At 56.7% G+C, this 178,805-nt stretch carries 178 protein-coding genes, 1 tRNA gene and 1 pseudogene (1 of these 180 only partly in view); 99 read left to right on the forward strand and 81 right to left on the reverse strand.

Annotation, left to right across the window (positions count from 1 at the left end; all coding sequences use genetic code 11):
* Nucleotides 1–384, forward strand: the 3' portion of a protein-coding gene (locus tag LB462_RS09940) for a hypothetical protein (protein ID WP_224507424.1). The gene continues 42 nt to the left of window position 1, outside the view; 384 of the gene's 426 nt are visible here — the last part of the coding sequence; the start codon falls outside the window, past its left edge; the stop codon is at nucleotides 382–384.
* A 5-nt stretch (nucleotides 385–389) separates the two neighbouring features.
* Here LB462_RS09940 and LB462_RS09945 read toward each other — a convergent pair whose 3' ends face one another.
* Genes LB462_RS09945 through ccmA form a run of 5 tightly spaced genes read right to left on the reverse strand, consistent with a single transcriptional unit; the run spans nucleotide 390 to nucleotide 3,244 of the window.
* Nucleotides 390–989, reverse strand: coding sequence for a DsbE family thiol:disulfide interchange protein (locus LB462_RS09945; RefSeq protein WP_224507426.1), 600 nt, complete (start codon nucleotides 987–989; stop codon nucleotides 390–392).
* Nucleotides 986–1,159: a heme exporter protein CcmD gene (gene ccmD, locus LB462_RS09950; RefSeq protein ID WP_224507428.1), complete on the reverse strand. Its 174-nt coding sequence runs from the start codon at nucleotides 1,157–1,159 to the stop codon at nucleotides 986–988. The genes LB462_RS09945 and ccmD overlap by 4 nt, the downstream gene beginning before the upstream one ends.
* A complete protein-coding gene (locus tag LB462_RS09955) occupies nucleotides 1,156–1,926 on the reverse strand; it encodes a heme ABC transporter permease (RefSeq protein ID WP_224507430.1) in 771 nt (256 codons plus the stop codon). The genes ccmD and LB462_RS09955 overlap by 4 nt, the downstream gene beginning before the upstream one ends.
* 44 nt (nucleotides 1,927–1,970) lie before the next feature.
* Nucleotides 1,971–2,636, reverse strand: a complete 666-nt coding sequence (gene ccmB, locus LB462_RS09960; RefSeq protein WP_224507433.1) for a heme exporter protein CcmB — start codon at nucleotides 2,634–2,636, stop codon at nucleotides 1,971–1,973.
* Nucleotides 2,636–3,244, reverse strand: coding sequence for a heme ABC exporter ATP-binding protein CcmA (gene ccmA, locus LB462_RS09965; protein WP_224507434.1), 609 nt, complete (start codon nucleotides 3,242–3,244; stop codon nucleotides 2,636–2,638). Before ccmA ends, ccmB begins: the two co-directional genes overlap by 1 nt.
* A gap of 290 nt (nucleotides 3,245–3,534) precedes the next feature.
* Here ccmA and acnA point away from each other — a divergent pair, with 290 nt between their 5' ends.
* The 3 genes and pseudogenes from acnA to LB462_RS09980 form a co-directional block, all read left to right on the forward strand.
* On the forward strand, nucleotides 3,535–6,222 hold the full coding sequence (gene acnA / locus LB462_RS09970) for an aconitate hydratase AcnA (protein ID WP_224507436.1): 2,688 nt from the start codon (nucleotides 3,535–3,537) through the stop codon (nucleotides 6,220–6,222).
* A 184-nt stretch (nucleotides 6,223–6,406) separates the two neighbouring features.
* Nucleotides 6,407–7,180, forward strand: a complete 774-nt coding sequence (locus LB462_RS09975; RefSeq protein WP_224507438.1) for a DUF1223 domain-containing protein — start codon at nucleotides 6,407–6,409, stop codon at nucleotides 7,178–7,180.
* A gap of 492 nt (nucleotides 7,181–7,672) precedes the next feature.
* Nucleotides 7,673–7,960 (forward strand): annotated as a pseudogene (locus LB462_RS09980) (DUF2794 domain-containing protein); the annotation flags it as partial.
* A gap of 3 nt (nucleotides 7,961–7,963) precedes the next feature.
* Here LB462_RS09980 and LB462_RS09985 read toward each other — a convergent pair.
* From LB462_RS09985 to LB462_RS10000, 4 genes are all read right to left on the reverse strand, one after another.
* Complete coding sequence (locus tag LB462_RS09985; protein WP_224507442.1) at nucleotides 7,964–8,512, reverse strand: GNAT family N-acetyltransferase; 549 nt, start codon at nucleotides 8,510–8,512, stop codon at nucleotides 7,964–7,966.
* 159 nt (nucleotides 8,513–8,671) lie between these two features.
* Nucleotides 8,672–9,448 carry a Bax inhibitor-1/YccA family protein gene (locus LB462_RS09990; protein ID WP_224507444.1) on the reverse strand — a complete coding sequence of 259 codons (777 nt, stop codon included), beginning with the start codon at nucleotides 9,446–9,448 and terminating at the stop codon, nucleotides 8,672–8,674.
* A 191-nt stretch (nucleotides 9,449–9,639) separates the two neighbouring features.
* Nucleotides 9,640–12,207: an ABC transporter permease gene (locus tag LB462_RS09995; protein ID WP_224507445.1), complete on the reverse strand. Its 2,568-nt coding sequence runs from the start codon at nucleotides 12,205–12,207 to the stop codon at nucleotides 9,640–9,642.
* Nucleotides 12,204–12,908, reverse strand: a complete 705-nt coding sequence (locus LB462_RS10000) for an ABC transporter ATP-binding protein (RefSeq protein WP_224507448.1) — start codon at nucleotides 12,906–12,908, stop codon at nucleotides 12,204–12,206. The genes LB462_RS09995 and LB462_RS10000 overlap by 4 nt, the downstream gene beginning before the upstream one ends.
* Nucleotides 12,909–12,976: 68 nt before the next feature.
* Here LB462_RS10000 and LB462_RS10005 point away from each other — a divergent pair, with 68 nt between their 5' ends.
* Nucleotides 12,977–13,636, forward strand: a complete 660-nt coding sequence (locus LB462_RS10005) for an arylesterase (protein WP_224507450.1) — start codon at nucleotides 12,977–12,979, stop codon at nucleotides 13,634–13,636.
* A gap of 162 nt (nucleotides 13,637–13,798) precedes the next feature.
* The gene (gene thpR / locus LB462_RS10010) at nucleotides 13,799–14,395 is read left to right on the forward strand and encodes an RNA 2',3'-cyclic phosphodiesterase (protein WP_224507452.1); all 597 of its coding nucleotides are present in this window, start codon (nucleotides 13,799–13,801) and stop codon (nucleotides 14,393–14,395) included.
* Here the strand turns inward: thpR and LB462_RS10015 are convergent.
* Complete coding sequence (locus LB462_RS10015; protein WP_224507455.1) at nucleotides 14,344–14,817, reverse strand: low molecular weight protein-tyrosine-phosphatase; 474 nt, start codon at nucleotides 14,815–14,817, stop codon at nucleotides 14,344–14,346. The two genes, thpR and LB462_RS10015, sit on opposite strands and share 52 nt — an antisense overlap.
* A gap of 120 nt (nucleotides 14,818–14,937) precedes the next feature.
* On the opposite strand from LB462_RS10015, the gene LB462_RS10020 reads away from it, so the two are divergent.
* From LB462_RS10020 to LB462_RS10035, 4 genes are all read left to right on the forward strand, one after another.
* The gene (locus LB462_RS10020) at nucleotides 14,938–15,330 is read left to right on the forward strand and encodes a YkvA family protein (RefSeq protein WP_224507457.1); all 393 of its coding nucleotides are present in this window, start codon (nucleotides 14,938–14,940) and stop codon (nucleotides 15,328–15,330) included.
* A 254-nt stretch (nucleotides 15,331–15,584) separates the two neighbouring features.
* Nucleotides 15,585–16,088, forward strand: coding sequence for an invasion associated locus B family protein (locus LB462_RS10025; protein WP_114429668.1), 504 nt, complete (start codon nucleotides 15,585–15,587; stop codon nucleotides 16,086–16,088).
* 123 nt (nucleotides 16,089–16,211) lie between these two features.
* Nucleotides 16,212–17,450 carry a dual-specificity RNA methyltransferase RlmN gene (gene rlmN / locus LB462_RS10030; protein ID WP_224507459.1) on the forward strand — a complete coding sequence of 413 codons (1,239 nt, stop codon included), beginning with the start codon at nucleotides 16,212–16,214 and terminating at the stop codon, nucleotides 17,448–17,450.
* Nucleotides 17,447–17,875, forward strand: coding sequence for a hypothetical protein (locus tag LB462_RS10035; RefSeq protein ID WP_224507461.1), 429 nt, complete (start codon nucleotides 17,447–17,449; stop codon nucleotides 17,873–17,875). The genes rlmN and LB462_RS10035 overlap by 4 nt, the downstream gene beginning before the upstream one ends.
* Before the next feature lie 8 nt (nucleotides 17,876–17,883).
* On the opposite strand, the gene LB462_RS10040 is transcribed toward LB462_RS10035, so the two are convergent.
* The gene (locus LB462_RS10040) at nucleotides 17,884–18,525 is read right to left on the reverse strand and encodes a LysE family translocator (RefSeq protein WP_209998885.1); all 642 of its coding nucleotides are present in this window, start codon (nucleotides 18,523–18,525) and stop codon (nucleotides 17,884–17,886) included.
* Nucleotides 18,526–18,775: 250 nt separating this feature from the next.
* Between LB462_RS10040 and LB462_RS10045 the strand changes: the two genes are divergently transcribed.
* The gene (locus LB462_RS10045; protein ID WP_224507463.1) at nucleotides 18,776–19,999 is read left to right on the forward strand and encodes an argininosuccinate synthase; all 1,224 of its coding nucleotides are present in this window, start codon (nucleotides 18,776–18,778) and stop codon (nucleotides 19,997–19,999) included.
* Nucleotides 20,000–20,149: 150 nt separating this feature from the next.
* Entirely contained in the window at nucleotides 20,150–22,198 is a 2,049-nt protein-coding gene (locus tag LB462_RS10050; protein ID WP_224507465.1) for a M3 family metallopeptidase, read from the forward strand.
* An 18-nt stretch (nucleotides 22,199–22,216) separates the two neighbouring features.
* Here the strand turns inward: LB462_RS10050 and LB462_RS10055 are convergent, their stop codons facing one another.
* Nucleotides 22,217–23,038: an alpha/beta fold hydrolase gene (locus tag LB462_RS10055; RefSeq protein ID WP_224507467.1), complete on the reverse strand. Its 822-nt coding sequence runs from the start codon at nucleotides 23,036–23,038 to the stop codon at nucleotides 22,217–22,219.
* Between the two features lie 188 nt (nucleotides 23,039–23,226).
* Nucleotides 23,227–23,649 (reverse strand): organic hydroperoxide resistance protein, encoded by a 423-nt coding sequence (locus LB462_RS10060; protein WP_224507469.1) that lies wholly within the window; start codon nucleotides 23,647–23,649, stop codon nucleotides 23,227–23,229.
* Between the two features lie 150 nt (nucleotides 23,650–23,799).
* Between LB462_RS10060 and LB462_RS10065 the strand changes: the two genes are divergently transcribed.
* On the forward strand, nucleotides 23,800–24,270 hold the full coding sequence (locus tag LB462_RS10065) for a MarR family winged helix-turn-helix transcriptional regulator (RefSeq protein ID WP_224507471.1): 471 nt from the start codon (nucleotides 23,800–23,802) through the stop codon (nucleotides 24,268–24,270).
* A 46-nt stretch (nucleotides 24,271–24,316) separates the two neighbouring features.
* On the opposite strand, the gene LB462_RS10070 is transcribed toward LB462_RS10065, so the two are convergent.
* Together LB462_RS10070 and LB462_RS31140 are read right to left on the reverse strand one after the other, a co-directional pair.
* A complete protein-coding gene (locus LB462_RS10070; protein WP_224507473.1) occupies nucleotides 24,317–25,351 on the reverse strand; it encodes an aspartate-semialdehyde dehydrogenase in 1,035 nt (344 codons plus the stop codon).
* Nucleotides 25,352–25,452: 101 nt separating this feature from the next.
* A complete protein-coding gene (locus LB462_RS31140) occupies nucleotides 25,453–25,584 on the reverse strand; it encodes a hypothetical protein (protein ID WP_255626548.1) in 132 nt (43 codons plus the stop codon).
* Between the two features lie 337 nt (nucleotides 25,585–25,921).
* On the opposite strand from LB462_RS31140, the gene LB462_RS10075 reads away from it, so the two are divergent.
* Nucleotides 25,922–27,808, forward strand: coding sequence for an MFS transporter (locus LB462_RS10075; protein ID WP_224507475.1), 1,887 nt, complete (start codon nucleotides 25,922–25,924; stop codon nucleotides 27,806–27,808).
* A 63-nt stretch (nucleotides 27,809–27,871) separates the two neighbouring features.
* On the opposite strand, the gene leuB is transcribed toward LB462_RS10075, so the two are convergent.
* On the reverse strand, nucleotides 27,872–28,984 hold the full coding sequence (leuB, locus tag LB462_RS10080; RefSeq protein WP_224507477.1) for a 3-isopropylmalate dehydrogenase: 1,113 nt from the start codon (nucleotides 28,982–28,984) through the stop codon (nucleotides 27,872–27,874).
* A 67-nt stretch (nucleotides 28,985–29,051) separates the two neighbouring features.
* The gene (gene leuD, locus LB462_RS10085; RefSeq protein WP_224507479.1) at nucleotides 29,052–29,657 is read right to left on the reverse strand and encodes a 3-isopropylmalate dehydratase small subunit; all 606 of its coding nucleotides are present in this window, start codon (nucleotides 29,655–29,657) and stop codon (nucleotides 29,052–29,054) included.
* A 157-nt stretch (nucleotides 29,658–29,814) separates the two neighbouring features.
* Between leuD and LB462_RS10090 the strand changes: the two genes are divergently transcribed.
* Both LB462_RS10090 and LB462_RS10095 read left to right on the forward strand, forming a co-directional pair.
* Nucleotides 29,815–30,687, forward strand: coding sequence for an HpcH/HpaI aldolase/citrate lyase family protein (locus LB462_RS10090; RefSeq protein WP_224507481.1), 873 nt, complete (start codon nucleotides 29,815–29,817; stop codon nucleotides 30,685–30,687).
* Nucleotides 30,688–30,733: 46 nt separating this feature from the next.
* Nucleotides 30,734–30,940 (forward strand): DUF1737 domain-containing protein, encoded by a 207-nt coding sequence (locus tag LB462_RS10095; protein WP_112524959.1) that lies wholly within the window; start codon nucleotides 30,734–30,736, stop codon nucleotides 30,938–30,940.
* 8 nt (nucleotides 30,941–30,948) lie between these two features.
* Here the strand turns inward: LB462_RS10095 and LB462_RS10100 are convergent, their stop codons facing one another.
* The 6 genes from LB462_RS10100 to LB462_RS10125 all read right to left on the reverse strand — a co-directional run bounded on the left by LB462_RS10100 (nucleotide 30,949) and on the right by LB462_RS10125 (nucleotide 34,588).
* Nucleotides 30,949–31,371 (reverse strand): metallopeptidase family protein, encoded by a 423-nt coding sequence (locus tag LB462_RS10100; RefSeq protein WP_224507714.1) that lies wholly within the window; start codon nucleotides 31,369–31,371, stop codon nucleotides 30,949–30,951.
* 72 nt (nucleotides 31,372–31,443) lie between these two features.
* Entirely contained in the window at nucleotides 31,444–32,022 is a 579-nt protein-coding gene (locus LB462_RS10105; RefSeq protein WP_224507483.1) for a TetR/AcrR family transcriptional regulator, read from the reverse strand.
* Between the two features lie 76 nt (nucleotides 32,023–32,098).
* Nucleotides 32,099–32,293, reverse strand: a complete 195-nt coding sequence (locus tag LB462_RS10110; protein WP_224507485.1) for a Trm112 family protein — start codon at nucleotides 32,291–32,293, stop codon at nucleotides 32,099–32,101.
* A gap of 19 nt (nucleotides 32,294–32,312) precedes the next feature.
* On the reverse strand, nucleotides 32,313–32,975 hold the full coding sequence (locus LB462_RS10115) for an LON peptidase substrate-binding domain-containing protein (protein WP_224507487.1): 663 nt from the start codon (nucleotides 32,973–32,975) through the stop codon (nucleotides 32,313–32,315).
* Between the two features lie 52 nt (nucleotides 32,976–33,027).
* Nucleotides 33,028–34,008, reverse strand: a complete 981-nt coding sequence (gene trxA, locus LB462_RS10120) for a thioredoxin (RefSeq protein ID WP_224507489.1) — start codon at nucleotides 34,006–34,008, stop codon at nucleotides 33,028–33,030.
* 70 nt (nucleotides 34,009–34,078) lie between these two features.
* Entirely contained in the window at nucleotides 34,079–34,588 is a 510-nt protein-coding gene (locus tag LB462_RS10125) for a prolyl-tRNA synthetase associated domain-containing protein (protein WP_224507491.1), read from the reverse strand.
* Between the two features lie 198 nt (nucleotides 34,589–34,786).
* Here LB462_RS10125 and LB462_RS10130 point away from each other — a divergent pair.
* The 3 genes from LB462_RS10130 to holA all read left to right on the forward strand — a co-directional run bounded on the left by LB462_RS10130 (nucleotide 34,787) and on the right by holA (nucleotide 37,303).
* Nucleotides 34,787–34,861 (forward strand) — tRNA-Gly (locus tag LB462_RS10130).
* 224 nt (nucleotides 34,862–35,085) lie between these two features.
* A complete protein-coding gene (locus LB462_RS10135; protein WP_224507493.1) occupies nucleotides 35,086–36,042 on the forward strand; it encodes an MrcB family domain-containing protein in 957 nt (318 codons plus the stop codon).
* A gap of 211 nt (nucleotides 36,043–36,253) precedes the next feature.
* On the forward strand, nucleotides 36,254–37,303 hold the full coding sequence (holA, locus tag LB462_RS10140; RefSeq protein WP_224507495.1) for a DNA polymerase III subunit delta: 1,050 nt from the start codon (nucleotides 36,254–36,256) through the stop codon (nucleotides 37,301–37,303).
* A gap of 10 nt (nucleotides 37,304–37,313) precedes the next feature.
* On the opposite strand, the gene LB462_RS10145 is transcribed toward holA, so the two are convergent.
* The 5 genes from LB462_RS10145 to mnmE form a co-directional block, all read right to left on the reverse strand.
* Nucleotides 37,314–38,222, reverse strand: a complete 909-nt coding sequence (locus LB462_RS10145) for a ParB/RepB/Spo0J family partition protein (protein WP_224507496.1) — start codon at nucleotides 38,220–38,222, stop codon at nucleotides 37,314–37,316.
* Between the two features lie 42 nt (nucleotides 38,223–38,264).
* Nucleotides 38,265–39,059, reverse strand: a complete 795-nt coding sequence (locus LB462_RS10150) for a ParA family protein (protein ID WP_224507499.1) — start codon at nucleotides 39,057–39,059, stop codon at nucleotides 38,265–38,267.
* A gap of 54 nt (nucleotides 39,060–39,113) precedes the next feature.
* Nucleotides 39,114–39,758: a 16S rRNA (guanine(527)-N(7))-methyltransferase RsmG gene (rsmG, locus tag LB462_RS10155; RefSeq protein ID WP_224507501.1), complete on the reverse strand. Its 645-nt coding sequence runs from the start codon at nucleotides 39,756–39,758 to the stop codon at nucleotides 39,114–39,116.
* Nucleotides 39,755–41,620, reverse strand: a complete 1,866-nt coding sequence (gene mnmG / locus LB462_RS10160; protein WP_224507504.1) for a tRNA uridine-5-carboxymethylaminomethyl(34) synthesis enzyme MnmG — start codon at nucleotides 41,618–41,620, stop codon at nucleotides 39,755–39,757. The genes rsmG and mnmG overlap by 4 nt, the downstream gene beginning before the upstream one ends.
* A gap of 632 nt (nucleotides 41,621–42,252) precedes the next feature.
* Nucleotides 42,253–43,587, reverse strand: a complete 1,335-nt coding sequence (gene mnmE, locus LB462_RS10165) for a tRNA uridine-5-carboxymethylaminomethyl(34) synthesis GTPase MnmE (RefSeq protein WP_224507506.1) — start codon at nucleotides 43,585–43,587, stop codon at nucleotides 42,253–42,255.
* 73 nt (nucleotides 43,588–43,660) lie between these two features.
* On the opposite strand from mnmE, the gene LB462_RS10170 reads away from it, so the two are divergent.
* Nucleotides 43,661–45,667 (forward strand): thioredoxin domain-containing protein, encoded by a 2,007-nt coding sequence (locus tag LB462_RS10170; RefSeq protein WP_224507508.1) that lies wholly within the window; start codon nucleotides 43,661–43,663, stop codon nucleotides 45,665–45,667.
* 3 nt (nucleotides 45,668–45,670) lie between these two features.
* Here LB462_RS10170 and rho read toward each other — a convergent pair whose 3' ends face one another.
* From rho to hemE, 3 genes are all read right to left on the reverse strand, one after another.
* Complete coding sequence (gene rho / locus LB462_RS10175) at nucleotides 45,671–46,936, reverse strand: transcription termination factor Rho (RefSeq protein WP_106714794.1); 1,266 nt, start codon at nucleotides 46,934–46,936, stop codon at nucleotides 45,671–45,673.
* A gap of 197 nt (nucleotides 46,937–47,133) precedes the next feature.
* Entirely contained in the window at nucleotides 47,134–47,673 is a 540-nt protein-coding gene (gene hemJ, locus LB462_RS10180; RefSeq protein WP_224507510.1) for a protoporphyrinogen oxidase HemJ, read from the reverse strand.
* Nucleotides 47,674–47,696: 23 nt separating this feature from the next.
* Nucleotides 47,697–48,728 (reverse strand): uroporphyrinogen decarboxylase, encoded by a 1,032-nt coding sequence (gene hemE, locus LB462_RS10185; RefSeq protein WP_224507716.1) that lies wholly within the window; start codon nucleotides 48,726–48,728, stop codon nucleotides 47,697–47,699.
* A gap of 400 nt (nucleotides 48,729–49,128) precedes the next feature.
* Between hemE and LB462_RS10190 the strand changes: the two genes are divergently transcribed.
* From LB462_RS10190 to dnaQ, 5 genes are all read left to right on the forward strand, one after another.
* On the forward strand, nucleotides 49,129–49,962 hold the full coding sequence (locus LB462_RS10190) for a pyruvate, water dikinase regulatory protein (RefSeq protein ID WP_255626549.1): 834 nt from the start codon (nucleotides 49,129–49,131) through the stop codon (nucleotides 49,960–49,962).
* Nucleotides 49,963–49,990: 28 nt separating this feature from the next.
* Complete coding sequence (locus tag LB462_RS10195; RefSeq protein ID WP_224507515.1) at nucleotides 49,991–50,584, forward strand: Maf-like protein; 594 nt, start codon at nucleotides 49,991–49,993, stop codon at nucleotides 50,582–50,584.
* A complete protein-coding gene (locus LB462_RS10200) occupies nucleotides 50,577–51,434 on the forward strand; it encodes a shikimate dehydrogenase (protein ID WP_224507516.1) in 858 nt (285 codons plus the stop codon). Before LB462_RS10195 ends, LB462_RS10200 begins: the two co-directional genes overlap by 8 nt.
* On the forward strand, nucleotides 51,431–52,012 hold the full coding sequence (coaE, locus tag LB462_RS10205) for a dephospho-CoA kinase (RefSeq protein WP_224507518.1): 582 nt from the start codon (nucleotides 51,431–51,433) through the stop codon (nucleotides 52,010–52,012). Before LB462_RS10200 ends, coaE begins: the two co-directional genes overlap by 4 nt.
* Before the next feature lie 68 nt (nucleotides 52,013–52,080).
* Nucleotides 52,081–52,791: a DNA polymerase III subunit epsilon gene (gene dnaQ, locus LB462_RS10210; protein WP_224507521.1), complete on the forward strand. Its 711-nt coding sequence runs from the start codon at nucleotides 52,081–52,083 to the stop codon at nucleotides 52,789–52,791.
* 50 nt (nucleotides 52,792–52,841) lie between these two features.
* Here the strand turns inward: dnaQ and secB are convergent, their stop codons facing one another.
* Nucleotides 52,842–53,348 (reverse strand): protein-export chaperone SecB, encoded by a 507-nt coding sequence (secB, locus tag LB462_RS10215; protein WP_209998845.1) that lies wholly within the window; start codon nucleotides 53,346–53,348, stop codon nucleotides 52,842–52,844.
* A 127-nt stretch (nucleotides 53,349–53,475) separates the two neighbouring features.
* Complete coding sequence (locus LB462_RS10220) at nucleotides 53,476–53,958, reverse strand: FxsA family protein (protein WP_224507523.1); 483 nt, start codon at nucleotides 53,956–53,958, stop codon at nucleotides 53,476–53,478.
* 178 nt (nucleotides 53,959–54,136) lie between these two features.
* Here LB462_RS10220 and LB462_RS10225 point away from each other — a divergent pair, with 178 nt between their 5' ends.
* From LB462_RS10225 to LB462_RS10240, 4 genes are read left to right on the forward strand one after another with little or no spacing between them, the layout of a single operon-like run.
* Nucleotides 54,137–54,832 carry a Tim44/TimA family putative adaptor protein gene (locus tag LB462_RS10225; protein ID WP_224507718.1) on the forward strand — a complete coding sequence of 232 codons (696 nt, stop codon included), beginning with the start codon at nucleotides 54,137–54,139 and terminating at the stop codon, nucleotides 54,830–54,832.
* 20 nt (nucleotides 54,833–54,852) lie between these two features.
* Nucleotides 54,853–55,950, forward strand: coding sequence for a murein transglycosylase A (gene mltA, locus LB462_RS10230; protein WP_224507526.1), 1,098 nt, complete (start codon nucleotides 54,853–54,855; stop codon nucleotides 55,948–55,950).
* Nucleotides 55,947–56,501: a Smr/MutS family protein gene (locus LB462_RS10235; protein WP_224507527.1), complete on the forward strand. Its 555-nt coding sequence runs from the start codon at nucleotides 55,947–55,949 to the stop codon at nucleotides 56,499–56,501. Before mltA ends, LB462_RS10235 begins: the two co-directional genes overlap by 4 nt.
* A complete protein-coding gene (locus tag LB462_RS10240; protein WP_224507529.1) occupies nucleotides 56,498–56,869 on the forward strand; it encodes a helix-turn-helix domain-containing protein in 372 nt (123 codons plus the stop codon). The genes LB462_RS10235 and LB462_RS10240 overlap by 4 nt, the downstream gene beginning before the upstream one ends.
* On the opposite strand, the gene LB462_RS10245 is transcribed toward LB462_RS10240, so the two are convergent.
* The 4 genes from LB462_RS10245 to hslV form a co-directional block, all read right to left on the reverse strand.
* On the reverse strand, nucleotides 56,866–57,834 hold the full coding sequence (locus LB462_RS10245; protein WP_224507720.1) for a DUF1402 family protein: 969 nt from the start codon (nucleotides 57,832–57,834) through the stop codon (nucleotides 56,866–56,868). The two genes, LB462_RS10240 and LB462_RS10245, sit on opposite strands and share 4 nt — an antisense overlap.
* A 165-nt stretch (nucleotides 57,835–57,999) precedes the next feature.
* Nucleotides 58,000–59,307 carry an ATP-dependent protease ATPase subunit HslU gene (gene hslU / locus LB462_RS10250; RefSeq protein WP_112524889.1) on the reverse strand — a complete coding sequence of 436 codons (1,308 nt, stop codon included), beginning with the start codon at nucleotides 59,305–59,307 and terminating at the stop codon, nucleotides 58,000–58,002.
* Nucleotides 59,304–59,861, reverse strand: a complete 558-nt coding sequence (locus LB462_RS10255) for a GNAT family N-acetyltransferase (protein ID WP_224507530.1) — start codon at nucleotides 59,859–59,861, stop codon at nucleotides 59,304–59,306. Before LB462_RS10255 ends, hslU begins: the two co-directional genes overlap by 4 nt.
* Complete coding sequence (gene hslV / locus LB462_RS10260; protein WP_114429706.1) at nucleotides 59,851–60,405, reverse strand: ATP-dependent protease subunit HslV; 555 nt, start codon at nucleotides 60,403–60,405, stop codon at nucleotides 59,851–59,853. The genes LB462_RS10255 and hslV overlap by 11 nt, the downstream gene beginning before the upstream one ends.
* 215 nt (nucleotides 60,406–60,620) lie before the next feature.
* On the opposite strand from hslV, the gene hisB reads away from it, so the two are divergent.
* From hisB to coaA, 7 genes are read left to right on the forward strand one after another with little or no spacing between them, the layout of a single operon-like run.
* Complete coding sequence (hisB, locus tag LB462_RS10265) at nucleotides 60,621–61,229, forward strand: imidazoleglycerol-phosphate dehydratase HisB (RefSeq protein ID WP_112524883.1); 609 nt, start codon at nucleotides 60,621–60,623, stop codon at nucleotides 61,227–61,229.
* Between the two features lie 3 nt (nucleotides 61,230–61,232).
* Nucleotides 61,233–61,718, forward strand: coding sequence for a DUF2628 domain-containing protein (locus LB462_RS10270; RefSeq protein ID WP_224507532.1), 486 nt, complete (start codon nucleotides 61,233–61,235; stop codon nucleotides 61,716–61,718).
* Nucleotides 61,719–61,720: 2 nt separating this feature from the next.
* Nucleotides 61,721–62,371 (forward strand): imidazole glycerol phosphate synthase subunit HisH, encoded by a 651-nt coding sequence (gene hisH, locus LB462_RS10275; RefSeq protein WP_112524879.1) that lies wholly within the window; start codon nucleotides 61,721–61,723, stop codon nucleotides 62,369–62,371.
* A complete protein-coding gene (hisA, locus tag LB462_RS10280; RefSeq protein ID WP_224507535.1) occupies nucleotides 62,368–63,111 on the forward strand; it encodes a 1-(5-phosphoribosyl)-5-[(5-phosphoribosylamino)methylideneamino]imidazole-4-carboxamide isomerase in 744 nt (247 codons plus the stop codon). The genes hisH and hisA overlap by 4 nt, the downstream gene beginning before the upstream one ends.
* Nucleotides 63,108–63,893 carry an imidazole glycerol phosphate synthase subunit HisF gene (gene hisF, locus LB462_RS10285; protein WP_224507537.1) on the forward strand — a complete coding sequence of 262 codons (786 nt, stop codon included), beginning with the start codon at nucleotides 63,108–63,110 and terminating at the stop codon, nucleotides 63,891–63,893. Before hisA ends, hisF begins: the two co-directional genes overlap by 4 nt.
* Nucleotides 63,894–63,909: 16 nt before the next feature.
* Nucleotides 63,910–64,233 carry a phosphoribosyl-ATP diphosphatase gene (locus LB462_RS10290; protein ID WP_224507540.1) on the forward strand — a complete coding sequence of 108 codons (324 nt, stop codon included), beginning with the start codon at nucleotides 63,910–63,912 and terminating at the stop codon, nucleotides 64,231–64,233.
* Nucleotides 64,234–64,235: 2 nt separating this feature from the next.
* Nucleotides 64,236–65,237, forward strand: a complete 1,002-nt coding sequence (coaA, locus tag LB462_RS10295) for a type I pantothenate kinase (protein ID WP_224507542.1) — start codon at nucleotides 64,236–64,238, stop codon at nucleotides 65,235–65,237.
* On the opposite strand, the gene LB462_RS10300 is transcribed toward coaA, so the two are convergent.
* The 4 genes from LB462_RS10300 to LB462_RS10315 form a co-directional block, all read right to left on the reverse strand.
* Nucleotides 65,224–65,838: an alpha-ketoglutarate-dependent dioxygenase AlkB family protein gene (locus tag LB462_RS10300; RefSeq protein ID WP_224507544.1), complete on the reverse strand. Its 615-nt coding sequence runs from the start codon at nucleotides 65,836–65,838 to the stop codon at nucleotides 65,224–65,226. The two genes, coaA and LB462_RS10300, sit on opposite strands and share 14 nt — an antisense overlap.
* 73 nt (nucleotides 65,839–65,911) lie before the next feature.
* Nucleotides 65,912–66,370 carry a peptidoglycan-binding protein LysM gene (lysM, locus tag LB462_RS10305; RefSeq protein ID WP_224507546.1) on the reverse strand — a complete coding sequence of 153 codons (459 nt, stop codon included), beginning with the start codon at nucleotides 66,368–66,370 and terminating at the stop codon, nucleotides 65,912–65,914.
* A gap of 116 nt (nucleotides 66,371–66,486) precedes the next feature.
* The gene (gene arfB / locus LB462_RS10310; protein ID WP_112524869.1) at nucleotides 66,487–66,924 is read right to left on the reverse strand and encodes an alternative ribosome rescue aminoacyl-tRNA hydrolase ArfB; all 438 of its coding nucleotides are present in this window, start codon (nucleotides 66,922–66,924) and stop codon (nucleotides 66,487–66,489) included.
* 112 nt (nucleotides 66,925–67,036) lie between these two features.
* Entirely contained in the window at nucleotides 67,037–68,650 is a 1,614-nt protein-coding gene (locus LB462_RS10315) for a phosphoenolpyruvate carboxykinase (protein ID WP_224507547.1), read from the reverse strand.
* Between the two features lie 307 nt (nucleotides 68,651–68,957).
* Between LB462_RS10315 and LB462_RS10320 the strand changes: the two genes are divergently transcribed.
* From LB462_RS10320 to trxA (LB462_RS10375), 12 genes are all read left to right on the forward strand, one after another.
* A complete protein-coding gene (locus LB462_RS10320; RefSeq protein ID WP_162701788.1) occupies nucleotides 68,958–69,677 on the forward strand; it encodes a response regulator transcription factor in 720 nt (239 codons plus the stop codon).
* Nucleotides 69,678–69,821: 144 nt separating this feature from the next.
* Complete coding sequence (locus LB462_RS10325) at nucleotides 69,822–71,609, forward strand: sensor histidine kinase (protein WP_304610442.1); 1,788 nt, start codon at nucleotides 69,822–69,824, stop codon at nucleotides 71,607–71,609.
* Entirely contained in the window at nucleotides 71,609–72,067 is a 459-nt protein-coding gene (locus LB462_RS10330) for an HPr kinase/phosphorylase (RefSeq protein ID WP_224507549.1), read from the forward strand. Before LB462_RS10325 ends, LB462_RS10330 begins: the two co-directional genes overlap by 1 nt.
* Nucleotides 72,068–72,251: 184 nt before the next feature.
* On the forward strand, nucleotides 72,252–72,653 hold the full coding sequence (locus tag LB462_RS10335; RefSeq protein WP_112524863.1) for a PTS sugar transporter subunit IIA: 402 nt from the start codon (nucleotides 72,252–72,254) through the stop codon (nucleotides 72,651–72,653).
* A 24-nt stretch (nucleotides 72,654–72,677) separates the two neighbouring features.
* Complete coding sequence (locus tag LB462_RS10340) at nucleotides 72,678–72,992, forward strand: HPr family phosphocarrier protein (RefSeq protein WP_112524861.1); 315 nt, start codon at nucleotides 72,678–72,680, stop codon at nucleotides 72,990–72,992.
* A 153-nt stretch (nucleotides 72,993–73,145) separates the two neighbouring features.
* Nucleotides 73,146–74,546: an adenosylhomocysteinase gene (gene ahcY / locus LB462_RS10345; RefSeq protein ID WP_224507552.1), complete on the forward strand. Its 1,401-nt coding sequence runs from the start codon at nucleotides 73,146–73,148 to the stop codon at nucleotides 74,544–74,546.
* 321 nt (nucleotides 74,547–74,867) lie between these two features.
* Complete coding sequence (locus tag LB462_RS10350) at nucleotides 74,868–77,285, forward strand: sensor histidine kinase (RefSeq protein WP_224507724.1); 2,418 nt, start codon at nucleotides 74,868–74,870, stop codon at nucleotides 77,283–77,285.
* A gap of 7 nt (nucleotides 77,286–77,292) precedes the next feature.
* On the forward strand, nucleotides 77,293–78,801 hold the full coding sequence (tsaE, locus tag LB462_RS10355) for a tRNA (adenosine(37)-N6)-threonylcarbamoyltransferase complex ATPase subunit type 1 TsaE (RefSeq protein WP_224507554.1): 1,509 nt from the start codon (nucleotides 77,293–77,295) through the stop codon (nucleotides 78,799–78,801).
* Between the two features lie 3 nt (nucleotides 78,802–78,804).
* Nucleotides 78,805–79,530 (forward strand): nucleotidyltransferase family protein, encoded by a 726-nt coding sequence (locus LB462_RS10360; RefSeq protein ID WP_224507556.1) that lies wholly within the window; start codon nucleotides 78,805–78,807, stop codon nucleotides 79,528–79,530.
* Nucleotides 79,523–82,663: a double-strand break repair protein AddB gene (addB, locus tag LB462_RS10365; RefSeq protein WP_224507558.1), complete on the forward strand. Its 3,141-nt coding sequence runs from the start codon at nucleotides 79,523–79,525 to the stop codon at nucleotides 82,661–82,663. Before LB462_RS10360 ends, addB begins: the two co-directional genes overlap by 8 nt.
* Entirely contained in the window at nucleotides 82,660–86,157 is a 3,498-nt protein-coding gene (addA, locus tag LB462_RS10370; protein ID WP_224507561.1) for a double-strand break repair helicase AddA, read from the forward strand. Before addB ends, addA begins: the two co-directional genes overlap by 4 nt.
* 191 nt (nucleotides 86,158–86,348) lie before the next feature.
* A complete protein-coding gene (trxA, locus tag LB462_RS10375; protein WP_112524851.1) occupies nucleotides 86,349–86,672 on the forward strand; it encodes a thioredoxin in 324 nt (107 codons plus the stop codon).
* Between the two features lie 54 nt (nucleotides 86,673–86,726).
* Here trxA (LB462_RS10375) and LB462_RS10380 read toward each other — a convergent pair whose 3' ends face one another.
* The 10 genes from LB462_RS10380 to LB462_RS10425 form a co-directional block, all read right to left on the reverse strand.
* The gene (locus tag LB462_RS10380) at nucleotides 86,727–88,055 is read right to left on the reverse strand and encodes a bifunctional folylpolyglutamate synthase/dihydrofolate synthase (RefSeq protein WP_224507563.1); all 1,329 of its coding nucleotides are present in this window, start codon (nucleotides 88,053–88,055) and stop codon (nucleotides 86,727–86,729) included.
* A 30-nt stretch (nucleotides 88,056–88,085) separates the two neighbouring features.
* Nucleotides 88,086–89,006 carry an acetyl-CoA carboxylase, carboxyltransferase subunit beta gene (gene accD, locus LB462_RS10385; RefSeq protein ID WP_224507565.1) on the reverse strand — a complete coding sequence of 307 codons (921 nt, stop codon included), beginning with the start codon at nucleotides 89,004–89,006 and terminating at the stop codon, nucleotides 88,086–88,088.
* Nucleotides 89,007–89,047: 41 nt separating this feature from the next.
* Nucleotides 89,048–89,887 carry a tryptophan synthase subunit alpha gene (gene trpA, locus LB462_RS10390; protein WP_224507567.1) on the reverse strand — a complete coding sequence of 280 codons (840 nt, stop codon included), beginning with the start codon at nucleotides 89,885–89,887 and terminating at the stop codon, nucleotides 89,048–89,050.
* Nucleotides 89,888–89,889: 2 nt separating this feature from the next.
* Nucleotides 89,890–91,140 carry a tryptophan synthase subunit beta gene (trpB, locus tag LB462_RS10395; protein WP_224507568.1) on the reverse strand — a complete coding sequence of 417 codons (1,251 nt, stop codon included), beginning with the start codon at nucleotides 91,138–91,140 and terminating at the stop codon, nucleotides 89,890–89,892.
* Between the two features lie 56 nt (nucleotides 91,141–91,196).
* Nucleotides 91,197–91,856 (reverse strand): phosphoribosylanthranilate isomerase, encoded by a 660-nt coding sequence (locus LB462_RS10400; RefSeq protein WP_224507571.1) that lies wholly within the window; start codon nucleotides 91,854–91,856, stop codon nucleotides 91,197–91,199.
* Between the two features lie 58 nt (nucleotides 91,857–91,914).
* On the reverse strand, nucleotides 91,915–92,556 hold the full coding sequence (locus LB462_RS10405) for a YdcF family protein (RefSeq protein ID WP_224507573.1): 642 nt from the start codon (nucleotides 92,554–92,556) through the stop codon (nucleotides 91,915–91,917).
* Entirely contained in the window at nucleotides 92,556–93,314 is a 759-nt protein-coding gene (locus LB462_RS10410) for a M48 family metallopeptidase (RefSeq protein ID WP_224507575.1), read from the reverse strand. Before LB462_RS10410 ends, LB462_RS10405 begins: the two co-directional genes overlap by 1 nt.
* 98 nt (nucleotides 93,315–93,412) lie before the next feature.
* Nucleotides 93,413–93,865, reverse strand: coding sequence for a DUF2852 domain-containing protein (locus tag LB462_RS10415; protein ID WP_224507577.1), 453 nt, complete (start codon nucleotides 93,863–93,865; stop codon nucleotides 93,413–93,415).
* A 107-nt stretch (nucleotides 93,866–93,972) separates the two neighbouring features.
* Nucleotides 93,973–95,127: a benzoate/H(+) symporter BenE family transporter gene (locus tag LB462_RS10420; protein WP_224507579.1), complete on the reverse strand. Its 1,155-nt coding sequence runs from the start codon at nucleotides 95,125–95,127 to the stop codon at nucleotides 93,973–93,975.
* 15 nt (nucleotides 95,128–95,142) lie between these two features.
* Nucleotides 95,143–95,934, reverse strand: coding sequence for an alpha/beta hydrolase (locus LB462_RS10425; RefSeq protein WP_224507581.1), 792 nt, complete (start codon nucleotides 95,932–95,934; stop codon nucleotides 95,143–95,145).
* Nucleotides 95,935–96,148: 214 nt separating this feature from the next.
* On the opposite strand from LB462_RS10425, the gene infC reads away from it, so the two are divergent.
* From infC to pheT, 7 genes are all read left to right on the forward strand, one after another.
* Entirely contained in the window at nucleotides 96,149–96,685 is a 537-nt protein-coding gene (gene infC / locus LB462_RS10430) for a translation initiation factor IF-3 (protein ID WP_112524829.1), read from the forward strand.
* A gap of 80 nt (nucleotides 96,686–96,765) precedes the next feature.
* On the forward strand, nucleotides 96,766–97,383 hold the full coding sequence (locus LB462_RS10435) for a methyltransferase family protein (RefSeq protein ID WP_224507727.1): 618 nt from the start codon (nucleotides 96,766–96,768) through the stop codon (nucleotides 97,381–97,383).
* Nucleotides 97,384–97,590: 207 nt separating this feature from the next.
* Nucleotides 97,591–97,791, forward strand: coding sequence for a 50S ribosomal protein L35 (gene rpmI / locus LB462_RS10440; RefSeq protein WP_106713409.1), 201 nt, complete (start codon nucleotides 97,591–97,593; stop codon nucleotides 97,789–97,791).
* A 39-nt stretch (nucleotides 97,792–97,830) separates the two neighbouring features.
* Complete coding sequence (gene rplT / locus LB462_RS10445) at nucleotides 97,831–98,235, forward strand: 50S ribosomal protein L20 (protein ID WP_224507582.1); 405 nt, start codon at nucleotides 97,831–97,833, stop codon at nucleotides 98,233–98,235.
* A gap of 155 nt (nucleotides 98,236–98,390) precedes the next feature.
* Nucleotides 98,391–99,473 carry a phenylalanine--tRNA ligase subunit alpha gene (pheS, locus tag LB462_RS10450; RefSeq protein ID WP_224507584.1) on the forward strand — a complete coding sequence of 361 codons (1,083 nt, stop codon included), beginning with the start codon at nucleotides 98,391–98,393 and terminating at the stop codon, nucleotides 99,471–99,473.
* Complete coding sequence (locus tag LB462_RS10455; protein ID WP_224507586.1) at nucleotides 99,470–99,880, forward strand: ASCH domain-containing protein; 411 nt, start codon at nucleotides 99,470–99,472, stop codon at nucleotides 99,878–99,880. Before pheS ends, LB462_RS10455 begins: the two co-directional genes overlap by 4 nt.
* Before the next feature lie 21 nt (nucleotides 99,881–99,901).
* On the forward strand, nucleotides 99,902–102,316 hold the full coding sequence (gene pheT, locus LB462_RS10460) for a phenylalanine--tRNA ligase subunit beta (RefSeq protein WP_224507588.1): 2,415 nt from the start codon (nucleotides 99,902–99,904) through the stop codon (nucleotides 102,314–102,316).
* 163 nt (nucleotides 102,317–102,479) lie between these two features.
* Here pheT and LB462_RS10465 read toward each other — a convergent pair whose 3' ends face one another.
* Together LB462_RS10465 and LB462_RS10470 are read right to left on the reverse strand one after the other, a co-directional pair.
* The gene (locus tag LB462_RS10465; protein ID WP_224507589.1) at nucleotides 102,480–103,292 is read right to left on the reverse strand and encodes an aspartyl/asparaginyl beta-hydroxylase domain-containing protein; all 813 of its coding nucleotides are present in this window, start codon (nucleotides 103,290–103,292) and stop codon (nucleotides 102,480–102,482) included.
* A 207-nt stretch (nucleotides 103,293–103,499) separates the two neighbouring features.
* Nucleotides 103,500–104,495 carry an aldo/keto reductase gene (locus LB462_RS10470; RefSeq protein ID WP_224507591.1) on the reverse strand — a complete coding sequence of 332 codons (996 nt, stop codon included), beginning with the start codon at nucleotides 104,493–104,495 and terminating at the stop codon, nucleotides 103,500–103,502.
* Between the two features lie 98 nt (nucleotides 104,496–104,593).
* On the opposite strand from LB462_RS10470, the gene LB462_RS10475 reads away from it, so the two are divergent.
* Both LB462_RS10475 and LB462_RS10480 read left to right on the forward strand, forming a co-directional pair.
* Nucleotides 104,594–105,484 (forward strand): LysR family transcriptional regulator, encoded by an 891-nt coding sequence (locus LB462_RS10475; protein WP_224507592.1) that lies wholly within the window; start codon nucleotides 104,594–104,596, stop codon nucleotides 105,482–105,484.
* A 152-nt stretch (nucleotides 105,485–105,636) separates the two neighbouring features.
* A complete protein-coding gene (locus LB462_RS10480) occupies nucleotides 105,637–106,623 on the forward strand; it encodes a Gfo/Idh/MocA family protein (protein WP_224507594.1) in 987 nt (328 codons plus the stop codon).
* Nucleotides 106,624–106,671: 48 nt separating this feature from the next.
* Here the strand turns inward: LB462_RS10480 and LB462_RS10485 are convergent, their stop codons facing one another.
* The gene (locus LB462_RS10485; RefSeq protein ID WP_224507596.1) at nucleotides 106,672–107,844 is read right to left on the reverse strand and encodes a zinc metalloprotease HtpX; all 1,173 of its coding nucleotides are present in this window, start codon (nucleotides 107,842–107,844) and stop codon (nucleotides 106,672–106,674) included.
* A 195-nt stretch (nucleotides 107,845–108,039) separates the two neighbouring features.
* Between LB462_RS10485 and dnaK the strand changes: the two genes are divergently transcribed.
* From dnaK to LB462_RS10530, 9 genes are all read left to right on the forward strand, one after another.
* Complete coding sequence (gene dnaK / locus LB462_RS10490; protein WP_114429737.1) at nucleotides 108,040–109,965, forward strand: molecular chaperone DnaK; 1,926 nt, start codon at nucleotides 108,040–108,042, stop codon at nucleotides 109,963–109,965.
* Nucleotides 109,966–110,174: 209 nt separating this feature from the next.
* The gene (locus LB462_RS10495) at nucleotides 110,175–110,690 is read left to right on the forward strand and encodes a hypothetical protein (protein ID WP_224507598.1); all 516 of its coding nucleotides are present in this window, start codon (nucleotides 110,175–110,177) and stop codon (nucleotides 110,688–110,690) included.
* Between the two features lie 187 nt (nucleotides 110,691–110,877).
* Entirely contained in the window at nucleotides 110,878–112,005 is a 1,128-nt protein-coding gene (gene dnaJ, locus LB462_RS10500) for a molecular chaperone DnaJ (RefSeq protein ID WP_114429739.1), read from the forward strand.
* Nucleotides 112,006–112,092: 87 nt separating this feature from the next.
* The gene (gene pmtA / locus LB462_RS10505; RefSeq protein ID WP_112524803.1) at nucleotides 112,093–112,689 is read left to right on the forward strand and encodes a phospholipid N-methyltransferase PmtA; all 597 of its coding nucleotides are present in this window, start codon (nucleotides 112,093–112,095) and stop codon (nucleotides 112,687–112,689) included.
* A 48-nt stretch (nucleotides 112,690–112,737) separates the two neighbouring features.
* Nucleotides 112,738–113,322, forward strand: a complete 585-nt coding sequence (locus LB462_RS10510; protein WP_224507600.1) for an NADPH-dependent FMN reductase — start codon at nucleotides 112,738–112,740, stop codon at nucleotides 113,320–113,322.
* Between the two features lie 62 nt (nucleotides 113,323–113,384).
* Nucleotides 113,385–114,098: an orotidine-5'-phosphate decarboxylase gene (gene pyrF, locus LB462_RS10515; RefSeq protein ID WP_224507602.1), complete on the forward strand. Its 714-nt coding sequence runs from the start codon at nucleotides 113,385–113,387 to the stop codon at nucleotides 114,096–114,098.
* A 120-nt stretch (nucleotides 114,099–114,218) separates the two neighbouring features.
* On the forward strand, nucleotides 114,219–114,506 hold the full coding sequence (locus LB462_RS10520) for a DUF1330 domain-containing protein (RefSeq protein ID WP_224507604.1): 288 nt from the start codon (nucleotides 114,219–114,221) through the stop codon (nucleotides 114,504–114,506).
* 178 nt (nucleotides 114,507–114,684) lie between these two features.
* A complete protein-coding gene (locus LB462_RS10525; protein WP_224507606.1) occupies nucleotides 114,685–115,956 on the forward strand; it encodes a polyhydroxyalkanoate depolymerase in 1,272 nt (423 codons plus the stop codon).
* 340 nt (nucleotides 115,957–116,296) lie between these two features.
* Entirely contained in the window at nucleotides 116,297–116,908 is a 612-nt protein-coding gene (locus LB462_RS10530; RefSeq protein WP_370637104.1) for a transglutaminase-like cysteine peptidase, read from the forward strand.
* Between the two features lie 102 nt (nucleotides 116,909–117,010).
* Here LB462_RS10530 and LB462_RS10535 read toward each other — a convergent pair whose 3' ends face one another.
* From LB462_RS10535 to LB462_RS10555, 5 genes are all read right to left on the reverse strand, one after another.
* Nucleotides 117,011–118,540, reverse strand: coding sequence for a YifB family Mg chelatase-like AAA ATPase (locus LB462_RS10535; protein ID WP_224507608.1), 1,530 nt, complete (start codon nucleotides 118,538–118,540; stop codon nucleotides 117,011–117,013).
* A gap of 115 nt (nucleotides 118,541–118,655) precedes the next feature.
* A complete protein-coding gene (gene gshB / locus LB462_RS10540) occupies nucleotides 118,656–119,597 on the reverse strand; it encodes a glutathione synthase (protein ID WP_224507610.1) in 942 nt (313 codons plus the stop codon).
* A gap of 95 nt (nucleotides 119,598–119,692) precedes the next feature.
* Nucleotides 119,693–119,998 carry a septal ring lytic transglycosylase RlpA family protein gene (locus LB462_RS10545; protein ID WP_224507730.1) on the reverse strand — a complete coding sequence of 102 codons (306 nt, stop codon included), beginning with the start codon at nucleotides 119,996–119,998 and terminating at the stop codon, nucleotides 119,693–119,695.
* Between the two features lie 476 nt (nucleotides 119,999–120,474).
* A complete protein-coding gene (uxuA, locus tag LB462_RS10550; RefSeq protein ID WP_224507612.1) occupies nucleotides 120,475–121,665 on the reverse strand; it encodes a mannonate dehydratase in 1,191 nt (396 codons plus the stop codon).
* A 34-nt stretch (nucleotides 121,666–121,699) separates the two neighbouring features.
* Nucleotides 121,700–122,476: a GntR family transcriptional regulator gene (locus LB462_RS10555; protein ID WP_112524778.1), complete on the reverse strand. Its 777-nt coding sequence runs from the start codon at nucleotides 122,474–122,476 to the stop codon at nucleotides 121,700–121,702.
* Between the two features lie 261 nt (nucleotides 122,477–122,737).
* Here LB462_RS10555 and uxaC point away from each other — a divergent pair, with 261 nt between their 5' ends.
* From uxaC to LB462_RS10585, 6 genes are all read left to right on the forward strand, one after another.
* Nucleotides 122,738–124,135 (forward strand): glucuronate isomerase, encoded by a 1,398-nt coding sequence (uxaC, locus tag LB462_RS10560; RefSeq protein ID WP_224507614.1) that lies wholly within the window; start codon nucleotides 122,738–122,740, stop codon nucleotides 124,133–124,135.
* 27 nt (nucleotides 124,136–124,162) lie between these two features.
* On the forward strand, nucleotides 124,163–125,635 hold the full coding sequence (locus tag LB462_RS10565) for a mannitol dehydrogenase family protein (protein WP_224507616.1): 1,473 nt from the start codon (nucleotides 124,163–124,165) through the stop codon (nucleotides 125,633–125,635).
* A gap of 129 nt (nucleotides 125,636–125,764) precedes the next feature.
* Entirely contained in the window at nucleotides 125,765–126,943 is a 1,179-nt protein-coding gene (locus LB462_RS10570; RefSeq protein ID WP_224507732.1) for an ABC transporter substrate-binding protein, read from the forward strand.
* 62 nt (nucleotides 126,944–127,005) lie between these two features.
* The gene (locus LB462_RS10575; RefSeq protein WP_224507618.1) at nucleotides 127,006–128,073 is read left to right on the forward strand and encodes an ABC transporter ATP-binding protein; all 1,068 of its coding nucleotides are present in this window, start codon (nucleotides 127,006–127,008) and stop codon (nucleotides 128,071–128,073) included.
* 6 nt (nucleotides 128,074–128,079) lie between these two features.
* Complete coding sequence (locus LB462_RS10580; protein ID WP_224507620.1) at nucleotides 128,080–128,985, forward strand: ABC transporter permease; 906 nt, start codon at nucleotides 128,080–128,082, stop codon at nucleotides 128,983–128,985.
* Between the two features lie 2 nt (nucleotides 128,986–128,987).
* Entirely contained in the window at nucleotides 128,988–129,833 is an 846-nt protein-coding gene (locus LB462_RS10585; RefSeq protein WP_224507623.1) for an ABC transporter permease, read from the forward strand.
* Between the two features lie 4 nt (nucleotides 129,834–129,837).
* Here LB462_RS10585 and LB462_RS10590 read toward each other — a convergent pair whose 3' ends face one another.
* Nucleotides 129,838–131,364, reverse strand: coding sequence for a UxaA family hydrolase (locus LB462_RS10590; protein WP_224507625.1), 1,527 nt, complete (start codon nucleotides 131,362–131,364; stop codon nucleotides 129,838–129,840).
* Between the two features lie 609 nt (nucleotides 131,365–131,973).
* Here LB462_RS10590 and LB462_RS10595 point away from each other — a divergent pair.
* The 3 genes from LB462_RS10595 to LB462_RS10605 all read left to right on the forward strand — a co-directional run bounded on the left by LB462_RS10595 (nucleotide 131,974) and on the right by LB462_RS10605 (nucleotide 135,746).
* Nucleotides 131,974–133,461, forward strand: a complete 1,488-nt coding sequence (locus tag LB462_RS10595) for a calcium-binding protein (protein ID WP_224507627.1) — start codon at nucleotides 131,974–131,976, stop codon at nucleotides 133,459–133,461.
* Nucleotides 133,462–133,476: 15 nt separating this feature from the next.
* The gene (locus tag LB462_RS10600; protein ID WP_224507629.1) at nucleotides 133,477–134,700 is read left to right on the forward strand and encodes a calcium-binding protein; all 1,224 of its coding nucleotides are present in this window, start codon (nucleotides 133,477–133,479) and stop codon (nucleotides 134,698–134,700) included.
* A 68-nt stretch (nucleotides 134,701–134,768) separates the two neighbouring features.
* Nucleotides 134,769–135,746 carry a DUF2971 domain-containing protein gene (locus LB462_RS10605; protein WP_224507631.1) on the forward strand — a complete coding sequence of 326 codons (978 nt, stop codon included), beginning with the start codon at nucleotides 134,769–134,771 and terminating at the stop codon, nucleotides 135,744–135,746.
* Between the two features lie 264 nt (nucleotides 135,747–136,010).
* On the opposite strand, the gene LB462_RS10610 is transcribed toward LB462_RS10605, so the two are convergent.
* Nucleotides 136,011–136,241, reverse strand: coding sequence for a helix-turn-helix domain-containing protein (locus LB462_RS10610; protein ID WP_224507633.1), 231 nt, complete (start codon nucleotides 136,239–136,241; stop codon nucleotides 136,011–136,013).
* A gap of 151 nt (nucleotides 136,242–136,392) precedes the next feature.
* Between LB462_RS10610 and LB462_RS10615 the strand changes: the two genes are divergently transcribed.
* On the forward strand, nucleotides 136,393–136,803 hold the full coding sequence (locus LB462_RS10615) for a MarR family winged helix-turn-helix transcriptional regulator (RefSeq protein WP_224507635.1): 411 nt from the start codon (nucleotides 136,393–136,395) through the stop codon (nucleotides 136,801–136,803).
* 75 nt (nucleotides 136,804–136,878) lie between these two features.
* A complete protein-coding gene (locus tag LB462_RS10620; protein ID WP_224507637.1) occupies nucleotides 136,879–137,265 on the forward strand; it encodes a hypothetical protein in 387 nt (128 codons plus the stop codon).
* A 12-nt stretch (nucleotides 137,266–137,277) separates the two neighbouring features.
* Here the strand turns inward: LB462_RS10620 and LB462_RS10625 are convergent, their stop codons facing one another.
* The 3 genes from LB462_RS10625 to LB462_RS10635 all read right to left on the reverse strand — a co-directional run bounded on the left by LB462_RS10625 (nucleotide 137,278) and on the right by LB462_RS10635 (nucleotide 140,305).
* A complete protein-coding gene (locus tag LB462_RS10625; protein WP_224507638.1) occupies nucleotides 137,278–139,266 on the reverse strand; it encodes a putative bifunctional diguanylate cyclase/phosphodiesterase in 1,989 nt (662 codons plus the stop codon).
* Between the two features lie 110 nt (nucleotides 139,267–139,376).
* On the reverse strand, nucleotides 139,377–139,577 hold the full coding sequence (locus LB462_RS10630) for a hypothetical protein (protein WP_224507640.1): 201 nt from the start codon (nucleotides 139,575–139,577) through the stop codon (nucleotides 139,377–139,379).
* Nucleotides 139,578–139,663: 86 nt separating this feature from the next.
* A complete protein-coding gene (locus LB462_RS10635) occupies nucleotides 139,664–140,305 on the reverse strand; it encodes an HD domain-containing protein (RefSeq protein ID WP_224507642.1) in 642 nt (213 codons plus the stop codon).
* A 118-nt stretch (nucleotides 140,306–140,423) separates the two neighbouring features.
* Here LB462_RS10635 and LB462_RS10640 point away from each other — a divergent pair, with 118 nt between their 5' ends.
* Both LB462_RS10640 and LB462_RS10645 read left to right on the forward strand, forming a co-directional pair.
* Nucleotides 140,424–141,407, forward strand: a complete 984-nt coding sequence (locus LB462_RS10640) for a GlxA family transcriptional regulator (protein ID WP_224507734.1) — start codon at nucleotides 140,424–140,426, stop codon at nucleotides 141,405–141,407.
* A gap of 149 nt (nucleotides 141,408–141,556) precedes the next feature.
* On the forward strand, nucleotides 141,557–142,018 hold the full coding sequence (locus LB462_RS10645; protein ID WP_224507736.1) for a DUF4126 family protein: 462 nt from the start codon (nucleotides 141,557–141,559) through the stop codon (nucleotides 142,016–142,018).
* A gap of 148 nt (nucleotides 142,019–142,166) precedes the next feature.
* On the opposite strand, the gene LB462_RS10650 is transcribed toward LB462_RS10645, so the two are convergent.
* The gene (locus tag LB462_RS10650; RefSeq protein WP_224507738.1) at nucleotides 142,167–142,562 is read right to left on the reverse strand and encodes a winged helix-turn-helix transcriptional regulator; all 396 of its coding nucleotides are present in this window, start codon (nucleotides 142,560–142,562) and stop codon (nucleotides 142,167–142,169) included.
* Between the two features lie 45 nt (nucleotides 142,563–142,607).
* Between LB462_RS10650 and LB462_RS10655 the strand changes: the two genes are divergently transcribed.
* On the forward strand, nucleotides 142,608–143,417 hold the full coding sequence (locus LB462_RS10655; protein ID WP_224507644.1) for an SDR family NAD(P)-dependent oxidoreductase: 810 nt from the start codon (nucleotides 142,608–142,610) through the stop codon (nucleotides 143,415–143,417).
* Nucleotides 143,418–143,491: 74 nt separating this feature from the next.
* On the opposite strand, the gene LB462_RS10660 is transcribed toward LB462_RS10655, so the two are convergent.
* On the reverse strand, nucleotides 143,492–144,424 hold the full coding sequence (locus LB462_RS10660) for an AraC family transcriptional regulator (protein WP_224507646.1): 933 nt from the start codon (nucleotides 144,422–144,424) through the stop codon (nucleotides 143,492–143,494).
* A gap of 74 nt (nucleotides 144,425–144,498) precedes the next feature.
* Here LB462_RS10660 and LB462_RS10665 point away from each other — a divergent pair, with 74 nt between their 5' ends.
* The 4 genes from LB462_RS10665 to LB462_RS10680 all read left to right on the forward strand — a co-directional run bounded on the left by LB462_RS10665 (nucleotide 144,499) and on the right by LB462_RS10680 (nucleotide 147,378).
* Complete coding sequence (locus tag LB462_RS10665; RefSeq protein WP_224507648.1) at nucleotides 144,499–145,326, forward strand: oxidoreductase; 828 nt, start codon at nucleotides 144,499–144,501, stop codon at nucleotides 145,324–145,326.
* 59 nt (nucleotides 145,327–145,385) lie between these two features.
* Nucleotides 145,386–145,976, forward strand: coding sequence for a TetR/AcrR family transcriptional regulator (locus LB462_RS10670; protein ID WP_224507650.1), 591 nt, complete (start codon nucleotides 145,386–145,388; stop codon nucleotides 145,974–145,976).
* Nucleotides 145,977–146,052: 76 nt separating this feature from the next.
* Entirely contained in the window at nucleotides 146,053–146,682 is a 630-nt protein-coding gene (locus tag LB462_RS10675; RefSeq protein WP_224507652.1) for a hypothetical protein, read from the forward strand.
* Nucleotides 146,683–146,802: 120 nt separating this feature from the next.
* Entirely contained in the window at nucleotides 146,803–147,378 is a 576-nt protein-coding gene (locus LB462_RS10680) for a DUF308 domain-containing protein (protein ID WP_224507654.1), read from the forward strand.
* A gap of 61 nt (nucleotides 147,379–147,439) precedes the next feature.
* On the opposite strand, the gene LB462_RS10685 is transcribed toward LB462_RS10680, so the two are convergent.
* The 4 genes from LB462_RS10685 to LB462_RS10700 form a co-directional block, all read right to left on the reverse strand.
* Complete coding sequence (locus tag LB462_RS10685; protein WP_224507656.1) at nucleotides 147,440–148,648, reverse strand: MFS transporter; 1,209 nt, start codon at nucleotides 148,646–148,648, stop codon at nucleotides 147,440–147,442.
* A gap of 60 nt (nucleotides 148,649–148,708) precedes the next feature.
* A complete protein-coding gene (locus tag LB462_RS10690; protein ID WP_224507740.1) occupies nucleotides 148,709–149,698 on the reverse strand; it encodes an AraC family transcriptional regulator in 990 nt (329 codons plus the stop codon).
* A gap of 47 nt (nucleotides 149,699–149,745) precedes the next feature.
* A complete protein-coding gene (locus LB462_RS10695) occupies nucleotides 149,746–150,240 on the reverse strand; it encodes an acyl-CoA thioesterase (protein WP_224507658.1) in 495 nt (164 codons plus the stop codon).
* A gap of 124 nt (nucleotides 150,241–150,364) precedes the next feature.
* Nucleotides 150,365–150,589, reverse strand: coding sequence for a WGR domain-containing protein (locus tag LB462_RS10700; RefSeq protein ID WP_370637106.1), 225 nt, complete (start codon nucleotides 150,587–150,589; stop codon nucleotides 150,365–150,367).
* Between the two features lie 174 nt (nucleotides 150,590–150,763).
* Between LB462_RS10700 and LB462_RS10705 the strand changes: the two genes are divergently transcribed.
* The 4 genes from LB462_RS10705 (at nucleotide 150,764) to LB462_RS10725 (ending at nucleotide 154,734) form a co-directional block, all read left to right on the forward strand.
* Nucleotides 150,764–152,680 carry a calcium-binding protein gene (locus LB462_RS10705; protein ID WP_224507661.1) on the forward strand — a complete coding sequence of 639 codons (1,917 nt, stop codon included), beginning with the start codon at nucleotides 150,764–150,766 and terminating at the stop codon, nucleotides 152,678–152,680.
* 73 nt (nucleotides 152,681–152,753) lie between these two features.
* The gene (locus LB462_RS10710) at nucleotides 152,754–153,110 is read left to right on the forward strand and encodes an ArsR/SmtB family transcription factor (protein WP_224507663.1); all 357 of its coding nucleotides are present in this window, start codon (nucleotides 152,754–152,756) and stop codon (nucleotides 153,108–153,110) included.
* Entirely contained in the window at nucleotides 153,103–154,035 is a 933-nt protein-coding gene (gene arsN2, locus LB462_RS31425) for an arsenic resistance N-acetyltransferase ArsN2 (RefSeq protein WP_370637107.1), read from the forward strand. Before LB462_RS10710 ends, arsN2 begins: the two co-directional genes overlap by 8 nt.
* A 9-nt stretch (nucleotides 154,036–154,044) precedes the next feature.
* Nucleotides 154,045–154,734, forward strand: a complete 690-nt coding sequence (locus tag LB462_RS10725) for an aquaporin (RefSeq protein ID WP_224507664.1) — start codon at nucleotides 154,045–154,047, stop codon at nucleotides 154,732–154,734.
* Nucleotides 154,735–154,949: 215 nt separating this feature from the next.
* Here the strand turns inward: LB462_RS10725 and LB462_RS10730 are convergent, their stop codons facing one another.
* Nucleotides 154,950–155,207 carry a hypothetical protein gene (locus tag LB462_RS10730; protein WP_224507666.1) on the reverse strand — a complete coding sequence of 86 codons (258 nt, stop codon included), beginning with the start codon at nucleotides 155,205–155,207 and terminating at the stop codon, nucleotides 154,950–154,952.
* Between the two features lie 85 nt (nucleotides 155,208–155,292).
* Nucleotides 155,293–156,045 carry a DUF899 domain-containing protein gene (locus LB462_RS10735; RefSeq protein WP_224507668.1) on the reverse strand — a complete coding sequence of 251 codons (753 nt, stop codon included), beginning with the start codon at nucleotides 156,043–156,045 and terminating at the stop codon, nucleotides 155,293–155,295.
* A gap of 344 nt (nucleotides 156,046–156,389) precedes the next feature.
* Here LB462_RS10735 and LB462_RS10740 point away from each other — a divergent pair, with 344 nt between their 5' ends.
* Nucleotides 156,390–157,610 (forward strand): helix-turn-helix domain-containing protein, encoded by a 1,221-nt coding sequence (locus LB462_RS10740; protein WP_224507669.1) that lies wholly within the window; start codon nucleotides 156,390–156,392, stop codon nucleotides 157,608–157,610.
* A 36-nt stretch (nucleotides 157,611–157,646) separates the two neighbouring features.
* Nucleotides 157,647–158,285: a Vgb family protein gene (locus LB462_RS10745; protein ID WP_224507671.1), complete on the forward strand. Its 639-nt coding sequence runs from the start codon at nucleotides 157,647–157,649 to the stop codon at nucleotides 158,283–158,285.
* Nucleotides 158,286–158,352: 67 nt separating this feature from the next.
* Here the strand turns inward: LB462_RS10745 and LB462_RS10750 are convergent, their stop codons facing one another.
* On the reverse strand, nucleotides 158,353–158,700 hold the full coding sequence (locus LB462_RS10750; RefSeq protein ID WP_224507673.1) for an alpha/beta fold hydrolase: 348 nt from the start codon (nucleotides 158,698–158,700) through the stop codon (nucleotides 158,353–158,355).
* 56 nt (nucleotides 158,701–158,756) lie between these two features.
* Between LB462_RS10750 and LB462_RS10755 the strand changes: the two genes are divergently transcribed.
* The 7 genes from LB462_RS10755 to LB462_RS10785 all read left to right on the forward strand — a co-directional run bounded on the left by LB462_RS10755 (nucleotide 158,757) and on the right by LB462_RS10785 (nucleotide 166,578).
* Entirely contained in the window at nucleotides 158,757–159,890 is a 1,134-nt protein-coding gene (locus tag LB462_RS10755) for a transporter substrate-binding domain-containing protein (protein WP_224507674.1), read from the forward strand.
* Nucleotides 159,887–160,468 (forward strand): ANTAR domain-containing response regulator, encoded by a 582-nt coding sequence (locus LB462_RS10760; protein WP_224507676.1) that lies wholly within the window; start codon nucleotides 159,887–159,889, stop codon nucleotides 160,466–160,468. The genes LB462_RS10755 and LB462_RS10760 overlap by 4 nt, the downstream gene beginning before the upstream one ends.
* On the forward strand, nucleotides 160,468–161,316 hold the full coding sequence (locus tag LB462_RS10765) for an ABC transporter permease (RefSeq protein WP_224507678.1): 849 nt from the start codon (nucleotides 160,468–160,470) through the stop codon (nucleotides 161,314–161,316). The genes LB462_RS10760 and LB462_RS10765 overlap by 1 nt, the downstream gene beginning before the upstream one ends.
* A 1-nt stretch (nucleotide 161,317) precedes the next feature.
* Nucleotides 161,318–162,238 carry an ABC transporter permease gene (locus LB462_RS10770; RefSeq protein WP_224507680.1) on the forward strand — a complete coding sequence of 307 codons (921 nt, stop codon included), beginning with the start codon at nucleotides 161,318–161,320 and terminating at the stop codon, nucleotides 162,236–162,238.
* Between the two features lie 27 nt (nucleotides 162,239–162,265).
* Nucleotides 162,266–163,885 (forward strand): ABC transporter substrate-binding protein, encoded by a 1,620-nt coding sequence (locus LB462_RS10775; RefSeq protein WP_224507682.1) that lies wholly within the window; start codon nucleotides 162,266–162,268, stop codon nucleotides 163,883–163,885.
* Nucleotides 163,886–163,954: 69 nt separating this feature from the next.
* Nucleotides 163,955–164,899, forward strand: a complete 945-nt coding sequence (locus tag LB462_RS10780; RefSeq protein ID WP_224507684.1) for an acetamidase/formamidase family protein — start codon at nucleotides 163,955–163,957, stop codon at nucleotides 164,897–164,899.
* Complete coding sequence (locus LB462_RS10785; protein ID WP_224507686.1) at nucleotides 164,896–166,578, forward strand: ABC transporter ATP-binding protein; 1,683 nt, start codon at nucleotides 164,896–164,898, stop codon at nucleotides 166,576–166,578. Before LB462_RS10780 ends, LB462_RS10785 begins: the two co-directional genes overlap by 4 nt.
* 197 nt (nucleotides 166,579–166,775) lie before the next feature.
* Here LB462_RS10785 and LB462_RS10790 read toward each other — a convergent pair whose 3' ends face one another.
* From LB462_RS10790 to LB462_RS10820, 7 genes are all read right to left on the reverse strand, one after another.
* Nucleotides 166,776–168,635: an ABC transporter ATP-binding protein gene (locus LB462_RS10790; protein ID WP_224507688.1), complete on the reverse strand. Its 1,860-nt coding sequence runs from the start codon at nucleotides 168,633–168,635 to the stop codon at nucleotides 166,776–166,778.
* A 6-nt stretch (nucleotides 168,636–168,641) separates the two neighbouring features.
* Nucleotides 168,642–170,429, reverse strand: a complete 1,788-nt coding sequence (locus tag LB462_RS10795; protein ID WP_224507690.1) for a gamma-glutamyltransferase family protein — start codon at nucleotides 170,427–170,429, stop codon at nucleotides 168,642–168,644.
* 22 nt (nucleotides 170,430–170,451) lie between these two features.
* A complete protein-coding gene (locus LB462_RS10800; protein ID WP_224507692.1) occupies nucleotides 170,452–171,330 on the reverse strand; it encodes an ABC transporter permease in 879 nt (292 codons plus the stop codon).
* Nucleotides 171,327–172,274: an ABC transporter permease gene (locus LB462_RS10805; protein ID WP_224507694.1), complete on the reverse strand. Its 948-nt coding sequence runs from the start codon at nucleotides 172,272–172,274 to the stop codon at nucleotides 171,327–171,329. Before LB462_RS10805 ends, LB462_RS10800 begins: the two co-directional genes overlap by 4 nt.
* Before the next feature lie 75 nt (nucleotides 172,275–172,349).
* Nucleotides 172,350–173,858 (reverse strand): ABC transporter substrate-binding protein, encoded by a 1,509-nt coding sequence (locus LB462_RS10810; RefSeq protein ID WP_224507697.1) that lies wholly within the window; start codon nucleotides 173,856–173,858, stop codon nucleotides 172,350–172,352.
* Nucleotides 173,859–173,963: 105 nt separating this feature from the next.
* Nucleotides 173,964–174,695 carry a FadR/GntR family transcriptional regulator gene (locus LB462_RS10815; protein ID WP_224507744.1) on the reverse strand — a complete coding sequence of 244 codons (732 nt, stop codon included), beginning with the start codon at nucleotides 174,693–174,695 and terminating at the stop codon, nucleotides 173,964–173,966.
* Nucleotides 174,696–174,958: 263 nt separating this feature from the next.
* Nucleotides 174,959–175,945: an MBL fold metallo-hydrolase gene (locus LB462_RS10820; RefSeq protein ID WP_224507699.1), complete on the reverse strand. Its 987-nt coding sequence runs from the start codon at nucleotides 175,943–175,945 to the stop codon at nucleotides 174,959–174,961.
* A gap of 48 nt (nucleotides 175,946–175,993) precedes the next feature.
* On the opposite strand from LB462_RS10820, the gene LB462_RS10825 reads away from it, so the two are divergent.
* Together LB462_RS10825 and LB462_RS10830 are read left to right on the forward strand one after the other, a co-directional pair.
* The gene (locus LB462_RS10825) at nucleotides 175,994–176,974 is read left to right on the forward strand and encodes a LysR family transcriptional regulator (RefSeq protein WP_370637108.1); all 981 of its coding nucleotides are present in this window, start codon (nucleotides 175,994–175,996) and stop codon (nucleotides 176,972–176,974) included.
* Between the two features lie 173 nt (nucleotides 176,975–177,147).
* Nucleotides 177,148–178,488 (forward strand): carbohydrate porin, encoded by a 1,341-nt coding sequence (locus tag LB462_RS10830; protein WP_224507703.1) that lies wholly within the window; start codon nucleotides 177,148–177,150, stop codon nucleotides 178,486–178,488.
* Nucleotides 178,489–178,645: 157 nt separating this feature from the next.
* Here the strand turns inward: LB462_RS10830 and LB462_RS10835 are convergent.
* Nucleotides 178,646–178,805, reverse strand: a 160-nt coding sequence (locus tag LB462_RS10835; protein ID WP_255626561.1) for an ATP-binding protein, incomplete at its 5' end; no start/stop codon positions are given.

Below are 178,805 nucleotides of genomic sequence, written 5' to 3' on the forward strand. Positions count from 1 at the left end.
TGCGATGCGAAAATCTGCGAATATATAAAGACAGCAGATGCGGGCTGGACCAGTATCGAACGATGCAGAGCCGACCAGGAGAACCAGATTCGTCAGAACACGAAGGTCGACTATCCGTTGATCACCGCGACATGTACCGTGAAATCTGCTCCTGAATCAGTGGTCGCCGGCAGGTCTTTTACGGTTCCTGAGCCCGCTGCGGACCGGCCAATAGAAACGCTTGCACTTGGTACGCCTATTGCTGCGCCGGTCACGGTCGCAACGAAAACGAAACTCGGCTATCGGATGATCACTGTCCCGCTCACCCACGCCTATGACAGCACGGCGACGGCCGCAACAAGAGCCGCAGGCTGGGTACGGCGCTATGCCATGCTGGAAAACTGAAAGGCCTAATTCGCCTTTAGCGCTGCCTCGATGGCAGGCATAAGGTCGTCGCGGATCGAGTCTTCCGTCAAAGGTCCGACATGCTTGTAGGCGACGATGCCGTCCTTGCCGACAAGGAAGGTTTCCGGCACGCCATAAACGCCCCACTCGATTGCGGCCCGGCCGTTCATGTCGGCTCCGATGGCGGCGTAGGGATTGCCGAGTTCGTCGAGAAAGCCGAGGACGTTCTCGTTTTTATCCTTGTAGTTCAACCCGGTGAGCCGAAACCGCTTGTCTTCACCCAATTGCATGAGCAGCGGGTGTTCGACACGGCAGGGCACACACCAGGACCCAAAAACATTGACGAGCGTGACCTGCCCCTTGAAGGCTGCCGGATCGAGCCCAGGAACCGGCTGGCCATCCTTTTGCAGGCCACTCACGGCCGGCAGCGATACATTGGGAGCGGGTTTGCCAATCAGCGCAGACGGAATGACCGATTCATCGCGGCCCGACGCAAGCTGGAATGCGAAAACAGCGGCTAGGGCGGCAAACAGGATAAGCGGCAGGAAGACAAAGAACAGGCTGCGCTTTCGTGGAGCCTTTTCGACTTGCTCCTGCCCCGTCACGATGCCTTATCCATCTTCGTCTCGGACCTGCGACGCACCCCGCGCGATTCCAGCTCCTGCAGCGCCTGACGCTGGCTGCGTTGATCGATGAAAATCCACCCGATCAAGGCAGCAAGGACAATGATGGCAGCGCCATAGGAGGCAAGCACGAAACCGGTATGGCTCATCATGACACTGTTCCCCGATCTGCGCTGCGGGCAGCAACGCGGCGCATCGCCGTGACGCGGCGGCGCCAGATTTCGTTGCGCATGGCCATCAGGTGCAACGTAAAAAATAGAAGCGTGAAACCGATTGCCATGACCAGCAATGGCTTAAGATAAGACGGGTCGAGGGTTGAGCCTCCCATACGCAGCACGGACGCGGGCTGATGCAGCGTGTTCCACCAGTCGACCGAAAACTTGATGATCGGAATATTGATGAAGCCGACAAGGGTGAGGATAGCCGTGGCCTTTGCCGATTTTGCCGGATCATCCATTGCGCGGGTGAGCGCGATGATCCCGAGATACATCAGAAACAGGACAAAAACGGAGGTGAGCCGCGCATCCCAGACCCACCACGTGCCCCACATCGGCTTACCCCAAAGTGAGCCGGTAATCAGCGCCAAAGCAGTGAAGACAGCCCCGATCGGCGCAGCAGCCTTGGCGGAGACATCGGCCAGCGGGTGGCGCCATACAAGTGTTCCGAGCGCCGCGACGCTCATGATCGTGTAACACATCATCGAAAGCCAGGCGAAAGGCACGTGGATGAACATGATCTTGACCGTTGAGCCCTGCTGGTAATCGTCTGGCGCGTTCATCGACATCCAGAAGCCTATGGCCAGCACCAGCACCGTAAGTCCGCCGAGCCATGGCAAAGCGGCACCTGCCACGCTCAAAAACCGCGTAGGGTTGGCCAGGTCGATCCATCGTCCGGTCTTGGATACAGCGTCACTCATCACATACTCTTAGCTTTCTGATGCCCGTTTCGCAATTCATCACACTGTCAATCGGCTGAAGACCTCAACGCTGCAGCGGCGGCTATTGGTCCCAGCACTGCAAAAAACAGCGTAATCGCAGCAAGAATAAGGAAAGGTGCCAGAAACGGTGCTGGATCTTCAACTGCGCCATAGGACGCAGACACGCCGAAAATCAGCACCGGTATCGTCAGCGGCAGGATGATCACAGAAACCAAAAGACCGCCCCGCGGCAGCGAAACCGCCACCGCAGCGCCAACAGCGCCGATCAGCGTGATCGCCGGCGTGCCGACCAGAAGGGTCAAAGCGGTCGCACCAATGGCAGCGGCCTCCATGTTCATGAAGAGCCCAAGGAGCGGTGAAGCGATAACGAGGGGCAGAACACTGACTATCCAATGCGCCAGGCATTTGACGAGGATCGTAAGTGCAAGCATGTGCCGGTCAGACGCCATGATCAAGAGATCGAGCGAGCCATCATCACGATCCGCCTGAAACAAGCGGTCGAGGCCAAGCAGGGTCGCAAGCAGCGCCCCGATCCACAACATGGCCGCACCGATGCGGGCAAGCAGCTTCAGATCGGGCCCCACGCCAAAGGGAACGACGGCAATTACCGCCAGAAAGAACAGGATTCCAACCAACGCGCCGCCACCAGCGCGCAAGCCCAGTCGAACGTCGCGAAGGAACAATGCGCCCATTACGAGGCGGCTCCCAAGGCCAATTCCTTCGATCCCTCAAGCCCCAGCGGCAAATGGGTCGCTGCAACTATAATTCCGCCGCTTGTCAGGTGTCCGCGCATAAGTCCGGTGAACTGCGTCTCAGATGCTTTGTCCAACCCGGCGGTTGGCTCATCCAGAAGCCAAACCGGCCGTTCGCTGACAAGAAGCCGGGCGATACTGACACGGCGTTTTTGTCCGGTCGAAAGATAGCCAAAAGGCAAGTGACCAATCTCACCTAGACTGACGTGTTCGAGTGCTTCGGCAATCGAATACTGACCGCGTCCGTTGAACGATTGCCAGAAATGCAGGTTTTCATCGACGCTCAGGACCGGCTTCATGGCATTGAGGTGGCCAAGATAATGAGCGGCCGCGGCGAGCCCCTCAAACGCGGCTGGCGCACCCTCGAGCCGAAGCATTCCTTCCGCCTGGACAAGCAGACCTGCGATAATTCGAAGCAGGGTCGATTTACCTGAACCATTGGGCCCGGTCACCATAAGAGCTTCACCGGAGGAAACAGCAAAGTGAAGACCGGAAAACAACAGTTCTCCTCCCCGTTCACCACCCAAATTCTCGGCGATTAACCGCATGACCGATCCGCTTTTTGGTACTTGTGAAACGCCACGTGATTATTTCGACGCAGCACACAATTTAGACTAATTCCGGTCTGGCACAGATCAGCGAAAAACTCTATATAGCTGACAACCATGCCAGCGGTCGGCATGGAAACCATTTTGGCCGATCTCGATACGGGTTCCGTTTTTGGACCTGTTGCGGGACGGACAGCGGAAATGACTGCACCCGCACCTTAGCGCGTCCTTGAAACGCGGCAAAGGCGTTCGTCCCGGGTTTAGGCCTCAGCATAAGGACGAACGCAACAATGTCTCAGATTGACAGCTTCAAATGTCGTAAGACCCTCGCCGTGGGTGACAAGGAATACGTCTATTATAGTTTGACAGAAGCCGAAAAGAACGGCCTGGAAGGCATCTCCCAGCTTCCATTCTCGATGAAAGTTCTTCTCGAAAATCTGCTTCGTTTTGAAGACAACCGCTCGGTCTTCAAGAAAGACATCGAAGCCGTCGCAGCATGGCTCGTCGACCGCGGCAGTGCCGGTGCGGAAATCGCCTATCGTCCGGCCCGCGTCCTGATGCAGGACTTCACCGGGGTTCCGGCAGTCGTAGATCTTGCAGCGATGCGCGACGCCATGGTCAATCTCGGTGGCGATCCGGAAAAGATCAATCCGCTTGTTCCGGTTGACCTCGTCATCGATCACTCTGTTATCGTCGATGAATTCGGCAATCCCCAGGCCTTCAAGCGCAATGTGGATCTCGAATATGAACGGAACGGCGAGCGCTACCGCTTCCTGAAGTGGGGTCAGCAGGCATTCAAGAACTTCCGCGTTGTTCCGCCCGGCACCGGCATCTGCCATCAGGTCAATCTTGAATATCTCGCGCAAGGCGTCTGGACCAAGGACGAGGATGGCGTGACCGTCGCATATCCTGATACTTGCGTCGGTACTGACTCGCACACGACCATGGTCAATGGCCTCGGCGTACTCGGCTGGGGCGTTGGCGGTATCGAGGCTGAGGCATCCATGCTTGGCCAGCCCGTTTCAATGCTTCTGCCGGAAGTCATCGGCTTCCGCCTGACCGGCAAGGTCAAGGAAGGCGTGACAGCGACCGATCTCGTTCTCACTGTTGTGCAGATGCTGCGCAAGAAGGGTGTCGTCGGCAAGTTCGTCGAATTCTTCGGACCTGGCCTCGAGAGCATGACGCTTGCGGACCGTGCAACCATTGGCAATATGGGCCCCGAATACGGCGCGACCTGCGGCTTTTTCCCGATCGACCGCGAAACCATCAATTACATGCACATGTCCGGACGCGACGAGGACCGCCTCGCTCTTGTCGAGGCCTATTCGAAAGCGCAGGGCATGTGGCGCGAGCCAAACTCTGCTGATCCGGTATTCACCGACACGCTGGAACTCGATCTCGGAACCGTGGTGCCGTCCATGGCTGGGCCGAAGCGCCCGGAGGGTCGTATCGCACTTGAAGGCATAGCATCCGGCTTTCATGAATCGCTGCAGAAGGAATACAAGAAGACCACACAGCTCGACGCCCGCTATCCTGTCGAAGGCGAGGACTACGACCTGGGTCACGGCGATGTCGCCATTGCTGCTATCACATCCTGCACCAATACCTCGAACCCGAGCGTACTGATTGCGGCCGGTCTTCTTGCCCGCAATGCCGTCGCCAAGGGCCTGAAGTCGAAGCCCTGGGTCAAGACATCGCTTGCTCCGGGCTCGCAGGTTGTTGCGGCTTATCTGGAAAGCGCCGGTTTGCAGACATCACTTGACGCGCTTGGCTTCAACCTCGTCGGTTTCGGCTGCACGACCTGCATCGGCAATTCCGGCCCGCTGCTGCCGCCGATTTCCAAGACCATCAACGATAAGGGTCTGATCGCGGCGTCGGTACTTTCCGGCAATCGTAACTTCGAAGGCCGTGTATCGCCCGACGTTCAGGCAAACTATTTGGCCTCACCGCCTCTCGTCGTTGCCTATGCTATTGCCGGTACAGTTAAACTTGATCTGACCACCGAGCCGCTTGGCGAAGATCAGAACGGTAACCCGGTTTTCCTCAAGGATATCTGGCCGTCTTCACACGAGATTCAGGAGTTCATCACCAAGAACGTCACCCGCAAACTGTTTTCTGCCAAATATGCAGACGTGTTCAAGGGTGACGAAAACTGGCAGGCGGTGAAGGTTCCAGCAGGTCAGACCTATGCCTGGGACGATCAGTCGACCTATGTGCAGAACCCGCCTTACTTTGTCGGCATGGGCAAGACACCGGGCAAGGTCAACGACATCAAGGGCGCGCGCATTCTTGGTCTCTTCGGCGACAAGATTACCACCGACCATATTTCTCCGGCCGGTTCGATCAAGGCAGCCTCTCCCGCCGGACAGTATCTGACCGAGCATGGCGTCGCCCCGCTGGACTTCAACCAGTACGGCACGCGCCGCGGCAACCATGAAGTGATGATGCGCGGCACCTTCGCCAATATCCGCATCCGCAATCATATGCTCGGCGAAAACGGCCGTGAAGGTGGCTATACGATCCACTATCCCACCAAGGAGGAGATGCCGATTTACGATGCTGCCATGCAATATCGTAGCGAAAACGTTCCTCTGGTGGTCTTTGCCGGTGTCGAATATGGCAATGGCTCGTCGCGTGACTGGGCAGCCAAGGGAACCAGCCTACTTGGTGTTCGTGCCGTGATTGCCCAGTCCTTTGAGCGTATCCACCGCTCGAACCTGGTTGGCATGGGCATAGTGCCATTCGTTCTCGAAGACGGCACAAGCTGGCAATCGCTGGAGCTCAAGGGTGACGAGATCGTCTCGATTGAAGGTCTGGCCACGATCCAGCCACGCCAGAAGACATTTGCCACGGTGACTTACGCCGATGGCAGCGTCAAACAGGTGCCGCTGATCTGCCGCATCGATACGATCGACGAACTCGAATATTTGAAGAACGGTGGTATCCTGCAATACGTTCTGCGTGATCTTGCTGCCTGATTGCTCAAAAATATTGTGAAACGAATGGTCGCCGGGAAACCGGCGGCCTTCGATTTAAGGGCAAGACGAAACGTGATCGAATTCACCTCAAAGTGACTTCCTGTTGAAACGATCGGCTCCTATCAATCTTCTGACGATGAACTGACAAAAAGAACTAAGAAAACTCGGGAAGAAAATAACCACCTTGTCCCTGCGCACCCTATCCAGACGCATTATTATCAGCGCACCGTTCGTAACGGCAGTGGCTTATGTGCTGCCTGTCTGTGCGGAGGAGTCTGGCGGGAAACCAGAGGGTGTCGTCGAGCTTTATACCTCTCAAGGCTGCGGGTCATGCCCCCCTGCGGATGCGGTGCTGAAGTCGCTTGCGACGGAAGGAAAGGTTGTCGCGCTGGCCTTCCACGTGGATTATTGGGACTACCGCGGCTGGACGGACAGCCTTGCTGTACCCGAAAACACTGACCGTCAGAACGCCTATCGTACTGCTCTGGGATTGAACGGTATTTATACGCCGCAGGTGATCCTCAATGGCCGTGAGCATATGAACGGTCAGGACGGCCAGAAAATTCGCAGGCGTATCGCAGAAACGCGCAACACGCCGACCGGGCTCACCATCCCCGTATCCATCGAAAAGACCGCACGGGACCGGCTGTTGATCGACATAGGTTCAGGTCCATCCGCGACCAACCCGGTTCGGGTTCTGCTGGCCTATTTCAATCGGGAGAGCATTATCGCCATTCCCGATGGCGAGAACGTCGGACGCAAGGTCAGTTACGCCAACAGTGTGCGCGCGATGGAGACAGTCGGCATGTGGGATGGAGCGGCGCAAAAGATTGAAATCCCGTTAAGCGAGATCGCCAGCAAGAAGGCGTCCGGCTGCGCGGTGCTGCTGCAGGAGATGCTGGGTGAGGGCAAGCCAGGCCCCATTATTGGCGCCTCGATTATGGCCGCGAAACCCTAGAGCGTCAGCCGATAGATAGGACACGTTCTAACCACATAGAAAAACAGGCCGGATAAATCCGGCCTGAGTATTGGGGCATGTTGCTTAGGGAGACTTATCGGCTCAATCCGGGCAACCCGTTGGGCGGGGGGCTTGGGGTATCGAGCTGCTTCAGAACGAACCGGTCTCGGACAACATACCATTGATGTTGGGTGTCGAATCCGGCGGCAATGCGAACAGATAATGGCGAGAATGTGTCAGCCCATCACCATTCGATTCACAGCGTATTGCTTTGTGAGAAAGCCAACAAAACAGTTCGTAAGCCAACGATATTGAATGCTCTCATCACTCCGGACTTGTAAATTGATGCGGATCAGGCCACCTTTATGTCATCCACGTGACACAACAGTTTTCAAAGGCGGTTGATTGATGGACAGCAATGCAGGTGGCGACGAATCGCAACAGCAGGCTAAACTTATCTCCCTTACCCGTAACAACGATTTGCCCGTAACCTTCAACCGGCGCGAACTCGATCAGATCCTACGAATATATGGTTTCATGGTATCTGCCGGTGAATGGCGGGACTATGCCATCGATCATTTGATGGACAGGGCAGTCTTCTCGATCTTCCGGCGAACCAGTGAAGTACCGATGTTCCGGATAGAGAAAAACCCAAGGTTCGCGCGCAAGCAAGGCGCCTACAGCGTCATTGCCGCCAGTGGCCTCATTCTCAAGCGCGGCCAGGAACTTGATCGGGTACTCAGGATCTTCGACAAAAGCCTGAGTGTCGTACGGAGTTAGCGCTTAAGATTTCAGCGGGGGCTTGCCGGGCAAGGTTTCCGAGCCGCCGTTCATGTCCAGCTGCATTAGCACGGTGTCGAGCCAACGGCCATGCTTGAAGCCTGAAGCCCTGATCGTTCCCGAATGTTTGAAGCCAGAGCTCAAATGCAAACGTATTGATGCTGATGCATCATGGCCATCGCCGATGACTGCGATGAACTGGCGGAAGCCGAGATTGGTGCAATCCTTGATCAGCTGTTGCAGCAAGACCTTGCCAAGCCCCTTCCCCTTGGCCTCCGGTGCAATGTAAATCGAATCCTCGACTGACCACCAATAAGCCGGGCGCGTCCGGAAGTAACTGGCGTAGGCATAGCCGATCACTGCCCCATCGAGTTCCGCTACTACGTAAGGAAATCCGTCCGCGGTGACTGCATGGAACCGCCGTGTCATCTCTTCCATATCGGGTGGATCGATTTCGTAAGTCGCCGTTCCGTGTAGGACAGCGTCGCGATAGATTTCGGTTATGGCCGGAAGGTCGGCGGGACGAGCTGAACGGATATGAATCTGGGACATGGAATTTCGCAATGAATGATGATCTTGCACGCTTCATGCACTTCTTTGCTTGGAATTTGAAGGGGAGCGTTGCGAAAATTGTCACCGCATCACCGGCGGCAGGAAAACGAAAAGGGCAGCGTTTCCGCTGCCCTTATCCTCAATTCAGGTTCGCAAGAGTTAGTTGCGGTTACCGAGGAACTGCAGAAGGAACATGAACATGTTGATGAAGTCGAGATAAAGTCGGAGTGCACCCATGATTGCCTTGCGGCCATAAGTGTCCGAGCTGTCGCCTTCGTAGTACATTTCCTTGATATTCTGCGTGTCATAGGCGGTCAGGCCGGCGAAGACCAGAACACCGATAGCGGAGATTGCGAACTGCAAGGCGCTCGACTGCAGGAAGATATTGATCAGCGAGGCAAGAATGATGCCGATCAGACCCATGAACAGGAATGAGCCCATCGCGGTGAGGTCACGCTTCGTCGTGTATCCGTAGAGCGACAGGGCGCCGAAGGATGCCGCGGTGATGAAGAACGTCTGAACGATGCTTCCGGACGTAAACACCAGAAAAATCGAGGACAGCGAGACACCGACAAGCGCGGCATAGACCCAGAACGTCGTCTGGGCAGCAGAAACACTCATCTTCTCGATGCGGAAACTCAAAAAGAACACTGCGGCAAGCGGTGCGAGCATCACAACCCAGCGCAGGGGCGAGCCGTAGATTGCAACGCCAAGATTTGTCAGCATCTTGCCGTTGGGCAACTGCGCTGCGGCAAGGGACGCATCATTGGTGGTCGCGAGATAAACAACTGCAAGGGCGGCAAAACCGGTCACTGCAAGACCGATACCCATAAGGTTATACACCTTCAGCATGTAGCTGCGTAGACCTTGATCGATCCCCGCGTCCACACGCACTCCGGCCGATGTACGGGCCTGGATGTTGCGATAGTCAGCCATGGTTTTCCTCATTTGCTTCGTCCCGTCGGGTGTCGGGGGGAATCCCGGGCGCCGCTGGCGGGACCCCAGCATGCCTTGCTAAGAATTATGGTGATTTAAACGTCTTATAACAAGACCTGATTTACTCAAGATCGTGTGTTGTGGTCCAAAATTACCCTGAATCCGTCCAATATTACATCGTTTTAATGAATTCAAAGGTTTCGCAAGATCGGCGCCGCCTTCTGGCCAAGTATTCGCCATGTGCCAGCGAGGCCGAAACCGATAGTCAGGACCAGCGCGATAATTACGGTCATCATGGCCACTTCCGGCTGGAAAGAGGCCGGCAATGTCATGACCCGCACAATCACATACCAGGCAGCCACACCACCGGCGAGCAACGCAAAAATAGCGGTCGAGAGGCCGAGCAACATATATTCGAGCGTAAAGGCCTTTATCAGCGTGCGTCTGGTCGCTCCAAGCGTTTTCAACACGACCGCATCATGGACGCGCGCGCGATTTCCTGCCGCCAAGGCACCGCCGAGCACCAGGATCGAAGCGATGAGTGCCACTGACGCCGCCGCGCGAATAGCAACGGCCAATTGTCCGACCAGCTCATTTGCGATGGTGATCGCATCCTTGACCCGAACGGTCGTCACCGCCGGGAAGGCGCGGGTCACATCGCGCATGACGGTGGCTTCTTGCTGCGAGGTGGCTGCGGGGTCGGTCAGGGTCGCCAGCCAGGCATGCGGCGCGCCGGTAAAGGTGTTCGGCGAAAACACCATCACGAAGTTGATGGCAAGGGATTCCCACTGTAGTTGTCGAAAATTGGCGATCCGAGCGGTGATGTTGCGACCAAGCACATTGACCGTCACGGTGTCACCAATCTTCAAGCCAAGATTGCCAGCCTCTTCGGCAGAGAAGGAGACGAGCGGTTCGCCGGAGTAATCAGCTGGCCACCACGAACCTTGTGTCAGCGTCGAGTTTTCCGGCACGGTTTTGGCGTAGGTGATACCGCGGTCGCCGCGCAAAACCCATGCGCCCTCGGGTGGAATGGTCAATTTGGTGATATCGGTCCCGTTGAACGCGACGATACGCCCGCGGAGCATCGGCGCGCTGACGATCTTGCCATTCGGCGCTGCATTTTGCAGGAGAGTCGTGAACTGATCGACCTGCTTGCTCTGAATATCGACAAAGAAAAAATTCGGCGCCCGCTCGGGCAGGTTACCCGCCAGTTGCTGGCGCAGACTGCCGTCGATAAGCGCAAGCGTAACAAGAAGCGTCAGTCCCAGGCCAAGAGACAGGACTACGGAGGGAGTAAGGGCACCGGGCCGGTGAATATTCCCAAAAGCAAGTCGCAGCGCAGTCGACCGCACGCGCGGCGCACGCCGAGCAAGCCATTGAACCAGAGCCGAAACAGCGCGCAAGACGACAAATGAGAATGCAACCGCGCCAACAAAGACCATGGCGATTCGCCGATCATAGGCAAAAACCACGGCCAGCAAGCAAAGGATGGCGATCAGAACAACCGCGGCCACCACATAGATTGGCTTAGGCCAGCCCCGCTGTTCAAACCCCTGTTCGCGGAAAAGCGCCGTCGCTGGAACGTCTCTAGCGCGCCCCAAGGGTAATATGGCGAACGCGAGCGTTGTCAAAAGACCAAACAGCGCCGCCCAGAGCAATGCGCCGGGATAGAAGCCGCCCTTCGAGGCGATGGGCAGAACGCTTTGCAACGCATAGCCAGCGGCATAGGGAATAAGGGCCGCAACGACCAGGCCGATGAGAATACCGGCCAGCGCTATGATGACAATCTGTATCAGATACACTGCGATAACGAACCAGCCTGGAGCTCCAAGCGACTTGAATGTGGCGATGACGCCGCGCTTTGCGTCGAGATAAGACCTCACTGCATTGGCTACGCCGACCCCGCCAACGATCAGGGAGGTCAGCCCGACCAAGGTCAGGAATTGTGAGAACCGTTCGATATTGGCGCTGAGCGAAGGCGCAGCATTGTTGCGGCCACGTATTGTCCAACCAGCTTGTGGAAATTGTTTCTGCGCTTCCTCGCGTATGGCCGTGATTGCAGCGTCTGTCGCCCCGGCTGGTAGAGCGATCTTGTAGCTATGATCGACAAGGCTTCCCGGCTGGATAAGCCCGGCGGCACCGAGCCCTTCAAGTGACACCATGAGGCGAGGTGCGAAGCCAAAGCCGTCGGATAGCAGATCCGGCTCGTTGCTGATGACTGAGCGCAACTCGAACGTTGCAGTTCCAAGGAGAACCCGGTCACCCAGCTTCAGATTGAGCCGGTCGAGAAATATCTGGGCAACAGCGGCTCCGTAGGCACCATCCTTTTCTGCAAACAGTGCCTGATGGTCAAGTGCAGGCGTCGTCTGCAGCGCTCCATAGAGCGGATAGGCATTGTCCACTGCCTTCACTTCCACCAGCGATTGATCAGACCCATCGGCAAGCCTTGCCATTGACCGCATGTTGGCGCTGACAGCAACGCGGCCCTTGCTGTCGAGAAAGGCCCGCTCGTCAGGGTTGACTTCACGCTGGTTGAGCTGAAAACGGATATCCCCGCCAAGGATGCTCTGGCCTTGCGTGGAGATACCCGCCGTAACGGAGTTTGCGACCGAGTTGACACCGCCAATGGCCGCCACACCAAGCGCAATGCAGGCAAGAAAGATATAGAACCCTGATAGGCCACCGCGCATTTCGCGCAGGGCGAAACGCAACGCCAATTTCAGGGATGGTGTAGCGCGGGCCGGAGATATTTCACTCATGCGCTTTTCGCCAGCTCCGGGGCATGCTCATCCGCTTCGATCAGGCCGGATCGCACGCGGATCTCTCGGTCGCAACGCGCGGCGAGTGTTGCGTCATGGGTGACAAGGACGAGTGTGACGCCGAATTCCTTCTGCTTCTCAAACAGAAGATCGGCTATCTGCCGGCCTGTCGCCGTGTCGAGATTACCTGTTGGTTCGTCGGCAATAAGGATCTTCGGCGACGGCGCTAGCGCGCGTGCAATCGCGACACGCTGCTGCTCGCCGCCTGAGAGTTCGCCAGGATAATGCGTAATGCGATCGGCAAGACCGACTGCCGCGAGCACATTTTCTGCAATGCTGAAGGCATCCGGATTTCCCGCGAGCTCGAGCGGCACAGCGACATTTTCGAGTGCCGTCATGTTCGGAATGAGATGAAAGGATTGGAACACGATGCCGATATTGCGTCCGCGGAACGCCGCGATTTGATCCTCGCTCATGCTTTCGAGCTTCTCGCCGGCAATCTGGACGGAACCGGAATCCACATGCTCAAGTCCAGCGAGAACCATCAAAAGGGTTGATTTGCCCGAGCCGGACGGCCCGACAATGCCAACTGACTGCCCATAATTGATATTTAGTGAGATGCCTTTCAGCACATGCACCGAGGAAGCACCGCTGCCAAGTGTCAACTCAATGTGATCAAGCGCGATAACGGATTTAGTCACGAAGCACTTCCTTTGCGGTATGGTCAGCACCAGATTGATTGCAGCTGGTCTGATATGGGTACCCAAGAATGAGATTCAAACCATTGTTACAGTTCTTCGTTTTAACTGGTCTAGTTGCCTTGCCGTCCTTGGCCCTGGCCAATCAAAATGCCGTGTCTGACCGCCCGTTGGCGGTCGTCGGTTTCGGCGACAGCCTGATGTCCGGCTTCCAACTGCCTATACAGGATTCGTTCACCGCCCAGTTGGAAAAGGCGCTGAAGGATAAGGGCGTCAACGTGACGATCACCAATGCGGGCGTCGCGGGCGAAACGACCACTGACGGCGTCTCCAGGCTCGATTGGTCGGTGCCCGAAGGTACCGACCTGGTGATTCTCGAATTCGGCGCCAATGACGCGCTTCGAGGCATCGACCCGGCTATCAGCGAGAAAAACCTTTCCGATATCCTGGAGAAACTGAAGCAGCGCAACGTTCAGGTCATACTTGCCGGCATGCTGGCGCCCCCCAATATGGGCAATGACTATGCGGAGAAATTCAACGCGATCTTTCCGCGTCTGGCGGAAAAATACGATGTGCCACTTTATCCCTTCTTCCTGGATGGGGTCGCGACAGTAAAATCATTGCAACTCGCCGATGGCGAACATCCGAACACCGAGGGTGTTGCCAAGATGGTTGAGGGTTTTCTGCCGCTGATGGAAAAGACCATAAGCCAGCGCACCGCATCACAATAGGTGCTCAACGCGCCGACACCCGCCATCCGGCAACCCGTTCTGCCACCTTTGGATGAGCCGTGTCTAATTTGTCGCGCCGGAGGATAATCTGAACTTATGTCTTGCTCGCGAGTTCATTCGATGATTCTCTAAAGTTACAACTCGATTCGGGGAGGATGCCTTATGCCGCGTCTCTTTACTGCCCTCGAAATCCCGAGGGACGCCGCTCTCTCACTGTCGCTATTGCGCGGTGGCCTGCCAGGTGCCCGATGGATTGATGTCGAAAACTATCACATTACACTGCGCTTTATCGGAGATGTCGAAGGCCATATCGCCGACGAGGTCGCTAATGCGCTCGACCGCATAAGGCGCCCGGAATTTACGCTGCAACTTTCTGGCGTGAACGCTTTCGGCTCAAAGAAGCCACATAGTCTGGTCGCAGGTGTGTCTCCTTCGCCGGACATTCAAGCGCTGCACGCCGAAATCGAGCGCATCTGCCAGCGCCTTATGCTGCCGGCTGATCAACGCAAGTTTACCCCGCATGTGACGCTGGCACGACTGCGCAATGTCCGTAATGAAGAAGTCGCGCACTATCTCTCCTCACGCGGAAACTTCTCTACAGCGCCGTTCACAATCGGACGTTTCGTGCTGATGTCATCGCGCGATTCCATCGGTGGCGGACCTTACATAGTCGAGGAAGCCTGGCCACTCGAAGCCCCGCGTTCTTTCTACCCGAACCGTGCGGAGAGGCCTTTGGAGGCCGCCAGGATCATTCGGTAGACGCGTTCGAAATCGACATTCGTGCCGTAATACGGATCCGGGATCTGTGTGGCGTCTCCAAGCGCGAGTTCATAGAACATTCCGACTTCCGCTGTGGCAAGGCTAGCTCGACGCGCTTTGATGGTCGCGATATTCTCCCGGTCCATGCCGACGATCAGGTCAAACCTGGTGAAATCGTCCGCAGTAAGCTGGCGGCACCTTTGGGCTGAAATGTCGATGCCGTGTCGGCTGGCGACGGCAATGGAACGTTCGTCCGGCAATTCTCCCGTGTGATAGCCATTGGTACCGGCGGAATCTATGAGGACACCATTCCCTTTCCCCTCTGCCGCAAGCACCGATCGGAATACACCCTCGGCCAAGGGAGAGCGGCAAATATTGCCGAGACAAACGAACAGAACGGAATGAAGCGGGTGTGATGTCATGCAAGCACTCTGGTTTGGACGGGGACGTGTTCACCAATTCCTGCAACAATTTCACTGAAACTCTTGCAGCAGGTGGCCGTTCTTCCCATGTTGTCACGGAATGGTTTTGAAGGAAAAGGGATGAACGACGCAAAGATTGGCGAAATTCTGGAACCGGGGAGTGAGGATCAACAGCGCTCCCGCGAGGAACGCGTTCGTGCGCGCTTTTGGAAAACGGCACGCAAGGCTGCAAAATCCATACCATTTCTCGATGAAGTGGTCGCCGGTTATTTTTGTGCGCTCGATCCTGCGACACCGACAAAGGTGCGTGGCATTCTTCTCGGTTCGCTTGCCTATTTCGTATTGCCCCTCGACTTCATTCCGGACTTCCTCTTCGGTCTCGGTTTCACCGACGACGTCGCCGTCCTGATGGCAGCATTGACCGCCATTCGCAGTCACATCACACCCGCGCATCGGGCGGCCGCACAAACGGCGATCGAAAACCTCGACCGCGACCCTTCGCCTGCCAATTGATTTCGATTCATCACAAGGATGTGAAACCGCGAAACGTCAAAGTCTCGCCGCTTTTGTTTGGCTGGAGTTCACAGGTGGGACGTTAATGAGGATGCGATATTCGTAGCTCTGAAAATTTGCTCTATCTTCACCGTTTGGTAACCCAGATTAAGTCAAATTAAGGGAAGCGAACTGGACAATGCGGCATCCGGAAATCTTCCGGGCCATTGCCGGTTCGCTAGTTATGAAATACGCGAGAAAAACTGGTAGGTAAAATGTTTGGAAAATCAATCGTAGCGATCTCTGTGCTCATGTTTGGGCTGACGGGAACAGCTCTTGCCCAGACCCCAAGTCAGATCAGCCAGTACAACGCGTGGGGCGCTTACAGCTACCAGCAGGGCAACGGTAAAGTCTGCTACGTCCTTTCTGTCCCGATAGACAAGCAGCCTGCCAAGATCGATCACGGTGATAACTTCTTCATGGTGAGCCAGAAGCCAGGTCAGAACGTCAGTTATGAGCCGCAGTTCAAGGCCGGTTACGATCTACAGGCAAATTCGAAGGTCGTTGTGAAGATCGACGAGCGCTCTTTCTCCATGTTTACCAGTGGCAGTCATGGCTGGATGGAAAACGCTGCCGAAGAACCGCAACTGGTCGCTGCGTTGCGCGCGGGACATCAGATGTCAATCAACGCTGTCTCGAAGCGCGGTACGAAGACGAGTTATGCGTATTCGCTGAAGGGTGTTTCGGCTGCTCTGAAGGCCATCGCGACCTGCAAATAACAATTCGAAGAGATATTGTCATAAAGGGGCCGAGCACTGTTTCGGCCCTTTTGCATGTGGAGGTGACGCGCGGGCTGGAACGTGGTATGAGCCCCGCTTCCGATTAGAACGTTAGAAAACTCCATGTCCGTATCGCTAGACCTGACACATCCTGTTGCCCGGGACAAATCCCGTGATGCCAGTCGAACCGCGATGGTTGAAAAGCCGTCGTTGATTGGCTTGTCGCGTGCGGAAATGGGCGAGGCGCTGGTTGCGATCGGCGTGCCGGAACGTCAGATAAAGATGCGCGTCGCGCAGCTCTGGCATTGGCTCTATGTGCGCGGCGTTTCCGATTTCGCGGATATGCTGAACATTTCCAGGGACATGCGTGAGCTGCTGGATCGGCATTTCAATATTGCGCGTCCGGAGATCGTCGAGGAACAGATCTCCAACGACGGGACCCGCAAGTGGCTGTTCCGCTTCCCGCCACGCGGGGCCGGACGTCCTGTCGAGATCGAAACCGTTTATATTCCGGAAGAAGGCCGCGGCACCCTGTGTATTTCCAGCCAGGTCGGCTGCACCCTCACCTGCTCCTTCTGCCACACGGGCACCCAGAAGCTCGTCCGCAATCTGACCGCTGAAGAAATTCTGGCTCAGCTGCTGATCGCTCGGGACCGCCTCGGCGATTTCCCTGATCGCAATACGCCGGACGGTGCAATTGTACCGGCTGAGGGCCGCAAGGTTTCCAACATCGTGATGATGGGAATGGGCGAGCCGCTTTATAATTTCGAGAACGTCAAGAAGGCTCTGCTGATCGCCTCCGATGGCGATGGCCTGTCGTTGTCCAAGCGCCGGATCACATTGTCGACTTCAGGCGTCGTGCCGGAAATTTATCGCGCAGGCGAAGAGATTGGCGTGATGCTGGCAATCTCGTTGCATGCGGTGAACGACGATCTGCGCGACATGCTCGTGCCAATCAACAAGAAGTATCCACTGAAGGAATTGCTCGACGCGTGCCGAGCCTACCCGAGCCTTTCCAATTCGAAGCGCATCACCTTTGAATATGTCATGCTCAAGGGCGTCAATGACTCGCTGGATGATGCCAAACAGCTGGTAAAGCTGCTCAGAGGCATTCCGGCGAAGATCAATCTGATCCCGTTCAATCCCTGGCCCGGTGTGAACTACCAGTGTTCCGACTGGGAGCAGATCGAGAAGTTCGCCGATTACGTCAACAATGCCGGCTACGCCTCACCGATCCGCACCCCGCGCGGACGTGATATTTTGGCAGCCTGCGGTCAGTTGAAATCGGAATCGGAACGCATGAAGAAGACAGACCGTCTGGCGTTCGAGGCGGCCATGATCGCCGGGCACGGCGAAGATTGAGCCAGATCCTGGCCTACTTGCTACGTTTTGCCCTGATCACGTTTGGCTTCGTCTGCGCGATTTTCGCCGCATCGTTGTTCCTCAACCTGCTGCTGCTTGGCAGTTCCGAGTTGATCGGCTCTGAGGGTCCATTCTTGTATTTGACCGTTCCAGCTTTTGCGGTGGTGATTGGCTACAGCATCTTCTTTCCGGCGGCGATTCTGATCCTGTATGCCGAACTGACCGCCTGGCGCGATTGGCTATTCTATGCGCTCGGCGGCGCTGGTATTGCCGTCATCATCATTGTCTGGAAATGGCGGCCGCAGGCAGAAGACACAAGTACGTTCGCTGCAATCCTCGCCACCGGTGTTGTCGGTGGTTTTGTATACTGGCTGATTTCAGGACGCAGTGCAGGCGTGATCGCCAAGCTTCCGAAAGACCTATAGCTCAAGCCCTACTTCGCCTGTGCCATCAGTATCTTCGCCGCGAAAGCGGAAAAAACACCCGCAAAAAGCCAATCGGTGATCCGGGTGACGGTCGGATTTTTCTTGAGCAATTTTGAAAACTTGTCTGCCGCGATAATCATCGGCGCAACCACAGGCAGGGCGAGCGGGATAAACAGCACACCTAGAAAAAACAGCTTTCCGGGTGCGTGAGGATCCGAGGCAGAGACGAATTGCGGCAGGAAGGTCATGAAGAACAGGATGATTTTCGGATTGAGCAGATTGATTCCGAAGCCGGTCAGCCAGTTTTGAAACAATGTATGCGATTGGCCGACCTGCTTTTCCGGCGAGAACGCTGAACCATGGCGGATTGCCTGATAGGCAAGCCATACCAGGTATCCCGCGCCGACAATCTTGAGCGCAAGGAACGCGCTCGGTGATGCAACAATCAACGCCGAAAGGCCGATAGCCACCATGGTCGTATGTACCACTATGCCGCTGCTTGCACCCGCCAGACAGGCAAAACCGGCTGCTTTGCCTTCCGACAAAGCACGCCCCACGAAAAGTGTCATGTCAGGCCCGGGGGTGATGGAAAGAACAAAGGTCGCAACGGCGAACTGCAGGATAATGGACCATTCGGGAATGAAGTTCATTCTATAAGCTCCGCTACGAATTTTGTCGGAAGCTAACGCGACTATCGGATTTTAACCACCCGCTTTCGACGCCTGCCGCCTATTTTATCTGGTGCATTTTCGAATGTTGTTCCCAAACGGTTGTCTTCTCCGGTGCACCGAACAACACAAGACCTGTACAGCAAGCTGCAGCTCTTCGAGACCAGCCTTGCCAACACCACCGCACCTGATAAAAGACCTGCAAGAGACAGCCGATATGCAGGAAAACAGAATGAACAAGTGGAAAGACGTCAAGAAGGTTGTGCTCGCCTATTCGGGTGGACTCGACACATCCATCATCCTGAAGTGGCTGCAGACGGAACTCGGCGCTGAAGTCGTCACCTTCACCGCCGATCTCGGCCAGGGCGAGGAACTCGAGCCGGCTCGGAAAAAAGCCGAGATGCTCGGTATCAAGGAGATCTATATCGAGGATGTCCGCGAGGAATTCGTTCGCGATTTCGTCTTTCCGATGTTCCGCGCCAATGCCGTCTATGAAGGCGTCTATCTGCTCGGCACTTCGATTGCCCGCCCGCTGATTTCAAAACATCTCGTCGAGATCGCAGCCCGCACGGGCGCTGACGCAATTGCCCACGGCGCGACCGGCAAGGGCAACGATCAGGTCCGCTTTGAGCTTTCCGCCTATGCGCTCAATCCGGACATCAAGGTGATCGCGCCGTGGCGCGACTGGACCTTCAAATCGCGCACGGATCTTCTGGAGTTTGCGCGCGAACACCAGATTCCGATCGCCAAGGACAAGCTCGGCGAGGCTCCGTTCTCCGTGGATGCAAACCTTTTGCACTCCTCGTCGGAAGGAAAGGTGCTTGAGGATCCGTGGGTAGAGGCTCCGGAATATGTGCACCAGCGCACAATCTCGCCAATGGAAGCGCCAGATAAAGTAACGGAAATCGAAATCGCTTTCGAAAAGGGCGATGCGGTTGCTATCGACGGCAAGCCGCTCTCCCCCGCAACTTTGTTGAAAACACTTAACGACCTTGGCCGCGACAATGGTATCGGCCGTCTTGATCTCGTCGAAAACCGTTTCGTCGGCATGAAATCGCGCGGTGTCTATGAGACACCCGGCGGTACCATACTTCTCGCCGCACATCGTGCAATGGAATCGATTACGCTCGATCGCGGCGCTGCCCATCTCAAAGATGAATTCATGCCACGCTATGCCGAGCTCATCTACAACGGCTTCTGGTTCTCGCCGGAGCGGGAAATGCTGCAGGCCATGATCGACAAAAGCCAGGATGATGTAGAAGGCACCGTTCGTTTGAAGCTATACAAGGGCAATGTCATGGTTTCCGGCCGGAAATCAAAGAAGTCGCTCTATTCGGACGCTCTCGTGACTTTCGAGGACGACCGCGGCGCTTACGACCAGAAGGACGCCGCCGGATTTATCCGCCTCAACGCGTTGCGGCTGCGCACGCTTGCCGCCCGCAAGCGCAACAGCTGATATTTCCGAACGCGAAACGAAGCGGGGCCCTGCCCGCTTTTTTGTTTGGCACACTTGCGTAGACTTTATCGCACAACCGGCTTGTGGCACTCGCTTCTCCGTCTTAGATGTTAGACCCATAGAGTTCCTTGTCCACGACGGAGTGCCCCCATGTCCTCAACGAAACCGTCCATCAACGCAGCATTGACAGAGTGGACGGGGCCTCTTGGGTTGCCCGACTTCACCGCTTTCAACGATGACGACTTCGCCGCTGCCTTTGATGCCGCCCTTGCAGGTGACCTCGCCGATATCGAGGCCGTGGTTAACCAGCACGACGTCCCAACGATTGAGAACACGCTGAAAGCACTGCAACTTTCTGGCAAGGACCTGGATCGTGTCTCCGCAATCTTCTGGCTGCGGGCCGGTGCCCACACCAATGAAGCGATCCAGGCGCTTGAACGGGTCATTGCACCGAAAATGTCACGCCATTCTTCCTCGATCATGATGAACCCGCTGCTCTTCGCGCGTATCGATTCGCTTTACGAGCAGCGCGATCTGCTCGGTCTCGATCCCGAAACAGATCGCGTACTGGAAAAGACCTGGAAAGGTTTTGTGCGCAGTGGCGCGCGGCTCGATGAACAGGGGAAGGCACGGCTTGCCGACATCAATGAAAGGCTCGCAAGCCTTGGCGCGCAATTCGGGCAGAATGTGCAAAAAGACGAAGCGGACTGGGCACTTTTCATCACTGACGAGGCGGAACTGGCCGGTTTGCCGGATTTTGTGCGTGATGCGATGCGCGGTGCCGCCGAAGAGCGTGACCGACCCGATGCCTGGGCAGTCACATTATCCCGCTCCATTATCGAACCGTTCCTGTCCTTCTCCGAGAACCGCTCCCTGCGCGAAAAGTCGTTCCGTGCCTGGGCAGCCCGGGGCGAAAATGGCGGAGAGACGGACAATACAGACATCGTTGCCGAAATGGTGAAGCTGCGTGCTGAAAAAGCCAAATTGCTCGGCTATAAAAGCTTCGGAGCTTACAAGCTCGATGACACGATGGCCAAAACGCCCAAGGCGGTTATGGACTTGCTGGAGCCAGTCTGGGACAAAGCCAAAGCGCGCGCCGCCGAAGAAGAAACCGATCTGCAGCGGCTTATCACAGGCGAAGGCCGCAATCACAAAGTCGAACCCTGGGACTGGCGGTACTATGCCGAGAAACTGCGCAACGAACGTTTCGCTTTCGACGAGGCCGAACTGAAACCCTACCTGCAACTGGAGAAGGTCATCGAGGCCTGCTTCGACGTCGCGACACGTCTGTTTGGAATTACGTTCGAGGAAAAACAGGGCATTCCGACCTGGCATCCCGATGTCCGCGTCTGGGAAGTTTTCAATGCGGATGGCAGCGAACGTGGTCTTTTCCTTGGCGATTATTTCAATCGCCAGTCGAAGCGCTCTGGTGCATGGATGAGTGCGCTGCAGTCACAGCACAAGCTCGACGGCGAGCACAAGCCGATCATCTACAACGTTATGAATTTCGCCAAACCGCCCAAGGGTGAGCCTGCTCTGCTATCGCTTGATGGTGCGAAAACGCTGTTTCATGAGTTTGGCCATGCGCTGCATGGACTTTTGTCGGACGTCACCTGGCCAGCCGTTTCCGGCACATCCGTATCGCGTGACTTTGTCGAATTGCCATCCCAACTCTACGAGCACTGGCTGACCGTGCCGGCCATTCTTGAGAAGTATGCAATTCATTACCGCACCGGCGAAGCGATGCCGAAGGCCTTGCTCGACAAGGTGCTCGCAGCCAATACATTCAATGCGGGGTTCAACACGGTTGAATTCACCTCGTCTGCGCTGGTTGACATGGCGTTTCATGCGGACGGTACCCCGCCCGTCGATCCGATCAAATTCGAGGCCGATACATTGAGGCAACTGGAGATGCCCGACGCCATTATCATGCGCCATCGCACCCCGCACTTCACGCACGTGTTTTCCGGAGATGGTTATTCAGCCGGCTACTATTCCTACATGTGGTCGGAGGTGCTGGATGCGGATGCGTTCAAGGCTTTCGAGGAGACCGGCGATGTGTTCAACAGTGATCTCGCTGCGAAGCTGAGACAATATATCTATTCAGCGGGTGGAAGCCGCGATCCGGAAGATCTCTATAAGGCGTTTCGCGGCAAGATGCCCACGCCCGATGCCATGATCGAAAAGCGTGGGCTTTGATTTGACGCAAGGTTCAGATCAGGCCTTGGCGAAATCCAGAAGGTCCTTGTTGAGCTGATTCTTGTGCGTCGTCGCAAGACCGTGAGGCGCACCTGGATAGACCTTCAGGGTAGCGTTCTTCACGATCTTAACAGCCTTGCGTGCCGCATCGTCGATTGGCACGATCTGATCGTCATCGCCATGGATGAACAAGGTCGGAATGTCGAACTTCTTCAGATCTTCGGTGAGGTCGGTCTCAGAGAATGCTTTGATGCAGAAGTAGGAGGCGGGCATTCCAGCCATCATACCTTGCAGCCAGAAGAAGTCTCTGACGCCTTCCGAAATTTTTGCGCCAGGTCGGTTATAGCCATAGAACGGCAGCGACAGGTCTGTGAAGAACTGCGACCGGTCAGCGAGGACCCCATCGCGCAGACCATTGAAGACATCTATAGGCAAGCCTTCGGGGTTGGCCTCGGTTTTCAGCATCAACGGGGGAATGGCCCCGACAAGCACTGCTTTGGCAACACGTTTTGTGCCATGTCGTCCGATATACCGGGCAACTTCACCGCCGCCCGTCGAATGACCGATCATGATTGCGTCCTTCAGATCGAGCTTTTCGAACAGCTCCGCCAGATCGTCCGCATAGGTATCCAGATCATTGCCATTCCAGGGCTGGCTGGAGCGTCCATGGCCGCGGCGGTCATGCGCAATGACGCGGTAGCCATTCGAGGCGAGGAAGAACATCTGGTCTTCCCAGGCGTCTGAAGAGAGCGGCCAGCCATGGCTGAAAACCACCGGCTGTCCCTTGCCCCAGTCCTTGTAGTAGATTTCGGTACCGTCTTTTGTGGTGATCGTAGGCATGGGAGTTGTATCCTTTCGCTGGTTGTTTGATTTCCGGTTGCGCGGGCATCTGGGCAGCTAACCCACCACCCAATTGTGCCAGTATCTGATGCTGGTGGTTGGAAAAGGTGGCGGGGGACGTCGTATGTAACGGGATATCACCCTTGGTGTAACTTCCTTGGATAACCCTAGTACGACGACCCCGGGTGTCAATTAATCGATATACGTACGTTGAGGTTGCTGCGCGTGGCCTCCGAATAGGGGCAAACAACGTGCGCAGCATCGACAATTTCCCGAGCCTGCGCCGCTTCGACGCCCGGCAGAGTGACCGCGAGCGCGACGTCCAGGCCGAACCCCTTGCCGTCCTCGCGGGGACCGATGCCAACTGTTGCAGTGACAGCGCTCTCCTCGGAAAGCTTCACTTTCTTCTGGCCGGCTACATATTTGATCGCGCTGAGAAAGCAGGCGGAATAGCCGGCGCCGAAAAGCTGTTCCGGATTGGTGCCGTCACCGCCATTGCCGCCAAGTTCCTTCGGCGTTGAAAGTGTAATTTTCAGGCGGCCATCTTCACTTGCTGCGCGGCCCTCGCGGCCACCGGTTGCTGTCGCCTTCGTTGTGTAGAGAATGCTCATCACTTGTTCCTTAAGTTGGTTGTTCCGCACGCATTAAATCGCACACAATTAAATTGTGCGCAATAGATATTTTGATATGTGGCGAAAAATTAAATGATGCGCAATTCAATTGCCTTTGCTATCTTGCACTGCCCTGGAAGGATACTGACAATGAACCCAACATCGGGAAATGCACCGGACTCACTCCTCAAACTGGAAAACTTCCTATGTTTTGCTATCTACTCGACCGCCAACGCTGTTACGCGTGCCTACCAGCCGCGCCTGGCGGCGCTCGGCCTGACCTACCCGCAATATCTTGTGATGGTGGTACTCTGGGAGCGGGAAAACCAGACAGTTAAATCGATCGGTGACAAGCTCAGCCTCGATTCAGGCACGCTAACCCCGCTCCTAAAACGTCTGGAGAGCGCGGGCTTGATCACACGCCGCCGCGACACGGCGGACGAGCGTCAGGTTCTGATCGGGCTTACGGATGAAGGCCGCGCCACGCGAAAACGCGCCGAAGCCATCCCCATTGCAATCGGACAGGCATTTGGCTGCACTCTGGGCGAAGCAAAAGACTTGCGCGCCGAATTAATGACCGTGCGCGACAATCTCATCGCCGGCATCGACAAGGCCAAATAAAAGGGCGCGGTCTCCCGCGCCCTTTTGCAATTCAAACGGCTGATGATCAGGCCGCGATTTTCTTCGGCTGGATGAGCCCGCGCGCAACCAGAAGCTCGGCAATCTGGATCGCATTAAGCGCCGCACCCTTGCGCAGGTTGTCGGAAACGATCCAGATGGAAAGACCATTTTCGACCGTAATATCTTCGCGGATACGTGAAATGTAAGTCGCATCTTCACCGGCGGCTTCGTAGGGTGTGATATAGCCGCCATCTTCGTGGCGATCAATAACCAGGCATCCGGGCGCATCGCTCAGGATCTCGCGGGCTTCCTCAGCACTCATCGGGCTTTCAAATTCGATATTTACCGCTTCGGAGTGACCGATAAATACCGGTACGCGGACGCAGGTCGCCGTGAGCTTGATCTTCGGATCAAGCATCTTCTTGGTCTCGGCGACCATCTTCCATTCTTCCTTGGTCGAGCCATCTTCCATAAAGACGTCGATGTGCGGAATGACATTGAAAGCAATGCGCTTGGTAAATTTCTTGGCTTCCACCGGATCGGCGACGAATACCGCCCGCGACTGCTGAAACAGCTCGTCCATGCCGTCCTTGCCGGCTCCCGACACGGATTGATAGGTCGCGATGACCAGACGCTTGATCCTGGCCTTGTCATGCAATGGCTTCAATGCGACCACGAGCTGAGCCGTCGAGCAGTTCGGATTGGCGATGATATTCTTCTTGGTGAAGCCAGTAATCGCGTCGGGATTAACTTCCGGCACGATCAGCGGTACGTTTGAATCGTAACGCCATGCGGAGGAGTTATCGATGACAACGCAACCCTGCGCGCCGATCTTCGGCGACCATTCCTTCGAGACATTACCGCCGGCAGACATCAGGCAGATGTCTGTATCGGAAAAATCGTAATTATCGAGGTTTTTGACCTTGAGCGTCCGGTCGCCAAAGGACACCTCGGTTCCCTGTGAACGGCGCGAGGCGAGCGCCACGACTTCGCTGACCGGAAAGCCACGCTCCTCCAGTATTGTAAGCATTTCGCGGCCCACATTGCCTGTGGCACCAACAACCGCAACCTTGAAACTCATCTGTAATATCTCCTGTCCCTCTCTGCTGTATAAACCCGCTGGCCACTGCGGGTCTTCTCCCCCGGGCCGGACCCGGGAGGGGGCGAGCAGGCCAAGGGAAATCAGACCGTTTTGGTGGTCGTTTTCGCAGTCTGTTTGGCCGAAATTTTAAGGGCAAGAGCACGCGCGTCAATGCCTCCGGCAAGCTTGCCGGAACCGTTCGTCAAAAAAAGCGCTGTTGATTCGCCACCCATGCGGGCATCTCCTTGTCCGCCTGTGCTTGTACGCGGTTTCGGTAAAGAGTCAATTGTCTCGGCAAATGACAAGAATATGTCGTGTTACGCACAATTTTCGCCAATTGACGTAAGATGCGGGCTTTGCTTTGATCAATATATGGTGAACACTTCATCCGTATATCGGGTGCGCGACCTTTGGGGGGAAGAATTCTGAAGGACATTCACCAGCGCCTGGTCAACGGCGGGGCAATAGGCTCTGCGGACGACCAAGCGTAGTGTCGACAGACGAGGACATGGCAAAGGGGGTTACCAGTCGTGTTCTTGGCTCAACTGCTGTTTTCTGGGAGGAAATGAGATGGCAACCACTTCTGTGGCCGACACTTCTAGTCGGGGTATGACGAGAGAGGAAAAGAAGGTTATCTTCGCTTCTTCGCTCGGAACGGTTTTTGAATGGTACGATTTTTATCTTTATGGCTCTCTGGCCGCTTTCATCGGTACCGCTTTCTTCAGTGAGTATCCGGAAGCGACACGCAATATCTTCGCGCTGCTGGCTTTCGCGGCAGGCTTCCTGGTTCGGCCATTCGGTGCCCTCGTTTTCGGGCGCATCGGCGATCTGGTCGGCCGTAAATACACATTCCTCGTCACCATCATGATCATGGGTCTGTCGACCTTCCTTGTCGGCATTCTTCCAGGTTCAGCCAGTTGGGGTATTGCCGCGCCCATCATCCTGATTGCCCTGCGCATGCTGCAAGGGCTAGCTCTCGGTGGTGAATATGGCGGCGCAGCAACGTACGTCGCTGAACACGCGCCAAACAATAGACGCGGCTACTATACGTCCTGGATTCAGACCACAGCAACACTTGGTCTCTTCCTCTCCCTCATCGTCATCCTGATCATACAGAATTGGCTCGGTAAGGAAGCGTTTGCTGCATGGGGTTGGCGTATTCCATTCATTCTATCTTTTATACTCCTCGGTATTTCCGTCTGGATCCGTTTGTCCTTGAGCGAATCGCCGGCATTCCAAAGGATGAAGGACGAGGGTAAAGGCTCCAAGGCACCGCTATCGGAAGCCTTCGGCCAATGGAAAAATGCGAAGATCGCGCTTATCGCACTCCTCGGCCTCACCGCCGGCCAGGCCGTTGTCTGGTATTGCGGCCAGTTCTACGCATTGTTCTTCCTGCAGAACGTTCTGAAGGTCGATGGCCAGTCGGTCAACATCATGATCGCCATCGCCCTTTTGCTTGGCACCGGCTTTTTCGTGTTCTTCGGCTGGCTGTCGGACAAGATTGGCCGCAAGCCGATCATCATGGCTGGATTGGCGCTCGCTATCCTTACCTACTTCCCGCTGTTCAAGGCGCTGACCTGGGCGGCAAACCCCGCACTTGCCGCGGCACAGCAGAACGTTCGTGCAACCGTGACGGCCGCGCCTGGCGACTGCAAGTTCCAGTTCAACCCTACCGGCACGGCAAAGTTCACCACGTCCTGCGATATCGCGACATCATTCCTGACCCGGAATTCGGTGCCGTATGACGTCGTTGCGACTGCTGCACCTGGTACTGTAGCGACGGTGAAGATCGGCTCGGAAACGGTCGAGTCCTACGACGCAACAGCTGCCGGAGCGGACGCAAAGGCAAAGGACGCGGCTTTCGCCAAGAGCGTGAACATCGCACTCCAGGACGGCGGTTATCCCCTCGTCCGCGACCCGGTGAAGGTTGTCGACTCAAAACTTGATGCTCTCATCGCAGCCAATCCGAAGCTCGCGCTCGATGCGGCTGCCATCCGCGCCGGCGCAAAGACCACGGTTCCGGTTGATCAAGCGATCAAGGATAAGCTGATGACCGCGGAAGAGGCCGCCGGTGCAACCGAGGTGCCGGTCTATAGTGTGCCGGGCGCAGGCGCATTCAAGATGGTTGCCGATCCGGCCGCTGTCAATTGGACAAAGGTCATCGCGATCCTCTTCGTGCTCGTGCTCTATGTGACAATGGTTTACGGTCCCATCGCGGCGATCCTCGTCGAGATGTTCCCAACGCGGATCCGCTACACCGGCATGTCCTTGCCCTATCACATCGGTAATGGCTGGTTCGGTGGCCTGCTCCCGGCGACGGTCTTCGCGATGAGCGCGTTCAAGGGCGATATCTACTACGGCCTGTGGTATCCGATCATCGTTGCAGCCATGACCCTGATAATCGGCCTCATCTTTGTCCGCGATACCAGGGGAGTCGATCTCCACGACATTAAGTAACCGGTAACTAAAAAGCCCGGCATGATTTCTCATGCCGGGCTTTTGTTTGTCCAGACTACGGTATCACATTGCAAGAGCCCGGAATTTGGCGAGGATTGCATCACCCATTTCCACAGTCCCGATTTTAACCTTGCCTTCCGACATGATATCCCCTGTGCGAAGGCCATCATCAAGTACACCGGCTACGGCCGCCTCCAGCCTGTCAGCTTCTGCGATCATATTGAACGAGTACCGCAGACACATTGCGAACGACGCGATCATGGCGATCGGGTTGGCTGCTCCTGTGCCGGCAATATCCGGCGCCGAGCCGTGCACCGGCTCATAAAGCGCCCTGCGCTTGCCAGTCTTGGCGTCGGGCGCACCGAGTGAAGCCGACGGCAGCATGCCGAGCGAGCCAGTAAGCATTGCGGCAATATCGGAGAGCATGTCGCCGAACAGATTGTCGGTGACGATGACGTCGAACTGCTTGGGCCAGCGAACGAGCTGCATACCGCCGGCATCGGCCAGCATATGTTCGAGTTTCACATCTGAGTATTTCGCCTTGTGGGTAGCCGTAACCACTTCATTCCACAAAACACCCGACTTCATGACGTTGCGCTTTTCCATCGACGTCACCTTGTTGGCGCGTGTCCGCGCCAGCTCAAAGGCAACGCCGGAGATGCGCTCGATCTCATAGGTGTCGTAGACCTGTGTATCGATGCCGCGCTTCTGGCCGTTGCCAAGGTCGCGAATTTCCTTGGGTTCGCCGAAATAGACGCCGCCCGTCAGCTCGCGGACGATCAATATGTCCAGACCTTCGACGATTTCCTCCTTCAAGGACGATGAATCGGCAAGCGCCGGATAGCAAATCGCCGGCCGCAGATTGGCAAAAAGCTCCATATCCTTGCGCAAACGCAGGAGACCCGCCTCGGGGCGCACATCATAGGCAACGCTGTCCCATTTTGGTCCGCCAACAGCGCCAAACAGGACCGCATCGGCGGCCAGGGCTTTTGCCATGTCGGCCTCGGAGACTGCCTTGCCGTGTGCATCGTATGCGGAGCCGCCAACCAGCCCTTCATCAAGCTCAAAGCCGCTCTTCAATTCCGCATTCATATAGGCAATGATCTTGCGGACTTCGGCCATTGCCTCGGGGCCAATACCATCCCCCGGAAGGAGGAGAAGCTTTTTTGCTGCCATTGTAGAACCTCACATAAGACGCAGAAAAAAGCCCGGAAAACCGGGCTTTCAGATTAGGAGACTGGTTTCAGGCCCAAGGATGCTTTTCGGCATTGGCCGCTTCGAAATTGTCGATCTTTGTCGCCTTTTCCATGGTCAGGCCGATATCGTCGAGACCATTGAGCATGCAGTACCGGCGGAACTCATCAAGTTCGAAAGTGATCGTGCCGCCATCGGGACCCTTGATCGTCATTTCTTCAAGATCGATGGAGATTGTCGCATTCGCACCGCGCTGCGCATCATCCATCAGCTTGTCGAGATCTTCCTGGCTGACCCGGATCGGCAAAATGCCGTTCTTAAAGCAGTTATTGTAAAAAATGTCGGCAAAACTGGTCGAAATTACACAGCGGATGCCAAAATCCAGAAGGGCCCATGGCGCGTGTTCACGGCTCGAGCCGCAACCGAAATTATCACCGGCGACGAGAATCTGCGCCTTGCGATAGGCTGGCTTGTTAAGAACAAAATCGGGGTTTTCCGAACCATCTTCATTATAACGCATTTCGGCAAAAAGACCGGTACCAAGACCCGTGCGCTTGATCGTCTTCAGGTAGTCCTTCGGAATGATCATGTCGGTATCGACGTTGATGATCGGCAGCGGAGCTGCGACGCCGGTGAGCTCGGTGAATTTGTCCATGATATCTGCCTGTAGATATTGGGTAATGACTTTGCGTTTCGCTTTACACCAGCTTTACCTTGAATCAAAGCTTTTCGCCTGTGGCACTTTGAGCCGGAGTCCTCAATCCCTTGTGATTGCCCTTGTCTTGACGGTCTGATCAAGGCAAAACAGCTGAATGATCCGGACTTTCCGCCCTCGCCGATCTGTGCTGTATGTTCCCGCCTCGAACAACCGGGCACTGGTCAAAGCGGCATCGCTTGATGCCGACGCAATCATCTTCGATCTGGAGGATGCCGTAGCCCCCGATGTCAAGGAAGACGCGCGCGAGGCATTGCGGGAATATTTCCTTGCTCCTCCCAAAAGCAAAGCCGAACGCGTTGTCCGCATTAACGGCCTTGCGAGCGAATGGGGCGCCGAGGATTTGCTTGCTGCTCGTGCCTGCAGACCTGACGCTATACTCCTCCCCAAGGTGGAGACTCCGCAAGATGTCACCAGCGTTGCCGAAATTCTGGAAGAGACCGATGCTTCCGAGGGGATTCGTCTCTGGGCGATGATCGAAACGCCGCGTGGGATCCTCAATGCCGATGAAATCGCCGAGCTCGGATTGCGCTCAACGGCGCGGCTCGACTGCTTCGTCATCGGGACCAATGATATTTCGAAGGAGACCGGCACGAAAGGGCGCGGCGCTCTAATGCCATGGCTCATGCAAGTTCTGTTGTGTGCCAAAGCTGGAAAGCTCGATATCATCGACGGCGTTTACAATGATTTCTCCGACCTCGACGGGTTTGCGGCCGAATGCACCGAGGCCGTGCGGATGGGTTTCGACGGAAAGTCCTTGATACATCCATCACAGATTGAAACAGCCAATACGTCCTTCCTTCCCGACGCGCCTTCAGTCGCAGAGGCCAGGTTGATCGTTGAGGCATTCTCCAATCGGGAGAACCTTGATAAGGGCGTCACGTCGCTGAATGGCAAGATGGTGGAACGCCTGCACCTCGAAATGGCAAAAAAGCTACTGGCAAAACTCGACATTATCGGCGAAAAATGAAAACGGCATTGGCTGATCTCGGCGTAGATTAGGGAAAGAACGTCACATGAAATTGTACCGGATTTTAACGGGTCCCGATGATGCAAGCTTCTGTCACAAGGTAACGGCAGCCATAAACAAAGGCTGGCACATTTATGGTTCGCCCACCTATGCGTTCAATTCGGCAACGGGCGTGATGCAATGCGGTCAAGCAGTTGTCAAGGATATCGATGGCGTCGACTACGAACCCGGGATCAAGTTAAGCGATTACTAGAGCAAACACTATTCTACGCTTGCCTCTATGCGCTCCATATCCTCATCCGACAGACCGAAATGATGGCCGATTTCGTGGATGAGAATGTGGGTCACGATGTCGCCAAGTGCTTCTTCATATTCCGCCCAGTAGTCCAGAACGGCACGGCGGTAGATGGTGATCCGGTTGGGCTGCTCGCCAGTTTGCAGGGAAAACCGCTCCCCGATACCCGTCCCTTCAAAAAGGCCAAGCAAATCGAAGGGCGATTCGAGTCCCATATCCTCGATAATCTGATCGTCGGGAAATTCGGATACCTGAATTGTAATGTCGCCGCATAGCGCACGGAACGTTTCAGGTAGATGTGCATAAGCCTCGATCGCCAATGATTCGATCTCGCCCAGCGATGGTGACAGGCGGTTGGTCCAGTCAGCGGTTTGATTACTTCTGGCCATCATGACTCCTGGAGAGCTTTTCTGGCTTCATATAGGGCCTTTACCCCACAGATGCGAGTGGTGTTGTCGCGGTCAGGAGCGAGGCGGCCCTGCAACCAATAATCGTTCCATCCGCCGGAAACTCTCGACCAGAACAGCCGGATCGTTCAAACCATGGGCAAGCATGATTCCACCTTGCCATTCCGCCACCGCATTGCGCGCTATGCCCAAGGCGCTCGAGGGGCGAATACCGGAACGGCCGAGCTCCCTCCCTATGAAACCAATGAGCAAACTGAACGTCTCGGCGGCCCGCCCCGCAGCTTCAGGCGATTCATGTCTGAAGTCCCGAATTCCCAGAGCAATCGGACATCCATGCGCCACCCGACTTTTGAGTGAGTGAGCAAGTTTCTCGATAAGAAGCTTTAAACGTGTACGCGGATTCTGGTCGGCGTCTGTGATTTCCGCCAGCATACCTTCAGTCTCGGCCACGAAGATATCGGCGACACCAAGCGCCAGTTCGGCCTTGCTCTTGAAGTAATAGTAGATATTCCCAAGTGGCACGCCAGAATCCGTTGCGATATCAGCCAGACTCGTCGTCGCATAACCCTGTCGCCAGAACAATCCGGCCGCCGTAGCGATCAGAATTTCGCGTTTGTCATTGCGCTTTGTCATATTCGCAAGCCAGTCAGTTGCACGACTGACTAAGACTATGCCGCAAACAATCCTGTATGAAAAGCCTCGGTGGAACTCAGTCCTCGATTGGGCGCGCTTCCGATGGCAGCATGATCGGAATACCGTCTCTCACCGGATAGGCTAAATGTGCTGATTTGGAAATCAGTTCTGACCGTTTCTGATCGTAAACGAGCGGGCCTTTGGTCAAGGGGCAGACCAGCAGCTCAAGCAACTTGCGATCGATCAGTGTTTCGCGTTTCTCTTCAGTCATGCCTCTTTCCTGGAATATCTCACTGGAGGCTGCCTTCATAATCGTCCTGATCCTTGGCGAGCGCAATCTCGGTTATAGCGATCAGCGTTTCAGCTCGCGTCTTTAAATCTGCGGCCTCCAGGAGTGCCTGTTTTTCCGCAGCACCAAAGGGCGACATCATGGCCAGCGCGTTGACCAGCGTCTCATTGCCGGCCCGCGAGATACCGTCCCAATCCGCTTCAAGGCTGTTGGCGTCGAGATACGCACGAAATACGCGCAGCAATGCGAGCCTGTCCACTTCTGAATCATCCGGTTCGTCGAGATCGGCACGGAGTGGCGCGATCTTGCATTGGCGAAACGGAGTGCGGGTCGAGAGCTCCTTGATAACCCGGAAGCGGCATATGCCCTGAAGCGTTATCAGCAAACGGCCATCGCCGGTTTCAGCGAAAGACGTGATCCGGCCGAGGCAGCCAACCTCACACAGGTCGCCGCCATCCTCATTATCCTGATCGAAACGCGGCTGGATCATGCCGATTATTCTCTTGCCACTAAGCGCGGCGTCCACCATGGCTAGATAACGCAGTTCGAAAATGTTGAGCGGCAGCTGCCCGCCAGGAAGCAGCAGCGCACCCGAGAGGGGAAAGATCGGCACGTTTTCAGGAATATCATTCAACGTCCGATAACGAACATTTCCAGCTTGCATTGCCTACTCCGGCCCGAAAAATCGTGGTTTCGGCTATTGTGCCTGATTTCTCTCAAGAGAACAGCAGGGAAGATAATTTGCGACGTGCAGTGATCGAGGCTTCATCCGCCGCTCCCCAGGCGTCAAAAAACTGCAACAGCTGTTTGCGGGCGCCATCGTCGTTCCATGCCCGATCAGCCTTCATGATTGCAAGAAGCTGATCGGCGGCTTCGTGGCGCTGGCCTTTGGCATTCAGAATCATCGCAAGGTCGAAGCGTGCCCCGTAATCCTTGGGGTTTTCCTGCAGCCGCGCCTCCAACACCACCGGATCACCAAGTTTTGCCACCTGCTCAGCCAATGCAATCTTGGCCTCGGCGGCACGGACACCCGCATCGTCTTTGTTGGCGGCAGGCACTTGCTCCAAGGTGGCTTTGGCCTTTTCGAGATCACCGAGCTCGATCAAACAATTGGCCAGCCCCGCAAGCGCCGCCACGTGGTCCGGTACTTCGCCAAGGATGGCAGAATAAATTTGGGCCGCCTGCTCGACATCGCCTGCTTCTACAGCATGAGCCGCTGCGTCGAGTGCCGACTGGATGGCCGCATCCCTGCCCCCATCGGGTGAAGCAATACGATCGATGAACTCTGTCACCTTCGATTCCGGGAGCGCTCCCATGAAGCCGTCCAGCGGCTTGCCGTCAGCGAAGGCGATGACAGCGGGAATGGACTGAATTCCAAGCTGCCCGGCGATAGCCGGATGGTCGTCAATATTCATCTTGACGAGCTTGACTCGTCCGCCAGCTGCGCGAACTGCCTTTTCGAGAATAGGCGTGAGCTGTTTGCATGGTCCGCACCATGGAGCCCAGAAATCCACAAGGACCGGCTGGCTTTTCGATTCAGCAATCACATCTTTGGAAAAAGCTGCCGTGGTCGTTTCCTTGATCAGGTCGCCGGCGCTGGGCGCAGCTCCGTTTGGAGATGGCGTTCCATAGGACACGGTCTGGGCGCCAGAGGCTGCGCCATAGCCGCTGCCGAACGGGTTATCTATTTTGCTCATGAAATTCTCCCGTCATCTGCCCTTCCATTCAACCACAACCTCTTGTAATCGCCAACTCATGTAACGGCTATCAGTTTGGGGTTGCCACATCGATTTTCAAGATGAGAGGCTCGTGTCCAGTCATCTTGAGGAACGCCAGGAGGTCTTCGCGCCGGATTGATGTCGTCGCCTCATTCGTCAAAGGATGGGCATTGACAATGTCGTGCTGCATGAGCTTTTCGTCCAGCACCACACGGACGTGGTGCTCCGCGTCATTGATCAACCCAAACACACTGACGGCTCCTGGTGTAAGACCAAGGTACTCCAGCAGTTTTTCCGGCTTGCCAAACGATACACGGCTCGAAGCGCCGATCTTGCCATGAATTGTCTTGAGATCGACCTCGGCGTCCTCGTCCACCGCCACGAGAAAGTAGTTGTCTTTCTTGTCCTTGAGAAAGAGATTCTTGGTGTGAGCGCCGGATACCTGCCCACGCAGGTTTTGGGCCTCAGCTACGGTAAACACAGGGGCATGGCGAATCGTCGACACCTCGATTCCCCTGTCGCCAAGGTACTGCATCAACTCATCAAATGTTTTGCCCATAACGGTATTCCGCTGACTTTTCAGAAATGACTGTGTGTTCTCGTAGTGGTTCGGCGGCTCTTCCTCAAGGGGAAAGCCGCATCCGGGAAAGGTTCATGACCGATTTCCATCATATCTCGCAGAAGGCGAAATTTCCCTGTTGCAATTAGCCGGCGCTTAGGCCATATAGGCCCCGCTTCGCAAGACTAACTGGCATATGCGGGAGTAGCTCAGGGGTAGAGCACAACCTTGCCAAGGTTGGGGTCGAGGGTTCGAATCCCTTCTCCCGCTCCAGTTGTCCGAAGTTCAAAAGGCTCAGGTTTACCTGGGCCTTTTTGCTGTTTGGACTATACGACGTCTCAGGCAGTAGCAGTTACCATCGGGTCACACATAACAACCCGCATCTTGCCCTAGCTACGCACTCCGCAACATCTTGGACTGAATTGTCCGCTGATCCATTTGACATAATGCATTCGTTTGTTTTACTCGCTAAAGTTGTAGCGGGGCGAACTTCGAATATGGGCATACGATCAACTCTCCGGCGTATCGGCTCTGAGTATCCCTCTGCCACTCGTGAGAGCTTTACAGCACACCTATTAGCAAAATGGATCAGAACGTCCGCGCCACAAGAAATCAACAAGTCCGTCGGCGATTCCAGTATTGGGCTGATCGTTCAGGGCAGCGCCGGTGCGGGAAATTGGGCCGAAGTTCCGTGGATCGCGTATTTTGAACCCTCTGCTTCGAGTGGAGCGACCGGTGGGTATTATTTAGTTTATCTCTTTAGCGCATCTGGTGCTAAAGTTCATCTAAGCTTAAATCAGGGCACCACAAATGTGCGCGAAGAATTCAAATCGGCAGCGCGAGATGTGTTGAGAGAGCGCGCTTCATTTGTGCGGCGAAGGATACGTGATTTTATCCCAGCTCTACCGGATATTGAAATCGACTTAGAAACTGACCGTCGACTTCCGGCCGATTACGTTGCTGGTCACGCTCTCGGTATAACATATACTGTTCAGAATCTTCCTGATGAAGCCACTCTGATCCGAGATTTGAGAACGGCAATGGATGCCTACCGCGCGCTTGTATTCCGAGGTGGAATGAGCATGGGCGAGATGCAGCAAAATCTAGGTGGACAAAGGGCTCTTCCCATTGCCATCACGGAGCAGCGAAAATACCGCATGCATTATGCTATTGAGCGAAACCCCAAGGCTGCTACCGTCGCAAAGGCCCATCATGGGTACATATGCCAAGCGTGTGGATTTGATTTTCAAGATATTTATGGGGCGCTTGGTGTAAACTTCATTGAAGCACATCACCTTCGCCCGATCTCAAGTCTAGATGAAGGTAGTGCCGTTGACTACAACGTCGCCGATGATTTTGCAGTGCTTTGTGCAAACTGCCATCGTATGATCCATCGCCTTAGCGACCCTTCGGATCTCCCAGAATTGGTTAGTCGCATTAAACATCTCCGTTAACCCGGGCTCCCAGACTAAATCAACTTAGATGTCATGTTGGCAGTCGGGAGTGGTCCTCCCGACGTGTAGCTGGCGGGTAGCTATATGTGCCCCGCCAGCAGCAAAGGCTGCGGTTTCACCGGGCCTTTTTGCTGTTTGGGTGCATAACAGTCGACGCTCACGGGCCACGTTGCAATTGCAATCCCTGCTGAAATGGGTAAACCCATGGGCCATGGCACAAAAGAAAGCGCACGAAGTTGATTCTTTCCTGAAAAGGCTGGATCGCGCCTACCCGATCGTTCTGCTTTACGGACCGGACAAGGGCCTCGTGAGTGAACGAGCCGACCTCTTCATCAAGCTCACCGGCCTTGCGAAAGACGATCCCTTTGCAGTCATTCGACTTGATGCTGACGATATCAATGCCGAGCCAGGCAGGCTTTCTGACGAGGCAAACACGATTTCCATGTTTGGCGGCGAGCGTTTGATTTGGGTGCGCAGCGCGGCAGGCCAGAAAGGGTTGGCGGACGCCCTTGGCTTCCTCGCCAAAAGCCCGCCCACTGATACGTTTATCCTGGTCGAGGCCGGGGACCTGAAGAAAGGTGCTGGCTTGCGTGGCATCGTCGAGCAGAGCTCCAGCGCTATGGCCCTTCCCTGCTATAGCGACGATGCACGTGGAATCGATGGCACTATTGACGATGTTCTGACGAAGAATCGGCTGCAGATCGCGCTGGATGCCCGCAATCTTCTCAAGGAAAGCCTTGGCGGAGATCGTCTCGCCACACGAGCCGAGCTCGACAAAATCTGCCTTTACGCATACGGCAAAGAGCGCATCTCTATTGACGATGTGCGCGAGATCATCGGGGACGTCAGCGCCGTCTCCTATGAGACAATTGTCGATGCGATGTTGGTTGGCAACATCATCGATTTCACTCACGCATTTGATCGCGTCATCGGGACCGGTTCATCAAGTTTTCTTGTCCTCAGCGCTGCAATCCGCCAGTTTCAGTCGTTACAAACGTTACGTTACGGCATGGAAAACGAAGAAAAAAATGCGAGTCTCGCCGTTACGGCTGCCAGACCTCCGATTTTCTTCGCACGGAAAAAACTTGTAGAAACTGCTCTTCGGTATTGGACGACGCAATCATGCGCGCGTGCTATCGAGCGGTTGCAACGAACGGTCCTTGAGAGCCGGCGCAACGCAGCGCTGGCCGTCCCGATCATCCGGCAATCCATGATTGCCCTCGCGGCCGAGGCAGCGCGTGGAGCGCGCAACAGCCGTTGAAAAAATTTCGTCAGGCGAGACCGCCCCACTTCGCACGATTTTGAAGGCGCTGGCAGATCTCATCGAGCTGCTCCAGCGTCGTATAATGGATGCGGACATCGCCACCATTGTTCACGTGATTGACCGATACTCGCATTCCCATGACATCTGAAAGCAGCTTCTCCAAGGCCTTGGTATCCGCGTCTTTGCCCTCCCCGGGCTCGGCTTTCCGCTTGACAGCTGACGGCTTGCCACCATCCTGCGCAAGCGCTTCAGCCTGGCGTACTGACAAGCCACCCTTGACGATTTTTTCGGCAAGCGCAGCTGGATCTTCCGTAGTGATGAGGGTACGGGCATGGCCGGCCGACAACGAACCGTTTGTAATCATGTCGCGCACGGAATCAGGCAGTTTGAGCAGCCGCAACGTATTGGCAACGTGACTACGGCTCTTGCCGATCACCTGTGCCAGATCGGCTTGGGTATACTCGTGATCATCGATAAGCTGTTGATATCCCATACCTTCTTCGATGGGATTGAGGTCGGCGCGCTGCACGTTTTCGATAATTGCGAGTTCAAGGGCGACGCGATCATCAACTTCGCGGATAATGACCGGGACTGTCGCAAGCCCGGCGCGCTGGGCCGCACGCCAGCGGCGTTCACCCGCGATCAATTCGTAATGGCCAGCGGAGTCCTTTGCCGGACGAACAACCACGGGTTGGACAATGCCATGCTCCCGAATCGACTGTGTCAGATCTTCGAGATCACCTTCTGTAAATTGGCGGCGTGGGTTGCGAGGATTTCGTGTTATGAACTCGATAGGGACTTGGCGGTCCAGATTCGCCACAGACTGTGGGCTCGCTTCATCAGGCACACGGTCCATCTCGCCTATCAGGGCTGCCAGACCGCGGCCCAAACGTTTTTTTGACAGGTCTTCATTCATTGTAATGGGGCTCTCATAAATGTTTCGTATTCGAATCGATCATCACGCTGCACGCAAATGGCGCTCTCTTTGAATAACCTCAGATGCGAGCTGAAGATAAGCCTGGCTGCCCGCACATTTCAGATCATATAAAATCGCTGGGATTCCGTATGACGGCGCCTCTGAGACCCGAACATTGCGCGGTATGACTGTCCGGTAAACCTTGTCGCCCATGAAGGATCGCACATCATCCACAACCTGCGTCGCGAGATTGTTACGCCCATCGAACATGGTGAGCACGATCCCCTGGATCGTCAGATTCGGATTGAGCGCCGTTCTGACCTGATTGACCGTCTCCAGGAGCTGGCTCAATCCTTCTAGCGCGAAGAATTCGCACTGCAGTGGAACCAGAACCGAATCGGCCGCAGCCATCGCGTTCATTGTCAACAGATTGAGAGACGGAGGGCAATCGATCAAGATGTAGGTGAAGGGAGACACTTTCACATTGCCACGAAACGCCTTGCGCAGCCGTGTAGCGCGGTCGGGCGCGTTCGAAATCTCCATCTCGACGCCAAGAAGGTCCAGCGTAGACGGAATTAGCGACAAATTTGGCACCGCCGTCGGCACGGCGGCCTCCTCGACGGAAGCGGCCTGCATCAGGACATCGTAGGACGATATCGTTCGGCTCTTTCGATCGATTCCAAGACCGGTGCTTGCATTGCCTTGGGGATCAAGATCGACAATCAGCACAGTCTCGCCAATAGCCGCCAGTGCCGTGGCCAGATTGATGGCGGTTGTGGTTTTACCCACTCCGCCCTTTTGATTGGCTATAGTAATGATGCGAGTCTGGCTGTTCATCGCTTGGCTTCCTGAGCAAAACGTTGATCGGGGCCGATCAAGCGAATGCAAATTCTATTGGTTCGTGTCAGTCCGTCTCAAATTGCTGATTTGCAGGACTACAGAATCTTTGTCGACGGCACTTTCACGTTCTACCAGATGAAACGACCATGCGTCACGGCTTTCCTCGATTTCCCTGCGGTAATCCCGTCCTTTTTGAAAAAGTGCTACCGCACCCCGTGTCAACCAAGGCTCCGCAAGCGTAAATAAGCGGCTCAACGAGGCAAGCGCGCGGGCAGTTATGATCTCCGGGGCAGCTATTTTGGCCCATGTGGCATCGATTCGCATAGCATGGACGGTCCCAGGGGCCGAGAACTGGCCAATCGCTGTGCGCAAGAAAGCAGCCTTCTTGCCATTGCTTTCGACCAGGTCGATACTGCCCCCGGATCGTTGTTTCAGAAGAATTGCCAGGACAATACCGGGAAACCCACCGCCAGAACCAAGATCCAGCCATTTCAGGGCATTTGGCGCCATATCGAAAAGTTGAGCGCTGTCCACGATATGCCGTTCCCATAGCTGATCGAGTGTTGACGGCGATGCCAGATTGATAGTTCTCGACCACTTGCGGAACAACTCTTCAAAACCGAGAAGGTCATCCACTGTTTCACGTGAAACATTGGATAATACCTCTTGTAGACGTTTTTCCCGACCTGGAATCACGCTACATCACGCGTAACGGTCCGGCGTATTTGCGTGATGATAAGCGCCAAGGCCGCGGGGGTCATGCCATCAATGCGCTGCGCTTCAGCAATCGAGCGTGGCTGCCGCTGCTTCAACTTTTGCTTTAGCTCATTCGATAGGCCAGGTGTTGCGGAGAAATCAATCGACTGCGGAATCAGCAAGGACTCTTCGCGCTCCATAGCCGCCACGTCGGCTTTCTGCCGGTCAAGATAGACGGCATACTGTGCTTCAATCTCCAGCGCATCAGCAATGGGACCATCGATCTCACGAAGCTCCGGCCAAATTTGCTTGAGACGCGCGAAGTCGATGTCGGGGAACGCCAACAGGTCATAGGCCGAGCGCCGGATGCCATCCTGGTTCAAATGGAGATCCGCCCGCGCTGCCGCATTGGGAGTGATCGTCAAGCCCTTTGCGAGTTCGCGCGCTGCATCGAGATCACGCGTCCGGCCAGCAAAGCGTTCCTTGCGTGCCGTGCCGAGAATGCCAAGCCGTTCAGCCATCGGAGTCAAACGTTCATCAGCATTGTCTGCCCGAAGCGACAATCGGAATTCCGCCCGCGATGTAAACATGCGGTATGGCTCGCTTACGCCGCGGGACGTAAGATCGTCCACCATGACGCCAATATAGGCTTCCGTCCGCTGAATAATGACAGGAGCGGAACCGGCGGCGAGACGAGCCGCATTGAGACCGGCAAGCAGACCCTGTGCAGCGGCTTCCTCATAACCTGTGGTTCCGTTGATCTGGCCCGCCATGAACAGGCCCGAAATACGGCGTGTTTGCAAGCTGCGATCGAGTTCGCGCGGATCGACAAAATCATACTCGATGGCGTAGCCTGGCTGCAACATAACAGCATGTTCCAAACCCGGTATGGTCTTCAAGAGATCGAGCTGAACATTCTCCGGCAGCGAGGTCGAGATGCCGTTGGGATAAACGGTGTTGTCGTCGAGACCTTCCGGCTCAAGAAATATCTGGTGTCCGTCCCGATCCCCAAACTTTACGATCTTATCCTCAACGGACGGACAGTAACGCGGACCGACACCTTCAATGGAGCCAGAATACATGGCCGATAGATGCAAGTTCGCTCGAATGATTGCATGTGTTTCCGGCGTCGTTCGCGTGATTCCGCAATCAATCTGCGGGTTACGGATCGAATCCGTCATCAGCGAAAACGGCAAGGGATCCGCATCAGCGGATTGCATGTCCAGGTTCTGCCAATCGATCGAACGCCCGTCGAGCCGTGGCGGCGTGCCAGTCTTCAATCGTCCGAGCGCAAACTCATGTTTTGCCAAGGTGTCTGAGAGGCCAAGGGCAGGGGCTTCACCGATACGTCCCGCCGGGATCTGCTTTTCCCCAATATGGATGAGACCACGCAGAAATGTTCCCGTCGTTAGAACCGCTGACGCGCAGGATAGCACGCGCCCATCCATCAATTGGACTCCAATAACCCTGTCATTTTCAATAGCAAGATCACTGGCACCGCCCTCAACCACAGTTAAGTTGGCTTGCTCGGCAATTGCCTGTTGCATGGCTACGCGATAGAGCTTGCGGTCCGCCTGGGTGCGCGGCCCGCGGACTGCAGGACCCTTTCGCCTATTCAGCAAGCGAAACTGGATACCCGCGGCGTCGGCTACACGACCCATCAGTCCATCAAGTGCATCGATCTCGCGGACGAGGTGACCCTTGCCCAATCCCCCAATGGCCGGATTGCACGACATCACTCCGATCGTGTCAGCACGATGTGTGATCAGCGCCGTCCTTGCGCCAAAGCGCGCAGAGGCTGCCGCTGCTTCACAGCCGGCATGACCACCACCAATAATGATGACATCAAAAACGTCTTCCACGTGCCAGAACTTTCAAAGATTCGAATCTGTGCCTTGATGGGCAAAACCGCACCGGGAGTCAAGTATGAGTGACTACGGCGTGTTTCACGTGAAACAATTTGACCTATCATTTATCCAAGCTTCCCCCTTGCCACGCCCGCTTTTGCGTCTGGCCATTGCCTGCATGCTGGGAAGACGGGCGGTCGTCGAAGCGCGTCTTGGTAGAATAAAATGCGATCCGAAGACCGCCCGTCCGGCGTCTTTTGATCCCGTCCGTTCCGCTTGGGAGGCCTCGGCACCGGGAATACCATTTGCGATATTCCATGCGTCGCCTCCCCCTTAGAGTGCTCGTCCAGCACACGCCAATCGTAGTACCGGCAGGGGAACCCTTGGATAAGTAGCCATGATATTTTTGTCTGAAGGTTCGATCGGGACGCTTCAAGGGTGCTGATTTGCCGGATGGCATTGCTGCTGTGCGTGGTTCGCCAAGCTCACATGAGCGAATTGGGTGGGCTGCAGCGATAAACGCCGGGATTCAGTCCTCGGAATCGCCTACCAACGCTGGCACTAACGTGGAGGCCGGGACTTCAGAAGCGTTGCCGACACCTTAACCCACCAGAAACTTTATCCACGCCGGGCGTGTTTCACGTGAATCATTTGCCGATGCAAAATTGCGAGAAGACAACATCCAGTATATCTTCGACGTCCACATCCCCGGTTATCCTGCCCAACGAATGTGAGGCGCGACGCAAGTATTCGGCCCGAACTTCCAGGGGCGCCGCTTCGTCGTAAACCGCAGCCGTGACCTCCCGGATGGTTTCCGTCAGAAGTTCCATGTGCCGGCGACGTGTGGGCAATGGGTCAGAGAGATTACCCGCAGCAAGAGCTGCCCGTTTGGTGAGCGCCTCCAACAAATCATCCAGTCCTTCCCCGGTTCGGGTGGAGATAACCAGATCATATTTGGCAGCCGCCGAAGGCGACGCGAGATCGGATTTCGTGCCAAGACGGAGTGTTACGCTATCTGCAACATCGTCCAGCGCGGGCGCTACCGGGTTTGATAGATCGGTTAACGTAATTACCAGATCCGCTACGGACGCCTGTTCTCGAGCGCGGTCGATCCCGATTCTCTCGACCTTTCCCTCGGTTTCGCGCAAGCCGGCCGTATCGGTGACCAGCACAGGAAGTCCGTTCAGATCGAGTTTGATCTCGATCAGGTCCCGCGTCGTTCCAGGCTCGTCAGATACTATGGCAACATCGCGACCTGCCAGCGCATTAAGAAGGCTGGATTTGCCCGCATTCGGCGCCCCGACGATAACCACGCGAAAACCGTCGCGGACCATCGCACCACGTTTTCCATCTGCAACATGCTTACCCACGCGATCGGCCAAACCGCGCATCGACTGCCAGACCTGATCGGAGACCGATCCCGGGACATCCGATTCATCAGCAAAATCGAGCTCGGCTTCGATCAGAGCGCGCGCACGTATCAGTTCAGTGCGCCAGGAGGCATAGAGAGTTGCTTGGGCCCCCGAAGATATCTGTAGCGCAAGCTTGCGTTGGCCGTCGGTCTCCGCCGCAATCAAGTCGGCGAGGCCCTCAGCCACCGTCAGGTCGAATTTGCCATTGGCAAAAGCTCGGCGGGTAAACTCTCCCGCCTCCGCCAACCGGCAACCTTCAAATTTGTACAACGCAGTAATCATAGCGTCCACAACGGCCTTGCCCCCATGAAGATGGAGTTCAGCGCAATCTTCGCCGGTAAAGCTCGCCGGCGCGGGAAAGAACAGTGCCAGTCCACGATCGATGGGACTGTTCTCTGAATCCCTGAAAGATCGCAAGGCAGCAATCCTCGGCTCGGGAAGGCCGCCGGATATTGTTTCGATAACGAATCGAGTCTGCGGTCCGGAAAGGCGTATAACAGCTACGCCGGAGGGAAGCCTGCCGCTGGAGAGGGCGAAAATCGTATCGCCAAAAACATGGTTCTGTTTCATTTCATTCAATCCACGCCTACACTAGGCCTTGATAGACTGTCGCGTTTCATTCGAAAAGGGTGTTGCAGTTTCGATGTTTGATAAAGCCAATCTGCTCGGCCACGAATCCAGCCCCTATCTGCGCCAGCATGCGACAAACCCTGTCCACTGGCGGCCATGGGGCAAGCATGCATTGGACGAGGCTCGGGAAGCCGGGAAGCCCATTCTATTATCCGTTGGCTACGCCGCTTGCCATTGGTGCCATGTCATGGCGCATGAGTGTTTCGAAGACGCTGAAGTCGCAGCACTGATGAACGATCTGTACATCAATGTGAAAGTGGATCGCGAAGAACGACCTGACATCGATCAGATCTATATGGCCGCTCTCGGTGCGATGGGCCAACAGGGCGGCTGGCCATTGACTATGTTCCTCACGCCGGGAGCGGAGCCCTTCTGGGGCGGGACGTATTTTCCCAAGCACTCCAAGTATGGCAGGCCGGGCTTCCTTGACGTGCTACGTTCGATCAGCTCAGCCTGGCTTCAGGATCGGACGCGCGTCGAGCAAAATGTCCGGCTGATTACCAAGCACGTGAGCCGGCGGCTTAACGCCCAAGCAGAGTCCACCCCGATTAATAAAAATCTGTTCGATCAGTTCGCCGCGGATGTTTACAGCATGATCGACCTAGCCAAGGGAGGCCTATCTGGTGCCCCCAAGTTTCCAAATGCTCCCTTCATGGATACTTTGTGGCTCTCCTGGCTACGAAATGGCGAGATAGCACATCGGGATGCATTTCTAACCAGTCTGAAAACAATGCTTCAAGGCGGGATTTACGATCATCTAGGCGGCGGATTATCGCGCTATTCAGTCGATGAGGATTGGCTGGTGCCGCACTTCGAAAAGATGCTCTACGACAATGCGCAGCTCATCCGCCACGCCACATACGCATATGCCCAGACCCAAGATGAATTGTTCCGTATCCGAATCGAAGAAACGGTCGGGTGGCTGCAGCGGGAAATGCTTATCGACGGACGCTTTGCTTCCAGTCTTGACGCTGACAGCGAAGGGGAGGAGGGTCGCTTCTATGTCTGGGAGGCTGCCCAAATCCCTGATGAACCAGAATTCCAGACTTTCTGCCAAGTCTATGATGTGCACGAGGAGGGGAACTGGGAGGGAAAGACGATTCTCAATCGCCTCCACGCTCTCGACAGCCTCGATGCCGACGTTGAACGACAACTGGCCGGCGCAAGGCAGAGGCTCTTTTCCATACGGGAGAAACGTGTCCGCCCCGGACGGGATGATAAAGCACTAACCGATTGGAACGGTCTGATGATCCGCGCGCTCGCAGAAGCTGCACCCGCATTCGATCGGCCGGATTGGTTGCAACTAGGCGCAACAGCTTATCGTTCCATATCCGAATCGACTGTGGATGGGCGGCTTCCACATTCGGTCCTCGGTGAATCGAAACTGTTTCCAGGGCTATCATCAGACTATGCCTCAATGATCAACGCGGCTCTATCGCTCTATGAGGCGACGCAGGAAAAGCCATATATCAAGGATGCGCAGCATTGGCTGACAATGCTGAACAAATGGCACAAGACCGAAGACGGTAACTATGCCCTTAGCGCTTCTGACAGCGCGGATGTCATCATTCGCGTGCGCGGCGATCAGGATGAGGCAATACCCAGCGCCACCAGCCAGGTCATCGAAGCGATGGCGCGGCTGGCGACGGTCGCGGGAGATGAGGAACTTCGGCAGAATGCGGAACGTATTGCTGAGAATGCGTTGGGCCGGGTGATCCAACAGCGTTACGGACAGGCTGGGGTTTTCAACAGCGCCAACCTTCTGCTTGAGCCGTTGAAACTGGTTATCGTTGCGCCGGAGATAGACCATCCCCTTATGAAACTGGCGGCTCACACACCTGACCCACGCCGTACCGATATATGGATTGAGTTTCGCAAAGGCGAAAAGATGGAACTCGTTCCGGGCGCCGGCGAAGTCACAATAAACAAACCCGCAGCCTATTTGTGCCGCGGGTTCGTCTGTCTTGCACCAGTGGAGACAACCGAAGCGCTTCAAGCACTGCTTCGGCCAAATCCTTAAACGTTACGTATTCATCGAATCGAAGAATTCGCCATTGGTCTTGGTCTGCTTGAGCTTGTCGATAAGGAACTCGATCGCATCTGTCGTGCCCATGGGAGCGAGAATACGGCGCAGAACGAAAATCTTCTGCAGATCCTGACGCGGCACGAGAAGGTCTTCCTTACGCGTACCGGATTTCAGAATATCCATGGACGGGAAGATGCGCTTGTCGGCGACCTTGCGGTCGAGCACGATTTCGGAGTTGCCGGTACCCTTGAACTCTTCGAAGATGACTTCATCCATACGGCTGCCCGTGTCGATCAGCGCTGTCGCGATAATTGTCAGCGAACCGCCTTCTTCGATATTACGCGCGGCACCAAAGAAACGCTTCGGCCTCTGCAGGGCATTGGCGTCGACACCACCGGTCAATACCTTACCGGATGACGGCACCACAGTATTGTAGGCGCGGCCAAGCCGGGTAATCGAGTCGAGCAGAATGACCACATCGCGGCCATGTTCGACAAGACGCTTTGCCTTCTCGATAACCATCTCCGCGACCTGTACGTGGCGTGACGCGGGCTCATCGAAAGTAGACGACACGACTTCGCCCTTCACCGAGCGCTGCATGTCGGTCACTTCTTCCGGACGTTCGTCGATCAGAAGCACGATAAGATAGCATTCCGGATGATTGGCAGTGATCGAATGCGCAATATTCTGCAAGAGTACGGTTTTACCCGTGCGGGGCGGTGCAACAATCAGTCCACGCTGGCCTTTGCCAAGTGGCGCGACCAGATCGATGACGCGAGCGGAAAGATCCTTGGTGGTAGGATTCTCCAATTCCATCTTGAAGCGTTCATTTGGATAGAGCGGCGTCAGATTGTCAAAATGGATCTTGTGGCGGATTTTTTCCGGATCTTCGAAGTTGATGGTATTAACCTTGAGAAGGGCGAAATAGCGCTCACCTTCCTTCGGTCCGCGGATCGGGCCTTCCACTGTATCGCCTGTTTTCAGCGAAAAACGCCGGATCTGCGATGGTGAAATATAGATGTCATCGGGGCCCGGCAGATAATTGGCATTGGCGGAGCGCATGAAGCCGAAGCCATCCTGCAAAATCTCGACCACGCCTTCGCCGATGATTTCTACCTCCTGCGAGGCTAGTTTTTTCAAGATCGCAAACATCAATTCCTGTTTGCGCATGACGCTGGCGTTTTCAACCTCGAGCGATTCGGCAAAGGCGAGAAGGTCAACCGCGGTCTTGTTCTTGAGTTCTTGTAGTTTCATTTCCTGCATGTGTGCGGAACTCTTAATTCTATTGGTGTGAAATGGGAAAGGGAAATGACGATGCCTGAATGCAGTGCCACTAAAAATGGCCGAAGATTGCTGTGGCGGTATTTCCGGAGAGGAGGCCCTTGTCTAGCCAATCATGGCCATAAGGGCAAGAGATTTCATCAGTGGTATTGATCACTGACTAAAATTTTTATTATCGATCAAAATGGCTTTATGATGACCATGATCACAATAATGATCATCAGCATGGTCGGTACCTCATTCATCATACGCCAGAAGCGAACCGTCTTCACGTTTCGATCCTCTGCAAATAGCCGTACCGCCTTGGAAAAATACCCATGCACGCCCGAAAGAATGAGAACAGATAGAAACTTGACGTGAAACCAGCCATCCATATACGCGGCCGATTGCCAGGCAAGCCACAGCCCCGCGAGCCAGGTCACCCCCATGGCGGGATCGATGATCGCCTTCAACAGGCGATTTTCCATCACCTTGAAGGTTTCGGATTGAACTGAACCCGGTTCGGCAGCGCAGTGATAAACAAACAATCGCGGCAAATAGAGCATGCCAGCCATCCACGAGATAACGGCTATGACATGGATCGCTTTAACCCATGGATAGGCGCCACCGGGATACAGGAAGACCAGCGTGATGACACAAAGCGCCACAGCCGCAGCGATCAACCGCGGCAGAACCGGAATTTTCTTCGATTCCGCATTGGTCAATTTGATATCGCTCATACTGCTTGGCCTACCCTTGAGAATCAGGTCCGGATCGTGGCCTGACGTACGCGGTTTACCATCTGCTCGACATGGGACACCGGCGCATCCGGTGTAATGCCATGACCCAGATTGAAGATCAGTGGTCCCTGACCCAACGCATCCAGAATAGCATCGATGCCATCGTCCAGAGCCCGACCACCAGCAACGACCCGCAAGGGATCGAGATTGCCCTGAACTGCGCCACCACCCTGCAATGAAGAGGCCATGGAAAGCGGCACTGACCAATCCAGTCCGAGTGCGGTGACACCGGTACGCTCCCGATAATTCACATAAAGCGCACCCGCGCCCTTGGGAAACCCGATAATCGGAACATCCGGATGGACTTCGCGAACCTTTTTAACGATCGCCGCAACAGGCGCCACGCAAAACTGCTCGAAGCAGGCTTCATCGAGAACACCAGACCAGGAATCGAAAATCTGCACCGCATCGGCACCCGCATCAATCTGACGGATGAGGTATTCAGCGGACACATCAGCGAGCTCGTCCAGTAGCTTTTGAAATGCCTCCGGGTTGCGATAGGCAAAAAGTCGGGCGGGAGCCTGATCCGGTGTGCCATGTCCGGCAATCATATAGGTCGCCACCGTCCAAGGCGCCCCACAGAAGCCAAGCAAGGTTGTCTCGGTAGGGAGTTGCCGCCGTAGCAGCCGCACGGTCTCATAGACAGGCTCCAGGCGATCAGCAGCGCCTTTCGATTCCAGCCAGAATATCCCGTCCTTGTCGATCGGGGTCATCAGTGGGCCCCGTCCTTCCTCAAAACGAAGATCGCGCCCGAGCGCGTGCGGGACAACCAGAATGTCAGAAAACAAAATTGCCGCATCGAAACCAAAACGGCGAATAGGCTGCATGGTTACTTCGACAGCCAAGTCTGGCGAATAGCACAGGTCGAGAAAGCTGCCAGCGTTCTTTCGTACTTCTCGATATTCGGGAAGATAGCGCCCCGCTTGGCGCATCATCCAGATTGGTGGAGGAAAGACAGTCTCGCCTCCAAGGACTTTCATCACTTTGCGAACCATCATTGGTCACTCCCAGTCTGTCTTACAAAAAAGAAATTTAGATCTAATTGGATTTTCTGATTCTTAGAGTCTGTTTGTAATGGGAATTACCACATTGCCAGAATTTTCCCACAACGAACAATTCCGGGTTCAATCCAGAATAACTGGAGCAAAGTTCCCAAGGATAGTGGTAAAAATCGATATAAGTCAATAATATCAATTATTTAACTTAGGATCAATTGTGGATAATCCTGTGAAAACCATGGGAAAACAGGCGAAAAGTCGCAATAGTCCACAGAATTGTAGAACGATCGGAAAGAGTTCCCACAGGCAGGCTCGCTGTGGATGACTTGCCAACAATTCACATGGCTGCCATCACTTGTGGAGGCGCTGGCACTTTGTCCCCAGTCATCAACAAGACATGGAATTTTCTGTGACGAAACCGATAAACTACTTTCATCTTCACATGATCTCTGATGCGACGGGAGAGACTCTCATCGCAGCCGGTCGGGCCGCCGCGGCACAATATGCCCATGCACGGGCGATTGAGCATGTCTATCCACTGATAAGGACCGAAAAGCAGATCAAAAGAGTGCTGGAAGGCATAGATGCCGAGCCGGGTATCGTCCTTTACACGATCGTCGATCAGCGGCTTGCTGCCATGATCGACGATACTTGCGCGGCAATCGGCGTCCCTTGCGTATCCGTACTCGAACCGGTCCTCACGCTGTTCCAATCGTATCTTGGCGCTCCGGCGGGACGGCGCGTCGGCGCTCAGCACGTGCTCAATGCAGAATACTTCCAGCGGATTGACGCGCTCAATTTCACAATGGAGCACGATGATGGCCAGCTCCCCCCGGATATCGAGGAAGCGGACGTCATTCTGATCGGGATTTCACGCACGTCGAAAACGCCAACCAGCATTTATCTCGCCAATCGTGGTATCAAGACTGTCAATGTTCCTATCGTTATCGGGGTGCCCATTCCGGACGTTCTAGTGAAATGCGAAAGACCCTTGATTGTCGGATTGGTCGCTTCGGCGGAACGTATTTCACAGGTACGTCAGCACCGCGTGCTCGGCGCAGCTCTCAGCTTCGACGCCGACCATTACCTCGATCGCGCCAATATTATCGAAGAACTGACCTATGCACGGCAGATTTGCCATCGGCATAGTTGGCCGATGATCGATGTTTCTCGCCGTTCGATTGAAGAAACCGCGGCGGCGGTTCTTGCCCTGCGTTCGCAGGGGCGGTAACGCATCGCTGGTCAAGGGAGAACCAAACATGGATATCATTCTCGCCTCCAAGAGCCCGTTCCGTGCCACATTGTTGAAAAATGCTGGTATTGCTTTCACCGTTCAGTCGGCTGACATCGATGAACGTGCGGTGGAGGCGCCCTTATATGATAGCGGCGCAACGCCAGAAGATGTCGCGCAGATTCTGGCGGAGGCAAAAGCTCTCGATGTCAGTGAGCGCAACCCTTCCGCATTGGTCATCGGTTCCGATCAGACACTTTCCCTGGGCGATGAGATCCTGCATAAGGCGGACGACATGGAAGCGGCTCGCCGGCAATTGCTGAAACTGTCTGGAAAAACGCATCACCTCAACAGCGCGGTCGTTCTCGCCAAGGATGGCCAGACATTGTGGCGGCACGTGTCGGTCGCACGCATGACTTTGCGCGGTCTCGATCCGGGTTTCATTGGTAGATACCTATCGCGCGTTGGAACTATCGCTTTGCAAAGTGTTGGCGCTTACCAGATTGAGGACGAAGGCGTTCAGCTGTTCGAAAAGGTCGATGGCGACTATTTCACCATAGTGGGTTTACCGCTTTTACCATTGCTTGCGGAGTTACGCCGTGAGGGCGCGATAGATGGCTGATCATCCAAAGGCATTTGTGACGGGATTCCCCATTCGCCACTCGCGTTCACCGTTGATCCACGGCTATTGGCTAAAGAAGTATGGCCTGGAAGGCTCGTATCAGGCCATCGAGATTGCGCCGGAAGGCTTTACTGATTTTGTCCGGAGCATGCAGGACAATGGCTATACCGGGGGCAACGTAACAATACCGCACAAGGAGATGGCATTTGCCTTGTGCAAAAAGCGCGAAAGTGCCGCTGAAGATATCGGCGCTGTCAACACGCTGTGGTTTGAGGATGGGGAGTTGTGGGGTGGTAATACCGATGCCTACGGTTTCCTCGCTAATCTGGATGCCCTCGGCCCAGGCTGGGACAATGGCGATAAAGCGCTGGTTCTCGGCGCCGGCGGTGCCAGTCGTGCAGTCGTTTATGCGCTGAAGCAGCGAGGATTTAATGAGATCCGCATAGTCAATCGCACGGTGGACCGAGCGCAGGCACTTGCGGATCGCTTTGGGCACGGCATTAGCGCGCACGGATGGCGGGCAATTCCCGAGTTGCTGCAAGACGCCACATTCATTGTCAACACGACGTCACTGGGCATGGAAGGCGAGGATGATCTGACCTTTGATCTGTCGTCCGCAAATGCAAATGCCTTGTTGACCGACATTGTCTATGTTCCGCTGGAAACACCGCTGCTGAAGGCCGCGCGGGCGCATGGGCTGAGAACGGTGGACGGTCTTGGCATGTTGTTGCACCAGGCTGTTCCCGGTTTCAAACATTGGTTTGGTGCCCCACCGGAAGTCACGCCGGAACTGCGAGCACTTATTCTTGCCGATATGGACAGACCAACCCACGGTGGGAAGTTCACATGATCGTGCTTGGCCTGACGGGTTCGATCGGCATGGGCAAGTCAACATCCGCTCAGATGTTCATTGACGAAGGCATACCGGTTTACTCGGCAGATGAGACTGTGCATTGGCTTTATTCTGGTGCGGCCGCTCCATTGATCGAGGCGGCATTCCCTGGAACGACCGAAGACGGCAAGGTGGATCGCACGAAACTTTCCGCCGCGGTCATGGGAAATCCCGTGGCGCTGAAAAAGCTCGAGACGATTGTCCATCCGCTGGTGCGGGCCGAGGAAAACAGATTTCGAGATGGCGCGCGCGCCAATGGTGCGAAACTGGTTGTCGTCGATATTCCTTTGCTTTTTGAAACAGGGGCTGAAGACCGGGTTGACAAGATACTCGTCGTTACAGCGCCTGAAGAAGTGCAGAGAAAGCGCGTTCTCGAACGCGCCGGCATGACGCCAGACAAGCTGGACGCCATTTTGGCACGCCAGACTCCGGATGCGGAAAAGCGCGCCCGCGCCGATTTCATCATCGACACACGCCATAATTTTGACGTCACCCGAGATGAAATTCGCAGAATTATCAGTGTGCTCACAGTATAGGGGGAAACATCCAGTCCCCACTTGCCCGCATTGGCCAATTCGTGGAACTTGGACAAAGGGGTGATTCCATGCGCGAAATCATATTTGATACAGAAACAACTGGCCTCGACCGGCTTGACGACCGGGTCATAGAGATCGGTGGCGTTGAGCTTATCAACCGGTTCCCGACCGGACGGACATTCCATGTCTACATCAATCCCGAAGGCAAGGTCATCCATCCTGATGCGCTGGCCGTGCACGGTATCAGCAATGACAAGCTGGCCGACAAGCCGCTTTTCGCCGGGATACTCCATGACTTTCTCGATTTTATCGATGGGGCGAAATTGATTGCCCACAATGCGACATTCGATATGGGCTTCATCAATGCGGAGCTCAACCGGCTCGGTCATCCGCCGATTCACAATGACCGCGTCGTGGATACACTGGCGCTGGCGCGGCGAAAACATCCGATGGGGCCGAATTCGCTCGACGCCCTCTGCAGGCGCTATGGTATCGATAACAGCCACCGCACAATGCACGGCGCTCTACTCGATTCGCAGCTTCTCGCCGAAGTCTATATCGAGCTGATCGGTGGTAAGCAGGCTGCACTTGGCCTCACGATTGCCGAACAGGCAAACAACCGGCAGCCTGGCGATGTTTCGGGAACAATTATCATTTCCCGCCGGCCAATACCGCTTCAACCTCGTTTAACCGAGGCCGAGAAAATGGCCCACGCGCAGCTGGTCGAAAAGATTGGCGACAAGGCCATCTGGAACGAACGCATAGCTTCTGCTGCTTGAATGAAAAAACCCGGGCGAGACCCGGGTTTTTCAACTTTAAATAGTCTGGCTCAGCTGACTTGCGCCTTGGCCTGCTCTTCGGCCATACGCTGCTGGAACATTTGGGCGAAATCGATGGGGTCGATCATCAGCGGGGGGAACCCGCCATTGCGTGTGGCTTCTGCAATGATTTGGCGGGCGAACGGGAACAGCAGGCGCGGGCATTCGATGAACAGCAGCGGCAAGAGGTGTTCCTGCGGGAAACCGACAAGCCTGAAAACACCGCCATAGACGAGTTCGGCATTGAAAAGGACGTCTTTGCCTTCGCTCGCCTTTGCCGACAGCGTGAGAACGACATCAAAATCGTTTTCGGCGATCGGATTGGCGTTGACGTTGACATTGATGCTGATACCGGGAGCATTTTCGCGCGGACGCAGCGACAACGGAGCGCCAGGGCTTTCAAAGGAAAGGTCCTTTACATACTGCGCCAGAATATTCAGCGTCTGCTGCTGAGCGGAACCGTTGCCATTTGTCGCTTCATTGCCGTTCTCGGCCTTTTCATCAGGCTTTTGAGCCATTGTCTGGAAACCTTCTTCTGTTACGTCCGCTTTGCACGGTTATCGAATGAATGCAGGGTCGCTAGCATGTGTGCCTCAACGAGGCAAGGCTCTCGCACTAGTCTCATAGTTCAATGGCACGCCAAACCTATGGTTTCGGGTTCCAGGGCGAGTCCGGATCAGGCTTGCTGGAGTAGTCTTCGGGATCGAGCTCGATGACCTGGTCCTTGATGCGCGATGTGTCGGGACGGCCACGACGGTGTTGGCCAGAATCGACAACGACCACACGATCACTGATGCAACGCCAGCCAAAGTCACGAACAGCGGGGATGAAAAGCAGCAGGCCTATGATGTCGGTGATGAATCCGGGTATGATCAGCAGGAACGCCGCGAAGACCAGCATGACACCATGAACCAGTTCGCGTTTTGGTGTACGGCCAGCGGCTGTTTCTTCGCGAATTTTCTGGATAAGGCCGAGGCCTTGAAAGCGTAACAGGAATACGCCGACAAAAATCGACAGAATTATCAGACCGAGTGTCGCTAGAACACCGATCTTGCTGCCGACTACAATGAAACCGGCGATTTCAAGAAATGGCAAAGCCAGAACGAAAAGGGGTACAAGAGATCGCAAACTAATTTACCTTTCAAAGGACATATCCGGATATTATCCATAGCCGGTGTCAATTTCATGCCTATATAGGATAGCGTGAAGAGTATTTGTATGATTGCAGTTGGCAATCTATATGTTTTTGGTATTTCGACGGAAGATTGAAAGCCGTAAACGAACATTAGGATGAATGGCAGGCGACATGGAATATCTGGACTTCGGAACGATTTTCTTTTTCGTGGCAGCAGTGGTGATTTTCCTGCAGCTGCGCAAGGTCCTTGGTCGCCGCACTGGCAGTGAACGCCCGCCGTTCAATCCCTATACACGTACCGCCGACGCCGATGACAAGGCCAAATCTGGCGACAATGTCGTTTCGTTGCCGCGACGCGGCGAAGTGAAGGAAAACAGCTTCGAAAAGATCGATGCCATTTCCAAGCCGGGTACGCCATTGAATGACGGCCTCCGCGCCATCCAGGACGCAGATCCTGCATTCGAGCCTGCGAAGTTCCTCGAAGGTTCGAAAATGGCCTATGAGATGATCGTCATGTCGTTTGCCGATGGTGACCGCAAGACGCTGAAGACGCTTCTGTCGCGCGAAGTCTTCGACGGTTTTGTTTCTGCTATTACCGATCGCGAAGCGCGCGGCGAGAAAGTGCAGTCGTCATTCGTCGGGATCAACAAGGCGGAAATCATCGGCGCCGAAATGAAGGGCACTGAGTCCCATGTTACGGTGCGCATCACCAGTGAACTTATTTCGGCAACGCTCGACAAGGATGGCGTCGTGATCGATGGCGACAAGGAAGCGGTTGCAGAGGTCAAGGATGTCTGGACCTTTGCGCGCGATACGCGGTCGAAAGACCCGAACTGGAAGTTGGTCGCGACTGAAGCCGAAGACTAAGTCAAAGGTTTCGGACGAGCATGCTGTCGCCCCTCTTCAAATTGGTGGATTTCGCTGACTGCCCCGGTTGGCGGGATGACCAGCACCTCGAAGCGTTTCGCGCGCTCGCTCGCTCGGCAGAACAGGTCCAAGTAAAGCCCTACAAATCCGGATCGCTCGGTATCAGCTTCGAGGCCCTTGCACCGATTTTTGCTGATTCACGTGAAACAATCGTCGAGACCGACGGTGAGGCAAGGGCCTTTTTCGAGAAATGGTTCCGTCCCGCGCTCATTGAAAATACCGAAGCAGCCGGTGGTTTTGTGACCGGCTTCTACGAACCGGAAGTGGTTGCCTCGCCGGTTCGCACTGCGAGATTTACCGTTCCATTCCTGCGCCGTCCGGCGGATTTGATCGATATCGATGACAACAATCGGCCAGAGGGCTTCGATCCCTATTTTGCCTTTGCGCGACAGACTCCGGCGGGCGTCGTCGAATATTTCGACCGGCCAGCCATCGAAAGCGGCGCGCTTGAGGGCCGAGGACTGGAGATCGCCTATGTGGAAAGCCAGATCGATGCTTTCTTCATCCACGTGCAGGGCGCTGCACGGCTAAAGATGACAGACGGTCGCTTGCGTCGCATCACCTATGCTGCAAAGACCGGGCATCGGTTCACCGGCATTGGCAAGATACTACTCGAAAGCGGTGAAGTTGCGCCGGACAGAATGTCTATGCAATCCATCCGTAGCTGGCTTGCCGATCACCCGGACAGAGCTCAGGCACTGATGTGGAACAACCGCTCTTACATCTTCTTTCGCGAAGCCGACGTTGACGATGCAACGTTGGGGCCAATCGCTGCCGCGAAAGTCCCCCTGACAGGCGGCCGGTCGCTTGCAGTCGACCGGCTCCTGCATACATTTGGCACGCCGTTCTATATTCATGCACCGGATTTAAAGGCTTTTGGCGGGGAGCGCTTTGCGAGACTGATGATCGCCCAGGACACAGGGTCCGCCATCGTCGGCGCAGCACGTGGCGATCTCTTTGCCGGTTCTGGCGATGCGGCGGGCGAGATCGCTGGGGGTATCCGCCATGAAGCGGATTTCTATGCGCTGGTTCCCCGCGTTCTTCTGGCAGACCGATGAAGAAGAAGTCAGCAAAGGATGAATTCGCCACTTTGGAGGATCGGATCCTCTGGGAAACGGTGGCCAAGACTGCCCGCCCGCTCAAGGGCAAGGAGAAGCCCACTTTTCTGATCGATGAAAAGAAAGAGCAGGGTTCGATACATCCGTCTGCACCGGAAAATCCGAGACCGGTCCTCGGAGCGGTAGAGGCGAAGCCGGCGCCGGCACATCGCCTGCATCCTATCGATCGGCCAACACACAAGAAGATCGCCAAGGGACGGGTTATTATAGAAGCGAGGATTGATCTGCACGGCCTGACCCAAAGCGAGGCCTATGGCTTGCTTCTCGGGTTCCTGCAACGCGCCCATCTGCGCAAGCTTCGGCATGTTCTTGTCATCACCGGAAAGGGTTCATCCATGGGCAGCGATGGCGTGCTGCGTCAGGCGGTTCCCATGTGGTTCATGACGCCGTCGTTTCGCATCCTGGTCAATGGCTATGAAGACGCCGCTCGCAATCACGGGGGCACAGGTGCGATCTATGTTCGCATGCGCCGTCAGCCGGAGGCACCGTGACGCCTTTTGGTGCAAAATTGCGCGATCTGCGCGCGGAACGCGGCATCTCGCAAAAGGATATGGCCAAGTCGATCGGAGTATCGGCCGCCTACCTGTCAGCTCTTGAACACGGCAGGCGCGGTCAACCGACCTGGGACAAGCTGCAGCGCATCATCCAGTATTTCAATATTATTTGGGACGAGGCCGAGGAATTGCAGCGGCTGGCGATGATCTCGGACCCGCGCATCGTCATCGACACCGGGGGGCTTTCACCAGCCGCAACGGAACTTGCCAACGTTCTTGCCACAAAGATCGGCGATATCGACGAAAAAACGGCCCGACTCTTGATCCGGACAATGGAAGCAGTGCCGGAAAAGCGAAAACGCTAGAAGAGGGCCCGCAACTGGTCGATTTTCTCGTTGACCAGCCAGCCGTAATAGTTCTCTTCCGGCAGTTGCGGCTGTTCGCCATTGGCGACACGAGCCAAGTTGGAGTCAGCCAGCGCCCGCGCACGGCTGTCGGCACCACCCGTATTGTAGAGTGTCGCCGTAATACCCGGATTTTTGGAAATGTCGAAGTCGGCAACGCGGCGGTAGACATCGATCGAGTGTTTTAACGTTGCCGCCATGTAGGGCAGGGTCAGATCCGGATCCATAATGGTCTTGTAAACATCAGCAGCGTGATCGGCATCGAGCTTCGGCAGGCCTGAATAGCGGTTGACCATGTCGGTCATCTGCAGCGCAATCAATGGGCTCAGTTGCCCCAAGCCAAAACTTTGCCCTGCGTAGAACGGTTGGAAGAATACTGCACTGAAACGATTGTTGGGGAAACGCTTGCCTCCAACAGATTTGCCGCGGAAATTCTCTTCCCAGACATTTTCGCGACATGTCCAAAGGCGCAAACTGTCTTTGAATTGTACACAAGAAGAAAATTGCGGACGTCTGACGAAGTCGCCGATTGTCTCACCCTGATAATCGAAGTTCAGCCCTTGCTGTACGTAGGAAATAGCTTTGACGTAATAAGTCTGGAGCCGGTCATAGGCATCGACATTATAGGTATGCTCGCCAACAAGTGCACCAACGATATGAACTGGATCAATACCATAAGTGCGCGCAACGCTGGCGATCTTCGATCGCAGCTTGGAGTCGGTTTTCAGCAGGTTGTATATTTTCTGATATTTCGCTTCGTATGTAGTGTTCAACTCGCGTGTTCGCTTGGCGGAAGCGGCTGGAACACCCGGCTGGGTCGCATTGCGGTTGCCTTCGGGAACAATGGTCACAGCCTGTGCCGGTTGCAATGTGACCAGCAACAGCGAGAGACAGCTTGTCGCGAAAAGGATCAGGTGGCGGTTCATCATCGGTCCAGAAATTGATTGGACGCTTCGAATAGCGCCTTGCACCCTCGAAAGCCAGAAAAACCTGACTGAAAGACCGTTCTGAAACAAAAATGCCCCCGCGTAGCACGAGGGGGCATTAAGGGATAAGTGATGATTATTCAAACACAAGGCCCGAGATAAGCGCTACAGTATGAACCGGGAGAGATCCGCATTCTTGGCAAGGTCTCCGACGGTCTCCCGTACATATTTGGCGTCTATCGTGTGTTCAGCGCCCGATTTGTCAGGTGCGTTGAACGAAATGTCATCGAGCACCCGTTCCATGACCGTTTGCAGGCGGCGGGCACCGATGTTCTCGACGGTCGAGTTCAGATCGACTGCGATATCGGCCAAAGCGTCGATGGCGTCATCGGTGATGTTGAGCGTGACCTCTTCAGTCGCCATCAACGCGATATATTGCTTGAGTAGACTGGCTTCCGGCTCGGTCAGAATGCGGCGCATGTCATCGCGGGTCAGAGCGCTAAGCTCCACCCGGATGGGCAGACGGCCCTGCAGCTCCGGCAGTAAGTCAGAGGGCTTCGAAACATGGAACGCACCAGATGCGATAAACAGGATGTGGTCTGTCTTGATCGGACCGTACTTGGTGGCAACGGTCGTTCCTTCAACCAATGGCAGCAAGTCCCGTTGCACGCCTTCGCGTGAAACACCGGCGCCCATGCCGCCATCACGAGCGGCAATCTTGTCGATCTCGTCAAGGAATACGATGCCGTCATCCTCGGCAGAACGCAGGGCTTCCTGGGTGATCTGATCCTGATCGAGGAGCTTGTCGGATTCGTCATTGATCAGGACACCGTACGACTCCTTGACCGTCGTTTTCACCGTCTTGGTGCGGCCGCCCATGGCCTTGCCCAGCATGTCGCTGAGGTTGAGCACGCCGATGTTTGCGCCGGGCATGCCCGGCAGTTCGAAATTCGGCATGCCTGAACCGGTGTCCGCAACCTCGACCTCGATCTCCTTGTCGTCGATCAGACCGTCGCGCAGTTTTTTGCGGAAACTGTCGCGCGTTGCCGGGCTAGCGGTCTTGCCCACCAATGCATCGAGAACGCGTTCTTCCGCATTGACATGCGCCTTGGCCTTCACATCCTCGCGCTTCTTTTCGCGCACGAGACCAATGGCGACTTCAACGAGGTCACGAATGATTTGTTCGACATCGCGGCCGACATAGCCCACCTCGGTAAACTTGGTTGCTTCCACCTTGATGAAGGGTGCACCGGCAAGCTTGGCGAGGCGGCGGGATATTTCCGTTTTACCGACGCCGGTTGGTCCAATCATGAGAATATTCTTCGGCATCACCTCTTCGCGCATCTGGCCTTCGAGCTGCTGGCGGCGCCAGCGGTTACGCAAGGCGATGGCGACGGCGCGCTTGGCGTCATTTTGGCCAATAATGTAGCGGTCGAGTTCGGAGACGATCTCGCGAGGGGAAAATGTTGTCATTGTAATCTCGTTTCCTGCCCGTCGTCGGGCGATTGTTCAAACACAAGGTCAGGGTTGTCCCGTGCCATCATGAGGGCCGGACCGTAAACGGATGTCCGGGTATCGAAAGCGACGAAGCCCGCCTTTTCGTATGCCTTGATTGCCTGGCTGTTAGCGGGGTCAGGATCGACGATAACGCGAGGCACGCCTTCTTCGAAGAGAAGCGACACGAACTCGTCAAGCAGACGAGGACCGTGGCCTTGACCGATCAGATCGGGTTCGCCGATGAACTGGTCGAGTCCGAGTGTCCCGGTCGGCTGATCTTGGTAAGGGTGATCATCCTCCAGGTGTGGATCGTAGGTCTGCAGATAGCCAATCGCTTCATCGCCAAGCATGATGATGAACGGCTCCACGGACACGCTGTCCATATGTTCCGCGATTGACGCCATCTCTACGTCGGCATCTTCATTCCACCATTTCGCCACATGCGGCTTCGCCAGCCATTCCGAAATCATGTTCAAATGGCGGGGTTCCACCGGGATGAAGCGGTAGCGATAGATAGGCTCATTCGGCATCAAGAGTCTCGAGTGTGACGCTCGTATTCGTATAGATGCAGATATCCGCAGCGATCTGCATGGCGCGGCGGGCGATCTCTTCGGCGCTCAAATCCGTATCGGCAAGGGCGCGTGCAGCGGCTAACGCATAATTGCCGCCGGAGCCAATGGCCATGACACCATGTTCGGGTTCAAGCACGTCGCCAGTACCGGTCAGCGCAAGCGTGACCGACTTGTCGGCGACAAGCATCATGGCTTCCAGCCGGCGCAGATAGCGATCGGTGCGCCAGTCCTTGGCGAGTTCGACACAGGCGCGCGTCAATTGATCCGGATATTGCTCGAGCTTGCTTTCCAGCCGCTCAAGCAGGGTGAATGCATCGGCGGTGGCACCGGCAAATCCGGCGATGACATTGCCTTTGCCAAGTCGGCGTACCTTGCGCGCGTTGCCTTTCATGACCGTATTGCCGAGGCTGACCTGCCCGTCGCCGGCAATGACGACCTTGCCATCCTTGCGGACAGTGACAATCGTGGTTCCATACATGGTTGAGGGATTGTGTTCTTGCATTCGATTCTCCTTCAAGCAAATTCGATTATGCCCCAAACGGCAGCAGATCGAACCCCTTCTGTTCCACTTATGTATGAAGCGCTCGCAGAATTGCAAATGCTGCTCAGGTCACGACCTTGGTCTGCGCCATCAAAGCATTTGGAGATTCGCCATTCGTGTTTTAGAAGGCCTCATTTGGAACGGTTTTTTACAAACCCCTGTGGCGGGAAACAGTAATGACAAGCGTCAACACACGCACCGCGAAGATAGAGCGAAGCACCAAGGAAACCAGCATTGCCGTTTCGGTCAATCTGGATGGTACAGGGGCGTTCGATATTTCTACTGGCGTCGGCTTCTTCGACCATATGCTGGAGCAGCTCTCCCGTCACTCTCTGATCGACATGGATATCAAAGCCAAGGGCGACCTGCATATCGATGATCACCACACAGTGGAAGATACGGGCATCGCCATCGGCCAGGCCATTGCCAAGGCGCTGGGTGATCGCCGCGGCATCACCCGTTACGCCTCGCTGGATCTCGCCATGGATGAAACGCTGACTCGCGCTGCCCTCGATATCTCGGGCCGTCCGTTTCTCGTATGGCAAGTGGAGTTCTCCGCGGCAAAAATCGGCACCTTTGATACGGAACTTGTCCGTGAGTTCTTCCAGGCGCTGGCGCAGAATACCGGAATGACATTGCACGTATCGAACCTTTATGGCGCCAACAATCACCATATCGCCGAGACCTGCTTCAAGGCGGTCGCGCGCACGTTACGGCACGCCATAGAAACCGATCCCCGGCAGAAGGATGCCATTCCATCTACCAAGGGTACTTTGAAAGGCTGAAACATGGCCAGTTTCATTGTGTTGGCACCCGAGCTGGACGGCCAGCGTGACGATGACAAAACCGTCTTCGTCAGGGACGGCTTTGCCTTGCTCGCCTTTATCCTGACTGTTCCCTGGCTGCTGGTGCAGCGGCTATGGTTCGAAGCGGCGGTCGTTTTTGGATCGATGGTCGTGATTTCTGGAGTGGGCACCTATACGGGCCATGAAGACATGGCCGGGTTTATCACGGCATTGCTTTCGCTCCTCGTGGGTTTTGAAGGCAATAATTGGCGCATCGCGGCGCTCGAACGCCGCGGCTTCCGCCTGCTTGGTGTTGTCGACGCGCGCAAAGCAGACGACGCTGAAACGTCCTGGTTCCTCGGTGAAAACTTCGTTTCATCGCCTGAAGTATCTGTGAGCGCCCGCCCGGCGGCGCCTTCGCTGCAAGTCACCCACAAGCCGGCGCTCAGCGGTATGGTGGGTCTCGTGAGCCATCGCGGGGAAAACTGAGCATGCGCGTTGCCATCATCGATTATGGGTCGGGCAATCTCCGCTCCGCAACAAAGGCATTCGAGCGTGCCGCGCGGGAAAGTGGCGTTGATGCGAGCATCGATCTGACAGCCGATGCTGACCGGGTCCGTACGGCTGATCGCATCGTCCTTCCGGGCGTTGGCGCCTATGCCGATTGCCGCCGTGGCCTCCATGCGGTCGAGGGCATGGTCGAGGCAATCCATGAAGTAGCCGTGGAAAAAGCGCGGCCGTTTCTCGGGATTTGCGTCGGCATGCAGCTGATGTCGTCGCGCGGGCTGGAAAAGACCATTTCGACAGGCTTTGACTGGATCAAGGGCGACGTTCGCGAGATGGTGCCATCAGACCCGGCGTTGAAAATTCCGCAAATCGGCTGGAACACGATCCGGCTTACCCGTCCGCATCCATTGTTCGACGGAATTAAGACCGGGCCGCAAGGCCTCCATGCCTATTTTGTCCATTCCTACTTTCTCGATGCCGAGATGGAAAATGATGTCGTCGCCGTCACAGACTACGGCGGGCCGGTTACCGCTGCCGTAGCCAATGACAACATGGCGGGGACACAGTTTCACCCTGAAAAGAGTCAGGCACTGGGCCTCGCTCTCATCGCCAATTTTTTAAGGTGGAATCCGTGATCCTTTTTCCGGCAATCGATCTGAAAGACGGCCAGTGCGTGCGGCTGAAGCTTGGCGACATGGATCAGGCGACGGTCTACAACGCCGACCCGGCCGCTCAGGCCAAAGCCTTTGAAGATCAGGGGTTTGAGTGGCTGCATGTGGTTGATCTGAATGGGGCTTTTGCCGGCCAATCAATCAATGGCGCTGCGGTCGAAGCGATCCTGAAGGCCACGAGAAATCCTGTTCAGCTTGGCGGCGGCATCCGCACACTCGATCATATCGAAAGTTGGCTGACGAAAGGCCTGTCGCGGGTCATCGTCGGCACCGTTGCCGTGCGTGATCCGGCGTTGGTGATCGAGGCCTGCAAGCGCTTTCCAGGCAAGGTTGCCGTCGGCATCGACGCCAAAGGCGGCAAGGTTGCCGTTGAAGGCTGGGCCGAGGCGTCGACATTGGGTGTGATCGAGCTTGCAAAGAAATTCGAGGGTGCCGGTGTCGCGGCGATCATCTACACGGATATCGACCGTGACGGCGTGCTTACGGGCATCAACTGGGAATCGACACTGCAACTTGCCGAAGCAGTCTCGATCCCGGTCATCGCTTCCGGCGGCCTTGCGTCCATCGCCGATGTCGTTCGCATGACCATGCCCGACGCACAAAAGCTCGAAGGCGCGATTTCCGGCCGCGCGCTTTATGACGGTCGTATCGATCCTGCAGAAGCATTACAGGTGCTTCGCGATGCAAGGGAGCGCGCCGCATGACCCTCAAAGCCCGCGTCATACCCTGCCTCGACGTCAAGGACGGACGTGTTGTCAAGGGCGTAAACTTCGTCGATCTCATCGATGCCGGTGACCCGGTCGAGGCGGCGAAGGCCTACGACGCTGCGGGCGCAGACGAACTCTGCTTCCTCGACATCACGGCTTCTTCCGACAATCGCGAGACAATTTTCGATGTAGTAGCTCGTACCGCCGAGCAGTGCTTCATGCCGCTGACGGTCGGCGGAGGGGTGCGCACTGTCGCCGATATCCGCAAGCTCTTGCTGGCGGGTGCCGACAAGGTATCGATCAACACCGCTGCCGTGGACAATCCCGACTTTATCGCCGAGGCCGCGGACAAGTTCGGCAACCAATGCATCGTCGTCGCCATCGATGCCAAGAAGGTATCACGCGATGACGAGGCCGATCGCTGGGAAATCTTTACCCATGGCGGAAGACGGGCGACTGGCATCGATGCCATCGCGTTTGCACGCAAGGTGGTCGATCTTGGTGCGGGCGAAATTCTGCTGACCTCGATGGACCGCGATGGCTCGAAGATCGGCTACGACATTCCCGTCACGCGGGCGATTGCCGATGCGGTTCGTGTCCCGGTTATCGCTTCCGGCGGTGTTGGTAATCTCGACCACATGGTTGAAGGCATTCTCGAAGGCCACGCTTCGGCAGTGCTGGCCGCTTCCATTTTTCACTTTGGCACCTATACGATCGCGCAAGCGAAAGCCTATATGGCGGCGGCGGGTATCCCGATGCGCCTGGACCCTGTCGGCTGACTGGAGATCTAATCTTATGAGTTCATTTACGCTTGCTGATCTCGAACGTATCGTGGCGGAACGCGCCACGTCAGCAGACACTAAATCCTATACGGCCAGCCTTTATGCCAAGGGCGTTGGCAAGGCGAGCCAGAAGCTGGGAGAGGAAGCGGTTGAAACCGTCATTGCCGCCGTCTCCAGGGACAGGCAGGGTGTTATTTCGGAAAGTGCAGATTTGCTCTATCATCTTCTCGTCGTTCTCGGGATCTCTGGCATAAAACTCGGAGAAGTGCTGGAAGAGTTGGAGCGGAGAACGGCGCAGACCGGACTTGAGGAAAAAGCCGCGCGAGGACATGACTGATCATGTTTAAAGCTCCGGCTCTTGAACGGCAGACGGGAGAGGATGTCGTGGATCAGTTGGCACCAAGCGAGTTTTCGCCTTATCGGTTTTACAGTGCCGAGAGGTGGGCGGAATTTCGCGCTGATACGCCACTGACGCTAACCTATGATGAGGTCAAGCGGCTGCGCTCTCTCGGCGATCCGATCGATCTCGACGAGGTGAGCAGGATTTACCTATCGCTGTCGCGGCTGTTGTCGGCGCATGTCGAGGCAAGCCAGCTGTTATTCTATCAGCGCCGCCAATTCCTCAATACCGGAGACGCCTTCAAGACACCGTTCATTATCGGCATTGCGGGCTCGGTAGCCGTTGGCAAATCTACCACCGCGCGCGTGCTGAAAGAACTGCTCGCCCGTTGGCCATCGAGCCCCAAGGTCGATCTGGTTACCACAGACGGTTTTCTTTACCCGAACGAGGTGCTTCGAGCCAAAGGTTTGATGGAGCGCAAAGGTTTTCCCGAGAGCTACGATGTCGGCATGGTTTTGCGGTTCCTGTCGCAGATCAAGGCCGGCCAGCGCAACGTCAACGCGCCGCTTTATTCGCACCTGACCTATGATGTGCTGCCGGGCCGCTATCAGACTGTCGATGCGCCGGACATCCTTATTTTCGAAGGGATCAATGTGCTTCAGGTCCGTGATCTGCCTGAAGACGGCAAAACAGTGCCATTCGTGTCGGATTTCTTCGACTTTTCAATATATATCGATGCCGATGAAGAGCAGATACACAATTGGTACATCAGCCGCTTCATGCGCTTGCGGGAGACGGCGTTCAAGGATCCGAGCTCGTTCTTCCATCGCTATTCGACAATTTCGGATGATTCCGCGCTGGCCATCGGCGAAAGCCTTTGGGCAAACATCAATTTGAAGAACCTGCGGGAGAATATTCTGCCCACGCGGCCGCGCGCCGATCTGATTCTACGCAAGGGTGACAATCATCTGGTCGAGGAAGTTGCGCTCAGGAAGCTGTAACCCGTCTAAGCGTCAAGTTTATGCGGCCCGTACTTTTCAACAGCGTCGAAGTGCCGGGATAAATGCGGTCGACGCCGTGAAACGCCATGCGGCCTTCTCCGCCAAGTACGATCACGTCGCCGCTGGACAGCCTGATCGATTGCGTCTTGTCATTGCGGTTCGTGCCGCCAAAGCGGAACAGGCACGTATCTCCGAGCGAGACCGAAACAACCGGCGCGTTCAAATTCTGTTCGTCGCGATCCTGATGCAGGCCCATTTTCGCCGTGTCGGAATAGAAGTTGACGAGGCACGCCTCCGGCAGAAGCGGAAAATCGCCGACTTCCTGCCAGAGTTCGAGCAAGCGCTGTGGAATAACCGGCCAAGGTCTTCGCGTCACAGGATGGACGGCTTGATAACGATAGCCGCCTTCCTTGTCCGTAACCCACCCGAGCACACCGCAATTCGTCATACGCACGCTCATTTCCTTGCCGGTCTTCGGCATTGCAGGAACGTAAAGCGGTGCTTCAATGACAACGGCCCGGATGTCCTCGACCAGCGCAGCCTGTTCGGCCGGATCAAAATGTTCGGGGAAGTAGCGAATGCCGGGGGCCAGCAAAAGCATCGTCTATCCAACTATCTAAATTCAAAGGCCCGGCCGCAATAGGGAGCCGGGCCGTTTGGCAATGGAGATGCGATCAGCCGAGTTCGGGAATCCTCAGCACCTGACCTGGATAAATCTTGTCGGGGTGCGTGAGCATCGGCTTGTTGGCTTCGAAGATGAGCGTATTCTTCGCACCCTTGCCCTTGCCATACTGCGACTCGGCGATCTTCCACAAATTGTCGCCCTTCTTTACCGTATAGAACACCGGTTCCTTGGCGACGGAGCCAGTGGTAACTTCATCGACCTTCAGCCCTTCGGTCTCGACTTTGGAGATGCCGAGTGAATTTCCAACGGCGATGATCGCCTTTTCGAGTACTTCCTGATTGGTGACATTGCCCTTCAGAACGGCTTTGTCACCTTGAACCACAACCTGGACATTTTCAGTACCAAGCTTGTGGGAATCGAGTTCCTTCTTTAGCGCATCGGCACTTGGCTCGTCGTCGCCGATGCCGATTTTCTTGCCTACGGATTTAACGAAATCAAATAGTCCCATGTCTGGCTCCTGTTGATTGTTCAAACCGAAATAGTGTTGTGGCATTACGTGAAGCAGTTGAAAAGCCAAGATTAATACCTGCGGTTAATATTCGTTTCTATTAACAGGTTCTGACTCTAATCTCCCTTCACCTTGCCGCGCATCTTTTTGACATCGGCGCGTCCTGATTTTTCCTTGAGACGGCGCTCGATCGATCCCTTTGTTGGTCTGGTTTTCTTGCGCGGTGGCGGTGGCGGCTCTGCGGCCTTCGCAATCAGTGCAATCATGCGTTCGCGAGCGTCCTGCCTGTTGCGCTCCTGCGTGCGAAAACGGTTGGCCTCGATAAGCACATCGCCGTCTTTGGTCGCCCTTTGGCCCGCAAGTTTGATGAGGCGCGCAAAAACATCGTCTGGTAAACCGGCACGTGCCGCCAAGAATCGCAGTTGCACAGCCGTCGAGACTTTGTTGACGTTTTGTCCGCCGGGGCCGGCAGAGCGAATGAAGCTTTCCTCCAGATCGTCCTCGTCGATCCAGATTCTATTGCTTATTCTGATCCGGCTGCGGCTCTCTTCCATGAAAGGATTGGTAGCCTAATCTTTGATTCGCGGAAAGCACCACTCAGTGCCGAAAAAATGCAGAAAACCCCGCTGGACAGCAGCGGGGTTTTGATTTGAAAAAATGAGGCGATTATTCCGCAGCGACCGGCGTATGCGGAGCTGCCGCCCTGACGTCGCCGTCAACGTGGCCTTCGAACTTGCCAAAGTTGCGAATAAACATATCAACCAGCTTTGTTGCCTGGGCATCATAGCCGGGCTTGTCCGCCCAGGTCGAGCGAGGATCGAGGATTGCATCATCTACGCCCGGCACGGCAACAGGCACTGCAAAACCGAAATTCGGGTCCGTCCGGAACTGCGCGTTCTTCAGCGAACCGTCGAGCGCCGCGGCAAGCAGCGCCCGCGTTACCTTGATGGGCATGCGCTTGCCTATGCCATGGGCGCCACCGGTCCAGCCTGTGTTTACGAGCCAGCAATCGACATTGTGATCGGCGATCAGCTGCCGCAGGAGATTGCCATATTCCGACGGATGACGCGGCATGAAGGGCGAACCGAAACACGTCGAGAATGTTGCCTCGGGTTCGGTCACGCCGCGTTCCGTACCGGCGACTTTGGCGGTGTAGCCGGAGAGGAAGTGATACATCGCCTGTGCCGGCGTAAGTTTGGCGATAGGCGGCATGACGCCGAAAGCATCCGCGGTCAACATGATGATGTTCTTCGGATGGCTTGCCTTGCCGGTCTTCGATGCATTCGGGATGAAGTCGAGGGGATACGCACAGCGCGTATTTTCCGTCAGCGAACCATCGTTGAAGTCCGGCTCCCGGTTTTCGTCGAGAACGACATTTTCAAGCACAGTGCCGAAACGCTGGGTCGTCGCGTAGATTTCCGGTTCCGCCTCGGCGGAAAGGCGAATGGTCTTGGCGTAGCAACCACCCTCGAAATTGAAAACACCGTGCTCGCCCCAGCCATGTTCGTCATCACCGATCAGTGTGCGGGTAGGATCAGCGGAGAGCGTGGTCTTGCCCGTACCAGAGAGACCGAAAAAGACGGCAGTGTCGCCGTCCGGACCCTCATTGGCCGAACAATGCATCGGCATGACGCCCTTGGCCGGGAGAATATAGTTGAGCGCCGTGAAGACGGACTTTTTCATCTCGCCGGCATAGGCCGAGCCACCGATCAGCACGATCATGCGATTGAGATCGACAGCGATTACGGTTTCCGAGCGCGTGCCATGCTTTGCGGGATCGGCGCGGAAGGACGGAAGGTCGATGATCGTCATCTGTGGCACGAAATCAGGCAGGGCGGCACGATCCGGGCGGATCAGTAAATTGCGAATGAACAGTGAATGCCAGGCAAATTCAGTGATGACGCGCGTGTTCAGTCTGTACTCTTCGTCGGCGCCACCGATGAGATCCTGGACAAACAGTTCCTTGCCCGTTGCCTGCTCCATAAAATCTGCATAGAGCAGCTCAAATGCCTCAGGTGACATCGGCGCGTTATTGTCCCACCAGACATGAGCGTCGGTTGACGCGTCGCGCACGACGAATTTGTCCTTTGGCGAGCGCCCGGTATGTTGGCCGGTACGAGCAACAAGCGCACCTTGCGCCGTCAGCTCCGCTTCGCCTCTGCGCAAGGTCTCCTCGTAGAGTTCCGCGGCTCCCAGGTTATAATAGACCGCCGAAACATCCTTCAAGCCTGAGGTGCCGAGCGCGATCGTCGCGTTATGAATACCGGTCTCTCTAGTCATGTGTCCGCCATTGTTTAAGAATGCGTTGAGGGGTCAAGTTAACACGTGCTGCTTTCTGCATCTTCCAGCATGAATGCGGCTACCCATGTTCAAAAGCAGAAATATTGAATAGTATCAAACGTTTAATCGATTTAAAGAATTTAAATTTTTTTAAATCGTTTTAAATAACGGAAATTTTGGTCATCCTTCCGTAAGCGTAAAAGCAGGTGAATCCTGCAGGGATGACACGACTCGCGATCTGTGCCACATTTTGTACCTAATTTGTCCGGCACAAGCACAGTTGTTTTGATGACATGAAAGGCAGGGCATGAGGGAAGTACCCGCAATGCAGACTATTGCGCTCGTCGACGACGATCGCAATATTCTGACATCCGTATCGATCGCGCTTGAATCGGAGGGCTATCGTGTCGAAACCTATACAGACGGTGCCTCTGCACTCGATGGTTTGATGGCCCGTCCGCCGAATCTCGCCATTTTCGACATCAAGATGCCGCGCATGGATGGGATGGAACTTCTGCGTCGTCTGCGTCAAAAGTCCGATTTGCCCGTCATTTTCCTGACCTCCAAAGACGATGAGATTGACGAACTGTTCGGGCTCAAGATGGGTGCCGATGATTTCATCACCAAGCCGTTTTCACAGCGCCTCCTCGTCGAGCGGGTAAAGGCCGTCCTGCGCCGCGTCGCGGCAAGGGAAAGCGCAGCAAAGCCCGGCAGCCCCCAGACAAAATCGCTTGAGCGCGGCCAGCTTGTCATGGACCAGGAGCGTCACACCTGCACGTGGATGGGTGAACCGGTGACGTTGACCGTGACCGAATTTCTGATCTTGCACTCGCTGGCCCAGCGCCCGGGTGTTGTCAAAAGCCGTGATGCGCTGATGGATGCAGCCTACGATGAGCAGGTTTATGTAGACGATCGCACCATCGACAGTCACATCAAGCGCCTGCGCAAGAAGTTCAAGGTCGTCGACGATGATTTCGATATGATCGAGACGCTTTACGGCGTTGGCTATCGCTTCCGCGAAACCTGATCGTCAGACTGGTTCTTCTCAAGGGGACTTCAGTGCGAAAACGCACCTGTGCTTTCAAAGCTACGTGATCCGCTGTAAAACAAGGTTGTCTCGTCGCTGCATGAATGCGATGAGCCAACCGAATCATGATGTTCTGAGGCAAAGATGGTAGCCGAACTGCAAGGCGGCAATATCACGCGCAAAAGCGCCGTTATGCGCCGCAAGCGTTCGCTGGCTTTGCGCCGTTTTTTTCGTCCGCTGAACCGCGTCTTTGGCAACTATCTGTTTTCGAGCCTGACCCGGCGCATTCTTTTTCTTAATCTGGCCGGCCTTGCCGTGCTTCTGTCCGGCATCATGTACCTCAATCAGTTCCGCGACGGATTGATCGATGCTCGCGTTGAGAGCCTGATGACGCAGGGCGAGATCATCGCGGGTGCCATAGCGTCATCGGCGACGGTCGATACGAACTCCATTGCCATCGACCCAGAGAAGCTGCTGGAACTGCAGGCTGGTCAGAGTATTACGCCGTCGCCCGACGTCCTGGACAATCTCGATTTCCCCATCAATCCAGAGCGCGTGGCGCCGGTTCTGCGCAGGCTGATCTCACCGACGCGGACGCGTGCTCGCATCTATGACCGGGATTCCAATCTGCTGCTGGATTCGCGCCATCTTTATTCGCGGGGCCAGGTTCTGCGGTATGAACTTCCGCCGATCGATGGCGAGGAACCGAGCTTTTTCGAACGCCTGACCAACCGCATGACACGGCTTTTGCGGCGCAGCGACCTGCCGGTTTATCAGGAGCAACCCGGCGGCAATGGATCCTCTTATCCCGAAATCATGAAGGCGCTGACCGGTTCTCCGGCAACCGTCGTCCGCATGACGGAAAAGGGAGAGCAGATCGTCTCGGTCGCAGTGCCGATCCAGCGGTTTCGTGCCGTGCTCGGCGTGCTGCTTCTTTCGACCGAAGGCGGCGATATCGACAAGATCGTTCAAGGCGAACGCTATGCGATCATCCGGGTCTTTACGGTTGCCGCGCTGGTCATGGCTATTTTGTCGCTCTTCCTCGCGTCAACAATTGCCAATCCGCTTCGGCGTCTTGCTGCCGCTGCCGATCGTGTCCGGCACGGGGTGAAGAATCGCGAGGAGATACCGGATTTTTCCGAGCGGCAAGACGAAATCGGCCACCTTTCGACATCGATCCGCGACATGACCAATGCGCTCTATGCTCGCATCGAGTCGATTGAGAGTTTTGCCGCCGACGTGAGTCACGAACTCAAAAATCCACTGACTTCGTTGCGAAGCGCCGTAGAGACGTTGCCGCTTGCCAGAAACGAAGAGTCGAAGAAACGGCTCATGGATGTGATCCAGCACGACGTGCGCCGCCTCGATCGCCTGATCACCGATATCTCTGACGCCTCGCGACTGGACGCTGAACTCGCACGTGAGGATTCAGAGCACGTCGATCTCAAATATCTGCTGGGCAATCTCGTTACAGCTGCGCGAGAGGTCCGGCGGAACAAGAAAGATACCCGCATCGAACTGGTAGTCGGTAAGTTGCCGAACAACAGGAAGGGTTTCTTTGTCGCCGGCCATGATCTACGGCTCGGCCAGGTCGTCTCCAATCTGATCGAAAACGCGCGGTCTTTCGTTCCCGTCGAGGACGGCGTTATCACAGTGACCCTGGAGCATATGGGCGACCGCATCCGCATTACCGTCGAAGACAACGGCCCAGGTATCCGGGTAGAACAGATCGACCGGATATTTGAGCGGTTTTATACGGATCGTCCATCCGGAGAGGCCTTCGGGCAGAACTCGGGCCTGGGATTATCCATCAGCCGTCAGATCATCGAGGCTCACGGCGGCACGTTGAATGCCGAGAACATCATCGACCCCAAAGACTCTGACAATTATCTCGGTGCGAAGTTCATCGCCATTATTCCAGTCGAGGTCTGATGATTGTCGAGCCGGATCGGCATGTGCACGCGACCGCGGTCCTCATCGGCGATCGCGGTATTCTGATCTCGGGCCCTTCCGGATCGGGTAAATCATCGATTGCCAGTGAACTGATGCGGCGAGCGGTTGCCAGAGGCGCATTTGCTGCACTGATCTGCGACGATCAGTGTCTTTTGCAAGCCATATCCGGCCGCTTGGTCTGCGCTGCCCCTGCCTCGTTGCAGGGCGGGTTGGAGGTGCGCGGCTCGGGCTTGCATACGGCTGATTTTGAAACTTGCGGGGTGATCCATCTTGCCGTTGAACTGACCAAGCCCGAACAAGCCGTTCGATTTGCGAGTGACGCTAGAATAGTGCTCGAAGGCGTCGCGATCCCACATCTAATTTTACCTGAACGGGAGGTGGACGCAGCTTGCCGGGCCGTGGAGGCGAGGCTTTTCCGGGCGTTTTGGAAAAAATAGGACAATCGATTCAAATGGTTGCAATGTTGCACTGCGATAAAATGACTGACCGTCTTGCTCAGGCCATTTTTCCGCTTGCCTTCACGATTCGTCCTGCCAAAATGCGACACCTGCCAAACGGGGCATTCAATGCGCAGTAAAAAGCCCAAACCCAAGGGGCTGGCGCGACAGGAGCAGTTTCAGAATGATCGGACTCGTGCTTGTGACGCACGGAAGACTGGCTGAAGAATTTCATCATGCCGTGGAGCATGTGGTCGGCCAGCAGGAATATTTGGAAACCGTCTCGATCGGTGCGGATGACGATATGGAGCAGCGGCGGCGTGACATCGTCGATGCAGTTGCCCGTGCCGACAATGGTTCGGGCGTTATTATCCTGACAGACATGTTTGGTGGTACGCCTTCCAATCTGGCCATCTCGGTGATGGAATCGGGACGGATCGAAGTCATTGCCGGAGTTAATCTGCCGATGCTGATCAAGCTTTCCAGTGTGCGGGTTACCAATGACATGGCAGCTGCATTGCGCGAAGGTCAGGATGCCGGACGGAAGTATATCAATGTGGCCAGTCAGGTGCTGACAGCCAAATAGGGCTTATGCTCAAAGAGGAAATAAATGCGCCTGACTGCCGAAACAACCGGTACGTTTGACCCGGATAACGCACTTGTCGAGGAATTCGAGATCGTCAACCGGCGTGGTCTGCACGCGCGCGCATCTGCCAAGTTCGTCCAGCTCGTCGATGGCTACGACGTGCATGTTAGGGTCGAAAAGGATGGAATGACCGTTGGCGGCACTTCGATCATGGGTCTGATGATGCTTGCTGCGTCTCCTGGCTGCTGCATCAAGGTCAGCGCCTCCGGTGTACAGGCGCGCGAGTTGATGAAGGCTCTCGGCACGCTCATTGCCGACAAGTTCGGCGAAGAAGCCTGATTGATGCAACTCCCATTGTCGAATCATATGCACGCATAAGGATTTCTTTATATCCCATTGTGCGGCGGGGTCTAATCTGCTAGTCAACGTCATCTCCGGTCGCCCGATCAATAGTGCGCGGCCAAATGGAAACGAAGACGGAGCTGACACGAGATGGCCGACACACAGGATTACATCGTCAAGGACCTTGAGCTGGCCGCATGGGGCCGCAAGGAAATGGATATCGCCGAAACAGAAATGCCGGGCCTGATGGCCAGCCGCGAAGAATTCGGCAAGACACAACCGCTCAAGGGCGCGCGTATCACCGGGTCGCTCCACATGACGATCCAGACAGCGGTTTTGATCGAGACATTGCAGGCGCTTGGCGCGAAAGTGCGCTGGGCCTCGTGCAATATCTTCTCCACACAGGATCACGCCGCCGCAGCGATTGCTGCAACCGGAACGCCGGTTTTTGCCGTCAAGGGTGAGTCGCTCGAAGAGTACTGGACCTATACGGACAAGATTTTCCAGTGGCCGGATGGTCAGCCTTCCAACATGATCCTCGACGATGGCGGCGATGCCACGATGTACATTCTCATCGGTGCACGTGCCGAGGCTGGCGAAGATGTTTTATCGAAGCCGGAGAGCGAAGAAGAAGAAATCCTCTTCGCACAAATCAAAAAGCGCATGAAAGAAACGCCTGGCTTTTTCACCAGGCAACGCGATGCCATCAAGGGCGTCACTGAAGAGACCACGACCGGCGTCAATCGCCTGTATCAGCTGCAGAAGAAGGGCCTGTTGCCCTTCCCTGCAATCAACGTCAACGACAGCGTCACCAAGTCGAAATTCGACAACAAGTATGGCTGCAAGGAATCGCTGGTTGATGGCATCCGCCGCGCTACCGACGTAATGATGGCTGGCAAGGTCGCTGTCGTCTGCGGTTACGGCGATGTGGGCAAAGGTTCGGCACAGTCGCTGCTTGGTGCCGGCGCCCGCGTCAAGGTGACGGAAGTTGATCCGATCTGTGCGTTGCAGGCCGCGATGGATGGTTTCGAGGTTGTGACGCTCGAAGATGCGGCCCCGACGGCCGACATCATCATCACGACGACCGGCAACAAGGACGTCATCACCATCGAGCACATGCGCGCGATGAAGGACATGGTCATCGTCGGCAATATTGGTCACTTCGATAACGAGATTCAGGTCGTTGCCCTGCGCAATCTCAAGTGGAACAACATCAAGCCGCAGGTCGACATGATCTCGTTCCCGGATGGCAAGCGACTGTTGCTTCTCTCGGAAGGCCGTCTCCTCAACCTCGGCAATGCTACGGGCCATCCAAGCTTCGTCATGTCCGCCTCGTTCACCAATCAGGTTCTGGCTCAAATTGAGCTCTATAGCCGCGGCGAACAGTACAAGAATGAAGTCTATGTCTTGCCGAAGCACCTCGACGAAAAGGTTGCCCGGTTGCATCTGGACAAGCTTGGCGCGAAATTGTCGGTGCTTTCGGAAGAACAGGCTGCCTATATCGGTGTGACGCCGAAGGGTCCTTTCAAGTCGGACCACTACAGATATTGATCTGACTAGTATATACCCACAAGATATAGAAACCGAAGGATTGACAAATCCTTCGGTTTTCTTTTTTGCGCCTAGTTCTTCCCGTCGATTCGCTCAAGGTTTATTGTAGTGATTCGGGATGACGGTATTCCAGGTGGGCCGCTTGTTTAAAATTACAGGCGGAAGGGAACAGCCGGCATTCGTCAGGATGGGGCAGCGACGGTTGATATGAAGATTGGGACAAGTGATGTTCGCAGTAAAGATGCAGCACACGGACCGGTGCTGAACAGACTGCGGAGGATCCTGGCTAAAGGCACAAGTTCAGCCCTGCCGGTCCTGTTGATGTCTTCCTTGTCGGCTCGTGCTCAGGACGCGCTCGGAAAAATCACGACACCCTTTGGCGTAGAGGTCGGTACGTTCGAAGTCGTGCAGTTCGCTATTTTCCTTGGCGCCATGGGTGCAGCGCTACTTTCCGCAGGCTGGCTTATCCGCGAGCGCAGTCGTATTGCCCAAGAAAATCGCCAATTGCGCGACAAGGTTGCGGACCTCAACGTGACAGTCCAGCGCAATGAGGCCCTGCTTAATCTCAAGGATCAGCGCGTGATCGTGTGGGAAGGCGCTTCGAGTACGCCCAATCTCATCGGCACTCTTCCTCCGGAGATTGGCGTGCCAGAAGGTCGCGCGCTGTTTTTGGCCTTCGGGCGATGGCTACGTGTCGATTCCGTTACGCTGCTTGATCGTTCCATCTCGGCTTTGCGCGAGAAAGCGCGGCCATTCGACATTGCGGTCGAAACCTCGAAGGGCGCACCGCTGGAAGTGCAGGGCCGCACCTCCGGCGGTTATGCAATAGTGCGTTTCATCAATCTCGGTGAGACCCGGGTCGCGCAGGCGCTGCTCAAGTCTGAAAACTATCAGCTTAATGAGGCCGTCACCACACTGCGCGGCTTGCTGGAATCGATTGATATGCCATCCTGGAGCCGTGATGGTGATGGCCGTCTCAACTGGGTAAACATGGCCTATGCCAAGGCTGTTGATGTTCGCGATCCGCAGATTGCGATTCGCGACGGTCGCGAATTGTTCGGCGCACAGGCGCGAGAAAAGATCGAACGCGACAAAGTAGCAAACCGGCGCTTCCAGGAACAGCTGTCGACTGTGGTTGGTGGCGATCGTCATGTCTTCCGGGTCACCGACGTGGCCAGTAGTGCGGGTTCGGCCGGCCTCGCGACCGACGTCAGCGAAGTCGAACTGATCCGTGAAGAGTTCAAGCGAACGGTTCTCAATCATTCGGACACACTCGACCAGCTGAACACTGCTGTCGCGATGTTCGACGCCAATCGCAAGCTACAGTTCCACAACCAGGCGTTTGCCAAGCTCTGGGGACTGGACATGGCATTCCTTGACAGTAGCCCCGACAATGCGATGCTGCTCGATCGCTTCCGCAGTGATGGAATCCTGCCGGAGCAGCAAGATTGGCGCCGGTGGAAGGAAACGGTGTTGTCGGCCTATCATTCGGTCGAGTCGCAGGAGCATATCTGGTATCTGACCGATGGGCGCACGCTGCGTGTCATCGTCAATCCACAGCCAAAGGGCGGGGTGACCTGGGTCTTCGAAAACCTTACAGAGAAGCTCGAGCTGCAAAGCCGTTACAATACATTGATCAAGGTGCAGGGTCAGACGTTGGACCATCTGGCGGAAGGCGTCGCCGTTTTCGGCTCAGACGGAAAGATTCGTCTATCGAATCCTGCTTTCGCTTCCCTCTGGTCGCTGAAGCGCGAGCAAATCTCTGAGGGTATGCACATTTCGGCCATTCGCCGGTTGTGTGAACCGGTCTCGGATGCTGCACATTGGGAAACCTTTGTCACCACCGTGACTGGTTTTGACGACGAGCGACTGTCTCTCTCGGGACATCTCGAACTCAGCTCCGGCAAAATTCTCTATTATGCGACGGCGCCGCTGCCAAACGGTCAGACCATGCTGACTTTCGTTGATGTGACGGACTCGGTGCAAGTGGAGCGCGCGCTGAAGGAGAAGAATGAAGCTCTGGAGCGGACGGATGAGTTGAAGAACGATTTCGTTCAGCATGTGTCCTATGAGCTGCGATCGCCTTTGACCAATATCATCGGCTTTACCGAACTTCTGCAGACACCGATGACAGGGCCGCTCAATGACCGTCAACGCGATTATCTCGATCACATCGGCACGTCCTCTTCGGTGCTGCTGACGATCGTCAACGACATTCTCGATCTCGCCACCGTCGATGCCGGTATCATGGAACTCGATATCAGCGATGTGTCGGTCACCGATGCTATCGCCACTGCATCCGAGAAGGTAGCGGAACGATTCAGGGAGCATAATATCCTGCTCGACATCCGCATCGCACCAGGAACGGGTTCGTTTCGTGCCGACGCCAGCCGGGTCAAGCAGGTTCTATCCAATCTTCTCAGCAATGCTGCCAACTACGCGCCTGAAGGCAGCACGGTGACGCTCGCATGCTGGCGCGACCAGGCCGAAATGGTGTTCAGCGTCAAGGACAATGGCCCAGGCATGCCGGATTATGTTCTCGACAGCATCTTCAAGCGCTTCCAGCCCTATCCCAATGGCGGCCGCAAGCGTGGAGCCGGCCTCGGACTTTCCATAGTCAAGGGTTTCGTCGAATTGCATGGCGGTACGGTCGATATCGATAGCGGCGCCGGCAAAGGCACGCTGGTGACCTGCCGGTTCCCGGTGGAGGCGCGCACATTCAGCATCGCTGCCGAATAAACTCTCCATGACATCAATCATCATTCAACTTGCGACACCCGAGGATACGACAAGGCTTGGCCAGGATCTGGCACTGGCGTTGCGCAAGGGTGATCTCGTCACGTTGTCCGGAGATCTCGGTGCCGGCAAGTCGACGCTCGCACGGGGACTGATACGTACCATCGCCGATGACAATCTTTATGAGGTGCCGAGCCCGACCTTCACCATCGTGCAGTCCTATCCGGAGTTGCGCCTGCCAATAAGTCATGTCGATCTTTTTCGCCTGACTTCTGTCGATGAGCTGGATGAGCTCGGTCTTGATGAAGCCCTGGAGGATGGTGCCGTTGTAGTGGAATGGCCGGAACGGGCGGGGGATACATTATCAGCGTCCAGTTTGACGGCAACGCTTGTGAATGACGGCGACGGCCGGAAGGCGTTGATCGAGGGCGAACCGGCTGCATTGGCGCGGCTGCAACGCTCCCTGGCAATTCGCGAGTTTCTCGCCGAAGAAGGATTCGCCACGGCTGAGCGGCGCTATCTGCTTGGCGACGCTTCAGCCCGTGGTTACGAAACCATTGCAATGGGCGAGGGGCCCCCGTTTATTCTCATGAATTCGCCTTACAATCCAGGTGGTCCAGTCCTTCGTGACGGCAAGACCTATATGCAAATCGCGCACCTTTCCCAGTCCGTGAATGCATTCGTCGCGCTTGACAGGCTGCTCACGTCACGCGGCTTCACGGTGCCGAAAATCGCCGCACAGGATTTGGAGAATGGTTTTCTCATCCTTGAAAATCTTGGCAGCGAGGGGGTACTGGATGCTCAAGGCGCGCCAATCCTCGAACGCTATGAAGCAACGGTCCGTTTGCTGGCAACTCTGCACCAGCATTCCTGGTCCAAGGATATCAATTTAGGCGAAGGCATTTCCCATCACATCCACGATTTCGATCGCGATGCCATGATGATCGAGGTCGAGCTTCTGTCCGATTGGTATGTGCCGCGGATACGTGGAGCAGCGCTCGGACCCGCCCAAAAGGCAGAATATGTGGCTGCATGGGATGAAGTATTCAGCCAACTAAGTAAGACGGAGACAAGCCTTCTCCTGCGCGATGTTCACTCACCCAACATCCTATGGCGCGAAAACGAAAATGGTATCAATCGTGTCGGACTTATTGACTTTCAGGACGCCATGATTGGACCGTCAGCCTATGACGTTGCGTCATTGATCTTCGATGCGCGCGTCACGATTGCCCCAGACATACAGGATCATTTGCTTGGCACCTATATCGACGAACGGCGCTCGGCTGATCCCGGTTTTGACGAAGCATTGTTCCGTAAGGCGTTCGCCATCATGGCGGCACAGCGCAATGCCAAGATACTTGGTATTTTCGTCCGACTCGACGAACGTGACGGCAAGTCCTTTTATCTGAAACATCTGCCGCGCATCCGCTCCTATCTTGATCGCGTTATTGTTCATCCTGCACTGGCGCCGGTCAAGCAATGGTGCGAAAAGGCGGGAATACTTTCTTCGGAGATTTGATTGATGGCAGGTCCGCATACGGCAATGGTTCTGGCAGCCGGCCTTGGTAAGCGCATGGCTCCGATTACCGATACGATGCCGAAACCGCTGGTAAAAGTAGCCGGCAAACCATTAATCGATTGGGGACTCGAAGCGCTTGAAAATGTGGGCGTCGAGCGAGCTATCGTCAACGTTCACTATCTTGCCGATCAGGTCGATGCGCATCTGGCGAAGCGAGAGACGCCGGCGATCATCATTTCGGACGAGCGCAATGAACTGCTCGATTCCGCCGGCGGTATCATTAACGCACTTCCGAAGATCGGCTCCGATCCTTTCTATGTGGTCAATGCCGATACTTTTTGGGTGGATGGACCGAAGCCCAATCTTGTCCTGCTGGCCGAAGGATGGGATGATGCGCGCATGGATATTCTGCTGATGATTGCAGCAAAGGATCAGGCCACCGGCTATGATGGGCGCGGTGATTTCCACATGGACAACGACGGTCGCCTGCGCCGCCTCGGAATTGGCGAAACGTCACCCAATATTTATGCCGGTGCAGCCGTTATCCATCCGCGGATTTTCGCAGGCGCCGTGGCGGGCAAGGCCTCGCTCAATCGCTATTTTGATGCGGCGATCGCTACGGACCGGCTTTATGGTCGGCGGATGGAGGGCTTGTGGCTGACGGTTGGAACACCTGATGCGATTGGCGAGGCGGAAGCCGCCATCGCCAGACAGACGGTCAATGGTTGAGCACGGACATTCGCGCATATTCTCCATAGCACCGGGCATTCCGTTTCTGCCTGCTTTGGTTGACGCGCTGCGATCGGGCATACTTGTGCCCGGATATCCCGCGGATCCGTCGGATCCTATGGCACTCGCACAGGCAACGATCTACGTGCCGACACGCCGCGCTGCACGCACCCTGCGCTCTTTGCTGGTCGAAACGAGCCCCGCCAAGTCTGCTATCCTCCCCGTCATCCGGCCGCTCGGTGATGTGGACGAGGATGCGGCAATGTTCGATATGGGATCGGATGCATTTTTCGATCTCCTGCCGCCGATAGGCTCGACAGAACGCCTGCTGCTGCTCGCGCGGCTGGTGAGGCCTTGGCGCGAACGTCTGCCCGGCCACGTCCGGGCGCTTTTCGGCAACGAAGAGATCGCGATCCCGGCTACGACCGCCGATGCAATCTGGCTGGCGCGAGATCTCGCAAGCTTGATGGATCAGGTTGAGACCGAAGCGATGGGATGGTCGTCGCTATCCAACATTGTGTCGGAGGATCTGCCGAACTGGTGGCAGGTAACTCTGGACTTCCTGGGAATAGTCACCAGTCTTTGGCCTGAGGTTCTTGCCGATCGGCATCGATCCAACCCTGCCGCCCATCGCAACCGACTGATAGAGCTCGAAGCCGAGCGCCTGTTACGCAGCCCGCCAGCCGGGCCGGTCATCGCCGCCGGTTCCACCGGTTCCATACCCGCCACCGCACAACTGCTCGCCGCCATCGCTCGCTTGCCACAAGGTGCTCTGGTCCTGCCCGGCGTCGATCGTGACATGGACGCGGCAAGTTGGGAACTTCTGGCCAATACCATCGATAGCCCATCGATCTTCGGTCACCCGCAATATGGTTTGAGAAAGCTATTGAGCCAGCTCGGCGTTCTGCGTCAGGACGTCATCCAGTTGGGAGAAGTCGCCGCGCCAAAACGTGCGCGCGAGGCTTTGCTGGCCGAGGCGATGCGCCCCGCAGACACGAGTGAAGCATGGGCCGATATCGACCGTGGCGATGGCAGGTTCTTGGCTGCCATCGTGCCTATTGCGCTTGTGGAGGCCGCGAATGAACGGGAAGAAGCGCTCGCAGTCGCTGTTGCCTTGCGTGATGCGATTAACCAGCCAGGCAAGACTGCAGCCTTGATCACTGCGGATCGCGATCTTGCGCGGCGTGTCTCGACCGAGCTTGCACGCTTCAATATCGTGGCCGATGATTCCGGCGGGCATGCTCTGCGCGAAACGCAACCAGCCACATTGATGCGGCTGGCACTTGAGACAATCTTCAATCCTGGCGATCCTGTCGCATTGCTCGCGCTTCTCAAACATCCATTGACCCGGCTCGGTCTCGAACGTTCCGCTGTTAGGCAAGCTGCAGAAACCATTGAACTCGTGTCGCTTCGCGGCGGCACCGGCCGCGCTACATTGTCCGGCCTCCGTTCTTTCTTTGAAAAACGCCTTTCTGACGCAAGCACAACACCATTTGAACCCGTTTGGCTCCGGCAAATTACCGTGGCGCACATCGAGGCCGCCCGCTCAACCTGCGACGCGCTCACGCAAAGTATGGAGCCGTTGGCGGCCTTTGCTTCCAGAGAAGCCCCGGTGGAGATCGCGGAGATTATCCACGCCACGGTCGCCAGTTTGGAAAATCTGGCACGGGACGACCAAGGCGATATTGCGGCGCTCTATTCCGGCGCTGCTGGCGAACAGTTCGCCGCCTTCCTGCGCAATTTGATATCGGCAGATGCAGGGTTGGAGTTCATGCCTTCCGAATGGCCGTCGATGATCGAGGCGCTGGTCGCGGGAGAGGTCGTCAAGCCTAAGGCCGGTGCGCATCCCCGCCTCTTTATCTGGGGGGCACTCGAAGCCCGTTTGCAGACGGTCGATACGGTCGTCATCGGCGGTCTGAACGAAGGGTCATGGCCGGGCAAAACCCGCAATGATCCTTTCATGTCGCGGCCAATGAAATCAATCATCAATCTTGAACCACCGGAACGGCGCACCGGTCTTGCAGCTCATGATTTCCAGATGGCGATGGGTATGGACCGCGTCATTCTCACACGGGCGCAGCGCGCCGCCAACGCTCCAACGGTTGCGTCGCGCTGGTTACAACGCCTCGAAACGGTTCTTGGCAAAACTGCAACTACTGAATTGCGCACCCGGGGCGCGAAGTATCTGAACTGGGCGCGGGAGATCGATACTGCACCAGACGAAGATTTCGTCAAGCGGCCCGAACCCAAGCCACCTTTAGGCGCGCGGCCAAAGCATTTCTCCGTCACGGAGATTGAGACGCTCAGGCGCGACCCTTACGCGATCTTTGCCCGGCGCATCCTGCGCCTGCGCCCTATCGAACCGCTGATCCGCGATCCCGATGTCGCAGAGCGTGGATCGTTGTTCCACGATATCCTGGCAAATTTCACTGCAGAGGGTGTCGATCCGCAGACCGACGATGCATCCGCACTTCTTCTGGAAATCGGACGGCGTTTTTTTGATGCGATCGCATTGCCGGAAGAAATCGATGCGGTGTGGTGGCCCCGTTTTCAATCTTTGGTTCCGGAATACCTCCAATGGGAACGGCAACGCGCGCACCTTATAACGGCACGTCATGCGGAAATTGCTTCAAGAAAGATCCCCGTCGAAGCGACCGGCGTGACGCTCTCGGGCCGTGCTGACCGCGTTGACCTCCGGCGCGACGGTTCGGCTGAGATCATCGACTACAAAACCGGATCGACACCATCCAAGCGGCAGGCGCATGTGCTTTTGTCTCCGCAGCTTGCACTCGAAGCAGCGCTTTTGGCGCGGGGTGCTTTCCATGAAGTCGGCGCTCGCGATGCGGCGGATCTCCTCTATGTGCGGCTCCGCCCCAACGGAAAGGTCGATCCGGAATCGATCCTCAAGATCGGCACCGGCGCAAACGGCAGCGAGAAGTCCGCGCCAGAATTGGGCGAGCTTTCGTGGCGTCGCCTGACCGAATTGCTGACCGCTTATCGCGACCCGCACAAAGGCTATCTTTCGCGGGCACTGCCATTCAAGGAAAGCGATTTGACCGGGGATTACGATCATCTCGCACGTGTGCTGGAATGGTCGGCGGGCGGCGCTGATGATAGTGGTGACGGCGAATGAAGACGCCGCGCAACATTCCAAGAGAAACAATCGCCAATCAAAACAAGGCGGCCGATCCGAAGGATTCCGTCTGGGTTTCAGCCAATGCCGGGTCGGGGAAGACGCATGTACTGACCGAACGCGTCATTCGCCTGCTGCTAGATGGAACAGATCCCTCCAAGATTCTTTGCTTGACCTATACCAAGGCAGCAGCAGCGGTCATGCAAAACCGCGTTTTTGCGCGATTGTCCGATTGGGCAACATTGGACGAAGGTGCGTTGGCCCAGACCATTGAGAAGATCGATGGCAATCGCCCAGGGGCGAAGCGGCTGGCACAAGCGCGCCGTCTGTTCGCACGGGCGCTGGAAACGCCGGGCGGGCTCAAGATTCAGACCATCCACGCCTTTTGTGAAGCGATTCTCCATCAGTTCCCGCTTGAAGCCAATATTGCGGGCCATTTCGAATTGATGGATGACATGATGCAGATTGCGCTGGTCGGCGAAGCGCGTCGCCAACTCTTGCAGGCAGCGCGCCTTGACCATAACACGGAGCTTGCCGCGGCTTTTGCCGATGTGCTCGATGCCGCCGGAGAGTTTGGTCTGCAGCAACTGCTCGATGAAGCAGTAAACAAACGGCACGATCTGACACAATTTATCGGTGAAGTCGGTTATGATGATCTGCGCCGCCAGGCTTTTTATTCGCACTTCGGCTTCCAAGGCGACGAGACCGAAGACAGTATTCTGTCAACGCTTTGGCCGGTGGACGAATTCGATCACTTGATGTTGTCCGGCATTCTGCAGATACAAAAGAGCGCGACGCGGGCGCAAGAATTTGCGCTGATTCTGCTTCATGCAAAGTTCAACGAACAAGTCGACCAACGTGAGGAAGCACTGCGGGCGGCGTTCCTGAAAGCGACGGGTGATCCCAAAAGCGGTTCCTATATCGCGACCAAGGGGGTGACTGACGGTTATCCGGATTTTATCGATCGTTACGATCAGGCGGCACAACGCGTATTCCAGGGTTTGGACCGTCTTAAACAACGGCGCGTGCTTCGCCTTACCCTTTCCGCCCTGGTTCTGATTGACGATCTGATCGGCCGCTATCAGCAGATGAAAAAGACGCATGGTCTGCTCGATTTCGACGATCTGATTGTGCGTACGGTGAGATTGCTGTCGCGTCAGGATGCTGGACCATGGGTACAGTACAAGCTGGACAAGGGTATCGATCATATTCTGGTTGATGAGGCGCAGGATACGAGCCCCAATCAATGGCGTGTCATCCGTCTGCTCAGCGCGGAATTTTTTGCCGGCAAATCCGCCCGCGACATCCGGCGCACGCTGTTTGCCGTCGGTGACGAGAAGCAATCCATTTATTCGTTTCAGGGCGCTATTCCTGAGGATTTTGCCAAGCATGGCAGGGCGACCGAAAGGAACACCAGGCAATCTGAACTGAGTTTTGAGCGTGTCAATCTCAACTTCTCGTTTCGCTCGGCCCCCGATGTTTTGTCGGCCGTCGATAAAGTTTTTGCCCGGCCCGAGGCCAATCGGGGCTTCGGACAAGAGCACGGCCCAACCGTCCATACGGCCATTCGCGATCATGATCCCGGCGAGGTCCAGATATGGGACATGATCACGCCAGAAAGCGCTCCGCAGGAAGACGATTGGCGCAAGCCCGTGGATAGCCTGCCTGCTCCACCTGTCCGGCTCGCGGAGCAGATCGCCAGGACGATAGATAGCTGGCTAAGTAACGGCGAAGTAATCGAGGGGCAGGGCCGGCGTCTCGAAGCGCGAGACATCATGGTTCTGGTGCGCAAGCGCGATCAGTTCATGCCAGCTTTGTCGCGTGAGCTGAAGAAGCGGCACGTTCCGGTGGCCGGCGCTGACAGGTTGAAGCTCACGGACCACATTGCCATCAAGGATCTGGTGGCGCTTGGCCGGTTCATGCTGCTGCCATCCGACGACCTGTCGCTTGCTGCACTGTTGAAGAGCCCATTGTTCAAGTGGAATGATGAACAGCTGTTTGACCTTGCTTATGGCCGGGCAGAACATGAAACACTCTATCAACGGCTGAAGGCGCGTGCCGACGATGATCTGATCGTGAGTGCAACGGCGCAACGATTGCAGAATTGGCGCAATCGGGCCGACACTGTACCGGTATTTGAGTTCTATGCGGAGATTTTAGGGCCGGGAGGCGCCAGACGCGATCTGTTGGCAAGACTTGGCCATGAAGCCGGCGATGTCATAGACGAGTTTCAAAACTATGCGGTTGCCACGGAAAAGACCGGCCTCCCCGGCCTTCAGGCATTCCTTGAAACGCTTGACGCCGCAACACCCGAGATCAAGCGTGAACTTGATCAGAGCCGTAATGAAGTTCGCATCATGACGGTACATGCAGCCAAGGGGCTGGAGGCGGCCGTCGTCTTCCTGGTCGATTCCGGCAGTGCGGCGTCAGCAGGTGGGCGAACGCCAAATTTACTTTCTTTCAAGCTGCAGGAAAAAGATGGCTGGCAAGGTCCAGGTTTTCTTTTCGTTCCCGGCAAGACCTATGCAACCGCCTTTACGGGAACAATCGTCGATGATCTGAAAATTCGCGCCGAAGAAGAGTATCGCCGGCTTCTCTATGTGGGGATGACGCGCGCCGAGGATCGCTTGATCGTATGCGGCTATCGCGGATCACGGCAGGTATCCGAAACATGGCATGGTTTGGTCGACGCGGCCCTGGGAGAGTTGAGCGAGCCATTCCAGCATCCCGTAGAAACTGTGGTCGCCAGGCGTTATCGCGTGATGGAACGCACTCACACGCCGATCGATGAACTGGCCACGCCTTCCGAAGCGCGCGCCGAACCATTCCCGGCAGCCTATCGCTCTCCCATGCCGCGAGAAGCCGGCCTGCCAAGACCGCTTGCGCCATCCGGCGTCTCGGTCTTGATTGAACCGGACGATGAAGCGCCCGTGATGACCGGCTCGCCAGTATTGACAGCAAATGGGGGTGATCCATCTTTCGCGATCCGCCGTGGAACGGTCATCCACGCCTTGCTGCAGACCTTGCCGAACTTGCCCGCCGAACAACGGCTCCCAGCTGCTGAGCGCTACCTTTCGCGCGCGGCCTTCGACTGGCCCCGGCAGGAAATCGAAGATGCCCTGCAATCGGTCCTCGACGTTATAGATGATCCGCGCTACGCGCCGGTTTTCGTATCAGGTTCGCTTGCAGAAGTGGCGATCATGGGAACGCTGCATCTGCGCGGCAAGGATCACGCAGTTTCGGGCGTGATCGACAGGCTGGCAGCCGATGAAAAGCGAGTGCTCATCGTGGATTACAAGACAAACCGCCCACCCCCCGCCAATCTCGCCAAGGTTCCGGAGGCGTATGTCGCGCAGCTCGCTCTTTACCGCCAATTGCTGGAGCCGCTTTATCCGGGCAAGATTGTGGAGGCTGCGCTGCTCTTCACCGAAGGTCCGCACCTGATCGATATCCCCGCCGATGCGATGCGTGACGCACTCGGTCGGATGGTGTGAGCAAAGGATATGGATTGGAAAAGGCAAAACGTGGTAAGGCTGATTGTTGATTGCTGCGGGCAGGAAACGAAGCAGGATTGCAGACTGCTCCAGACTGTTTGCACCGAATCGTGACAATACCGAGCTTGACGATTGCGAGCCGACTCACCACATGATGTGCAACACATTCACAAACACACAAGGAAAAGCCCATGGCTACCGTCAAGATCGACACCAGCAATTTCCAGTCCGACGTCATTCAGGCGGGCCAGCCTGTCGTCGTTGATTTTTGGGCGGAATGGTGCGGCCCCTGCAAGATGATCGCCCCTGCTCTCGAAGAGATTGCCTCCGAGATGGAAGGCAAGATCACGATTGCCAAGGTCAACATCGATGAAAATCCGGAACTCGCTGCCCAGTTCGGTGTACGTTCGATCCCGACTTTGCTGATGTTCAAGGATGGTGAACTTGCTGCCAATCTGGTCGGCGCTGCTCCGAAGAGCAAATTGTCCGATTGGATCAGGAATTCGGCTGCTTGATTGTTCAAGTCATTCGAACAAAAGAGCCCGGTTTAGTGCCGGGCTTTTTGTTGCCTATAAAGGCGGCGTGCCATTGTCCGAAAGAACGTCGCCAGCCAGATACAGCGATCCACCGATAAGAATTCGCGGTGCCGGCTCGGATGTATCCCAGCTATGCGCCAGAATCTTCAGAGCATTTTCGACTGAATGCACAGGTTCAGCCGAAAGCCCGGCTTCATTGGCAGCAAGCGCGAGCTCGTCATGTGGAATCCCGGCGCCGCTGGAACGTATCGGCACCGTATAGACGTGCCGCGCCATGCCGGTAAAAGCCTGGAAATAGCCAACAGGATCCTTGGTATTGATCATGCCGGTGATAAGAAACAGCGGCCGTTGGTTGCGATCTTCCAATGTGGCAATAGCCTCGGCGATCACCAGCCCCGCTCCGGGGTTGTGTCCGCCATCAAGCCAGATTTCCGAGCCCGGGACCGCCATCTCCACCAGCTTGCCCTTGATGAGCCGCTGCATCCGGGCGGGCCACTCGACGTTTGCCATCGCCCGTTCGACGGCCTGCTCCGGCACCTTGAAACCGGCAGTTCTGACCGCCTGGATCGCCGCGGCGGCGTTTGCCAGCTGATGACGCCCCAGCAGCGCTGGCAACGGCAGATCCATCAATCCCTTGTTGTCCTGATAGACCATGCGCCCACGTTCTTCGAAGCTGAGGAAATCCTGGCCATACACCGTAAATGGGCAATCGCGGCGTTCGGCGGTCTCGATCAGCACCATGCGGACGGCTTCCTCCTCCTGGGCGCCGATGACAACAGGGCAACGCGGCTTGATGATGCCAGCCTTTTCCGCGGCAATCAGCTCCACACGATCACCGAGATAGGGCTGGTGATCGAGCGAAATGGGCATGATGACACTGACGGCCGGCTCGGGAATGACATTGGTCGCATCGAACCGCCCGCCAAGCCCAACTTCGAGGATGACAGCATCCGCCGGGTGCTCCGAAAACAAAACGAAAGTGACGGCGGTAAGGATCTCGAAGACGGTGATTGCCTGTCCGGCATTGGCGTCGGCAACCCGCTTGACCGCATCCGCCAGCACATCGTCGTCGACGATCTTGCCGCCGCCTGGCGCGCCAATCCGGTAGCGCTCATGCCAGCGTACAAGATGCGGCGAGGTGTGGACGTGTACCGTGTAGCCTGCGGCTTCAAGCAGCGCCCGCGAGAAGGCGACGGCAGAACCCTTGCCGTTGGTGCCTGCGACGTGGATTACCGGCGGTATCCGCAGCTGCGGATTGCCCAGCGTGTCCAATAGGCGCGTTATACGGCCGAGAGACAGATCGAAGCCCTTGGGGTGGAGCCCGAGGAGCCGGTCGATCTCTTGTTCAGCACGCGATGGCATTGCACAGCCAATTCAAAAAGCAGGTCGGCATCAAGCTTCGGTTTCGACAGGTACCGGTACCACGGCCTGTTCGTTGGGGTGTTCCTCAGCAATTTCCGTGGCCGCTTCACCCATCAGCATTTTCAGTAGCCGGGCAATCGTTGCTTTCAGTTCCGGCCGCGGCACGACCATATCCACCATCCCATGCGTCTTCAGATATTCGGCGCGTTGGAACCCTTCGGGCAATTTTTCGCGGATGGTCTGTTCAATAACACGCTGCCCGGCAAAGCCGATCAACGCGCCGGGTTCGGCGATGTGGATATCACCAAGCATTGCGTAAGAGGCGGAGACGCCGCCTGTCGTCGGGTTCGTGAGGACAACGATATAAGGCAGACCAGCTTCCTTCAGCATTTCGACGCCGACTGTCGTGCGCGGCAATTGCATCAGGGAAAGAATTCCCTCCTGCATGCGAGCACCGCCGGACGCAGCGAAAAGCACCAGCGGTTTCTTTTGGGCGATCGCGGTTTCGAAACCTTTGATGATTGCCTCACCCGCCGCCATGCCGAGCGAACCGCCCATGAAACTGAAGTCATGGATGGTCACGACGATCGGCAGTCCCTCGATCGTGCCAAGTGCGTTGATGATCGCATCATCCTGGCCGGTTTTGGTGCGATGTTCCTTCAGCCGATCGACGTAACGCTTTTCATCGCGGAATTTCAACGGGTCTGTCGCAACTTTCGGTTGTTCCAGCACTTCAAAGACGCCGTCATCGAAAAAGAACTTCAACCGGTCCTTTGCAGGGATACGCATATGATGGCCGGAAGTTGGTACGACCCACTGGTTCTTTTCCAGATCCGTATGGAAAACCATTTCGCCGGATTCTGGATCCTTGATCCAGAGATTCTCGGGCATTTCACGGCGACCAAGCATCGAATTGATCTTGGGCCGGACGTAATTCGTGATCCAGTTCATGATCGGTCCTGTTCTTCTAGCAAACGGTTGATTTAGGAGCTTTACTCGGCCGCCGCAAGACTTGACGCCCGCACACCGCTGGAAAGGCCTTTGACCATCGTGGCAACGGCTTCGGCGGGATCGGCCACCAAGGAACCGTCGGGATTGATCGTGTTGGCAACAGCATTGACGATCGCCGTGCCGACGACAACGCCGTCTGCGGCGGAGCCGATTACCTTGGCCTGCTCAGCGGTCTTGACGCCGAAGCCGACGACGACCGGCAAGTCCGTATGCTTCTTGATCCGCTCGACAGCGGCCGCAACCCGGCTCGTATCAGGCAATGCCGATCCGGTAATGCCGTTCATCGATACATAGTACACAAAGCCCGATGTGTTCTGCAGGACCTTCGGTAAACGCTTGTCGTCAGTCGTCGGTGTTGCCAGGCGAATGAAATTGATCCCGGCCTTGATGGCGGGAATGCAGAGCTCTTCGTCCATTTCCGGCGGCAGGTCGACGATGATCAGGCCGTCGATACCAGAGGCAACGGCATCCACAAGGAAGCGGTCGACGCCGTAGATGTAGATCGGGTTGTAATATCCCATCATCACGATCGGGGTCGTATCGTCGGCCTGCCGAAAGCGCGCGGCGAGATCGAGCGTCTTCGTCAGCGACATGCCCTTTTTCAGGGCACGCAATCCGGCGGCCTGAATGGCAGGTCCATCCGCCATGGGGTCGGAGAATGGCACACCGAGTTCAATGATGTCGGAACCTGCGCCGGGCAGCCCCTTCATGATCTTCAACGACGTGTCGAAGTCGGGATCGCCGCCCATGAAATAAGTCACGAGTGCCGGACGCCCTTCAGCTTTGAGCGCTGCGAATTTTCTGTCGATACGCGTCGTCATGATCAGATGTCCATCCCTAGAAGCTGCCCGACCGTGTGCACATCCTTGTCGCCGCGCCCGGAAAGATTGACGATCATGATCTTGTCCTGTGCCATTTTCGGCGCGATTTTCACCGCATGGGCAATAGCATGGGCGGATTCCAGTGCAGGAATTATGCCTTCGGTGCGGGTTGTCAGGGTGAAAGCTTCGAGAGCTTCATCGTCGAGTATCGGTACATAGGAAACGCGGCCCGTATCGCGCAACCATGAATGCTCCGGACCGACGCCCGGGTAATCGAGACCGGCCGAAACAGAGTGACCATCGAGAATCTGGCCGTCCTTGTTCTGCAAGAGATAGGTGCGGTTGCCATGCAAGACGCCGGGACGCCCCGCGCTCATCGAGGCACAATGCTCTTCGCCATCGAGCCCGCGGCCGCCAGCTTCGATGCCGATGATCTCGACACTCTTGTCGTCAAGGAAGGGATGGAACAGACCGATTGCGTTGGACCCGCCACCAACGGCAGCAATGATGGTGTCCGGCAGGCGCCCCTCGCGTTCGAGTATCTGTTCGCGGGCTTCCGTACCGATCACCGACTGGAAATCCCTCACCATCTCCGGATAGGGATGCGGGCCAGCGGCGGTACCGATCAGGTAGTAAGTATCCTCGACATTCGAGACCCAGTCGCGCAGGGCCTCGTTCATCGCGTCCTTCAGCGTGCCATGGCCAGACGATACGGGCTTGACCTCGGCGCCGAGCAATTTCATGCGAAACACATTGGGCTTCTGCCGCTCGACGTCGGTTGCGCCCATATAGACCACGCATGGCAGGCCGAAACGCGCCGAAACGGTGGCGGAGGCTACACCATGCTGGCCGGCGCCCGTCTCCGCGATGATGCGGGTCTTGCCCATACGCTTTGCCAGCAGGATCTGGCCAAGGCAATTGTTGATCTTGTGGCTGCCGGTATGATTAAGATCTTCGCGCTTGAAATAGATCTTGGCGCCACCGTCGAGGCCCTGATCCTTGGCCAGCTGGCGCACATGTTGTGTCAGGCCTTCGGCGTAATAGAGCTTGGATGGCCGTCCGGCGTAATGCGTCGACAAGGCCTGAAGCTCTGCTTTGAACGAGGGATCGTTCTTCGCGTCTTCATAGGCCTGCTGCAGTTCAAGGATCAGCGGCATCAGTGTCTCGGCAACAAAACGTCCGCCGAAAATGCCGAACATGCCCTCCTCGTCAGGGCCTGTCTTGAATGAATTGGGTTCAACCACCGTGTTCACTGCATCACTCCGTTCTTGAGGCCCTGTCGCTTTGTTGAAACGACCGCCTCTTATTTTCAGGCCGCATCAGCGCTTTTGGCAGCGCGCACAGCCCGGAAAAAATCCTTGATCAGGCCAACATCCTTCACGCCCGGTGCAGACTCGACGCCGGAAGAAATGTCGATGCCTTGTGCATTCGTTGCCCGTAGCGCCTCGGCGATATTACTCGCGTTGAGACCACCGGAAAGCATGTAATCGGTAGAGGCGTCAAGCTCACTCAGCACCTGCCAGTCAAAAGAAACACCGTTTCCGCCAGGAAGCTCCGATCCCTTTGGTGGTTTAGCGTCAAAAAGGAAGCGGTCGGCCACGCCGATATACGGCTTGATCTGTTCAAGATCGCCGCGTTCGCGCAAGGCAAGTGCCTTCATGACCGGCAAGCCATAACGGGCCCTGATTTCCGCAACCCGGTTGACGTTCTCATTGCCGTGCAATTGGAGCATGTCCGGCTGCATCGCAGCAACAATAGCGTCGAGCGTGACGTCATCCGGATCGACAGTCACAGCGACTGCTATCGCGCGCCCCTTGGCAGCCTGACGCAGACGGCCAGCCTCGCGGGGATCGACATAGCGGGGGCTTTTCGGAAAGAAAATGAAGCCGATATGAGACGCGCCGCCGTCCAGCGCCGCAGCCACTGCTTCGGCGGTTTTCAACCCGCATATCTTGATATCAAGGCCCATAAGCCGCCACTCGCATGAAAATGCGTCAAAGTCGAGGATTTTGCGCATTGATCAATGGTTAAAGATGGTGGTGATAGCCTTCTTTAACAAGGAAATCGAACGCATCCGCGACAGATGCAGGGATGGATTGCGCTATCTGGAAGCCTTTGGACGGATAGTCGCGTATTCGCTGCACGTCGCCGACCATTTCGTGGACGAACATTTCAAACGGATAGGCTTCGATCGGTTGTTCTTCGAAGGGCGTCATTGGTGCAGTGACAAGTGCCGATACTTCGGGCCATTGTGCTCGGACCGTCGCATAGGCGCGGCGCTGGGTCTGAGGCTTGGTGACAATGATGATGCGAGCCACCTGGCCCTTCGCCATTGCACGTGAAAACCGGATGTTCTCCCCGATATTGGTGGCTTGCGGTTCGATCAGGATCGCGTCCGCAGGAACAACCCGTTCTCTGGCACGCACGGCAAACGCTTCAGCTTCACTGCCATCGAATAGATTGTTCGTCCAATTGCCGGATTTGCCGGTAAAGAGAATTTTTTTGGCCAGGCGCTGGTGAAACAGCTCGGCGCAACGATCGGCGACGCGCAAGTCGTAGCTGCCGAGACCAATGATCACATCGACCTCAGACAGTTCGTCATAGATGAGATGAAAATTCCACAGCGTTCTTGCCGCCTGCAAAACCGCAGGTGAAAAAGCGCGTTCCATCAGTTGAAATCGATAGCCTGCAAGGCGCTGCCATTGCGTTTCAGCCAGGCTTTGCAGCGCTCTGTGTCAGGGCAAAGCTCGCCGCACAATTTCCAGAATTTCGGACCGTGGTTCATCTCTTTCAAATGGGCCACTTCATGGGCGACGAGATAGTCGATAACCGGCGGCGGCGCCATCATGATGCGCCAGGAAAACGATAACGTACCGTCCGATGTGCATGAGCCCCAGCGGCTTTTTGTATCTTTCAGGCGGACAGCCTTTGCGCGCCGCCCAACGGTGGTTGTGTGACGGGCGACGAGCATTTCCAGGTCGCGTCGCGCCTCACGTTTCAAGAAGTCGCCAACGCGCCTGGCGAGATGCGGGCGATCGCCATAGACGATCAGCCTCGGCCCTTCGGCTCCGTTTTCCTGCCGCACAGTTCCACGCTTTGCTGGTTCGTGCACGATGAGATGTGGCACGCCACGCACGGGTATCTTAACGCCCGGGCGTACGTTCGGTTGATCGGGCATCTTCGCAATGCGTGTCTCGATCCAGCCTTCGTGACGGACGAGAAATTTTTCGACTTCCCGCGCAGGTATGCCCGGCGGCACGGTCATGCGTAGACCCTTGCCCCCTGCGTCGATGCGCAGTGTCAACCGCGTCGCCCGCGGATTTTCCATTACCAGCAGCGGCAGGACACGGCCCGCGACCTCATAACTCCGCTCGGCTTTAAGCGTCGCGGATTTTTTCGGCGGGCTGCGGAACAAGGACAGGATCATAGAGCTACTTTAATTGATTCGAGCAAAACCGGTGAGACAAAACAGAGGCGGCGCCACAAGGCGCCGCCAATCGAATTTCCAGGAACCGACCTTAGTCGCTATTCCTGGTCGGCGTCATTCACACCTGGAACGGAACCAGAAGGTTTCTTTGGCGCAGCGTTCCGCTCGGCCATGAAGCGATCGAACTCTTCCCGGTCCTTGGCGCGCCGGAGTTCGCGGGCATAGTCTTCGAATTCGGTTCGCATCTCTTCGAGCTTGCGACGCTCTTCGTCGAGCCGCTGCAGTTCCTTCTCGCGCCACTCGTCAAAGGCAATATTGCCAGTGCCGAATGGGCCTCTGCCGAAATGCTGAGAATGGCGGCTGCGGCGGAACGCACCGCAAACATTATCGGCCGCATTGTTCATTTCGTGCTTGAAACCGCCGAAACGGTTGCCCCAGACAATGTAGGCAAGCATGGCCAAACCGAGAGGCCAGAACAACGTGAACCCGATAATCATCAGAGCGATGGTCGCCGGAGACCAGCCTGGACGGATTAAAGCAGAAGTGTTCATCTAAAGCCCTTCCCTATCAAGAAAGCCCGGCCCCTATTGGCCGATTGACATCGACATGGGAAAGACTTTGCGGCTTTTCAAGAAACTGTGATTTCAAATGCCCCAAATCATTGAAATACGAAACGTTTCTTTGCGTAGTCGACGGCTATGACGAGAAGTCCGGCCACGAGGGCCCAGAAGGCGGCGCCAATTCCCGCAATGGTAATTCCTGAGGCCGTGACAGCAAAGGTAACGATCGCCGCCAGCCGCTCATGTTCGACTTTGAGCGCCAGCGACAGGGCATTGGTAAACGCCCCGATGAGCGCGAGACCTGCGACGAGGGCGATGAGCGGCGCGGGCAAGACAGCAAACAGGGCAACCAGCGACGCCCCAAAAATCGCAAAGATCAGATAGGACAGTGCATAGAACGGGCCGGTCAGCCAGCGCTTTTCCGGGTCGGGATGCGCATCCGGGCCAGTGCAGATAGCAGCAGAAATTGCCGCCATGTTGCTTGTGTGCGCACCAAAGGGCGCCGTGACAAGAGAGACCAGACCGGTGACCTGCAGTGCCGCCGCCGTTGGCGGCTCATAACCCGCTGCACGAAGGACGGCAAAGCCCGGCAGGTTCTGCGATGCCATGGTGACCAGATAAAGCGGCAGCGCCAGGCCGATCATCGCGCGCATGTCGAAGACCGGCATGATGAGTGTCAGCGTCGAAAGCTCGACACCAGGGACGCTGGCAACGCGGCCGCTGACAAAAGCATAAATCACGCCGCCGAAAAGAACGGCCAGCACCGCCATGGCCGGGTTGAACAAGCGGATGATGAAGAAGAGCGTAATAAGAGGCAGTACAAAAACCGGGTCTATGGGTATGGTTCGTGCAGCGCCGATCAGGAATGCAAACAGCACACCGGCCAGCATGCCCGACGCTATCGATGCCGGGATCCTGGAGACAAAGGCAGAAACCGGTTTGATCAACCCGGTGAGAATGATCGCTATCGCGGTGACGATGAACGCCCCTACCGCCTGCGGCATGGTAAAGCCTATCGAGCCGCCGATGAGAGCTAATCCAGGTGTTGACCAAGCGGCAATGATCGGCATCTTGTAACGCCAGCTCAGATAGCCTGTCGCGAGGAACATCGCGAGACAGCATGCCGTCACCCAACTCGCAGTTTCGGCCTGTGTGGCTCCGAGTGCCTGCGCTGCCGCGATGATAAGTGCAAGCGTTCCGCCAAAGCCGACGACAGCAGCGACGACAGCAGAAGCGATCACGGAAAAGCGCATGGGGAGCCTGGGAACCTATTGGAACGGATGAAGGAGTTTGACTCTATCCACCATTGAAGACACGGTTCGTGTCAGAAGATCAAGGTCTTGCGGACGAGACAGGCGATGGTCGCCATCGCGCACCAGTGTAATCGTCACATCGTCGACAGGCAGGTGATCCATCAATTTCAGCGCATGGGTATAGGGCACGTCCTTGTCCTCCATACCTTGAAGGATGTGGACAGGACAATCGGTCTGGATGACACCCTTCAAAACCTGGTTGGTTTTGCCGTCTTCCAGCAAAGCCTTGGTATAGATATAAGGCACGGACGAATAATCGGACGGTTCTTCCATATAACCGCGTTCGGCGATCTGCCGGCGCTGATCATTTGTCAATTGCGGCTCGACGAGTTCCGAGGTGAAATCCGGCGCCGGCGCGATGAGCACCACTCCTGCAACACGCCCGCCTTCGCCGGTCCTTTGCAATTCCTCGATCATGCGCAAGGCGATCCATCCACCCATGGACGAACCGACGAGGATTTGCGGGCCGGAGGAAAACGCGCGAAATACCGCAAGGCTTTGCTCCAGCCATAACGAGATCGTGCCATCGCGGAATTCGCCGCCAGATTCGCCATGACCGGAATAGTCGTGCCGAAGGAAGGCCACGCCGCGTTCCGATGCCCACTGATCCAGCCATTGGGCTTTGCTGCCCAGCATGTCCGAGTAATAGCCCCCCAGCCACACAATGCCGGGCGTGCTGCCTTCGCGGCGGCGCAGTGCAATATCGAGGCCGTTGACGGTCAGGAACTGGGGCAGGGGTGCATTCATAAAGGTAACTCCGTGTCGTGATCGGCCCTTTTGCCACGGCAAAGTTCGTCGTTGAAGCCCGCAACATTGCATAAATCTGAAATAAACCTATGTTTGATTGGTGTGATTTTTCCCAAAAATAGTGATATTGGCATGCGCCTGCGCACAGAAGCATTGCGGCTCCGGCCTGACGGTGCTATTTGCGGGTCCGAAATAATTCAAGGAGATTACTGCCATTCGTCGACCCTTTAGAGCCCAGGTGGTCCAGAAAGATGGACCTCGTTCCAACCGCGATATCCGCGTACCTCAGGTACAGCTCATTGATGCCGAAGGTGAAAACCACGGCATAGTCACTATTCAAGCAGCACTGGCGATGGCCGATGAGGCTGGACTCGATCTCGTCGAGATCGTGCCCAATGCCGAGCCGCCGGTCTGCAAGATCGTCGATCTCGGGAAGCTGAAATACCAGGGCCAGAAGAAAGCTGCTGAAGCGCGCAAGAAGCAGAAGACCGTCGAAATCAAAGAGATCAAGATGCGCCCGAATATCGACACGCATGATTATGATGTGAAGATGAAGGCGATCAAGCGTTTCTTCGAAGAGGGCGACAAGGTCAAGGTGACATTGCGGTTCCGTGGCCGTGAAATGGCTCACCAGGAACTCGGCATGCGCCTGCTGGACCGCGTCAAGGAAGATACGGTAGAGATTTCCAAGGTCGAGGCCGAGCCAAAGCTCGAAGGCCGCCAGATGATGATGGTTCTGGCGCCGCGCTGAAGCCAACCAACGCCCATAGAAAAGCCGCCTTCGGGCGGCTTTTCTATGCTGATCGAAATTGGAAGGCTATCATGGCGGAACTGAATTCTCTCAAAGACATGTCCCGGTTTCAACATCGCAGACGCATTGCCGTTGCAATCGTCATTGGTTTGATCCTGGTTGCTCTTCTTACTATTCGCTCCGCATGGAGCAATGACCGCGTGCATGAGTATATCGAAGATTTCGGTATCGGCGTGATTGTCATGACGATCCTTGGACGCATGTGGTGCACGCTCTACATCGGCGGACGCAAAAGCTCGGAGATCGTCCGTCTCGGGCCCTATTCGATGAGCCGCAATCCGCTTTATGTCTTCAGCACGATCGGCGCTTTCGGTATAGGCATGATGACCGGTAGCCTGACCGTGGCAGTGGCACTCGGCGTTATTTGCTACATTGCCTTCCAGTTCGTCATCACAGCCGAGGAGGGTTATCTCGAAAAGGTGTTCGGTGAGACCTACACCAGTTATAAGCGGGAAGTACCGCGCTTCTTCCCCAAATTCTCCCTTTACAAAGAAACAGAAGTGCTGACCGTCAAGTCGTCCACGCTCTATAGGACGTTCACCGACGGACTTGTGTTCTTCGTCTCCTATCCATTGCTTGAGTTCGTGGAATATCTGCAAGGCGAACACATTTTGCCGGTTCTGCTGCACCTCTACTAGTTGACGCGCTGCGCTTTTCGCCGGCTCACGCGATTCAACTGTTGCGCTTTTTCTGACTTCTGGTAATAAGCACGCGTTCAAACCGCCCGGCAGGGCATGCCGTGGCGGTTTTGTATGCTTTCAGGCTTTGGTCGGCCTGAGGTCAAAAACAAGAGGCAGTCATTTCGCAGAAATGGCATGGGCCTCAAGAAAATCAGGAGTAGCAAAATGCCCAAGATGAAGACCAAATCTGCTGCCAAGAAACGGTTCAAAATCACCGGAACTGGCAAAATCAAAGCCGCCGCCGCTGGCAAACGCCATGGCATGATCAAACGTTCGAACAAATTCATTCGTGACGCACGCGGCACGATGGTTCTTTCCGAGCCAGATGCGAAAATCGTGAAGAAGTTCCTGCCTAACGGTCTCTGATCGGGCAAACGTTATCCATCTCAGTAAGGAGATCATATCATGGCACGTGTAAAACGGGGCGTTACGTCCCACGCCAAGCATAAAAAAGTTCTGAAGCAGGCCGAGGGTTTCCGTGGCCGCCGCAAGAATACCATCAAGACCGCCAAGGCCGCTGTCGATCGTTCGAAGCAGTACGCTTATCGCGACCGCAAGAACAAGAAGCGTACTTTCCGTGCGCTCTGGACCCAGCGCATCAACGCCGCTGTCCGCGAACATGGCCTGACATACAGCCGTTTCATCGACGGTCTGTCGAAGTCGGGCATCGAGGTTGACCGCAAGGTTCTGTCGGATCTCGCGATCCACGAGCCGGAGGCATTCGGCTCGCTCGTGGCTTCTGCCAAGAAGGCGCTTGAATATCTCAAGAATACAACTCCGAACGCTTTTGAAGGCGCTGTTCACGCTTAGTCAGCCGCTCCCAAAGCATTCCGGAAATATAGATTTGGGAAACCCGCGCTGGCTCGGCTGGCGCGGGTTTTTTCGATTTCTGCATCGACGAGCAAAAGGTGGTCATTTTTCGAGAGAAATGACAGGAATCTCAAGAAACCAACAGGTGAAGAACGATGGACGACTTGGTACAACTGGAAAGCGTGCTTGCCGCGCGGATTGAGTCAGCCAATGACGAAGCGGCCATCGAGGCCGTCCGCATCGCAGCTCTCGGCAAAAAGGGCTCGATCTCGGAAAAGCTGAAGTCACTCGGTTCCATGTCGCCAGAAGAGCGGCAGCTCCAGGGACCTGCCATCAATGGCTTGAAGAACCGCATTGCTGAAGCACTTACCGCGCGCAGAAATGCCCTCAAGGATGCCGCGATCGCCTTGCGTCTTGAAAAGGAAAAGGTGGATGCCACGCTCCCTGTGCGCGCCGCGCCGGCAGAACGGGGACGTATCCACCCGATCAGCCAGGTCATCGATGAAATCACCGCGATCTTCGCCGATATGGGTTTTTCCATTGCCGAAGGTCCGGATATCGAGACCGACTACTACAACTTCACCGCGCTCAATTTTCCCGAGGGTCACCCGGCTCGCGAGATGCACGACACTTTTTTCTTCAATCCCGACGAGACCGGCGAGCGACGGGTGCTGCGTACCCATACGAGCCCGGTGCAGATTCGTACGATGGAAAATCAGAAGCCGCCGATCCGCATCGTTATTCCCGGCAAGACCTACCGCATGGATAGCGACGCCACCCATTCGCCCATGTTCCATCAGGTTGAAGGGCTGGTTATCGACAAGTCGGCCAATGTCGCCAACATGAAATGGGTGCTCGAAGAATTCTGCAAGGCGTTCTTCGAAGTGCCGTCGCTGAAGATGCGCTTCCGCCCGTCCTATTTTCCCTTCACCGAGCCATCGCTGGAGGTCGATATCCAGTGCGACCGCTCAGGCAAGGAAGTGAAATTCGGTGAAGGCACCGACTGGATGGAAATTCTCGGCTGCGGCATGGTGCATCCGAATGTCTTGCGTGCCGGCGGGCTCGATCCGGATGAGTATCAGGGGTTTGCCTGGGGCATGGGCATCGATCGTATCGCAATGCTGAAATATGGCATGCCGGACCTGCGCGCCTTCTTCGATGCCGATGTGCGCTGGCTGCAGCATTACGGCTTCCGCCCGCTCGATATGCCGACGCTGTTCGGAGGCCTGAGCGCGTGATCGAAGTGCCCGACAAATACCGGGACGCGGTTACGTTCGCGTTTGGCGATTCGCCGACGCTTGCCGATGAATTGCTGGCGCTCGTGCTCGCCGGCAAGAAAACGGCGACCTGTGCTGCTCTCCGCGATTATGCCGAAGACAATGCAGACAAGCCAGTGGTCGGCAGGCGAGACGTGGTGCTCGATGGTGCGGGCAGGCCGGCGGCCGTTATCGAGACGGTCGAGGTCACATATCGCCGGTTCGACGAAGTCGATGATGCTTTCGCCCGCGACGAGGGCGAGGGTGAGGCCACGCTCGAACAGTGGCGGCGCGACCACGAAACCTATTTTCGTCGCAACGGCGGATTTGCGCCGGACATGGACCTTTTATGTGAGCGGTTTCGCCTGGTCGAAATCCTCAAACGCTAAATACGAGAAACGAGTGAAATCATGAAATTCACACTCTCCTGGCTTAAAGACCATCTCGAGACCGAGGCTTCACTCGAAGAGATCGTCGATTCCCTGACAAGAATCGGTCTGGAAGTCGAGCATCTCGATGACAAGTCGGCGCTAAGGCCTTTTGTCATAGCCAAGGTGCTGACAGCTTCCCGCCACCCCGATGCCGACAAGCTGCAGGTCCTGACTGTCGATACGGGCGACGGTAAGCCGCTGCAGGTGGTGTGCGGTGCGCCGAACGCCCGTGCGGGCCTGATCGGCGCATTCGCGGCTCCTGGCACCTATGTCCCCGGCATCGATCTTACCCTGTCGGTCGGCAAGATTCGCGGTGTCGAAAGCCATGGCATGATGTGCTCCGAGCGCGAATTGCAGATGTCGGATGAACATAATGGCATCATCGACCTGCCCGAAGATGCGCCGGTCGGCACCAGCTTCGCTGCTTATGCCGGTCTGGATGACCCGGTCATCGAGATCAATTTGACGCCGAACCGCCCGGACTGCACGAGTGTCTACGGTATTGCCCGCGACTTGGCTGCAGCCGGTATCGGCAAGCTCAAGCAGCGGCCGATCGTGCCTGTCAAAGGCACAGGGCCCGCGCTGGTGGACGTTCATCTTGATCTTGGCGAAGATACCCATCTTTGCCCCGGTTTCGCTTGGCGTACCGTCAAGGGCGTCAAGAACGGCCACAGCCCGCAATGGCTACAGCAGCGGTTGATCGCCATAGGCTTGCGCCCGATCAATGCGCTCGTCGATATAACCAACTATCTGACCTTCGACCGTGGCCGTCCGCTGCACGTTTTCGACGCTGACAAGGTCAGTGGCAATCTCACCGTGCGCCGCGGCCAGGAAGGCGAACAGATTCTCGGCCTCAACGGCAAGGAATATACGTTCGGTCCAGACAATGTAGTCATCGCCGATGCTGATGGGGTCGAATCGATTGGCGGCATCATGGGCGGCGAACATTCCGGCTGTGATGAGAACACCACCAATGTCGTGATCGAGTCCGCGCTTTGGGACGCGATGAATATTGCCCGTACAGGCCGGACGCTTGGTATTATTACCGATGCGCGCTACCGTTTCGAGCGCGGCGTCGATCCTGAGTTCATGATCCCCGGTCTTGAGCTTGCCACACAGCTGGTTCTCGATTTCTGCGGCGGCACGCCATCGGAGACACAGGTTATCGGCTACAAGGGCCATACGCCGAAGACAGTCCGGTTCCCCGCATCGGAGGTCAAGCGTCTTACCGGTATCGCCGTCCCGGCTGAAACGAGCCTCGATATCCTGTCGCGCCTCGGCTTCAAGCCGCAAGGGGGCGGCGAGCTTGTTGACGTGGTGATCCCGTCATGGCGTCCGGATATAGACGGCAAGGCCGACCTCGTCGAAGAGGTCATGCGTATTCATGGCGTCGACCAGATCGATCCGCAGCCCTTGGTTAGCCATGCGGCGGTCAACGGCAAGATCTTGACCACGTTGCAGATCCGCACGCGCAATGCCCGCCGGGCACTTGCTTCGCGTGGCATGATGGAAGCGGTTACCTGGTCGTTCATTTCCGAAGCGTCAGCGAAAGCATTCGGCGGCGGTCAGAGCGAACTGAAGCTTGCTAATCCGATCGCGGCCGACATGTCCGACATGCGCCCATCGCTGTTGCCGGGCCTGCTTGCCGCCGTTCAGCGCAATGCCGATCGCGGCTTCAACGACCTCGCGCTGTTCGAAGTCTCCGGTATCTATGAAGGCAATACGCCGGACGCACAGCGCCGCGTTGCTGCCGGTGTTCGCCGGGGTACCGCGAAGCTCGAAGGCTTTGGCCGTCACTGGTCGGGTAATATTGGGCCAGTTGGCGTCTTCGACGCAAAGGCCGACGCACTTGCGGTGCTCGAAGCGTGCGGCGCTCCGATTGATAAGTTGCAGATCGAAACCGGCGGTCCCGCCTGGTATCATCCCGGGCGTTCCGGCACGATCAAGCTCGGGCCAAAGGTATTCCTCGGAACCTTCGGCGAGTTCCATCCAAAAACGCTGGAAACGCTTGATGTCTCTGGAAGCCCTTGCGGCTTTGAAGTTTTCATCGACGCCATTCCAGAACCGAAGCAGAAGGCGACGCGCACCAAGCCGGCACTCGATCTTTCGGATTTCCAGACTGTCCGGCGTGACTTTGCGTTTGTGGTCGACAGGTCGGTGGAAGCAGGTGCCATTGTCCGGGCAGCGCTTGCCGGCGACAAGAAGCTGATCACCGGCGTTCAGGTCTTCGACCTGTTCGAAGGCGCATCGCTTGGTGCTGACAAGAAGTCAGTTGCGATAGAGGTGGCCATCCAGCCCGTGGAGCGCACTCTGAATGACGAAGACCTGGAAGCGCTCACAAAACGCATCGTTGAAAGTGTCGGCAAACAGACCGGTGGCGTGCTGCGGGGATAAGTAGCCTGGCTCCCACCCTCCCCCTTGTGGGGAGGGAAGCTGCGTAGCAGCGGGGAGGGGCTTTTGTATTGAATCGCAGGGCGGAAGGTAGGTTCAGAGACCCCTCCCGCGCTTCGCTTGCCCTCCCTGCAAGGAGGAGGTCAGGCCTCCGAACTCGGAAGCCCTACTTCTGGATAACTTTCCAGTTCTTGTAGAAGATCGAGTTGCTGCCCTTGAGAATGACGCCCATGAACGAAACGACGGCGGCAAACAGGCCCGGCAGATAGGACGGGCGCAGGATGTCGACGAACAGGCAATAGCGCGTCTGGTCGGTCTGGTTGACGGACTGGTGCATCAGCGTGTCATCGAAGATAAACAGCTTGTCGTCTTTCCAGTAGCTCGTCGTATCGCCGCACCAGATATAGGCCGTGCGATCGTTCATGTCATTGATGTTGTAAAGCACGCGTATCGTTGCCCGGATCGGACCGAAATGCTTTGAGGTCGAATTCTTCTTGTTGAAGACCGAGACGCCGATCGTCTTAACGAAATTATACTTCTCGTAGAAGGACGGCACGTTGGCGAAACTCGGCTGATCTTTGCCGTACCATTTGAAAAAGAACATGCTGCGCGCCTGCTGTTCGGCGCGTGCCTGCAGCTGCCCGACGATGTTTTCCTTCTGCGTCGCCGTGATCAGGCGCTTCACCTCGGCTTGATAAGCGGCCGGAAGGTCCTGCAACTTGTAAACGCCCTTGTTGACGTAGGGCAGCGACAGGATGTCGAGAAGGATGTTGAGCGGCGAAAGGACCCAGGTGAACATGCCATTGCCGAAGAAATATTGCTCGACAACCTGCAGGTTCAAATTCTTGTTGCGCGATAAATCGTAAAGGCCGCAGATCAGATAAAAGATCACCAGATAAGGGACAAAATAAGCGAGGATTGCCAGAAGAACCAATCCGACAGACCAACGCCGAAGGGACTTTTTCGTTGCTTTTTCCATGGTATTCCAGGTTCGGCGCCAGGGCAAAATAGAGGATGGCGCGGCTTGTTGAGACAAATCGATACTGCGCGATATACAGCCGCCGGCGAACTTTTAAAAGTGGTCAGCGACTGTCAGGAATAGGCCTCACGTCGATTCTGCTGTCAAGGGCATGGAAAAAGGGGCAGCCTTGGCCGCCCCTTCTGTTATCAGTAATTTTAAGTCCGATTAGCCATTCACGAGTGCAAGCGACGCCTCCGTGTAACGGTTTCCTGCCACCCGCGTCGGCGAGAGCGCGTCGCCAATCTTGGCGAGATCAGCGGCAGACAGGGAAATATCAGCCGCAGCTGCATTCTCTTCGAGATGCTTGATCTTGCGGGCGCCGGGGATCGGTACGATGAAGTCGCCCTGGTGCAGCACCCAGGCCAACGCCAGCTGTGCCGGTGTGACGCCCTTGTCCGCAGCCAGTCCCTTGAGTGTGGCAATCACGGACGCATTGGCATCCATGTTTTCGGCCTGGAACCGCGGCAAGGTCTTGCGCCAATCGTCGGCGCCGAGCTCATCCGGCTTGTTGATCGTGCCGGTGAGAAGGCCGCGTCCAAGCGGGCTATACGGCACGAAGCCAATGCCAAGTTCGCGGCAGACGGCAAGAACATCGTTCTCCGGCTCGCGACTCCACAGCGAATATTCGCTCTGCACTGCAGCAATAGGATGCACCTTGTGGGCACGGCGGATTGTGGCGGCACTGGCTTCGGAGAGGCCAAGGGCTTTCACCTTGCCCTGTTTGACGAGGTCGGCCATGGCTCCGACCGTATCTTCGATCGGAACGTTCGGATCGACGCGGTGCTGGTAGAATAGGTCGATCTGTTCGATGCCGAGGCGGCCAAGCGATGATTCCGCGACAGCCTTCAGATGTTCTGGCCGGCTATCGACGCCGACCATACGCGAAAGGCCTTCGCCTTCGTCGGCTATCTTGAAGCCGAATTTGGTGGCTATCACCACCTTGTCGCGACGGCCCTTCATTGCCTTGCCGATGAGAATCTCATTGTCGAACGGCCCATAGACTTCCGCCGTATCGAAAAAGGTGACGCCGATATCCACTGCGCGATGCAGTGTGCGGATTGCATCGGCTTCATCTTGCCCGCCATAGGCGAAGGTCATGCCCATGCAGCCGAGGCCCACTGCCGAGACACTGAGTTCTGTTCCGAGTTTGCGTTTTTCCATCACTGATCTCCTTCACTTGTGATGGGTGGAAGATAAAACATGGAGCAGTGTTCGATAATTGGCTTAGCCTTTTACAGCTTGTTCTATATGATAGATCAATGGATCGTTCCCGGCTTCCCCAATTGGCAATCTTTGCGACGGTCGCGGCGAGTGGCGGTTTTCGTGGCGCGGCCAAGGAACTCGGCATTGCGCCGTCAGCCGTCAGCCATGCCATATCCAGCCTCGAGCAAAGCTTGGGCGTAAGGCTTCTCGCCAGGACGACGCGCAGCGTTGCGGTCACCGAGGAGGGCGCGCTGCTACTTAAACGGCTTCGCCCGGCGCTTGGCGAGATCGATCTGGCACTGGATGCGGTCAAGGAGGCGAACAACCGCGTCGCCGGCAATTTGCGCCTGACCGTTCCGCCCTTCGCCGCCCATTGGCTGCTTGCGCCGCGCCTGGCCGCTTTCAGCGAAATATATCCCGGCGTGACGCTGGAGCTGCGCGTCGAGGAACCGTTCAACGATATTGTCGCGACGGGCGTCGATGCCGGCATGCGGCTTGGTGAAAGCCTGGAGCCGGACATGATTGCCGTGCGCATGAGCGACACCATCACGGCGAGCATCGTTGCCACGCCGGGCTATTTCGTAAACCGTCCCGTGCCGAGGCACCCGCGCGATCTTCTCGATCATCTCTGCATCCGCCGCCGTTTCTCCAGTGGTCAGGTCTATCGCTGGGAATTCGAAAAGGATGGCGAGGAGATCGTCCTCGACGTAAACGGCCCGCTTGTTCTTGGCGATGACCGGCTTGTGGTCGAAGCGGTCCTCGGCGGTGCTGGCGTTGCGTTCCTGCTGCAAGATATGGCGCCGGAAGCCGTAGCTCAAGGCAAACTCCGCCGCGTGCTTGAGGATTGGTGCGCACCGTTTCCTGGCGTCTACCTGTATTACCCGAGCCGCCGGCAGATGCGTCCGGCGCTGCGTGCCTTCATTGATTTCTTCAAGTTTACGATCTAGGGGTTGTGGAGATTCATGTCAGGGCGAGACGAAAACGGTGGTTTTCGAGCACCGGAGCGCAGCGTACATCCTGGTACGTGAGAGCCGGAGCGCAGAAAAATGCCATTTGCAGGCTGCCATGGCGTGAATATCGACGAAAAGGAGATGTCATCATGTTTCGCTGGGGTATTCTGTCGACGGCAAAAATCGGGGTAACGGCGGTTATTCCCGCCATATGCAATGCGGAGAATTCGGTCGTGTCCGCCATCGCCAGCCGAGACCTTTCGAAAGCCCGCGCCGTGGCTGATCGGTTCGGCGCGCCGCACGCCTTCGGCTCCTACGAAGCGATGCTGGCCTCGAACGATATTGACGGCGTCTATATTCCGCTCCCGACATCACAGCATGTGGAATGGTGCCTGAAGGCCGCCGAGGCCGGCAAGCACGTCCTGTGCGAAAAGCCGATCTCGTTGCATGCCAGCGAGATCGCAGCGCTGCAGCGCGCCCGCGACACCAATGGGGTGCTGATATCGGAAGCCTTCATGGTGACGTATCATCCGCAATGGTTGAAGGTTCGCGAACTGATAGCGACAGGCGCCATTGGCCGCTTGCGCCAGGTGCAGGCAGCGTTCACCTATTTCAACAAGGACGCGGCCAATATGCGCAACCAGCTGTCGCTGGGCGGCGGCGCCTTGCCCGATATCGGTGTCTATCCAACAGTGGCGACGCGCTTCGTGACCGGCAAGGAACCTGTTCGCGCCATGGCGACGATCGAGCGCGATCCGGCTTTCGGTACCGATCGCTATGCGAGCGTCCGTGCTGACTTCGAGGATTTCGAATTGACGTTCTATGTCGCAACACAGCTCGCCGCGCGCCAGTCGATCGCGTTCCATGGCGACAAGGGCTATATCGAGGTCCTCGCGCCGTTCAACACCGGCAAATACGACCACGCCAAGATCACGTTGCATGACGCAAACCATGGAACTGCGACCGAATATAATTTCGGTAATGTGGACCATTATTGCCTTCAAGTGGAAGCCTTTGCCCGTGCCGCACAGGGCGAGGATGTCGAAGTGTTCACCCTTGAAAACTCCGTCCTCAATCAAAAGTTGATCGACGCCGTTTATCGTGCAGGCGAGAGCGGCAACTGGGAAACGGTTTGACCGAAAGGCGATAGAGACGATTGGAACGTAGAGTTTACAAACAGTCTCTTACCAATATACCCCGCCGCGCGCCACATGCACGCGCGGCTTGCCATCCGGCGTATAAAGGCTCTGGGCGCATGCTTCGCATTCCGCTTCGCTGCCCTGCACGATCGGGTGCGTGGCCTGGGTGTTGATCAGCGACAGGATTTCCAGATTGTTGGAGTTCCAGCGTCCATACTGCTGACCGATCTGCGGGACAGATCTTGGGCGCGTGCGGATATGGTCTTCCGGTTTCAGCTCCAGGTCGGTCAAGATATCGCCGCGAGCCGCCATATCGCACGCTTCTTTTAACGCATGAAGCCGTGCCACGCGAGCTTCGGTCAGCGGGTGCGTGCGGAGAATCGAGGGATCGGGAATGCGTCCGCCGGGAAGGATGAGGTTTTCCCAGATCCTGCCTTGAGCCTTCTCCAGTTTCGTCAGCGCATTGGCGAGACCATCGGGATCGCCGGTCAGCATTGCTGCACCGAGATCGGCGTCGAATTCGCGAGTGCGCGACAGCGCCATCTGCAGCAATCCGCCGATGGTCGGCGCAAACAGCAGCACGATCACGCCGAGCCACGGCACTTGCGCCGCCGATCCGCTGGCCATCCAGGTGATGTTGAACAGGAGGGAAACGATGCCCACCGTGGACATCAACGAGGTAAAGCGCGAGACCGTATCGGCCAGAGCCATCACCTTGAGGTCTTCGTTATGAATATGGCTGATTTCGTGCGCAAGAACGCCAGTGAGCTCGCGCGCTGTCAGTGCCCGAATGAGCTGATCGGTAACGGCGACGACAGAATTGTCTCTTCGCCCCACAGCAAAGGCGTTCATCATGCGCGAGGGTATGACATGTAGTTTCGGCGGCTTTGGCAGGCTGGCGCGGCGCGCAAGCTCCTCGACGATCGCCAGTCCTTGCGGGAATTCGGCGCGCGTCACAGGCCTTGCCTTATACATCGTCAGCACCATTTGAGGACTTATGCGCCTGATGGCATAAAGGCTGATGCCGCCAAACACGAAGGCGTATATGATGCCGGCTGGCCCCGCCAGGGTCCACGCGCAAACGATGAGCAAGAGTAGACTTCCGGCCAGCAGCAGCCAGGTATGCAGCCTGTTGATAAGCCGGCTCCGGCGATGTCCAGGCAAGGGGAGATGGAGCGCATTGTCGGTCATAGGCGATATATGGGGCGAAAAAAGCATTTTGCCGAGTCTTTTAGGGTGATTAAGCATGCAAATGCAGCCTCTTCCGACTTGCATGGTAATTTTCCGCTTCTTATATAGCCCTCAACACGCTAGAACCGCCCATCCCGGCGGCTCTGGACTGTGAAACCCCTAGAGGCTGCCGTATGGAATGCTCGGCAGAGGTCCCGGCAGCCTGCTGAATGGAGAAGAGTAATGGCTAAAGTTATCGGTATTGATCTAGGTACCACCAATTCCTGCGTCGCTGTCATGGATGGCAAAAACGCGAAGGTTATTGAAAATGCAGAAGGTGCACGCACAACGCCTTCGATCATCGCTTTTACGGATAGCGATGAGCGCCTCGCTGGCCAGCCGGCCAAGCGCCAGGCTGTCACCAATCCGGAAGGGACCGTTTTTGCGGTCAAGCGCCTCATTGGCCGGCGTTATGAAGACCCGACCGTCGAGAAGGACAAGAAGCTTGTTCCTTACAACATTGTCAAAGGCGACAATGGCGATGCATGGGTAGAAGTTCACAAAAAGAAATATTCGCCATCGCAGATCTCGGCGATGATCCTGCAGAAGATGAAGGAAACGGCGGAAGCCTATCTTGGCGAAAAGGTCGAGAAGGCTGTCATCACTGTTCCTGCATACTTCAACGATGCCCAGCGTCAGGCCACCAAGGATGCCGGCAAGATCGCTGGCCTTGAAGTCCTGCGCATCATCAACGAGCCGACTGCGGCTGCCCTTGCCTATGGCCTCGACAAGAAGGAAGGCAAGACCATTGCCGTCTACGATCTTGGCGGCGGTACTTTCGACGTTTCGATCCTCGAGATCGGCGACGGCGTTTTTGAAGTCAAATCCACCAATGGCGATACGTTCCTTGGCGGTGAAGATTTCGACATGCGTCTGGTCGAATATTTCGCAGCCGAGTTCAAGAAGGAACAGGGCATCGACCTGAAGAACGACAAGCTCGCTCTGCAGCGCCTCAAGGAAGCTGCCGAAAAGGCCAAGATCGAGCTCTCGTCCGCGCAGCAGACGGAAATCAACCTGCCCTTCATCACCGCCGATGCTACCGGTCCGAAGCACCTGACGATGAAATTGTCGCGTGCCAAGTTCGAGAGCCTGGTCGATGATCTGGTTCAGCGCACAGTCGAGCCTTGCAAGTCGGCTCTCAAGGATGCCGGCCTCAAGGCTGGCGAGATCGATGAAGTGGTTCTCGTCGGCGGCATGACCCGCATGCCGAAGATCCAGGAAATCGTGAAGGCCTTCTTCGGCAAGGAACCGCACAAGGGCGTGAATCCTGATGAAGTTGTTGCGATGGGCGCTGCCATTCAGGCGGGCGTTCTGCAGGGCGACGTCAAGGACGTTCTTCTGCTCGACGTTACCCCGCTTTCACTCGGCATCGAAACACTCGGCGGTGTCTTCACCCGTCTGATCGAGCGCAACACGACGATCCCGACCAAGAAGTCGCAGACCTTCTCCACGGCCGAGGACAGCCAGTCCGCCGTGACGATCCGCGTCTTCCAGGGCGAGCGTGAAATGGCTGCCGACAACAAGTCTCTCGGCCAGTTCGACCTCGTCGGCATTCCGCCCGCACCGCGCGGCGTTCCGCAGATCGAGGTGACGTTCGACATCGACGCCAATGGTATCGTCAACGTCTCGGCCAAGGACAAGGGCACGGGCAAGGAGCACCAGATCCGTATCCAGGCATCCGGTGGTCTCTCTGACGCCGACATCGAGAAGATGGTCAAGGACGCCGAGGCCAACGCCGAAAGCGACAAGAAGCGCCGCGAGGCTGTCGAGTCGAAGAACCAGGCTGAAGCTTTGGTCCATTCGACCGAGAAGTCGCTCAAGGACTATGGCGACAAGGTATCGGCCGAGGACAAGGCATCCATCGAGACGGCTCTGGCCGAATTGAAGACGGCGGTCGAAGGCGACGATGCCGAGGTGATCAAGGCAAAGACCCAGACGCTTGCAGAAGTTTCGATGAAGCTTGGTCAGGCCATGTATGAAGCCTCGCAGGCTGCCGAGGCCGCTTCCGCCGAAGGTGGCGAAGCCGATGCAACCGCCAAGGCGGATGACGACGTCGTGGATGCCGATTTCGAAGAAATCGACGAAGACGGCAAGAAGAAGTCCGCTTAACTGACTTCACTGCGTTCTAATGAAAAGCCCGGCCATCGTGCCGGGCTTTTTTTGTTTGTGTGCAGGTCCGCTATAGGACTTTTGGATAATTGATATTTTCTTGAGATGGAACATAATAAGAACATAAGTAATTACAGCGTGATCGAATTTCGTGACGTGATCTTTTTGTGAACGATCCAAATAGCTTTAAACATTTGAAAGGACCACATATGAGCATGGAGTACTGGGTACATCTGAATGAGATATCGGACGATATAATTCCTGATATGATCAGTGAACTTAACAAATTTGAAATGACCTGCGAGATTTACCCAGGCTTCAGTTTCTCCAAACATTCGGGATTTCTCCCTTTCAAGTTCCGCTTGTCCAACCCGAAGCTTGACATCCTGAAAGACAAGGATCTGGTGAGCGGATTCGAACTCTACGTCGAGGATTTTGACCCCGAAGACGCCGATTGGTTTAGCCCGGAAGATCTGGCCCGGCTATCGGAATTCAAAAAGACAGTGTCGATCAGATTTGCAGCTTCCGACAGCTTTCAACTGCGATTTGCCGACCTGACAAGCGCAGTGATAGCAAAGCTTACCGGCGGGCCCCGATCTTTTGATGAGGATGTCGACTATGACACTTCGACAATCGCCGACAAAAGCTGGGAGGACCTTAAGCACTGGGAAAATTCGATCGCCGATGACGATTGGCGCTATTACGAGTTCCAGGGTTGGCACTGAACAAGCTAAACATACGTCTCAGATTCGTGGAGTGCCTGCCACACAAACGCAATAATCAGCAAATATGCGCCATTTCGGGCGAATCAATATAAGTTGGCTATGGCATTCGCGGGCGCGAACACCTAAATACCGCCTTTAAATGTGCTTCTGAAGAAGCGTTTGCGAATTTCTGGGAATGAGTGTCTGGATGAAGGCTGACTATTACGAAACCCTCGGCGTAGCGAAAAGCGCTGATGAGAAAGAGCTGAAGAGCGCTTTCCGTAAACTGGCAATGCAATTTCACCCAGACAAGAATCCGGGCGACGCCGATGCCGAGCACCGCTTCAAGGAAATCGGCGAGGCCTATGAAACCCTGAAGGACCCGCAGAAACGTGCTGCCTATGACCGGTTCGGTCATGCCGCCTTCGAAAACGGCGGGATGAATGGCGGCGGCGGGTTTGGTGGCGCCGGTGGCTTTGCCGATATTTTCGAAGACATTTTCGGCGAGATGATGGGCGGTGGACGCCAGCGCCGGTCAGGCGGGCGCGAGCGCGGTGCGGACCTGCGTTACAATATGGAAATAACGCTGGAAGAAGCCTATGCGGGCAAGACGGCGCAGATCAGGGTCCCGACCTCGATCACCTGTGACGAATGCTCGGGCAGTGGCGCCAAGCCAGGTACGCAGCCGGTCACCTGCAGCACCTGTAGCGGATCCGGGCGTGTTCGGGCGGCGCAGGGTTTCTTCTCCATCGAACGCACCTGCCCGACCTGCCATGGCCGCGGCCAGATCATCAAGGATCCCTGCCCGAAATGCAGTGGCCAGGGGCGTATAACGGAGGAGCGTGCTCTTTCGGTCAATATTCCGGCCGGCATCGAAGATGGCACGCGTATCCGGCTTACGGGCGAGGGCGAAGCGGGCTTGCGTGGCGGACCCGCCGGCGATCTCTATATTTTCCTCTCATTGAAGCCCCATGAATTCTTCCAGCGCGATGGTGCCGATCTTTATTGCAAAGTGCCCATCTCGATGACGACTGCGGCACTTGGCGGCCAATTCGAGGTGGCGACACTCGATGGCACGCAGACGCGTGTCAAGATTCCGGACGGTACGCAGAACGCCAAGCAATTCCGCCTGAAGGGCAAAGGCATGCCGGTGCTGCGCCAGCCCGCCATGGGTGACCTCTATATTCAGATCGCAATCGAGACGCCGCAAAACCTCAACAAGCGTCAGCGTGAGTTGCTGGAAGAGTTCGACCGCATCTCGTCGCAGGACAACAGCCCGCAATCGTCGGGCTTCTTTGCGCGCATGAAAGAGTTCTTCGAGGGCCTAAGCGAATAATTTTATTGGAACTTTTCCGGGTGCCGGTCTTGCTTCCGCCATGGGTTGCGTCATAAACTTGTCTAACTGCGACGGAGGATAAGCGGGATGTCACGACCCTTGGGAAAGAAACTGGCCGAAAAGTTCGGCGAGGAAATCCGGTTCTTCAAGGGATGGATGCATGGCCCCAAGGCTGTGGGCTCGATCCTGCCGACAAGCTCCATAACAGCCCGCCGGATGGCCAGCGTCGTCAACCCGCACTCAGGTCTTCCCGTGCTTGAGCTGGGGCCGGGCACAGGCGTTATCACCCGCGCAATTCTCGATCGCGGCGTTGCTCCGACCAAGCTCTACAGCGTCGAATATTCATCGGATTTTGCCCAGCATTTGCGCGAGGATTTTCCCGGCGTGAATATCATCGAGGGCGATGCTTTCAATCTGGACGTGACCCTCGGCGACAAGCGCGAGCAGAAGTTCGATTCGGTCGTTTCTGCCGTACCGCTTTTGAATTTCCCCGTCGGCGACCGCGTCAAGATCATCGAAGATTTGCTGCGCCGCATTCCGCATGGCCGGCCGATTGTGCAGATCACCTATGGGCCGATGTCGCCGGTTCCGGCCGGGCGTGGTAATTACAAGATCGAACATCTCGATTTCATTATCCGTAATGTGCCGCCGGCGCGTTTGTGGGTCTACCGCCGGGTCGATTGACCCCCTATAGTCTTCCCGTCGTCTGGTAAATTCCTCAGAGGGAACTCAATGCTGCCGAAAATTCTTGTTTTCGCGGGCTCGAACCGTACGGGCGCTTTTAGTGGCCAGGTTGCAAATGTTGCGGTCAGAACGTTGGTGGAACTTGGCGCCGATGTCACACGGATTGCGCTGATCGACTATCCGCTGCCCCTCATGGATGAGGATCTCGAAGAGGAAAAGGGCATTCCCGAAAATGCCATGAAACTTGGCCGGCTGTTCGCGGCGCATGACGCCATTTTGATCGCATCGCCCGAATATAACTCGTCGATCCCGCCGCTGGTTAAGAATACCATCGATTGGGTCAGCCGCATCTCGAAGGACGGCGACAAGCCGCTCAAGCCCTATGCGGGAAAGGTCGTGGCGCTGTGCTCGTCCTCGAACGGCAATTTCGCAGGCATACGCTGTCTATACCATCTGCGTGCCGTGCTGATGAATGTTGGCACCCAGATCATTACGGAACAATGCTCGGTGCCGCGCGCCCAGGATGCGTTCGCCGAAGATGGTTCGTTCAAGGATGAGCGGACTGCCAAAGCGATGCAACGCGCGTGCCAATCCTTGATTGACCACACGAGATTCGCCATTTCTCGTCGCTAGCATATTTCCTATCCGGTTGATCTGTGCGATTGAGGTTCGATCAACAAAAAGGGTGATTTGTAATGACGGATGCGGCCTTGCGCGAGCGCCTGATCGTCGGACTTGATGTGCCGACATTGAAGGCGGCTGAACAGGCGGTCAGCGAACTTGGCGATACGGTGTCGTTTTACAAGATCGGCTACCAGCTGGCATTTGCCGGCGGGCTTGGCTTTGCCAGCGAACTTGTCAGCTCAGGCAAAAAAGTCTTCCTCGATATGAAACTTCTCGACATCGACAATACCGTCGCGAAGGGTGTCGAGAACATCGTCAGGATGGGCGTCTCCATGCTCACGCTGCACGCCTACCCCAAGGCGATGAGGGCGGCAGTCGAGGCAGCCAAGGGATCGGACCTTTGCCTTCTCGGTGTAACGGTGCTGACTTCAATGGACGAGCAGGACCTGGCCGATGCAGGCTACGAGCATGATCCCCATACGCTGGTCCTCATCCGCGCCGAGCAAGCGCTTCAGGCGGGGATGGGCGGGATTGTCTGCGCGGCAACGGAAGCTGCCGCCGTCCGCAAGATCGTCGGACCGGAACTAGCCATTGTCACACCCGGAATCCGTCCGGCCGGTGCCGACGTGGGCGATCAGAAACGAGTGATGACGCCCGCCGATGCGCTGCGGTCCGGTGCAAGTCATCTGGTGGTCGGCCGGCCGATCGTCGGCGCTTCAGACCGGAAAGCGGCCGCAGCAGCTATTCTTGCGGAAATGGCTGGCGTCAGTGCTGGAATGAGGTGAAGATTTGCGGAACTTCGCCCGAAATTGGGACAAGAATTGTTGATTCTGGCGCAAGAACACCCAGAACTGGAGCAAGAATATCAACCTGCTGGTGTAATTTGATTGTGGAAGGTAGAGGAAATGGCCAAAGGATATTGGATCGCACGGATCGATGTCAGGGATTCGGAACGCTACAAGGACTATATTTCCACAGCCAAGCCGGCTTTTGAAAAATACGGTGCCAATTTTCTGGCTCGTGGCGGCCAGTACCATGTGCTTGAAGGTCAGGCTCGCGGCCGCAACGTTGTCATTGAATTTCCTTCCGTGAAAGCGGCTGTCGATTGCTATAATTCTCAGGAATATCAAGCAGCTAAGGCAATTCGCATTACTGTTGCCGATGGAGAGATGCTGGTCGTCGAAGGCGCTTGATCGCTGGCGGACCGTGGTTTCCAACGCGTGAAGTTGTGAACATCTATACCCGACCTTATCCCATTGTTGCATTGCAATATTGGGGAAACCCGCTACGGTCACTGACCAGTCAAGAAATCTTTCATATTTAAGGGAGAGATTCTTGGAACTGACGTTGCGTTGATCGATCGGAAATTGGATGTTTTATCAGCTCTATGAACTGAACCATGCCGCACTCCAACCCTACCGCGCACTCGCCGACGCCACCAAGCTATTCTACGATAACCCCTTGAATCCATTGTCTCAAACCGTCGTCGGGCGCTCGGTTACTGCGATGTGCGAGTTGTTCGAGCGCACGACGCGATGCTACGGCAAACCTTCCTTCGGCTTGCCGACAACGATCGTTGACGGTGTCGAAACAGACATAAAAGAAAAAATCGTCTGGTCGAAACCGTTCTGTAACGTCATCCATTTCAAGCGCGCCTTGAATGCCAAACGTCCTGCCGACCCGAAGATTCTTGTGGTGGCACCGATGTCGGGTCACTATGCAACTCTGCTTCGTGGCACGGTGGAAGCGTTGCTGCCGCATGCCGAGGTCTACATCACCGATTGGGTCGATGCCCGCAGCGTCCCGCTTAGCGATGGTAAGTTCGACCTCGATGATTATATCGACTATGTTATTGAAATGCTTCATGCATTGGGCGAAGATACCCATGTCGTGGCCGTCTGTCAGCCATCCGTTCCGGTGCTTGCCGCCGTCTCCATCATGGAGACCAATGGTGATGGATTCGCACCTTCCAGCATGACGCTGATGGGCGGGCCGATCGACACCCGCAAGAATCCGACTGCCGTCAACAAGCTGGCCGAAGAAAAGGGGATCAACTGGTTCCGCGATAACGTGATCATGTCGGTTCCATGGCCGCATGGCGGGTTCATGCGTGATGTCTATCCGGGGTTCCTGCAGTTGTCCGGCTTCATGAGCATGAATCTCGACCGCCACATCACTGCCCACAAGGAATTCTTCATGCATCTGGTGCACGAAGACGGCGATTCCGCTGACAAGCATCGTGAATTCTATGATGAATACCTTGCCGTTATGGATTTGACCGCGGAGTTCTATCTGCAGACTGTGGATACAGTATTCGTTCGCCAGGCATTGCCGAAAGGTGAAATGACTCACCGGGGCCTCCCGGTCGATCCGTCTGCTATTCGCAACGTTGCGCTTCTCACAGTCGAAGGGGAGAACGACGATATCTCCGGCGTCGGTCAGACCAAGGCTGCCCAGACACTGTGCGTCAATATTCCGGACGAGATGCGTATGCATTACCTGCAACCGAAGGTAGGCCATTACGGCGTATTCAATGGCTCGCGGTTTCGTGCAGAGATTGCGCCCCGCATTGTTCAGTTCGTTAATGATCACGCACAAATGAACCGCAAGACCAACGTGACGCCGATCGCAAAGCGCGCCTGATATCTAATCCGTCGGATGTATTGGTGAAACGCCGAGCCGTATCAAAGCGATTTGGTAGTCTTGCTGATCGCGGTGCCTCTCGTTCAACAATAAACCATTTGAAATCAACAGGTTATCGTATGTTTCCGAGTGGCCAGAATGTTGTGCCCGCCCGAATTTCGAGTAGCCGGCGCAGTTTCTGACGCATCGCTGGAGCCCTCATGAATATTGGGGGAATGCGAAATTTCAAATTTTAACCATATATTAACAATGGCTGGATCGTGGCGCCATTGTGATTGACTCGTGTCCCCTCCCGCCATTAACGTTTTGTTAACGATAGCAGATCGGTCTGGAGTAAAGCATGTTCGGGGTAGCAGGGGTTGTAAAGACCATAGTCGCCATGGCGCTCTTCGCGGGTACGCTTGGCGCAAACGTCGCTTTTGCCTCCGAAGCATTCATGACCACTGGCGGTCTGACATCACAGCCAATCGGCCACTATGAATTCTGCAAGAGACTCCCGGAAGAATGCTCTATCCGCAGCCGGAACGTCATGCCCGAAAAGATGAACCACGATTTCTGGCAATTGATCGTCAACGTCAACAGCAATGACAACCACAAAATCAAGCCATTGACCGATATGGAAATCTACGGCGTGGAAGAATATTGGGCCTATCCCGACAAGGTTGGCGATTGCGAGGATTATGTCCTTTTGAAGCGACGCGACCTGATGCAGTCGGGCATTTCTCCGGCAAATCTATTGATTACCGTAGTGCGCAAGCCCGATGGTGAAGGTCACGCTGTGCTGACCGTGCGCACTGACAAGGGCGACTTCGTCCTTGATAACCTTGTTGACGGCGTAAAGAACTGGTCAGAAACCCCATATACCTACCTTAAACGTCAGGCGACCAACAATTCGGGTCGCTGGGTCAGCATTGAGGCTCCCACCAATATTCTGGTTGGTTCGGTCCAATAATCGAGCGAAGTCGACCTCAAGCTATTTCGAAAACTGCCAGATCGGGAAGGTCTGGCAGTTTCTTTGTGCAATGTTGACAGAATCGTCGTGAGGTAGCTCTGCTTAGGCTGCCGACATCGAATCCGCCCCCATCCGGTACGAGATAGCTTCGGCAAGATGAATGCGCCCAACGATTTCGTGTCCGTCAAGGTCTGCAAGGGTCCGCGCAACTTTCAGCACGCGATGATAGGCGCGGGCGGAGAAGCGCATTTGCTCGCTCGCCTGCTGCAGCAAGGAAACACCGGGTCCATCCGGTTGTGCCACCTGTTCGATAAGCGCAACGGAGCACTGAGAATTTGTGGTGATGGTTGGAAAACCCAATTCCTCATAACGCCTTTTTTGGATTGTCCGCGCTCGCGCGACCCGTTCAGCGACGGATGCGCTGCTTTCCGAAGAGTGCGGGCGTATGAGATCGGTAGCACTCACGGACGGGACGTCAATCCTGATATCGATACGGTCCAGAAGAGGCCCAGAAATCCTTGCCTGGTAATCCTGCCGGCACCGTGGCCCCCTCGCACATTGATGGCCGGGTTCCCCCGCCATGCCGCAGCGGCACGGGTTCATAGCCGCAACAAGCTGGATCTGCGCCGGATACGAGATACGGTGATTGGCGCGCGCGATCATGCATTCGCCAGTCTCCAGTGGCTGGCGCAATGAATCCAGAACCTGCGGCGTAAACTCTGGAAACTCGTCGAGAAACAATACGCCGCGATGGGCCAGCGAGACTTCCCCCGGCCTTGCTCGAATGCCGCCCCCAACCATAGCGGCCATGGATGCCGAGTGATGCGGCGCGCGAAATGGTCGTCTGTCCGTCAACTTGCCGCCCATGAGTTCGCCGGCGATCGAGGCGATCATCGAGACATCGAGCAACTCACGCGGCAGCAATGGCGGAAGGATGGAGGGCAGACGCTGCGCCAGCATGGATTTGCCGGATCCTGGCGGGCCCATCATCAAGAGGTTGTGCCCACCCGCTGCCGCGACCTCCAGCGCGCGCCGCGCACTTTCCTGGCCCCTTATATCTGCAAGATCTGGCAGTCCCATCGCGCTCGTCTGCATGACGGGCTCAGGACGTGACAGGACCTGTGTACCGCGAAAATGATTGGCAAGCTGGATCAAACTGCGCGGCGCAAGAATATCGATGTCGGAGCCGGCCCATGCGGCTTCCGGGCCACAGGATGCCGGGCATATCAGCCCCTTCTCTTGCCGGTTGGCAGCAATTGCTGCGGGCAGCACGCCCGCGACATGGGTGATGGTTCCATCAAGTGACAGTTCACCCAGCACCACATAGTTCTGAAGTGCGTCGGCAGGCATAGCGCCAAGCCCCGCCATCAACCCCACGGCGATCGGCAGATCGTAATGGCTTCCTTCCTTGGGCAAATCGGCAGGCGCGAGATTCACCGTCACCTTCTTGACGGGCATTGAAAGCCCGGAGGCATGTAGTGCCGCCTGGACCCGCTCCCGGCTTTCGGCGACTGCCTTGTCCGGAAGACCGACGATATGCATTCCCATTTTGCCGGGGGCAATCATCACCTGCACATCGACAGGCTGAGCTTCGATACCTTGGAAGGCAACCGTACGAACGCGGGTAACCATAAAATCTTTCTTGAAAATGCAGACGTTTGAAAATGAAGAATGCCAATGAACGTACATCAGCACACTTCAATCCGCATGACAAGAACAATAAGAGAACAGATCGGAGGGATGAGAATTACTGGCGTTTGGCTTCCACCGCATCCCAAAACAGCGCCGCAATATCTGCACCGCCGAAACGCTTGACCTCGCGAACGCCCGTCGGAGAAGTGACATTGATCTCGGTCATATAGTCGCCGATCACGTCAATACCCACCAGAATGAAACCGCGCTCGCGCAAGGACGGTCCAATACGCGCGCAGATTTCGCGTTCACGATCCGTGAGTTCGGTCTTCTCGGCACGGCCGCCCACATGCATGTTGGAACGCGAATCGGTTTCAGATGGCACTCGGTTGATCGCGCCGACAGGCTCGCCATCGATCAGGATGATACGTTTGTCACCCGAGCGCACATCTTTCAAATAACGCTGTGCAATGAATGGTTCGCGGAACATCTGGCCGAACATTTCCAGTAATGACGTCAAGTTGCGGTCGCCATCGGCGAGGTGAAACACACCTGCGCCGCCATTGCCATAAAGCGGTTTCAGAATGATATCGCCGAATTCCTTGCGGAATGCCGCGATTTCCAATGGATCCTTGGTGATCAGCGTTTCCGGCATTAGATCGGGAAACTCGGTGACGAAAATCTTCTCAGGGCTGTTGCGCACCCAAGCAGGATCGTTGACGACAAGCGTCTTCGGATGGATCCGCTCCAGCATGTGCGTGGTCGTAATGTAGTTCATATCAAAGGGCGGGTCCTGGCGTAGAAGCACCACATCCATTTCCGACAGATCGCGCGAAACCTGTTCTCCAAGCGTATAATAGTCGCCTTCGATATCGCGGACACTGAGTTCTTCCACGCGCGCAGAAACCACGCCATCGCGCATGCTGAGCCGGTCCGGGGTATAGTGGTAGAGTATATGGCCGCGCCTTTGCGCCTCGAGGCAAAGCGCAAAGGTTGTATCGCCAGCGATCCGGATCGATTTGATATGGTCCATCTGGACCGCGACTTTGAGTGCCATGGAACGTCCCCCGACAGGATTAGGAGTGTTCACATGGCGATGTCACGTTCAATGGTCAAGGTCAATGCCGAGACGACATCAACATCCTGCGAGGGTTACAAGCGGGCCATGCAGATATTGGTGTGGCCAGCGCCGATAAAGCCAAGGCGGCTAGCCGCGCCTTTGGAGAGATCGAGCATGCGGCCCCTGACAAACGGGCCCCGATCGTTGATGCGCACCACGACGGTTTTGCCATTGCGCTGGTTCGTTACCTTGACTCGGGAACCGAGCGGCAAGGTGCGATGAGCTGCGGTGAGAGCGGAGGGATTCATCCGTTCACCGGAAGCGGTTCTAGAATGAAGGGCGTACCAGGAAGCACCGCCACAGGCCGAACCGGCACTGGCGGATGCAGCACCCAACATCAGAAAAAGGATGGATGAAATAAGTACCGTGCGGATACTTGCGAAAGAGACCATGTGAAATTCACACTTTAAGGTAGCCCGCGGCACAGAACAGCCGGACTGAAGACACACGCGTAGAGATTGACCCCCGGGCAAGTAGATCGTGGCGTGAGCGAGTAGGTCCTTCTATTTTGGAGAAATGTGGCCTTGAGGTGACCCGTTTCCGAAACTTTGTCGAGACCAATCCGAAATATGATCTAAGTTACTAAAAAAACTTGTCTTAATATGACTCAAAAAGTGATGACAGATGCTTGCAGTTAAATGCGGTATGACTGCAAACGGTGCCAAATAAGGCCATTGTGTGATGGATTCCAATAGAATTATTGGACGATAACTACGAGTTGGTTGGTGCGTTGCAAAAATCGGTAAACCTTTAGATGTAGAAAAGCCCCGGCTTGTGAAAACCAGGGCTTTAAAAACTCAAAATTTAGTTCGGATTATGCCAGCGCGGAGGCATCCAAAGCGTGGATGATGCCGCGCAGTTCGGCAAGGCCGCGCAGGCGGCCAATTGCCGGATAACCGGGTGTCACGTCCTTGTTCAGATCGTCGAGCATGCGGTGCCCATGATCGGAGCGGAAAATGATACTGTTTGCCTTGTCGCGCTTGTGGTCTTCGGCGAGAAGCTCGCGCAACACCGCCACCATATCTACGTCGCCTTCAAGGTGAGCCGCTTCGTGGAAGCTGCGCCCATCACCCTCACGGGTCGTCGCCCGCAGGTGGGTGAAGTGGATGCGCGCGGCAAAGCGCCTGGCGATCTTGGGCAGATCATTGTCAGCTCGCACACCAAGACTGCCTGTACAGAGGCACATGCCATTTGCAGGCGAGGGTACTGCATTGAACAGCGCCGCATAGTCTGCTTCAGTCGAAGCAATACGCGGCAGGCCGAAGAGCGAACGGGGCGGATCATCCGGATGCAGGGTCAGCTTCACGCCGAGTTCTTCGGCAACCGGCGTCACAGCCTCCAGGAATTCAATCAGATGCTGACGCAGCCGGTTCGCATCGATGCCGGAATAGGTTTCGAGCTTGTCGCGGAACGCCGGTATGGTCAGCGGTTCTGTGGTTGAGCCGGGGAGCGCGCTGGCGATATTGCGCGCAAGATCAGCGATTTCCTGCGAATCCATAGCTTTATAAAGGTCGCTGGCAATCTCGCGGTCAGCCTTTGAATATTCGTTTTCGGCACCCTGTCGCTGGAGGATGTGCAAATCGAACACAGCGAAGACGTTGTGGTCGAAGCGCATGGCCGTCGAACCGGTCGGCGTGACATAGTCGAGGTCGGTGCGGCACCAGTCGACCACGGGCATGAAGTTGTAGCAGACGACCTTGATGTCGTTGGCCGCGAGTGCTTCCATGCTAGCGATCCAGGCGGCTATCTCGTGCTTGGCAGCGCCACCGAGGCGCTTCACCGCATCAGGAATCGGAATGCTCTCGACGACCGACCAGCTCAGCGGCGTCCGCCCGGCAGGTGTCGATTCGATCAATGATTTGCGCGCGTGCACCTGCGCTATGGTCCACGCTTCACCGATGGGCACTTCGTGGAGCGCTGAAACGATATCGGTCGCGCCCGCCTGCCGTACGTTATCGAGTGAGACACCGGCTCTTGGGCCGAACCATCGCCATGCCTGACGCATTCATTCCTCCGTCAAATTATATCGCCGATCCTAGTCAAACAAATGATCCGGGGTGGCTCTTTCTCAAGGTTTCAATATCGGGGATGACGGCATTCAGATGCTGTTTCATCGCCGCACAGGCGGCTGGCACGTCATGGGCTTCTATGGCATTGCGAATGATCTGATGCTCGGAAAGGACATGCTCCATGCGGCCCAAACCCGGCAACGTCATGCGCCGTGCCCGATCGATCTGCACCTTCACCGGCTTGAGATAGTGCCAGATGCCCGGATGGCCGGAAATTCCGGCAATCGCTTCGTGGAAAGCCTCGTCGGCCTCGTGAAACGCGCTCGTGTTCTGACGATCGGCAAAAAAGCGCTGGCGGGCAAGGATTTCATCGAGCCATTCGACATCCTTGGCCGTTGCGACGGCCGCCGCACGCTCCACGGTTGCTCCCTCAAGCGCCTGGCGGATCACCACAGCCTCGGGGATCAGGGCAACAGGAATGCGGGCGACAAATGTTCCCGATTGCGGAAAGACATCGACAAGACCGTCTTCAACCAAGCGGATCAACGCTTCGCGCACCGGCGTGCGACTGACGCCAAAGCGTTCGGTCAGGACCTTCTCGTTGAGGGCAGTTCCCGGTGTCATCTCCATCGCTACGATGGCTGCGTGCAGCTCGCGGTAAATTGCGGTGGCAGTGGTCATCCGCCCGGCCGGTGCCCCGCGGGGTCCGGGGCTTGTCGCGCGCGCACCGCGATTGACACCTGAAGTTCGCACCTCGGACGGCGTTGCAATGGCTAAGCCTTTGTCTCCCTGGTTCTCTGCTGTCATTGCAGTGCTCCATTTCCATATTCACGGATCATCCGATCTATTGAATGATGGAATTCCATTTCAATTCATAGTCCAAGACCGGCCTTATGCGATGATATCAAGTGCATTCAGTTCCAGTTGACATACTAATATATTATTATTTACAGTTCGCCAAGATCATCAATGTTCACAAATGGCGTATCCTGCCATCCTAAACGTGACATTAGCGGCTTCGCATCCAGGTCGGTGCAAGGCACGCGATGATGGTAGCAAGGACGCATAATGGCACTTCATCCTGACCGACTTTTCCCGATCGAGCCCGATGCACGAGGGATTGCCCGCCGTCTGTTCACTGCGGTCGAGAGGTTGCCGATCATCTCACCACATGGTCACACTGATCCGCTTTGGTATGCCAATGACGAGGCGTTTCCAGACCCGGCGAGCCTGTTCGTCAAGCCAGATCATTATATTTTTCGCATGCTCTACTCTCAGGGTGTGAGGCTTGAAGATCTCGGCGTGCCGCGTCAGGATGGAGGCCCCGTGGAGGCTGACGGCCGCAAGATATGGCGGCTGTTTGCGAAGCACTTCTATCTGTTTAGGGGCACACCCTCCCGCCTGTGGTTCGAGCATGCACTGGAAACGGTTTTCGGCATTGAGGAGCGGCTTGGCGAGAAGAATGCAGATGCACTTTATGATCGGATTGCCGAGCGCCTGACGGAACCATCCACGCGTCCGCGAGCGCTCTACAAACAGTTTGGCATCGAAGTCATCTCGACGACCGATGCGGCGACGGATCAACTTGCGGCGCATGATGCTATCTTGAAATCCGGCTGGGACGGCCGCGTCGTTCCTGCCTACCGCCCCGATGCCGTCGTAGATGCATCGCGTGCGGACTTTCTCGCCAACGTAGAGGATTTTGTTGCACTTGCGGACACCGAACTCGACTATCAAGGGTATCTCGAAGCGCATCGGGTGCGCCGTGCCTATTTCAAACGGCGTGGCGCCACGTCCAGCGATCACGGGCATCCGAACGCGCGTACCGCTGATCTTTCTGTCTCCGCGGCGTCAGCATTGTTCGAACGCGTGCTGAAAGGCGCTTCGCCTGAAGACGCCGACCTCTTCCGCGCGCAGATGCTGACGGAAATGGCGCGAATGAGCATCGAGGACGGCCTGGTCATGCAGGTTCATCCAGGCTCTTACCGAAATCACAATCCCGCTCTGTTCGAACGGTTTGGAACGGACAAAGGAGCGGATATTCCGCGCCCTACCGGCTATGTCGAGGAACTGAAACCTCTGCTTGACGCGTTTGGCAACGATCCTCGGCTGACGCTCATCCTCTTCACCCTCGATGAAACCAGCTACAGCCGGGAACTCGCTCCCCTCGCGGGCCATTATCCAGCTTTGCGCCTTGGTCCTGCATGGTGGTTCCATGATAGTCCGGAAGGTATGCGCCGCTTCCGTGAACTGACCACCGAGACTGCCGGTTTCTATAATACGGTCGGCTTTAACGACGATACGCGCGCCTATATGTCCATACCCGCGCGCCATGACATGGCGCGTCGTGTCGACTGCGCGTATCTGGCCCGGCTCGTTGCCGATCACAGGTTGGAGGAGGACGAGGCGGTGGAAATCGCGCATGATCTTGCCTACCGCTTGGCGAAACAAACTTACAAGCTTTGAAATAGAAACCACAATTGCAGGCACAGAATGACTGAAATGCTCCGCCTCTCCGACTCGACGCTGCATCAACTGGCATCGAATGTGAAGCAACCCGGCTACGATCGAACCCAGGTTCGGATTGGTATCGTGCATCTCGGTATCGGTGCATTCCACAGAGCACATCAGGCCGTCTATACGGACAGCGTACTCGCCACTGGCGACAATCGCTGGGGCATACTGGGTGTTTCGTTACGCAGCGGCGATACGAGAGAGGCAATCGAACCGCAGGACGGACTTTATACGGTCGCATCCCGCGATGGCGCCGGCGATAGCTTCTGTGTGATTGGCAGCGTCGCAAAAGTTCTGGTCGCACCCGAAAATCCGGAATCAGTACTCGCTGCAATGACAGATCCCGACGTCAGGATCGTTTCCTTGACCGTGACGGAAAAGGGGTATTGCTATTCGCCCGCCACCGCCTCGCTCGATGAATCTCACGCCGATATCGTCCACGACCTTGCTCATCCTCATGCACCGCGCTCGGCTATTGGTTTTATCGTAGAAGCACTGGCCCGGCGCCGCGCCAATGGTACTGCGCCTTTCACGCTGTTGTCCTGCGATAACCTTCCTTCCAATGGCGAAACGCTCAAGCGTGTGGTTACACGCTTTGCCGAACTGCGCGACGCTGCGCTTGGGCGACATATTGGCGAAAACATCGCCTTTCCTTCGACCATGGTTGACCGGATTGTCCCGGCTACGACCGATGCTGATCGCACCATGACGGCCCGGGGTACGGGACTATTCGATGCATGGCCAATCATGACAGAGCCTTTCACGCAGTGGGTGGTGGAGGATCATTTTCCTTCCGGCCGTCCGGCATGGGAGGACTTCGGCGCAACATTCGTCGACAACGTCGATGCGTTTGAACTGATGAAACTCCGGCTCTTGAATGGCAGCCACTCAACCCTGGCTTATCTCGGTTATCTCGCCGGTCACGAGACAGTTGCCGATGTGATGAAGGCCGAAGGCTTCAGCGCATTCATTGAAACTATGATGGACGACGAGATTGCGTCGACGCTTCCGCCGCTCCCAGGATTTGACCTGGACGCCTACAAAGCTCAGCTGCGCGAACGCTTTCGCAACCCGGCGCTGCGCCATCGCACGTGGCAGATCGCCATGGACGGCTCGCAGAAATTGCCGCAACGCTTGTTGAACACGATCCGAAAGCGTTTGGAACAGAAGAAGCCTTTCGACTATCTCGCTCTCGGTGTCGCCGGCTGGATGCGCTACGCTACGGGAGTTGACGAAAAAGGCCAACCGATCGATGTGCGAGATCCGCTCGTCGACCAATTCAAGCAGCGCACGACAGGAAAGACAAAGGCCGGGGACCTTCTGGATGCATTTCTTGGCATGGAGGAGATTTTTGGCGCGGATCTCCCGAAAAGCCAAAAATTTCGCGAAACGGTAGCGCGTAGGTTGGAGAGTCTCCTGAATAACGGTGCCGCCGTATCAGTGTTGGCCTAAAGTTCAAGGCGAAAGCCCTTGCTATCTCAATCTGATAGATTAATATATCAAATCTCGACTGCGGCCGGATACTGGGAACCCCGGCCATGCCTGAAAACGGGGCGTTGAGCCAACAGGGAGGAAACCATGATCCGCATAACACGCAGACAAGCCATTGGCGGTCTGGCAGCAGTCGCCACGCTGCCGGCAACGCGACTATTCGCTCAGTCCAAGCTGGCACTGCCAACCTCACCCGTAGCACTGAATATCGCCGACGTAGCGGGCAATCTGGCGCTGACGCAGACAGCCATCGAGAATTACGCCAAGGCCAAGCCGGAACTTGTATCGAAGATCACCTTCACCAAGGCGCCAGCTCCGGAACTTCCGGGCAAGATCAAAGCTCAGCAGGCGGCAAACAGGCTGGATATCGATCTCGTTCTGACAGGTACAGATGCCCTCTCTGCAGGTATCGCTCAGGACCTGTGGGTCAAGCTTTTGCCGGATCACTCCGCCTCTCTGCCAGATCTAGCGGCAATCTATCTTGAACCTGCGCATCGTATGCTGGCGCTCGGCAAGGATGTCGGTGTGGTAGTCACCTATTACCCATCCGGCCCGCTGCTCGAATACATGCCCGACCGCGTCAAAAAGGTACCGACCACAGCAGAAGAGCTTCTGGCTTGGGCCAAGGAAAACCCCAACAAGTTTCTCTACGCGCGCCCGGCAAATTCCGGCCCCGGCCGCACGTTCTTGATGGGCCTGCCTTACCTCCTCGGCGACACTGATCCGCGTGATCCGGTAAAAGGCTGGGACAAAACTTGGACCTACCTCAAGGAACTGCATAAATATATCGAGTACTATCCGACCGGCACTGGCGCTCTGATGAAGGAACTCGGTGAAGGCACGCGCGACATGACTGTCTCTACCACCGGTTGGGATATCAATCCCCGCGTGCTTGGTGTGGTCCCGAAAGAAGCCGCAGTCGCGACTCTCAAAGGTTTCCACTGGGTCGCCGATGCGCACTACATGTGCGTTCCGAAAGGTATTGCAGACGACAAGCTTGCGGTCCTTCTCGATATGATGAGCTTCCTGCTAACGCCCGAGCAGCAGGCCTTCACCTATGATCAGGGCTATTTCTATCCGGGTCCGGCTGTGAAGGATGTGCCGATCACCATGGCTCCGCAAGAAAGCCAGGATGCGATCGCCGAGTTCGGCCGTAAGGAATACGCAGATTGGATTGCCAATAATCCCGTCGAAATTCCGCTGGAGCCATCTTCGATGGTCGTTGCATTCCGTCGTTGGGATGAAGAAGTCGCGGGCAAGAAGTCCTGAAATTACCGATCATCACATCATCCGGAGGCCATCCGGATGATGTCTGTTTATAAGGGTACCCGATGCTGCTTGCGTCATCGCCATTCAGTGAGATCCGGCTTGATCGGATGAGCCGCGCTTTTGGATCGCACAATGCATTGAAAGATGTATCGCTATCGATCCGCAAGGGCGAATTCATCGCACTGCTCGGGCCGTCCGGTTGCGGCAAGTCGACGGCGCTCAACTGCATTGCCGGACTATTATCGACGACGGGTGGGGGCATTTTTATCGACGACAAACGCATTGATACGCTGAAACCGGAGGATCGCGGCTTCGGCATGGTTTTCCAGAATTATGCGCTGTTTCCCCACATGACGGTGCGCCAAAACATCGGATTCGGCCTCAAGATGCGCAAGGTTGCCAAGGGGGAGATGGAAAAACGTGTCGAAGAAGCGCTGAACCTCGTCCGGCTGCAAGGACAGGGCCATAAATTGCCGGGGCAATTGTCGGGCGGCCAGCAGCAGCGCGTTGCGATTGCACGGGCGATTGTCATCGAGCCGCCACTGGTATTGATGGACGAGCCGCTATCCAACCTTGATGCGAAGTTGCGCCTTGAGATGCGCGCGGAAATTCGCCGCATCCACAACCAGCTCGGTGCCACCACTGTCTACGTCACCCATGATCAGGACGAGGCCTTGTCTTTGGCGGATCGCGTTGTGGTGCTGCGCGATGGTGAAATTCGTCAGGTGGGCGCTCCAAGCGATCTTTACGAACGACCCGACCATTTGGACGTCGCCGAATTCATGGGCTACCGCAACCGCCTGACCGGCAAGGTCGTCGGCACGCATGGTGATCGCACCAGCGTCGCCGTTGGCAAAGCCATGTTGACGGGGACTGCACGGAATAATTTGAAAGTTGGCGATAGCGCCGTTATAGCGGCCCGGGCCGATGACGTCATTGCCGGCGAAAAGTCTGACAAAACGGTAGAGGCTGTCGTCGAAACCATTGAATATCGCGGGCGCGAATTCGTTGGAACAGCGCGCACGGCGGAAGGTCTGGAGCTCGTCTTTCATGCGCCGCAGACGGCCGAGCTTGGCAGTTCGATCTGGCTCTCCATAGATCCGGCGCGTGCGCTGGCTTTTGCGGCGTAACGGCAAATGGCGAACGTTACCTCAACCCCCTTCGACAATCGCATGTCGCTGCGGCAGCGACTGGCGCTGCGCGGCATTGATGGCGTCACCCTTCTGGTCCTGCCAGCGGTACTCTTTCTTCTGGCCGTGTTCATCTATCCCTTCATCTACGGGTTGATTTTGTCATTCACACCGGCGGAGGGAGGCGCCTTTGCCAACTACAGCAAATTCTTCTCCGATCCGTTTCTCTATGACACCATCCTGACCACGCTGTGGCTGGCTGTGCCAGTGACGATCATCAGCATAGCCATCGCGCTACCGGTGGCTTTCCGTGTGCGGCTGATGACGCATCAGAGGCTTCTCACGACCATCTTGGTTTTGCCAGTGACGCTTGGCACAGTGCTCGTTGCTGAAGGCCTGTTGAACTATCTCGGCCCACAGGGTTGGTTCAGCCGGACGTTGATGCTTCTTGGCGCAATCGATCGACCGCTCAAACTGACCAACAATTATTGGGGCGTTTTCGCTTCCCTGATCATCACGGGCTTTCCGTTCACATTTCTGCTTACCCTGTCCTATGTCTCGGGCATCGATCCGGCGCTGGAACAGGCTGCGGCCACGCACGGAGCCAGGAGTTGGCAGCGCTTCCGTTATGTCATGCTGCCCTTGCTGATTCCCGGGCTTGCCATCGCCTTCTGTCTGTCGTTCGTGCAGGCCTTCGCCGTTTTCCCCTCGGCCATCCTGCTTGGTGCGCCAGCGGGACCGACGCGCGTCATCTCCATTGCGGCCTATCAGGCCGCCTTCGAGCAGTATGACTATTCCATGGCTTCAGCCGTCGCGATGATCATGGCAGTGGTACAACTGCTCATCGTCGTGGCGATCCTTGGTATCCGCAATATGTTCTATCGCGGCTCGACCGCGGGCGGGAAGGGTTGACAATGATCCGCGACACAACGATCGGTGCCAAAATCTGGATCACTGCTGTCTGGGCAGTCGTCGTCTTTTTTATCATCAATCTGGTGGCGATGATCGCCACCGTTATCATTTCTTCGTTCGGCACACGCTGGCTTGGCACGTGGCTACCCGCTGGCTGGACAACGAAGTGGTACTTCACTGCGTGGTCGGAATTCCAGCTGAGTGACGTGCTCATCGTCACCTTCCAGATTGTCTTTACCGTTGTCGCTTTGTCTGGCCTTCTCGGTGTGACCGCCGCCTATGCGCTGGCACGGCGCGATTTTCCTGGCAAGAAACTGGTCATGCTTCTGTTCCTGCTGCCGCTGCTGGTACCGCCGATCACCTTCGGCATCCCGCTCGCCACAGTGCTGTATCAGGCTGGCGTCGGCGGCACCTTTTGGGGCGTTGTTCTTGCCAATCTGGTACCGACGGTTCCCTTCGTGATCCTCGTCATGATCCCGTTCATCGAACAGATCGATCCAAAGATTGAGGCGGCGGCGCGCGTGTTCGGCGCCGGAACATTCCAGCTGTTCAGACATGTGCTACTGCCCATGTTGCTGCCCGGCATTCTGGCGGCCTTGCTGCTGGTTCTGGTGCGCACTGTAGCGATGTTCGAGCTGACATTCCTTACGGCGGGCCCGACCAGCCAAACGCTTGTCGTCGCCCTTTACTATTCTGTCTTTGCTTCAGGTGTCCGTGCTGTGCAATCGATCGATGCGATGGCTGTGGTCTATATGGTCACGACGCTGGTCTGGTTGTTGATCGCGCTGCGTTTTGTCAATCCGACGCAGATCGTAGCCCGTGCCAAACAGCAGCAGACCACGGCATAGAGCATTACATCGTCGCGCCGATCTGCCAGGGCACGAATTCTGCATCGCCATAGCCGAGTTCTTCGGATTTGCTGCGCTGGCCCGAGGCGATCTTGAGAATATGCTCAAAAATCTCTTTGCCCTTGTCCTCGATCGATACGCCGTCGAGCACATCGCCGCAATTGATGTCCATGTCCTCGATCATCTGGGTATACATGGGCGTATTGGTGGCAAGCTTGATTGACGGCGTCGGCTTGCAACCATAGGCCGAACCACGCCCTGTAGTGAAGGCGAGGATGTTGGCACCGCCCGCGACCTGTCCGGTTGCTGAAACTGGATCATAGCCGGGCGTGTCCATGAAAACGAGACCATGCGCGGTGACAGGCTCGGCATAACCATAAACCGCTTCAAGCGGTGTCGTGCCGGATTTGGCCACGGCCCCGAGGGACTTTTCCAGAATTGTGGTCAAGCCGCCAGCCTTGTTTCCGGGTGAGGGATTGTTGTTCATTTCCATCTTGTTGCGGGCGGTATAATCCTCCCACCAGGCGATGATCGATTGCAGGCGCTCGACAGCTTCCGGGTTGGAAGCGCGCTCGATGAGCAGATGCTCGGCTCCGTAAATCTCCGGTGTTTCCGAAAGGATCGCAGTGCCTCCCTGCTGCACCAGAAGGTCGACGGCGGCGCCGAGAGCCGGGTTGGCGGTGATGCCGGAATAGCCGTCGGAACCGCCACACTGCAAAGCAAGCATAAGTTCTGATGCCGGAATGGTCTCCCGCTTCACATTGGCGGCGGTCGGCAGCATGTCGCGCACGGCGGCGATGCCCGCCTCCATGGTCTTGCGCGTGCCGCCGACTTCCTGGATCGTCAGGCTGCGGAACGTGTCGCTCTCTACGATATTGTAGGCTTCTTTCCAGCGGCCGATCTGGAAACCTTCACAACCCAGACCAACCATCAGCACGGCGGCAATGTTCGGGTTGGAGGCATAGCCCCACTGGGTGCGCTTGAGGACTTCGTAGCCTTCGCCTTTGACGTCGAGTGCACAGCCGCCGCCATGCACCAGCGGAATAATGCCGTCGATCATCGGGTATTCGTCAAGCAGACCGGATTTCTGCACCGCCTCTGCGATGAAGCGCGCGACCGAAGCGGAACAGTTCACTGAGGTCAGAACGCCGATATAATTGCGCGTCCCGGCGCGGCCATTGGCCCGGCGGAAACCTTCGAACGTTGCGCGCTGCTCTATCGGCAAAATGCCATTTGCAGGAACCAAGTGCGTTGCATCCGGTTCGCGAACGAAATTGCTGTAGTCGAGATTGTGTTCATGCACCCATTCGCCGGCCTCGATCCGCTTGGAAGCGGAGCCGATGATCTGGCCGAACTTGCGCACAGGTTCACCCGCTGCAATCAAGCGGGAAGCCAGCTTGTGCCCGCGTGGAACGCGGCTTGCCACGGTCACAGCCTCGATTTTTTGGCCCACCTGAAACGTATCGACAGCAACAATCACATTGTCACTGGCGTGAAGGCGCAAGTGCCGGGGAGCGGTAAGCGTGTCCATCGAATTCTCCAACTGGTCAATTAATATATTAATTGGATCCGACGTCAGTTGCAATGTGGCAAGATGGACCTATTACAACCCGTTGCAAGGCTAGTGAGTCGCAATCATTCGATCTCAGGTGTTCCTCAACGCCATCGGAAGACCCCAGCGGACGAAAGATCAACCGCTTGCAACCAAATTACACGCGCCGGCTGAAATTCTTGCGCCAGTTTCGCACATTCTTGCATGAGAATCGCTAAGTCTTGTCCCACTCTCGGACTTTCTTGCGCAAAACATGGATACCATTCGAGAACTTGCGCTCGAAAAATTTCCATTGGGAATCTGCGGTCCGTAATTATCGGCGTCGCGTGGAATTTTTTGCCAGTGCGAGCCGTAACGCCCGGTACGGCACCTCTTCCGATATCGTTTTTTGGTGTCCTTTCAGCGAGGGATCGTACATCCAAAACACCAATAACCCGAAGCATAATTTAATTCGAATTTTGAAGTATATTCCCATTATATTCTGCGATACTTCGTTATGAAAAATTCATTTGCATGAAATACCAAATTTAGTTCTATATCCAAATATAGCTCAATAAATACGTTTCTAACTGTCTCAAAATGGGGGCCATGATGGCGCTGAACAATTCCTTGCTCGACCTCCTCAATATCCATCCGGAAAACGGCCTGGACCAAATACTCACCGGTGGCGACGGACCCGACATTTTGTTTGGGGGCAGCGGCAACGACTTTATCCAAGGCAAGGCCGGCAGCGATCTGCTCTTCGGTTATGAAGGCATCGATACGCTGGCCTATGTCGGTTCGTCCGAAGGTGTGATGGTGCACCTTGGCGGCCTCGATGGATCCGGTGCGCTCGGCACGTGGGGCGGTGATGCCGAAGGCGACCGGCTTGCCGTCGGTTTCGAGAATCTCGTGGGTTCGGCCTTTGACGACAAGCTCTCCGGCGATGCCGGTGACAATGTGCTCGTCGGCCTCGATGGCAATGATGGTCTCTCCGGCGGTGAAGGCAATGACACGCTGGTTGGCGGCGCAGGCACCGACTGGCTCGATGGTGGAACCGGCGATGACACGCTCCTCGGCGGTGACGGCGAGGACTATCTCTATGGCCGGGACGGCAACGATACGCTCAATGGCGGTGCGGGCGAGGATCGCCTCGATGGCGGCAATGGCGATGATCACCTTCTTGGCGGTGCCGGCACGGACTGGCTCGATGGCGGCAACGGTGCCGATTATCTCGATGGCGGCGAAGGCAACGATTTGCTCGATGGCGGCCGCGGCAATGATACGCTTATTGGCGGCGCCGGCGACGACGCGCTGAACGGCGGCTCCGGTGATGACCGTCTGAACGGCGGCTCGGGTGCCGACTACATCGCCGGCGGCCGAGGCAGCGACTGGATGGACGGCGGTGCCGGCGACGACCGGCTGGAAGGCGGATCGGGACAGGACTGGCTCTATGGCGGCGATGGCAATGACACGCTTGATGGCGGCATGGGCGAGGACCGGCTGAATGGCGGGGCTGGCGATGACACGCTTGTCGGCGGTTCAGGCACGGACTGGCTGGATGGCGGCGCGGGCGCCGATCATCTTCTTGGTGGTTCCGGCGATGATTTCCTGCGCGGCGGCGACAACAACGATACGCTCGACGGCGGCGCCGGCAACGACACGCTGAACGGTGGTGCCGGTGATGATCAGCTCATTGGCGGCCCGGGATCCGATATCCTTGCGGGCGGGACAGGTGCGGACACGTTCATATTCGGTCAGATCGAAACCGGTTTCCAAACCCAGGGCGGACACAGTGCTGTGACCTCGATCGTCGATTTCAACGCCGGCGAAGGCGACAGGATCGATCTCAGCCGGGTCGATGCCGACACGAGCACGTCGGGCAATCAGGATTTCCATTTCATCGGCGAAAGCGATTTCTCCGGCGTTGCCGGTGAATTGCGGATTTTCCATGCTCCGCAGGGCGATTCGGGTGGCACCAGCATCGACCATTGGCTGGTCGAGGGCGACACGAATGGCGATGGTATCGCCGACCTGATCGCCGAGGTCTCGGGACACGTCGAGGATGGACTGTCAGTGCATGACTTCATGATGTGATAAATAAGGAACAACGTGGTCGATCAGGTGGGTTCAAGGCAAGGTGATTACGACTGGCTTCATGGTCTGATCGCCGGCGTGGCTGATGACAATCTTCACGGGACGCCGGACGATGACTGGATCGACGGGGCTGGAGGCAACGACCATATCTTCGGCGGAAACGGCGATGACTGGCTCTACGGTGGCGACGGCAATGATGTCGTCGACGGCGGCGCGGGAGAAGACCGGCTGAGCGGTGGCGCTGGAGCCGACACGCTCATCGGTGGAGCCGGGACAGACTGGCTGGACGGCGGCGCCGGACCCGATCACCTGCTTGGTGGAGACGGCGACGACTGGCTTCGCGGCGGCGATAATTACGACACCCTCGACGGCGGCGCCGGCGAGGATCGCTTGAACGGCGGCTCTGGCAAAGATGTTCTCGATGGAGGCGACGGCAACGACTGGCTGGATGGCGGCGATGGGGACGACCTTATCGACGGCGGCGAAGGCGATGACACGATGCTGGGGGGAAGCGGCAACGATGTCTTCGCTGCCGGCGCTGGCAATGACATTGTCGACGGGGGCGACGGTAACGACAAAGTGGATTATGCGCTCAGCGTCGAGCCCATTCACGCCAATATCGACAGCATCGATCATGCTGGCGACACGCTGATTTCCATCGAGAATATTGTTGGAGGTGCGGGCGCGGATGTCTTCGACGCCCATGCCAATGTCACAGGCATTTCCGTGGATGGCGGGGACGGCTACGACAGGATAACCGGCGGTGCCGGGGACGATAAGCTCCTCGGCGGAGACGGCTGGGACACGATCGAGGGCGGTAAAGGCGATGACCTGATCATCGGCGGGCCGGGATACGATCATGTTAGCGGAGGAGGCGGTGACGACACTTTCATTTGCAGCAGAGACGACGATGTTTCCGGTGGGGAGGGGAATGATATCTTTGTCTTCACATCCCCAACGGAAGTCAACACATATTTGTTCGGTGTACAGGCTGGCGACATCATCAACGTGCAAGCCATAGACGCAAATTCAACGATCGAGGGCGATCAGGCATTCCATTATATCGGTAGTGACGATTTTTCGGGAGTCGCCGGTGAGCTCCGGTTTGGCTTTATTCTCTACGAACTTCACGGTGATCTCGAGGGCGATATGAATGGCGACGGGCAGGTAGACTTCTACGTTCGATTGTGGGATGTCGATCTTGACGGTACGGTGCCCGCAGCCGATCTCATCCTGTGAGCTGAAAACCCGTACGAGTAGTGAAGACATGCAGACGAGCATGCCAGTTCGAGTGTTCGGAGTATGATTTGGAAGACTGGGACCCCAACGTAGTCAAGATGCTCAGCATCTTCATGCCGACCACTTTTGACAGGCGCCTGGCCATCAAGGGGCATTCCCGCTTCGTCCATTACACCACGGCCGAGAACCTGTTTCGCATTCTTGATCAGGAGGAAATACGGTTTCGAAACACGCGATGCATGAACGACTATCGCGATGTCGAACAGGGGGTCATGCAGCTGCACCAGTGGAACAATGATGGGGAAAGCAGCGAGCCCCTGGCGAAAGCGCTCGAAGCCAGCAGTCCGGGGGTTTGGGGTGAGGCAATCAAGAAATACTACCAAGCGTTGCCGAGCTTGCGGACCCAATCCTATGTCCTGTCGGTCGCCGAACATGATCCCGCTGAGAATGACACCGGCCGGCTATCGCTGTGGCGGGCCTACGAAAAAGGCGAAACCGGGGTCGCCGTCGTCGTCAAGGTCGCGCCTTTCATGCAGGTGACGGAGGCTCTGAAAGCCTATTCGAGCCCGGTGGCATACTGGACGCGGCACCAGCTTGACGATGAGTTCAAGGTCGTTACCCAGCGCGTGTCTGCCAACAAGGATTTCCTGTCGAAGTTACCGAAACCCGCATTGATCGAGATGCTGTTCCTTATGCTGGTTTTCGCGGCGACATGCTCCAAACATCCGGGTCTGGGTGACGAGCGCGAATGGCGTGTTTTGACCAATCCACAACTCTGGCCGTCGCCGCAACTGGTCGAACACCATGACGTCATCGGTGGAATTCCGCAGACGGTCTACCGGATGCCGCTGAAAAACAGCCCCGCCGACAATGTGATGGGTATAGAACTGCCCGAACTCATCGACCGCGTCATCATTGGCCCAACCGCCTATGCCGGACCGATCCGCGATGCGATCATTGCGAAATTGGTAGAGAGAAAGATCGACGATCCCGCTTCCAAGGTTATCATATCGGGGATGCCAGTTCGAGCGAAGGCAATGGGCTAGACGGTAAATGCAGTGTGATCGAAGCTCCCGAAATCGTCGCCGTCGAGCCTCCTTTTGACCAAGAACAGATCTAGACTGAACGCAACCTCGGGACGCTTTTGACGTTCGGGCCGAGGGTGCTATTTTCGCGTAAGGAGGATAGTCAGATGCACGATCTAACCATAGTTCTGGCAATCTTCGCTATTGTTGTCCTCGCTTATCAGTCCGAGATCGATGACCGGCCGCCGGTCCAGGACGATGACCCGACGGACTATGGTGACTGACCTAGTGGGCAACACAGGCAATATCGTCCGGAAGGCCAACGGAATGGGCAATGCGATGCAACTTCCCCGGCTCGGTGTCCTCGCCCATCTCGATACCGTTGAGTTCATCGACGGTCAGGCCGCACGCAATGGCGAGATCCTCGACAGTGTAATTGAATTTTTGCTTGATCATTTTCACCAGATTTGCGCTGGCAGCGATGGCGGAGGCTGTCGTATCAATCGTGTCGACCATGGCGGATCTCCGGATCTGGCAGGTTTCGGTCTCCCGAAATGCACGGGCTCATATTTGGTTCCCAAGCTGACGCAGCAGACTTCAATATCAGATGGCCTTGACATAGTGCATATGCACAGTTATATTTGCCTTCATGAATGAAACATCATCCATGGACGCCTGCAATGGGTTCGCGACGAGACGTGCTGCTCGTTACATCACGAGGCTTTATGAGCGGCATCTTGCGGCAGCGCACGTGACGACTACCCAGTTCTCGATACTGGTGTTGCTCAGTGAGAGACCGGGTATGACAATGAGCGAGCTTGCGCGGGCAATGGTCATGGACAGGACCTCACTGGTGCGGGCCATCAAACCAATGCAACGTGATGGCTGGCTGAAGACGGAACCGGCGCTGGATGAGCCGCGAAAGCTGGTGCTGTCACTGACAGAACCGGGTCAGAGCAAGGTCCAGGAGGCCAGGCCGTTATGGCAAAAGGCCCAGCAGGAATTCGAAGCCCAGGTGGGGTCCGAACGAGCCGCGCAATGGCGGCATGATTTTTTCGAGATGACACGCAGTACCTAGAATGTATCAGAGATTGAAATTGCGTGCCGAATAGTGTGCATATGCACATAGCATTACAACATATAGGAGACTGAAATGACTCAATATTTGAAAATTGCTGGCAGTGCCGTCCTGTATGGCATGATCGCAGCAACATCGCCGGTTCAGGCCACCGAACCAGATCGCAATGTGAAAGAAGGGCAAGCCGTCGTCACGACCCTTGGTAGTGATACGTCCGCCGTAACCTACTGGGTCAGCCAGTCCGATGGCTGGCACGTCGTGACAACAGTCGATACGAAGAACGCAGCCGTCAGTTCCGAGACCGGAAATCACGCGGTCGTAAGGTTCTCCGCGGTGCTGCAGCCGGGCCAGTCCCACTCGATCTCGATCCCGGTTGCCGTTGGCGAGAAACAGCCTGCACTGCATATCCGGCGCGTGGCGGACCGGATCGAGGTGGAGACAGATCCGGCACTGTTGAACTAGCGGGATACCGCACTACTGCACGAGCGATCTGGACTGGTTGATCCAGTCGATCGCTTCGTGATGCGGCATAGGCTTTGCAAAATAATGACCCTGCATGGTTACGCAGCCGAGTTGCCGCAGAATGCGCAGGTCGGCTTCAGTCTCGACGCCTTCGGCGACGACCTCGATTCCGAGTGACTTGCCGAGGCCGAGAATGGATTGCACCACTTTGCGATCATCCACCGACTCCGCGATGCCGTAGATGAACGAACGGTCGATCTTGATCCGGTCGACATGCAATAGCCGAAGCGATGACATTGACGAATAGCCGACACCAAAATCGTCGATGGCAATGCGCACGCCGACTTTGGCCAAGGCAGCCAGTTTGCCTTGCACCGAGCTGATATCCTTTGCGGTGTCCTCGGTGATCTCGATTTCCAGCATGGAAGCTGGCAGATCGAGTTTACGCAGTTTTGCGATTATCAGGTCGTCCACTGCGAGTTGAGACATTTCGCGCGGAGACATGTTCATCGCCACCCGCAGGTGACCAAGGTTCATTGCGCGCAATGTCTGCATCATGGTGCAGACGTCCTTCAATATGTATCGGAACAGAGGTTCCGCAAGTCCGGAGAACGATGCGACCGCTACCAGATCAGTAGGGGGAATCCAGCCGTGCCGCGGGTGTTTCCAGCGTACCAACGCTTCCAGATCGGTAATCTTGCGCCCGCCATTTCCAAAAATTGGCTGGAACCAGACCTCCAATGCGTCATTGCTCAATGCCTTGGCAACGTCGCGCTCTATATCGCGCCGCATCGCGAGGTGATCACGCAAGTCGTCGTCGAACACATAATGCCGATTACGACCCTGTGACTTCGCCCTGTAAAGCGCTGCATCCGCACGGACCAGCATCTCATCGACGTCCCGCTCGCTGGATACACAAACGCCAATGCTGACGCCGATGCGGCCGGCATCGAAGGTGGCGAACGGAATGGATATTGCGGCGATCAACTTGGTGGCGAGTATCGACGGCGCCTCGTCATGACGTGCTGTGTCGAGCAGAACAGCAAACTCGTCTCCACCCAGACGTGCCACGAGTACGTCGTTACTCAGACTCTGACGAAGCCTCCTTCCGACTTCCACAAGCACCCTGTCGCCCGCTTTGTGACCGAACGCGTCGTTGATCGATTTGAAGCCATCGAGGTCGAGAAGCATGAGCGCGAATCCGGTCATGCTGGAAGACGGCAAAGATGCAACCTCCTGCATGAACCCGCTGCGATTGAGAAGTCCGGTCAGTTCATCGTGGGCGGCGCGATGTCCCATTTCGGCGGCGGCTTGCGTCGCCTGATCCCTGGCCGCTTCCAGAGAGATTGCCATGGCGGTGGCCTCGTTCTTCAGCCTGCTGGACTGCCGGAACAGTCCTTCGCTTTCCCGTGCGCCACGGATCAAGGCGGCGAGGTAAATTATCGTCGTTGCTGCCAGGCAATAGCGATCAAAGCCGCCGGCATAAATGAGGCATCCGGCCACCGACAAGAGAACCGGGACAATGTAACAGATCGGCATCAGTGCATAGGCAAAACCGGCGGTTACAGCGCCCGCCGTAATTCCGCACAGGACGACCAGGTAAAAAACCGATTGCGGGGCGGTATAACCGTCGCACAGAACGGCGATGAAGGCCCACACGACACCTGAGGTCGCCGCCATGGCCGACTGCAGGAAGAGATGTTGTCTTACCGAGGCGGGGTCGAGGTTCTTTGGCTCGACCGGACCGGCGGGATCAAGCAGCCGCACTGGAAAACGGCACAGAAGCATCCGGGCCGCATTCACGAGGCTTGAGGCGACAAACCACAACAACCCCGCCAGTCCTTGTCCGTAGTGCAGAGCGACGAGCAGGCTGATCAACCCCAGGATAATACTGACGGGAACGGAAATAAGCATGCTGCGGCGCACGGCCAGGAGCTGGTCGGCGGCGATCAGATGCTGCAAGGGCAGCGCAAGCGCTTCTGCAGGTTGGTTGGGACTCATCGTGTCACTGCCAGAAATGCACCGTTATTGTTGCCGGACGACAGCTTAACCGCCTTCTGCATAATTATTGGTAACTTTTCGAGCGGCAGGCCCACCCAACCATGCGAGCGTCAGTTTTTCAGGCCGCGGTCAGCGCAATAGGTCATGAACTCCTCCGGCAGCATGATACCCTCACCCTCGACCTCCACTTGCAGGACCGGATGTTTGTGTACCGCGTGCAAGGCGTCCCTGGCGCATGGGTATTTGATTGCCGTTATCGTCAACCGTCCCTCGACAATGAACACGCGAACGGTCGTGTCTAGCCGGGACATCACCGTGGCTCCTTTATATGTGCTTCGATTTGACCCTTAGATAGTCATTGAAGTGCACACAAAAAAGACCTCGTGCTTAATCTTGGCTATGCCTTCCACGCCGAGCCGCGGATGACGCTGCAGAAGTTGCCCCGGTGGAAATGCGGATCCTTGTCGGCAAGGACATCGGCCTTGACGTTACCGAAGGTGGTGTCGGGCTTATGCTTGATGCCGTCATAGAAGGCCTGGATGATATCCTCCTTGAAGTGATCGCTCCGGGGATGGGCGTGGACGACCGTCTCCCGCTCGGTATCGGTGTAATCGGGATAGGTCAGTCCGAGCACGTCCATCTCGACGCCGGCGGTCACGAGCGCGACGACCGGGTGCATGTGCTGCGGTATGCCGGGTGTTGTGTGCAGTGCGATGGCGGTCCAGACGAGATCGATATCGGTCTGCGCGATGCCATGTCCACGCAGAAAGTCGCGAGCGGCATTGGCACCATCGACCTCGAACCGCTCATGCGCGCTGCTGTGCTGATGGGTCAGCCCCATGTCGTGGAACATGGCGCCGGCATAGAGCAGCTCCGGGTCGAACGTGAGGCCGCGATGCTTGCCGGCGAGCGCCCCGAAATAATAGACGCGGCTCGAATGGTGAAACAACAATGGCGAAGCGGTGTCGCGCACGAGTTCAGTGACCGCGCGTGCGAGCTTGCTGTCGGGGATGCTGACCCCTTCGATTGTCAATGCCATCGGACTTCTCCTTCTTTCTGTTGGCAAAGTGTAAGAGATACGGTAGTTTGTCTGCAATTGTCGTTTTACGACGAATACAGACATTCTCCGCCGGAAAGGGACATGGACAATGCCGAGCATGCCGTTGAGGGTTGCAATTCTGGCTGTGCCCGGCGTTCAGCTGCTGGATGTGTCGGGGCCGCTCGATGTTTTTGCCGAGGCGAATGTGCAGGCCGGCCGGACAGTCTATGAGCTCTGCGTCCTTGCCACCCGGCCCGGCGCCATCCGAAGTTCGTCGGGGGTACGGCTGATGCCGGACACGGTCATCGGGGAAAGCGTAAATTTCAGGATCGATACATTGCTGGTGGCGGGTGCGCCGAACGCGGCGAACGTGCCGGCCGATGGCCAAATAGTCGATTGGCTGCGATCCGCCACGCCCTCCATGCGCCGCTATGGTTCGGTCTGCAGCGGCGCGTTCTTTCTTGCGCAGGCGGGCCTGCTGGACGGAAAGCGAGCCACGACCCATTGGGCGGTGGCCGAGCGGCTGGCTCAGGTATTTACGGCGGTGAGCGTGGACGCCGACGCACTCCACATCCGCGACGGCCGCCTGTGGACGGCCGCGGGCGTCACCGCTGGTCTCGATCTGGCGCTGGCGTTGGTCGAGGAAGATCTCGGCCGCGAGGTGGCGATGCGGGTGGCGGGGCAGCTCGTGATGTTCTTCAAGCGGCCGGGCGGGCAGATGCAGTTCAGCCGGAAAGGCGAGGCGGCGCCTGTTGGCCGGTCGGCGCTACAGGAGGTGCAGCGATGGGTCGCCGCGAACCCCGCCGAAGACCATAGTGTCGCGAGCCTCGCGCAGCGAACGGGGCTGAGCTCACGCCATTTCGCCCGGCTGTTCCGTCAGGAGGTGGGAATGACGCCGGGGGACTGGGTGGAGGAAGCACGCGTCACCGCCGCGCGCGGACTGCTCGAGAGCGGGGACGCTGCCCCGAAGCAGGTTGCCGGACGATGCGGCTTCGCCGATGTCGACACGCTGCGGCGCGCCTTTGTCCGGCGGGTTGGCGTTACGCCAGCGGAGTACCGGAAGAGATATGCACGGGAGGACATGAAAGTCGCCACTCCGTGAATGGAAAGGGGGCTGCGCCAATACGAGCGCAAGCCACCCAAGCGCGGTTGCCTGCGAAACGTTGTGGCGTGCTTGAGTTGCACCAGACTTTGTTCGTGTCATATTCACATCGAAATAGACCTGCCTACCGGATTGGACAAAGGAACATGATGATCTTGCTCTTGGCACTTCTGATCGGGATTGTAGCTGGTTTGCGCGCAATGACTGCACCGGCGGCTATCAGCTGGGCCGCTCACCTCGGTTGGCTGCATCTCGGCGACAGTTGGCTCGCATTCCTCGGTTATGCGTTCACACCCTGGATATTCACCGCCCTGGCGATCGTGGAGTTGATCACCGACCAACTGCCGTCCACGCCAAGCCGAAAGGTGCCGGTGCAATTTGGTACACGTATCGTCATGGGGGCCTTGTGCGGCGCGGCGGTTGGAATCAGTGACGGTTGGGCTTTAGGCGGTGCTGTCGCGGGCGTGATCGGCGCAGTAATTGGCACTCTGGCGGGCGCCGACATTCGCGGGCGCCTGGCCAGGAGCTTTGGCCAGGATCGGCCGGCCGCGATCATCGAGGACGTTGTGGCAATAGTTGCTGCCTTCCTGATCGTCGCTGCTTTGCCCTGAGTGACAATGATTTCACTCGGGCAGGGCAGGCCCCAAGGACACTTCTACGGGCGACGGAACGCCGGAATTACAAATGAGCCGGGCATCTGAATGACCAAGGAAGCGCACCGCGCATCGGTGGCGGTTCGGCCGGCAAGCGGTCATACGCTCAGCCCGGTGTTTCGTCGTCATTCTCAGGATGAAGGCGGGAGAACTCCCTTGCCGACATCAGGACGGGCATGAGGCTGCGACCAGAATCGTTAAGACCATACTCGACACGTGGCGGCTGCTCACCAAAGTCTCGCCTGACCACAAGTCCGTCGTTCTCAAGCTCTCTGAGATGCTGCGTAAGCATTTTCTGCGAGATGTTTGGAATGTCTCGCAACAACTGCGAACTCCGCATCGACGGTTCTGCGAACAGGCGGAACAAGATCGGCAGCTTCCATCGTCCGCTGATCATGCGCAGCACTCTGGTCACATGGGCGACCGATCCATTCGCGCCAAGACAGACGTCTTTTTCCTCGCGTTCCATGGGCACTTTTAAGTGCGTAATTGCTTCACTCATCATCCTGTCCTCATAACATCCTGACACTAACATGGGAGTGACGTAATGGATTTGAAACTTGATGGAAGGGTTGCGCTGGTCACAGGCAGCAGCAAAGGCATCGGGGAAGGGGTGGCTCGAGGGCTCGCGCGCGAGGGTGCCATCGTCATTGTTCACGGCCGCAACAAGACCAAGACCGAGGAAGTCGCTCACAATATCATCGCCCAAGGCGGACGTGCCCATGTCGTCATCGGCGACCTGACGAATGACGTCGAGGTGCAACGCCTTGTCGATGAGGCGCAGGCTTTCGTCAAGCCTGTCGAGATCGTGGTCAACAATGCAGGTGGTTCTGGCGCGACTGAGGACTGGACTACAACGCGGCCCGAGACTTGGGCGGCGGGATATGATCTCAACGTCCTAGCGGCCGTTCGGGTCACTTCGCGTCTGTTACCAAGCATGCGGGAGGCGAAATGGGGAAGGATCGTCAACGTTTCTAGCCTCGCGGCGTTAATGCCTCCTTTCAAAAGACCCGACTATGCCGCAGCAAAGGCAGCCATGATCGCAATGACCGCATCCCTGGCAAAGGCTGTTGCCATGGATGGTATTACGGTCAATACCGTTTCGCCGGGAACGATCCACAGCGTCAGCCTCGATGAGGCTTTCCGGAATGTGGCAGTCAACCATGGGCTTGCGGCGAATGCGCCATGGACGGAAATCGAACAAACGGTGCTACCCATGTTTGCCCAGGTCCCGATGGGACGGGTCGGAACGCTTGAAGAGATTGCCGATGCCATCGCTTTCCTTGTCAGCCCCCGAGCCAGCTATATCACCGGCGCAAACCTACGGCTTGACGGAGGAATGTGGCCTGGACTTTAGCTTGTCGCTTTGGGCCGATAGCGGACGAGCCAACATAGCCGCGCGCCAAATACGGAAGGTCCTGATCACGATGTTCAGGCAATTTCGCCAAGGTGACGTCGAACCCATTTCGTTTCTTCCGAGGCCGTGCGTCCGAAATGCCGTTTGAAGTCTCGGCTGAATTGAGCCGGGCTCGCGTAGCCGACTGAACCCGCGACCTCTGCGATTGTCCTGCTCTGGCGCGCGATCATCAACCTTGCTTCGTGGAGCCGCATCGCCTTCACGTACTGCATTGGACTGCTGCCAGTGAGGTCCTTGAAGTGGACATGGTAGGAAGGAACGCTCATGCCCGCGTCTCTTGCCAGATCGGCGATCGAAATTTCGGAGCCATAGTTTTCCCGCAACCAGATGAGGCTTTGGACGACCTTTCCAGATGTGCCTTTCTGCTGGAGAGCGGCGATCATCGCGCCGCCTTGCGGGCCAACCAGGACCCGGTAATGCAGTTCGCGCAAAATGCCGGAACCAAGGATAGCGACTTCAACGGGGCTGCGAAGTGCCATCAGAAGTCGCATGAGAACATCCTCGATATTGGCATCCATCCTGCTCGACACGAGACCGCGTGGCTTGGTCGTCGGCAATTCGGCGTGCATCTCCACTTGGATGGCGATCTCGGCTGCCATCTGCATGTCGAAATCGACATAGACCGCAAGCAATGGCCGCTCCGGACTGGCCGTTGACTCCATCCGGAATGGAACGGGTACTGAAACCGCCAGATAGTGTTCCTCGTCGTAGAGGTAGGTTTCCCCTTCAAGGATGCCCTGCTTGCTTCCCTGCAATACGAACACCGCGCCTGGCTTGTAGAGTACCGGAATGTCATGGAGCACAGCTTCCGTGCGGAGTATCCGGACGCAATTGAGCGTGGTCGGATTGTATCCGTGACGAGGGGCGAGGATACCGGCGAGCCCGACCAAATCACGTCGCCGTGATCGCCGGGGTTCGGCATTGATAGGATTTGGCAATAAATTCATAGAATCCACAATCGAAACGCCCGTCTCATCATATTATCTGTCAATCCTATCATTGATCAAGGAGTTTGCAGATCATGTCACACAAGACCTTCTTCATCACCGGAGCGAATTCTGGCTTTGGCTTTGCCATTGCGTCCGCCGCCGTCCAAATGGGCCACAAAGTGATTGGCACTGTCCGTTCAGAGACGTCACGCACATCGCTCACCGAAGCGCTTCCTGCGGTCAAGGCGGTGCTCTGCGACGTAACAGAATTCGACAGGATACCGGATGTCGTCCGACAGACGGAAGACGAGCATGGACCTGTTGATGTGCTGATCAATAATGCCGGTTACGGCCACGAAGGGGTACTTGAGGAGTCGCCAATAGAAGCGATGCGCCGACAGTTCGACGTGAACGTCTTCGGCGCGGTTGCGGTTGCCAAGGCATTTCTTCCGAGGTTTCGTGCGCGACGCAGTGGTTTCATCGTCAACGTCACTTCGATGGGCGGCATGATCACCATGCCCGGCATCGCATATTATTGCGGTAGCAAGTTCGCGCTTCAGGGCATATCGGAAGTGATGCGCTCGGAAATGGCCCCGTTCGGTGTCCGCGTGACTGCCCTCTGCCCCGGTTCCTTCCGGACGGACTGGGCCGGACGATCGATGGTCCGCACGGAGAGATCAATCGCCGACTACGATGCCCTTTTTGATCCGATACGCGAGGCGCGGCAGGCGAAAAGCGGCAGGCAGCTCGGAGACCCCGCCAAACTGGCCGCGGCCGTTTTAGGCCTGGTCGAGTCCGATAATCCTCCGCCGCAGCTTCTGCTCGGCAGCGATGCCCTCAAGCATGTGTCGGATAGAATTGAGCGCCTCCAGCAGGAAATCGAGGCGTGGAAGTCTTTCACCGTCTCGACCGATGGGTGACGGCGCCGGAGCTCTGCCTTTCCGCTTGACAGCCTCCCTACCAGAAGGTAGACAGGGGTATGAGCAATCTTTTGACGACATCCGACGAAATCCTGGCTTCCGCGCGCACACTGATCACGAGCGGAGGATATAACGGCTTCAGCTATGCTGATATTGCGGGGGTCGTCGGCATTCGCAAGGCCAGCATCCATCACCATTTCCCAAGCAAGGTCGATTTGGTCCGCACGCTTGTAGAGCGGTATCGTGAAGATGCCGAATTGGGTGTGGCGGCTCTGGAGCAAGACGTGCAGGACCCACTCGAGCTCCTCAAAGCCTATGCGGGCCACTGGGCCAATTGCATTGAGGACGCAAGCCGGCCTTTTTGCGTGTGCGCTCTACTTGCAAGTGAGCTCCCCGCGTTGCCGCCGGAAATCGCGGGGGAGGTGAAGGCTTTCTTCCGTTTTCTCTCGGCATGGCTGACCTCGGTCATGGAACGAGGCTCCAGGGAGGGGGCTTTAAATCTGTCAAGCCAACCTCGCGTTGAGGCTGAGGCATTCATGGCGTCTGTCCACGGAGCCATGCTTTCAGCGCGGGCCTACGGAACGCCGGAAGTGTTCCCCGCCATCCTGGCGCCCACCTTGCAGCGACTGTCTCCGACGGTCGCTCAATAACAAGCTTCGGGCGGATGCAAACCGCCCGGAGTGACAAGTTCAGCTAGTAAAACTACCAACCAGTAGGAAGGTCAAAATGATGAAGAATATTCTCCCCACTCTCGTGCTAGGGCTATCCGCTATCGCGGCGATGGCTATTCCAGCGTCGCCTGTACATGCCGAAGATAAAAATGCCCAGCAAATCCATGTCAGGGGCAGCATCGTCAGCTACAGCGCGTCCACGCTCAAGGTGAAGACGCGCGAAGGAGACACCGTCGATGTCGCCCTCGCCGATGACTGGAAAGTTTCCAGCGTGGCAAACGCAAAGGTCACTGACATCAAGCCCGGCGACTTTGTCGGGATCGCATCTCTGCCGAAACAAGGCGGTGGTGACGGCGCGCTTGAAGTGCTCATCTTCCCGCCGGCACTGAAAGGTGCAGGTGAGGGCAGCTACGGTTGGGACCTTAAACCCGACAGCAGAATGACCAATGCTACCGTGGCAAATGCAGTCAAGGACGTCGACGGCCGGACGGTCACTGTTTCCTATCACGGCAAGGAAAAGAAGATCTCCATACCGGATGGCACGCCTGTCGTGACCTTTGCTCCGGCGACGAAGGATGATCTCGTTCCCGGTGCCATCGTCTTCGTCCCTGCCGAGAAGGCTGCAACCGGCACCATCGCCCATCAGGTCCTTGTCGGAAAGAACGGCGTGGTCCCGCCCATGTGAGCCACGCCGTCGCCGGTCGCTCTGGTCCCCCACCGGTTCGACCGGCGATTGCTACGGCGCATACGAGCGTGCTGGGCGGCCGTTTTCACGACCTCACTCAACAACTGGAAAGATATCTCTATGACACACTACCAAACGACCGTCGCTTCTCGCGAGAAGGAGCAATGGCTGACGCGATACTATTTCACGCGAGCAGGGTTTTCTGCCGTCTGGGTCGCAGCTGCTTTGACTGTTGGCCAACAATCGGCTTCCATCGCCGCCGCCTTGCTGATCATCTACCCTGCCTGGGATGCAGCCGCCAATTTCGTAGATGCGTCGCGCAATGGCGGGCTGGGCAACAACCGAACACAGGCAATCAATGTCGCCGTCAGTTCCGTCATGACGGTCGCCGTTGTTGTTGCGCTCACAATGAGCATGAATTGGGTTCTGGGCGCTTTTGGCCTCTGGGCCATCTTCTCGGGTGTCTTGCAGCTTGGCACGGCCCTTCGCCGCTGGAGGACGAGTGGCGGCCAGTGGGCGATGATCCTCAGCGGCGGCCAATCCGCCGTGGCGGGCGTATTCTTTATTGCTCAGGCGCGGATGCCCGAACCGCCTTCCATTGCCAATATTGCGGGATACGCCGGCCTCGGCGCCTTCTATTTCCTCGTATCGGCAGTATGGCGAAGCGCCAGCCACATGCGGCGGAAGACCGCCTGATTTGGCGGGGGAGAGAGCGTTCTCCAGCTTGCTCGCTCTCTCCGGTGCTCAGGAGCAAAGATCAGCTGCGGGGTTGTAGCAGCGCCAGCACAACTGTCGATGCAGCAAGGATGGCGGTAAGGGTCAAGGGTCCCGTGGCGCCATAGGTGTCCACGACATAGCCGCCGACAACCGCGCCGATAGTGATGGCGACCTGGAACGAAGCGACCATCAAGCTGCCCGCCGCCTCAAGCGCGTCAGGCGCCGCGCGGGACAGATTGGTCGGCAGCACCACCGGCGCCATGCCGAAGGCGAAGCCCCAAAGCGTAGCGAAGCCAAAGGCAACGCCGATGTGTGCGCCCCAAAGCACCAGAGCGAGCGCAGCAAACGCCATCAACGCGGCGGTGACCGCGAGGGCCATGCGGATATTGGCGTCGGCCATGCGTCCGCCGGCAATATTACCGACCACAGCGGCGATGCCAAACCCGAGCAGTGCCAGGGCAATCGGCCCGGTTGCAAGGAGCGTAACGTGTTCGAGGAAGGGGCGCACATAGACTGAGCCAGCAAAATGCCCCGTCATCAGCAAAAAGATAGCAAGCATGCCGAGCTGAATACCACGCCGCCGTGTCAGGCGAAGGACATCGGCAAGACTGTTGCTTGTGGTTGCAGGCAAGGTCGGAAGGCTGAGAAACTGCAGCAGCATGGCAAGCGCGGCCAGTCCTGCTGTCATGGCCATGGCGCTGCGCCAGCCCAGCCAGTCGCTGATCAATGCGCCCATCGACGGTGCGGCAATGGTGGCGAGCGAGACGCCGAGCGTGACGATAGCCATGCCACGACCTGTCGCATTGGCGCCAACCAGCCTCGCAACGACGGCAACTGAAAGCGCCCAAAAAGCGCTGAGGGCGATTCCCAGCCCGGCCCGACCTAACAGCAACAGCCAGAAATCGGTCGCTACCGCCGCAAGAATGTTGGAGCCGATCGCCAGGGCACTGAGACCAACCAGCACCGTCTTGCGGTTCAGCCGGCCGATGAGAACATTGCTCAACAAGGCCGTCACGGCGCCGACGGAAGCGGTGGCGGTGACGACCTGTCCGGCCGTTCCCTCGCTGATGCCCAGATCGCGCGCCATTGGCGTCAACAGACCTGCCGGCAGGAACTCGGCTGACACCAGCGCAAAGCTGGCGGACGCCATTGAAAGGACCGCGAACCAGGTGGCCGCGCTCCATTCGGTTGGCGCAGCGGCATCAAGCTCTATGACCTCGCCATCAAGTTGTAGTGTTGTGTCCGTCATTGAAGTATCTCCAAGGGTTTGGAGATATTGATAGACGAGTCTTCTCGGATGATATGTGTCCTAAAATCCGAAATCCATGTCCATTCGTCCGGAAATTGTGCGGCGCACAACGCCAGGCGAGACATTGGTGATGCGTTTGAACGCGCGAGCGAAAGATGCCTCGGATTCATAGCCCAAGCGGGTGGCGACCTCGGCAACCGACATGCCGCTTTGTCCCAGCAAATCGCGGGCAAGCTGCATACGCAGACGGGCGAGATAGCGTGCCGCGCCTTCCCCTAAAACAGCGCTGAAGCGCTCGGCGAAAATCGAGCGCGATTGGCCTGCGAGGCCTGCGAGGCTTTCGAGTGTCCAGTTGCGGCCGGGGTCCCGGTGCATGGCTGCGAGGGCGCGGCCGATATGGGGATCGCGGATGGCAGCGAGCCAACCGGTGGTCGAGGCTCCGGTGCAATTGACCCAACAGCGGATGAGCCGCGCTGTGAGCAGGTCCGCCATACGTGACAAGATGGTGGCGCTGCCCATCTGCGGTTGTGTGGCCTCCGCTGTCATGGCCGCCAGTAAAGGACCGACGATCGGGTCATTGCCGGCCACGTCGCAGCCCTTGATGATTGGCGGCATCAAAGTGATCAAGGGGTTGAGCGCACAGGCACCCAAGGACATGGAGCCACAGAAAAGGGTGCTGGTCGCGCCCGTTCCTTCCCGGACCACTTCGCAAACGTTGCTCCCCAACTTGGTCACCTGGCAACCCTTGAGCGAATCGCCCACAACGTCCGGAGCGCTGGCCAGCCGATGGGCGATACCTTGCGGCAGCAGCACCAGATCGCCATCGTGCAACTCCTGCCAGCCTTGCGCTTCTGTATAAATCCAGCATGGACCCTGGCTGACAAAGTGAAAACGAAGCAGCGGCTGTTGCGGAAAGGCGATGTTCCATGGATGTCGGAGCTCGCAGCGGCCATAGTTGACGCCACTCAAGCGAAAGTCCTGCAGGACTTCGCTCAGCGCATCCATCGGCATATGTGGCGGCGTAGACGGTCGGGACGAATGGTCAAGCATTTCGTCAATATATATGCCGAGCGTCCGGCGGGCAAGTAGCATTCGGCTCAGGCCGTCGTTTCAGAGCCGGCCTCCCTGAAGCGCGTCTCGAATTCCCGTCGCAAGCTTCGCCTTGCTTCTGCGGCTCGCAAGCGTTGCTGCGCGATCTCTGTCGCTGGAATATATGGCGGCACTGCAGTTGGCTTGCCATCCGCATCCACGGCCACCATTGTGAAATAGCAGGAGTTTGTGTGTCGACGCGCGCCGGTGCGGATATCTTCGGCTTCAACCCGAATACCGACTTCCATGGAGGTACGACCGGCGTAATTGATCGAGGCACGAAAGGTCACCAATTCACCAACCATGATAGGCTGACGGAACACGACCTGATCGACCGACAACGTGACAGCGTATTGCTTCGAGAAGCGCGAGGCACAGGAGAAGGCGACGCGGTCCAGGAGATTGAGCAGGGCGCCGCCATGGACCTTGCCGCTGAAGTTGGCCATGTCGGGTGTCATCAGGACGACCATTTCTATTCGACTTGTATGGGTGCCGTCATCCATTGTGCGCCTCCGTTGTTTCAGCAAATCAATTGGTATCAGCCAGGGAATGTCCTGTCCGCGACGATCACGATCGGTCTGACGCCTTAAGCTTCATTGGCGCGGGAAGCTTTTTAATCTCTGGAGTTTAAATGATAGCCTCGGGAGCGCTTCTCGTCGAGAGATCGAGGAACAACCCAACCGCCCCTTCTTCCCGCTCGAAATGGTGCAGCTTCTCCTGACGTCTCGTGCCAATGCGTCCCCAGAGCCGAATCAGGCACGCCTCGCTAAACAGGGTCCATCGCTTGTCATGGTTGGGGACTGCCTGATACCTCCGGCAAATAGTCTTGATTGAAAGCCAGCAATAATTCAATTTTTAAAGTATATTAAGAGAATATCTAAATAGAAAATTCAGTTGGCTCAAAAGCTATTTGTAGTTAACTGTAGTTTCATAAGCAAATGACAGTCCCCAAGCGAGCAGCGACTTCGATCACGGCTAGACGACAAATGATCTCACGATGTGATTATCAGAACGGAGGAGGATTTTATGTCGAAGATAGAACTCAACCTGTCGTCAACATCCGATGAGCCAGGGTGGGCGCCCGATGAATATTCAGAACATGATGCCTATTGGAAGGAAGCGGCGACGCGTTACACCTATACGACGGCCATCAATCCGGATCCGGTTCAGACCGCAGAGGGCAACTTTGATTCCGCATCGGGGGACACCCGGATCAACCTGGTAGAGTTCCCCGACACTCAGGTTGGCAACGATCCCGACACCGGCGCGCCGGCCATCAGCATCGACTGGCAGGATGACGACAGCCTAGATATCGCGTTGAACCGGACTTGGAACACGATCAAGAACATCGAAATTTCCGATTTCACCGGATCGGCGCTGAGGGTTTCGAACTTCGTCGATGCCTGGGTGCATCTCGACGGCGACGCCGACCGCAACATCGCTATCGACGGCGTAAAGCGGGCCGAGGTAACGACGGGCGGCGGCGGCGACCATGTCAGGATCGGCATCGACAGCAACACATCCGACTGGAGCAACGACCTGCACATCGACACTGGCGCTGGCGACGACGACATTCGTGTCGGGTGGGCCAGCCGGGACTTTACTGGTGACGGCGAGGTCAGGACGGGCTGGACGAACGGTCAGATATTTGCCGGCTCAGGCGACGACGTTGTCGACGTCGGCAACGGCAACTTCACGATCGATGGCGGCGACGGCTCCGACGGTATCTACGGCGGATCGGGCGACGACATCATCATGGGCGGCGATGACACGCTGAACGGCAATGGCGGCGAGCCTTATCACAACTATCTGAGTGGTGGCTCGGGCGACGACACGCTGATCGGTGCCAAATGGGGCACGAACGAGTTCAGATTGAGCGACGTCGGTCCCGGCGACCACATAATCGGCGGCAATCTGACCGACACGCTGTACGCCGACTATCAATTCGCGGCTTTCGACGTCGCGGCCGCCGAAAACAACGCGATCGTCAATGGCGCCACCATGCAGTCGGTCGAAAGTATCGGCCTCGACTTCCTGGAGGAGGCCAAAGTGACCATCACCGGCGACTTCTCCTCCGGCGACTTGGACACCATCTCTGTCACCATCGGGTATAGCGGCAACGCACCCCATGAGAGCAGCTTCAATGTCGATGCCCGCGGCTCCAGCGGTGTCGATGTCCACCTCAGGAGTTGGGACGGCCCTGGCACCTTCATCGGCGGTGGCGGAGACGACCGGATCGACCTGTTCTTGCTCGACAGCCGGGATGTGCTCGACGGTGGCGGCGGCGTGGATGAATTGCGTTTCGAGAGGACGGCCGTCGACGAGGAATCGAACGATGTCGACATCGAGGGGAAGGGCTCCTTCATCGATATCAATGGTGCTAAGGTCAGCGGCATCGAGAGCATCACCATCGGAAGCGGGAGCGGGAGTGACCATATCACCGTCTCCGGCGCGCTAGCCACTGCCGGCCTCAGCAGCGTGACCTACACGAGCAACACCTACACCGGCGATGAGGGAGACACCTTCGATGCCAGCAACTCGACCGATGCCGACGTCAGTTTCATCCTTTCGGGCGGGGCCGGAAACGATGCCCTCACCGGGGGTGCTGGCAACGATACGCTTGTCGGAGCAGGCGGTGCCGACATCCTGACCGGCGGTGCGGGTGACGACACGATTACAGGCAACGGCGTTGACGGCGTCGATGATGGCGCCGATCACTTCGTGTTTGCGCCCGCCAGCGGCGATGATGTCGTCTCAGGCTTCCAGGCCGGAAGCGGCGACGTCTTGGACATTGCTGGCTACGGTTTTCTGAGCTTTGAGCAACTCGAAACGGAAGGCAGGATCACGGTCGTGGGTGACCACACCGAGATTGCCTTGAGCGATGATGACTCGATTCAGGTCCATGAGATGGGCCTTACAGCCAACGACTTCCTGTTCGCCTGAGGGGTAAGGCAGCAGGGGAATGGCGCCGTTAGTACACTTGACGATCTGAATTGATATCTGTAAATCCAGATATATGGAAAAAGATAAAACCATAGCAGCTTTTTCGGCTATCGCGCAGTCGACACGTATGGATGCCTATAAGCTCATCGTCATGCACGAGCCGGATGGTATCGCGGCGGGCGAGGTGTCCCGCATCTTGGACGTTCCGCAAAATACCATGTCGACACATCTCGCGATCCTGTCGCGGGCGGGGTTGATCTCTTCCGAGCGGCAAAGCCGTTCGATCATCTATCGCGCCAACTTCGAGAACCTGCGTGAAGCCATCAACTACCTTTTGAAGGATTGCTGCGCTGGCCACCCTGACATCTGCGCGCCGTTGCTTGCCGACATCGTTCCATGCTGCCCGCCCAAGGAGAAGTTCAATGCATGATCGCATCTACAATGTTCTCTTTCTCTGCACTGGAAACTCGGCGCGCTCGATCCTGGCAGAATCGATTTTGAACACGGAGGGCAAGGGACGCTTTCATGCGTACTCTGCTGGCAGCCAGCCAAAGGGAGAGGTCAATCCATTCGCTCTGAAGGTCCTCGATGCTCTCGGTTATCCGACGGGAGGTTTTCGTTCCAAGAGCTGGGACGAATTTGCCGAACCGGGCGCGCCGGAGATGGATTTTATTTTTACGGTTTGCGACAGCGCGGCGGGAGAGGCGTGTCCGGTTTGGCCAGGTCATCCCATGACAGCACATTGGGGCATCGAAGATCCGGCCGCCGTCGAAGGCATCGACATCGAAAAGGAACGAGCCTTTTCGCTTGCCGCCCGCTACATGAAGAACAGAATCATGGCATTCCTCAACCTGAAGCACGATTCCGTCGATCGGCTATGGCTGACAACAAAGCTGCAAGCCATCGGCCGCCGTGAGGGGCTGGAAGCGGAAGAAATAAATTCGATCGATTCGGACTTCGCGACGGCCCTTCAAGCAGCATCATTGCCGACCGAGGATCTTGCCGAATCCAAAGGCAAGTTCTTTCGTTTTGCCGATCGCCAGGGCAAACCTGTCGGATATGGCGGCATTGAATTCTACGGAAAGGATGCACTCCTGCGCTCGATTACAGTGCCGCCCGAGGCGCAAAAGCATGGACATGGCAGTGCCATCACACGTTTGTTGCTCCGGTATGCTGACATCCAGGGAGCGGAAACGGGCTATCTACTGACGACCAATGCCGCACCATTCCGAGGCAAACTCGGCTTCCATCCGGTCGACCGAAGCGCTGTGCCCGCTGCAATTTTGGCATCGCCGCAGGCATCCAGGCTTTGCCCCGCGACAGCGTTTGTCCTGACGCGATCAGTTTCCATCTGAGGAAGAGCCATGCCCGTGGTACCAGACCTAGCCCGCCGCCTCGCGGCAGAAGCACTCGGCACGGCAATACTTGTTGCCACGGTCGTCGGTTCGGGAATCATGGCCGACCGACTGACCAACGATGTGGCGCTTTCACTGCTCGGAAACACCATCCCCACCGGTGCGATCCTGGTGGTGCTAATTACTATTCTGGGACCAGTCTCGGGCGCACACTTCAATCCCGCGGTCACGATGGTCTTCGCGCTGCGAAGGGATATCGAGCCTATTGCCGCGCTCTTCTATATCGCCATGCAGATACTGGGGGGTATTGTCGGATCGTTCATGGCGCATGCCATGTTTGAACTTCCAATTATCGAGGTTTCAAGGACCATTCGCACCGGTAGCGGGCAATGGATCGCAGAAGTTGTCGCCGCCTTTGGCCTGATATTCACCATCCTTGCTGGCCTTCGATTTCGGCCGGATGCAATCGGTTGGCTAGTTGGACTGTACATCACGGCGGCGTACTGGTTCACTGCCTCAAGTTCGTTCGCCAATCCAGCCGTCGCTATTGCACGGTCCCTCTCAGACACCTTCGCGGGTATCCGTCCGCTTGATCTACCCGGCTTTATCATTGCGGAGCTAGTCGGTGCATTGCTTGCAATGGCAATAGCCAATTGGATGCTGGCGACCGAACCGCTTAGCCAATCAAAAGGACAATGACCTGAACGTCACTATTTACGGTCCGGATGATGTGTCGCTGACAACTGTTCAGTTGCTTGATGCGACGGACACCCACCCCATCTGGCAAGCACGGGTCCAGGATGGCAGAACCTTGCCGCACACAACCAGGCCTCGCCAGGCGGTGGCGCCGGTGCAGGTGAGCAGCCTCGACATGCGTATAGCCTGCCGGTGCAAGCTTGGGCGGCGCGCTGGACCTATCGGACCTGCCGGCCGGAGAGCACTCTTAGCCAGGGTGCCAGGTGGAAGGCGCTCATCAGGAGATACATAGCCGCCATGCCAGTGAGTGGCGAGGAGCCCATGCACAGCATGGCCGCATCGCCAGCCTGAAGACAGGAGAGCAGTGCCATCACGGCGAAGGTGGGTGCGGCAGCGAGGCATAGCCAGTCGGCGATGCTGAGGGTGGTGGTGTTTTCGGAGGGCATGCTGCCCGGTCGAGAATGGATATCGCTCATGGTCTTAATCCCTTGATGGTTACGCCAGCCAGGACTGGTTCCTCGCCCCTAGGGAGTGGGGAGAGGAACCCAAGCTGGATAGCCGTTACTGCTCACCCTTATCCCTGAACGCCGCCTCGCCGGCGGCCGCCACTTGTTCCCATGTCTTGTCGGCCCCGGCGTCGTAATTGTCGTGCCAGTTCCACCAGGAGTAGAGCGGGGTCTGCGGATAGCCTTCGGGCGAATCCTCCCAGATTTCCTGGCGGCCAAGCGGCGTCGCGTCGAGATAGCTCCAGACGGTGCCCATCGCCTCGTCGCCCCGGCTGTTGATGAAATAGGTGCGGAATATGCGGTCGCCATCACGGATGAACACGTTGTGGCCGTGCCATTCGTCGACGCCGAAGTCTTTGTCGAAACTGTCCGTGATGGTGTACCACGGCATTTCCCAGCCCATCCGCTGCTTCAGCCGCGTAATGTCAGCCTGCGGGGCGCGCGAGGCGTAGGCAAGCGTAGTATTGCGGGCGTTGAGATGGGCGAGGTGACCGACCTGATCGGCGCCGAGCGAACAGCCGCGGCAGGCATGCTCGGGCCAGCCGAACACGCCGGGCTCGAAGAAGGCGCGGTAGACGATCAGCTGGCGGCGGCCCTCGAACAGATCGAGCAGGCTCGCCTTGCCATTCGGCCCCTCGAACACATAGGCCTTGTCGACTTCCATCCACGGCATGCGCCGACGCTCGGCGGCCAGCGCATCCTTGGCGCGCAGCGTTGCCTTCTCCTTCACCAACATCTGTTCGCGGGCGGCTTCCCAGTTCTGTCTTGAAACGATCGGCGGGGTCTTCATTGCGATGTGCTCGATCATTGGAAGTCTCCTTTGCCAGTCTGTTGTTGCTTACTATGAGCTAGAATAGGGCGGTGAAACACAGGGGTGGGAGTTACAAGTGTGACGGGATTTGAAGGACCCGGCCCGCCGCAGCAGGGATGGCGCATCCGCTCAGCGTGCTCGGCGGTGTCGTTCGTCGCATGGAGAGGCAGATCGTCGGAGTCAGGCATGTCAGTTATCCCTTATGAGATGCTCAGGGCTTGCCAATGGGGATATTGTCGTCAACGATGGCCACAGCGTCGACACCCTTGCTGGTTGACGGCCATGACTTACGTTATGGCGGGCAGTGCTGGGGTGGGAGTAACAAGTGTGACGGGATTTGAATGGACTCGCTGATCACCGCGGCGGCATTGGCACTGGCCGCGGGCGATCCGCTCGGCGCGCTCGATCGCGTCGCCTTGCGCGAAGACCCTCCGGCGCTGGCGCTGCGCGGCATTGCGATGGCGCAGCTCGGCGACCTCGATCGTGCCAAGACGCTGCTGCGGCGGGCCGCGCGTGGCTTCGGCCCGAAGGAGGCGGTAGCGCGTGCCAGATGCGTCGTCGCCGAAGCGGAGATCGCGCTAGTCTCGCGTGACCTTGGCTGGCCCGCCAAGATTTTGGACGCGGCGCGGGCGACGCTGGAAAAGCATGGCGACCGGCTGAACGCCGCGCATGCCGGCCACCTCAAGGTGCGGCGCCTGCTGTTGATCGGCCGTCTGGACGAGGCCGAAGATGTGCTGGCCGGGCTCGATCCGATGCCGCTTCCGCCGGCTTCGAGAGCCGCGCACGAGCTCGCCGTCGCCGGCATCGCTATGCGGCGCCTCAGGACGAAGCCGGCGCGCAGGGCGTTGGAGTGGGCAAGCCACGCCGCCCGCCGCGCCGGCATTCGGGGCCTTATCGCGGAGGTCGACAGCGCGTTCCTGGCGCTGGACACGCCGGCGGCGCGGCTGATCGCGGGTGGCGAGCAGCGCCCCTTGCTGCTCGAGGAGGTCGAGGCGCTGCAGACGTCGCCGGCGCTGGTGGTCGATAGCTTCCGCTATGTCATCCGCAAGCAGCAAGCAATCGTCTCGCTGGCAACACGCCCGGTCCTGTTTGCGTTGGCACGCACGCTGGCCGAAGCGTGGCCGGGCGATGTGTCGAGGGCGAAGCTAATCGCCGAAGCCTTCGGCGGCAGGCACGCCGATGAATCGCACCGGGCGCGGCTCAGGGTCGAGATCGGCCGGCTGCGCGCCGCGCTTCGGGGGTTGGCCGATATCGGCGCGACCAGCCAAGGCTTCGCGCTGGCGCCGCGCGAGGCACGCGACGTGGTGGTGCTGGCGCGGCCGATCGAGGAACGGCACGCGGCGGTGCTGGCCTTTCTCGCCGATGGTCAATCCTGGGCGAGTTCGGCGCTGGCGCTGGCGCTTGGCACCGGCCAGCGCAGCGTGCAACGGGCTCTGGTGCAGCTTGGCGAGGCCGGCAAGGTGCAGTTTTTCGGGCACGGACGGGCGCGCCGCTGGATGACGCCGCCGGTGGTGGGATTCACGACCACCTTGTTACTCCCGGCACCGCTGCCGAACGGTTAGTAAAGGACATCAGACCATCTCAGTGAGGATAGAGACATGAAACAGTCAACAGCCGAAATCCTGCGCGAATACGGACCCTTTCCGGATGTGGAGAGGGTGCATGGGGTGAGCTTTGATGGCAACAACGTCTGGTTTGCCTCGGGTGAGAAGCTGAACGCCTTCGATCCGGAAAACGGGCAAGCGCAGCGCTCGATCGATGTTGCGGCGCATGCCGGCACCGCCTATGACGGCCAGCATTTCTTCCAGCTTGCCAACGACCGCATCCAGAAGATCGACCCTGACACCGGGCGGGTTCTGGCGACCATCCCGGCACCCGGCGGCGGTGGTGATTCAGGACTCACCTGGGCCGAAGGGACGCTCTGGGTGGGGCAATACCGCGAGCGCAAGATCCACCAGATCAACCCGGAGACCGGCGCAATCCTGCGCACCATCGAATCCGACCGTTTCGTCACCGGGGTGACATGGGTCGACGGCGAGTTGTGGCACGCCACCTGGGAAGGCGAGCAGAGCGATCTGCGCCGCGTCGATCCGCAATCGGGCAAGGTTCTCGAGAAGCTTGACATGCCGGCCGGCATGGGCGTGTCGGGGCTGGAATCCGATGGCGGCGACCGCCTCTATTGCGGCAGCACATCGGCCGGGGTGGTGCGGGCGGTGCGACGGCCGCCCTGCGGCTGACTTTGGGTGCGACGCACCATATCGGTCGCGATCGGCGAATTCGGCCGCCGGGCCGCAATCAAGGCTCCTAATGTGAATCCAGAACAGCGAGCAGCAGCGCATTGATCTCCGCAGGGCGCTCTATAGGGGCTAGATGCGCCGCGCCTGTGATTACGTTTGGCGTCGCGTTCGGAATGCGATCTGCGATCAGTTGCGACGCCGTGATGGGCGTCGTCTTGTCGTCACTTCCGACAATGACGGAAGTGGGACATGTCATCGAGGGAAAGAGTGCAGCACCAAATATCAGGCTGCCAAATCGCCTGGCACATTCCCACTTGACAAGAATTGCTTGCCCGTATTTTAATCGTGCCTGCAGATTGAGCATAGCTTCTGCAATCACATGACTTTCGATGGTCGACGGGCAGTTTCGCCCCATGACGCCCCGTCTTAGATGGGAGCAAGCGTCGTGGGGTTTTTCGTATTGGCAGGTTAATGGACGCGGTAAAAATCGGCATTCTTTATTCGACTACGGGACCCTATGGCGCGATGGGGCGTGAATCCCGCGATGGCGCCGAATTCGCGATCGAAGAGTTGGGCGCTGCGCATGGCGATTTGATCCAGCCAATTTTCATCGATCCTCATGGCAATATCCCGGAATATCTCGAAGGCGCGCGTTCGATGCTGCGCGATTCCGGTTGCCGCCACATCGTTGGAACGATCACGTCTCTGGCGCGCAAGGAAGTCATTCCGCTTGTCGAAAAACATGATGGTCTGCTTTGGTATATGTGCCCCTATGAGGGCTTCGAAGCCAATGAGAACGTCATCTATACCGGCGCTTGTCCCAATCAGCATCTTATTCCCCTGTTCGAGTATCTCCTTCCCCGCTATGGCAAGCGGCCTTACCTCGTCGGCGCCAATTATGTCTGGGGTTGGGAGATGAATAGGCTCTCGCGTGAACTGATCAACGAGTCGGGGGGTGAGATTCTTGGCGAGCGCTATTTGCCGTTCGAAGAAACGGCGGTTGAACGCATCGTCAATGACATCGAACAGCGCAGGCCAAGTTTCGTCCTCAGTAATCTTATTGGTCCGGCAAGCTATGCTTTCCTGAAAGCTTTCAAGCAGCTTGGAGATCGCGACCCGGCCTTCAAGCCCGAGAACTGCCCCGTTGTCAGTTGCGATCTGACTGAATGCGAACTCGGCGAAGTCGGTCGCGGCGTTGCTACGGGACAATTGTCGGCAGCTTCGTACTTCGACAGCCTTAATTCGCCCGAAAATCTGGCGTTCAAGGCGCGCCTCGCAAAGCGCTTCGGGACGGAGCGGCGCATTTCCAATTTCTTCGCAAGCGCTTATTCGGCTGTAAAAATGTGCGGCGAAGCCATTCTGGCCTCCGGAACGGACGACCCGCAAATAGTTCGTCGCCGATTGTCGGGAGCGCCCCTGTCGACGGTGCATGGCGATATTCGCATCGACGCCGAAACCAATCATGCAGCGCTGCCATTTCATCTTGGCCGCATCACCACGGACAATGGGTTTGATATCATCGCATCACGGCCCGCAATTGCTGCTGATCCCTATCTAACTGGACGCCGGAAGCGTCCAGCACCAAAATTGCAGATCGTGTCATGAGGGAAACGCCGAATTTTACCGGATGGCGCGTCACGGTCTTGCATCGTCCGGAGGCTGCAACGGAGCGGTTATCGCGGCAGTTGAAGCTGTTGGGTTTCCACGTGACAATCCAATGGATCCCTCTCGATGCCGACGAACTGCCAGACGTAATTCTGGTTGATGCGGATCAGGGATGGAACGACCTTCTGCCTTGGAGCGGTGCCAACGCACCCCGGCCAGTTGTCGCACTTCTCGGATCGGAAGCGCCGGGCCGCATCGCCTGGCTCATGGAACACGGCTCTTGCACGATCATATCCAAGCCGATCGCCGCGTCGGCCATCTATCCTGCACTGGTTATGGCAGTGAGCATCCACAAGGAGCGTGAAGCGGTTCGCAACAGACTGCTGCACCTCGAAGAGCGTATTCGCCTCCGCCCATTGGTTCATGCCGCGGTACAGAAAATCATGGCGGCCCGCCAGATTGACGAAGAGCATGCCTACAGCATCTTGCGCAACTGCGCGATGCAGAGGCGAGTCCCTATGGAACAGGTTGCAGCCTCGATTATCGGCGGTGCAGAACCCCTGCCGGAGGCCGGTTGATGCGGGTGCTGAAGGCCATGTTGCGCCAGCCGTCAGCGCTTTTTGGGCTCATCGTCGTTGTGGTGGTTGTGGCAATGGCAATCGCAGCGCCCCTTATCGCGCCCTATAGTCCCGATAATCAGATGTTCGACGGGCTGACGCTTGAGGGTGCTCCGATGCCCCCAAGCGAACAGTTTCTGCTTGGAACGGATACGTTGGGGCGCGATCTGTTTTCGCGACTGCTTTTCGGTGCTCGCACTTCCTTGGTCATCGGTCTCGTCGCCAACGGAATCGCCGTCGCGATCGGATTGTTCATCGGCATTCTCTCCGGGTATCTGCGCGGCTTTGTTGGTGGGCTGCTCATGCGCTTCACAGATCTGATGATGGCGTTTCCCGCCCTTCTTCTCGCCATCGTACTCGCGGCACTGCTTCGACCCAGCCTGTGGATCGTCGCGATGGTTATCGCGCTGGTGAACTGGGTGCAGGTGGCGCGCATCGTCTATACGGAGACACGAGGCCTGGTCGAACGGGATTTCATACTAGCGGAACGTTCGCTCGGTGCTGGACATTTCCGCATTTTGTTCATGCACATTCTCCCGCATCTGATGCCGACAGCAATTGTCTGGGGAACGCTCGGCATAGCGACGACGGTGCTCCTGGAAGCGACGTTGTCATTTCTCGGCATCGGCGTGCAACCGCCGCAGCCGTCCTGGGGCAATATCATTTTCGAAAGCCAGAGCTATTTTCAAGCGGCACCCTGGCTCGTGTTCTTTCCTGGCGCAATCATCCTTTTGACGGCGCTGTCGTTCAATCTCGTCGGTGATGCGTTGCGAGACATTCTCGATCCGACACAGCGGGGGCGCGGCTGAGATGGCACTCCTTATCCTGCGCCGCCTCGTGCAAACTGCTTTGATCTTGCTTGGTGTGGCGGCAATCACCTTCCTGCTTCTTTACGCCCTGCCGGCCGACCCGGCGCGCATGATCGCCGGGCGTAGTGCGACCGCACAGACGGTTGCCAATATCCGTCGTGAGCTTGGTCTTGACCAACCGCTCCTCGTTCAGTTTTGGACCTATCTGCAGGGCATCGTACATGGCGATCTTGGCCGCTCCTATGCGCAGAAGACAGATGTCGGATCTTTGATAGCGGCCCGTATCCCAGCCACACTCCTGTTGATGGCGGCGGGAATTCTCGTCGAAGTCGTCCTTGGGCTCACATTGGGCATCATTGCAGCGCTTCGCCGTGGCGGGGCGGTCGACAGGGTTGTCATGATGGCGTCGTTTGTTGGTGTTTCCGCTCCCCAATTCGTTGTTGCCCTGCTTCTTCTTTATGTTTTCGCGGTCATGCTTGGCTGGTTCCCGATGAGCGGTTTCGGCACGCCAGCACATGTGGTTTTGCCGGCGGCGACACTCGGTATTCTTGGCGCGGGATGGTACGCCCGCATGGTGCGCTCGGCTATGATCGACGTTCTCAATCAGGATTACGTCAGGACAGCCCGCGCCAAGGGTCTATCGTCCGCGCGGATTATCCTGCGGCACGCCCTTCCCAACGCCATGCTGCCCATCATTGCGATGATCGGGATCGATATCGGCCAATTCATGGGTGGCGTCGTCGTCGTCGAGGCGGTTTACGGTTGGCCCGGTATTGGCCAACTCGCCTGGCAGGCGATCCAGCAGGTCGACATCCCGATCATCATGGGTGTGACGTTGGTTTCGGCACTGGCCATCGTTCTCGGCAATCTCATAGCGGACATTATTGCGCCGCTCATCGACCCGCGCATTCGTGCGCGCTGACTTTTAACAACCAAAAAGGGGAACAAAATGTTCAAAAGCTGGCTTAGAAACACAACAATGGCGACGGTACTGGCACTCACGCCACTGCCTTCGTTTGCACAGGATACGCCGCAACAAGGCGGCGATATCATCGTTACCTATAAGGATGACATCGCCACCCTTGATCCAGCGATCGGTTACGACTGGGTCAACTGGTCGATGATCAAGAGCCTTTATTCCCGGCTGATGGATTATGAACCAGGGACGGCCAATCTGATTCCATCGCTCGCCGAGACGTTCGGGGTTTCGGATGATGGCCTCACTTACACGTTCAAGCTTCGCAAGGGTGTGAAGTTTACAAACGGCCGCGAAGTCGTGGCCTCCGACGTGAAATATTCAATCGAGCGGGCTGTAAATCCAAAGACTCAAGGACCCGGCGCTGGTTTCTTCGGGTCGATCAAGGGGTATGAAGACGTCACAGGTGGCAAGACGACCACATTGGAAGGTATTGCGGCGCCGGACGACTCGACTGTCATCTTCCACCTGTCCCGTCCTGACGCGACCTTCCTCCACGTCCTTGCAATCAATTTTGCTTCCGTTGTTCCGCACGAAGCAGTCGAGGCAGCGGGCGGCGACTTTGGCAAGAAGCCGGTCGGTTCTGGTACCTTTGTCCTTAAGGATTGGACAATTGGTCAGCACCTCGTCTTTGAACGCAATCCGGATTATTTCGTCAAGAACATGCCGTACATCGACAAGTTTACGGTTGAAGTGGGTCAAGAGCCGCTTGTGGCACTGCTACGGCTGCAGAAGGGCGAAGTCGATATCGCCGGCGATGGCATACCTCCGGCAAAGTTTCTCGAGATCAAGAACTCTGCCGATGGTCCGAAGATGATCGTCGATGGCCAACAACTTCAAACCGGCTACATTACGTTGAACACGAAGGTGAAGCCCCTCGACAATCTTAAGGTTCGCCAAGCGCTCAACATGGCAATCAACAAGGATCGCATCACGCGTATCCTGAACGGCCGTGCGACGGCGGCGAACCAGCCGCTTCCGCCACTAATGCCGGGCTATGACAAGAGCTTTACCGGCTATGCCTATGATGTTGAAAAGGCCAAGGCGCTGCTGGCGGAGGCAGGGTTCCCGACCGGTTTCGAAACTGTACTCTACTCCACCAACACGGATCCACAGCCGCGTATAGCGCAGGCGATTCAGCAGGATTTGGCGGCTGTCGGCGTGAAGGCGGAAGTTCGTGCGCTGGCGCAAGCGAACGTTATTGCTGCAGGCGGGACCGAGGGTGAAGCACCCATGATCTGGTCTGGCGGCATGGCCTGGATCGCAGACTTTCCGGACCCGTCGAATTTCTACGGACCAATCCTCGGCTGCTCCGGCGCTGTACCCGGTGGCTGGAATTGGTCTTGGTATTGCAATCAGGATATCGACAAGCGGGCGGTTGCTGCGGATTCGATGTCTGATCCGGCCAAGGTGGCCGAACGCTCAGCCACATGGGGCAAGATATTCACAGACATCATGGCCGATGCTCCATGGATTCCGCTTATCAACGAGCGCCGCGTCGTTGCCAAGTCGCTACGCATGGGCGGTGCCGACAATATCTATATCGATCCAACGCGCGTCATTAACTACGACGCCATCTACGTGAAGCAGTAATCGCCTTCGTGTGATCCCCGGGGCGTAACAAGTCCCGGGGAATGATATTCAATTTTCTGGAGAGCTGCCATGTGCGTTGCCTGCACCCACACCATCCATCGTGCGAGACATCATTTCGGCTGGAATCGCGACTTCGAGCCTGCTCTTGTCGCCAAGGCCGGCGAGACAATCCATTTCGAATGTCTGGACTCCTCCGGTGGACAACTCGGCAAGGGTGCGACGCTTGAAACCCTTTCCAATCTCGACTTCGGCAAGATCAATCCTGTTACGGGCCCAGTCTACGTGGAGGGTGCCAAACCCGGCGATGCGCTGAAGGTCACACTTCGCCGCTTCGTGCCTTCAGGCGTCGGCTGGACGGCTAATATTCCAGGATTCGGCCTGCTTGCGGATCAGTTTGCAGAACCGGCTTTGCATATGTGGACTTATGACCCCGTCGCCATGACACCTTCGCTTTATGGTCCGGGCGGACGCGTTCCCCTGAAGCCCTTTGCCGGCACAATCGGTGTTGCTCCTGCGGAACCGGGATTGCACTCGGTGGTGCCACCGCGGCAGGTCGGTGGCAATATGGATATCCGCGATCTGACGGCGGGCGTAACGCTTTATCTTCCGGTGGAAGTCGAAGGCGCGCTGTTTTCCATTGGCGACACGCATGCGGCGCAGGGCGATGGCGAAGTTTGCGGCACGGCCATCGAAAGCCAGATGGAGGTCGAAGCCACTATCGAACTCGTTAAGGACGCCCGGCTGAAAAGTCCAAGGTTGACGACGACAGAGCCGGTCACCCGCCATCTCGATGGTGCGGGATATGAGGTGACGACAGGTGTTGGGCCTGATCTTATGACAGGCGCCCGCGAAAGCCTGATGCGTATGATCGATCTGCTTGGTGTTGAGCACGGCATGAGCCCGATCGACGCCTATCTGCTCTGCTCGGTCTGCGGCGATCTACGGATCAGCGAAATCGTTGACGCGCCCAACTGGGTGGTTTCGTTCTACTTCCCGAGGATAGTGTTCGCGTGAAACTTGTTACACCAGTATCCGTGCCAGTCCTGTCAGTACGTGATCTGTGTGTGGATGCCCGCACGCCGGAAGGCAGGCGGCATGTTCTTCAGGACGTCAGTTTTGATCTCAATCTCGGCGAGACATTGTGTATTGCCGGAGAATCCGGGTCCGGCAAATCCGTAGCATCCCTGTCGATCATGCAGTTGCTGCCCAAGGCCTCGCTCCAAATCGCCTCGGGCAGCATCAAACTTGCCGACCGCGAATTGACCAACCTTTCAAACCACGCGATGAGGAGCGTACGCGGCGGCGATATAGCCATGGTTTTTCAGGAACCGATGACGTCGCTCAATCCTGTGCTTTCAATCGGAACGCAACTCACCGAAGCGATCCGTGAGCATCAGGCAACCGAAGGTGGCAAGGCTGAAACGATAGCCAGGCAAATGCTCGACGCGGTTCACATCACCGAGCCCGGCCGCCGCCTGACGCAATATCCGCACGAACTCTCCGGTGGCATGCGCCAACGGGTCATGATAGCGATGGCTCTTTCATGCAGACCGAAGGTCCTGATTGCCGACGAGCCGACGACAGCGCTCGATGTCACCGTACAGGCGCAGATTCTCAAACTGATGCGGGAATTGAAGCGGGAATTCGGGGCGTCGATCATCCTGATCACCCATGATATGGGCGTGGTCGCCGAGATGGCTGACCGTGTTGCGATCATGCAGAACGGGCGGATCATTGAACAAGGCAGTGCCTTGACGGTCTTCGAGCGTCCGACGGAGCTCTACACGCGACAGTTGCTTGCCGCCGTCCCTCGCCTTGGTGCCCATGCGGGGACGGACGGACCACCTCGCGTCGGTTCTGAAGTTGCGCGCGGGGAGGTACCAGACCGTTCGCCAGTCCTCCTTGTGCGCAATCTCAACGTTGCTTATGGAAGTCCCACGCGTTGGCTGTTCAAGGGCAAGCCACTTGTTTCCGCTGTTACAGATGTATCATTCGAGCTTCGACCGGGCGAAACGCTCGGCCTTGTTGGTGAAAGCGGCTCGGGCAAATCGACGACCGGCAAGGCCGTGCTCGGCCTGATCCCATTTACGGGTGATGTGGTGATCGATGAAAAGAATATTGGCGGGCTGAGCGCACGCCAGATGCAGCCCATCCGACGCTCGGCGCAGATGATCTTTCAGGACCCTTACGCTTCGCTGGACCCGCGTATGGCTGTGGGCGCTGCGATAGCGGAACCACTGATCATTCACGGTCTCGCCAACAAGGGCGAGCGAGACGATCGTATCGCCGAACTGCTCCGCCGTGTCGGCCTGCAGGCTGACGCCGCCAGCCGCTATCCACACGAGTTTTCCGGCGGTCAGCGCCAGCGCATCTGCATTGCGCGCGCTCTTGCCCTGGAGCCAAAGCTCATCGTTGCAGACGAGAGCGTGGCCGCGCTCGATGTTTCGGTGCGGGCTCGCGTTCTCGATCTGATGCTCGAATTGCAGGAAACGATGGGGTTGGCTTACCTCTTCATCTCGCATGACATGGCCGTGATTGAGCGTATGTCGCATAATGTCGCCGTCATGAGAGCAGGCCGGATAGTCGAGATGGGCACGCGACGCGAGGTTTTCGAATCGCCAAAGGACGAATACACCCGCGCGCTGATGGCTGCCGTTCCCATTCCCGATCCGCGTGCCCGCAAGATAATCTGAATTTACTCTAGAGTGTGTGGACAAATAGGATTGAACGAAGCCGCTTGCGCGGCATTTGGAGCGCAGGATTTGCATGATAGCCGCTGTTTTGAAGAATTGGGTTGTTTTCCCAACTTTCAAAACAGGAGATAACGACGCTATCGTGGCCGGCCTTGAAGCAGACAACTCCGATTAGTTGGCTATCAACTTACTTTTCGTCACCCGACTTGAACGAGGTGTCCATTCGACACCTCACAATATTTGCGGACCGGCGGCAAATAGTCGATTGACCGCACAGGGTTTTTCAGCTCATCGGTCGCAACGTCGCGCTTGATCGCGCGGCGCGCGGGATCGGGCACGGGCACCGCAGCCATCAGCTTTTTCGTGTAGTCGTGCTGGGGATTTTCGAACACCGCGGCACGCGGGCCAATCTCAACGATTTCGCCAAGGTACATCACTGCGACGCGGTGGCTAACGCGCTCGACCACGGCCATATCGTGGGAAATGAACAGGAATGCCAGATTGAAGCTCTGTTGCAGATCGAGCAGCAGATTGACCACCTGCGCCTTGATAGAAACGTCGAGTGCCGACACGGATTCATCCGCAACGATAACCTTTGGATCAAGAGCGAGCGCACGCGCGATGGCGATACGTTGACGTTGGCCACCGGAGAACTCGTGTGGATAGCGTTTCATCATATCCGCGGTCAAACCGACCCGTTCGAGCAGGTCGACGGTTTTGTCCTGCGCTTGTTTCTTGGTTCCAAGCCTGTGGGCAATGAAGGGTTCGGCGATCGTTGCGCCGACACTCATGCGTGGATTGAGGCTGGCGAAAGGGTCCTGGAAGATCATCTGGATGCTCTTGCGCATATTGCGCAGGCTCGCCTGGTCCAGAGTGAGTACATTGTAGCCGTCGAGGTGAACCTCGCCACTGTCGGGTTGCACAAGCCGGGTGATCGAGCGGCCGGTTGTGGATTTTCCGCAGCCGGACTCGCCGACAAGGGACAGGGTTTCGCCCTGAAACAGATCGAAGGAGATGTTTTCCACTGCGTGGATAGCGCCGGACTTGCGCCCGAACAAGCCGGAGCGGATGTCGAAGCGCGTGGTGAGGTTCTTGACTTCAAGGATGGGTGTCTTGCGCTTGTCAACTGTATCGGCGACTTCGGTCGGGACGGTGGATTCGCCGGTGGTAACATCGACGATCGGAAACCGCAGCGGCCAACGGCTGTCCTTCATCGAACCCAATCGTGGCACAGCGGAAAGCAGGGCGCGCGTATACGGGTGTTTGCCGCGATGGAAGATATCGTCGGTCGGGCCGCTCTCGACTGCCTCACCGCGATACATAACGATTGTGCGGTCGGAAATCTCCGCGACCACGCCCATATCATGGGTGATGAAGAGAACGGCCATGCCTTCCTCTTCCTGCAAAACCTTGATCAGATCGAGAATCTGGCCCTGAATTGTCACATCCAGTGCAGTTGTAGGCTCATCGGCAATGAGAAGTTTTGGCCGGCTGGCGAGGGCCATGGCGATCATCACACGCTGGCGCATACCGCCGGAAAACTGGTGCGGATATTCGTCGAAACGCGCTGCCGCGTTGGGGATGCGCACTTTTTCCAGGAGCCGTATCGTCTCGGCACGTGCGTCGGCTTGCGACAGATTGCTGTGGCAGGTCAAAGCTTCCGATATCTGCCGTCCGATAGTGAAAATCGGGTTTAGACTGGTCATCGGTTCCTGAAAGATCATCGACGCGTCATTGCCGCGTACATCGCGCATCTGCTTGTCCGTGAGCGACAGGAGATCCTTGCCGTTCAGCATGATCTTGCCATTAATGCGGCTCGTACCTTTGGCGAGGAGCCGCATGATGGAAAGTGAGGTGACGCTTTTGCCGGAACCGGATTCGCCGACGATGGCAACAGTCTCGCCAGGCATGACGTCAAACGACACGTTGCGCACTACGTTTTTCCAATCACCATCAACGCTGAACGACGTGGTCAGTCCTTCAACTGACAGGACAGGCTTGGGCCTGGCAACGTTGGTAGTATTTTCCGGCACGGTGGCTGCTAAGGTGTTCGGCATCGTCGGCTACCGTCCTACTGCATAGGCTTGCATCAATCTGGGTGTAGCTGCAGCGCGCAATAAGCCGTCTGCATCGCGCTTGGCGGCGGTCATACGCCCCACCGTCCAGGGATCGGCCACAGTGATTTCGTGACCCTTCTGGCGCAGTGCGTCGAGTACGTCCGCTCCGACACCGGCCTCAACGGTGATGTTGCCCGGCTGACTGGTGCGGGGATAGAAGCTGCTGGGAAAATGTGTCGTATGGAACAGCGGCTGGTCGATCGCAGCCTGAAGGTTCATTCCGTGGTGGACATGGCGCAGGAAGAACGGAAGCTGCCATTGATCCTGCTGGTCGCCGCCGGGCGTGCCAAATGCCATGGCTGGTCGGCCCTCAAAGAGCGCAATCGTCGGGGTGAGGGTGGTGCGCGGTCGCTTGCCCGGAGCAAGCGACGTCGGCAGACCCTCGCTCAGCCAAAACATCTGGGCGCGGGAGTTGAGGCAGAAGCCGAGGCCGGGAATAGTGGGCGACGATTGCAACCAGCCGCCGGACGGCGTTACGGACACCATGTTCCCCTCGCGGTCGATGACATCGATATGGACCGTATCGCCCCGCTTTTCCGATAGATGTGCCATCGTCGGCTCGTAGACGGGCCCTTTTGTCGAACCCATGCCACCCAGCATGGCCATTGTCAGATCATATTGTTTTTCGAAGCCCGCGATTCTGCCAGGCCGAAGCTCCATTGAAGCCTCAGCGGATATCAGCTTGCGACGCTCATCGTTGTAAGTGTCGGACAGGAGATGCCGCATCGGAACCTCACAGAAAGCCGGGTCGCCGTAGTAGACTTCCCGGTCGGCATATCCGAGCTTCATGGCTTCTGTCACCGTATGGATGAAGTCGGCGCCGTTCGGATCCATGGACGCGAGATCGAAACCTTTCAGAAGGGCGAGCGACTGCAGGAGTACCGGCCCCTGGCCCCATGGGCCTGTCTTGGCGATGGTCCAGCCGTGATAGTCGTAGGTCTGAGGCTCTTCGACGGTAGCTTTCCAGTTCGCCATGTCATCGGCCTTGAGCACGGCTTTGTGCCGGTTGCCGCTTGCATCCATGACCTCGGCGTTTTTCAGGTAATCGGCAATCTTTTCGGCAACGAAACCGCGATAGAAGGCATTGCGCGCCGCGTCGATCTGGTCTTCGCGATTTTTCCTGGTTTCGGCTTCGGCGATGATGCGCTTCCAGGTTTCGGCAAGGACCGGATTCCTGAAATTGGAATAAGGCTTGGGTGCACTGCCGCCAGGCAACCAGGTTTCAAAGGATGTCGGCCATTCCTTGCGAAAGAACTCGCTCAATCCATTGATGGTGGCCGCCACACGCGGAAGAACGGGGTGACCGTTTGCGGCATAGTAGGTAGCCGGCTCAAGAACATCGCGGACGGAAAGCGTGCCATAGTCGCGAAGCATGAGCATCCAGCCGTCGAATGATCCGGGAATAACAGTGGCCAACAGGCCATCACCGGGGATGAGGTCAAGTCCTTCACCCTTGTAGTGGTCGATCGTAGCACCCGCGGGGGCCGGTCCCTGCGCGCAAATAACCTCGACCTTGTCCTTTTTCTTCGAATAGATGATGGCCGGCATGTCGCCACCGGGACCATTCAAATGTGGTTCGACGATCTGGAGTGCGAAACCTGTTGCAACGGCAGCGTCGAATGCGTTGCCGCCCTTTTCCAGAATGCTCATGCCGACGGCGGAAGCGATCCAGTGCGTTGAGGTGACGACGCCGAATGTCCCCAGGATTTCGGGCCGAGTCGTAAATGCAGTCATAGGACGTTTCCTTTTTGAATATTCATGCTTCACGCGGGTCGAGGGCGTCGCGCAAACCGTCACCAAGAAGATTGAAGCCGATAACGACCAGGAAGATTGCCGCACCCGGCCACATTGCCATCCATGGGGCTTGCGACAGGAAGTTTTTGGCCACGTTGAGCATCGAGCCCCAGCTCGGAGCAGGGGGTTGCTGCCCTAGGCCTAGAAACGACAGGCTGGCCTCGGCGATGATTGCGGTCGCGATTGTCAGGCTTGCCTGAACCAGAAGCGGCGAGAAGACATTTGGCAGGATGTAACGTGTAATGATCTGGTAGTGACCGAGACCGATGGACCGAGCGCCCTCCACATATTCTTCTGTCTTCACGCTGAGGACCTGACCGCGGGTCAAACGCACGAAAAGCGGCATCGCCGACAGACCGATTGCAATCATCGCATTGAACAGGCTTGGCCCAAGAAAGGCAGCGAGCGCGATCGCCATAATGAGAAATGGCATAGCAAGGAAGGCCTCGGTGACGCGGGAAATGATCATATCGACCCACCCACCGAAATAGCCGGATATCAGGCCGAGAGGAACGCCAATGGCCACTGCGATACCGACCGAGAAGACGCCTGCCATCAGCGATGCCCGGGCACCCCAGATCATGCGGGAGAGAATGTCGCGGCCGATGTCATCCGTCCCCAGCCAATGTGCCGCCGATGGCGCCTTGCGGATTGCCGACCAGCTTGTGGCCATGGGATCGGCGATAGGCAGCAGCGGCGCAATGACGGCAAGAGCCACGAAAAAGATAATGATGACCAGCCCCACAACGGCACTTTTGTTGGCCTTGAGCTTTCTCCATGCGCGATTGCCGGAACGCACGTGCTGGGGGGCTATCTGCAGGGTTTGTTGCAGCATCGTCATAGCGCAGCCCTCATTCTGGGATTGAGCAGGACGTAGAGCACATCAGCGACGAGGTTCATCAGGATGAAGCCGATCGCCGTACACAGAACAACGCCCTGGACCACCGCATAATCGCGGTTGAAAACAGCATCGACGATGAGCTTGCCAAAGCCGGGAATGGTGAAAATTTGCTCCGTAAGGACCGCGCCTGCAAGCAGCTCTCCGAAGAGGAGGGCGGTGAGCGTGACGATCGGCAGAAGTGCATTGCGAAAACTGTGTTGCAGAATGACCGCCTGTTCGGAAACGCCCTTGGCTCTCGCCGTGCGAATGTAATCGGAGCGCAACACGCTGAGCATGGATGACCGCGTGTGCCGCATCAGGGTGGCGGCGAGCGCCAGCCCTAGAACGAAGGCAGGCATGATCATCGTTTGCAGGGATCGTACGGGATCGCTGAAAAATGGCTCATAACCCGAGGCAGGAAGCCAGCCAAGTTTAACCGAGACGAGTAGGATGAGCATGATCCCCATCCAGAAATTCGGTACCGATAGACCTGATAGCGCAACGATATTGGCGATGTAGTCGATCCATGTGTTCTTCTTGACGGCCGCCAGGATGCCGATGGGAACGCCGATGGCGAGCGCGAATATCATTGCCATGATCGCAAGCTGGATCGTGACCGGGAGTTTCTCCGCAATCAATGAAAGCACCGGCTGGTTGGTCCGCAGGGAAATGCCGAAATCACCCTGGACCACTGCGCCAACCCAATAGACATACTGATAGACCACTGGATCGTTCAGACGATACTTGTCACGCAGGAATTCGATCACCTGCGGGTCCCGCTCCTCACCCGCCATCGCCAGGATTGGATCGCCTGGCAGAAGCTTTTGCAGGGAAAAAGCGAAGATCGATATGATGATCAGCGTCGGTATGGCGAGCAACAGCCGCTTTCCGATGTAAGTGTACATGGCTTGCAATCCTGACGTGTTGATCGGCATTCAAGCGAGGCTGCAAGACGCTGCAGCCTCGCGGTACCGATTTGACTAGCCGCTCTTCTTCACGCCCTGCAGGCGGATCATTCCGTCCGGGTAGGGCACAAAGCCTGTTACGCCCTTCTTAAACGCCCAGATGTAGGACTGATGGCCGAGATAAATGACCGGCATATCGTCATTCAAAATCTTCGCCGCCGCGTCGTACTTTTGCTTGCGCACCGCATTGTCAGTCGATTTGCGGGCATCATTGAGAAGAGCGTCCACTTCCGGATTGCAATATTTTACATCGTTGATGCCGCCCTTGCAGGTGACGAACTGATGCAGGTTGCCGTCCGGATCGACACGGCCGGACCAGTCGGAACGGCTGAGCTGGTAGTTGCCTGCAGTCTGCTCCGACAATAGCGTAGCGAATTCCGTTGCCTTCAGCGTGACATTGAAACCGGCTTCCGCGACCATCGACTGGATAATCTGCATCATCTGCATCGCAACAGGGTTGTTCGGTACCTGAAGCTCGATGTCGAGTTTTTCGTGCCCGGCTTCCTTCATCAAGGCCTTGGCTTTTTCAACATCGCGAGCCGGCACAGGTATATCCTTGTCGAACCAGGGGCTGTTAGGAGCATAGGGCTGGTTGCCGGCAACGGACGTGCCTTCGTATACGACCTGGTTGACGGCCTCGCGGTCGATAGCGAGCGAAAATGCTTGCCGCAGCCTTTTGTCCTTGCCGAAGGGATTATCCGCACGCGGACCATTGGCGATATTGGCGTAAAGAGCCATGTAGCCGATGTTGATCGTATCGGCATAACTCAGGCTGGAATCGCTCTTGACCGCATCCAGATCACTCGCGGCCAGCCGTTCCAGCATGTCGAGGTCGCCAGACTGCAGGTTCGCGAGGCGAACTGTCGTATCGGGAATCGGCAGGAAAGTGACCTTGTCGATGAAGATATTGGCGGCGTTCCAGTATTGCGGGAACTTCTCGAGGACGATGCGATCCTGCTGGACGCGTTCGACGAACTTGAACGGCCCGGAACATATCGGCTTGTTGCCGAAATTCGCACCCATTTCCGCGGCGGCTTTTGGCGAAACCATCATGCCGGCGCGATCGGAAAGCTGGGCGAGAAGCGTCACGTCCGGACTGTTCAGAGTGAACCTGACCTGATAATCACCGATCGCCTCGACCGTCTTGACGGAGGTGAGTTCGCTCTTGCGGCGGGATTCCGGCAGTGTTTTCGAACGTTCGATATTGGCAACGACAGCTGCCGCGTTGAACGGCGTGCCGTCATGGAATGTCACGCCCTGGCGAAGGTCCATGACAAGTTCCGTGCCGTCTTCCGACCATTTCCAGTCGGTCGCAAGTTGCGGCACGATATCGAGCTTCTGGTTGACATCGACGAGCTTGTCGCACAGCGCCGTGTATACGATGCGGCCAACGAAGGTTCGTGACTGAGCCGGGTCAAGGACATCGGCATCATCCTGGAGACCGATTTTCAACTCGGTAGCAAAGGCTGGAAACGCCAAAATCGCTCCCACCACAAGCGTCGCAATAAATCTTGCCGTTTTCATACGTTAAACTCCTCATTGTGAGCGGTTGCATGCGCTCGTTTGTTCCACATTGAATGCCGATTATTTTATCGGTCTTTTGGTGACGGCGCCGTTGAAAGCGCGTTCCTATGATGCGTCGCTCAGAACACCCTTTCCCGCGGTGTCCATTGACGTCTGACGGATCAACCGTTCTTGCAGCATCAGAAGATGCTGACGCATGGCTTCGCCCGCTTTTGCTGGATCATGGGCAGCGATTGCATCGATGAGCGTTGCGTGTTGAGCGTGAGAGACCGACAGGGTGTCGTTGGCGCTGCGCGCTTTTTCGCGAATAAGCCGCCAGGCCTCGTCCTGGCGAACTCTGTTGATCACATCGAAGATCGTCAGAAAGAACTGGTTACCGGCACTCTGGGCGATTTGCCGATGCAGGGCGCCGTCCCACAACTCACGCGAATCGGAGTCGTCGCTTTCGCGTATCTTCAGCGCGAGTTCCCGCATGCGGGTTATCTCATCCTTCTTGGCGCGCATTGCTGCAAGTTGTGCCAGCTGCGGCTCTATCCTGAGGCGGACCTCCATGATCTCCATGAAATTGGTACCGGCAACGATAGTTTCGACGTGATCGGCCCAGTCATCCTGCTCGCGACCGGCATAGGTGCCTGAGCCTTGGCGACGCCAGATTCGACCCTCGGCTGCCAATACTTCCAGCGCACGCCGTATAGAACGGCGGCTCACTCTGAACATAAGCGCCAGCGCCCGTTCGGTGGGCAATTTTCCATCACTATCGAGTTGATCAGACGCCAAGAGACCGCGCAGGCGCTCGAGCGCATAGTTTGAATTTTCCTGGGACTGATTAGTTGCCATGTGGGTAATGGTTCGAACCAATTGCGACATTGGTTCAGTCGAAGTTATTTTTAGAACTTCGTCAAGGTGTTTTTTGAGCATATTTGATTTTGCTCAATTTCTGTGCAGTCGAGCTTTCCGGTGAGCGGCGCATAGCTCGGCGCTTCTTGCGCCTTTGCATCTGCTGCGATCGCCGCGCCCGCGGCAGTCAGACCCATGCGCCCAGAAAGCGCCGTCGATCGATTGTCGTTTGAGTCACGAGAAAACCTCCAGTTCGATTCTGGTCAAAACTGCCAGCCCGCCGGGACCCAGGCGTAACCCATGTCGGTCTTGAGCATTCGTCCCAGCCCTGGAAACGGGTAATGAAACCCGAGAACAAGGACCTTATCGGTCGCGGCCATATCGAATATGCGGCGGCGCGACGCGAGCGCGGTATCCTTGTCTCTATCAGGTCCGGGTCGCCATGGATGGTCGATGTTGACGACTGGGTGATAGGCAAGGTCCGCAGTGAGAAGCAGTTGGTCGTTACCTGAGTGGAGCAGGAAAGTTGCCATGCCAGGCGTATGCCCGGGCGCAGCTATCGTAGTGAGGCCCGGCACGATTTCCACGCCTGCCTCGTAGAGCTCAATGTCCTTGGCGATCGGCTCGACACTACGTTTGATCGCCGCTGCAAACCGGTCGCGAAAGTCCCGCGCAACCGGCATGTAGGAGAGATCGGGATCGTTGCGCACAAAAAAATCCCAATCTGCGCGGGGTGCATAGACGACAGCATTGGGAAATGCTTTTTTGCCTTCGGAATTGCGCAGATTGCCGACGTGATCAGGGTGCGTGTGGGACACCACGATCGTGTCGATATCGCCTGCACCGAGACCGACTGCGGCGAGATTGTCGAACACACGCCCCGCATTCGGTCCCATCGTAGTGCCGGCTCCCGCCTCAAGCAGTATTCGCCTACCGCCGACTTCAAGTAGCAGCGTGTTGAGTTGTAGGCTCATGTGATCGGTGGGCAGGAAAGCGCGACGAAGGACCTCCTGCAACTCGGCTTCCGGAGCATCGTTGGCATAGACCGTCGGTGGACCGCCAATCAGGCCATCGCTCAAAACTGTCGCCTTAATCTGCCCGACCTGGAATCGATAATATCCGATATTCCCGGCTTCCGAGCTCTGCACTTGCGCATTGCCTGCTCCGGCTGAACCTCCCAGCAGGAGAGCGGACGTTCCAGCAACCGCTGAAACCATGACCGTTCGTCGGTTCAATGTGAGTCGATCCATTGCTTTTCCTTTCAGTCGACAATCCGCATGTGCGGTTGAGGTATTTAGATGACCTCAAATCACTGCGCTGATAAGACGAGCAAATCTACTCAGCTTGATAAGGTAGGCTTCGCAATGGATCAATTTCGTTTGGATAGCCTGGATGTTTTCGCGGCGATCGTCAGATGCGGCGGATTCAGGGCGGCCGCCCTGGAGCGAGGTGTTTCATCATCGGCACTCAGCCAAACAATTAACGCTTTGGAAGAGGCGCTCGGCATCCGCCTGCTCAACAGGACAACAAGAAGCGTTGCGCCGACGGAGGCGGGAGTGCGTCTCCTGCAGCGCCTCGGTCCAGCTTTGACGGACATCCGTCTCGCAGTCGATGACCTTAACCAGTTGAAGGAAAATCCGTCCGGCACCCTTCGCATCAATGCGCCGGGCCCCGCAATCGATCACCTGCTCTGTCCGGCAATGTTCACCTTTATGGACACATACCCAGACATCAAGGTCGAACTTGTCAGCGACGCAGCGGTCATCGACATCGTCGAGCGGGGCTTTGACGCGGGCGTTCGGTTCGGAAGGCAACTGGCACAAGATATGATTGCAGTACCGCTGGGACCATCGCTTCGATACGCGATCGTGGCGTCGCCGGATTATATTGCAAAGCATGGCCTGCCTCTGACCCCCAACGATCTCACTGGCCACAACTGCATTCGCCGACGATTTCCCGGCGGCACACTGGTATCCTGGAAATTTGAAAACGGCGGAGAAGCGCTGGATGTCTTGCCGGAGGGGCGATTCACGGTGAGTTCAGCACACAACGAACTGCAGGCCGCTGTCGCCGGATGCGGATTGGCCCATGTCTTCGAGGACTACGCCACACCCTACCTAACGAACGGCCGGTTGACGGAGGTTCTGAAGGACTGGAGCCCCCTTTTGCCAAGCTGGTATCTTTATTACCCGAGCAAAAGACACTCCAGCGCCGCCATGCGAGCATTGGTGAGTTTCTTGCGCTCCTACGATTGGAAGGCGCCCCGGATGCCGGCTTGATTGAACTGTCATGACCTGACCTACGCCTGAGTATTCCGCGTTAACCTGACATCGCCGCTGCGAATGCTAGCGCTAGTGACCCTGGGATGATTTACGGTATTTAGGAATGAGGTGGCGCTGCCGTCGATATCAGACGGAAAGACAAGTCAATCGCGCACTGCACTGGAAAGGGTATGATGATTAGAAACCGCGCTCTTGTCCCAATTGTACTTGCGATGATCCTACCAGGAACTGAGGCAAAGGCGGCCGAGGAGGCTCCCCCGTCCTATTCGGAAACCACGCTCACGGGTGACTGGAACGATTATCGAAGTTGGCTCCGCGATAAGGGCGTCATCTTCACAATAACTCAAACCAGCGATTGGCTCGGTAACGTATCGGGCGGTGTGCGGACGGGGACAGCCTATGACGGCGTTTTCCAGTTGCAAGGCGATTTCGATATGGATCGGCTGACGGGCTGGACTGGCGGCAAGATCCATATCTCGGGATATGCAATCCAAGGCGAAGGTCTGTCGAAGCGCGATCTCGGTAACCTGTTGACCGTGACATCGGTCGAAGCCGACAGCAGTGTCAGGCTAGGTGAATTCTACATCGCTCAGAGCCTGATGAAAGATTCCGTTACGCTTAAGATCGGGCAAATTCTGGCAGACCAGAATTTTGCGATCAGCAACACAGCAGGTCTTTTTGTGAACTCCACGTTCGGCTTTCCCGGCCTTTTTGCTGTCGACCTCCCCGAAGGAGGTCCAGCTTATCCCTTCGCCGCGCCGGGCGGACAAGTCATTGTAAAGCCCGACGATGCATGGACACTCCAGGCTGCAGTTTTCAACGGCCGTCCGACAACCGATGCCAACGGGTTGGGTGTTTCGCTTGGCGATGGAGTTCTCGCCATTGCCGAGGCATCCTATGCTTATACGCCCGCCAAGGGTGATCCCGGCCTACCCGGCACATACAAGATTGGCATGTGGTATAATTCGGAAACGTTCGACAGTCTCTCCACCGCCTCGAACGGCATTTCACTCGCTAGCCCTGTGGCGAGCGGCAGCCCAATGCGACTCTCAGGAAATTATGCGATCTACGCTGTTGCTGACCAAACGCTCTGGCAGGAGCCCGGCAACAGTGACAATGGTCTCAACGGATTTGTCCGCGTTGCGATCGCACCCGAGCAAGATCGTAACAGCATCTACTGGTACGTCGATATGGGTATGACTTACAAAGGGCTTTTGCCGGGACGTAACAACGATACCGCAGGGATCGGCTTCGCCTACGCGAACATCGGCAACGGCGTGTCGAATCTAGCCAAAGCGGACATTGCGTTCAGCGGCATGTCGCAGCCCATTCCGGATTACGAGGCTGTGATTGAAGTCACATACCAGACGCAAGTTACGCAGTGGCTGGCTGTGCAGCCATTCTTCCAATATATCATTCATCCGGGCGGCAATGCGGCCGATCCTAACAATCCTGGCTCGGCGATTGGGAATGCTGCCGTCTTCGGGCTGCGAACTGCCGTCACTTTCTAAAACTCCGATCTGGGGCGGTATTGCAGTCAGTTCCATCTGACCCTCCCTTCCTGGCGAAAGGTGCACAGCGATCCCCAGATGAACGATAAATCAAATTTTCGCCGCAAGTGCATGTCGTCGTCAACGATCAAGACGATCGGCATTGTGAGTTCGGCCATCATCCGACCTCCCTGTTGAATGGAATGGTGAATTCGAATGTGGTGCCTGATCCCGGTTCGGAACTTGCACTGATGCTCCCGCCGTGCGCGGTCAAAATCGAACGACATATTGACAAGCCCATGCCCATTCCGTCCGGCTTCGTCGTATAAAAGGGGCTA

This window comes from Phyllobacterium chamaecytisi (genome assembly GCF_020164455.1).
GTDB classification, from domain to species: Bacteria; Pseudomonadota; Alphaproteobacteria; order Rhizobiales; family Rhizobiaceae; genus Phyllobacterium; species Phyllobacterium chamaecytisi.

What these genes read in the sequence shown, in the direction of transcription:
- ccmD (WP_224507428.1), bottom strand. Translation starts at nt 1,159, where the DNA reads ATGATGAGCCATACCGGTTTCGTGCTTGCCTCCTATGGCGCTGCCATC.
- ccmB (WP_224507433.1), bottom strand. Translation starts at nt 2,636, where the DNA reads ATGGGCGCATTGTTCCTTCGCGACGTTCGACTGGGCTTGCGCGCTGGT.
- ccmA (WP_224507434.1), bottom strand. Translation starts at nt 3,244, where the DNA reads ATGCGGTTAATCGCCGAGAATTTGGGTGGTGAACGGGGAGGAGAACTG.
- acnA (WP_224507436.1), top strand. Translation starts at nt 3,535, where the DNA reads ATGTCTCAGATTGACAGCTTCAAATGTCGTAAGACCCTCGCCGTGGGT.
- LB462_RS09985 (WP_224507442.1), bottom strand. Translation starts at nt 8,512, where the DNA reads ATGTCCCAGATTCATATCCGTTCAGCTCGTCCCGCCGACCTTCCGGCC.
- LB462_RS09990 (WP_224507444.1), bottom strand. Translation starts at nt 9,448, where the DNA reads ATGGCTGACTATCGCAACATCCAGGCCCGTACATCGGCCGGAGTGCGT.
- LB462_RS09995 (WP_224507445.1), bottom strand. Translation starts at nt 12,207, where the DNA reads ATGAGTGAAATATCTCCGGCCCGCGCTACACCATCCCTGAAATTGGCG.
- LB462_RS10005 (WP_224507450.1), top strand. Translation starts at nt 12,977, where the DNA reads ATGAGATTCAAACCATTGTTACAGTTCTTCGTTTTAACTGGTCTAGTT.
- thpR (WP_224507452.1), top strand. Translation starts at nt 13,799, where the DNA reads ATGCCGCGTCTCTTTACTGCCCTCGAAATCCCGAGGGACGCCGCTCTC.
- LB462_RS10015 (WP_224507455.1), bottom strand. Translation starts at nt 14,817, where the DNA reads ATGACATCACACCCGCTTCATTCCGTTCTGTTCGTTTGTCTCGGCAAT.
- LB462_RS10020 (WP_224507457.1), top strand. Translation starts at nt 14,938, where the DNA reads ATGAACGACGCAAAGATTGGCGAAATTCTGGAACCGGGGAGTGAGGAT.
- LB462_RS10025 (WP_114429668.1), top strand. Translation starts at nt 15,585, where the DNA reads ATGTTTGGAAAATCAATCGTAGCGATCTCTGTGCTCATGTTTGGGCTG.
- rlmN (WP_224507459.1), top strand. Translation starts at nt 16,212, where the DNA reads ATGTCCGTATCGCTAGACCTGACACATCCTGTTGCCCGGGACAAATCC.
- LB462_RS10040 (WP_209998885.1), bottom strand. Translation starts at nt 18,525, where the DNA reads ATGAACTTCATTCCCGAATGGTCCATTATCCTGCAGTTCGCCGTTGCG.
- LB462_RS10045 (WP_224507463.1), top strand. Translation starts at nt 18,776, where the DNA reads ATGAACAAGTGGAAAGACGTCAAGAAGGTTGTGCTCGCCTATTCGGGT.
- LB462_RS10050 (WP_224507465.1), top strand. Translation starts at nt 20,150, where the DNA reads ATGTCCTCAACGAAACCGTCCATCAACGCAGCATTGACAGAGTGGACG.
- LB462_RS10055 (WP_224507467.1), bottom strand. Translation starts at nt 23,038, where the DNA reads ATGCCTACGATCACCACAAAAGACGGTACCGAAATCTACTACAAGGAC.
- LB462_RS10060 (WP_224507469.1), bottom strand. Translation starts at nt 23,649, where the DNA reads ATGAGCATTCTCTACACAACGAAGGCGACAGCAACCGGTGGCCGCGAG.
- LB462_RS10065 (WP_224507471.1), top strand. Translation starts at nt 23,800, where the DNA reads ATGAACCCAACATCGGGAAATGCACCGGACTCACTCCTCAAACTGGAA.
- LB462_RS10070 (WP_224507473.1), bottom strand. Translation starts at nt 25,351, where the DNA reads ATGAGTTTCAAGGTTGCGGTTGTTGGTGCCACAGGCAATGTGGGCCGC.
- LB462_RS31140 (WP_255626548.1), bottom strand. Translation starts at nt 25,584, where the DNA reads ATGGGTGGCGAATCAACAGCGCTTTTTTTGACGAACGGTTCCGGCAAG.
- LB462_RS10075 (WP_224507475.1), top strand. Translation starts at nt 25,922, where the DNA reads ATGGCAACCACTTCTGTGGCCGACACTTCTAGTCGGGGTATGACGAGA.
- leuB (WP_224507477.1), bottom strand. Translation starts at nt 28,984, where the DNA reads ATGGCAGCAAAAAAGCTTCTCCTCCTTCCGGGGGATGGTATTGGCCCC.
- leuD (WP_224507479.1), bottom strand. Translation starts at nt 29,657, where the DNA reads ATGGACAAATTCACCGAGCTCACCGGCGTCGCAGCTCCGCTGCCGATC.
- LB462_RS10090 (WP_224507481.1), top strand. Translation starts at nt 29,815, where the DNA reads ATGATCCGGACTTTCCGCCCTCGCCGATCTGTGCTGTATGTTCCCGCC.
- LB462_RS10095 (WP_112524959.1), top strand. Translation starts at nt 30,734, where the DNA reads ATGAAATTGTACCGGATTTTAACGGGTCCCGATGATGCAAGCTTCTGT.
- LB462_RS10100 (WP_224507714.1), bottom strand. Translation starts at nt 31,371, where the DNA reads ATGGCCAGAAGTAATCAAACCGCTGACTGGACCAACCGCCTGTCACCA.
- LB462_RS10105 (WP_224507483.1), bottom strand. Translation starts at nt 32,022, where the DNA reads ATGACAAAGCGCAATGACAAACGCGAAATTCTGATCGCTACGGCGGCC.
- LB462_RS10110 (WP_224507485.1), bottom strand. Translation starts at nt 32,293, where the DNA reads ATGACTGAAGAGAAACGCGAAACACTGATCGATCGCAAGTTGCTTGAG.
- LB462_RS10115 (WP_224507487.1), bottom strand. Translation starts at nt 32,975, where the DNA reads ATGCAAGCTGGAAATGTTCGTTATCGGACGTTGAATGATATTCCTGAA.
- trxA (WP_224507489.1), bottom strand. Translation starts at nt 34,008, where the DNA reads ATGAGCAAAATAGATAACCCGTTCGGCAGCGGCTATGGCGCAGCCTCT.
- LB462_RS10125 (WP_224507491.1), bottom strand. Translation starts at nt 34,588, where the DNA reads ATGGGCAAAACATTTGATGAGTTGATGCAGTACCTTGGCGACAGGGGA.
- LB462_RS10135 (WP_224507493.1), top strand. Translation starts at nt 35,086, where the DNA reads ATGGGCATACGATCAACTCTCCGGCGTATCGGCTCTGAGTATCCCTCT.
- holA (WP_224507495.1), top strand. Translation starts at nt 36,254, where the DNA reads ATGGCACAAAAGAAAGCGCACGAAGTTGATTCTTTCCTGAAAAGGCTG.
- LB462_RS10145 (WP_224507496.1), bottom strand. Translation starts at nt 38,222, where the DNA reads ATGAATGAAGACCTGTCAAAAAAACGTTTGGGCCGCGGTCTGGCAGCC.
- LB462_RS10150 (WP_224507499.1), bottom strand. Translation starts at nt 39,059, where the DNA reads ATGAACAGCCAGACTCGCATCATTACTATAGCCAATCAAAAGGGCGGA.
- mnmE (WP_224507506.1), bottom strand. Translation starts at nt 43,587, where the DNA reads ATGAAACAGAACCATGTTTTTGGCGATACGATTTTCGCCCTCTCCAGC.
- LB462_RS10170 (WP_224507508.1), top strand. Translation starts at nt 43,661, where the DNA reads ATGTTTGATAAAGCCAATCTGCTCGGCCACGAATCCAGCCCCTATCTG.
- rho (WP_106714794.1), bottom strand. Translation starts at nt 46,936, where the DNA reads ATGCAGGAAATGAAACTACAAGAACTCAAGAACAAGACCGCGGTTGAC.
- hemJ (WP_224507510.1), bottom strand. Translation starts at nt 47,673, where the DNA reads ATGAGCGATATCAAATTGACCAATGCGGAATCGAAGAAAATTCCGGTT.
- hemE (WP_224507716.1), bottom strand. Translation starts at nt 48,728, where the DNA reads ATGGTTCGCAAAGTGATGAAAGTCCTTGGAGGCGAGACTGTCTTTCCT.
- LB462_RS10190 (WP_255626549.1), top strand. Translation starts at nt 49,129, where the DNA reads ATGGAATTTTCTGTGACGAAACCGATAAACTACTTTCATCTTCACATG.
- LB462_RS10195 (WP_224507515.1), top strand. Translation starts at nt 49,991, where the DNA reads ATGGATATCATTCTCGCCTCCAAGAGCCCGTTCCGTGCCACATTGTTG.
- LB462_RS10200 (WP_224507516.1), top strand. Translation starts at nt 50,577, where the DNA reads ATGGCTGATCATCCAAAGGCATTTGTGACGGGATTCCCCATTCGCCAC.
- coaE (WP_224507518.1), top strand. Translation starts at nt 51,431, where the DNA reads ATGATCGTGCTTGGCCTGACGGGTTCGATCGGCATGGGCAAGTCAACA.
- dnaQ (WP_224507521.1), top strand. Translation starts at nt 52,081, where the DNA reads ATGCGCGAAATCATATTTGATACAGAAACAACTGGCCTCGACCGGCTT.
- secB (WP_209998845.1), bottom strand. Translation starts at nt 53,348, where the DNA reads ATGGCTCAAAAGCCTGATGAAAAGGCCGAGAACGGCAATGAAGCGACA.
- LB462_RS10225 (WP_224507718.1), top strand. Translation starts at nt 54,137, where the DNA reads ATGGAATATCTGGACTTCGGAACGATTTTCTTTTTCGTGGCAGCAGTG.
- mltA (WP_224507526.1), top strand. Translation starts at nt 54,853, where the DNA reads ATGCTGTCGCCCCTCTTCAAATTGGTGGATTTCGCTGACTGCCCCGGT.
- LB462_RS10235 (WP_224507527.1), top strand. Translation starts at nt 55,947, where the DNA reads ATGAAGAAGAAGTCAGCAAAGGATGAATTCGCCACTTTGGAGGATCGG.
- LB462_RS10245 (WP_224507720.1), bottom strand. Translation starts at nt 57,834, where the DNA reads ATGAACCGCCACCTGATCCTTTTCGCGACAAGCTGTCTCTCGCTGTTG.
- hslU (WP_112524889.1), bottom strand. Translation starts at nt 59,307, where the DNA reads ATGACAACATTTTCCCCTCGCGAGATCGTCTCCGAACTCGACCGCTAC.
- LB462_RS10255 (WP_224507530.1), bottom strand. Translation starts at nt 59,861, where the DNA reads ATGCCGAATGAGCCTATCTATCGCTACCGCTTCATCCCGGTGGAACCC.
- hslV (WP_114429706.1), bottom strand. Translation starts at nt 60,405, where the DNA reads ATGCAAGAACACAATCCCTCAACCATGTATGGAACCACGATTGTCACT.
- hisB (WP_112524883.1), top strand. Translation starts at nt 60,621, where the DNA reads ATGACAAGCGTCAACACACGCACCGCGAAGATAGAGCGAAGCACCAAG.
- LB462_RS10270 (WP_224507532.1), top strand. Translation starts at nt 61,233, where the DNA reads ATGGCCAGTTTCATTGTGTTGGCACCCGAGCTGGACGGCCAGCGTGAC.
- hisH (WP_112524879.1), top strand. Translation starts at nt 61,721, where the DNA reads ATGCGCGTTGCCATCATCGATTATGGGTCGGGCAATCTCCGCTCCGCA.
- hisF (WP_224507537.1), top strand. Translation starts at nt 63,108, where the DNA reads ATGACCCTCAAAGCCCGCGTCATACCCTGCCTCGACGTCAAGGACGGA.
- LB462_RS10290 (WP_224507540.1), top strand. Translation starts at nt 63,910, where the DNA reads ATGAGTTCATTTACGCTTGCTGATCTCGAACGTATCGTGGCGGAACGC.
- coaA (WP_224507542.1), top strand. Translation starts at nt 64,236, where the DNA reads ATGTTTAAAGCTCCGGCTCTTGAACGGCAGACGGGAGAGGATGTCGTG.
- LB462_RS10300 (WP_224507544.1), bottom strand. Translation starts at nt 65,838, where the DNA reads ATGCTTTTGCTGGCCCCCGGCATTCGCTACTTCCCCGAACATTTTGAT.
- lysM (WP_224507546.1), bottom strand. Translation starts at nt 66,370, where the DNA reads ATGGGACTATTTGATTTCGTTAAATCCGTAGGCAAGAAAATCGGCATC.
- arfB (WP_112524869.1), bottom strand. Translation starts at nt 66,924, where the DNA reads ATGGAAGAGAGCCGCAGCCGGATCAGAATAAGCAATAGAATCTGGATC.
- LB462_RS10315 (WP_224507547.1), bottom strand. Translation starts at nt 68,650, where the DNA reads ATGACTAGAGAGACCGGTATTCATAACGCGACGATCGCGCTCGGCACC.
- LB462_RS10320 (WP_162701788.1), top strand. Translation starts at nt 68,958, where the DNA reads ATGAGGGAAGTACCCGCAATGCAGACTATTGCGCTCGTCGACGACGAT.
- LB462_RS10325 (WP_304610442.1), top strand. Translation starts at nt 69,822, where the DNA reads ATGGTAGCCGAACTGCAAGGCGGCAATATCACGCGCAAAAGCGCCGTT.
- LB462_RS10330 (WP_224507549.1), top strand. Translation starts at nt 71,609, where the DNA reads ATGATTGTCGAGCCGGATCGGCATGTGCACGCGACCGCGGTCCTCATC.
- LB462_RS10335 (WP_112524863.1), top strand. Translation starts at nt 72,252, where the DNA reads ATGATCGGACTCGTGCTTGTGACGCACGGAAGACTGGCTGAAGAATTT.
- LB462_RS10340 (WP_112524861.1), top strand. Translation starts at nt 72,678, where the DNA reads ATGCGCCTGACTGCCGAAACAACCGGTACGTTTGACCCGGATAACGCA.
- ahcY (WP_224507552.1), top strand. Translation starts at nt 73,146, where the DNA reads ATGGCCGACACACAGGATTACATCGTCAAGGACCTTGAGCTGGCCGCA.
- LB462_RS10350 (WP_224507724.1), top strand. Translation starts at nt 74,868, where the DNA reads ATGTCTTCCTTGTCGGCTCGTGCTCAGGACGCGCTCGGAAAAATCACG.
- tsaE (WP_224507554.1), top strand. Translation starts at nt 77,293, where the DNA reads ATGACATCAATCATCATTCAACTTGCGACACCCGAGGATACGACAAGG.
- LB462_RS10360 (WP_224507556.1), top strand. Translation starts at nt 78,805, where the DNA reads ATGGCAGGTCCGCATACGGCAATGGTTCTGGCAGCCGGCCTTGGTAAG.
- addB (WP_224507558.1), top strand. Translation starts at nt 79,523, where the DNA reads ATGGTTGAGCACGGACATTCGCGCATATTCTCCATAGCACCGGGCATT.
- addA (WP_224507561.1), top strand. Translation starts at nt 82,660, where the DNA reads ATGAAGACGCCGCGCAACATTCCAAGAGAAACAATCGCCAATCAAAAC.
- trxA (WP_112524851.1), top strand. Translation starts at nt 86,349, where the DNA reads ATGGCTACCGTCAAGATCGACACCAGCAATTTCCAGTCCGACGTCATT.
- LB462_RS10380 (WP_224507563.1), bottom strand. Translation starts at nt 88,055, where the DNA reads ATGCCATCGCGTGCTGAACAAGAGATCGACCGGCTCCTCGGGCTCCAC.
- accD (WP_224507565.1), bottom strand. Translation starts at nt 89,006, where the DNA reads ATGAACTGGATCACGAATTACGTCCGGCCCAAGATCAATTCGATGCTT.
- trpA (WP_224507567.1), bottom strand. Translation starts at nt 89,887, where the DNA reads ATGACGACGCGTATCGACAGAAAATTCGCAGCGCTCAAAGCTGAAGGG.
- LB462_RS10400 (WP_224507571.1), bottom strand. Translation starts at nt 91,856, where the DNA reads ATGGGCCTTGATATCAAGATATGCGGGTTGAAAACCGCCGAAGCAGTG.
- LB462_RS10405 (WP_224507573.1), bottom strand. Translation starts at nt 92,556, where the DNA reads ATGGAACGCGCTTTTTCACCTGCGGTTTTGCAGGCGGCAAGAACGCTG.
- LB462_RS10410 (WP_224507575.1), bottom strand. Translation starts at nt 93,314, where the DNA reads ATGATCCTGTCCTTGTTCCGCAGCCCGCCGAAAAAATCCGCGACGCTT.
- LB462_RS10415 (WP_224507577.1), bottom strand. Translation starts at nt 93,865, where the DNA reads ATGAACACTTCTGCTTTAATCCGTCCAGGCTGGTCTCCGGCGACCATC.
- LB462_RS10420 (WP_224507579.1), bottom strand. Translation starts at nt 95,127, where the DNA reads ATGCGCTTTTCCGTGATCGCTTCTGCTGTCGTCGCTGCTGTCGTCGGC.
- LB462_RS10425 (WP_224507581.1), bottom strand. Translation starts at nt 95,934, where the DNA reads ATGAATGCACCCCTGCCCCAGTTCCTGACCGTCAACGGCCTCGATATT.
- rpmI (WP_106713409.1), top strand. Translation starts at nt 97,591, where the DNA reads ATGCCCAAGATGAAGACCAAATCTGCTGCCAAGAAACGGTTCAAAATC.
- rplT (WP_224507582.1), top strand. Translation starts at nt 97,831, where the DNA reads ATGGCACGTGTAAAACGGGGCGTTACGTCCCACGCCAAGCATAAAAAA.
- pheS (WP_224507584.1), top strand. Translation starts at nt 98,391, where the DNA reads ATGGACGACTTGGTACAACTGGAAAGCGTGCTTGCCGCGCGGATTGAG.
- pheT (WP_224507588.1), top strand. Translation starts at nt 99,902, where the DNA reads ATGAAATTCACACTCTCCTGGCTTAAAGACCATCTCGAGACCGAGGCT.
- LB462_RS10465 (WP_224507589.1), bottom strand. Translation starts at nt 103,292, where the DNA reads ATGGAAAAAGCAACGAAAAAGTCCCTTCGGCGTTGGTCTGTCGGATTG.
- LB462_RS10470 (WP_224507591.1), bottom strand. Translation starts at nt 104,495, where the DNA reads ATGGAAAAACGCAAACTCGGAACAGAACTCAGTGTCTCGGCAGTGGGC.
- LB462_RS10475 (WP_224507592.1), top strand. Translation starts at nt 104,594, where the DNA reads ATGGATCGTTCCCGGCTTCCCCAATTGGCAATCTTTGCGACGGTCGCG.
- LB462_RS10480 (WP_224507594.1), top strand. Translation starts at nt 105,637, where the DNA reads ATGTTTCGCTGGGGTATTCTGTCGACGGCAAAAATCGGGGTAACGGCG.
- LB462_RS10485 (WP_224507596.1), bottom strand. Translation starts at nt 107,844, where the DNA reads ATGCTTTTTTCGCCCCATATATCGCCTATGACCGACAATGCGCTCCAT.
- dnaK (WP_114429737.1), top strand. Translation starts at nt 108,040, where the DNA reads ATGGCTAAAGTTATCGGTATTGATCTAGGTACCACCAATTCCTGCGTC.
- LB462_RS10495 (WP_224507598.1), top strand. Translation starts at nt 110,175, where the DNA reads ATGAGCATGGAGTACTGGGTACATCTGAATGAGATATCGGACGATATA.
- dnaJ (WP_114429739.1), top strand. Translation starts at nt 110,878, where the DNA reads ATGAAGGCTGACTATTACGAAACCCTCGGCGTAGCGAAAAGCGCTGAT.
- pmtA (WP_112524803.1), top strand. Translation starts at nt 112,093, where the DNA reads ATGTCACGACCCTTGGGAAAGAAACTGGCCGAAAAGTTCGGCGAGGAA.
- LB462_RS10510 (WP_224507600.1), top strand. Translation starts at nt 112,738, where the DNA reads ATGCTGCCGAAAATTCTTGTTTTCGCGGGCTCGAACCGTACGGGCGCT.
- pyrF (WP_224507602.1), top strand. Translation starts at nt 113,385, where the DNA reads ATGACGGATGCGGCCTTGCGCGAGCGCCTGATCGTCGGACTTGATGTG.
- LB462_RS10520 (WP_224507604.1), top strand. Translation starts at nt 114,219, where the DNA reads ATGGCCAAAGGATATTGGATCGCACGGATCGATGTCAGGGATTCGGAA.
- LB462_RS10525 (WP_224507606.1), top strand. Translation starts at nt 114,685, where the DNA reads ATGTTTTATCAGCTCTATGAACTGAACCATGCCGCACTCCAACCCTAC.
- LB462_RS10530 (WP_370637104.1), top strand. Translation starts at nt 116,297, where the DNA reads ATGTTCGGGGTAGCAGGGGTTGTAAAGACCATAGTCGCCATGGCGCTC.
- LB462_RS10535 (WP_224507608.1), bottom strand. Translation starts at nt 118,540, where the DNA reads ATGGTTACCCGCGTTCGTACGGTTGCCTTCCAAGGTATCGAAGCTCAG.
- gshB (WP_224507610.1), bottom strand. Translation starts at nt 119,597, where the DNA reads ATGGCACTCAAAGTCGCGGTCCAGATGGACCATATCAAATCGATCCGG.
- LB462_RS10545 (WP_224507730.1), bottom strand. Translation starts at nt 119,998, where the DNA reads ATGTTGGGTGCTGCATCCGCCAGTGCCGGTTCGGCCTGTGGCGGTGCT.
- uxuA (WP_224507612.1), bottom strand. Translation starts at nt 121,665, where the DNA reads ATGCGTCAGGCATGGCGATGGTTCGGCCCAAGAGCCGGTGTCTCACTC.
- LB462_RS10555 (WP_112524778.1), bottom strand. Translation starts at nt 122,476, where the DNA reads ATGACAGCAGAGAACCAGGGAGACAAAGGCTTAGCCATTGCAACGCCG.
- uxaC (WP_224507614.1), top strand. Translation starts at nt 122,738, where the DNA reads ATGGCACTTCATCCTGACCGACTTTTCCCGATCGAGCCCGATGCACGA.
- LB462_RS10565 (WP_224507616.1), top strand. Translation starts at nt 124,163, where the DNA reads ATGACTGAAATGCTCCGCCTCTCCGACTCGACGCTGCATCAACTGGCA.
- LB462_RS10575 (WP_224507618.1), top strand. Translation starts at nt 127,006, where the DNA reads ATGCTGCTTGCGTCATCGCCATTCAGTGAGATCCGGCTTGATCGGATG.
- LB462_RS10580 (WP_224507620.1), top strand. Translation starts at nt 128,080, where the DNA reads ATGGCGAACGTTACCTCAACCCCCTTCGACAATCGCATGTCGCTGCGG.
- LB462_RS10585 (WP_224507623.1), top strand. Translation starts at nt 128,988, where the DNA reads ATGATCCGCGACACAACGATCGGTGCCAAAATCTGGATCACTGCTGTC.
- LB462_RS10590 (WP_224507625.1), bottom strand. Translation starts at nt 131,364, where the DNA reads ATGGACACGCTTACCGCTCCCCGGCACTTGCGCCTTCACGCCAGTGAC.
- LB462_RS10595 (WP_224507627.1), top strand. Translation starts at nt 131,974, where the DNA reads ATGATGGCGCTGAACAATTCCTTGCTCGACCTCCTCAATATCCATCCG.
- LB462_RS10610 (WP_224507633.1), bottom strand. Translation starts at nt 136,241, where the DNA reads ATGGTCGACACGATTGATACGACAGCCTCCGCCATCGCTGCCAGCGCA.
- LB462_RS10615 (WP_224507635.1), top strand. Translation starts at nt 136,393, where the DNA reads ATGGACGCCTGCAATGGGTTCGCGACGAGACGTGCTGCTCGTTACATC.
- LB462_RS10620 (WP_224507637.1), top strand. Translation starts at nt 136,879, where the DNA reads ATGACTCAATATTTGAAAATTGCTGGCAGTGCCGTCCTGTATGGCATG.
- LB462_RS10625 (WP_224507638.1), bottom strand. Translation starts at nt 139,266, where the DNA reads ATGAGTCCCAACCAACCTGCAGAAGCGCTTGCGCTGCCCTTGCAGCAT.
- LB462_RS10630 (WP_224507640.1), bottom strand. Translation starts at nt 139,577, where the DNA reads ATGTCCCGGCTAGACACGACCGTTCGCGTGTTCATTGTCGAGGGACGG.
- LB462_RS10635 (WP_224507642.1), bottom strand. Translation starts at nt 140,305, where the DNA reads ATGGCATTGACAATCGAAGGGGTCAGCATCCCCGACAGCAAGCTCGCA.
- LB462_RS10640 (WP_224507734.1), top strand. Translation starts at nt 140,424, where the DNA reads ATGCCGTTGAGGGTTGCAATTCTGGCTGTGCCCGGCGTTCAGCTGCTG.
- LB462_RS10645 (WP_224507736.1), top strand. Translation starts at nt 141,557, where the DNA reads ATGATCTTGCTCTTGGCACTTCTGATCGGGATTGTAGCTGGTTTGCGC.
- LB462_RS10650 (WP_224507738.1), bottom strand. Translation starts at nt 142,562, where the DNA reads ATGAGTGAAGCAATTACGCACTTAAAAGTGCCCATGGAACGCGAGGAA.
- LB462_RS10655 (WP_224507644.1), top strand. Translation starts at nt 142,608, where the DNA reads ATGGATTTGAAACTTGATGGAAGGGTTGCGCTGGTCACAGGCAGCAGC.
- LB462_RS10660 (WP_224507646.1), bottom strand. Translation starts at nt 144,424, where the DNA reads ATGAATTTATTGCCAAATCCTATCAATGCCGAACCCCGGCGATCACGG.
- LB462_RS10665 (WP_224507648.1), top strand. Translation starts at nt 144,499, where the DNA reads ATGTCACACAAGACCTTCTTCATCACCGGAGCGAATTCTGGCTTTGGC.
- LB462_RS10670 (WP_224507650.1), top strand. Translation starts at nt 145,386, where the DNA reads ATGAGCAATCTTTTGACGACATCCGACGAAATCCTGGCTTCCGCGCGC.
- LB462_RS10675 (WP_224507652.1), top strand. Translation starts at nt 146,053, where the DNA reads ATGATGAAGAATATTCTCCCCACTCTCGTGCTAGGGCTATCCGCTATC.
- LB462_RS10680 (WP_224507654.1), top strand. Translation starts at nt 146,803, where the DNA reads ATGACACACTACCAAACGACCGTCGCTTCTCGCGAGAAGGAGCAATGG.
- LB462_RS10685 (WP_224507656.1), bottom strand. Translation starts at nt 148,648, where the DNA reads ATGACGGACACAACACTACAACTTGATGGCGAGGTCATAGAGCTTGAT.
- LB462_RS10690 (WP_224507740.1), bottom strand. Translation starts at nt 149,698, where the DNA reads ATGCTTGACCATTCGTCCCGACCGTCTACGCCGCCACATATGCCGATG.
- LB462_RS10695 (WP_224507658.1), bottom strand. Translation starts at nt 150,240, where the DNA reads ATGGATGACGGCACCCATACAAGTCGAATAGAAATGGTCGTCCTGATG.
- LB462_RS10705 (WP_224507661.1), top strand. Translation starts at nt 150,764, where the DNA reads ATGTCGAAGATAGAACTCAACCTGTCGTCAACATCCGATGAGCCAGGG.
- LB462_RS10710 (WP_224507663.1), top strand. Translation starts at nt 152,754, where the DNA reads ATGGAAAAAGATAAAACCATAGCAGCTTTTTCGGCTATCGCGCAGTCG.
- arsN2 (WP_370637107.1), top strand. Translation starts at nt 153,103, where the DNA reads ATGCATGATCGCATCTACAATGTTCTCTTTCTCTGCACTGGAAACTCG.
- LB462_RS10725 (WP_224507664.1), top strand. Translation starts at nt 154,045, where the DNA reads ATGCCCGTGGTACCAGACCTAGCCCGCCGCCTCGCGGCAGAAGCACTC.
- LB462_RS10730 (WP_224507666.1), bottom strand. Translation starts at nt 155,207, where the DNA reads ATGAGCGATATCCATTCTCGACCGGGCAGCATGCCCTCCGAAAACACC.
- LB462_RS10735 (WP_224507668.1), bottom strand. Translation starts at nt 156,045, where the DNA reads ATGATCGAGCACATCGCAATGAAGACCCCGCCGATCGTTTCAAGACAG.
- LB462_RS10740 (WP_224507669.1), top strand. Translation starts at nt 156,390, where the DNA reads ATGGACTCGCTGATCACCGCGGCGGCATTGGCACTGGCCGCGGGCGAT.
- LB462_RS10745 (WP_224507671.1), top strand. Translation starts at nt 157,647, where the DNA reads ATGAAACAGTCAACAGCCGAAATCCTGCGCGAATACGGACCCTTTCCG.
- LB462_RS10750 (WP_224507673.1), bottom strand. Translation starts at nt 158,700, where the DNA reads ATGGGGCGAAACTGCCCGTCGACCATCGAAAGTCATGTGATTGCAGAA.
- LB462_RS10755 (WP_224507674.1), top strand. Translation starts at nt 158,757, where the DNA reads ATGGACGCGGTAAAAATCGGCATTCTTTATTCGACTACGGGACCCTAT.
- LB462_RS10760 (WP_224507676.1), top strand. Translation starts at nt 159,887, where the DNA reads ATGAGGGAAACGCCGAATTTTACCGGATGGCGCGTCACGGTCTTGCAT.
- LB462_RS10765 (WP_224507678.1), top strand. Translation starts at nt 160,468, where the DNA reads ATGCGGGTGCTGAAGGCCATGTTGCGCCAGCCGTCAGCGCTTTTTGGG.
- LB462_RS10770 (WP_224507680.1), top strand. Translation starts at nt 161,318, where the DNA reads ATGGCACTCCTTATCCTGCGCCGCCTCGTGCAAACTGCTTTGATCTTG.
- LB462_RS10775 (WP_224507682.1), top strand. Translation starts at nt 162,266, where the DNA reads ATGTTCAAAAGCTGGCTTAGAAACACAACAATGGCGACGGTACTGGCA.
- LB462_RS10780 (WP_224507684.1), top strand. Translation starts at nt 163,955, where the DNA reads ATGTGCGTTGCCTGCACCCACACCATCCATCGTGCGAGACATCATTTC.
- LB462_RS10790 (WP_224507688.1), bottom strand. Translation starts at nt 168,635, where the DNA reads ATGCCGAACACCTTAGCAGCCACCGTGCCGGAAAATACTACCAACGTT.
- LB462_RS10795 (WP_224507690.1), bottom strand. Translation starts at nt 170,429, where the DNA reads ATGACTGCATTTACGACTCGGCCCGAAATCCTGGGGACATTCGGCGTC.
- LB462_RS10800 (WP_224507692.1), bottom strand. Translation starts at nt 171,330, where the DNA reads ATGACGATGCTGCAACAAACCCTGCAGATAGCCCCCCAGCACGTGCGT.
- LB462_RS10805 (WP_224507694.1), bottom strand. Translation starts at nt 172,274, where the DNA reads ATGTACACTTACATCGGAAAGCGGCTGTTGCTCGCCATACCGACGCTG.
- LB462_RS10810 (WP_224507697.1), bottom strand. Translation starts at nt 173,858, where the DNA reads ATGAAAACGGCAAGATTTATTGCGACGCTTGTGGTGGGAGCGATTTTG.
- LB462_RS10815 (WP_224507744.1), bottom strand. Translation starts at nt 174,695, where the DNA reads ATGGCAACTAATCAGTCCCAGGAAAATTCAAACTATGCGCTCGAGCGC.
- LB462_RS10820 (WP_224507699.1), bottom strand. Translation starts at nt 175,945, where the DNA reads ATGGATCGACTCACATTGAACCGACGAACGGTCATGGTTTCAGCGGTT.
- LB462_RS10825 (WP_370637108.1), top strand. Translation starts at nt 175,994, where the DNA reads ATGACCTCAAATCACTGCGCTGATAAGACGAGCAAATCTACTCAGCTT.
- LB462_RS10830 (WP_224507703.1), top strand. Translation starts at nt 177,148, where the DNA reads ATGATGATTAGAAACCGCGCTCTTGTCCCAATTGTACTTGCGATGATC.